The following is a 227,086-nucleotide window of genomic DNA, read 5'->3' on the forward strand; positions in this document are numbered from 1 at the left end:
CAGCGGGTGGACGCCTCGCTGACCCGGTCCGGCCGCTTCGACCTCAAGATCTCCATCCCGGCGCCGGACGAGGCCGGCCGCGCCGAGATCCTCGCCAAGATGATCCGGGAGCTCATCGACCGGCACGAGCGGCCCGGCTTCCGGATGTTCGCCGCGGACGTCGACCCCGCCGCGCTGGCCGCCGCCACGCCCGGCCTCACCGGGGCCGACCTGCGGGAGGTGCTGCGCCGGGTGCAACTCGCCAAGGCGCTCCGGGAGGCCACGGAGGGTGCGCCGCCCGCCCCGATCAGTCAGGATGACCTCCGAGAGGCCGTCGCGGGGCTGCGCCGCGGCTGACGACGGCCGGCGGAAGGAGCACCGTGTCGTCGTCCACCCTGCTGTCCCGTCGCGATCTGGCGTTCCTGCTGCACGACTGGCTCGACGTCGGCCGGCTGACCGAGCGGCCGCGCTACGCCGAGCACTCGCGGGAGACCTTCGACGCCGTGCTGGACCTCGCCGCGCAGGTCGCCGCCGAGCAGTTCGCCCCGCACAACCGGGCCGCCGACGCCAGCGAGCCGACCTTCGACGGGCAGCGGGTCCGCACGATCCCGCAGGTGAAGGCGGCCCTGGACGCGTACGCCCGCACCGGCCTGCTGGCCGCCACCATGGACGAGTCGGTCGGCGGCCTGCAGCTGCCGCACGCCGTGGCCGCCGCCTGCTCCGCCTGGTTCCAGGCCGCCAACGTGGCCACCGCCGCCTACCCGTTCCTCACCCTCGGCAACGCCAACCTGCTGCTCGCCCACGGCAGCGCCGAGCAGATCGACACCTGGGTCCGGCCGATGGTGGAGGGCCGGTTCTTCGGCACCATGTGCCTGTCCGAACCGCAGGCCGGCAGCTCGCTCGCCGACATCACCACGCGCGCCGAGCCGCAGGACGACGGGACGTACCGGCTGGCCGGCACCAAGATGTGGATCTCCGGCGGGGAGCACGACCTGGCCGAGAACATCGTCCACCTGGTGCTCGCCCGGATCCCCGGCGCGCCGCCCGGCGTGAAGGGCATCTCGCTGTTCATCGTGCCGAAGGTGCTCCTGGACACCGACGGCGCGCTCGGCCCGCGCAACGACGTGGTGCTGGTCGGGCTCAACCACAAGCTCGGCTACCGGGGCACCACGAACACCCTGCTCAACTTCGGCGAGGGCGTGCACCGCCCGTACGGGCGGGCCGGGGCGGTCGGCTACCTGGTGGGGGAGCCGCACCAGGGGCTGGCGCAGATGTTCCACATGATGAACGAGGCCCGCATCGGAGTCGGCGCCGGCGCCACCGCGCTCGGCTACACCGGCTACCTGAAGTCCGTCGCGTACGCCCGGCAGCGCCCCCAGGGCCGGCCGGTCGCCGACAAGGACCCCACGGCCCCGCAGGTGCCGATCGTGGCGCACGCCGACGTACGCCGGATGCTGCTGGCGCAGAAGAGCTACGTGGAGGGCGCGCTCGCGTTGATCCTCTACTGCGGGCGGCTGCTCGACGAGGAGAAGACCGCCCCGGCCGAGGCCGACCGCAGCCGGGCGCACCTGCTGCTGGACCTGCTCACCCCGATCGCCAAGAGCTGGCCGTCCCAGTGGTGCCTGGCCGCCAACGACCTGGCCATCCAGGTGCACGGCGGCTACGGCTACACCCGCGACTACGACGTCGAGCAGCACTGGCGGGACAACCGGCTCAACCCGATCCACGAGGGCACCCACGGCATCCAGGCGCTGGACCTGCTCGGCCGCAAGGTCACCATGCGCGCCGGCGCCGGCCTGGAGCTGCTGCTGGAGACCATCCGGGCCACCGTCACCCGGGCCTGGAAGACCGACGGTGAGGCGGCCGAGCTGGCCGGGCGGCTCGGCGCGGCGGTCGACCGGATCGCCGTGGCCACCCGGCGGCTGCACGGCGCGGGCGACCCCGAGGTGACGTTGGCCAACGCCTCGCTCTACCTGGAGGCGGTCGGCCACGTGGTGATCGCCTGGATGTGGCTGGAGCAGCTGCTCGCCGTCGAGGCCCTGGGCAGCCCGGACGGCCCGGACGCCGACTTCCTGGCCGGCAAGCGGCAGGCCGCCCGCTACTTCTTCCGCTACGAGCTGCCCCGCACCGGGCCGCAGTTCGACCTCCTGGAGAGCCTGGACCGCACCACCCTGGACACCCGCGAGACCTGGTTCTGACACCGGCGGCGCGGTGTGGCGGCCGAGTCGCCGCCACACCGCCACCGGCGCCTCCGATCAGCTCAGGCTGAACCGCTGGTTGGCCTGTCCGTTGCAGTCGTAGATCTGGATCTGCTGCCCGTTGCCGGTGCCCCACACGTCCAGGCAGCGCCCGGACTGCACACCGGTGATGGTGCCGTTGCTGTTGACGTTCCACTGCTGGTTGGCCTGCCCGTTGCAGCTGTAGATCTGCACGGCCGAGGCGTTGCCCGAGCCGGCGGCGTCCAGGCACATGCTGCCGTACACGGTCAGTTGCCTGCTCGACGTGAGGGTCCACGCCTGGTTGATCTGGCCGTTGCAGTCGTAGAGCTGCACCCGCGTGCCGTTGTTCCGCGACGCGTTCGGCACGTCGACACACCTGCCCGACTGGGCGCCGACGATCCGCTTCGCCCCGCCCGGCGTGACCGTGGGCGACGGGGAGGCGGTGCCACCGGTCGGCGTGGACGTCGCCGTCGGGCCGGCGGCGTTGAGGGCGTTGAGCACGGAGGTGTAGGCGGCCTTCTTGTTGCCGCCGCCGTCGAACAGCAGCGGGCTCTCGCTGGATCGCCAGGAGTCGCTGTCGCGTACGCCCCAGACGGTGATGCCGATGCAGCGGGACACGTTCATGCAGGCCTGGGTGAGGCCGGCGTACTGCGTGGTGGAGGCGTTGGTGACGTCGACCTCGGTGAGGGCGACGTCGACGCCGAGGGCGGCGAAGCTGGACAGGGTGGTCTGGAAGTTGCTGGGCAGCGAGCTGCCGCCGGTGAAGTGGGTCTGCAGGCCGACGCAGTCGATCGGCACCCCGCGGGACTTGAAGTCCTGGATCATGCGGTAGACGCCCTGCGTCTTGCCGTAGGACCAGTTCTCGATGTTGTAGTCGTTGTAGCAGAGCTTGGCCGACGGGTCGGCGTTGCGGGCGGTGCGGAAGGCGACCTCGATCCAGTCGTTGCCGGTGCCCTGCAGGTTGGACTGCCGGCGGCTGCCGTCCTCGTTGAACGCTTCGTTGACCACGTCCCAGGCGGCGAGCTTGCCCTTGTAGTGGGCCATCACGCCGTTGATGTGATCGATCATCGCCTGGCGCAGGCTGCTGCCGCTGAGGCTCTGCATCCAGCCGGGCTGCTGTGCGTGCCACGCGAGGGTGTGGCCGCGGACCTTCATGCCGCGCTGGGTGGCCCAGTTGTAGATCTGGTCACCGGAGCTGAAGGTGAACTGGCCCCGCTGGGGCTCCGTCGCGTCCGGCTTCATCTCGTTCTCGGCGGTCACCATGTTGAACTCACGCCCGGCGATCGTGGTGTACGTCGAGTCGCCGAGCCGGCTCGCGGCCATGGCCGTGCCGAAGTACCGGCCCGACTGCGCAGCCGCCGCGCCCAGGGTGCTCGCCGCGGCGTTCGCGTTCGGCATCACCAGCACCACACCGAGCGCCGCGACGGCGGCGACGGTGCCGCTGATCAGCAGTCGGACCCGGAGCGAACGACTCCTTTCGGAGCCGGAGGAGTGGACGGGAGAACTCGTTGCCACCATGGCCTTCTCTCTCGGTTCTGCGTCCCGGGCGCCGAGCACCGCACCGGTGGCCGGCCGTAGCCGCCGCCGCGTGCGAAGGGGAATCGCGGATCGCACGAGCCGAACCTGTGAACGATGGACTTCAATGCCACGTCATGCTGGCACGGCAACGTCGTCGAAACAACAACTTCCGGAACACTTCCGAAACCTGTCTGTCATCAACGTGAGGGCGAATCGCGCGGTCTGTCAGTATTTCCACCGGCCACCGGTGGGCCGGCGGTCACGTGGTGGGAGGGCCGATCGCAGGTGTGCGGCGGCCGCCGCTGGAAGTTCCGGGACGGGTCCGCGAGTGTTGCGGCCTTCAGGACGTGCGGCGGGCGAGCAGCGTCGAGTCGTGGATGCCGACCGTCACGCCGTCGCGGGTCACCGTCCGCGGCCGCTGCTCCACCACGAGGGCCTCGAAGTCGTCCGGCAGGCCGGGCAGCAGGTCCTCGGCGACGAACATGGCCCGCCGCTGGCCGGCGGTCAGGTGGGTGAACACCTCGGACGGCGCGTGACCGACCACGAGGAGGTGCCCGCCGGGCGCGACGGCACCGGCCAGCCGTCGGGTCACCGCCACCATCCCGCCGTCCGGCGGGTGCAGGAAATGGCTGGTGACGAGGTCGAAGGACCGCCCGTCCGCCGTGAAGGTCCGGGCGTCGACCTGCCACCAGTCGGTCCGGTCGGCGACCCCGGCCTGCTCGGCGTGGCGGGCGGCGCGGGCCAGGCCGTTGGCGGAGAAGTCCGCGCCGGTGACCCGCCAGCCCTGCCGGGCCAGCCAGATCACGTCGCCGCCCTCGCCGCAGCCGACGTCGAGCGCGGTGCCCGGCGTCAGCCCGGCCACCTCGGCGACGAGCTGCGCGTTGGGGTTCCCGCTCCAGACCTGCTCCGGACCGGAGTACCGCTCGTCCCAGCTCGGCGGCTCGAACATGGCGGCCGCCTCCTCCTCGGAGAGCTGGTGTCCGTGTCCACTCATGCGGCGGCTTCCTTCCGGTGCTGTGCTGTCCACGCCCCCAGCATCCGGAACGCTCCCGGCACCGACAACGTTTCTTGCCATTTCCGCAAACCGTGGCGGGTGGCGCGAGCGGGCACCGGCCCGCCTCGCCGCCAAGGCGTACGGCCGGCCGACCGCCGGTGGCCGCGGCACCTACGTCTCGTTCCCCGTGCCGGACCGGCCCGAGCTGGTGGCCCTGGTCGACGCGGCCGCCGGCCGCGCCGCCACGTTGTGGGCCGCGCATCGCGGCCTCGGCTGACGGCCGGGGATGTCGGGGGCGGGCGGTACGGTCCGCCCGTGGACGACACCACCAGGACCCGGCGGGCCGCGCACGACTACGTCGACCGTCTGGAGCACCGCGACTGGTCCGGGCTGGCCGGCCTGCTCACCGACGACGTGGTCTACGAGATGCCGCAGACCCGGGAGCGCATCCGCGGCAGGGACAGGTTCCTGCGGTTCAACATCGACTACCCCGGTGACTGGCACCTGCGGATGCGGCGGGTGGTCGCGGACGACCGGACGGCCGCCCTGTGGCTCGACGTCCGGGTCGCCGCCGAGCAGCAGGACGCGTGTGTCTGGCTCGAGGTGTCCGAGGGTGGCCTGATCAGCCGCATCGTCGACTACTGGCCCGAGCCGTACGAGCCGCCGCCGGGCCGCGAACACCTGGTGGAACGGTGGTGAGCACCCGGCTCGGGTCAGAGGCCGAACATCGGCCGGCAGGCCGCCATCCCGTCCACCCGCGCCGGTGGCCGCTGCTGCCGGCTCCATCGCTCCCGGGTGAGCCGTAGGCGGTCGGAGACGAGCGCCTCGTCGCCGCGGGCGTCGACCGAGATGCCGTCGTGCTCGTAGCCGAGCTTGCGGGACACGCCCTGGGAGGCGTGGTTGTCCTGGAACACCTCGGTGCGCGCGGCACGTGCGCCGAGATGCTCGAAGGCCAGCGTCAGCAGGCCGACCCGAGCCTCGGTCCCGTAGCCCCGGCCCTGGTGCGCGATGCCGAGCCACGACGAGGTCATGACCTCACGGACCACGGGGAAGTCGCGCCCGCGCAGCGTGACCACGCCGAGCGGGTCCCCGTCCCGGAAGACTCCGAGACCCAGGCCCCACGCCGCCACGCTCCAGTCGCCGAGCCGGCCCCAGTGTCCCTGCAGGACGCGCCGCGCCCGGTCCTCGGCCCCGCCCTCGGTCCACGGCGTCAGGAACGGGCGCTCGTCCGGGCGGTGCACTCCCCGGCCCGCGAGGCGGGCCAGCTCCGCCAGCTCCTCTTCCCGGGGCAGGCGGAGCTCAAGCCGGGACGTGACGATGGTGAGGCCGTACAGGGGCCACAGGTCGGAGAGCACGGGCCCGATCCTGGCGACCGGGCCGCCGCCGCGCCACCGATTTGCGCGGCCGGCCCGTCACGCGAACTCGACGCCGGCGAGGGAGAGGCCACGGTACGCGGCGAGCCGTTCGGCCTGTTCGGCGATCGCCGTGCGCCGGGCGTCGGACAGTTTCCGCCAGGGCTGGACGACCGGCTTCAACGCCCTGCCCGATCTGCGGGGCCGCCAGGTGCCGACCAGTTCGCCGTCGTCCAGGACGGCGCCGGGGCGGCCCAGCACCGGCCACAACTCCTTGGCCCGGCCCGGGTCCGGCACCACGGTCTCCCGGTCCTTGGCTTGGAGGAGCAGGTCGAACGGGCCGAGCAGGCGGGTGGCCGGGGCGTCGGCCGACTCCAGCGCCGCTTCGTCGGCGGCCAGGAGCCAGCGCGTCTCGCCGTCGACCGGCACCTCGACCACGTCCTCCGGCCAGTGTGCCCTGACCTCCTTGACGGGGGCGTCGAGGTAACCGGCGACGTGCTTGGGGGTGGCCGGGCCGAGCAGCCGGAGGTACGCGCGGATGAGGTCGAACCGGTCGCCCGGTGCGGCCGCCTTCGCGAACCCGGTGATGCGCTCCAGGACCGGCGGCGACGTGTCGAGTCGCAGCTCCAGCCCGGCGCGGAGGGCGGCCAGCCGGAACGGCATCTCGTACAGGTGGGTGGCGTTGCACGGCCGGCAGAACCGCAGGTACGGCTCGGGCAGCACCTCGGCGAGGCGGCCGGAGACGTCGCCCTTGACGGTCGGCCCGCGGACCACGGCGCGCATCCGGGCGGCCACCTCGTCGAGGGCCGCCAGGTTCCCGATCCCGGCCGCCTTCAACGGCCTGGCGGCGTCGTAGATGCGTTTGCCCGCGTCGGCGTCGGAGAACGGCTCGACCGCGGCGGCCACCTCCGCCACATCGGCGCGGCGGTAGAGGTGTGGCGCGCCGCGGACCGTCCAGAGCAGGACCAGTTCCTCGCCGGACACCGCGGTCACGTCGACCCCGCGGACGGCCAGGGCCCACCGGCCACCGTCCGGGCCGGTGTCCTGCACCCCGATGTCGAGCACCGCGGTGTCCGTGAGCGTGCCCTCGGCCCGGTCGAGCTGCTGCGCCCGGACGCGGAAGTTCATCACCTGGCGACGATCGACCACGTGCCCACCCTACGCAGCCGCCCGTCCCCGCCGGTCTGCCGCTCTAACCTTCTCGGCATGACAGAAAGCCGGCAGGTCCTGTTCATCCAGGGTGGCGGCGCGGGCGTGCACGACGAGTGGGACGACAAGCTCGTCGACAGCCTGCGGCGGGAGCTCGGGACCGGGTACGAGGTCCGCTACCCGCGCATGCCCGACGAGGACGACCCGAGCTACGCCAGCTGGGGTCCGGCGCTGCGGCGTGAGCTGGCGGCCCTGGCCGACGGCGCGGTCGTCGCCGGGCACTCGGTGGGCGCGACGATCCTCGTCCACGCTCTCACCGAGCGGCCACCGGAGCGGGCACTCGGCGCGATCGTGCTGGTCGCCGCCCCGTTCGTCGGTGCCGGCGGCTGGCCCGGCGAGGAGTTCGCGCTGCCGCACGACCTCGGTACGCGGCTGCCCCACGGCGTGCCGGTGCACGTGTTCCACGGCCTCGGGGACGAGACCGCCCCACCGGCACACGCCGACCTCTACGCCCACGCCATCCCGCAGGCACGGCTGCACCTGCTGCCCGGGCGCGACCACCAGCTGAACGACGACCTGAGCGAGGTGGCGACGGCGATCCGCCGGACGGCCCGCTGACGTGCGCTCAGCCCTCGGCGAGCAGGCGGTCGCGGACCTCGCGGCGGAGGACCTTGCCGATCTGCGAGCGGGGCAGCTCCTCGACCACCACCACCCGGCGCGGCACCTTGTAGCCGGCGAGGTGCTGGCGGCAGGCCGAGCGGACCGAGTCCGGGCCGGCGCCCACACCGGGGTCCAGGACCACAGCGGCGACCACCTCCTCGCCGTTGCCGCCGGGCACGCCGACCGCGGCGGCCTCGCGGACGCCGGGGATCCGGAGCAGCGCCTCCTCCACCTCGGACGGGTAGACGTTGAACCCGCCCGTGATGATCAGCTCCTTGATCCGGTCGACCACGGTGATGAAGCCGTCGGCGTCCATGGTGACCACGTCGCCGGTGCGCAGCCAGCCGCCGGGCAGCAGCACCCGCGCCGTCTCGTCGGGGCGGTTCCAGTAGCCGGCGAACACCTGCGGGCCGCGGACCAGCAGCTCGCCCGCCTCGCCGGGGGCGCGGTCCCGGGTGGGGTCCTCCGGGTCGACGAGGCGCACCTCGGTGGAGGGGAACGGCACCCCGACCGTGCCGGGCCGGCGGGTCGGCGCGACCGGGTTGCCCAGGGTGATCGGCGAGGTCTCGGTCATCCCGTAGCCCTCGACCAGCAGGCCGCCGGTCACCGACTCCCACAGGTCCACGGTGGCCGGCGGGAGCGCCATGGCGCCGGAGATGGCGTACCGGACGGAGGTGAGGTCGACGCCGCGTTCGCGGGCCGCGGTGGCGAGCCGCGCGTAGATCGGCGGGACGGCGGGCAGGAAGGTCGGCGGGCGCCGGCGTGCCGCGTCGAGCACCTGGTCGACGTCGAAGCGGGGGAAGAGCACCAGGGCGGCGCCGATGCTCACCGCGAAGGTGAGGCAGAGCGTCAGCCCGTACGCGTGGAACAGCGGCAGCACCGCGTACACCGTCTCGGCGCCGTCGCGGAGGCCGGGCACCCAGGCCCGGCCCTGCGCGGCGTTGGCCCGCAGGTTGCGGTGGGTCAGCACCGCGCCCTTGGGGACACCGGTGGTGCCGCCCGTGTACTGGAGCAGCGCGACGTCGGTGGGCCGGGGCGCGGGGTGGTCGGCGGCCAGCGGGGCGGCCCCGGCGACCAGCGCCGACCAGGAGAGGGTGTCGGGGGCCGGGGCGGTCATGGCGGCCCGCGCGGCGCGGACCTTCGGCAGCGGCAGCCGCAGCGCCCAGCGCTTGAGCCGGGGCAGTGCCCCGGTGAGGTCGACGGCCACCACGGTCTCGACCGCGCCCCGTCCGGTGACGAGCGGCGCGACCTTGTCCCACACCACGGCCACCCGGGCGCCGTGGTCGGTGAGCTGGTGGGCCAGCTCGTCGGCCGTGTAGAGCGGGTTGTGCTCGACCACCACCGCACCGAGGCGGAGCACCGCGTAGAAGGCGACGACGTGCTGGGGGCAGTTCGGCAGCACGAGGGCGACCCGGTCGCCCTTGCCGACGCCGAGCCGGCGCAGCGCCTCGGCGGCGCGGGCCACCTGGTCGGCCAGGCCGGCGTAGGTGGTGGTGGCGCCGTAGAAGTCGAGCGCCACGTGGGGCCCGAACCGGCGGGCGGCGTCGGTGAGCAGGTCGACCAGCGAGCCGGTCGGCTCCGCGATCTCGGCCGGTACGCCCGGGGCGTAGCTGCGCGTCCAGGGCCGCTGCGGGGTCGCGTCCATCGCCGTCTCTCCTCGCTGCCGGATGACGGCCCTCAGCCTAACTTAACCACCCGGTAACTTACCGTGGGGTAACTTGCTGAGTTCGTCACACGGCGGCGGTGGGTCAGCGGCGTGGGGCGTTCCTCTGCACGACCCGGCGGCCCCGCACGAAGGCCAGCACGATGAGCACGACCAACGCGATGAGGCCGATGATGAGCAGCCAGCGCACCGCCTCCAGGAACAGCCCGAGCAGGATGAGTACGGCGGCCACGACGCCGACGATCCAGAGCAACGCCCGCATGTCGTCCTCCCGGGAGTACGGTGGGCCGCCCGCTTTCCCGCTCCGGCCCCCGCCATGCGCGCCGGACCCGGGTCAGTGCCGGGCCACGTAGACGGTGTTCGCGGCCTCCCGGCCCTGCAACGGGTTGGGGAAGCGGACGACGTGCGCCACCGAGGTCGGGAACACCTCGGTCAGCGTCCGCTGGAACGCCTGATCCGGCGGGTCGTTCGACCAGAGCGCGAACACCCCGTCCGGCTCGAGCAGCGCGGCCAGCCGGCGCAGCCCGTCGACGGTGTAGAAGTCGGCGTGGCTGGGGTGCAGCACCTGGCGCGGGGAGTGGTCCACGTCGAGCAGCACGGCGTGGAACCGGCGCCCCGGCGCCTCCGGGTCGAACCCGACGCCGCTCGCGACCGCCGCGAAGAAGTCGGCCCGGACGAACCGGGTCCGGGAATCAGCGGCCAGCCCGGCGGCGAACGGCAGCAGGTCCCGGCGGTGCCAGTCGATCACGTCCTCGATGGCCTCGACCACGATCAACGAGCGCACCCGGGGGTCCTCCAGGGCGGTGCGGGCCGTGTAGCCGAGGCCGAGCCCGCCCACCACCACATCCAGCGCCCCGTCCGACAGCGGGGCCAGCCCGAGCCGGGCGAGTTCGATCTCGGCGACGGGGAAGGCGCTGGACATGAGGAACTCGTCGTCGAGCTTCACCTCGTACACGTCGACGTCGAGTGCCGGGTCGCGGCGCCGCCGCAGGCTGATCTCGCCGATCGGCGTCTCCCGCCAGGCCAGTTCCTCGAAGCGTGCGCCCACGGGTGTCCTCTCCGCCGGTCCGTGACCGGATGCTACCGGCCGGTCGCCCGGCCGCCCGGGGATATGGGCGGCGCGGCCGTTTTTCCGCGTCGCGCCGCATCGGCGGCCCGGCGGCGGGTACGCCGCCGACGGCTCCGGCGCGGCGCGGGGTCGAGGACGCCGGAGAGGGGAGCGGACGTGGCGGAGATGCTGGCCGGACGGCTGCACGTGGCCGAGCGGGCGCTGCGGATGGAATCGGTGCCGGTGCCCGAACCGGGGCGCGGGCAGGTGCGGATCCGGGTGGCCGCGGCCGGGGTGTGCCTGTCGGACGTGCACCTGATCGACGGGACCCTGACCCCGCTGTACCTCGGTGGGGACGTGGTGACCCTCGGGCACGAGGTGGCGGGCACGGTGGACGCGCTCGGTGACGGGGTGACGGGCTGCCAGCCGGGGCAGCGGGTGCTGCTCCAGGCGGGGGAGCGCGACCGCTTCGGCCTCGTGCTCACCCGCGGCGTCGACTACGACGGCGGCTGGGCCGAGTACGCCCTGGCCCGCGAGGACACCCTGGTTCCCGTCCCCGACCTGCTCCCGTTCGAGCAGGCCTGCATCATCCCCGACGCGGTCTCCACGCCGTGGGCGGCGGTGACCGAGACGGCCCGGGTCCGGCCCGCGGAGGCGGCCGCCGTGTGGGGCGTCGGTGGCCTCGGCGCGCACGCCGTGCAGTTGCTGCTGCTGGTCGGCGCCGCACCGGTGATCGCCGTGGACCCGTTGCCCGCCGCCCGGGACCGGGCGGTCGCGCTCGGCGCGGACGTGGCCCTCGACCCGGCCGACGACGGCTTCAAGGACGCCGTGCTCGAACTCGTCGGCACCCGCGGGCTGGACGTGGCCTTCGACTTCGCCGGCGTGAACGCGGTCCGTGAGCAGGCCATGACCGTGCTCGGCCGGCACGGCCGGCTGGTGCTCGCGGGCATCGCCAACCAGCCGGTCAGCATCCCGTCGGACAGCCGGTTCACCTACAACCGGCAGGCGGTGCTCGGCCACTACGGTTCCGAGGCCGAGCACGTCGGGCAACTGGTGACCCTCACGGGGCTGGGCCGGCTCGACCTGTCCGCGTCGGTCAGCGACGTGCTGCCGCTGGCGGACGCGCCGGAGGCGGTGCGCCGGGTGCACGACAAGGAGGGCAACCCGATCCGCCTGATCCTGCGTCCCTGACCGGGCGCGGCGCCGCTCAGTCGGGGCGGCTCGCCACGACGACCGTGTCGAGGGCGTCGACGGCGCCGCCGTCGGTGGTGGCCACCGGGCGGCGGGCCGTCTCAGCGCGCCGGATGTGCAGCCCGGCCAGCCCGTCGACCACCGCTTCGGGGGTCAGCAGGACGGCCGGGTCCTGCGGCCCGCCGGTGCCGCCGCTCAGGTTCGCCAGGTCGTGCCCGACCACCACGAGGCTCCCACCGGGGCGCAGCGCCTGCTTGGCCGCGGCCAGCACCACGGCGAAGTCGTCGGCGGGCAGGTGCAGGTAGCTGATGAGCACCAGGTCGTAGCTGCCGGGCACCGGCCGGTACGCGGTCACGTCGGCGACCCGCCACTCGACCTCGACGCCGCGCCCGGCGGCCAGCTCGCGCCCGCGGCCGACGGCGACCGGCGAGAAGTCCACCGCGGTGACCCGCCAGCCCTGCTCGGCCAGCCAGACCGCGTTGCGCCCCTCACCGGCGGCCAGGTCCAGCGCCGCGCCGGGTGTCAGCCCGCTGACCGACTCCACCACGAAGCGGTTCGGCTCAGCGGTCCACACCAGACCCGGCGTGCTCGCGTACCGGGTGTCCCAGGCGCTGCTGTCCACTGTGTCCCCTCCTCCGGCGGCCCCACACCGCCACGGTGACCGTACCGGCTCCGGCGAGTGCTCCCACGGTGAGTCCCGCGGCCAGGGGCAGCTGCTGCGCGAGGACGAAGATGCCCATCACCACCACGAACCAACCGAACGACTTGCGCAGGAGGTCCGCGGGGATCCTCCCGGCGAGGCGACCGCCGAGGATGCTGCCGACGACGGCGGCGGCGGTCACCGCGAGTGCGAGTCCCCAGTTGATGCTCACGCTGGAGAGGTAGCCGGCCAGGCCGGCGAACGACTTCATCGCGATGACCACCAGGGAGGTGCCGACGGCGACCGGCATGGGCAGGCCGCCGAGCAGGGCCAGGGCCGGCACCACGAGGAAGCCGCCGCCCGCGCCGACCAGGCCGGTGACCAGCCCGACGACGATCCCGTCCAGGATCACCCGGAACGCCGGCAGCTCGTGCGGCACCGGCCGGCCCTCGGCGGCGCGCCGGCCCCGGATCATCGCGATCGCGGTGGCCAGCATCATCACCGCGAAGCCGGTGAGCAGGAATCCGGCCGGGACGAACTCCGCGAGCCGGCCGCCGGCGTACGCGCCGGTCATGCCGGCGAGGCCGAAGATCAGCCCGGTACGCCAGCGGACCCGTCCGGCGCGGGCGTGCGGCAGTACTCCGACGGCGCTGGTGGCGCCGACGACGAGCAGGGAGGTGGCGATCGCCTCCTTGGCCGGCAGCCCGGCGACGTACACCAGCAGCGGAACGGCGAGGATCGACCCGCCGCCGCCGAGCAGCCCGAGACTCACCCCGATCAGCACGGCCAGGCCGAGGGTGAGCAGCAGCGACGCGCTCATGCCCGCTCCCCGTTGCCCTCGCGCAGCTGGCCGACGACGGTGTCGAGGTCGCAGCTGGCGCCCCGGTTGTACGGCAGCCTGCTCAGCAGCATGCCCATGGCGCAGGTGTTGGTCACCGCGGCGAAGGTGAGGCCGGCGCCGATGAACGCGGCGACCCACTTGAGGCCCGGGACGAACACCGAAGCGAGGACGCTGAGCAGGACGATCGAGCCGGCCACCAGGCGGACCTGCCGCTCCAGGTCCCAGCGGGCCGCGCCCTGCTTCGTCGGCGCGTCCGCCGCCTGCCAGGCGAGCATGCCGCCGTTGAGGACCTTCAGGTTCGGCAGCCCGGCCCCCGCGAGGGCCCGCTCGGCCTGGGTGGCGCGGGCACCCGAGCGGCAGATCAGCACCACGTCCTCGTCGAGGTGGTTGCGCAGCTCCTCGCGGTGTTCCTTGAGCAGGTCCAGCGGGACGTTGTAGGCGCCGGGGATGTGCACGGTTTCGAACTCGGCCGGGGTGCGGACGTCGAGCAGTCGGGGGGCGCGCCCGGAGTCGATCAGCTCCCGCAGGGTGCTGGCGTCGAGGGTGGCCGGGCCGGTGGTCTCGGAAGTGCTCATTTCTCCTCGTTCCTGGAGGAATCGCCGTGGTGACGGCAGGGCGGGGCGCCGGCCGGCGCGCGGTGGCGCCGGCCGGTACTCGGATACGGGTCAGGCGTTGCCGGCCATCGCGACGCCTGCCGCCTCGGCCTGGTCGTACCTGTCGTTGATGACGACGACCTCGCGGCCGGCGTTGGCCAGCAGCGACGCGGCGGCGGTGGCCCGGTAGCCGGAGCCGCAGTGCACCCAGACGACGCCCGCCGGCACGTCGGCGAGCCGCTTGGGCAGGTCGGGCAGCGGGATGTGCACGGCGCCCGCGACATGGCCGGCGCGCCACTCGTTGGTCATCCGCACGTCGAGGACGACATCCGGCGCAGGCAGGTCCGCCGGGAGGTTCCCGGAGCGGGCGGCGGCGAGGGCCGGGAAGTTGGCCAGTCGCAGCTCGCGGAGCTGCCCGGCCTCGGCGGCCCACTGCTCGGCCGCGCCGGTGGCCTGCGCGGCCGGCCGATCGATGCCGATCCGGACCAGTTCGCGCTGGGCGTCGGCGACCTGCTCCGGGGTCTCCGCGAGCAGCGTGATGGGCGTGCCCCAGTCGATCAGCCAACCCAGCCAGGTCGACATCGGGCCGTCCAGCCCGAGGCTGACCGTGCCGGCCAGGTGCGAGGCCGCGTACGCCTTGCGGTGCCGCAGGTCCACCACCCACTCCCCGGCGGAGATCCGCTCGCGGAGCTGGGCCGCGTCGGCGCGGGCGACCGGGGAGAGGTCGACCGGTGCCGGCCCGGCGCTGTTCGCCACGCCCATGTGGGCGTAGTACGCGGGGTAGGCGTCCAGGCCGGCGAGGGTCTGGCCGACGAACTCGTCCGCGGCCAGCCGCAGCACCGCGTTCGCCTGCTTCTCCCGCCCGATGGTCGAGTCGGGGGCGTCGGCCTGGCTGGCCGAGCAGAAGCTGCCGAAGCCGTGCGTGGGCCAGACCTGGGCCCCGTCGGGCAGCAGGTCGGCCAGCCGCCGCGCGGAGGCGTGCTGGTGGTGGGCCAGCGTGTGGGCGTGCTCCTGGCCGAGCAGGTCGGTGCGTCCGGTGGTACCGAAGAGCAGCGAGCCACCGGTGAAGACGCCCGCCGGCTGCCAGCCGCCGTCGGTGGCCTCGTCGAGGACGTACGACAGGTGGTGGAAGGTGTGGCCGGGGGTGGCGACCACGCGCAGGCGCAGCTTGTCCGAGACGGGCATCGTGTCGCCGTCGGTGACCGGCGTCCGGTCGAAGCCGACCTCGTCGGCGGCGGCCACCAGATACCGGGCGCCGGTGATCCGGGCCAGTTCCAGGCCACCGGAGACGTAGTCGTTGTGGATGTGCGTCTCCACCACGTGGGTGATCCGCACTCCGTTGGCCCCCGCGAGGTACAGGATCCGGTCGACGTCGCGCTGCGGGTCGACCACGATCGCCACCCGGCCGTCGGAGGCCAGGTAGCTGCGGTCGCCGAGCGAGGACGTGGCGATGACGGACACCTCTACTGACATGTGCCGTTCTCCTCTCTTTCCCCATATACCCCGGGGGGTATAGCGGAGACAGACTTCGGCCCGGATCTCGGGCGTGTGTTTACCCGCCCTCGCCACGATCACGCGGCGAGGGCGGTGAATTCCTCGGTCAGGCCAGGGCGAGGAAGAGCTTCTCCAGCTCCTCCTCGGTCATCTCCGGCTCCTCGCCCCGGTCCCGGGCGGTGCCGCAGTGCCGCATGCCGGACGCGATGATCTTGAACCCGGCCCGGTCGATGGCCTTGGACACGGCCGCGAGCTGGGTCAGCGCGGCCCGGCAGTCCTCGCCGTTCTCCATCATCTCGATGACGGCGTTGAGCTGGCCCCGGGCCCGCTTGAGCCGGGTCAGCGCCTCGCTGGTCATCTCGGGTTGAAGCTTCACGGCACTACCTCCTGCCTTCAACATACCCCCGGGGGTACCCGTCTCGCCAGTGATACCCCCACCGGTATTTCAGCCGCCGGCTTGGCCGGCGGATTCCCCGCCCGGGTGGCGGGTCACCCGATGGCGGGTACCCGGGCACCCGCGGGCGACATCATGTGCACCGAGGGGAGCAGACACCATGAACTACGCGATCGCCACCCGGGTGCCCGCCGGGTTCGCCCCGACGGTGGAGCGGGTCCGCGCGGCCCTGAAGGACCAGGGCTTCGGGGTGCTGACCGAGATCGACCTGCGCTCGACGCTGCGCGACAAGCTCGGGGTCGATCTGGCGGAGTACGTCATCCTGGGGGCCTGCAACCCGCCCCTGGCGCACCGCGCCGTGCGGGCGGACCCGGCGATCGGCCTGCTCCTGCCGTGCAACGTCGTGGTCCGTGCCGAGGGGCCGGACAGCACGGTGGTGCAGGCCATGGACCCGCAGGTCATGGTGCAGCTCAGCGAGGCGCCCGAGCTGCGGGCGGTCGCCGACGAGGCCGCGGCCCGGCTGCGGGCCGCCCTGGACGCCGTGGCCGCCTGAACCCCCGCCGCGGGGGCGGGCGGCGGATCAGCGGTCGGCGCCGCTGCCGGCCAGCTTCGACCGCACCTCGTCCATGTCCAGGTCGCGCACCGCCTGGATTACCTGCTCCAGTGCGGCGGCCGGCAGCGCGCCGGGCTGGGCGAAGACCAGGACGCCGTCCCGGAAGGCCATCAGCGTCGGGATCGACCGGATCTGGGCGGCCGCGGCGAGGCCCTGCTCCGCCTCGGTGTCGACCTTGCCGAACACGATGTCGGGGTGCTGCTCGCTGGCCCTCTCGAAGACCGGCGCGAAGCTGCGGCAGGGGCCGCACCAGCTGGCCCAGAAATCGACCAGGACGATCCCGTCCCGGCTCACGCTCTCCGCGAAGTCCGCTCCGGTCAGCGCCACGCTGGCCATGTCCCACCTCCGAGTCTCGATGGCGTTTCTGGAGGGCACAACATACCCGGGGGGGGTATCTGTTCCCCGGGTGTGCCGGCTCACTCGGGAACGTCGATGGGGATCTGCGGCCGGCCACGCCGGTCGACCCACCACGCAGGGTCCACAGGGGATCAACCGAGCGTCTATCCTGTGCGCCGAGGAACCAGGCGGAAGGGATCCGATGCCGTCCCGGCAGGACCAGCTGCACTCCTACCAGTTCACCGTCCAGCGGGCGGTCGCCGCGCTCGTGCTGCGGGAGACCGACCCCGCGCAGTCGCCGTTCCGCCGGCTGGCCGGCGCCGGCCTGGCCAGCGTGCTGGTCGCGGTCATCGCGCTCGGCGGGGTCGCCCTCTACGGCCTGTTCACCGGCGGCGGCAGCGCCTGGCGCGACCCGGGCGCGGTGATCGTGGAGAAGGAGTCCGGGGCGCGGTTCGTCTACCGGGAGGAGAAGCTGCACCCGGTCCTCAACTACGCCTCGGCGCTGCTGGTCATCGGGGCGGACCGGCCGAAGACCGTGCTGGTCTCCCGACGCGCCATCGAGGGCGTGCCGCGCGGCCTGCCGCTCGGCATCGCCGACGCCCCCGACTCGCTGCCCGCGCCGGGGCGGCTCGCCACCGGAGCGTGGACGGTCTGCTCGGTCACCGCCGCCGAGGCTGGCCGCACCGAGGTCCGCTCGGCGCTGCTGATCGGCCGGTACGCCACCGGCGGCCGGCCCCTGGGCGACCAGGGCCTGCTGCTGCGCCATCCTGACGGCAGCCTGCACCTGCTCTGGCACGAGCGCCGCTACCTGCTCCGCGACACCGACCGGGTGCTCGCCGCGCTGGCCGCCACCCGGGAGCGGGCGGTGCCGGTGGCCGCGGCGCTGCTCAACACCGTGCCGGCGGGCGCCGACCTGGCGCCGCCCCCGCTGCCCGACCTGGGCGCCCCCTCCGAGCGGGTCACCGGCGCGGCCGTCGGCGACGTCTACCTGGTCCGCAACTCGGGCGGCGGCCGGCAGTACGCCGTGGCCGGGCGATCCGGTCTGGCCGGCATCACCGAGTTGCAGGCGGCCCTGCTGCTCGCCCGCACCGGCCAGGGCGACCCGGAACCGATCACCCTCGGCCGGTTCGCCGCGCTGCCGAAGCTCCCCGACCTGGTGCCCACCGGGCCGACCGCCCCGCCCGCCGTGCCGCCCGCGCTGGCCACGGCGGACGGCGGCGCGCTCTGCGCCCGCGTCGGCGACGACACCGGCGTACGCGAGGTCCGGCTCGGCGTCACCCCGCCGGACCTCTCCGCCGCCGCCCGGGCCCCGGCCGGCCGGGGCGGGCCGGCCGACCACGTGCTGGTCGCGCCCGGAAGGGGCGCACTGGTCGAGTCGGTCGCCGCGCCCGGCGCCACCGGCGGCGCGGTCAGCGTGATCACCGACCTCGGCCGGCGCTACGTGCTGGGCGGCGCCGACGTGCCCGGCATGCTCGGCTACGCCGGGGTCCGTCCGGTCCGGCTGCCGGCGGGCCTGGTCAGCCTCGTGCCGGCCGGCAGTCCGCTCGACCCGGCCGCCGCCCGCACCCTCGCCGCACCGGCCTGACCCGGGCCACGGGTCCGCCGCTGGGGCACGCGGGGGGAGCGTGACCGGGCCACGGGTCCGCCGCCCGGGCGCGCGGAGAGCGCTCAGGCGGGCTTGCGGAACACGCTCACCGCGAACTCCGCGTCGTCCTGCCAGGGGCGCAGGTCCCAGGTGGCGAAGCGGTGTTCGAGGCGCAGCCCGGCGGCCACCGCGTCGGCGTCCAGACCGGTGACCGGGTAGCCGCGGTCGGTGCCGAAGCCGACCACCACGAGGCCGTCCGGCCGGACGTGCGCGGCGACGCGGGTCAGCACCGCGCGCTCGGTGCCGGGGGCCACGAACACCATGACGTTGCCGGCGACCACGGCCGCGTCGAACGGCTCCGGCTCACCCTGCGCGGCCAGGTCCAGCTCGGCCAGGTCGGCGACCAGGAAGCGGGGACCGGGGTGGTCGGCGCGGGCGGCGTCGATCAGCGCCGGGTCGGCGTCGACGCCCACCACGGCATGACCCCGGGCGGCCAGCGCGCCGGCCACGCGGCCGGTGCCGCACCCGGCGTCGAGGATCCGCGCGCCCGGCGGGACCAGCGCGTCCAGCAGCCGGGCCTCGCCGGCCAGGTCCGCCCCCTCGGCGGCGAGCCGGCGGAACCGGTCGATGTACCACTGCGAGTGGCCCGGTTTGGTCTCGGTCACCCAGCGGGTCGGCTTGCCCATGCCGTCACCGTAGCTGATCTTGTTGGGCCGGGTCCGGGGAACCTCAGCCGAGGGCGAGGAGGGCGCCGGTGGCCAGCGGGGCGCCGGTGAGCGCGCCGGCCACCACCTGCGGCCAGGTGTGGTCCCGCAGCACCACCCGGGACCAGCCGACGGCCGCCACGAAGAGCCAGCCGGCGTGCAGCGCCGGGCCGAACAGCAGCACCAGGACGGCCGTGGTGGCGGCCGCGACCGCGGCGTGGATGCTCAGCTTCCACCAGTGGTTGACCAGGGTGCACGCCGCGCCGACCACGAAGATCACCACGATCACGGCGAACAGCTCGGCGGGCGCACGCAGCGCGGCCAGCAGGGCCGTCCCGACCGCCACCGAGGCCAGGCCGGTCAGCAGCGGGCGGGCCCGCTGCGTGCGGTCGCCGACGTGCCGGTCGGTGAGCCGGCCGCGGCGCACCCCGTGGAGGATCACCCCGACCGGGATCACCGCGCAGAACAGCAGCGCCGTGCCGCCCCAGAGCGCCAGCTGCTGCGGCGAGCGGCTGACCCGGGCGGCCGCCACCAACGGCAGGGCGGTCACCAGGACGCCCGGCGCGAGCACCTCGGTGATCAGCCGGGCCAGCCGCCCGCTGACCGTCCGTTCCCGGGTCGCCCGCACCGGGCCATCCTGGTGGAGCCGTCCGGCAAGGTCAACTATCCCTTCTCCGCGCCGCTGGTGAGCCCCTCGGTGAGCAGCCGCTCGCTGGCGAAGAAGAGGATCACGATCGGCAGGGTGAGGATCACCGAGCCGGCCATCAGGACCGTCTTCGGCACCTCGACCCCGTCGGCCAGCAGCGACAGGCCCAGCGACACCGTCCACCGGTTGGGCCGGTCGACCAGGAAGAGCAGCGCGAAGAGGAACTCGTTCCAGGCGATCATGAAGTCGTAGAGGGCGACCGCCATCACCGACGGCGCGGCCAGCGGGAGGCTGACCCGCCGGATGATGCCGAGCCGGCCCGCCCCGTCGATCGCCGCGGACTCCTCCAGGCTGACCGGGATCGTCTCGAAGTAGTTCTTGAGCATGTAGACCGAGACCGGCAGCGTCTGCGAGATGTAGACCAGCACCAGCCCGACCAGCGACCCGCGCAGCCCGGCCCGGGTGAAGACCACGAACAGCGGGATCGCGATGACGATCGACGGGAACAGGTAGACCGCCAGGAACAACGCGCTGACCTGGCGCCGGCCGAAGAACCGCAGCCGGGACACCGCGTACGCGCCGGGGATCGCGATCACGAGGGTGAGCGCGGTGGCGGACAGGGCCACGATGCCGCTGTTGCGGATGAAGGCGAGGAAGCCCTGCCCACCGTCCTCGACGGACTTCAGCACCTCGGCGTAGGTGGCCACGGTCAGCTCGCCGACCGGCACGAGCAGCGAGCCGGGGTCGAGCAGCAGCCGCTCGATGGGGCGTACGGAGAGCACCAGCATGTACCAGAACGGCAGCAGGGTGACGAGCAGGAAGATGGCGATCACCAGCCGGCGCAGCCAGCGCAGGCTCACCGTCTCGATCCGGTCCCGGTCCATCACGACTCCTCCCGCCGGCCGCCGAAGAAGCGCAGGTAGATCGCCACGAACACGATCAGCACCACGGCCAGCACCACCGCCTGCGCCGCCGCCGCGCCGATGTCGGTGCGCGCCGTGAGGAACTGGTAGACCCGGACGCTGACCACCTCGGTGCCGGCCGAGCCGCCGGTGAGCAGGTAGACGTCGTCGAACTTGTTGAAGGTCATGATGAACCGGAGCACCCCGATCAGCGCGATCACCGGCATGAGCTGCGGCAGCAGGATGTGCCGGAAGCGTTGCGTCGGGGTGGCGCCGTCGACCCGGGCGGCCTCCTCCAGCTCGGCCGGCACGGCCTGGAGCCGGGCCAGCAGGAACAGGAACGCGAACGGGAAGTAGCGCCACGCCTCGAACGCGATGACCGTCCAGAGCGCGGTGGACTCCTGGGACAGGAACGGCACCGGCGCGTCCCAGCCGAGGAACCGCCGCCCCCAGTCGTTGACGAAGCCGATCTGCGGATCGAGCATCACCTGCCAGACGAACGTCATGGCGACCACCGGCGCCACGTACGGCAGCAGCATCGACGCGCGGACGATCGTGCGGCCCCGGAACGGCCGGCGGACCACGAGCGCCGCCACGAGGCCGACCAGGATCGAGCCGACCGTCCCGCCGGCGCTGTAGACGACGGTGGTCCAGAGCGTGTCGGCGAAGCCGGGCGTGTGCAGCACCCGGTCGACGTTGTCGAGGGTCAGCTCGCCGAAGAGGCCGGTGCGGCGCAGGGTCGCGAGGCGTACCCGCTGGAAGGCCAGCACCACGGTCCAGACGATCGGGATGCCGATCACCGCGACCACGACGAGCAGAGTGGGGGTGACCAGCGCGAGCCCGGCTCGGGACTCGCGGCGGCGCAGGGTGAGCGGGCGTCTGCCGGGCCGGCGGGGCCGCTCCCGGGTGGGGGAGTGGCCGGCCTCCGGCGTGGTGGTGGTCAATTCACGCCCTTGGCGATCGCGTCGACGTCCTTCTTCGCCCGCTCGGCGGCGGCCCGGGCGTCGGACTTCCCGCCGATCACGTCGGCGAGCGCCTTGGGCACGGGCAGCTCGCCGAGGATCGCCCCGACCAGCTTTCCCTGGCCCTGGGTCAGCCCCCAGCGCTGGAAGGTGTCCGGGCTCTTGCGCAGCGTGGCGAGCACGTCGTCGCCGTAGACCGCCGACAGCGGCTGCTTGCGGTCCACCCCGGCCTGGCTGGTGTTCCAGGCTGTGAGGAACTTCTGCTTGTCCTCCGCGGTGCCGGTGCGGACCGGGAAGCGCCCCTCGGGTGACATGCCGAACCAGCGCGGGTAGCCGTCGGAGAGCATGTACTCCACGAAGGACGACGCGGGGTCGCTCGCACCGTCGAGGACCGCCCAGGAGCTGATCTCGCCGTACTGGGCCGGCTCGGCGCCGTTCGGGCCCTTGATGGCGGTGACGAAGCCGCTGTTCTTCGCGAGCCACGCCGGGTCGGACTGGCACTGCGGGCAGGTGGGCTTGGCATCGTTCCGCAGCCCGGCCAGCTCGTCGAGGATGAACGGCGACCAGATCAGCATGGCCGCCTTGCCCGCGAAGTAGGTGGCGCGAGTGGTGTCCACGTCCTGCGCGCCCTTGACCGAGTTGTTGCGCATCAGGTCGCCGTAGAAGCGGAACGCCTCCACGCACTCCGGGGAGTCCAGGGTGACCTTGCCGGCGTCGTCGGTGAGCTGGCAGTTGTTGGCCAGCGCGAGGTGTTCGAAGGTCTGCTGGGTGAAGACGTCGCCGGGCGCCGTCGCCGCCGCGATGCCGGCGACGCCGCCGGTGTTCAGCTTCGCCGCCGCGGCGGCGATCTTCTCGTACGTGTCGGGGGCGGGCAGGCCGGCCGCCGCGAACAGGTCCTTGCGGTAGACCAGGAGCTGGCCCCACCCGTCGCTCGGCACGGCGAGCTGCTTGCCGTCCTCGCTGGTCAGTTCGAGGGCGCGCGGGGAGAACGTCTCCCGGCCGAGCTTGTCGACGACCCGCTTGTTGGCGTCCGGCTCCAGCAGGTCGTTGCCGGCGAGCGTGCGCACCCCGGCCAGGGAGACCGAGCCGACCACGTCGGGCAGGTCGCCGGCCGCGGCGCTGGAGGCGATGAGGGAGGGGAACTGGTCCTCGTTGACGGTGACCAGATTGACCTTGACGCCGGTCTTGGCGGTGTAGTCGGCGATGATCGCCTTGGTGGCGTTCACCCGGTCGGCCACGTCTTCCAGGCTCCACACGGTTATCTGGGAACTGTCGGATTTCGGCTCGTCGTCACCGCAGGCCAGCAGGGTTGTCCCGGCAAGTGCCATGATCAGGGTGGGGGCGAGCATCCGCATCGAGGGTGATGACATCGGTGGCACTCCTCTCGAAGGGTACATCAGGGATTCAACGCCCTCGATTGATCATTTACAAGACATTTATCGATATTTCAGGGTAGGATCGGGTCCGGCACTTCCCTCGGAGCGACGCCATGGGCAACTGGGTTGTCTCTCTGGCCGGGCCCCGGCGCGTGAGCCTGGAGCCCTGCCCCCCGGACCCGCTCGGCCCGGGCCAGGTCCGCGTCCGCACCTGCTACTCCGGGATCTCCGCCGGCACCGAGCTGACCCTCTACCGGGGCAGCAACCCCCGCCTCAGCAAGGACTGGGACGACGCCACCCGCATGTTCGTGCCCCGGCAGGCCGCGCCCGCGTACCCCGTGGTGGGCTTCGGCTACGAGGAGGTCGGCGAGATCGTCGAGGTGGCGCCCGACGTCGCCGACCGCCGGCCCGGCCAGGTCGTGTGGGGCATCTGGGGACACCGCGCCGAGGCCGTGCTGCCCGCCGGCGCGGTCACCCCGCTCGCCCCCGGGCTCGACCCGCTCGTCGCCGTCTTCGCCCGCCCCGGCGCCATCGCGCTGACCGCCGTACTCGCCGGCGACCTGCACCTCGGCGACTGGGTCGGCGTCTTCGGGCAGGGCGTCATCGGGCTGCTCGGCACCCGGCTCGCCGTGCTCTCCGGAGCCCGCGTGGTGGCCGTCGACCGGGTGCCCGACCGGCTCGCGCACGCCACCCGGCTGGGCGCCCGCCGGGTCGTCGACGCCGCCACCGACTCCGCCGCCGCCGCGCTGCACGCGGCCACCGGCGGCCGCGGCGCGGACGTCTGCCTGGAGCTGTCCGGGTCGTACCCGGCACTGCACGAGGCGATCCGCGCCACCGCCCACGCCGGCCGCGTCGTGGCCGCCGGCTTCTACCAGGGGTACGCCCACGGGCTGGGACTCGGCGAGGAGTTCCACCACAACCGGATCCAGCTGGTGGCGGCCCAGATCTCCGGGCCCGCCCCGGCGCCCGGCACGGCCGGCCGGTGGACCGGGACCCGGATCGCCCACACCTTCATGGACCTGGTGGCCGAGGGCAGCGTCGACCCGCTGCCGCTGGTGAGCCACGTCGTCGACGCGGGCGCGGTGGCCGACGCGCTGGCGTTGCTCGACCGCGGTGACGGTGACGTCCTCCAAGTGGTGCTGAGGTTCTAAATGACCATCCCACTCGCCTGCCAGGAGCAGCTGCTCCCCGGCGCCGGCCTGTCCGAGAAGTACGCCCTCGCCGTCTCCCTCGGCTACCAGGGCATCGAGCTGCGCGGCCGCGGTGACCTGGCCCTCGCCCGGCGGCTGCCCGAGCTGCGCCGCGCCCGTGCCGAAGGCGTGGTCATGCCGACCGTCTGCGTCGAGATGGACCACTTCATCGGCGACTTCGACCCCGACCGCTCCCGCGACGCGGTGCGCAACCTGCGCTCCCAGCTCTCGGTGATCGCCGAGCTCGGCGGGCTCGGCGCCATGACCCCGGCCGCCTGGGGGATGTTCTCCCGCCGGCTGCCGCCGTTCGAGCCGCCCCGCCCGCCCGAGGGCGACCGGCAGGTGCTGGTCGACGCCCTGGGCGAGCTGGGCGAGCACGCCCGCGCCGAGGGGGTCACCCTCTTCCTGGAACCCCTCAACCGGTACGAGGACCACATGGTCAACCGGCTCGACGAGGCGGTCGCCCTGTGCCGCGCCGTCGGCCTGCCCTCGGTGCGGGTGGTCGCCGACACCTACCACATGAACATCGAGGAGGACGACGCGTGCGCGGCGCTGCGCGCGGCCGCGCCGTACCTGGGGCACGTGCAGGTCAGCGACTCCAACCGGCACCAGCCCGGCGCCGGTCACCTGGACTGGCCGGGCCTGCTGGCCACCCTCGAGGAGATCGGCTACCCCGGGTGGCTGGCGCTCGAGTGCCGGCTGCGCGGTGAGCCGGTCGCCGCCCTGCGCCAGGCCGCCGCCGTCCTGGGCCAGGCCCGGCCACGCCGGGCGGCGGCATGAGCGCCCCCGGCGGCGCGGCCGGGGTACGCGCCGGTGGGCCCGGCCGCACCGGCGCCGAGCGGGCCGCCCGGCTGCGCCGCCTGGCGCTGGCCACCCTCGACGCCAACTGGGAACACGACCACACCGTCCCGTCCCGCACCCTCTACCCGCACCAGTGGAGCTGGGACTCGGCGTTCATCGCGGTCGGGCTGGCCCACGTCCGTCCCGACCGGGCCTGGCGGGAGCTGCGCAGCCTGTTCGCCGCGCAGTGGGCCGACGGCCGCGTGCCGCACATCGTGTTCAACCCGGCACTTCGGGTCGGCGCGTACTTCCCCGGGCCCGAGTTCTGGGACGCGGCCCGGGCCGAGGGCGCCCCGGCGGCGGCCACCTCGGGGATCGTCCAGCCGCCGGTGCACGCCCCGGCCGCCTGGCTGGTGCACCGCCGCGCACCGTCCGAGGCGTCCGTGGCGGCGCTGCGCTGGCTCTATCCGCGGCTGGTCGCCCAGCAGCGCTACCTGACCGGCAGGCGGGACGTCGGCGGGGGCGGGCTGGCCGCCGTCGTGCACCCGTGGGAGTCCGGTCTGGACAACAGCCCCGCCTGGGACGCCCCGCTCGCCGCGGTGCCCGCCGACGAGGCGGTCATGCGGGCGTACCGCCGGCACGACACCGCCCACGCCGACGCGGCGCACCGGCCCACCGACCTGGACTACGCGCGCTACGTCGCGCTCGTGGACGGCTACCGCGCGGGCGGCTACCGGGACGAGGGGCTGCTCGGCCGGCACCCGTTCCTGGTGGAGTGCCCGCTGGTCAACGCGGCGCTCGGGGTGTCCGAGCGGGCCCTCGCCCGGATCGCCACCGTGATCGGCGCCGACCCCGGCCCGCACCGCGACCGCGCGGCCCGGATCACGCAGGCGCTGGTCGACCGGCTCTACGACCCGGTCACCGGCACCTTCCGCCCGCGGGACGTCCGGGCCGACCGGCTCGTCCCGGCCCGTACCGTGCTCGGGCTGATGCCGCTGATCCTGCCCGACCTGCCGGCCCACCACGTGCGGGCGGTGCTCGCCGAGGCGTGCTCGCCCCGGTTCGGCCTGGCCGCCCGGATGGACCGCCCGCTGCCCACGTACGACCGCACCGCGCCGGACTTCGAGCCGCTGCGCTACTGGCGCGGCCCGAGCTGGGTGAACACCGGCTGGCTGCTGTGGCGAGGGCTGCTCGCCCACGGCCGCGCCGACCTGGCCGCCGGGCTGCGGGAGTCCCTGCTGGACCTGGTCGACGGGGCCGGCTGCCACGAGTACTTCCACCCGGACACCGGAGCCGGGCTCGGCTCACCGGCGTTCGGCTGGACGGCCGCGCTCGTGCTCGACGCCCTCGCCGAGGGCTGAGCCGCCCCCTGCCGAGGGCTGACCTCCTCGCCGGCCGAGCCGCCGGCGACGCGGGGGAGGCGCCGCCGGCGGGGCGGGATCAGGCGATGCCGGCGGGGGTCGAGCCGCCCGCCCGCAGCGCGGACATCGGTGCGTCGTCGATCGCGTACCCGAGCGCGTCGACCACCTGGACCACGCCGCTGACCTGCCCGGCCAGCCGCAGCGCCAGGCGCACCGTGGACCAGCGGTCGAGCTGTCCGGTGAGGGTGACGACGCCGCCGTCCACGGTCACGTCCACCACGCCGCCGGGTACGCCGAGGGTCCGGCGCAGCACCTCGTCGCGGACGTCCCGCCGGATGTCGGCGTCCGGGCGCAGGTGCACCTTGAGCAGGTCTCCGCGGGTCACGATGCCGACCAGCCGGCCCAGGTCGTCGACCACCGGCAACCGCTTCACGCCCCGGGCGTCCATGGTCCGGGCCGCCTCGACCAGCGACGCGTCCGGCGCGACGGTGACCGGGGGAGCGGTCATCAGGTCGGCGGCCCGGGTGGCGCCCGCCTTCGCCCGCGCCTCCCGCCGGTGCCGGTCGGGGAGGATCCGCCGCTCCCGCGGCTGCCCCGACAGCTCCAGCTTGTACATCAGGTCCGTCTCGGAGACCACGCCGAGGACCCGCCGGTCCCCGTCCACCACCGGCGCCGCGGTGACCCGCCGGCCGATCAGCACGTCCACGATCTCCCGGTACGCCGTGTCCTGCCGTACCGTCGCGACGGCGGTGGTCATCACGTCCTGCACCTGCCACGTACGCATGGCGACCTCCTCTTTCCGCTCTCGACGCTACGGAGGGCGGAGGCGGGGGAGCAGGGACGCACGGACCCCGCCGGCGGGCCGGAAGTCCCGGCTCAGCCGGCCGGCACCGGGTCGGCGGGCGCGGCCGGCGCCGGCACGGCCGCCGCGTCGGCGGGCGGCTCGGGGCTCAGCAGCTCGGCCGGCACCGGCTCGACCTCGACCCGGCAGTCGTGGAACGTCGGCGCCTCGCCCAGGTCGGTGTCGCGTACCGCGGTGACCGCGTTGACCGTGGCCCGGCCCGGGCTCAGCCGCGCCCAGTAGGCCTTGTAGGTGAACGCCAGGCCCGGCCGCGTCGCCTCGTCCACGGCGACCGCCGCGAGGAACGCGCCCCGGTCGTTGCGCACCCGCACGGCGTCGCCGTCGGCGAGGCCCCGCGCCGCCGCGTCGGCCGGGTGCAGGTGCACCCGGGGCGGCCCGGTCCGCCGGGCGTGCCAGGGCAGCGACGCGAAGGTGGAGTTCATGAGGAACCGGCCGGCCGGGGCGAGCAGCACCAGCGGGAACCGGCGGGCCAGCTCGGCGTCGGCCGCCTCGACGGGCGGGGTGTGCCCGGGCACCGGGTCCACCCCGAGCCGGGCCAGCGCCGGGTCGTGCAGCCGGGCCCGGCCGTCCGGGGTGGGGAAGCCGCCCGCCGCGAAGGGCGCGGAGCCGGCCGGCACCCCGGTGGCCCGGGCGTACGTCTGCTCGCGCAGCTCCTCGAAGCTGACCGGCGTGCCCGCCAGCAGCTGCCGGGCCAGCTCCTCGTCGCTGTCGGAGAACCGGGGGTGGTCGATGCCGAGCGCGGCGGCGATCCGCCGGAAGATCTCGGTGTTCGGCAGCGCCTCGCCGGGCGCCCGGGTGACGGGCAGGTTCAGCGTCGTGTAGTGGTGGCCGTAGGACGAGTGCAGGTCGAGGTGCTCGGGCTGCATGGTGGCCGGCAGCACCACGTCCGCGTAGTCGCAGGTGTCGGTCCACCGCTGCTCCAGCACGACGGTGAACAGGTCGGCGCGGCGCAGGCCGGCGAGGAGCCGGGTCTGGTCCGGGGCGGTGGCGGCCGGGTTGGCGTTGAACACCACGAGCGAGGTCACCGGCGGGTCCGCCTCGCCGGTGAGCACGGTCGCCAGCCGGCTCATGTTCAGCTTCCGGGCCGGCGGGGCCGGCATGCCGGGCGGCCGGACCACCACGTCCTCGTCGATCGGGTGGTGCCCGCTCGTCGACACCAGCGCTCCGCCGCCCGGGTGCCGGAAGTCGCCGGTGACCAGCGGCAGCGCGCAGATGGCGCGGATCGCCTGGCCGGCGCCGTGGTGCCGTTGCAGGCCCAGGCCGACCCGGACGGCGGTGGGCCGGGTGGTGGCGATCCGGTCGCCGAGGCGGCGGACCACCTCGACGGGCAGGCCGCACTCGGCGGCGGCGCGCTCCACCGGCCACTCGTCGAGCCGGGCGGCCAGTTCCGGCCAGCCCACGGTGTGCGCGGCCAGCCACTCCTCGTCGGCCGCCCCCGCGTCGCGTACGTGCCGCATGAGGCCGAGGGCCAGGGCCGCGTCGGTGCCGGGCAGCGGTGCGACGTGCTCGTCGCTGCGGGCCGCGGTGTCGGTGCGCAGCGGGTCGACCGTGACCACGTACGCGCCGCGCTCCCGGGCCTGCTGCACGAACGGCCACAGGTGCAGGTTGGTGGCGAGCGGGTTGGCGCCCCAGAGCACGACGAGCCTGGCCGCCACGATCGACTCCGGCTCGAAGCCGACCGAGCCGCCGTAGATCGACTGCAACGCCGCCCGGGCCGCGCCCGTGCAGATGGTGGTGTCCAGCCGCGACGCCCCCAGGTGGGCGAAGAGCCGCTGGCCCATCGTCCAGCCCTGCACGTGGCCCATGGTGCCGGCGAAGTAGTAGGGCAGCACCGACTCCGGGCCGTCGCGGTCGATGCTCGCGCGCAGCCCGGCAGCCACCCGCTCCACCGCCTCCGCCCAGCTCGCCGGCCGGTAGGCGACCCGTCCGGCGCCCTTCGGGCCGGTGCGCACGTAGGGGGTGGTGAGCCGGTCGGGACCGTTGACCGCGTCGAGGTAGCGGTTGACCTTGCCGCAGAGCGCGCCCCGGGTGAACGGGTGGTCGCGGTCGCCGCGCAGCGCGACGGCCCGGCCGTCCTCGACGGTGAGCTGCCAGACGCAGGTGTCGGGACAGTCCAGCGGGCAGGCGCCGGGGTGGGTGGTGCGGGCCATGCGGCGAGCCTACCGAGCGGTGGGCCCGCCCGGTTCCCGCCGCGGCGGCCGGGCGGGTCAGCCGATCGGCCGCCAGTCCGGCCCGTCGGGCCGGCCGGTCGAGGTCAGCGCGGCGAGCATCACGCCCTCGACCTGCTCGGGCGTGAGGTGCTCCCGGCGGTCGGCGCCCGGCACGTAGGCGCCCCACGCCCGGCCGTCCGGCTCCTGCATGACGACGCCGACCGGATCGCGGTGGTCGCTCACGGCGGCGATGACCCCCCACGGCCGGCGGATGTGCACCTGCTGCTGGAGATCCGGGTCGAGTTCCCGCAGCCACCGCCGGACGGTCTCGCGGTCGTCCAGCTCGGCCGTCTCCGTCCGGGTGCGGAAGATCCCGTACGTGGTCAACAGCTCCGCGACGTCCTGCCGCGCCGAGTCCGGCCTGCCTAGCAGCTTTCCCAGCCATCCCATCCGGCCACTCCGTCCCGCGTCGGCGCCCGGCGTCCGGGCGTCAGGGCCGAAGTGCCCCGTGGCGGACCGGCGGCAAACCCGAGCCGGCGGCGCGCCGGCCGTCGGCGGGCCGCGCGTAGGGTCGCTCCCGATCATTCCCCGAGAGCCGAGGAGCACCGTGTCCGAGATCGACAAGGTCGCCTGGATCCGGATCGAGGACGGCCGGGTGCTGAGCACCCGGTCCCGGGGCAGGGACGTCTGGTACCTGCCCGGCGGCAAGCGGGAGGCCGGTGAGACGGACCTGGCCACGCTGGTCCGGGAGATCGCCGAGGAGCTGGACGTGGCGGTGGTGCCGGAGTCCGCCGTGCCGCTGGGTGTGTTCACCGCGCAGGCCCACGGCCACGGCGCCGGCACGCTGGTCCGGATGACCTGTTACGCCGCCGACTACCGGGGCACGCTGCGCCCGGCCAGCGAGATCGCCGAGCTGGCCTGGCTCGGCTACGCCGACCGGGACCGGGTCTCCCCGGTGGACCAGCTCATCTTCGACCACTTCCGGTCCCTCGGCGCGCTGCGCTGACCTCCGTGCTCAGGCCGGCAGCAGCCGGGCCAGGGCGCGCAGGGCGGTGCGGACCGTCCGGTCGTCGGCGCTGAGGCTGACCCGCAGGCCGGCCTGTGCGCCCCGCCGGGCCGCGAACTCGTCGGTGCCGGCGACCGCGACACCGCGCCGGCGGGCGAGGGCGGTGACCGCCTCGGCGTCGCGGTCGAGGCGTACCCAGGCGAACGGCGCCGGTCCGGGCGCCGCGACCCGGTCACCGAGCAGCTCCCGGGCGAGCGCGGCCCGGCCGGTCAGCTCGGCGGCGCGGGCGGCGGCGAGCTGGTGCGCGTGCCCGCCCAGCACCAGCTGGGTGGCGACCTCGGCGACCAGGGGAGCGGGCGCCCAGGCCAGGGCGCGGGCCGCGGCACGCAGCGGCTCCGCGAGGGACGGCGGGGCGTGCCGGTAGCCGATCCGCAGGCCCGGCGCGAGGGTCTTGGTGAGCCCGCTAAGGTGGACGGTCCGGGCGTGCCAGGCGGCCACCGGTGGCGGCCGGTCGGGCAGCAACGCGCCGAACGGGTCCTCCTCGATGACCACCAGGTCGCGGGCCGTGGCCACGGCGGCGAGCTCGCGGCGGCGCTCGGCGGGCACGGTGAGCCCGGTCGGGTTGTGCAGCGTGGGATGCAGGTGCAGGGCGGCGACCCGGCGGCGGGCGCAGAGCCGGTCGAGGGCGTCGGGGCGGGGGCCGGCCGCGTCGCTGGGCACGGTGGCCAGCTCGACGCGCAGCAGCCGGGCGGCGGCGAGCAGGCCGGGGTTGGTGAGCTCGGTGGTGACCACCACGTGGCGCGGCGGCGCGAACGCGGCGAGCGCGGCGGCCAGCCCGTGCTGCCCGCCGGCGGTCACCTCCACGTGGTCCGGCTCGGGCCGCCAGCCGGCGTGTGCCATCCACCGCGCGCCCGCGATCCGGTGCCGGACCGCGTCGGCGTCCTCCGCGCCGACCGCGTGCGGGTCGGCGGCGAGCCGGTGCAGGATCGGCGCGACGGCCCGGTGCACCGGCCCGTGGCCGGGTGGGTGCACGGCGGCCACGTCCAGCACGGGCGCCGCGCCGGCCGGCGCCGGGGCGGGCGCCGGGGCCACGAAGGTGCCCCGGCCCACCTCGCCGGTGAGCAGGCCGCGCCGCGCCGCCACCTGGTAGGCCCGCCCGACCGTGGCCACCGTGACGCCGAGCCGCCGGGCCAGGTCCCGCTGCGGCGGCAACCGGTCGCCGGGGCCGAGCCGGCCGGCCGCGATGTCGGCGCCGATCGCGTCGGCGAGCGCCAGGTAGCGCGGCCCGCTGCCGGCCAGCCCCGCCGGCTCCCAGATTGTCACCGTGACAATCTAGCCGCCGCGCGCCTCGCGCACCGCCGGATTGTCACCGTGACAATCGGCGCCGGCCGGTTGCCCGGGTACGCGCCGGACGCTGCCCCCATGACCGTCACCTCCACCGCCCTCTGGCGGCACGCCACCTTCCGCCGGCTCTGGCTCTCCGACGCGGTGAGCACCCTCGGCACGCACGTGACCACCGTGGCGCTGCCCCTGGCCGCGCTGACCGCGCTCGGGGCCGGCACCACCGGGGTCGCCGCGCTCACCGCCGCGACCACCCTGCCGTACCTGCTGCTGGGTGTCCCGGCCGGTGCGCTGGTGGACCGGCTGCCCCGCCGGGCCGTGCTGGTCGGCGCCGACCTGGCCCGGGCCGTGCTGCTGGCCAGCGTCCCGTTCGCCTGGGCGGCCGGGCTGCTGACCCTGGCCCAGCTCGTCGCCGTGGCGTTGCTGGCCGGCTGCGCCACCGTCCTGTTCGACGTCGCGTACTTCGCCGCAGTGCCGGCGGTGGTGCCCGCCGCCCGGCTGGCCGACGCCAACGCCCGCCTCGAGGCGACCCGCGCGGTCGGGCAGACCGCCGGCCCCGGCCTGGCCGGCGTGCTGGTCGGCGTCCTCGGCGCGCCGCTGGCCCTGCTGGTCGACGTCGCCAGCTTCGTCACCTCGGCGCTCTTCCTGGCCGGTACGCCCCGCCTCGCCCGGACCGCCGCGCCCGGCGCCGGCGGGCTGTGGCGGGACGCCGCCGGGGGGATCCGCTTCGTGTTCCGCGACCCGGTGGTGCGCGCGTTGACGCTCTGCTCCGGCCTCACCAACCTCTGGCACGCCGGCTTCCTCGCCATGCTGCTGGTCCACGCGGTACGCGAGCTGCGGCTGCCCGCCGCCACCGTGGGTCTGCTGGTCGCCGCCGCCAACGTCGGCTACCTGCTCGGCGCCGCGGTGGCCGGCCGGGCCCGGGCGAGGCTCGGCGTCGGCCGGGCGGTCACCGGCGCGGCGGTGCTCCAGGCCGGGGCGGCGCTGGTGCTCTGGCCGCACCCGGCCGGCATCGCCCTCGGGCTGGCCGTGAACGCCTTCGCCAGCGGGCTTTACAACGTCAACGCGGTCAGCCTTCGGCAGGCCGCCACCCCGCCCGCGCTGCTGTCCCGGATGACCGCCACGAGCCGGTTCGTCATCTGGGGGGCGATGCCGCTCGGCGCGGCGCTGGGCGGCGCGCTGACCGGGCTGCTCGGCGCGTCCGCGTACCTCGGGGTGGCCGCCGCGGGGATGGCCGCCGCGGCGCTGGTGACCCGCTGCTCGCCGGTCTGGCGTACCCGGGACTTCCCGGTTCCCCGGGCGGAGCCGGCGGACGCGGCGGTTCCCGCCGGGCGGTGACCGCACTGTGCCGCCGTTTGTCGTCGTCGGGCGCGGGTAACCGCGGGCGCGACGCTCCGGGCCGGCTCCGGCCGGGGGCTGTCGGATATCCGGCGGCGGCCGGCGACGACAGGAGTGCGGCTGTGCGGTTTCCCCGATTCGTCGAGGCGGTGTCCCGCCGTGCCGAGCTGCCCACCGAGCAGGCCGCCATGATCTCCCGAGCGGTGTTGCAGACCCTCGCCGAGCGGATCACCACCACCGAGTCGGCGGACCTGGCCGCGCAGCTGCCCGACGAGGTCGGGAGCTATCTCGCCGGGCCGGGCGAGGGCGGCGCGACGGGCGGGTCGGTCGCCTTCCTGTACCGGGTCGCGGAGCGGGCCGGAGTGGGCCCGGCGGTCGCCGAGGTGGGCACCCGCGCGGTGCTCGAGACCCTGCGGGAGACGGTGACGGTCGGCGAGTTCGAGGATCTCGTGGCGCAGCTACCCAAGGGGTTCGACGCGATGGTCGACCCGATCCCGCGGCCACCGTACGATGTGTAGGCAGGCTCCCCGAGACCCGGGTTGAGCTGCGGCGACGAGGCCGTTGCTGTGGAAAATCTACGGCCAGGAAATATTTTCACCGTAAAATAACTCGTGAGTAGCCGCTTACGCCGTAAATCGTCTACGCGCTAGAGGGATGATCGGACGAATTCCTCCGGCCGAGCTTCCACGTGTTGTCATCCCTTCGGTCTTACCTCCGTCAATGCCCTCCCCATCGACACATCGAGCTCTATTCTGCATCCAATGTGAAGTCCTGGGGGGGATCATGATCACATTCACCGAACGCTGCGCGCCTGCCGTCGACGGGGAACACACAGCCCGCTGACATGGCACAGCCGATGATCATCAATCGTTTCGGCGAGATCGCGGCGCGTCACGGTGATCGCAAGGCCCTTCTCGGTGAGACCCACGAGGTCGCCTACGCCGAGCTGGCCGCGATGGCCGGTGGACACGCGGCTGCGCTCGTCGCCGCCGGCGTGCGGCCCGGCGACCGGGTCGCCCTGCTCACCGCCCACGGCGCCCCGACCGTCGCGGCGCTGCTCGGCGCCCTCGCCGCGGGCTGCGCGTACGTGCCGCTGGACCCGGGTTTCCCGGTCGACCGGCTGCGCCACATGCTCGCCGCCGCCGGGGTCACCGCCCTGGCCTGCGCAGCCGAGCACCGCGAGCTGGCCCGGGATCTCGCCGACGGGCGGACCGTGCTGCCGCTCGACCGGGTGTCGCCCGCGCCGCTGCGGCCCGTCCCGGTCGACCCGGACGCGCTGGCGTACGTGCTGTTCACCTCCGGCTCGACCGGGGTGCCCAAGGCTGTGGGGCAGACCCACCGCAACCTGGCGCACGTCGTCGACAACCAGATCGCCGCGCTGGGGATCGGCCCGGCCGACCGCCTCAGCCTGCTCGCCTCGTTCAGCTTCGACGCCGCCATCCCCGACCTCTACCCGGCGCTGCTCACCGGCGCCGCGGTGGTGCCGGTGGACCTGCGCCGCCAGGGGCTCGCCCACGCCGTGGCGCAGCTCGACCGGCACCGGGCCACCGTGCTGCACTGCACCCCGACCGTCTACCGCTACCTGCTCGACACCCTCGGCGACCGGCGCCTCGACGCGGTGCGGGTGGTGCTGCTCGGCGGCGAGCAGGCCACGTACGCCGACGCGGCCCGCGGCCGGGACCGGTTCGCTCCCGACTGCCGGCTGGTCAACGGCTACGGCGCCACCGAGATGACCTTCGTGGCCCGGCACGTGCTCCCGCTGTCCACGCTGGACCCGGCCCTCGCCGGCCCGCTGCCGATCGGCACCGCGTTCCCCGGTTACCAGGTCGACCTGGCCCCGGACACCGGCGAGCTGGTGGTCCGCAGCCGGCACCTCGCCCCCGGCTACCTCAACCAGGACAGCGACCGGTTCACCGTGGACGCCGACGGGGTGCGCGCGTACCGCACCGGCGACCTCGGCCGGCGGCTGCCCGGCGGCGAGCTGGTCTGCCTGGGCCGGCTCGACCGGCAGGTCAAGGTGCGCGGGCACCGGGTCGAGCTGACCGAGATCGAGGCCGTGCTCGCCGCCCAGCCCGGCGTCGCCGGGGTACGCGCCATCGCCCGCGACGGCGAGCTGCTGGCGTACGCCCGGCCGGCCGGCGACCGCCCCGACCCGGCCGCGCTGCGCGCCGCGCTCGCCGCCGCGCTGCCCGGGTACGCGCTGCCCCGCGCGGTCGTGGTGCTCGACGAGTTCCCGCTCACCGTCACCGGCAAGGTCGACGAGCGGGCGCTGCCCGACCCCGACGTGCCGGCCGGGGAGGCGCCGGCCACCGACACCGAGCGGGCCGTGCACGACGTCTGGTGCGAGGTGCTCGGCCGGCCGGCGGTGGGCCGCACCGACAGCTTCTTCGATGTCGGCGGGCAGTCCCTGCTGCTGGGCCGGGTGCAGCAGCGGCTCGCCGAGCGGTTCGGCGTGCGCCTGCCGATGCTGCGCCTCTTCGACCACCCGACGGTGGCCGCCCAGGCGGCGCTGCTCGACGCCCCGCCGGAGGCGGTCCGCGCCCCGGTGCTGCCCGCGCCCGTGGCGCCCACCGCGGCGGCCCGCGAGTACACCGGCGACGAGATCGCCGTGGTCGGCCTCGCCGGCCGGTTCCCGGGCGCCCCCGACGTGGACACGTTCTGGTGGAACCTGTGCACGGGCGTCGACTCCATCCACGAGCACACCGACGAGGAGCTGGCCGCCCTGGGCGTCGGGCCGGGGCTGCGCGCGGACCCCCGCCACGTGCGGGCCGTCGGCCGGCTCGACGGGGTCGCCGACTTCGACGCGGAGTTCTTCTCCTTCGCCGCCGACGAGGCCGCCCGGACCGACCCGCAGCACCGGCTCTTCCTGGAGACCGCCTGGGAGGCCCTGGAGGACGCCGGGCACGACCCGGAGCGGTTCCCCGGCCTGGTCGGCGTCTACTCGGCCACCTCCGCCAACCGCTACTTCCTGTTCCACCTCATGGACAACCCGGCCGTGGTCGGCGACGTCGACCCGGACGACTGGGAAGCGCGGCTGATCGGCCGGCAGTTCACCGACCACCTGCCCGGGCAGGTGGCCTACCGGCTCGGGCTCACCGGGCCCGCCCTGGCCGTGCAGAGCGCCTGCTCCAGTTCGCTGGTCGCGGTCTGCCTCGCCGCGCAGAGCCTCGCCGACTACCAGTGCGACCTGGCGCTGGCCGGCGGGGTGACCGTCACGTGGCCCCGGCACCGGCACACCCCCGGCGGGCTGGCCTCCCCGGACGGCCGGTGCCGCGCCTTCGACGAGGGCGCCAACGGCTCCGGCTTCGGCTCGGGCGCCGGGGTGGTCGCGCTGCGCCGGCTCGCCGACGCGCAGGCCGACGGCGACCGGATCTACGCCGTCCTGCCCGGCTGGGCGGTCACCAACGACGGGGCGGACCGCGCCGGCTTCGCCGTGCCCGGGCCCGCCGGGCAGGCCGCCGCCGTGGCCAACGCGCTGGCCACCGCCGAGGTGGCGCCGGGGGAGGTCCGCCTCGTCGAGGGGCACGGCAGCGGCACGCCGCTCGGCGACGCAATCGAGGTCGCCGCGCTGCACGAGGTGTACGCGGGCGCCGCCCCCGCCGAGACCTGCGCGCTCGGGTCCGTGAAGACCAACATCGGCCACCTCGACGCGGCCGCCGGCATCGCCGGGCTCATCAAGGCGGTGCTCGCGGTGCGGCACGGGGTGATCCCGCCGAACCTGTACTTCACCCGCCCGCACCCGGAGATCGACCTGACAGCCGGCCCGTTCTACGTGCCCACCAAGGCGCGGGACTGGCCCGAGGGCCCCCGCCGGGTGGCCGGGGTCAGCGCCTTCGGGCTCGGCGGCACCAACGCGCACGTCGTGGTGGAGCAGCCGCCGCCGGCCGAACCGGCCGACCCACCCGGCGCCGGGCCGTGGCTGCTGCCGGTGTCGGCGCGTACCCCAGCGGCGTTGCGGGCCGCGCTGGCCCGCCTGCGGGCCCACCTGGGCGGCGACGCCCCGGCGTTGCCCGCGGTGGCCGCCACGCTGGCGCTCGGACGGCGGGCCTTCGCCCACCGGGCCGCGGTGGTCGCCACCGACCTGCGGGGCGCGCTGGCCGGCCTGGACGAGCTGCTGGACACCGGCGCCCGGATCGCGGGCGGGGGTGGCCTGCTCCGCGAACTGGCGGCCGACTGGGTCGCCGGGCGGGACGTCGACTGGGACGCCCTGCATCCCGAGGGCACGGTCCGGCGCACCGGGCTGCCCACCTACCCGTTCCAGCGCCAGCGGTACTGGATCGACCCCGTGCAGAAAGGTCCGCGGTGAACTGGTTCGTCTCCGCCGGAAGCCGACCCCAGGCTCCGGTGCGGTTGTTCTGCCTGCCCTACGCCGGTGCCGGCGCCAGCGCGTTCCGGCGCTGGCAGGAGGCGATCGGCCCGGACGTCGAGGTGCTGCCGGTGCAGTTGCCCGGCCGGGAGAACCGGATCAGCGAGGATCCGCGCTTCGACGTCGCCGAGGTGGCCGGGGCCGTCGCGGCCCGGGCCGACCGCCCGTACGCCATCTACGGCCACTCGATGGGCGGCCGGCTCGGCTTCGAGGTGGTCCGCGAGCTGCGCCGGACCGGCGCGCCGCTGCCGCTGCGGCTCTACGTCGGCGGCGCCCGCGCCCCGCACGTCACCGCGCCGGGCCCCTTCGACGGGCTGTCCCGCGCCGGCGACGACGAGCTGCTGCGCCGGCTCGCCGACGGCGGCGGGCTCCCCGCCGAGTTCTTCGACCACCCGGAGCTGGTGGAGCTGCTGCTGCCGCTGCTGCGGGCCGACTTCGGCCGGGTCGACGACTACCGGTACGTGCCCGGCGAGCCGCTGCCGCTGCCGATCGTCGCGTTCCACGGCCGGGACGACCGGGCGGTCAGCCGCGCGCAGCACGCCGCCTGGGCCGAGCACACGGCCGCCGGGTTCACCCTGCACGAGCTGGCCGGCGGCCACTTCTTCCTGCACGACCAGCTCCCCGGGCTGCTCGCGCTGATCCGCGCCGACCTCAGCGGGGCGCTCGGCGCCGCGACCACCCGCACCGGCGCGCCGGCCGCGGGCACGGACCCGGTGCGCACCGCCGGCCGCGGGACCGCCGGCGGTGGGCACCGGGTGCCGCTCGGCGACACCGCCTGGTCGGTGTGGCGTGACGCGATCCTGCGCACCACCGGCTTCCCGGCCGACGGCCTGGACCTGTTCGCCGCGCCCCGGGCCGCCGCGGCGGCCGACGAGCTGCTGGCCACCGGCAGCGGCGAGGACCGGTACGACAAGGAGTTCGACGAGGCGGTCCGCGCCGCCGCGCAGCGGATCAACGAGCTGGCCGAGAATCCGCTGCTGCGCGAGGCGGTCACCTGGCAGAACCGCGGCGCCCTGGTCGCGCTGGACGGGCTGGCCCGGGGCGGCGCCGACGCGGCCCGCAACGTGCGGCGGCGGGACCGCGAGCGGGCGCTGCTCAAGTACTGGCAGCGCTACTGCGGCAAGAACGAGACGGTCGGCTTCTTCGGCCCGAGCTGCTGGGTGACCGTCGACCCCGGCCAGCCGGAGATCGCCCGGATCCGCCCGGGCGCCGGGCTGACCCGCCGGCGCTGGGTCTGGTTCGAGTCCTGGGCGCTCGCCGCGTACGCCGAGCGGATCGGCGCGGACCTGGCCGTGCGCCGGTGGTGGCCGCCGGTGCTGCGCCCGCACCTCGCCGTGCGGGACCGGACCGTGCTGCGCCCCGGCCGGCCGCCGCTGGCGCTGACCCCGGTGGAGGCGGCGCTGCTCGCCGCCGCCGACGGTCACCGTTCCGCCGCCGACCTGGTGGCCGACCCGGCCATCGGGCTGCGCCGCCCCGAGGACGGTTACGCGCTGCTCGACCGGCTGGTCGAGCGGGAGCTGATCAGCTGGGACGCGGCGCTGCCGGTGAGCCCGGACGCCGAGGCGGTGCTGGCGGACCGGATCGCGGCGATCGGCGACGAGGCCGCCCGGGGCGCCGCGCAGACGGGGTTCGACCGGCTGCGCGCCGCCCGGGACGCGGTGGCCGAGGCGGCCGGCGACCCGGTGCTGCTGCGGCCCGCCCTGGACGCCCTCGACGCCACCTTCACCGAGCTGACCGGGGTCCCGGCCGTGCGCCGGGCCGGCCAAATGTACGCGGGCCGGACCATCTGCTACGAGGACACCGCCCGCGACCTGGACGTGGTCTTCGGCGCGCCGCTGCTGGCCGAGCTGGCCGCCCCGCTGGACGTGCTGCTGCGCGCCGCCCGGTGGATGGCGAACGCCCTCGCCGAGGCGTACGACGACGTGTTCCGGGGGCTCTACGAGGAGCTGCGCGCCGAGACCGGCGACGGTCCCGTGGCGCTGGCCGACCTGTGGTTCCTGGCTCAGGGCCTGTTCTGGGGCGGGGGCGAGCGGCCGGTCGACGCGGTCGCCGCCGACTTCGCCGCCCGCTGGGCCGGGCTGTTCGGGCTGGACGCGCTGCCACCGGGCGCCACCGACGTGCGGCTGCGCGTGGCCGACCTGGCCGACCGGGTCGACGCGGTCTTCCCGGGCGCCCGGGCGACCTGGTCCAACGCCGTCATGCACAGTCCCGACCTGCAGATCTGCGCCCCCGACGCGGCGGCGCTGGCCCGGGGCGACTTCACCGTGGTGCTCGGCGAGCTGCACGCCGCCTGGTCCTCGTTCGACTGCGCGGTCTTCACCCCCTCCCATCCGGAGGTGGAGCGGCTGCGCGCCGCGCTGGCCGAGGACATGGGCGAGCGCCGGGTGCGGCTGCTCTTCCCCAGCGAGTGGCCGCGCCGGACCAGCCGCACCTCCGAGTCGCTGACCGGGCCCACCGACCGGCACCTGGCCTTCCAGGACGCGCCGGGCGGGGAGCCGGGCCGGGTGCTGCCCACCGTGGACCTCACCGTCGGCGAGGTCGACGGCCGGCTCGTCGCCACCGCCTCCGACGGGCAGCGGTGGCCGCTCACCGAGGTCTTCGCCGAGCTGCTCAGCGCGCACGCGGTCGACGGCTTCAAGCTGGTCGCCGCCGCGCCGTACACGCCCCGGATCACCCTCGACCGGCTGGTGGTGGCCCGGCAGACCTGGCGGACCACCGTGGGGGAGAGCGGCCTGGCGTCGGCCACCGGCGAGCGGCGGCGCTTCCTGGCCGTACGGGACTGGCGACGCCGGCTCGGCGTGCCCGAGCAGGTCTACGTCAAGCTCGGCACCGAGACCAAGCCGTGCTTCGTGGACCTGTCCAGCCCGGCCTTCGCCAACATGTTCTGCGCCATGGTCCGGGCCGCCCGGGTCGACGGCGGCGACGGGGTCTCGCTCACCGTCAGCGAGATGCTCCCGACCAGCGACCAGGCCTGGGTGCCCGACGGCGCCGGCCGCCGCTACTTCAGCGAGCTGCGCCTGCACATCGTGGACACCCAGGGGACGGAGAACCGATGAGCCACCTGCTGCCGCTGGGGGAGACCGGCTGGTCGGTCTGGCGGGACACGGTGGTGCGGACGGCCGGATTCCCGGCCGCCGGGCTGGACCGGTTCGCCGCCCCGGAGGCCGCCGCCGCGGCCGACGCCCTGCTCGCCGGGGAGGGCGCCCGCGAGGTCTTCGAGAAGGCGCTGGAGGAGGCGGCCACCGAGAGTTCCGCGGCGGCGCTCGACGTGGCCGCCGACCCGCTGCTGCGCGAGGCGGTCACCTGGCAGAACCCCGACATGCTCGTCGCCCTCGACGGGTTGCTGCGCACCGACCCGGCGGTCCGCAACAGCCGGCGCCGCAAGCGGGAGATGGGCCTGCTGCGGTACTGGCAGCGGTACTGCGGCAAGGCCGAGACCATCGGGTTCTTCGGGCCGGTCTGCTGGGGCACCCTCGAACCGGAGACCGCCACCTCCCGGGTCGCCCCCGGCGCGGGCCTGGTCCGCCGCCGCCGGGTCCACTTCGAGGCGTGGGCGCTGGCCGCGTACGCCGACCGGCTCGGCGCCGACCTGGCGGTGCGCCGCTGGTGGCCGCCGGCCCGGCCGCCGCACCTGACCGTGGCCGGGAACACGCTGCACCGGCCGCTGCACCCGCCGGTCGAGCTGTCCCCGGTGGAGGCCCGGCTGCTCGCCGCCGCCGACGGCCGCACCCCGGCCACCGAGCTGGTCGAGCGCTTCCGGGCGGCCGGCGACCTGCGGTCGGCCGACGACGGCTACCTGCTGCTCGACCGCCTCGTCGAGCGGGGCCTGCTCGCCTGGGACGCCGCCCTGCCCACCAGCCCGGCGGCGGAGCGGGTGCTGGCCGGGCGGCTCGCCGCGATCGGTGACCCGGCCGCCCGGGCGGCGGCCGAGGCGGGCCTGGACCGGCTCCGCGCGGCCCGCGACGCGGTGGCCGCCGCGGCCGGCGACCCGGACCGGCTCGGCGCCGCGCTGGCCGCGCTGAACAGCGAGTTCACGGCGGTCACCGGGACCGCCGTGACCCGGCACGCCGGCCAGATGTACGCCGGCCGCACGCTGGTCTACGAGGAGACCGACCGCGACCTGGACGTCCGGGTGGGCGCGGCGGTGCGCGAGGCACTGGCCGACCCGCTCGCCGTGGTGCTGACCGCGGCCCGCTGGCTGACCGCCGAGGTCGGCGCGGCGTGCACGGCGGTCGTCGCCGACCTGCACGCCGAACTGGCCGAGGACGGCCCGGTCCGGCTCGCCGACGTGTGGGCGCCCGCCCAGGGGCTGCTGCTCGCCCCGGACGGTCCGCTCCAGCGCGCCGCCGCCGGGCTGACCGCCCGCTGGCGGGAGCTGTTCGGGCTGGCCGACCTGCCGCCCGGGCAGGCCGAGCTGACCCTGCGCAGCGCCGACCTGGCCGCCCGGGCCGCGGAACTCTTCAGCTGCGACGGTCCCGGCTGGCCGTCCGCCCGCATCCACAGCCCCGACGTGCAGATCGCCGCCGCCGACCTCGACGCGCTCAACCGGGGCGAGTTCCTGCTGGTCCTCGGCGAGCTGCACCCGGGCCTGAGCACCTTCGACAGCGCCGTGCTCACCCCGTTCCACCCGGACCCGGCGGTGCTGCGCGCCGGCTTCGACGCCGACCTCGGGCCGGTCCGGCTCCGGGTGGTCTACCCGGCCAACTACCCGCGCCTGACCACCCGGACCACCTGGGAGCTGACCGGCCCGCAGGACCGGCAGATCGGCATCGACACCGCCCGGGGCGCCGACCTCGACCGCCTCGTCCCGGCCACCGACGTGCGGATCGAGCGTGCCGGCGCCGCCTTCGACGCGGTCTTCCCCGACGGGCGGCGGTGGCCGCTCACCGAGGTGTTCGGCAACCTGTTCGCCGCGCTGCTGCTGGACAGCTTCAAGCTGCTCGACCCGGCCCCGCACATGCCCCGCATCACCATCGACCGGCTGGTCGTGGCCCGGCGCACCTGGCGCACCACGGTCGGGGAGTCCGGCCTGGCCGGTACGACCGGTGACGCCGAGCGCTACCTCGCGGTGCGCCGCCTGCGGCAGCGGCTCGACCTGCCCGAGCGGGTCTTCGTGAAGATCGGCACCGAGGTCAAGCCCTGCTACGTGGACCTGACCGGCCCGCTGCACGCCCGGTCGCTCTGCGCCATGGTCGACGCCGCCGCCCGCACCGGCCCCGACGTCTCCGTGGTGGTCACCGAACTGCTGCCCGACCCGGCCCGGTCGTGGATCACCGACGCGCAGGGCCGCGGCTACGTCAACGAACTCCGCCTCCAGATCACCGACCCAGCCGAGCACCGGGGAGACCACGGGTGACCGACATCCTGACCGTCAGCGCCGCGTACGGGGCGGACCTGCCCTGGCCCGACGCCACCCTGGCCGACCTGATCGCCGCGCAGGCCGCCCGCACCGCCGACGCCGTGGCGGTGCGCCAGTGGGACACCCGGCTGACCTACCGGCAGCTCGTCGACCGGGCCGCCGGGGTGGCCGCCGCCCTGCGCGAGCGCGGCGTCGTCCCCGGTGACCGGGTCGGGGTCTGCGGCGCGCGTACCCCCGACCTGGTGGTGACCGTGGTCGGTGTGCTGCTGGCCGGCGCCGCGTACGTGCCACTGGAGCCGGGCGGCCCGCGCGAGCGGCTGCGCGAGATCGCCCGGGACGCCGGGGTCCGGGTGGTCGTCGGCGACGCCGCGGCGGCCGAGTTCGGCGACGAGCCCGGCGTCGAGACGGTCGGGCTGCCCGGCCCGGCCCCCCTCGTCCCCTGCCCGGCGCGTCCCGGCGACCCGGCGTACGTGCTGTTCACCTCCGGCTCCACCGGGCGGCCCAAGGGGGTGCTCACCACCCACCGCAACGCCGTCGAGTTCGTCACCGGCGTCGTGGCGCTGACCGGCGCCGACGCCTCGGTACGCAGCCTGGGGATCGCCTCGCTCGGCTTCGACGCGGCCACCATGGACCTGTTCGTGCCCCTGCTGCTCGGCGGCGCGGTGCAGCTGCTGGGCGCCGACGACCGCACCGACCCGGTGCGGCTGGCCCGGTTCCTCGCCGTACACGAGGTGACCTGGGGCTTCATCACCCCGACCGTGCTCGCCCTGCTCGACCCGGCGGAGCTGCCGACCTGGCGGGTGCTGCTCTGCGGCGGCGAGGCGGTCCCGGCCGCGCTGGTCGCCCGCTGGGCCCCCGGCCGGCGCTTCCTCAACGGCTACGGCCCCACCGAGACCACGGTGCTGGCGGTCAGCGGCGACCTCACCCCCGCCGACACCGACCCGGTGCCGATCGGCCGGCCCCTGCCCAACCACCGGGCGTACGTGGTGGACGCCGACCTGCGCCCGGTGCCGCCGGGCGAGACCGGCGAGCTGCTGATCGGCGGGCCCGGCCTGGCGGACGGCTACCTCAACCGGCCCGGGCTCACCGCCGAGCGGTTCGTCCCCGACCCGTTCGGCGACCGGCCCGGGGAGCGGCTCTACCGCACCGGCGACCTGGTGCGGCAGGCGCCCGACGGCCGGATCGTCTACCTGGGCCGGGCCGACCGGCAGGTGAAGGTGCGCGGCCAGCGGATCGAGCTGGGCGAGGTCGAGGCCGTGCTGGCCGGGCACCCCGGCGTCGACCGGGTCGCCGTGGAGGCGGCGCCCGGCCCGGCCGGCACCGAGCTGGTCGCCTTCCTCACCCCCGCGGACGCGCCCGGCGACGAGGCGCTGCGGGCGTACGCCGGGCCCCGGCTGACCACCGCGATGCTGCCGGCCCGGACGGTGCGGCTGGCCGCGCTGCCGGTCAGCCCGACCAGCGGCAAGCTGGACCGGGCGGCGCTGCGCGCGCTCGCCGCGGCCGCACCCGAGGCGGCCGAGGAGACCGACGGCGGCGACCCGGTGGAGGCGGCGGTCCGGCGGCTCTGGACCCGGCTGCTCGGCGCGAACCCCGGCCCGGACAGCGACTTCCTGGCCGCCGGCGGCAACTCCATCGCCGCCATGCGGCTGGTCGCCGCGCTCCGCGCCGAGCTGGGCCGGCGGGTCGACACGCGGGTGCTGTTCACCGACCGGACCTTCGCGGCGCTGGTCGACCGGGTACGCGCCGCCGACCCCGCCGACGGCGACGCGCTGACCACCGGCAACCCGCCCACCCTCTCCCCGCCGCAGCGGCGGCTCTGGTTCATGGACCAGCTCGCCCCGTCCAGCGCGCCCTACAACATCGCGGTGGCGCACCGCCTGCACGGGCCGCTGGACACCGCCGCGCTGGGCGCCGCGCTGCGGGCCGTGGCCGAGCGGCACGACGTGCTGCGCTGGCGGATCCCGCAGACCGGCGGGGTGCCGTACGCGGTCCGCGAGGAGCCGACCGACGTGGCCGTGCCGGTGGTCGACCTGACCGGCGCCGCCGACGCCGAGGCGGAACTGGCCACCATGCTCGCGGCCGGCGCGGGGCACACGTTCGACCTGGCCACCGGGCCGCCCTGGCAGGTGACCGTCTACCGCCTCGCCCCCGACATCCACGTGCTCGCGATCACCCTGCACCACGCGGTCTTCGACGGCTGGTCCGAGGCGCTGCTCTACGACGAGCTGGCCGCCGCGTACGCCCGGGTGGTCGCCGGTGCGCCTCCGGCCGGGCCGCCGCTGCAGGCCACGTACGCCGACTACGCGGTCTGGCGGGCGGAGCGGGACCGCCGCCGCGGCGCGGCCGACCTGGCCTGGTGGACCGACCACCTGGCGGGCGCCCCGACCGTGCTGGACCTGCCGCGCGACCGCCCCCGCCCGGCGGTGCAGACCTACGCCGGCGTGGAGGCCGCCGTGCGGCTCACCGAGGCCGCCGACCGGGCGGTGCGCGACCTGGCCGCCCGGCGCGGCACCACCGTGGCGGCCGTGCTGCTGGCCGGCTTCGGCGAGCTGCTGCACCGGCTCACCGGCGCCGACGACCACGTGCTCGGCGCGATCGTCGCCGACCGGCGGCTGGCCGCCTTCGACGACGTCATCGGCTTCTTCATCGACACGGTGCCGGTGCGGGTCCGCACCGGCGGGGCGAGCTTCGCCGAGCTGGTCGACCGGTGCGCCGCCGAGCTGCACGCCGTCACCGAGCACCCGGGCGCGCCGCTGGAACGGATCGTCGAGGCGCTCGGCGTCGGCCGGGACACGTCCCGCGCCCCGCTCGTGCAGGTGCTGTTCAACGTGCTCAACTTCGTCCCGCCCCGGCTCGCGCTGACCGGCCTGACGGTCGAGCCGGCGCCGGTGCCGAAGCCCGGCTCGCCGTTCGACATCACCGTCTACGTGGTGGAACGCGACGGCCGGGCCGGGGTCGAGGTGGTGCACAACCCGGACCTGTTCGACGCCGCCCGGATCGAGGCGCTCCTGGCCGACCTGGCCGACCTGGTCGGCGCCCTCGCGGCCGACCCGGACGCGCCCACCGACCGGGTCGCCCCCGAGCTGCCGCGCCCGGCGGTACGGGTGGCGGCGCTCGGCGCCATGACCGTGGCCGCCGCCGAACCGGCCCGGGCCCCGCTGCCCACCGGGCCGGACGCGCTCACCGCCACCGAGGAGCTGATCGCCGGCATCTGGCGGGACGTCCTCGGCCGGGACCGGGTCGGCGTCGCCGACAACTTCTTCGACATCGGCGGCCACTCGATGGCCCTCGCCGCGGTGCACGCCCGGCTAACCGAGGCCACCGGCCGCTCCCTCACCATGCTCGACCTGTTCCGCCACCCCACCGTGCGGGCCCTCGCCGCCAGCCTCGACGGCGCCGCCGACCGGCCGGAACTGGCCCGCGCCGCGCTGCGCGCGGCCGCCCGGCGTGGCCGGGCCCGCCGTACCCCACCCCGACGACCGAACCAGCCGTGACGCCGTAACCCCTCCCCGACGCACCGCGTGAGCTAAGGACAACCCGATGCAGAACGACATTCCCACCACCGACGACGGCATCGAACCGATCGCGATCGTCGGGCTCGCCGCCCGCCTACCCGGCGCGGGCGACGTCGACGAGTTCTGGCGCAACCTGGTCGACGGCGTCGAGTCGGTGACCGAGCTGACCCGCGAGGAGCAGATCGCCCGCGGCGCCACCCCAGAGGAGGTCGACGACCCCGGCTGGGTGAACCGCGCCCCGCTGGTCGACGGCTACGACGAGTTCGACGCCGGCCTGTTCGGGATGACCGCCCGCGAGGCCGAGATCACCGACCCGCAGCACCGCCTCTTCCTGGAGACCTGCTACACGGCCCTGCAGGACGCCGGCTACGACCCGGCCCGCTACGACGGCGCGGTCGGCGTCTACGCCGGCACCGGCGGCAACACCTACCTGCACCGCAACGTGCTGCGCAACAAGCGGGTCGGCGGCAGCCCGCACGGCGCCGTCTCGCTGGCCACCGGCAACTCGCCGAACTACGTGGCCACCAACGTCTCCTACCGCCTCGACCTGCGCGGCCCCAGCCTGACCGTGCACACCGCCTGCTCCACCTCGCTGGTGGCGTTCCACCTGGCCTGTGAGGCGCTGCGCAACGGCGAGTGCGACATGGCCCTGGCCGGCGGGGTCAACATCGAGCTGCCGCACATCGGCTACCTCGGCATGGACGGCTTCACCTCCCCGGACGGCCGCTGCCGCCCGTTCGACGCCGGAGCCAACGGCACGGTCTGGGGCAGCGGCGTCGGGGTCACCCTGCTCAAGCGCCTCTCCGACGCGATCGCCGACGGCGACACCATCCGTGCCGTGGTGCTCGGCAACGCCATCAACAACGACGGCGCCGGCAAGGTCGGCTTCACGGCCCCCAGCATCGACGGGCAGATGGAGGCGGTCGCCCAGGCGGTCGGCCTGGCCGGCATCGACCCGCGCACCATCAGCTACGTCGAGGCGCACGGCACCGGCACGGCGCTCGGCGACCCGATCGAGATCGCCGCCCTCTCGGCGGTGTACACGAAGGACACCGAGGACCGGGGCTGGTGCGGCATCGGCTCGGTGAAGTCCAACATCGGCCATCTCAGCCAGCCCTCCGGCATCGTCAGCGTCATCAAGACGGTGCTGGCCATGGAGCACGGCCTGATCCCGCCGACGATCAACTACGAGACCCCGAACCCGGGCATCGACTTCGCCGACACCCCCTTCTACGTGGCGAACACGCTGACCAAGTGGGACACCGACGGCGGTCCCCGGCGTGCCGGGGTCAGCTCGTTCGGCATCGGCGGCACCAACGCGCACGTGGTGCTGGAGGAGGCGCCGGCCGGGTACCGGACCGAGCGGCGGGTCCGCCCCGCGCACCTGCTCCAGGTCTCGGCGAAGACCCCGACCGCGCTGGACACCGCGGTCAAGCGCCTCGCCGACCACCTGGAACATGGCAGCGGAGGCGGCGCCGACCTGTTCGGGGCCGCCGGAGGCGGCGCGGGGCTGCTCGCCGACGTCGCACACACGCTGCGGGTCGGCCGCCAGCAGTACGCGCACCGCGCCGCCGTCGTCGCCGGCGACCTGCCGTCCGCGGCGGCCGCCCTGCGCGACAAGCGCAAGGCGCACCGGGGCGCCGTCGACGGCCCCGCCCCGCGGGTGGCCTTCCTGTTCAGCGGCCAGGGCTCCCAGTACGCCGGCATGGGCGCCGAGCTGTACGCCGAGGACCCGGTGTTCGCGGCCGCCGTGGACGAGTGCGCCGAGCTGCTCCGCCCCGAGCTGGGCCTGGACATCCGGGACCTGATCCTCGGCCGCGACCCGGAGGCGGGGGAGAAGCTCACCGAGACCCGCTACACCCAGCCCGCCCTGTTCACCGTCGAGTACGCCCTCGCCACCGCCTGGCAGCGGGCCGGGGTCGCCCCGGCCGCGATGCTGGGCCACTCCATCGGCGAGTACGTGGCCGCCACCGTGGCCGGCGTGCTCACCCTCCCCGACGCGCTGCGGGTGGTGGCCGCCCGCGGCCGGCTCATGCACTCGCTGCCGGCCGGTTCGATGCTCGCCGTGACGCTGGACGAGTCGGCCGTCGCCGACCGGCTGCCCGAGGGCCTGTCGGTGGCCACCGTCAACGGCCCGGGCACCTGCGTGGTCGCCGGCGAGACCGCGCTGGTCGAGCAGTTCGCCGCGGGCCTGGGCGGGAAGAACAAGTCCAAGCTGCTGCGCACCTCGCACGCCTTCCACTCGCCGATGATGGACCCGATCCTCGACGAGTTCACCGCGCTCATGGCGAGCGTGCCGCTGCGCCCGCCGGCCGTCCCGTTCCTGTCCAACGTGACCGGCACCTGGATCACCGACGCCCAGGCCACCGACCCCGCGTACTGGGCCGCGCACCTGCGCCGGCCGGTCCGCTTCGGCGACTGCGTGGCCACGCTGCTGGCCGAGGGCACCTGGGCGCTGGTCGAGTGCGGCCCGGGCCGCCAGCTCGCCAACCTGGCCCGGATGCAGGTCGCCAAGGCCTCCGAGGCGCAGCGGAAGCTGACCCCGCTGGCCAGCCTGCCCGGGCCGGGCGAGAACACCGGCGACCTGGCCACCCTGCTCGGCAGCGCCGGCGCGCTCTGGTGCGCCGGGGTGCCGGTCACCCTGGCCGCCGACCCCGACGCCCGGCGGGTGCCGCTGCCCACCTACCCGTTCGAGCGGCGCCGCTACTGGGTCGACCCCGACCCGGTGGAGCATGCTGCGGCCCCGGTCGAGACCGGCCCCCGGCCGCTGCCGGAGTGGTTCGCGGTGCCGGTGTGGCGGCAGGCCGCCCCGGCGCGGACGGTCGACCCGCTGGGCCGATGCCTCGTGCTGGCCGACGGCCCGCGCGGGGACGCGCTCGTCGCGGCGTTGCGCGCCGCCGGCGACGACCCCGTCGAGGTACGCGCCGGCGACGCCTTCGCCGCCACGGCCACCGGCTTCCGGCTGCGCCCCGGCGTCCGCGAGGACCACGAGGCGCTGGTCGCCGCGCTCGGCGCCGACCTGCCCCGCCGCATCGTGCACGCGTACGCCCTCGACGGCGAGCCGGCCGGCACCGACATCGCCGCGGCCTGGGCCGCCCAGGATCGGGGCTTCTTCAGCGCGCTGCACCTGGTGCAGGCGCTCGCCGGCGCCGGCCTGACCGCCGACGAGGCAGGCGTCCGCCTCGACCTGGTCACCGCCGGCATCGGCGACGTGCGCGGCGACGACCTGGTCCGGCCCGAGCACGCCACCCTGGCGGGCCTGGCCCGGGTGCTCCCGGTGGAGCTGCCCGGGCTCACCGTCCGGCTGGTCGACGCGGACACCGCCGCGCGCGGGGTCGCCGCGCTCGTGGCCGAGCTGCGCGCCCCGGCCGACCCGGAGCACCCGGAGGTGGCGCTGCGCCGCGACCGGCGCTGGGTGGCCGGCTACGAGCAGGTCACCGTGGACGCCGAGGGCGAGCCGGGCGTGCTGCGCGAGGAAGGCCGCTACCTGATCACCGGTGGCCTCGGCGGCATCGGCGTCACCCTGGCCGAGGACTTCGCCCGCCGGGCCCGCGCCAAGCTGGTGCTGCTGGCCCGTTCGGGCCTGCCCGAGCGGGACCGCTGGGACGAGCACCTGGCCGTGCACGGCGGCGCCGACCGCGCCGGCCGGGCCGTCGCGGCGATCCGCCGGATGGAGGCCGCCGGGGCCGAGGTGCTGGTGCTCGCCGCCGACGTCACCGACCCGGACGACCTGCGCCGCGTCCGCGAGGCCGCCGAGACGCGGTTCGGCGGGCTGGACGGCATCGTGCACGCCGCCGGCCTGCCCGGCGGTGGCATGGCCGAGATCAAGGACCGGGCCGAGGCCGAGCGGGTGCTCGCCCCGAAGCTCGCCGGCACCCTCGCCCTGGCCCAGGTGTTCGGCGACCTGCCGCTGGACTTCGTGGCGCTCTGCTCCTCGATCACCGCGGTGATCGGCGGGTTCGGCCAGGTCGACTACTGCGCGGCGAACAACTTCCTGGACGCCTGGGCGCGGGCCGGCACCGGCTTCCGCGCCCCCGTGGTGTCCCAGAACTGGGGCGGCTGGGCCGAGGTCGGCATGGCCGTGGAGACGAACGCCCCGGCCGCCTTCCGGGCCGCCGGACGGGACACCGTCACCGCCCCGGTGGACCACCCCGTGCTCACCACCCGGGTGACCGGCCCGGACGGCACCGTGCTGCACGGCCTGGTGTCGGCCAGCACCCACTGGCTGCTCGACGAGCACCGGATCGGCGGGGTGCCGGTGGTGCCCGGCACCGCCCACCTGGAGTCGGTGCGGGCCGCGGTGACCGCCGCGCTGCCCGCCCCGGCGCCGGACGCCGCAGTGGAGCTGCGGGACGTGGTCTTCCTGGAGCCGTTCTCGGTGCCGGACGGCACGGTCGCCCAGTACCGGGTGGAGCTCACCCCCACCGAGGACGGGGTCGACTTCACCGTGGCCAGCCTGGCCGCCGGCCGGCTCCGCACCCACGTGCGCGGCGCCGCCGGCTGGACCACCGAGGCCGCCCCGCCGGCCGGGACGCCCACCGTCGCGGGCCGCCGGGTCGACGACGACGCCTCGTTCGGCCGGGGCCGCACCAGCATGCTCACCTTCGGCCCCCGCTGGGCCGCCCTGGCCGAGCACCACCTGGCCGAGGGGGAGGAGCTGGCCCGGGTCGAGGCGCCTGCCGCCGCGCTGGGCGACCTGCCCTCGTGGGGGCTGCACCCCGCGTTGCTGGACGTGGCCACCGCGTTCGGCCGCGGCCAGGGCTCCGGCACCTACCTGCCGCTGTCGTACGGGCGGATCGTGGTACGCGGGCCGCTGCCGGCCACCTTCCACAGCCACCTGCGGCACCGGCCCAGCGCCACCGAGGAGGTGGTGGCGGCCGACCTGTCGCTGCGGGACACCGACGGCCGGGAACTGGTCGCCGTGAGCGACTTCGTGCTGCGCAAGGTGGACCAGGGCGCCGTCACCGGTGGCCTCGCCGACGCCCCGGCCGCCGCCGCCCCGGCACCGGTCACCGAGGACATCCGGCCGGTCGACGGCGCCGAGGCGTTCCGCCGCAGCCTCACCGCCGGCCTGGGCGCCCAGGTGGTCATCGCCACCCGCACCGTCGCCGACATCCGGCGCCGGTCGGCGCGGGTGACCACGGACAGCCTGGAGGCGGAGACCGACGCCCCCGCCACCTCGGGGGCCGGCACGGGCGGCGGCTCGGCGACCCCCTCGACCGAGCTGGAGAAGACGATCGCCCAGGTGTGGCGCGACGGCCTCGGCGTGACCGAGGTCGGCGTGGACGACGACTTCTTCGCCCTCGGTGGCAACTCGCTGGTCGCGGTGCAGCTGATCGCCGCGATGCGCAAGGCCACCGGGGTGCGGCTGCCCATGCGCAGCCTCTTCGAGACCCCCACGGTCGCCGGGCTGGCCGCCCGGATCGAGGAGCTGCGGGCCAGCCAGCCCGCCGACGAACCGGCCGCGCCGGCGGCGATCCCGGCCATCCCGCGGCTGCCCCGCGCCTGACCACGAGATCAAGGAGACACCGCATCATGAGCGACACGATCGCCACGCTCCCGGTGGTCGTCGAGAACGACGGCCGGGCCCTGACCGACCTGATCGCGGCGCGGCGCGCCGAGCTGCGGGCCACCCTCGTCGAGCACGGCGGGCTGCTGTTCCGCGGCTTCGACGTCGGCGGGGTGGACGGCTTCGACGGGGTGGTCCGCGCCCTGTCCGGTGAGCCGCTGACCTACACGGAGCGTTCCTCGCCCCGGCATTCCATCAAGGGCCGGGTCTACACCTCGACCGACTACCCTCCGGACGAGGAGATCTTCCTGCACAACGAGAACTCGTACCAGGCGCGCTGGCCGCTGACCCTGTTCTTCTACTGCATCACCGCGCCGGAGACGCAGGGCGCCACCCCGCTGGCCGACGTCCGCCGGGTCCACGACCTGATCGACCCTGCGGTGCGCGAGGAGTTCGTGCGGCGGCGCTGGATGCTGGTGCGCAACTTCCACGGCGACTTCGGCACCCGCTGGCAGGAGGTGTTCAACACCGAGAACCGGTCCGACGTCGAGGCGTACGCGGCGGCCAACGGGATCACCGTGGAGTGGGTCGGGAAGGACGGCCTGCGCACCCGGGCGGTGCGGGACGTGGTGCACCACCGGCCCGGCTCGGACACCCCGCGCTGGTTCAACCACGCCACGTTCTTCCACGTGAGCACCCTGCCGAAGGACTACCAGGAGGGGCTGCTCGCCATGTTCGGCGCCGACGGGCTGCCGTCGAACACCTACTACGGCGACGGCGGCGAGATCCCCGCCGACGTCATGGACCACCTCCGCGCCGCCTACCGGGCGGCCACCGTCCGCTTCGACTACCAGCGCGACGACGTGCTGGTGGTCGACAACATGACCGCCGCGCACGGCCGGGAGCCGTTCACCGGCCCCCGGAAGATCGCCGTGGCGATGGCCGAGCCGCACACCCCCGACACCCCTGGAGCGAACTGAGATGGCCGAACCCCGATTCCTCGTCGTCCGCAACGACGAGGAGCAGTACTCGATCTGGTCGGCCGACCGGGACCTCCCCGCGGGCTGGCACGACGCCGGCTTCGCCGGCACCCGTGAGGAGTGCCTGGCCCACGTCGACGAGGTCTGGACCGACATGCGCCCCCGCTCCGTCCGCGAGGCCCACTCATGAGTCAGGAGTGGACCTTCCCGGCCTCCTTCGCCCAGGAGCGGGTGTGGATGGCCAACCAGCTCGACGCCGGCTCGCCGGTGTTCAACGTGTCCATCCCGTGGCGCTTCCCGGCCGGCCTCGACGCCGACGCGGTCAGCGACGTGGTCAACCGGGTGGTGGCCCGGCACGAGGCGCTCCGCACCCACCTGCGGGAGGACGACGGCGTGCTCGTGCAGGTGGTCCGGGCCCACGAGCCGGCCCCGCTGCCCACGACCGACCTGCGCCACCTGCCGGAGTCCGAGCGGCTGGCCGCGTTCGAGGCGATCCGGGCCGAGCTGGCCCGGACCCCGATCCCGCTGGACACCCCGCCGCTGTGGCGGGCCCGGCTGGTCCGCCTCGACGACGCCTGGGCGCTGGTCTTCGTGGTGCACCACGCCGTCTTCGACAGCCACTCGGCGGTGCTGTTCCACGCCGAACTCGCCGCGTTCTCCGCGGCCGCGCAGACCGGCGCCGAGCCCGCCGTGCCCGAGCTGCCCATCCAGTACGCCGACTTCGCGGTCTGGCAGCGCGACCAGCTCGCCGGGGCGGAACTCGACCGGCAGCTCGCCTTCTGGACCGGCCACCTGGCCGGCGCGCCGCCGGTGACCAACCTGCCGCTGGACCGGCCCCGCCCCGCGCAGCTCGGCTTCGCCGGCGACGAGGTGCGCTTCGACCTGCCCGACGGGCTGCTCGACCGGGTCGGCCGGCTGGCGGCCGGCGCGGCGGCCACGCCGTACATGGTGCTGCTGGCCGGCTTCGCGGCGCTGCTGTCCCGGATCTCCGGCGACAGCGACGTGGTGGTCGGCGTCTCCACGGCGGGCCGCGACACCCCCGAGCTGGCCCCGCTCATCGGCATGTTCGTCAACCCGGTGGCGCTGCGCTGCGACGTCTCGGGGGACCCGTCCTTCGCCGCGTTGCTCGGCCGGGTCCGTGACGGCCTGGTCGACGCCATGGAGCACGGGCAGACCCCGTTCCAGAAGATCGTCGAGGCGGTCGACCCGCAGCGCGACCCGTCGGTGCAGCCGATCTTCCAGACCGCGTTGAACTACATCCCGGACTCCGGCCTCGACCCGGTGGAGCTGGGCACCACCAAGGACGACCTGGCCTTCGACATCACCGCCGGGGAGTGCCGCCTGGTCTACCGGACCGCGCTGTTCGACCGGGCCACCGCCGAGACGGTGGTGCGCCGGTACGTCCGGCTGCTGACCGCCGCCGTGGCCGACCCGGAGCGCACCGTCGCCGCGCTGCCGCTGCTCACCGACACCGAACGCGACCTGGTGCTGGGCGCCTGGAACGACACGGCGCGCGAGGTGCCGCCGGCCACCGTGGTCGACGAGGTGCAGCGGCGGGCCGCGGCCACCCCGGACGCCACGGCGCTGGTCTGCGACGGCGTGCCGCTGACGTACGCCGAGCTGAACACCGCCGCGAACCGGCTGGCCCGGCTGCTGGTGGCCCGCGGCGCCGGCCCGGAGGACCGGGTGGCGCTCGCCCTGCCCCGCTCGTGCGAGCTGGTGGTGGCGATGCTCGCCGTGCTCAAGTCCGGCGCCGCGTACGTGCCGGTGGACACCGCGTACCCGGCCGGACGGATCGCCTACCTGCTGGAGGACGCCGCGCCGGCCCTCGTGGTGGCCACGCCGGACTCCGCCGCCCTGGTGCCCGGCGACGCGCTGGTGCTCGACGGCGAACTCGGCGCGGACCAGCCCGACGGCGACCTGACCGACGCCGACCGGCGTAGCCCGCTGCGCCCCGAGCACCCGGCGTACGTGCTCTACACCTCCGGCTCCACGGGGCGGCCCAAGGGCGTCGTGGTGGAGCACCGGGCGGTCACCGCCTACCTGGCCTGGGCCCGGCACACCTACCCGGGGCTGGCCGGCGTCGCGCTGCTGCACTCGCCGGTCTCCTTCGACCTCACCGTCACCGGCCTGCTCGGCACGCTCACCGCCGGTGGCACGGTCCGGCTCGCCGCGATCGACGAGCCGGCCGCTCGTGCCGGTGGCCGGCCGGCCTTCCTGAAGGTCACCCCGAGCCACCTGCCGCTGCTCGACGGTGAGCTGTCGCCCACCACCGACCTGGTGATCGGCGGCGAGGCGCTGACCGGCGAGCAGCTCGCCGGCTGGCGGGCCGCCCACCCCGACGTGGCGGTGATCAACGAGTACGGCCCGACCGAGGCCACCGTGGGCTGCGTGGCCGCCCGCATCGCCCCGGGGGAGCCGGTCCCGCCCGGCCCGGTGCCGATCGGCACGCCCACCTGGAACACCCGGGCGCTCCTGCTCGACGCCGCCCTCCAGCCGGTGCCGCCGGGCGTGGTCGGCGAGCTGTACGTCACCGGCGTGCAGCTCGCCCGCGGCTACCACCGCCGCCCGGGCCTCACCGCCGAGCGCTTCCTGCCGTGCCCCTACGGCCCGCCCGGCGCCCGGATGTACGCCACGGGCGACCTGGCCCGCTGGCGTCCGGACGGCACCCTGGACTACCTGGGCCGCCGGGACGACCAGGTGAAGGTGCGCGGCATGCGGATCGAGCTGGGCGAGGTCGAGGCCGCCCTCCTGGCCCACCCGGACGTCCGGGCGGCCGCCGCGGCGGTGCGCACCGACTCGGGCGAGCCGACCCTGGTCGGCTACCTGGTGGGCCCGGCCCACGAGGACTCGGTCCGCGCCGAACTGACCCGCGAGCTGCCCGCGCACCTCGTGCCGGCGGCCCTGGTCCGGCTCGACGCGCTGCCGCTGACCCCGAACGGCAAGCTGGACCGGGCCGCGCTGCCCGCGCCGGCCGCCGCCGCACCGGCCGAGGACGCCTACGTGGCGCCGCGCACCGAGGCCGAGGCCCTCGTCGCCGAGGTCTACGCCGAGATCCTCCAGGTGGAGAAGGTCGGCGCCCTGGACGACTTCTTCACCCTCGGCGGCAACTCGCTGCGCGGCATGCGGGCGATGGCCCGGATCCGCGCCGAGGTGGACGTCGACCTGCCCATGCGGGCGCTGTTCAGCAGCCCCGTGGTGGCGGACCTGGCCGCCCAGATCGAGCAGCGGATCGCCGCGGAACTCGACGGGCTCTCCGACACCGAGGTCGCCGCGCTGCTCGCGGCGGAAGAGGAAAGCAGCTGATGACCGACCTGAAGGATCCGGCCCGCGAGGCGGCCCGGCAGGCGCTGATCGCCAAGCGGCTGCGCGCCCGCCAGGCCGCCCCCGCGGCCCGGATCACCCCCCGGCCCGCCGGCGCCGAGGTGCCGCTGTCGTACGCCCAGGAGCGGGTCTGGTTCATGGACCAGCTCGCCCCGGGCGAGGCGGCGTACCACATCGCGGTGCCGCTGCGGGTGCGCGGCCCGCTCGACGTCGAGGCGCTGCGCGCGGCGCTGACCGCGCTCGCCGCCCGGCACGAGTCGCAGCGCACCCGCTTCCCGGCCGACTCCGACGGCCGCCCCACCGTGGTGGTGGAGGAGTCCGTCGAGGTGCCGCTGACCATCGTGGACGCGCCGGACGAGGCGAGCGCGCAGGCGCTCGTGGACGCGGCCGCCGCCGAACCGTTCGACCTGGCCGACGGGCCGCTGCTGCGCGCCCTGCTGATCCGGCTGGCCACCGAGGACCACGTGCTCTTCCTCGGCCAGCACCACATCGTCGGCGACGGCTGGTCGGTCGACGTGCTGCTGCGCGACCTCATCACCCTCTACCGGGGCGGCGAGCCGCCCGCCCTGCCGATCCAGTACGGCGACTTCGCCGTCTGGGAGGCGGGGGAGCTGGACGGCGCGCAGGCCCGGGCCCACGTCGACTACTGGAAGCAGCGACTCGCCGGCATCACCCCCCTCGAACTGCCGCTGGACGCGCCCCGCCCGGCCACCCAGACCTACCGGGGCGACTTCGTCGAGTTCCAGCTCGACCCGGCGGCCACCGCGGCGCTCAACGCGCTCACCCGGGCCACCGGGGGCACGCTGTTCATGACGCTGCTCGCCGCGTACCAGGTGCTGCTGGCCCGGCACGCCGGCCAGGACGACTTCGCGGTCGGCGCCTCGGTGGCCGGCCGCTCCGCGCCGGAGCTGGAGAACGTCGTCGGCATGTTCATCAACATGCTGCCGCTGCGCGCCGAGCTGGCCGGCGACCCCACCTTCGCCGAGCTGCTGGAGCGCACCCGGCGCAGCGTGCTGGACGGCTTCGAGCACGCCGAGGTCCCGTTCGCCAAGGTCGTGCACGAGCTGGGGCTGCCCCGCGACGTGAGCCGCTCGCCGGTGTTCCAGACCATGTTCGTGCTGCAGAACTACGAGATGGGCCGCTTCACCGGGGTGTCCCGCAGCGACGAGGTCACCTTCGAGTGGACCCCCATGGAGCTGAAGGCCACCCGGTTCGACTTCGAGCTGCACGCGGTGGAGACCGTCGACGGGCTCTGGGGCAAGCTGGTCTTCAACACCGACCTGTTCACCCGGGACACCGTCGAGCGGATGGCCCGGCGGTGGACCACCCTGCTGGCCGCGATCGTCGCCGCGCCGGACACCCCGGTCTCCCGGCTGGAGCTGCTCCCCGCCGACGAGCGGGCGCTGCTGGCCGGGTGGAACGACACGGCCGCGGACTTCCCGCGCCACGAGACCCTGCACGGCCCGGTCGAGGAGCGCGCCGCCGCCACCCCGGACGCGGTCGCGGTCACGATCGAGGGGCGCAGCCTCACGTACGCGGAGCTGAACGCGGCGGCCAACCGGGTCGCGCACCGGCTGCGCGCAGCCGGCGTCGGCCCGGAGACCCTGGTCGGGGTCTGCGCGGAACGCTCCGTCGAGCTGGTCGCCGGCCTGCTCGGTGTGCTCAAGGCCGGCGGCGCCTACCTGCCGCTGGACCCGGAGTACCCGGCGGACCGGCTCGCCTTCATGGTCACCGACGCGGACGCGCCGGTGGTGCTGGTCCAGGAGCACCTGCGCGACGTGCTGCCGGCCACCGCCGCCACCGTGCTGGCCCTCGACGACGCGGCGGTCTGGGCCGACCAGCCCGCCACCGACCCGGCGCCCACCGCCGGCCCGGAGCACCTGGCGTACGTCATCTACACGTCCGGCTCGACCGGCCGGCCCAAGGGCGTGCCGAACACCCACCGGGGCATCGTCAACCGGCTCGACTGGATGCAGAAGACCTACGGCCTCGGTGCCGACGACGCGGTGCTCCAGAAGACGCCGGCCAGCTTCGACGTGTCGGTGTGGGAGTTCTTCTGGCCGCTGCGCACCGGCGCCCGGCTGGTGCTCGCGAAGCCCGGCGGCCACAAGGACGCCGGCTACCTGCGCGACCTGCTGATCGCCGAGCGGATCACCACGGCCCACTTCGTGCCGTCCATGCTCACCGTGTTCCTCGCGGAGGAGGGCGTCGAGGCGGCCACGGCGCTGCGCCGGGTGATCTGCTCCGGCGAGGAGCTGCCGCTGACCTCCGCGCTCGACTTCACGGCCCGGCTGCCCTGGTGCGGCCTGCACAACCTGTACGGCCCCACCGAGGCGGCCATCGACGTCACGGCCTGGCACTGCGACCCGGCCCGGCTGGCCGGGGTGACCGGCGTGCCGATCGGCGCGCCCATCGCCAACCTGCGGCTGCACGTGCTCGACGCGGCCGGCGCGCAGTGCCCCGTCGGGGTCGCCGGGGAGCTGCACATCGGCGGCGTCGGGCTGGCCCGCGGCTACCACCGCCGGCCGGCGCTCACCGCCGAGAAGTTCGTCCCCGACCCGTGGTCCGGCGAGCCGGGCGCCCGGCTGTACCGCACCGGTGACCTGGCCCGCTGGGTCGTGGGGCCGGACGGGACCGGGGTCATCGAGTTCCTCGGCCGGATCGACCACCAGGTGAAGCTGCGCGGCCTGCGCATCGAGCTGGGCGAGATCGAGAGCGCGCTGCGCGAGCAGCCCGGGGTGACCGAGGCGGCGGTGATCGTCCGCGAGGACAGCCCCGGCGACAAGCGGCTGACCGCGTACCTGGTGGGGGAGGCCGAGCACGCGGCCCTGAAGGCGGCGCTCAAGGAGACGCTGCCGGAGTACATGGTGCCGGCGGCGTTCGTCACGCTCGACGCGCTGCCGCTGACCCCGAACGGCAAGCTCGACCGCAAGGCGCTGCCCGCGCCCGTGGTCACCCGCGAGGCGTCGGTGGCGCTGGTCGAGCCCCGCGACGACACCGAGCGCGCGCTCGCCGCCATCTGGTCCGAGGTGCTCGGCGTCGACACGCTCGGCATCGACGACGACTTCTTCGACCTGGGCGGGCACTCCATGCTCGCCACCCAGGTGGTCGCGAAGATCCGCAAGGCGGACCTGGGCGGCCGGGCGGTCGGCGTCATGGACCTGTTCCAGCAGCGGACCATCCGCGAGCTGGCCGTGTTCATCTCGGGTGACGCCGCCGAGGCCGGCCCGCGCCGGCTGCTCTACGAGCTGACCAAGCCGATCCCCGCCGCCCAGCGGGTGCTCACCTACGTCTGCGTCCCGTACGGCGGCGGCAGCGCCATCGTCTACCAGCCGCTCGCCGACGCGCTGCCGGCCGGGCACGCGCTGTGGTCCCTGGCCATCCCCGGCCACGACGTCGGCCTCAGCGAGGACGCGCTGCCGTTCGACGAGCTGACCACCCGGGTGGCCGACGAGATCCTGGAACGGGTCGAGGGGCAGCTGGCCCTCTACGGCCACTGCGGCGTGGGCAGCGCCATCGTGGCCGAGGTGGCCCGCAAGGTCGAGGCGGCCGGGCGGAACCTCGATGCCGTCTACATCGGCGCGATGTTCCCGTTCGCCCGCCCCAAGGGCTTCTTCGCGGCCGCCCGTAACCGCCTCGAACAGCTGCGCAGCAACAAGCACTACGCCAGCTGGCTCAAGTCGATGGGCGTGGACACCGACGAGCTGGACCCGGAACAGGCCGACCGGATCATCAGCAACATGCGGGCCGACTCCCGCGCCTCGGAGGAGTACTTCACCCGGCTGCTCGACCAGCGGGCGACGAAGCTGCGTGCCCCGATCATCTCGGTGGTCGGCTCGGAGGACCCGGTCACCGACTACCACCGCGAGCGGTACGCCGAGTGGCAGTTCCTCAGCGACACCCTGGGGCTGGTCGTCCTCGACCAGGCCGGGCACTTCTTCCTGAAGTACCGGGCCGCGGAACTGGCCGAGATCGTCACCCGGGTGCACCCGGCCGTGGTCGCCGGCGACGTCGGGGACCTCGGCCCGCAGGCGCGGGGCGAGGACGCCGGCTGGGCCGTCCTCGACCACCTCCGGGTGGGCGCCGAGGAGCGGCCGGCGACCCCGACGGTCAAGCCGAGCATGGCCCGCTTCCTGTCCATCACCGTCGGCCAGCTCGTCTCCAGCACCGGCTCGGCGCTGACCGCGTTCGCCCTGCCGATCTGGCTGTTCAACCGGACCGGGTCGGTGGCCGACCTCGGCCTGCTCTGGGCCCTCGCCCTGATCTGCGGCGTGCTCATGCTCCCGGTGGCCGGCGCCATCGTGGACCGGGTCAGCCGGCGCCGGATCATGATGCTGGCCAGCTCCGCGGCCGGCTCCGTCCAGCTGGTCCTGGCGACCCTGCTGTGGACCGACAACCTGGTGCTCTGGCACATCTACCTGCTGGTGGCGCTCAGCTCGGTCGCCGGGTCGTTCCAGCGGATCGCGTTCCAGTCCGCGGTGCCGCAGCTCGTGCCGAAGCGCTACCTCGGCCACGCCATGGGCATCACCCAGCTCTCCACCGGTGTGGCCACCCTGCTCATGCCGGTCTTCGCGGCCGGCCTGCTCGCCGCCATCGAGCTGAAGGGCATCCTGCTCATCGACGTGGCCAGCTACGTGCTCGCCGTGCTCACCCTCGCCCTGGTCCGCTTCCCCGACCTGCTCGGCTGGCGGCCCCGCGAGCGGCTGCTGGTGGCCATCGCCAACGGCCTGCGCTACTCCTGGCAGCACCGCGGCTTCCGGCTGATGCTCGGCTACTTCGCGCTGGGCAACATCTTCCTGGCCCCCGCCCTGGTGCTCACCACCCCGCTGGTGCTGTCCTTCGGCAGCCCGACCCAGGTGGCCCAGGTCGCGCTCGCCGAGGCGGTCGGCGCGGTGGCCGGCGGCGTGCTCATGTCGCTGTGGGGCGGGCCGCGCCGGCGCCGCATGATCGGCGTCCTGATCGGCAACCTGGGCACCGCGATCGGCTGCGTGCTGATCGGCCTGGACGCCTCGCTCGCGATGATCTGCGTGGGCATGTGCTGGCTGGCCATGTCGATGACCACCGCGCAGTCCATCTACGCGACCATCGTCCAGGTCAAGGTGCCGCAGCGCTTCCACGGCCGGGTGTTCAGCCTCAACCAGACCATCGCCTGGTCCACCCTGCCCATCGGGTTCGCGCTGCTCGCGCCGGGCGCCACCGCCCTGTTCGAGCCGATGCTCGCCCCGGGCGGGGCGCTGGCCGGGTCGGTGGGCGCGGTCATCGGCACCGGCCCGGGCCGCGGCATCGGCTTCGCGTACGTCTGCTTCGGGGTGATCCTGGTCCTGATCACCCTGGGCGGCTTCGCGATCCGCCTGCTGCGCCGCTTCGACCTGGAGGTCGAGGACTCCCTGCCCGACGACCTGATCGGCGCGCAGGAGCGGGAACGGCGGCTCGCGGCGAAGCGCGACGCGGCCGCCGAGCGGGAGAAGGTGGCGGTCTAGGCCGGCGGGGGCCTCCGGCGGCAACCGGAGGCCCCCACGCTCACCACTGCTCCGGCGGGTCGGCGACCTCGTCCTCGGGCAGCTCGGCCGGCTCGGCCACCCACGCCGAGTAGGCCGGCAGCCCGTGCCACGGCCCGCCCGCCTCGTCGGTGGCCACCGCCACCACCGCGTACGGGTGCCCGAACCGCAGCTCCGCGATCCGGGCGATGCCCTCCGGCGGCAGCCCGGCGGCCACCCCGAACGCGGTCACCGCGGCGGCCTCGAAGCCGTACCGCCCGAACCGCGCCACCGCCGACTGGACCGCCTCGAACGGCGGCTCCGCCAGACCGAGCAGCGCGCCCAGCGCCCGGGCGGCCCCGTCGAAGCCGAACCCGGCCGGGGTCAGGTCGTGCCGGCTCTCCGCCGACCAGCAGGGCAGCACCGCCGTGGCCCGCTCCTCCCGGCCGTCGGCGGCGAAGGTCCGCGTCGGCTTCTCCCGCACCGTCCACAGCGGCGTCTCGCCCAGCGGCAGGTCGAACAGCGACCGCCGGCAAGGCTCCATCCCGTCCGGCGCGGTGGCCGCCGTCGCGGCGAGGTCCTGTGCGGCGGCCAGCACGTCCGCCGCCGGCACGTCCGGCGCGGCGGCCACCGACACCACCAGCAGCCCGGCGCCGCCCTCCGCGGGCTGTGCCGGCGCGGCGTGCACCGCCACGTCGCCGGCCCGGTCCGTGGTCGCCACCCAGCAGCGGTGTCCCCACGGCGGCGTCCGCAGCACCCGCCGCAGCCGTCCCGCCCAGGCGCTGCCGGCCCCCAGCTCACCGGCCGGCGCCACCTGGAACGGGTCGGCCCAGGACACGCGGGTGGCCAGTGCGCTGGCCAGGATCAGCAGGGTGTCCCGCGCGACGGTGACCGGGAATTGTTCGATGAGGCCGCCGGTGCGCTCCCGCGCCCAGGCGTCCAGCGCCGCCTGGTCGGGCAGCGGGCCTCGCTCGGTGCGCTCGGGCAGGCCGGCCCGCCAGGCGCCCAGCTGCTCGAAGGGGGTCCGCTCCCACAGCGCCGTGGCCGCGCCGACCAGCGGGTGCGGCTCGGCGAGCAGCGCGCGGGCCGCCGCGGCGGCGTCGTCCGCGTCGGTGCCGAGCGCCTCGGTGAGGGTCGCCCGGGCCTCGCCGGTCGCCGCCGGACCGGTCAGGGCGAGCAGCAGCCAGGCGCCCAGCGGCGAGGCCACGTGGTGGGCGTCGCCGGCGGCACGGTGCAGCCGCTCGGCGTAGTGGGCCAGGGGTGCGTGGAGAGGATTCACCGCTCCACTGTGCCGGTCGGCGGCCCGTCCGGCACGCCGGTCAGGACCACAGTTCGAACGGCTCGTCGATCTCCTCGCCGGCGAGGAACGCCGGCAGCAGCTCCGGCAGCCGACCCGGGTAGCAGCGGGGCTGCTCGGCGACCACGTCGGCCACCGGCCACCAGCGGAATCCGAAGTAGTCCTCCACCTCGTAGTCCAGCCGGTCCGCCTCGTCCACGTCCGGTCCCGGCCCGGGCAGGCGTACCGGCACGACCACCTCGTCCTGGAGGTGCCGCCGCTGCCGGTGCCGGAAGCTGGCCCGCCGCCGCCAGGTCGGCGCGCCCACCTGCGCCGGCGCGACCACGATGCCGGCCTCCTCGCGCAGTTCCCGCACCGCCGCCTCCAGGTAGGTCTCCCCCGGGTCGAGCCCGCCACCGGGCAGCTCCCACCAGGTGCCCAGGCGGGGATGGTCCGGGTCGCGGGTGTGGAACAGCAGCACCCGGCCGGTGGCGTCCAGCACCACCAGCCGGACCGCCTCCCGTTCGAACAACGGCAGGTCATCGGGCAGCTCCGGGTCCACGGCTCTCCCTTCGTCGGGGCGTCGGCGACCGGCCGGACCTGCGATGATGGCGGGCATGTCCCAGCTGTTCGGCGAGGTGGCCGGCGCCTACTCCGAGGCCCGCCCAGGCTATCCGGCCGAGATCGTCGCGGCGATCCGCGCCTACCACGACGGCACGCCCGAGCTGCTGGTCGAGGTGGGGGCCGGCACCGGCCTGGCCACGGCCACCCTGCTCGGTCTCGGGGCGCCGACCACCTGCGTCGAGCCGGATCCCCGGATGGCCCGGGTGCTGGCCGAGCGCTTCCCGCAGGTCGAGGTGGTGACCGCCGCCTTCGAGGAGTGGACGCCGCCGGCCGGCGGTGTGTCGGCACTGGCCTGCGCCATGGCCTGGCACTGGCTCGACCCGGCCACCCGCAACCGGCGCGCGCACGACGCGCTCCGCCCCGGCGGCACGCTCGCCGTCTTCGGCCACCGCTACGACTACGTCGACCCGGGGCAGCGGGCCGCGATCCGGGCGGCGTTCGAATCGGTCGACCCGGAGACGGTGGTCGACCGCCCCGACGACTGGGTCCGCACCGACATCGCCGGCAGCGGCCTCTTCACCGCCGTCCGTACGCCGGTCTTCCGCCGGGACCTGCCGCTGGACACCGCGGCCTACCTGCGGCTGGTCGGCACCTTCTCGCCGCAGCTGCGCCGGCCGCCGGCACTGCGGGAGCGGGTGCTCGCCGCGGTCGGCGCGACCGTCGACGGGTTCGGCGGCACCGTGGTCCTCGACCTGCGCACCACACTCGTCCTGGCCCGCCGGCCCGCCTGACCCGGCCGGCGCCGACCGGTGCCGGTGCGAGCGTCACACGGCTTCGCCGGCGGCCGCGGCGGCGTGCACCCCGACCGGGCGGCCGAAGGTGACGGCTTCGCGGACGAGCCGGGGCGCCTTCTCGACGAGCTGCGGATCCGGGGCCGCTCCCAGGGCGTCGTTGACGGTGGCGAACGCCAGCCGGAACGCGATCCAGGTCGTCGCCTCGAAGATCTCCTGGTCGTCGAGACCCGCGTCGCGCAGTCGCTGCACGTCGGACTCGGTCGTGGCATTCGGATCCCGGACGACCTGACGGGACCAGGCGGCCAGCGCGTTCTCCCGGGCGGACAGGTCGGCGTCGGCGCCCCGCAGCACGCGCGCGGCGGTCGCCTCGTCGCTGAGTTCGGCCAGCCGGGCGCCCCAGGCCAGCGCGCAGTACGCGTCGTCGCGGGCAGCGGCGGTGGCGGCCACCATCACGGCCACCTCCCTCGGCGACAGGCCCGAACCGGCCAGGAGGTCGGCACGTACGGCCTGGAAGGACTCCAGCACGTCGGGACGCCAGCACCAGACCCGGGTGAGGTTGTTGACGTAGCCGTCGGAGGTGACATCGCCCTCGTAGGCGGCGGTCACCGCCGGGCTCTGCGGCGGATCGGCGAGGAACGCGGCCGGACGGTTCATGAGGGCAGTGTGCGGCACCCGGCGACCACCGAGAGACCGATCCACGACAGCTCGGGAGTCACCTTTCTTCCCCCGCCGGCTCCGGCCGGGGGCCGGCGTCGCCCGAGCGTCACCCTTCGGGGTCGTGCAGTGACGTCGGGGACAGCAACGGCCGGAGCAGGGCGTCGCCGATGATCCCCGGCGATCGCCGGGCCACCCCCGCGAGGAGGTCGGCCACCTGGACCCGTGGGTCGTCGCGGGAGTCGACCATCACGAGCCCGGCCAGCGGCGACACCCCGGCCGGCAGCGCCCCGGCCGGGCCGGCGTCCGCCGCCGGCGGGCCCGGGTCGGCCAGCGCCCGCTGAAGACGGGTCAACCGGTCGGCCGTGAGGGCGCTCTGCTCGTCGTGGGTCACCAGCACCTGCCGCCGGCCGCCGCTCCAGGACAGGACCGTTTCCGCCAGCGCCGGCAGCATCGGTTCCAGCGGTGGCGGGATCGACCGGTCGTCGTCGTCGAGCCGGGTCACCACGGCCCCTACGTGCGCCGGGTCCAGCGCGGTGAGGACGGCATCGGCCGGTGTGCCGAGGCCGGTGCCCAGCAGCGCATCCCGGGCCGCGAAGAACCGCTGCACGGCCCGCTGATCCGGGTGCCGCCGTTTGGTCCGGACCAGGTCGACGAAGGCCCCGAGGAAGGCTGCCCAGTCGCTCCCGGCCGAGCGCCGGGCCCGGTAGAGGGCCAGGGCGGGCGGACGCTGATCCTGCGTGAGGCGGGTGCCGGCGGCGTACGACGGCTCGGTCAGCAGCAGGTCGACGATCCGGGTGACGAGGAAGAACTCCTTGTCGACCAGGTGCACGGACGCGTGGCCCCGCAGCGCCCCCAGGAACCACCCCAGGGCCTCGGCCGCGCCCGGGCCGCGAAGGAACTGCCCGGACTTGAACTCGTGCGGCGAGAAACGGAACCCGGACCGCAGCGCCGTGATCAGCTCGACGGCCTCGTCCACGCCCAGGTCGACACTCGCGTGCGTGATCACCGGAGTGGCCGAATGGAGCAGGTTGGTGCCCGAGAACCCGGACTCGTCACAGGCGATCTCGACGACGGCGCCGGCCACCGCCCCGATCGGCGGGAGGCCGCCCTGAAGCGGCGTTCTCACACGCGATCTCCCACCATGCCGACCATGGTCGGCCGTACGCCACCATCGAACAACCCAATTGCGCGCGCTTCAGTCCGGGCCGGCGCCGATCACCTGCGCCACCTTGGCGGGCAGCGGGTACGGCCGCTCGGCCGGCAGCAGCGTCGCCGCGCCGGGCTCGTCGCCGGCGGTGACGCGGGCGTGCACCGCCCGGGCCAGCGGCGTGACGTCGGTGAGACCGACCAGCCACTCGTCGACGTAGCGGTGCGCCGCCACACCGGCCAGCCCCACCTGCACCGACCGGTACGACAGCGGGGCGAGCCGCAGCGAACGTTCCGGGTCCCACTGCACCCGCACCGGGCTGGTACGCAGCTGCTCACGCCAGCTCTCCCGGTCCGGGTACCGCCGCGGGTCGTAACCGCTGAGGCAGGCGTGCGCGAGCGCCCACTCGAAGCCGGCGCGGGTGATCTCGACCGCGAGCACCCGTTCCTGGCCGGGCTTGAGGGCCCAGCCGCAGCGGTACATCATCCACCGGAACGACGGCTTGATCCAGGTCATCTGCTCCCGCTTGAACGGCGGCACGAACCGGCCGGCGGCCAGCGCCGCGTCGGCGATCTCCGGCCCGTAGGCCTGGTAGACGGTGACGGTGTCGGCGGTGAAGGCGGCCCGGATCTGATGACGGGGAACGGTCACCGGGGCATCGTCGCGGAGCACCGGACCGAGCGGCCACCCGTTTCCCCGCCGTGTGCGTGCCGGGGCCGGAGGATAGGCTGCCCGCCGTGGCAGGTCTGTTGAGGAACGTGGCGTCCCGGCTCGGCCGGATCGCCGGGGGTGCGGCCGCGCCCACCCGTACCGCCCGGCCGATCCCGGCCCAGGTCGCCCGGCGCCGCCAGGTCAGCGCGTTGCAGCGGCGCGAGCTGGCGTACGCGCCGGAGCTGGACGGTCAGGCGGACCCGGGGGAGATCGTCTGGACCTGGGTGCCGTACGAGGACGACCCCCGCCAGGGCAAGGACCGCCCGGTGCTGGTGGTCGGGCGGCAGAGCCGCACGCTGTTCGGGCTCATGCTGTCCAGCCAGAGCGAGCGCGACGGCCAGCGGCACTGGCTGGCGCTGGGCCCGGGGGAGTGGGACCGGGACCAGCGGCCGAGCTGGGTCCGCCTGGACCGGGTGCTGACCATGCGCGAGGACAGCATCCGCCGCGAGGGCGCGGTGCTGGACCGGCGCCGGTTCGACCGGGTGGGCCAGGCGCTGCGGTCCGGCTACGGCTGGCGCTGACGGCGGTTCAGCACTCGCCGACGAGCTGGCGGGCCGCGCGGGCGGCGCCGACCGTCTTCGCCTGGTACATCGCGGCGTCGGCCCGGCACAGCGCGTCGGTGAGCTGGGTCGGGCCGTGCACCGGGGCGAGCCCGACCGAGGCGGTCACCCGCACGCTGCGGGCGCCCAGCGGGATCGGTGCGGCGAGCGCCTCGCAGAGCCGGCGGGTGGCGTGCTCGATCCAGCGCCGGTCCACCGTCGGGCTGACCAGCAGCCCGGCGAACTCGTCGCCGCCGAGCCGGGCGACCAGGTTGTCCCCGGCGAAGGCAGCCAGCCGCTGCGCCACGCTGACCAGCACCTGGTCGCCGGCGGCGTGCCCGTAGCGGTCGTTGACCTGCTTGAAGTCGTCGAGGTCGAGCACGATCGCCACCAGCGGCTTGCCGGCGGCGTCGGTGAGCAGGGTGGCGGCCAGCCGGAAGAAGGCCCGCCGGTTGGGCAGCCCGGTGAGGGGGTCGTGGCTGGCGGCGTGCCGCTCGGCCGCCAGCTCGGCGTGCAGCAGCTCGATCTCGGCCTCGGCGCGCAGCGCCCGGCGGCGTAGTTGCCATGCGGAGAGCAGGGCGCCCGCTGCGGAGATGCCGGAGGCGACGGTCATCGGATCCGGCACGCACCCTCCCTCACCGCAGTACCGGCCTCGCCGGACGGTGCCGGGCCGGACCTGTTCTGTCTGCTCGCAACCGGGATCCGGGTAACCGAACGTGAACGTCCGGGTACACCGCACGTGCGTTATCATGCTCGCTGTCCATTGCAGATGCAATAGCAGATGCACGTGCATCTCCGTCCTCAGTCGACAGCCCCGTCGCCACCCACCGCTCCTCCCCGCGGCACCGGCTGGCTCTTCCCGCGAAGGACGTCCATGCAACACCCCCCGAACGGCGTACCCACCGCCGAGCTGCCTCCGGTGCGGTGGCAGAAGAGCCGGCGCAGCAACCCGAGCGGCAACTGCGTCGAGCTGGCCGAGCTGCCCGACGGCGGCGGCATCGCGGTGCGCAACTCCCGCCACCCCGACGGGCCGGCGCTCATCTACACGGTCGACGAGATCGCCGCGTTCGTGCTCGGCGCCCGGGACGGCGACTTCGACCACCTGATCGCGCGCTCGCCGTCCCGCTGACGGGACCACATCCTCCGTCCGGGGGAGTTCACCTCACTGTCGGTTCATGGCATGCTTACTCCTCGGCCGGGCTGGGGCGTCCGGTCAGGACAGTCGGCAGAGGACGGTCAGGTGACGACGGTGCCCGTCGAAGGAGGCCCGGCCAGCGGCCCGACCGTGCTGCGCATGCTGCTCGGGGCACAGTTGCGCCGGCTCCGGGAGAGCGCCGGGGTGAGCCGGGAGAGCGCCGGCTGGGAGATCCGCTCCTCCGAGTCGAAGATCAGCCGCATGGAGCTGGGCCGCGTCGGCTTCAAGGAGCGCGACGTCGCCGACCTGCTCACCCTCTACGGCGTGACCGCGCCCGACGAGCGGGCGGCGCTGCTCCGGCTCGCCCGGGACGCCAACAGCCCCGGCTGGTGGCAGCGCTACGGCGACGTGCTGCCCGCGTGGTTCCAGTCCTACCTGGGGCTGGAGGCCGCTGCGGCGCTGATCCGCACGTACGAGGTGCAGTTCGTTCCGGGCCTGCTCCAGACCTCGGCGTACGCCCGGGCCGTGGTCCTGCTCGGCCACCACGGCGCCCCGCCGGCGGAGATCGACCGGCGGGTGGGCCTGCGGATGGAACGCCAGGGGCTGCTGCGCCGCAGCGACCCGCCGCAGCTCTGGGCGGTGCTCGACGAGGCGGTGCTGCGGCGTCCGGTCGGTGGCCCCGCGGTGATGCGCGAGCAGGTGGACGCCCTCATCGAGGCGACCGCCGCGCCGCACGTCCGGCTCCAGATCGTCCCGTTCGACGCCGGCGGGCACGCCGCGGCCGGCGGCGCCTTCAGCCTCCTGCGCTTCGGCGACCAGGACCTGCCCGACATCGTCTACATCGAGCAGTTGACCAGCGCCGTCTACCTCGACAAGCGCGACGACCTCGACCACTACGCGAGCGCCATGGAGCGGCTCTGCGGCGAGGCCGCGCCGCCGGAGCGCACCGCCGAGCTGCTGGCGCGCATCCGCGACGAGCTCTACCCGGCCTGACGGCGCCGTTTCCCGTTGACGCCCGCCGCGCGGCGGAGTAGCTTCTGAATCGATACAGCACTGAATCGATCCAGAAGGGCAGACCGGTGAAGCCGACCCTGCAGGACGTCGCGAACGCGGTGGGCGTGTCCCGCAGCACCGTCTCCAACGCCTACAGCCGGCCGGACCAGCTCTCCGCCGCGCTGCGGGCGAAGATCCTCGACGCCGCGCGCCGCCTCGGCTACCCGGGCCCCGACCCGACCGCCCGGTCGCTGCGCCGCGGCTTCGTCGGCGCCATCGGCGTCCTGTTCACCTCCGAGCTGTCCTACGCCTTCACCGACCCGTTCGCGGTGCGCTTCCTCGCCGGCGTCGGCGAGGTGGCGCAGCGGCACGGCACCAGCCTGTTGCTGGTGCCGCTGCCCGGCGACCGCGACCGGGCCCGGGCCGCCGTCGACAACGCCGCGGTCGACGGCTTCTGCGTCTACTGCGTGGGCGACGAGGAGCACGTCCTCGGTGCGATCCGCGACCGGGGGCTGCCCCTCGTCACCACCGCCCCCGAGGCGGCCGCCCCCGCCGATCGCTTCGTCGGCATCGACGAACGGGCCGCCGCCCGATCCGTCGCCGCCCACGTCGCCGGCCTCGGGCACCGGCGGGTGGCCCTGCTCGGCGACACCGTGCTGCCCGAGGCGCCGCCCGGCCCGCTGCGGCTGGCCGGTCCCGGTGACGCCCCGCGCCCCACGACCCACGGCCGGCTCACCGGCTTCGCCGACGCCTTCGCCGCCGTCGGCGTCCCGTGGCCGGACCTCACCGTGGTCAACGCCGCCGGCAACAGCCGGGCGGCCGCCGCCGCGGCGATCGCCCCGGTGTTGGCCGGCGACGACCCGCCCACGGCCGTGCTGGCCTGCTCCGACGTGCTGGCGCTCGGGGTGCTCGACGCGGCCGGCCCGCATTCGCGCGTCTCCGTCACCGGCTTCGACGATGTCGCCGAGGCCGCCGACGCGGGGCTGACCACCGTCCGGCAGCCGGCCGAGGAGAAGGGCCGGCTCGCCGCCGCACTGCTGCTGGAGCCGCCAGCCGACCCGGCCGACGGCCGCCTCCTGCTCCCCACCGACCTCGTCATCCGGACCTCGACCGGTCCCGTCCCCAGGAGTTGACCATGGAACACTCCACCGGCTTCGTCCTCGCCGTCGACGCTGTGACGCGGCACGTGAACTCGGCCCGCCCCGACGCCCCGGTACGCCCCGACCGGCCCCACGCACCCCGGCTGGCACCCACCCGGCTGGCCGCCGCGGCGGCCCTGCGCCGCCTCGCCGACCGGATGGAACCCCGCCCCGCCGCACGTCCCACCTGCCAGTCCTGACCCCCGGCCGGGTGGCCGGCGCCACCCGGACCGGCCCGGAACCGCCCGATCGGCACCGAACCGGGCACCGGGTTGGTGGGCCGGCCCTCCGGCCAGGCAGACTGGACCACCATGTCGCCGTTCACGCCGTCGCTGCGCCTGCACGACCGGTACGTCCTGCGCGAGCGCATCGGGCTCGGCGGGATGTCCGAGGTGTGGCGCGCCGACGACGAGGTCCTGCACCGCCCCGTCGCGGTCAAGGCCCTCGCCACCCAGCTCGCCGCGGACCCGCAGCTGCGCGCCACCATCCAGCGCGAGGCCCGCGCCGCGGCGCGGCTCACCCACCCGCACGTGACCCAGGTGTACGACTACGGCGAGGCCACCCTGCCCGACGCCTCGGTGGTGCCCTACCTGGTGATGGAGCTGGTCGAGGGGCAGACCCTCGCCGACCGGCTGAGCCGGGGGCCGCTCGCCTGGCCCGAGGCCGTCCGGCTCGCCGGCCAGGTCGCCGCCGCCCTGGCCGCCGCGCACCGCATCGGCGTGGTGCACCGGGACATCAAGCCCGGCAACGTGATGCTCACCGAGACCGGCGCCAAGGTGCTCGACTTCGGCATCGCCACCCTGGCCGGCCCGCGGCACCCGCTCGCCGGGCAGACCGGCGAGCTGCTCATGGGCACCCCGGCGTACTTCGCGCCGGAACGGATGACCCCCGGCCCGGCGAATCCCGCCAGCGACGTGTACGCCCTCGGCGCCCTGCTCTACCGCACCCTCACCGGGCGCGCCCCGCTGCCCGTGCAGACCTGGGACGACGTGCTCGACGTCCAGGCCCGGCGGCCCCCGGTGCCGCCGCTGCGCGTCCCCGGCCTGCCCGCCGACGTCGCCGACCTCACCCTGGCCTGCCTGGCCGTGGACCCGGCCCGGCGCCCCACCGCCGCCCAGCTCGCCACCCGGCTCGGCGCCGGCCAGCCGGCCGACCCGCCCACCGCGATCCTGCCCACCGTGTCCCGGCCGGAACACCCGCCGACGCTGATCGAGCGGGCTCCCCGCCCCGTCCCGCCGCCGCCCGCGCGGCCGGCCGCCCGGTCGAACCGGCTCATCGGGGTGCTGGTCGCCGCCGGGGTGGTGCTGCTGCTCGCCCTCGTGGGCACGCTGCTGCTCGACCGCGACAACGGCACACCGACGGGCGCCGGTCCGGTCACCGCCCTGTCCACCGGCCCGTCGACCGAGACCACGCCGGCCGAGGAGTCGTCGACGCCGTCCGAGCCGGCCACGTCCAGCCCCGCCGGCGCCCGGCCCGCACCGGTCACGCTGCGCCAGCTCGCCGCGCAGTTCGCCGACGTGGTCGACCAGGCAGTGGCGGACGGCCGGATCGACCCGAAGACCGCGAACGACCTGCGGGAGAAGGCCGCCGAACTGGACCGCGGCAAGCCCAAGGACCGCGCGAAGCGGGTCGAGGACCTGCGCGAGCGGATCGACGGCCTGGCCGAGGACGGCAAGCTCGACGACGGCACGGCGGCCGCCCTCCAGGACCTGCTCGGCAGCTACGCGGGGCTGCGCGGCGGCGGCCTTGGCGAGGGCTGAGACCGCCCCGCTCAGGCGAGCCGCACCGGGTCCCCTGAGCGGACCAGGCCGGCGCGCACCACCTGCGCGTACGCGCCCATGCACGGCTGCGGCGCCAGCCCGTCCAACGGCACCACCCGATTGAGCCGGGCCGGGACGCGCAGCGCCTCCGGGTCGCGGGGGAGGGAGCCGTGCGCCAGGGTCGGCACCGCGCAGCGGGGCGTCCGGGCCAGCACCCGCAGCACCAGGTCGTCGCCGATCCGCAGCTCCCGGCCCGGCCAGTCGTTCTCCTCGAACCCGGCGCCGGTGGTGTCCAGGACCAGGTTCGGCCGGTACCGCACCGGATCCACGGCGCCGGACGGCAGCTCGGCGCCGATCCGCCGCAGCGTCGCGGTGGTGAGCAGGTGCACCGGGGCGAAGTCGACGAAGCCACCGGCCGGTGCCGCGCCCCCGAGCCGCCCCTCCTCGACCGGCACCGGCACGGCGACCCCCGCGGCGAGCACCTCCTCCGGACGGGACCGTTCGAGCACCGCGTCGGGCGGCGGGGTGCCGGTCAGCGTCACCGGCGCGCCGAGCACCTCGGAGAGCACGTCGTCCACGCCGTCGTCGCCGGCCGCGACGCTCCGACCGTCGGGCAGCGCGATCCGCACCGTGCCGTCGCCGCCGGTGGCCCGCAGCGTGGTCAGCGTCCGCCACCGGTACGGGTTCTTCGCGCTCGCCACCCGCCCGGTCTCCCGGTGCAGCAGGGCGAGCCGCCGATCCCCGGCCAGCCCGGCCGCGTCCACGGCCACCGCGTCGAGCTCCTCACCCAGCAGCGACTTGACCGGGTAGCGGCGGATGCTGACGACACGCCCGATCACCGGGCACCAGCCACCCGGGCCGTCGCCTCGACCAGGGCGGCCGCCTCGGGCAGCCGGGCCGCCTCGAGCGGTCCCAGTCCGGTCCGCCGGGCGACGGCCTCCGCCATCGGCGCCAGCGGCCCCGCCTCGGCCACGTATGCCGACAGCACCTCGGCCGCCGCTGCCCGCAGCGGGACGGAACGGTCCACCGCGGTCTCGGCGATGATCAGCGCGGTCACCGCCCGGTCCAGCGCGGGTGACCCCTCGGTGGCGTTGGCCCAGTCGATGACGACCGGGCCGGCCGGCGTGAGGAGCACGTTCTGCGCGTGCAGGTCGAGGTGCAGGAGCCGGACCGCCGGATCGGCCGAGCGGGGGGCGGGCAGCGCGTGCAGCCGGGCGTGCAGGCCGGCCAGCACACTCGCCCCCGACCGCGGGGTGACCTCACCCGCGACGATCGCCTCCAGCAGGGTCCGGCCGTCCACCCGGTCGAGCACCAGGTCGGGACCGTCGGCGTGGTGCACCCGCGGCACCGGGTAGCCGGCGGCGTGCAGGTGGCGCATGACCTCGGCCTCGGCGCGCACGTCGCCACCGGACCGGTACCGGCGCAGCACCCGGCCGCCGTCGAGGGCGTACACGTCGGCGGTCCGGCCGGAAGCCAGGGGAGCGGCCGCCGGAACAGCCGCGCCCGGCTCCACGGAGCCGCCGTCGGCGGGCCGGACGGTGTCGTTGTCGGCGGGCCGGACGGTGTCGTTGTCGGCGGGCCGGACGGCGCCCCTGGCCGGAGAGGCCGCCATCGTCTCCTCCTTCTCGGGGCCGTCAGCCCTCACCGGCCCACCATAGGCGACCTGCTGGCCGTACCCAGGGTGGCCCGGGCAGCCGCCGGCCTCGCGCCCGCCCGGGGCCACCTGCGGCACCGACGGTACTTAATAGACGGTCGCCGTGGGGGTCACCGGGGCCGAGTGGGCCGCGAGCTGCCGGGACCTTCCCGACGCGCGTCGCGCAGCGGCGTAGCTGTCGCCGGCCCGCCCGGTTTTCGTGGTCGGCCGGCACGTCGCCCCGTAACGTTGTCGGATGATCGGAAACGCGCAACTCCTCGTCGGTCCCCGGGTGGCGGCCCCGCGCGCCGCGGAGCCGGCCGGCGAAGGACCCGTCGGCTGGGTCACCGGCCTGGTCGAACGGCTCGGCGGCCCGGGGGCCGGCCTCGCGGTGGCCCTGGAGAACCTCTTCCCGCCGATCCCCAGCGAGGTGATCCTGCCGCTGGCCGGGTTCACCGCGAGCCAGGGGCGGATGAGCCTCGTCGGGGCGATCGCGTGGACGACGCTCGGGTCGGTGCTGGGCGCGCTGGCCCTCTACCAGATCGGCGCGGCCCTCGGCCGGGACCGGATGCGGGCCCTCGTGGGGCGGCTGCCGCTGGTCAAACTGGAGGACGTCGACCGTACCGAGGCCTGGTTCCTCCGGCACGGCGTGAAGGCGGTGTTCTTCGGCCGGATGATTCCGATCTTCCGCAGTCTCGTGTCCATCCCGGCCGGCGTGGAACGCATGCCCGTGCCGGTCTTCCTGCTCTTCACCTCGCTGGGCAGCCTCATCTGGAACAGCGCCTTCGTGCTCGCCGGCTACCTGCTCGGCGAGAACTGGCACGTCGTCGAGTCGTACGTCGGGACGCTGCAGAACGTGGTCATCGCGGTCTGCGTGGGCGGCGTCGGCTGGTTCGTGGTCAGCCGGGTACGCCGGGCGCGCCGCCCCCGACCCGCCCGGGCCGAGCCGCCCCGCGGCACCCTGTACCGCGGCGGCTGGTGGACCCCGGAAGAGCCCGACGACCACTGAGGCCTCACCTGCCCGACCAAACGCCAGCTCGGCGTGCTGGCGGTGATTCGACGCGCAGGTTCCCGCCACCTCGCCGATCTGGCGTCGATCACGCCCGCTCGCCCGGGCGCGGGTGGCACGGTCCGACGCCTGTCCTTGCTCTGCAGCCTCTTAGGCAGCACCGGAGGCTCCGGGGGGCTGCTTCCGTGGCTGCAGAGCAAGGGGGGTGTGGGCGGCGCCTGAGGGTCCGGGCGATCTGGCGCGTGTGTCCGCTTCGCGCCTGATGGCGGGCGCTGGGTGGAACGATATGGAGGCCTCCGGGCTCCGGAGACCTCCATACCGTTCCACCGACGGCCGTGAGGGATGGCTGTCGGCTAGCGGTGCGCCCCGCCTTGGGTTGGGTCGAACGCTAAACGTCTCCGGAGCCCGGATACATCCATGCCGTTCCACCGGCCGCCGTGAACGGGTGTCTGTCGGCTACCGGTGCGCCCCGCCTGGGGTTGAGTGGGACGTCATGGGTGTCTCCCCGGGCCGGGATACCGCCGTGGTGTTCCACTGACGGGTTGCGGGCGGGGAGGGTGTGTTTCGCGCTGTCTCGGCGGGTGAGTGGAACAGCATGGGTGTCTCCGCGTCCTGGATGCACCCATGCTGTTCCACTGACCCGGGGTTCGGGCGTCATGTGCATGCGGTTCTGGGGCGATCTTGGACAGTTGTTGTTCGCTGCGAACGGTAACTGTCCAAGATCTGCAGCCGGGGCGACGATCGTTGCGCGGCTTGGGGTGAATGTCCGGATCGGGCGGTGATCGGCGGCATCCCGCGGCGGTGGAATGGCCGGCGGGCGGGGGTCGTTGTATCCGGGTGAACGACCGAGGAGGGCGCCCCGCGAGCCGGGGTGGCCGGCCCCCGGGACCGCCCGAGATGGGTGCCGCCCCCGAGATCGGCCCCCGAGATGGGGCGCGGCGATCGCGGAATGATGGTGGGCCGCCGGTCGTTGTGCATGGTCCCGGCGCGACGAAGAGGCTCAGCCCCGCGCGCTGGTGGATCCCCCAAGACTTTCTTTGAGCGCCTGACGTGGTGCTTGCGCACGGCCGACCCCCATCGGTGTGTGCGCCAACCCCCGAGGAGCTTTCTCATGAACACGATGCTGCGGAAGAGCGTGCTGGGTATTGCTGGTCTGGCTTTCACCGGTGGCGTCTTCGCCGGTCCGGTCGCCGCCCACGCGGAGCCGGTGCACGACACGAAGCCGGCTGCGGTGGCGGTGCAGGGTGACAAGCTGATCCCGCACGGTGTGCAGGGCGCGCAGTCGAAGATCGACCTGAACGACGAGCAGCTGGCCAACGCCAAGGCGATCATCGCCGCGACGAAGAAGGCCGGTCTGCCGGAGCGGGCGGCGGTCATCTCGATCGCCACGTCGCTGCAGGAGTCGAAGCTGGAGAACCTGGGCCACCTTGGCGACAAGAATGACCATGACTCGCTGGGCCTGTTCCAGCAGCGCCCGAGCTCGGGTTGGGGTTCGCCGGAGCAGATCACCGACCCCGAGTACGCGACCCTGGCGTTCGAGAAGGGCCTGAAGCAGGTCGACGGCTGGCAGGACATGCCGCTGACCGAGGCCGCCCAGACCGTGCAGGTCTCGGCCTACCCCGACGCCTACGCCCAGTGGGAGCAGCAGGCCGCCGACATCGTCAACCAGCACTGGAACAGCTGACACGCACAACGAACCGCTGGCCGGCACCCCGAACCCGGGGTGCCGGCCAGCGGCGTCAGCAGGCCCGGCACCGCGGAACAACGGAGCCGGCGGCGTCAGCAGGCCCGGCACCGCGGAACAACGGAGCCGGCGGCGTCAGCAGGGCGCGTACAGGCGACGCGTACCCGAGCCGGCGGCCCAGGCGGCCGGGTCGCTGAACCGGCAGCCGAAGTCCGGCGCCGCCACCGCCTTCCGATCGGTGACCGCGTCGCCGGCCGGGCGCTTGCCGGTGCGTACCCAGGAAACCAGGTCGTCCCAGGCGGCGCCGGCCTCGGCCGGGCTGAACTCGCAGTGCTGCGCGGCCCGGATCGCCCGCTGGACGACCAGCCGGCTGCGGCCGTGCCGTGCGACGTCCCGGGCGTAGGCCTGCTCCATGCTGAACGGCACGAAGAGGTCGCCGAGGTCGTGCAGGCCGAGCACCGGCACGGTGGGCCGGCCGCTGATCCGCGGCACCTCGGTCAGCGTGGGGGACAGCCGCTGCCACACGTTCTCCGGGGCGACCCGCTGCACGGTGGCGTTGACGTTCACGGGGCTGTTCGGGGAGTACCGGGTGAGCAGGTTGGTGGCGAGCTGGCCGGGCCGCTGGGCGGGGGAGTCGCCGCCGTCGGTGGTGGTGATGCTGAACAGGAAGTCCTTCCAGACCGCGAAGGCGGCGTCGGCGCCGGGCCGGGGGCCGCCGGACCGCTCGACGGTGATCGCCCGTAATTGCTTGCCGAGGTCGTTGGTGGTGTCCGGGCCGCCGGGCTTCAGCTCGGCCAGCCCGAGCGCCCCCTGGATGCGCGGCACCGCGTTGGTCAGGTAGTCGTCCGGCGTCGGATACGCGCGCACCCCGGCGAGGGCCTGCGCGACCAGGTTGTAGTCGAGGAAGAAGTCGAACAGCTCGTGGTCGCCGAGCACCCCGCACATGGGCAGCGCGCCGTCGTAGTAGCCCGGGTACTGCTCCAGCGAGCGGCCGATGATGTGCCCGCCCATGGAGACGCCCGCGATGAGCACCCGCTTCGGCCGCTTCACCGTGCCGGCGAAGAGGTCGGCCAGCGCGCGGGTGCTCAGCACCCCGGAGCGGATGTCGTAGCCGTTGCGGTCGTACGAGGAGGACGCCCAGGCGTACCCCTGTGCCAGCATCCGCTGCCGCAGGTCGTAGCCGGGCGGCTCGGGGGCGAGCACGGTGCCCTGGCCGCGGTAGCCGTGCGCCCACATCACGAGGTCGCCGTTCCACTTGGCGGGGGTCTCGATGAGGTAGCCGGCGTGTGCGTGCACGCCCTGCCGGACGGTGGTGGCGGCGCCGTCGATGACCAGCGGTGCGAGCGGCGGATTGCTGATGGTGTAGCCGGGCAGCGGCTGGCTGCCGTCGTCGGCCGCGAGGGCGGGCGCGGCGCCGGCGAGGCCGACCATGAGGGTGACGGCCGCGCCGGCGGCGAGCAGCCGGCGCAGGAGGCGGGTGGATGAGGTCAGCATCGGTGCTCCCCCGGGGACGGGTGCCGCCCCGGGACGGGGGCGGCCAGGCGGGACGGATGCCTACCGGCCGGTAGCGCCCTGAACCTAGGCCCGGGCCTCGAAGCCTGTCAATCGCTGACTGACCGAACGGTCAGCGAGGCCCGCCCGGTCCGCCCACAGTGGCCGCTCACGGTGAGCCGCTCACGGTGAGCCGCTCACACCAGGCCGTGTGCCAGCATCGCCTCCGCCACCCGCCGGAACCCGTTGATGTTCGCCCCGGCCACGTAGTCGCCCGGCAGCCCGTACTCCTCGGCGGTGGCCCAGCAGCGGGCGTGGATGTCCCGCATCGTCTCCCGCAGCCGCTGCTCCGACTGCGCGAACGTCCACGAGTCGCGGCTCGCGTTCTGCTGCATCTCCAGCGCACTCACCGCCACCCCGCCGGCGTTGGCGGCCTTGCCCGGGGCGAACCGGACCCCGGCCCGGCCCAGGATCCGCACCGCCTCCGGCGTGGTCGGCATGTTCGCCCCCTCGACCACCGCGACACAGCCGCCGGCCACGAGCGCCGCGGCCTCCGCGCCGCCGATCTCGTTCTGCGTCGCGCAGGGCAGCGCCAGATCACAGGGCACTTCCCAGACGGTACGACCGGAGACCGCCACCGCGTGCGGCACGTGCCGGACGTAGTCGTCCAGGCGGGCTCGGCGCTCCTCCTTCAGCTCGCGGAGCAGGGCGAGGTCGATGCCCTTCTCGTCCAGCACGTAGCCGTCCGAGTCCGAGCAGGCCACCACCGTCCCGCCGAGCTGGTGCACCTTCTCGATCGCGTAGATCGCCACATTGCCCGAGCCGGAGACCACCACCCGCTTGCCGTCCAGGCTGTCCCCGGTCTGCTTCAGCATCTCCTCGGCGAAGAAGACCGCCCCGTAGCCGGTCGCCTCGCGCCGCACCTGCGCGCCCCCGTACGACAGTCCCTTGCCGGTGAGCACGCCGGACTCGTACCGGTTGGTGATCCGCTTGTACTGGCCGAACAGGTAGCCGATCTCCCGGCCACCCACCCCGATGTCCCCGGCCGGCACGTCGGTCTGCGCGCCGATGTGCCGGTACAGCTCGGTCATGAAGCTCTGGCAGAACCGCATCACCTCGCGGTCCGAGCGGCCCTTCGGGTCGAAGTCCGCACCGCCCTTGCCGCCGCCGATCGGCAGGCCGGTCAGCGCGTTCTTGAAGATCTGCTCGAAGCCGAGGAACTTCACGATCCCCAGGTAGACCGACGGGTGGAAGCGCAGCCCACCCTTGAACGGGCCCAGCGCGCTGTTGAACTCCACCCGGAAGCCGCGGTTCACCCGGACCCGGCCGTGGTCGTCCTCCCACGGCACCCGGAAGATGACCTGCCGCTCCGGCTCGCAGATCCGCTCGATGACACACGCGTGCGCGTACTCGGGGTGGCGGGCCAGGGCCGGTCCGATGCTCTCCAGCACCTCCCGGACGGCCTGGTGGAACTCGGGCTCACCCGGGTTCCGCTTGACCACGTTCGCGAACACCGTCTCGACGGTCTCCGGCATCACGGACACGCCCCTTCCGGTCCCGGTGCCGGCCTCGTCGCCGCACCGTCCCGGGGTACGGATCGTCGCCGCCGTCCGGTTCACTGGGCGGGTGGACGAGTTGATCTGGAAGACGGCGAGGGACGCCCGCGCCTGGCTGGACGCCGCCAACGGCACCGGGGACGCAGAGCTGACCTCGCGCCTGCTCAAGCTCACCGAGGAGGCGGGGGAGGTGGCCGCCGCCTGGATCGGGGTGCTCGGCCAGAACCCCCGCAAGGGCGTCACGCACACCCGCGCCGAGGTGGCCGCCGAACTGGCCGACGTGGCGTTCACCGCCCTGGTGGCGATCGAGAGCCTGGGCCTGGACGCCGAGACCCTGCTGTCCGCCTGCGCCGAAAAGGCCCGCACCCGACTGACCTGACAGAGAGCGGCCGTCGCCAGACTCGCGGCCCGCGCCGCGTCCGGCAGTCACCGGGGCTGCGGCCGTCGCCAGGCTCCCGGCCCGTGCCGCATCCGGCAGTCGCCGGGCTGCGGCGGTCGCCAGGCTCCCGGCCCGTGTCGGGTCCGGCAGTCGCCTGGCTGCGGCCGTCGCCAGGCTCCCGGCCCGTGCCGCACTGGCAGACGACCTCCGGGGTACGCGGACGGCCGGCTCCACCGGGCTCCGCCCGGCTACCGGCGCCCGACCAGCCGGCCCGGCACACCCAGCCGTCGGCGCCCGGCCGGGCTGAATGTCCGGTTCGCGCCTGCCCGGCCAGGTGAGTGGAACGCTGTGGATGTCTCCGGGGCTCGGATACCTCCATACCGTTCCACTGACCGTTGCGCGCTGGGGTGAGGTGTCCGTTTCGCGCTGTGGCTCGGGCGTTGAGTGGAACGCGATGGGTGTCTCCGAGGCCCGGATACACCCGTGGTGTTCCACCGACCGGTGCAGGCTGGGCGGGCTGTCCGTTTCGTGCGGTGACCGGCGGCACCCTGGCGGCGGAATGGCGGGTGGGCGGGGGTCGTTATACCCGGTGCACGGCCGAGGAAGGCGCCCCGCGAGCCGGGGTGGCCGGCCCCCCGGACCCGCTCGCCGCAGGTGGGTGTGCCGGTCCCGGAATGATGGTGGCCCGCCGGTCGTTGTACATGGTCCCGGCGCTGCGAAGAGGCCTCAGCCCCGCGCGCCGATGATCCCCCAAGACTTTCTTGAGCGCCTGACGGTGCTTGCGCACGCCATCCCCCTTTTGCCGACCCCCGTCGGTGTGGGTGTGCGCCAACCCCCGAGGAGCTTTCTCATGAACACGATGCTGCGTAAGAGCGTGCTGGGTATTGCTGGTCTGGCCTTCACCGGTGGGATCTTCGCCGGTCCGGTCGCCGCCCACGCCGACGCCCGTCCGGTCGAGGGCAAGCCGGCTGCGGTCGCGGTGCAGGGTGACAAGCTGATCCCGCACGGCGTGCAGGGCGCGCAGTCGAAGATCGACCTGAACGACGAGCAGCTGGCCAACGCCAAGGCGATCATCGCCGCGACGAAGAAGGCCGGTCTGCCGGAGCGGGCGGCGGTCATCTCGATCGCCACGAGCCTGCAGGAGTCGAAGCTGGAGAACCTGGGCCACCTCGGCGACGCCAACGACCATGACTCGCTGGGCCTGTTCCAGCAGCGCCCGTCCAGTGGTTGGGGTTCGCCGGAGCAGATCACCGACCCCGAGTACGCCACCCTGGCGTTCGAGAAGGGCCTGAAGCAGGTCGACGGCTGGCAGGACATGCCGCTGACCGAGGCCGCCCAGACCGTGCAGGTCTCGGCCTACCCCGACGCCTACGCGCAGTGGGAGCAGCAGGCCGCCGACATCGTCCACCAGCACTGGAACAGCTGACCAAAGCAACGCACCGCTGGCCGGCACCCCGAACACCGGGGTGCCGGCCAGCGGCGTACCCAGGGAAGGCCGCGCGGACGGACGGCGAAGGCCCACGACGGGCTGGGGGCGAGGGTGACCGGCGCAGGGATCAAGCCTGACCGCCCGGAGCCGGTCACCCTCGCCCCCAGCCCCAACCGCGACCAACGATGGCCCGCAGCCCCCAGCCCCGACCATGCCGGAAGCGCAAACCCCGCAACCACGCCGGAAGCGCAAACCCTCCGAGCAGGCCGAACGCGGTGAGCGCCGCGGAGGCCCGGGCGTACAGTCGGGCCGTGGACCGTACCGAATCCCTGCCGGCGCAGACCCTCCCACCTGGCCTGGGCTCCACCGACCCCGGCAGCGTGCTGCTCCCCGGGCACGACGTGCCGTTGGGCCGCTACACCACGGTGCGCCGGCTGCTGCCGCAGCGGCAGCGGCGGCTCGTCGGCGCCTGGTGCTTCGTGGACCATTTCGGACCGGACGACGTGGCCGAGCGCCCCGGCATGGAGGTGCCGCCGCACCCGCACACCGGGCTGCAGACGGTCACCTGGCTGCTCGACGGGGAGATCCTGCACCGGGACAGCCTGGGCAACGTCCAGCCGATCCGTCCCGGCCAGCTCAACGTGATGACCTCGGGGCACGGCATCGCCCACTCGGAGCGCTCGCCCCTGGTGCACCCGCCGCTCATGCACGGCGTGCAGCTCTGGGTGGCGCTGCCGGACCCGGCCCGGGCCGGCGCGGCCGACTTCGCCCACCACGCCGAGCTGCCCCGCTGGAGCGACGGCGACCTGGACGTCACCCTGCTCGTCGGCGAGGTGGGCGGGGAGCGTTCCCCGGCCGTGGTGTACACGCCGCTGGTCGGCGCGCAGCTCGAGGTCCGGGGTCCGGCGCCGGCCACGCTGCCGCTGCGCCGCGACTTCGAGTACGGGCTACTCGCCATGTCCGGCTCCGCCGAGGTGGACGGGGTGGCCTTCGCCCCCGGTGCGCTGCTCTACCTGGGCGCCGGCCGGGACGCGCTGACCCTGCGGGCCGCGCCGGGCAGCCGGCTGCTGCTGCTCGGCGGCACCCCGTTCGAGGAGCCGCTGGTGATGTGGTGGAACTTCGTGGGCCGCTCGCACGAGGAGGTCGCGGCCGCCCGCGAGGACTGGATGGCGGGCCGGCGGTTCGGGACGGTCGCCGACGACGCTGCGCCTCCGCTGCCGGCCCCGGCGCTGCCGACCACCCGGCTCAAGGCGCGGGACCGGCACGGCACCACGCTCGGCTGAATGCCCCGCCCCGCCCCGGGTAGACGGCGGGCATGCCCACCACCAGTGCGATTTCCAGTGTCGAGGACAAGAAGCGGCTGGTCCGCCGGCTCGCCGGGGACGGGCGGGGGTTCGCCGAACGGTACGGGTTCCGGGTCACGAACAACCCGTCCCAGCTGTTCCAGGTGCTCTACCTGTCCGTTCTGCTCGCCCGCCGGGGCGACTTCCACAAGGCGGTCGACGCCGCGATTGGGTTGCGGGACGCGGGCTGGGACAGCGCGGCCCGGCTGGCCCGTTCCCTGCACGACGACCGGGTCCGCGTGCTGCGCGAGGCCGGGCAGCGCGGCGACGTGGCAGCGCTCGCCGCCACCCTCGGTGACCTGGCGCAGAAGGTGGTCGACGCGTACCGCGGCGACCTGCGCCGGCTCCGCAGCGAGGCGCACCAGGATCCGCCCCGGGAGCGGCGGCTACTGACCGCGTTGCCCGGGGTGGACGACGAGGTGGCCGACCTGTTCCTTCGCGAGGCGCAGGCGGTGTGGCGGGAGGTGGCGCCGGTGGCCGACCGGCGGGCGCTCGCGGCGGCGCGCCGGCTGGGGCTGGGCCGCTCCGCGGACGACCTGGCCGGGGTGGCCGGCAGCGGTGAGTCGGAGCGGCTGGCCTGGCTGGTCGGTGCGCTGGCCCGGGTGGACCTGGAGAAGCGGTACGCCGAGCTGTCGGCCTGACGTGCCGGGCGCCACAATCTCGCGATACTCACCCGTTCGGCTGATGCCCTGTCGTATGATGATCGTGGCAGCGATGCCCGCCCGGTTCGGGCGAACATCCACCGCCTGTCGGTCGCGACCCGGTTCGGGCGCGGACCGGCGGGGACAGGTGCTGCGTGGCGCCCCAGGTCGCGGTTCGTGACCCGGGGCGCCCGCCTGTCTCCGGGGCCTCCGCGCTCACTGGGCGAGGCTGGCGAGCAGGTTCACCGTGGCGGCGATGATGACCGCACCGAACAGGTACGACAGCAGCAGGTGCCGCAGCGCGGTGCGGCGCATCTCCGAGCTGCACAGGTCGGTGTCGGAGACCTGGAAGGTCGCGCCGACCGTGAAGCCCACGTACGCGAAGTCGGAGAAGCGCGGCGGCTCGTCCTGATGGAAGTTGATCCCGCCCGGTTCCCCGGAGTAGTAGAGCCGGGCGTACCGCGTGGTGTAGACGGTGTGCACCACGAACCAGGCGACCACGATGCTCAGCACGCCGAGGGCGCCGTAGAGGTCCCGGAGCAGTCCGGGCTCAAGGTTGTGCGTGGTGGTCAGCACCATGCCGACCGCGAGCAGGCTGGCCACGCAGGCGGCCAGCAGCAGGGCGTCCCGGGTGGCCCGGTTGGGGTCCTCCAGCTTCGCCAACCGTGCGGTCCGCTCGGCGTCCAGCCGGGACAGCCGTCCCCACTGCAGTGCCAGCCAGCTCAGCGCGGCCGCGTCCCACCCGACCAGCGGGGCGAGGGCCGGCCTGAGCATGACGACGGTGGCACCGGCGGCGACGCCGCCGACCAGCGCCATCACCACGAGCTGGAGCGCCGCCGGCACGTGTCCGTGGACCCGGCCGGCCGTCCAACGCGGCACCGAGCGGGGTCAGATGCCGCGGAGGTGCTGCGAGACCCGCAGGTGCCGGTCCCGGGCCTGCGCGGCGCGCTGCGACGGGCCCACCTCGGGGGCGGCGTCGATACCGGCCGAGCGGGCCACCTCGGTGCCGTTGGCGTAGTCCACCGGCGGCAGCGCCCGCAGCGCCTTCAAGACCTCCGGCGGCGCGCCCTCCCGTTCGGCCTCCTGGATGACGTCGTCCTTGCCGGCCGGATAGTCCAGCGCGGACAGGTACTCGAGGACGTCCGTGTAACTCGCCATGGGTGGGGCTCCTCGCGCCTGTAGTTGCGGTCACGACCGGCGGCGGTTACCCGCCGGGCCGCGGGTCACGCCCCGGCGCCGGTGGAAAACCGCCACCGTTTCGCGGCCGCCGTGGCGGGTAGCCGCGCGATGCTGGAGCACCGAAGGGGGTACCACCCATGCACTACCTCACCTTCGTCGGCCGGGTGGCGCGGCGTACCGGGACGTCGCAGGAGTTGGCGGCGGAGCTGACGCGGGCCACGCTGGCGACCCTCACCGACCGCTTGACCGGCGGCGAGGTGCTGGATCTCGCCGCGCAGATGCCGAAGCCCCTTCAGGGGTTGCTGAAGCCGGATCCCCGGGCCGAGGCGGCGGACCGCTTCGGGGCGGCCGAGTTCGTCTCCCGGGTGTCCGTGCGGGCCGGCGTCGACGAGGCGACCGCCCGCAACGGGGTGCGGGCCGTCTTCTGCACCCTGCGCGAGGCGATCACCAGTGGGGAGTTCCAGGACGTGGTGGTCCAGCTGCCCCGCGACTTCCGGGACATGGTGGAGCCCGCCCTGGCGCCCGGCGCGACCCGCCGCTGACCCGCCGCGCCCGGTCCCGTCAGGCCACCGTGCCCGCGGCGCGCAGGGCCGCGATCCGTCCCGCGTCGAGACCGGCCTCGGCCAGCAGCTCGTCGGTGTGCTCGCCGGGGCGCGGCGGCGGCCGGCGGACCGACGTGGGGGTCGCCGAGAAGCGCGGCGCGGGGGCCGGCTGGACGACCCCGTCGGGCGCGACGAACACGTCCCGGGCGGCCAGGTGCGGGTGCTCCGGGGCCTCGGCCCAGTCGAGCACGGGCGCCACGCAGGCGTCCGAGCCGGCCAGCAGCGCGGCCCACTCGTCCCGGGTGCGGGTGCGGAACAGCCGGGCCCAGGCGGCCCGCAGCGCCGGCCAGTTCGCCGGGTCGTGCCGGTCGGGGGCCTCGTCCCCGTCGAGCGGGAAGCCGGTGAGCCGGACCAGCTCGTCGTAGAACCGCGGCTCCAGCGCGCCCACCGCGAGGTGCCGCCCGTCGGCGCACTCGTACGTGTCGTAGAAGGGCGCACCGCCGTCGAGCAGGTTCACCCCGCGCGGGTCCTGCCACATGCCGGCCCGGCGCAGCGCGTGGATCTGGGTGGCCAGCACCGACACGCCGTCCACGATGGCCGCGTCGACCACCTGGCCGGGGGCGCCGGCGCGGACCGCGTACAGCGCCGCGACGACCCCCAGGGCCAGCATCATCCCGCCGCCGCCGAAGTCGCCGAGGAGGTTCATGGGCGGCACCGGGCGCTCGCCGGCCCGGCCGACGCCGTGCAGCGCGCCGGTCAGCGCCAGGTAGTCGATGTCGTGGCCGGCGGTGTGGGCGAGCGGGCCGTCCTGCCCCCAGCCGGTCATCCGCCCGTACACCAGTTTGGGGTTGACGGTGTGGCAGTCGGCCGGGCCGAGGCCGAGCCGCTCGGTGACGCCGGGCCGGAAGCCCTCGACGAGCGCGTCCGCCCCGGCGGCCAAGGCCAGCACCACCTCGCGCCCCTCCGGGGTCTTGAGGTCGACGGCGAGCGACCGGCGGTTGCGGTTGAGCAGGTCGCCCGGGATGTCGCCGAAGCCCCCGCCGCCGGTCCGGTCCACCCGCACCACGTCCGCGCCGAGGTCGGCGAGCATCATGGCGGCGAACGGCCCAGGCCCGATGCCGGCCAGCTCGATCACCCGTACGCCGGTCAGCGGCCCGTTGTCCATCGCGTCACCATAGGGCCCCGGCTGCCCGGGCACCACGCCCGACCGCCCCGCACAGCGGTTGACCAGGGCAATCATCCGCGTCGAAACTTGGCGTGCGGGTTGAGGTTGCCCTAACCTTGGAGCCGCGAGGGGAGTACTTCCCACGAACCATTCCGGTCAGTACGGCGGGCCCCGGGCGCGCCTCGGGTGGTTGCCCACCATGGGTGGGTGAAGGAGACCTCGGACATGGCACCGTGTTCGAGGAGGCTCCATGACCGAGTTGTCGTACCTGTCCGCTGCCGAGCTGTCGTCGGTCGGCACCCCCACCCTCTGGGCGGTGACCATCGCCGGCGTGCTGGCGCTGCTGGTGCTCGACTTCCTGGTCACCCGGAAGCCGCACGAGGTCTCCCTGAAGGAGGCGCTGGGCTGGTCGGCCTTCTACGTCGCCCTGCCGCTGGCCTTCGGCGCCTGGGTGTGGGGCCGCTACGGCTCCGAGCAGGGCGTCCAGTACCTCACCGGCTACCTGGTGGAGAAGTCGCTCTCGGTCGACAACCTCTTCGTCTTCATGCTGCTGCTGGCCGCGTTCGCGGTGCCCGCCGTGCTGGCCCAGCGGGTGCTGCTCTACGGCATCGCCGGCGCGCTCGTGCTGCGGGCCGTCTTCATCGCCCTGGGCGCCGCCGCGCTCCAGACCCTCGACTTCGCGTTCCTGCTCTTCGCGCTCATCCTGATCGCCACCGCGGTCAAGCTGTTGCGCGACGCCCTCTCCGGGCACCAGCAGGAGGTCGACATCGACAAGATGCGGTCGGTCCGGCTGCTGCGCAAGGTCATGCCGGTGGTCGACGAGTACCACGGCCCGAAGATGACCGTCCGGAGCGCCGGCCGGCGTGCGCTCACCCCGTTCGCCCTCGTGGTGGTCGCCGTGCTGGCCACCGACGTGGTCTTCGCCGTCGACTCGGTGCCCGCCGTCTACGGCATCACCGAGGACCCGTACCTGGTCTTCGCCACCAACGCCTTCGCCCTGCTCGGCCTGCGGGCGCTCTACTTCGTCCTGCACGCCGCCCTGAGCCGCCTCGTGCACCTCAGCTACGGCCTGGCCGCCATCCTCGCCTTCATCGGCCTCAAGCTGGGCCTGCACTGGGCGCACGGCATCTGGCCCGGCGTGCCGCAGATCCCCACCCTCGCCTCGCTGGGCGTGATCATCGGCGTCCTGGTGATCGTCACGCTGACCAGCCTGCGCGCCACCCGCGACCGGGCCGGCGGGGAGCGGGCGGTGGCCGCCGAGCGGCGCTGACCCGGCCGCCGCGCCGGTCACCCGGCGCGGCGGCTCCCGGCCGAACCCCTCGCCCCGGCCCACGCCAGGTGGTACGACTGACGCGTGGGAATCGTCTCGCCGGGCTTTCAGGGCCGGCCCCGTACGGCCGAACCGGCCCTGCCACCGGGGCAGTACCTCACGCAGGACTTCCCGGTGCTGTCCGCCGGGCCGACGCCCCGGGTGCCGCTGGACACCTGGGAGTTCGTGCTCACCACCGAGACCGGCGCCGAGTACCGCTGGTCCTGGGACGAGCTCATGGGCCTGCCGCAGGAGACGCCGCACGTCGACATCCACTGCGTCACCCACTGGTCGAAGCTGGGCACCGACTGGCAGGGGGTCTCGCTGGACACCCTGCTCGACGGCGTCGACACGGCCGCCCGGTACGCCCTGGCCCACTCCTACGGCGGCTACACGACCAACCTGCCGCTGGACGACCTGCGCGGCGGCCGGGCCTGGGTGGCGCACACCTACGACGGCGGCCCGCTCCCCGCCGAGCACGGCGGGCCGGCCCGGCTGCTCGTCCCGCACCTCTACTTCTGGAAGTCCGCCAAGTGGGTCCGGGGCATCCGCCTGCTCACCGACGACCAGCCGGGCTTCTGGGAGACGGCCGGCTACCACGACTACGGCGACCCGTGGCGCGAGCAGCGCTACCAGGGCGACTGACGTGGCCGTCCCGACGACCGGCGACCGGGTGGCCGCCCCGCTGACCTGGCGGGTGGCCCGCCTCGTGGAGCGGCGGGTCGAGACGCCGACCGCGCAGACCCTGATGCTGGAGGTGCCCGGCTGGCCCGGCCACCGGCCCGGGCAGCACGTCGACATCCGGCTCACCGCCGCCGACGGCTACCAGGCGGCCCGCTCCTACTCCCTGGCCGCGCCGGCCGAGGGGGAGCGGATCGCGGTGACCGTGCAGCGGGTGCCCGACGGGGAGGTGTCGCCGTACCTCACCGACACCTACGCCGAGGGCGACCCCGTGGAGGTGCGCGGGCCGATCGGCGGCTGGTTCGTCTGGCGTGCCGACGAGACCGCGCCGGTGCTGCTGGTGGGCGGCGGCTCCGGGGTGGTGCCACTCATGGCGATGGTCCGGGCCCGGCGGGAGGCCGGCAACCGGGCGCCGTTCCGCCTCATCTACTCGGTGCGCACCCCCGACGACGTCTTCTACGCCGAGGAACTGCGCCGCCGTACCCGGGACGACCAGGGCCTCGACGTGGCGTACGTCTACACCCGGGCCGCGCCGGAGGGCTGGCGGGGGGAGCCGCACCGGATCGGCCTGGCCGACGTGAACACCCACGGGTGGCCGCCCGACCTGGAGCCGCTCTGCTACGTCTGCGGCCCCACCGGGTTCGTGGAGGCGGTGGCGGACCTGCTGGTGGGCCTGGGCCACCCGACGCGGCGGGTGAAGACCGAACGGTTCGGCCCGACCGGCTGACCACCCGAGGAGGGCGCATGACCGACATGTCCTACGTGGACGGCAACATGCTCGACGGGCCGCTGCGCGAAGTCTTCGCCGTCGACCTCAGTTCCGCCATCGGGCGCTGCGACCACTGCGGCATGACCGGCCCGATGGCGGGGCTGCACGTCTACTCGCACGCTCCCGGGCTGATCGGACGCTGCCCGGCCTGCACCGAGGTGATGGTGCGCCTGGTCCGCGCGCCCGACCAGGCCTGGCTCGACCTGCGGGGCACCACCTTCCTGCAGATTCCCATGCCCCTGGACCAGCCCCACCCGCGCCCACTCTGACGTCGCCGGGACCGGCGCCGGCACCGGGCGGGCGACGGCCGGAGCGCTCCGCCGCCACCGCCGGCGCAGCCGGCCGACCAGTTGCCCGACGGTCACCGGCACCACCGACAGCACGAGCTGGCCGTTGCGCGGGTCGACCGTCGCGGCCACCCCGTAGAGGCGGGTGCCCCTGCGCAGCAGCCGGGGGCGACCGGCGGCGAGCCGGGGCGCGCGGACCGGGGCGCTGCCACGGCCGTGGTCACCGTCGACCTCGGCCCGCACGGGGTGGCGCTGGCCGCTGGCCGCGCTGGCGGCCAGGAGCCGGTCGACCGGGAAGTCGGTCCGCACCGTCCGGCCGGTCGGGTCCGTGGCGTCCAGCAGGGTGGTGCCGGCGACCGGCCCGGCGACCAGTCGCACGGGCCCCGCCTCCGCCGCGAAACGGGGGTACGGGCTGCGCGTGGTCACCGCGAGGGTGTGCGGGTCCGCCCAGCTGACCGTCACGGTGTCCACCCGGGCCAGCCAGTCGGCGCGTACCTCGGTGACGTCGGTCCACGCGGCCGGGGCGCCCGGGTAGCCGGCGTGCCAGCGGCCGGCGGCGACCACCGTGGCCGGGACGCCCCGTTCGGCGTCCTGGTCGATGACGGCCAGCAGCTCGTCGACCCCCCCGGCGGTCACCGCGCCGAGCCGCAGCCGCGCCTCGATGTCGAGCCGGTTCCGGAGCCCGTCGGTGACGTACCGCTCGACGAGGCGGCGCACCGCCGCGTGCACCCGCTCCTGCGCGGCCCGGTCCAGCCGTCGGAAGTCGTCGCCGACCAGGTTGGCCAGCTCCAGGCCGACGTGCCGGCGCAGCACCGCGTCGCGGCGCGGGCCGGCCGGGATCAGCCCGGCCACGAAGGCGAACAGCCGCTCCACGCTGACCAGGCGCTGGTCGACCCTGCTGTGGTAGGTGATGTTGCGGGCGTCCAGGCGGCGCACCGCGTGGTAGTAGTCGTAGTCGGCGAGTACCGAGATCCGCCGGGCGTGGTAGCAGGCGGCCAGGGTGAACGGCTGGTCGCTGAGCACCGGCATGTCCTCAGGGAAGCGCAGCCCGAGCCGGTCCACGAGGTCGCGGCGGAACAGCTTGGTGTTGGCCAGCGACCAGGGCAGCGCGGAGTCGAACAGGCTGATGTCGGGGGCGTTGCCGGCGGCGAAGACGTCGGAGAAGACGTGCCGGCCGTTGACCCCGACCACCTTGCCGAGCACGACGTCCGAGCCGTACCGGTCGGCGGCGGCGACGAGCCGTTCGAGGGCCTCCGGGCCGAGGTGGTCGTCGGAACCGAGGAAGAACACGTACCGGCCGGTGGCCACCTCCAGACCCCGGTTGCAGGGGGCGGCCGGGCCGCCGGAGTTGGCCTGGTGGAGCACCTTGACGGTGCCGGGGTGGCGGTCGGCGATCCCGTCCAGCAGCCGGCCGCTGCCGTCGGTGGAGCCGTCGTCCACCGCCACGATCTCCATGCGGTCGTGGCCGATCGTCTGCCGCAGCAGCGAGTCCAGGCAGCCCCGCAGGTAGGGCAGGGTGTTGTAGACCGGGATGACGACGCTCACGTCTGGGGTGGGCACCGGAGCGCTCCTCGGGGAGTCGGCGGGTCGGTCGTGTCTCCGTCGGGCGGGGGCGGGGCGTCGGGCAGCAGCCGGCGGTACGCCGCCTCCAGCACGTCGGCCTGGGCCGTCCAGGTCCAGCCGGCGAGCAGCCCCGGCCGGTCGTACGCGGCGCGGTGCGGGGCGGGGTCGTCCAGCACGGCGGTCACGGCCCGGACGAAGTCGTCGACGTCGCCGGCCCGGAACACCTCGCCCTGGCCGGTCTCCCGCACCGTGGCCGCCATGGTCCGCACGTCGCTGACCACCACGGGCAGCCGGGCGTGCGCGTACTCGAAGAACTTGGTGATCAGGGCGATCTCGTGGTTGGGCCAGTGGTGGATCGGGATGACCCCGACGTCGGCGCCGGACAGGAACGGCACCACCTGCCAGTGGGGTACGTACGGCAGCACGTGCAGGCGGTCGGCCGCGCCGAGCCGGGCGGCCCGCTCGGCCAGCCCCTCGACGTAGCGCAGCGCCGGGTTCACCACGAGCGCGAGGTGCACGCCCGGCAGCCGGGGCAGCGCCTCGACCAGGGTGTCCAGCCCGCGCTGCGGCGCGGCCGCGCCGCTGTAGACCAGCAGCGGCACGTCGGGACCGAGGCCGCACTCGGCCCGCAGGTCCGGCGGCGGCGCGTCGTCGGCCGGGCGGTGGTCGTCGGCGGGGGCGTTGAGCAGCACGGCGGGCGCCTCGGCGAGCCCGTGCTCGCGGCGCAGCAGCTCGGCCAGGTCGGCCGAGACGGTGAGCACGGCGTCGGCGTACGGCGCGTACTCCCGCTCGTGCGCCCGGTGGGCGGGCAGCCAGCGGGCGTGGTCCCGCCACGGTTTGATCCCGGGCAGGAACTCGTGGGCGTCCCAGACCAGCGCCACCCGGCGACCCTGGCCGGCCGCGCGGATCTTGGCGCGGGCGCCGACACCGAGCATCCGGAAGTCGTGCGCGTGGATCAGGTCCGGGCGCAGCCGGTCCACCTCGGGACCGTAGGCCAGCTCGTAGTCCCAGAGCCCCGGCTCCAGCCGCCGCCACGCCCGGTCACCCTGGACCAGCTGCCAGAACAGCGTGTACGCCCGGTCCCACGGGCCGCGGAAGCGGCGGCCGTACCGGACCCGGTTCATCATCTTCGTGCGCAGCCACACCCAGCGGTCGAGCAGCCCGGCGGCGACCTCCCGCCGGCGCAGCGCCCGCCGCGCCCGGCCGAGCCGGGCGCCGGCCAGCTCACCGGCGGCGGCGCGCCGCGCCACGAGGGCGGCCCGGACGGCCAGGTCGGCGCGCCAGGCCCGGACCCACTGGGCGCGGTGCTCGGCGATGCCGCCCGACCGGTACGCCAGCGGCCAGCGCAGCGAGCGGCGGAACTCGTGCCGGCGCCGGTGCAGCGGCTCGGGCATCGGCAGCAGCCGCACCTCGGCGGCCCCCAGCCGCCAGCTCCGTTCGGTGCCGTCCGGGGAACGGCCGAGCAGCGTCACGTCCCACCCGGCCTCGGCGGCGGACCGGGCGATCTTCTGCACCCGGGAGTCGCCCTCGACCTTGTTGTCGACGAGCATGACGATCCGGCCGCGGCGCGGCGGTCCCGCCTCGTCGTGTGCCACTGCTGGTCCTCCGCTGGTCGGCCGGCCTCTCCGGCGCGACACCACGCTGGTCCAGGCATCGGTCGCCGCGGCTACGCCGACGTGACGGCAAGGTGACCGAGAGGAGGCGGTTGGGGGCGCCGGTGGGGAGAACCGGACGGTCTCCCCACCGGCGCCCGGCGGGTCAGCCGCCGGTGTCGCCGAGCCGGCGCCAGGCCAGCACCGTGAGCACCGTGAGCGCCGCCGCGGCCAGCCAGAACGGCGCCAGGAGACTCCCGGTGGCCCGGGCCAGGATCCCGCCCGCGACCGTGCCCAGCGCCGCCCCGCCGAGATCGGCCAGGGCGTAGACACCGGTCACCCGGCCGCGCAGCCGGTCCGGCACGAGCCGCTGCCGCAGCGACACCACGAGCACGCCCCAGACCATGGCGTGCCCGCCCCACACCGCCAGCGCGGCACCGGCGACCACCGGCTGCCGCGTGCCGGCCAGCACGAGCTGGAGCCCGATCTCGATGAGCAGTCCGGCCCGCAGCAGCGCGGGCGTGCCGAACCGGGACCGCAGCCGGGTGGCCAGCGCGCTGCCGGCCAGCCCGCCGACGGCCGAGGCGGTCAGCAGGACGCCGTACCCGACCTCGGCGAGGCCGAGCCGCTGCCGGGCGTAGAGCACGAAGGCGGCGAACGCGGCGCAGAACGCCACGTTCATGACGGCGATGCAGCCGGCCAGGGTGCGCAGCACCGGCACGGCCCACAGCGCCCGTACGCCTTCCACGACCTCGGCGCGCAGCGACCGGCGCGGATCCGCCGGCGCCGGCGGTGTCGCGGGGGGCGCCGGCCGCCAGCGCAGCAGGGCCAGCAGCAGCGCGGCCAGCCCGAAGGTGGCCGCGTCGAACCCGAACGGCAGCGCCGCGGCCACCACGAAGAGGTACGCCCCGAACGGCTTGGCCACGAACTGGTTGCCGATCACGAAGGTGGCGGAGAGCCGGCTGTTGGCCTGCTCCAGGCGATCGGCGGGCACCACCGACGGCAGCAGCGCCCCGGCGGCCGTGTCGGCCAGGGTCTCGCCGACGCCGGTGAGGAAGAAGGCGAGGCAGACCAGCGGCACGGTGGCCACCCCGGCGAGCACGGCCCCGGCCAGCGCGGCCAGCACCAGCGCGCGGCCCACGTTGACGGCGACGATCAGCCGGCGGCGGTCGAGCCGGTCCACGAGCGCCCCGCTGACCGGGGCGAGGAGCAGCCACGGCAGTTGCGGGGCGAACGCCGCGGCGGCCACCGCCGCCGGATCGGGGGTGAGCGAGGCGACCAGCAGCGGCGCGGCCACCAGGGTGACGCCGTCGCCGAGATTGGCGACGGCCGAGGCCGTCCAGAGGCGGTGGAAGTCGGGGCCGAGCCGGCCCGCGGGAAGGGTGGCCGTCATGCCGGCCACCGGGCAGGGGTGCGTGGTCCGGGCGCGGCGGGGCGCCCGGACGGGTCGTCCGGAAACACGAGGAACTCCCTCGGAAGCGATGGTGGTGGCGTGCGGGGCACGCCGGGACGTCGGGATCCGCGCAGGGCGGATCACCGGATCGCTTCGCGGCGAGGGTGGCGGTGTCGGTCGGGCGGCGGCGCCGCGCCGGTCAGGACACCGCTTGGCCCGGCGGCGAAGCGGGAACCAGCACCGTGCCGAGTGGAGCAGTCCTCATGATCGGCCTCCCGTCCTCGGCTGCCACGCTAGGGCTTCTTCGCGCGCGGCGCGACCCCGGTTGGACAGCGGCCGGGCGGGTGGCCGAGAGTGGCTCACCGTGAGGTACCTGCGCAGCGACGGCCGTGTCGCGATCCGCCGTCCCCGCCCCACCGACGAGGCGGAGTTCGTGGCCGCCGCCCGGCGCAGCCGCGACCTGCACCATCCGTGGCTCTCCGCGCCGGACGACGCCGAGCGGTACGCGGCGTACCTGCGCAAGATCCGGGGGCGGGACGGCTCCGGGTACCTGCTCTGCGACCGGGCCACCGGCGCGATCGCCGGGTACGCGAACATCAGCGGCATCGTCCTGGGCGCGCTGCGCGGCGGTTACCTCGGCTACGCCGCCTTCCGGCCGTACGCCGGCACCGGGCACGCCTCGGCCGGGATCCGGCTGGTGATCGAGCACGCGTTCACGGTGCTCGGGCTGCACCGCTTGGAGGCGAACATCCAGCCGGGCAACGAGCCGTCGAAGCGGCTGGCCCAGCGCCTCGAGTTCCGGTTGGAGGGCTTCTCGCCGGACTACCTGTTCATCGACGGCGCCTGGCGGGACCACGAGCGCTGGGCGATCACCGCGCCCGGGCCGGAGCGGGGCTGACGGCGCGGCGGCGACCGCCGGAACGGCGGCCGCCACCGGCGTCGTCGGACCTCAGCGGCCGGGCCCCCGATCCTGCGGGCGCTGCCCGGTCAGGCGCTGCCGCTTCGCCTCCTTGTGCTCGACGCGCCGGCGCTGCCGGGGCGTGAGCTGCGGACGACCGCTCTGCTGCCGGTAGTGGGACTCCCGTCGCTCGGCTGGCAGGATGCTCATCGGTGGCTCCCCTCTGTCGGGATCGACTCTCGCGCTCCCACCACCCTCCGCCCCGACCGGGTGAGGCGACCCCACCCGGTCCGGGTCAGCCTGGTCAGGCATGGATCAGCCTGGCGATTCATCCGGAACGGGTGATGCCACCCTCGCCCGCACTCCTCCTACCGTCGGCGCATGGCTGTCGTGCGTCCGACTCCGGCCGACCCGACGCCGGGCGTGCTTGCCCCCGCCCGCGCGAGCGGGGACCAGCGATCCATCCCGCCCGAGCTGGGCGCCGAATCCATCGCCGTCCTGAACGGCCCCACCTTCATGTACTCGGAGCCGTCCGGCGACGTGCCGCCCGGCAGCATCGGTGGTCTCGTCCACCTCGACACGCGCCTGCTCAGCGGGTGGGTGCTCACGGTGAACGGCCAGCGCCTGCTCGTGCTCCGCTCGGAGATCCTCCAGCACTACTCGGCCCAGTTCGCGCTCGCCAGCCCCGAGTTGCCCGGCCTCCCAGCGAACGGCCTCGGGTTCCGCCGGCTGCGCTACGTCGGTAGCAGTTTCCGCGAGCGGATCGAGGTGGTGTCGTACCAGCCCGAACCGGTCCGCATCGAGCTGCGCCTGGCGGCGGCCGCCGACTTCGCCGACCTCTTCGAGGTCAAGTCCGGGGTCCGGGACCGCTCCGCACAGATCACCCGCCGGCACACGCCCGACCAGCTCTGCTTCACGTACGCGGCCGAGGACTTCTCCGCCGAAACCCGGATCTGCTCCTCCCGCCCGGCGGACCGCGTCGAGGGCGACGAACTGGTGTGGGAGCTGGAGCTGCACCATCGGCAGGAGTGGCAGGTCGACCTGGACGTTCCGCTGCCGCCGGGCCTCGGCGTGGTCGAGTCGGTCGGGGGAGACATCGCCGACGTGGTCCACGAGCGGGTGCCCGACCCGTTCCGGAACTGGATGGCCGGGCGAGCCGCGCTGTACAGCGACAACCAGGCGCTGGAGCGGACGATGTACCGGTCGGGCCAGGACATCGCCGCCCTCCGGCTCGAGCTGGAGGTCAAGGGACAGCGGATCACGCTGCCCAGTGCGGGACTGCCGTGGTTCCTGAGCGTCTTCGGCCGGGACACCCTGATCACCGCGTACCACACGCTGGTCGCCGGTCCGAGCCTGGCGCGGGGCACGTTGCTCGCCCTGGCCCGCCTGCAGGGCGACCGCTGCAACGACTTCACCGACGAGGAGCCGGGCAAGATCCTGCACGAGGTCCGCAGCGGGGAACTGACCCGGACCGGGCTGAAGCCCTACGGCCCGTACTACGGCACCGCCGACGCCACCCAGCTCTGGCTGATCCTCCTGTCCGAGTACTGGCGGTGGAGCCGGGACGACGACCTCGTGCGTAGCCTGCGGGACAACGCGATGGCCGCCCTCCACTGGATGGACCACTACGGGGACCGGGACGGCGACGGCTACGTCGAGTACGCCACCCGCTCGCCGGAGGGCCTCGGGAACCAGTGCTGGCGGGACTCGCCGAACGGCGTCGTCTTCCACGACGGCCGGATCCCGGTGCTGCCGATCGCCACCTCCGACATCCAGGGCTACGGCTACGACGCGAAGCTGCGGCTCGCCGAGCTCGCCGACGGCCCCCTGGACGACCCGGCCCTGGCCCGGCGGCTGCGCGCGGACGCCGGTCGGCTCTACGACCGGTTCAACCGCGATTTCTGGATCGAGGAGCGGGGTGGCTTCTACGCCGTCGGCCTGGACGGCGACAAGAACCGGATCGACTCGAAGACGTCGAACATGGGCCATCTGCTCTGGAGCGGCATCGTGCCACCGGAGCGGGCGGACCGGGTGGTACGGCAACTGATGGCGGAGGACTCCTTCTCCGGCTGGGGCATCCGCACCCTGTCGCGCGAGGACGCGTTGTTCAACTCGCTCGGCTACCACCACGGCACGGTGTGGCCGCACGACAACTCTCTCGCCGTCCTCGGGCTGGCCCGGTACGGGTACCGGGCGGAGGCGAACCGGATCGGCCTGGCACTGATCGAGGTGGCGGAGCAGTTCGGCTACCGGCTTCCCGAGGCGCTCAGCGGGTACCCGCGCGAGCGCCTGCTCTTCGCCGTGCCGTACCCGACCGCGTGCAGCCCGCAGGCCTGGGCGAGCGCCACTCCGCTGGCCCTGGCCCGGGCGATGCTCAACCTCAACCCGGTCGACGGCCGGCTGGTCCTCGACCCCGACATCCCGCCGGAGATCGGCCGGATCGCCGTCGACCGGTTACAGGCCTTCGGGCAGTCCTGGGACCTCGAGGCGGTGGGCCGCAAGGGGTACGTGCGGCTTTCCGCGGACTGAGGGCCACGTTTGTCGGGGTCCTCGACGGGAACGGCAGCAGGCATGACGAAACCTCGTGTGGTGATCGTGGGGGCCGGGTTCGCCGGATACCACGCGGCGAAGGCCCTGAGCCGGCGGGCCGGCGAGCGGGCCGAGATCGTCCTGCTGAACACGACCGACTACTTCCTCTACCTGCCGCTGCTGCCCGAGGTCGCCGCCGGGGTGGTCGAGCCCACCCGGATCGCCGTGCCGCTCGCCGGCACCCTCGACGGCGTCCGGGTGGTCATCGGCGAGGCGGACCGGGTCGACCTGCAGAACCGCTGGGTCGGCTACCGCTCCGCGGAGGGGGACCACGGCCAGCTCGCCTACGACCGGCTGGTGCTCTCCGTCGGCAGCGTCAACAAGCTGCTGCCGATCCCCGGGGTGACCGAGTACGCGCACGGCTTCCGCGGCCTGCCCGAGGCGCTCTACCTCCACGACCACGTGGTCCGCCAGCTCGAGCTGGCCGAGCTGGCGGAGGACCCGGTCGAGCAGCGGTCCCGGACCACGTTCGTGGTGGTCGGCGCGGGCTACACCGGCACCGAGGTGGCCGCGCACGGCCAGCTCTTCACCGACCGGATGATGGCCCAGCGGCCCCACCTCAAGGTGCGTCCCCGCTGGATGCTGCTGGACGTGGCCCCGCGCGTGCTGCCCGAGCTGGACCAGCGGCTGTCCGTCACGGCCGACCGGGTGCTGCGCCGGCGCGGGGTCGACGTGCGGATGGGCACCTCCGTCTCCGAGGCCACCCCGGACGGGGTGCTGCTGACCGACGGCGAGTACGTGCCGACGTGCAGCCTGGTCTGGTGCGTCGGGGTGCGCCCCGACCCGTTCGTCGCCGAGCTGGGGCTGCGCACCGAGAAGGGGCGCCTGGTGACCGACGAGTACCTCAACGTCCCCGGCTACCCGGAGGTGTTCGCCTGCGGCGACGCGGCGGCCGTGCCCGACCCGACCCGCCCCGGGCAGATCTGCGCCATGACCGCCCAGCACGCGCAGCGGCAGGGCAAGCTGGCGGCGCACAACATCGCCGCCTCCTACGGGCAGGGCACCCGCAAGCCGTACAAGCACCGCGACCTGGGCTGGGTGGTCGATCTCGGCGGCAAGGAGGCGGCCGCCAACCCGCTGCACGTGCCGCTCGCCGGCCTGCCCGCCAAGACGGTCACCCGCGGCTACCACCTGTACGCCATGCCCAGCAACCGGGCCCGGGTCGGCGCGGACTGGCTGCTCGACGCCGCCCTGACCCGGCCCGCCGTGCAGCTCGGCCTGGTCCCGGCGAACGCGGTGCCGCTGGAGAGCGAGTCGCCCGAGGTGGTGCGTCGCGGCTGACCCGACCGGACTCAACCGCCGGCCGGCGGCGGGCTCTCCTCGGTGGGACCCCGACCGCCGGCCCTCGCGTCCGGACCGGCGGTGGCCGGCACCGGCAGGGCCTGGCGGCCGCTGCGGGCGAACTCGCGCAGCAGGACCTGGCCGATCCCGGCCGCCGGGATGGCCAGCAGAGCGCCGACCAGGCCGGCCAGCTCGGCGGCGAGCAGCACGCTGACCAGCACGGTCAGCGGGTTCAGCCGGACCGCGCGGGCCATGATGACCGGTTGCAGGAAGTGGTTCTCGACCTGCTGGTAGACCACGAAGAAGACCAGCACGACCACGCCCGCCGTGGGGGAGTGCAGGAACCCGGCCCCGGCCGCGACGATCGCGCCGATGGTGGCGCCGACCAGCGGCACGAGGTCGGTCAGCGCCACCACGAGGGCGATCACGCCGGCGAACGGCACCCCGGTGACGAAGAGCACGGCGAAGGTCAGGCCGCCGCAGATCACGCTGATCGCCAGGTTGCCGCTGAGGTAGCCGGTGATGATCCGGGAGGAGTCCTGGCCGATGCGCCGCAGCCGCACCGCCGCGCCGTCGCCGACCAGCTTGAGCGTCCCCGCGATGATCTTCGGAGCCTCCAGCACCATGAGGTACGCCAGCACCACCACGGTGAGCACCCCGGCGACGATCTCCAGCACGCTGCGGACCACCCCGACGGCCGGCTGGCCGAGCCGGGCGCCGTAGCGCTGGAGCTGGTCCGCGTGGGCGTCGGCGTACCGGCGCAGGTGGAAGCGGTTCAACAGCTCACCGACCGGTCCCCGCCCCGCCCGCGCCTCGCGCAGCAGCCCGGGCGCCCGATCGGCGAACCGGCCCACCTCGTCCACGAGCGGCAGCACGATGACCGTCCCCAGCGCGGCGAGCAGCACGAAGGTGGCCAGGAAGACCAGCAGGGTGGCCAGCGCCCGGTGCCGCACGAGCCGACGCTCCACCCGGTCGACGAGGGGCTTCAGGGCCACCGCGAGGAACGCCGCGACCAGCCCCCAGACCAGCACCCGCCGGGTCGCCCAGATGAGGCCGAGCCCGATCAGCGTGGCGAGCACCAGACCGATCACGATGAGCGCCCGGCGGGCGGTGTACCGGTCGTCGGCGTTGCTCATCCGGCGCGGCTACCCGCCCGGGACCAACGGAAACCCGCCGGTCAGCGCTCGGTCAGGGAGGCGTCGGTGGCCGGCCGGGTGCCGGCGACGAACGCGTCCAGGGTCGCCCCATGCAGCACGCCCCCGGGCACCGGGTCGCCGGCGGCGCGGGCCACGAGCCGGCGTACCGGCAGCCGCTCGGGGCGGGGGGCGGCGGCGAGCACCAGGTTGCCGTACCGCCGGCCGCGCAGCATCCGCCGGTCGGCGACCAGGCACACGTCGGCGAAGACCGCCCGCAGCGTGGCCACCTGGGTCCGGGCGTGCACCAGCGGCGGCAGGTCGGTGACGTTGACCAGGAGGACGCCGTCCGGACGGAGCACCCGGGCCACCGCGGCGGCGAACTCCACGCTGGCCACGTGCCGGGGCATCCGCGCCGCCCGGTAGACGTCGGCGAGCACCACGTCGTACGCCCCGGCCGGGGCGGCGGTGACCGCGTCCCGGGCGTCGCCGACCTCGACGACCACCTCGGCCGGCAGCGGGGGCAGTTCGCGGCGGACCAGGTCGACCACCGCCGGGTCCCGCTCGATCACGCGCTGCGGGGAGCCGGGGCGGGTGGCGGCCAGCCAGCGCGGCAGGTTGAGCGCCCCGCCGCCCAGGTGCAGGGCGGCGAGCGGCCGGCCCGGCGGTGCCGCCAGGTCGACCACGGCGGCCATCCGCCGTACGTACTCGAAGTGCAGGTGGCGCGGGTCCGCGACGTCGACGTAGGACTGCTCGACGCCGGCGGCGAGCAGCGTCCGGCCGGTGGGCCGGGCCGAGTCGACGACGATCTCCAGGGCCTCGGCGTCGCTCTCCACGGCCGGCAACGCTACCCGGGCCACGGCGGGCCGGCGGGCGCGACGCCCACCGGCCCGGACCCGTCCTCGGCTCAGCCGGCGGCCATCCCGGCGCCGGCCTCGTCGATCGCGCCGTCGACCCGCCGGGCCAGGTCCACGTCCGAGGCCGTCACTCCGTCGACCTGCTGGCTGCGCACCGTGAGCACGGCGCTGTCCGCGTCGGGCCGGCCGATCTGCGGGCCGCGCCCGGCCTCGACCCGGAGCTGGTCGAGCCGGTCGAGCACCCGGTCCAGGTTACCGGTCGGCAGCTCGATGGTGCGCACCAGCGACTGCCGGTCGCTGGACCAGTACGGCAGCTGGGCGAGCGCGTCGCGCAGCTCCTGCTCGTCCAGCGGGGCGGTGGCGGACGTGGCGCCCACCAGGCCGCCGCCGGGCTCCGGGGGCGCGAGCAGGTCCCGCAACCCGTCCGGTACGCGCAGCGATTCGACCAGCTCGCCGTCCGCGTCGGCGAGCGCGGCCAGGGTGGCCTGCGCCTGGTAGCGGGCCTGCTCGGGCGTGAGGCGGCTGTGCCGGCCCACCTCGTCGAGGAAGCCGGGCAGGTCGCGCCGCCGCTCGATGCCCTCCACCGGCACCACGTCGTGCAGCTTCATCGGCACGGCCTCGAGCAGCCGTTCCCGCTCGGCCTCGTCGAGCGCCCCGGCCAGCGCGAGCACGGTCGCCTCCGCCGCCACCTTGGCGGTGAAGAAGTCGACACCCGCCCGCCGGCTCACGTCGCCGACGAGATCCCGGTAGCCCAGCGTGGTCACCGGGGGCGGCCGCTCGTCGGGCAGCGGGCGCGGGCGCTCCGCGACGGCCGCGGGCGGCGGCGCGGGACCACCGCGCGTCGTGTCCGGCTTGCGCCGGCCGGCCGGCGGCGGGCCGGACCGTTCGCGCCGGTCCAGCGAGGTGATCTGCTTGGACGCGCTCAGGCTGGCGCCGGTCTGGCTGGGGAACTGGCCGCGTTCCCGCGCGTCCCGGGCCAGGGCCCGGCGGCGCTGGTTGTCGCCCTCCATCTGCTTGCGCATCGTCGCACCTCGTTCCTGGTCGGTTGCGCTTGCGCCGGTCGCCTTCCCGGCGCTGCCGGGAAGGAAACGGCTGCCGGCGGACCGGCCGCTTCACTCGCTGCGGGTGAGGACCGGTCACCCCGGGGGGCCGCACGATCGTGGTGGACCGGAAGAACTTCCGACGCACGCGGAAGGGCAGGTCGTCATGAAACGGATCGTGGAGATCGTCCCCGCCCGGCCCGGCTGGTACGCCCGGTGGCAGGTCGACCCGGGTGGCACCCGCAGCTACCCGGTGACCCTCTGGGCGCTGCTGGAGGAGATCGACGGCACCGGACGTGAGGTCGTCGGCGTCGACTGTGTGGGGCAGTGGCCGGGAGCCGACGACAACGAGGCGGGTGGGGAGTTCGTCCGTTACCTGTTCCAGACGCCCGATTCGGGCACGCCGGAGGACGCGGCGTCGCCCACGGTGGGGGAGCTGCGCGAGTCCGGCCCGCGCCTGCAGGCCACCCCGGCCGCCTGAGCCACCCTCCCCGGCCCCCGGCCCCTGGTCCCAGGGTCGGGGGCCACCTCCCGTTTCCGGGCGGTCAGCCGGCCTCGCGGGTGGCCCCGGTCTCCCCGGGCGGCGGGACGGCGAGCAACTCGGCCAGCCCCGTGCGGTCGAGCAGCTGCCGCACCTGCGGGCCCACGGCGTCCAGCCGCACCGGACCGGCGCCGGCCCGGTGGATGACCACCAGGGCGCTGAGGCCGGAGGAGTCGCAGAGCGCCACCCCGGCGAAGTCGAGCAGCAGCTCCTGGCACCCGTCGCGGCGCAGCTCGGCGGCGACGGCGACGAGCTCCGGCGCCGTGTCGAAATCCAGCTCGCCGGTCAGCCGGAGGCGGGCACGTCCGGCGTCGAGCCGGTCCACCTCGATGGTCAGCAGCTGCGCGGGCATACGGCCATGTTTCCAGCTCGGCCCGGTCCGGGAAACCCCGGGGTGCTCAGGCAAGGGCGGACGAGTCCGGTACGGACCGGCCGTCGGCCTGCGGCCGGGCCAGCAGGCCGGCCACGCCGGTCATCTCGAGGAGGGTCGCCAGGAAGCGGGGCGTCTCCCGGAGCTGGATGGCCGTGCCGCTCTGCTGGCCGTGCCGCCAGGCGTGCACGATCACCGACAGGCCGGTGCTGTCGATGAAGATCAGGTCACGGAAGTCGAGCACGAGCGTCCGCGGGGCCTCGGCCAGCAGCCGGTCGACCTCGGTGCGCAGCGGGGCGGCCGTGGCGAAGGCCAGGTCGCCGCCGATCCGGATGGCCGGCGTGCCCGGGTCGGAGCGGTCCACGGAGATGGTGAGTGGTGTCGCCTCAGGCGTTCTCCGTCGGGGTGCCACCATCACGCCTCTCCGCGCTGCCGGCCGGGGCCGGGTCCTTCCCGGATCGTAACAAGCCCGGAACGGGCCCGCCGGATGGCGAGTCCGCAGGCCGGGCGGTCGGCCGTGGGGTGGCGGTACCGGCACACCGGCGTAGGGTGGGCGGAGAGATTTGACCATACGCGCCGCTTCCGGTGGACCGCGGGTATCGACGAGGAGTGGGGCTCAGCTGGTGACTGCTGCCGACGTCAGGGGTGCTGACCCGGGCGACGGACGGATCTCCACGCCGGGTGCCCGACGGGCTCGGGCGTGGTCCCCGTCCGAGCCGGTCCTGCCGCCCCTGGCCCCGGACCGCGGCCCGGCCAGCCCCGACTGGTCGGCGGTGGTGGAGCACTTCCGCGAGGGCCTGATCGTCTGCGACGCCGACGGGGTGGTGCGGCATCTCAGCCCGGTGGCCGAGCGGCTGGTCCCCGAGGTGGCGCCCGGCGAGGTCCTCGCCGCGGCCGGCGTTCCCGCGCTCGGCGGCGACGACCCGGGCGAGTTCACCCATCACGGCCGGCGACTGCGGCTGCGCCGGGTCCCGCTCTCCGCCGGTCGTCGCTGCTGGTACGTCGAGGACGTCACCGAGAGCGTCAGCCGCGCCGACGCGCTGCTCGCCGAGCGGGCCCGCTCGGCGTTCCTCGCCGTGGTCGGCGAGAAGCTCGGCAACCCCCTGCACCCCGACCGCGCCGCCGCCGCGGTGGTCCGGCTGGCCGTGCCGACCGTGGCCGACGTCGCCGTGCTGGTGCTGGCCCCCCGCTCCGGCCGGGCCCGGTGGTGGCGGGCGGTGCGCGCCGACGACGGCGACAACTCCAGCTCGGCGCGTCTGACGCCGCGCCGCGACCTGGAGCCGTCGCCGGCCGTGGACAGCGGCGTCCTCGCCGCCGCGGCGCTGCCGTCGGCGATCGAGGAGGGGCTCGGCGGCGCCGAGCCGCACGCCCTGGACTGGCTGGTCGAGCAGGCCGTCGAGGCGGGCTGGCTGCCCGGGCTCGAGGAGGCCGGCGCCACGGCGCGGGTGGTGCCGTTGCCCGGCCGGGAGACCCCGGTGGGCGTGCTGCTGGTCGCCCGCCGGGCCAGCCGCTGGTACGACGAGGCCGACCTCGACCTGGTCCGCGCCTTCGCGGCCCGGGCGGGCGCCGCGCTCACCACCGCTCTGCTCTACCGCGACCAGGCCGAGGTGGCCGACACCCTGCAGGCCAGCCTCCTGCCCGTCGAGCCGGCGGCGGCCCAGGGCGTGCAGTGGGGCACCGCCTACCGGCCGGCGCAGGCCGGGCTGCGGATCGGCGGTGACTTCTACGGCTCACACCGGCTCGTCGACGGCGGGTCGGTCTTCTTCCTCGGCGACGTCTCCGGCAAGGGCGTGGAGGCCGCCGTGTTCACCGGCCAGCTCCGCCAGTGCCTGCACGCGCTGCACCGGGTCGAGTCGCAGCCGGGGCGGCTGCTGAAGCTGCTCAACGACGCGTTGCTGGAGACCACCCAGGCGCACGGGCAGGGCCGGTTCGCCACGATGGTGCTGGGCGTGGTGCGCCCCCACCGCGACGGCGGGCTCACCCTGACCATGGCCGGCGGCGGTCACCTCCCGCCACTGGTGCTGCGGGCCTCCGGCGAGGTGGAGGTCGTGCCGCTGAGCGGGATGCTGATCGGCGTGGTGCCGGATCCCCGCATCGGCGAGGTCACCGTCCACCTGGTCCCGGGCGAGACCTGCCTGCTCTACAGCGACGGGGTGACCGAGGCGCGCGACGGCCGGCGGGGTGACGAGCAGTTCGGCGCCGAGCGGCTGCTGCACGCGGTGACCGGCTGCCACCGGATGCCGGCCCCGGCGCTGGCCGAGCGGGTCGAGCAGGTGACCTGTGACTGGCTCGGCCACAGCGACCATGACGACATCGCGGTGCTCGCGTTGCGGGCGACGAGCCCGGGCCGCCCGGGGCGGCACCTGCACGCGGTGCCCGAGCCGGTCGGCACCGACCGAACGAGGGAGACCGACGCGTGACCGCCACGACCACCGAGGCCGACCCGGCCCAGGCCTTTCCCGGCTACCTGGAGTGCCTCGCGGAGGCCGACGAGCACGCCGCCGTCGAGGTGGCCCGCGGGCTGCTGGAGGCCGGCGTGCCGGCCGAGCGGGTGCTGCTGGACCTGGTGGCTCCGGCCCAGGCCGAGGTGGGGGAGCGGTGGGCGCGCGACGAGTGGAGCGTGGCCCAGGAGCACGCCGCCACCCACATCAGCGAACGGGTGGTGGCGGCCGTGGCCGCGTACGTCGACCCCCGGCCCACCCGCGGCCGGATCGTGGTCGCCTGCATGGACGGCGAGTGGCACGCGCTGCCCGCCCGGTTGGTGGCCGAGGTCCTGCGGCTGCGCGGCTGGCAGATCACCTTCCTCGGGGCCAGCGTGCCCGCCGCCCACCTGGTGTCCTACCTGCACCGGTACGACGCGCACGCGGTCGCCCTCGCCTGCGCGCTGCCGATGCGGCTGCCGCACGCGCACCGCATGATCGAGGCGTGCCGGCGCTCCGACGTGCCGGTGGTGGTGGGCGGGCGCGGCTTCGGCGGCGACGGCCGCTGGGCCCGCGTGCTCGGCGTGCCCTGGGCGCCGGACGCGCCGACCGCCGCCGACCTGGTCGCCGACGAGCGGGCGCTGCGCGCCGTGCCGCCGGCCCGGCTCGACCACCTCGCCGACGACGAGTACGCGAGCCTGGCCAAGCGGCGCGGTGAGCTGATCGACAGCGCCCTGGCCGACCTGCGGGAGCGGGTGCCCGGGGTGCGCGACTACACCCCGGCGCAGCTCGACTCGACCGTCAGCGACCTCGGCTACATCGTCGACTTCCTGTCCGCCGCCCTCTACGTCGACGACGAGACCCTCTTCACCGAGTTCGTCGAGTGGCTGGTGGAGATCCTCGTGAGCCGCCGGGTCCCCGCCGGCGCGGTCGCCCGCACCCTCGACCACTATGGACAGCGGCTGCACGACTTCCCGCGGGCCGAGCGGTTCCTCGACCGGGCCCGGGCGCTGGTCGGCGGCCTGTCCGCCGCGCCGGAACGGTGACCGTCGGGGTGCGGGCGCGGCGGCCGGACCTGCTTATACTTGCTGCACTGCAAGGGTCGGCCTGCGGTGGGATCGAGAGGGGCCACGGTGACCTTCACCGTCGCGTACGGCCAGCGGGACGGCTCTCCGGCCCGCCTCCGGCTCGCGGGTGAGCTCGACCTGGGCACCGCGCCCGAGCTCAACGCGGCCATCGACCGGCTGCTCGCCGAGGGCCACCGTGAGCTGCTGCTGGATCTTGCCGAGCTGACCTTCTGCGACTCGACCGGCATCGCCGCGTTCGTCCGCGGCGACAACCTCGCCGCCGCGGACGGGGGCTGGTTGCGGATCACCGGGGCGACCGGCCGGGTCGCCCGGGTGCTCCAGGTGACCGGGCTGGCCGAGGTGCTGCGACACGAGGCGGAGCCGGCCGACCCGGCCACTCCGGCCGCCTCCTGATCGGATAGATTTCCCCGCCAGCAGTCGACCTCGCCGTCGGCGCTCCACCTCCGAGACGAAGCAGGTAGTCCCATGGGTCATGGCACCCCGAGCCCCGTTCGCATCCTGGTGGTGGACGACGACCCGGGCGACGTCCTGATGATCGAGGAGGCCCTCGAGGATTCGGACGTCGAGAAGGTCATCGACGTCGTCAACGACGGCCAGGAGGCGATGGAGTTCCTCCGCCGCGAGGGCCGGCACACCGAGGCCCAGCGGCCCGACGTCATCCTGCTCGACCTGAACATGCCGCGTATGGACGGTCGCCAGGTGCTCGGCGAGGTCAAGCGGGACGAGGACCTGCGCACCATCCCGATCGTCGTGCTGACCACCTCCAACGCCGACACCGACATCCTCGGCAGCTACACCCTCCAGGCCAACGCGTACGTGACGAAGCCGATCGACCTGGACGACTTCAACGACGTGGTCCGCCGCATCGACGAGTTCTTCGGCCGGGTGGTCGTGCTCCCCAAGCACCCCTGACCGGTTTCGTCCGGACGTCCGGATGCTGAACAATTTCCGGGAACCGCCGCGGCCGTGGCCGTGGCCGCCCAGGATCGTCAGGTGGGGACGTGACACCGGCTGCCTGGGGGGCGACACAGGATGAGGTTCTCCGTCGTTGAGACCGGCTACGACCAGCGGCAGGTGGACTCCTGCCTGGACGAGCTGGGAATCCGGTTGGTCCGGCTCGCGGCGCGCGCGGAGAGCGCCGCCGGCGCCGGCCGCGAGTGGGACCTGATCCGGGAGGACGCGGCCCACCTCTGCGACTTCCTGCGCCGCCGCACGGCCGCCGTCGACGGCGACCCGGCCGCCGGCACGGCCGCCGAGCGGGAGGCCGCCCGGCTGCTGGCCGAGGCCCGTGGCGAGCTGGAGGCCGCCCGGGAGGAGGCCCGCCAGGTCCGCGAGCAGGCCTACGCCGACGCCGTCCGGGCGCGCCGCGACTTCGAGGCGGCGCTGCTGGCCCGCCGCCGGCGCGAGGCCCGCGTCGACGAGATCCTCGCCGGGGTACGCGGCGACACGGTGCCCCCGGACACGCCGACCGCCGCCGCGGGCGTGCCGACCGGCGGTGCCGGCGAGCGCAGCGCCGCCTGAGCCCCGCTCAGACCAGCGCCGCCACCACCGTGGTCGCGCGCTCCTCGTGCTGCGCGTACGCGTCGGGGAAGGCGGAGACCTGCACCGCCTGGGCGGCCGCCGTGAGGCTCATCTCGGTCCAGCCCGGCACCTCGTTCAGCGCGGTGAAGAAGGCGCGGGCCGCGTACGCCGGGCGCATGCACTCGGCGACGGTGCCCCAGCCGCTGCTGGGCCGCTGCTGGAACAGGCCGACCGAGTCGTGGTCGGAGCCGCTGCCCTGGTGCGGGTAGTCGAACGACTCGGGGAGCACGTCGCTGGCCAGGTTGTAGAGGTTGCTCTCCTGCATGGCGGTGGCCACGGCCACCACGAGCGCCCGGCGGGGCATCTTCATGGCCAGGCCGGTGTCGACGATGCTCTTGGCGTTGTCCATCTGCCGCTGGTCCAGCCCGGCGACGGGGCGGGGATGCTTCGGGCGGACGGGCTTCTTCGGGGTCTTCTTCTTCGTGGGCGTCGGGCTCGGGGTGGCGACGGGGATCGGGGTGACCGGGATCGCGACCGGCGGGGCGGCCCGCTCGAAGTCCCGGGAGGCCCGCTGCTCGGTGGCCGCCCGGTCGGCGAGCACCTCACGGACCGGTTCGTGGTGCTGGCCGGTCTCCCGGGCGCCGACGACGCCGATCAGACCGAGGCAGCAGGTGACGCCGGTGGCGACGGCGACCCGGGCGGGAGTGGAGCGGACCGGTCCGCGCCGGGCCGGCTCCGGGGCGCGGTGCCGCCCGATCCTCCGTTCGGCCGATGCCGGGTCGATCGTACGGCGAACGGGTGGCGTGTCGGTCGACTGCTGCTTTTCGGGGTGATCGGCATGCACCCGCCGAGGCTAGAAAGCTTCCCGGCGCTTGCCATCGGGGTAGTTGGTGGCATGCGCCACAATTTGCCATGATCCGCCCGCACATTACGCTCGGTAAAACACGAATTCGATCATCCTCGCGATTCGCATTTTCCGTTCATGTCGGAAAGTCCGTGCTGAAGTAGGCGCGTGATCCTCTTCTCCGCAGTTCCGCCCGACCTCCTCTGTTCGGACGAGGGGTGTGCCCGCCACCTGGGGGTCCGTCCGTCGGTCGGAGGTGCCACGCGACCACCGACCGGGCGTACCCCGGATCACGGTCACCGAGGGCCCCACCGCTCGATACGATGCGGACGGTGACGGAGCAGATGGTCGATGAGCGGACCGCCGGAGAACCCGCCGGCCGCCCGCGCCGGCGGGGGCTGGTCGTCGGCGCCTGCGCGGTCCTGCTCGCCGTCCTGATGGTCGGCCACCGGGCGGTGCCCAACGTGCACGGCCTCGGCAGCCTGGTCGACAGCGCCACCCCGCTGCTCGGGCTCGGCGTACCCCTGCTCGCGCTCGCGGCGCTGCTGCGCCGGTCCCGCCGGGCCCTGCTCGTGGTCCTGCTGCCGGCGGTGGTCTGGGCGGCGCTCTACGGCGGCGCCTGGCTGCGCCCGGCATCGGGCGCCGGCGCCACGTCAGTGCGGGTGGCCAGCCAGAACCTGCGCTCGGGCAATCCCGACCCGGCCGCCACGGTCGGCGCCCTCGCCGACGCCGCCCCGGACCTCATCGGGCTCCAGGAGGTCGACGACGGCGACCGCGTCGCCGCCGCCCTGGGCGGCCGCTACCCGCACCGGGCCGCGGTCTCCACCGTCGCGCTGTGGAGCCGCTGGCCGATCCGGGAGGCGCACGGCGTGGACACCGGCCTCGGCTGGGAGCGCGCGCTGCGGGCCGTGGTGGTCACCCCGCAGGGCGACCTGGCGGTGTACGTGGTCCACCTCGGCTCGGCCCGCGCCGGGCACACCGCCACCCGGGACGAGACCCTCGCGGCGCTCGCGGCGACCGTCCGGGCCGACGACGCGCCCCGGCTGGTGGTGCTCGGCGACCTGAACACCGCCACCACCGACCGGGTCTTCGGGCCGCTCACCCGCCTGCTCGACGACGCCCAGGCCGAGGCCGGGCAGGGCTTCGGCTTCACCTGGCCGGCGGAGCTTCCGGTGACCCGCCCGGACCACGTCCTCTACCGCGGGCTCACCCCCACCACGGCTGGGGTCGTGCACACCCCGGACAGCGACCACCGGGCGGTGACCGCCGGCTTCCGCTGGTGAGCGGTCAGTGCCGGCCGTTCTCCGCCGGGGTGACGGTCAGCCGGTGCCGGCTGTTGTCGCCGCTGGAGAAGGGCCAGAGCCGGTCCGCGTGTGCGACGAGGTCGACCAGCTGGTCCCGGGTGAGACCGGCCGAGGAGATCTCGGCGTGCACGTCGGCGCGGTACCGGCCGTCGTCGTCGCGGCCCAGCTTCGCGGCCGCGGTCACCTCGACGGTGTGCGCCTCGTCGGTGATCTCGCCGGCCGCCTCCACCGCCGCGTGGTGCAGGCAGGAGGCGAACGCGGCGGCCAGGAGCTGCTCGGGCGTCAGCCCCGTGCAGTGCGGCGCCAACGGGGACGCCAGGGCGGAGGAGAGACCGCCGTCATCGGTGCGTACGTGACCGCCCGCGGCGGTCGCCGTGGCCGTCTCGGCCAGCCAGGAACTCGGATCCGGCATCGCGTTCCTCCCGTCACTCACCCGCCCGGCTACCCGGCCCCCGGCCGGCGAAACCGCGCCTGAGCAGGCGCGTCAGCGCACCGGGCTGGTCGTGTGCGCCTCGACGGCGAACGCCTCGGTCGCCTCGGCGGCCGCCCGCTCGGTCCACGGCGACACGGCGGCGTCGCGCTGGCGGGGCAGCGTCGCCGCCATCGGCACGTAGACCCGGGCGTCGACCACCTCGGCGAGCAGCAGCGCGGCCATCAGGCTGGTCGGCCGGGCGGTCGGATCGGTGGCGAGGCAGCGCCGGCACAGGTCGGCCGCCTCGGCCGGCAACCCGTCGATCTCGGGCAGCGGCTCCGGCGGCCGACGCCGGCCCGAACCGAGCAGCTGGGTGGTGCTCTCGGCCGCGTACGGGAGGCGACCGGTCAGGCAGTAGTAGAGGAGCACGCCCAGGGCGTACATGTCCGCGGCGGGGGTGGCCGGCTGCCGGTCGAGCTGCTCCGGCGCCAGGTACGCGGGCGTGCCGATCACGATCCCGTCCGGGGTGTGGTCCGGTGCGCCCGCCGGGGTGGCGATCCCGAAGTCGAGCACCTTCACCCCGGCCGGGGTGAGTATCACGTTCGCCGGCTTCACGTCCCGGTGCACGATGCCGTGCGCGTGCGCGGCCGCCAGGGCGGCGCTCACCTCGGCGCAGACCCGCACCGCGATCCGCCAGTCCAGGTGGCCGCGGCGGAGGTGGGCGGCGAGCGTCTCCCCCTCGGCCAGCTCCATCACGATGTACGGCACCGCGCGCCCGTCCGGCAGTGCGGCCGTGCCGAAGTCGTGCACGCTGGCCACGTTCGGGTGCACGAGCCGGGCCGCCGACCGGGCCTCGGCCCGGATCCGCTCCACCGAGGTGGCCTCCCCGTCCAGCCCCGGCGAGATCAGCTTCACCGCGACGGTCCGGTCGAGAACGAGGTCGTGCGCCCGCCACACCTCGGACATCCCGCCGATGCCGACGCGCCGTTCGAGCTCGTACCGCCCGCCCAGCGTCCTCATCGACCACTCCTCGCCCTCGTCCGGTTACCTCAGGTCTCGCTACCCGGGCCCCGAGCAGGGCAAACCGCCGGGGTTCCCGCCCCCTGGCGGGGTAGCTTCGCGGGAAGGGGATCGTGTCGACGGCGAGACGGAGGGTGACCGTGGCTCTGGTGCGCGTGCGGTTCGTCGGCGGGCCGGCCGACGACCTGGTCCGGGACCTGCCCGCCGACCCGGACGGGGCGCCCCCGCCGCGGTGGATCCTGCGTCATCCGGACCGGCCGCCCGGCGGCGAGGCCGACCACCTCTACGAGCGCGACCACCACCACGACGGCAGCGACTGGACGATGCGGTACGTGCACACCTACCCGTTCGGCGACACCGAGTGAGCCCGGGTCAGGCCGCCCGCGCGCCGGTGGTGCCGAGGATGACCGAGGCGACCAGCTCCGGGTCGTCGTGCATCGGCACGTGCCCGCAGCCGGCCAGGTCCAGGTGCCGGGCGGCGGGCAGCCGGGTCCGCGCCAGCGCGGCCTGCCGGTAGGGCAGGATCCGGTCGCGGGTGCCCCAGGCGACCGTCACCGGCACGGTCGGCGCGCCGGCGAACGCGTATCCCCGGCCGGCCCGAGCCACCGCCCGGAAGGCCTGCGCGTCGCGCAGGGCCCGGGCGTCGGCAAGCGCCTCGGCCAGGGCCATCCGGTTCGGCCGGGCCAGGATCATGCCCAGCGCGAGGGTGCGCAGCGCCGGGTTGGCGAACAGTGTGCGCAGCACCGGCTCGGGCAGCCGCGCGGCGTTGCGGTGCAGGCTGAGCACGGTGAGGGCCCAGCGCAGCTCCCGCGGCGTGCAGAAGCCGGCGGGGGAGAGGGCGGTGGCCGAGGAGACCGCACCGGTGGCGGCCAGTTCGAGGGCGATGGCGCCGCCGAGGCTGTTGCCCGCCACGTGCGGGCGGTCCAGCCCGAGCGCCGCGAACAGCTCGACGATCCCGGCCACCAGGCCCGGCATGTCGGCGGGCAGGCCGGCGGCGGGCACCGGTGAGCGGCCGAACCCGGGCAGGTCGACGGCGATCACGTCGTGGGCCTCCGCGAGCCGGTCCAGCACCGGTGACCACGCGGCCCAGTGGTGGCCGATGCCGTGCAGCAGCACCAGGGGCGCGCCGGCCCCGCGCCGCTCGAAGACCACCTCCACGGGAACGGTCATCGCGGCGTCTCCTCTGCTCGCGACTGCGGGGCGCGCGAAACCGGGGCACGCCTCGCGCTCACCGTCACCTCCGGCGTGCTCGCCCCGAAGCCCCGTCCGAGCGCCCGGGACTGCTCCTCGATGAGCGGGACCGTGTCTCGGGCGGTCCGGCCCACGAGCCTGTCGGCGAGCGGGCTGACCAGCAACGACCGGACCGCCTGCACGCCGCCGACCGCGCGCGGCACGTAGACCCGGCGCCGCCGGCGCTCGATCGCCCGGACGAACGCCTCCGCGCACTCCTGCACCGTCGTGGTGCGCCGCATCGGCCAGGGCAGCTTCGCCAGCGCCGTCTCGAACGCCGGCAGGTCGGCCCGCGCCTCGCGGACCAGGTCGGTGTCCACCCAGGACGGGTGGGCCGTGCCCACGGCCACCCCGCGGTGCGCCAGCTCCAGCCGGATGGCCGTGCCGAAATGCTCGACACCGGCCTTCGAGGCGCAGTAGGCGGCCATCCCGGGTAGCGCCGCGAACGCCGCGGCGGAGGAGACGATCAGCAGGTAGCCCCGGCGGGCGATGAGCGCCGGAACGGTCGCCGCGGCCGTGCGCATCACCCCGACGAGGTTCACCTCGACGGTGCGGACCAGCGCCTCGACGTCGCCGACCGCGATGGTGCCCCGGTTGGCGACGCCGGCGTTCGCCACCACCGCGTCGATGCCGCCCAGCGCCGCGACCGTGCCGTCGACCGCGGCGGTCAGCTCGGCCTGGTCGGTGACGTCGGCGGGAAACCAGACGTGACCGGGACCCAGCTCGGTGGCGAGCGCGGCGAGACGGTCGGGCTCCAGCCCGACCAGCGCCAGCCGCGCGCCCCGGGCCGCGGCGAGCCGGGCGGTGTGCTCGCCGATGCCCCGGGCCGCCCCGGTCACCAGCACCACCTTGCCGGCCAGCCGCCCGGTGGGACGACCGTCGATGGACATGCCGGCAAGTTACCACCGGGTAGCCAGCTGGGGAAGGGCCGTCCGGCGCGTCCGCGGCCAGGCCCGTACGCCCTGGCCGGCCAGCCATCCGGGGCCGTCCGCGCCGCGGGCCAGCGCCGCCACCGCCAGCATGGCGGCGCGCGCCGCGTCGGGCGCCGCCACCGTCACGGCGGCCCACGGCGAGTCCGGCGCGGCGCCGGTGCGCGCGTCGCGTACCCCGCCGCCGTCCGGGCGCAGCACGTCGGCGGTGACCAGCGCGCCGTCGGTCAGCGTGGCCGGTCCGTGCGCGACCCGCCACCCGCCGGCCGGCGCCGGCCCCGCCGCGGCCACCCGGGACCCGACCGCCACCAGCACCCCGGTCCCGTACCGCGCCGCCACCTGCTCGGCGCACCGCTGCACGAGGTACGCGCCGGCCGTCCCGCCCAGGTCCAGCCAGAGCGGCGGCGGCACGGCCAGCAGGTTCCCGCGCAGCGACACCGCCCGCCAGTCCCCGCCCCGGTCCACCCGGCCCCAGGCCGAGCCACAGGCCGGCAGCGGGATCACCGACCGGCGCAGCCGGGCCGCACCGACCGTCGGATCCACGAGCCCGCCGGTCGCCTCGGCCGCACCCAGCGACACCGCCACCAGGTCGCGCAGGAGCGGACCCACCGGCACCGGCCGGCCGGCGGCCCGGTGTGCCCGCGCCAGCTCCAGGTCCACCGCCCGCAGGCCCGCCAGGCGGCGCGCCACCGCGCGGCGGGCCGCCGGAAGCGCCGTACGGTCCACGACCGCCACCCGGACCGCCCTGCTTTTCCACCACCAGCGGACCTCGAAGAACCCGTCCACGCTCATGCGGTGAGCGTGCCCGCCGAGGCTGGAGGGGAGGTGGGCCGCGCCTGTGGTCCGGCTGTGCGTCCGACCCGCGCGGCCCGGCCCGCGCGGGGTCCCGGCACCTGGGCCGCACAGCTGGTACACAGGATCGAGACAGGCCCGGCACAGCGGGTGCGCCCACGATGGGAGCATGGTCATGAACGGGCAGGCCGCGCAGGGCCGCATCGAGTTGCGGCGACCGGACGGCGAACCGGTGCGGGTGCTGGTGGTGGACGACGAGCCCACGCTCACCGACCTGCTCTCGATGGCGCTGCGCTACGAGGGCTGGCAGGTGACCACCGCCGGCAGCGGAATGGCGGCGATCACCGCCGCGCGGCAGGTCAAGCCCGACGCCGTGGTGCTCGACGTGATGCTCCCCGACCTGGACGGCTTCCAGGTGCTGCGCCGGCTGCGCGAGCAGGCGCCCACCGTGCCGGTGCTCTTCCTGACCGCCCGGGACGCGGTCGAGGAGCGGATCGCCGGGCTCACCGTCGGCGGCGACGACTACGTCACCAAGCCGTTCAGCCTGGAAGAGGTGATCGCCCGGCTGCGCGCCCTGCTGCGCCGCTCCGGGTTCGCCGTCGCCGCCCGCGAGGAGGCCGTGCTCACCGTCGGCGACCTCAGCCTCGACGAGGACAGCCACGAGGTACGCCGCGGCGGCGACCTGATCAACCTCACCGCCACCGAGTTCGAGCTGCTGCGCTACCTGATGCGCAACCCGCGCCGGGTGCTGAGCAAGGCGCAGATCCTCGACCGGGTCTGGAACTACGACTTCGGCGGCCAGGCCAACGTAGTCGAGCTCTACATCTCGTACCTGCGCAAGAAGATCGACGCGGGCCGCGAGCCCATGATCCACACCCTTCGCGGTGCGGGCTATGTCCTCAAGCCCGCGGAGTGACCGGGGCGGGCGACTGCGGCGGCGGCTGGCCGGCTGGTCGCTGCGCCGCCGCCTGGTGCTCTCCGTGGTGGCGCTGCTGGCCCTGGTCAGCATCGGCATCGGCGGCCTCACCACGATCGCCCTGCGACACTTCCTGATCCGCCAGGTCGACGACCAGATCACGGCCGGCGACCGCCGGCGCGAGAACGTGCCCGACATCTTCCGGGACCAGCCGACGCCCGGGCGGCCCGGTGCCGCCGGGGAGTGCGAGGCGCTGCAGCCACCGCCCGGCTTCCCGGTGAACTCCGTCGCCGTGAAGGTCGATGACGGCCAGGTCGTCTGCGCCAAGATCAGGACCGGCCCCCGCGTGGTCGAGTCGTTGCCGGTGGAGCAGGCGGCGGCGGTGACCGGGCAACCCACCGACGGGCGGCCCCGCACCGTGGACATCGGGGCACACGGCGACTACCGGGCCGTCGCCCACCAGGCGGCCGACGGGGACGTCCTCGTGTTCGCCGTCCCGCTGTCCGGCGTGAACGAGACGGTCATGTGGGTACTGGTCGCCCAGGCCGGGCTGGTCACCGCCGGGCTGATCATCGCCGGCGGGCTCGGCGCGCTGATCGTGCGGGCCGCGCTGCGCCCGCTGAACCGGGTGGCCGCCACCGCCGCCCGGGTCACCGAGCTGCCGCTGGACCGCGGCGAGGTGGCGCTGTCGGTGCGGGTGCCGGCCGCCGACACCGACCCGCGTACCGAGGTCGGGCAGGTGGGCGGCGCGCTCAACCGGATGCTCGGCCACGTAGCCGCCGCGCTCGCCGCCCGGCAGGCCAGCGAGACACGGGTACGCCAGTTCGTCGCCGACGCCAGCCACGAGCTGCGTACGCCGCTGGCCGCCATCCGCGGCTACGCCGAGGTGGCCCGGCGCGGGCGGGACGAGGTGCCGCCCGACGTGGCGCACGCCCTGCGCCGGGTGGAGTCGGAGAGCACGCGGATGACCAGCCTCGTCGACGACCTGCTGCTGCTCGCCCGCCTCGACTCCGGCCGCCCGCTCGCGGCCGAGCCGGTGGACCTCACCGCCATGGTGGTCAACGCGGTCAGCGACGCGCACGTGGCCGGCCCGGAGCACCGCTGGCAGCTCGACCTGCCCGACGAGCCGGTGAGCGTCACCGGCGACGCCCACCGGCTGCACCAGGTGCTGGCGAACCTGCTCGCCAACGCCCGCGTGCACACCCCGCCCGGCACCACGGTGACCACCCGGCTCGCGCCGGTCGCCGGCGGCGTCGAGCTGACCGTCGCCGACGACGGCCCCGGCATCCCCGACGAGCTGCAACCGGAGGTCTTCGAGCGGTTCGCCCGCGGCGACAGCTCCCGGTCCCGCGCGCACGGCAGCACCGGCCTCGGCCTGGCCATCGTGGCCGCCGTGGTGGAGGCCCACCACGGTGCGGTCGACGTGGCGAGCCGCCCCGGCCAGACCGTCTTCACGGTGCGGCTGCCCGGATCCACAGCCGACGCATAGGTCGCTCACGGGGGCGGGTCAGCGGGTCACCCGAAGCTTGCCGGCATGGACAGAACAGAGAGCCTGCTGACCGCGCCCGCGGCCGGGTCGCCCGCGACCGACCCGGCCCCCGCGCCCGCTCCGGAACCGGCCGTGACACCGGCGCAGCCGCCGGCCGAGCCGCCCCGTCGCGACCCGCGCTGGACGCGACCGGCCCTGCTCGGCCTGCTCCTGGCCACCGCGGTGCTCTACCTCTGGGGCCTGGGCGCCTCGGGGTGGGGCAACGCGTTCTACTCGGCGGCCGTGCAGGCCGGCTCGGAGAGCTGGAAGGCCTTCTTCTACGGCTCCTCGGACGCGGCCAACTCGATCACCGTCGACAAGACCCCGGCGTCGCTGTGGCTGATGGCCCTCTCGGTCCGCCTCTTCGGGCTGAGCAGCTGGTCGATCCTGGTGCCGCAGGCGCTGCTCGGCGTCGCCTCGGTCGGCGTTCTGCACGCCGCCGTGCGCCGCTGGTACGGGCCGGTCGCCGGCCTGCTGGCCGGGGCGGTGCTCGCGCTCACGCCGGTGGCCACGCTCATGTTCCGGTTCAACAACCCCGACGCCCTGCTGGTGCTCCTGCTGGTCGCTGCCGCGTACGCGACGGTGCGCGCGGTCGAGACGGCGAGCACCCGGTGGATCACGCTCACCGGCGCGCTGGTCGGACTCGGCTTCCTCACCAAGATGCTCCAGGCGTTCCTGGTGATCCCCGTCTTCGCCGGGGTCTACCTGCTGGCCGCGCCGACCGGTCTCGGGCGGCGGATCCGCCAGCTGCTGCTGTCCGGGCTGGCCGTGGTGGTGGCCGCCGGCTGGTGGGTGGCGGTCGTGGAGCTGGTCCCGGCGAACGCTCGGCCCTACATCGGCGGCTCGCAGCACAACAGCATCCTGGAGCTGACCCTCGGCTACAACGGCCTCGGCCGGATCACCGGCGACGAGGAGGGCAGCGTCGGCGGCGCCGGCCGGATGGGCGGCGGGGGCCCGTTCTCCGGTCAGTCCGGCCTGCTGCGGATGTTCGGCACCGAGGTCGGTGGCCAGATCTCCTGGCTGCTGCCGGCCGCGTTGATCCTGCTGGTCGCCGGGCTGTGGCTGGCCGGGCGGGCGGCGCGTACCGACCGGACCCGGGCCGGGCTGCTGCTCTGGGGCGGGTGGCTGCTGGTCACCGGGCTGATCTTCAGCTTCATGTCCGGGATCTTCCACGCCTACTACACCGTGGCCCTGGCTCCGGCCGTCGGCGCGCTGGTCGGCATCGGGGCGACCCTGCTCTGGCGGGCCCGGACCACGCCGCCGGCCCCACGGTGGCGCGGGTTCGCCGCGACCGTGATCCTCGCGGTCACGCTGGCCGTCACCGCCTGGTGGTCCTGGCGCCTGCTCGGCCGCAGCGCCGACTGGTACCCGTGGCTGCGCACGGCCGTGCTCGTCGCCGGATTGGCCGTCGCCGGCCTGCTGCTCCTCGTCGACCGGCTGCCCCGCCGGGTGGCGCCCGTGCTCCTGGCCCTGGGTGCGGCGGCCGCGCTCGCCGGTCCGGTGGCCTACTCGCTCCAGACGGCGGCCACCCCGCACACCGGCTCGATCCCCAGCGCCGGCCCGTTCGTGCAGGGCGGCTTCGGCCCCGGCGGCCGCGGCGGCTTCCCGGGCGGCGGCCGGATGCCGGGCGGCATGCCGGTCCCCGGCGGCCAGCTCCCCGGCTTCCCCGGCCCCCAGAACGGCAGCGCACCGAACGGCGGCACCGCGCCGAACGGGCAGTTCCCAGGCTTGCCCGGCGGCGGCACCGCCCAGTTCCCCGGCGGTGACGGCCGGTCGCAGCGCGGTGGCGGCATGGGCGGGCTGCTCGACGCCCGCGAGCCGAGCGCCGAGCTGAAGGCGCTGCTGGCGGCCGACGCGGACGACTACACCTGGGTCGCGGCCACGGTCGGCTCGAACAACGCCTCCGGCTATCAGTTGGCCACCGGCGAACCCGTGATGCCGATCGGCGGCTTCAACGGCAGCGACCCGTCCCCGACCCTCGCCCAGTTCCAGCGGTACATCGCCGACGGCGAGATCCACTACTTCATCGGTGGCAGCGGGTTCCGGGCCAACGGTGGCAGCAACGCCTCCGCCGAGATCGCCGCCTGGGTGGCCGAGAACTTCACGGCGCAGACCGTCGACGGCGTGACCGTGTACGACCTGAGCGGCGGAGAGCAGGGCTGAGCGATGACGGACACGAGCGAACCCCGGGCCGCCGTGCAGGCCCGGCCCACGACACCCGCGGCCGTGCTCGACGTGGTGGTCCCCGTTTACAACGAGGAGGTCGACCTCGGGCCCTGCGTCCAGCGGCTGCACGCGCACCTCACGGCGCACTTCCCGTACCCGTTCCGGATCACCGTGGCGGACAATGCCAGCGTGGACGGCACCCTCGCGGTGGCCGAGGCGCTCGCCGCCGAGCTGCCCGAGGTGAGGGTGCTGCACCTGGCGGCCAAGGGGCGGGGCCGGGCGCTGCGGGCCGCCTGGTCGGCCTCACCGGCGCCGGTGCTGGCGTACATGGACGTGGACCTCTCCACCGACCTGGCGGCGCTGCTGCCGCTGGTCGCCCCGCTCATCTCCGGCCACTCGGACCTGGCCATCGGCACCCGGCTGGCGCGGACCAGCCGGGTGGTCCGGGGGGCCAAGCGGGAGGTGATCTCACGGGGCTACAACCTGCTGCTGCGCGGCACGCTCGCGGTGCGGTTCTCCGACGCGCAGTGCGGCTTCAAGGCGATCCGCGCGGACGTGGCGGCGGGCCTGCTGCCGCTCGTGCAGGACACCGGCTGGTTCTTCGACACCGAGCTGCTGGTGCTGGCCCAGCGGGCCGGCCTGCGGATCCACGAGGTGCCCGTGGACTGGGTGGACGACCCGGACAGCCGGGTGGACATCGTGGCCACCGCCCTGGCCGACCTGCGCGGCATCTGGCGGCTGGGCCGGGCGCTGGTCACCGGGGCGCTGCCCCTGGCCGACCTGCGCGCGCAACTGGGCCGGGCGCCGCTGCACGCGCCGCCGGCCCAGGTGCCCGTCGGGCTGCCCCGGCAGCTCGCCCGGTTCGCCGTGGTCGGGGTGGCCAGCACGCTGGCGTACCTCGTGTTGTTCCTGCTGGCCCGCGGCCCGCTCGGGGCGCAACCGGCGAACCTGCTGGCGCTGCTGGTCACCGCGGTCGCCAACACGGCGGCCAACCGGCGGCTCACCTTCGGCGTCACCGGCCGCCGGCACGCCGGCCGGCACCACCTCCAGGGCCTGCTCGCCTTCGCCCTCGGCCTGGCGCTGACCAGCGGGTCCCTGGCGATCCTGCACGCCGCCGCCGGCACTCCGGCCCGCGCCGTGGAGCTGACCGTCCTGGTCGCCGCCAACCTCGCGGCCACCGCCCTCCGCTTCACCCTGCTCCGTCTCGCCATGCACCACCGCCCCTGACCGCGGGAAGCCGCGGCCCGGCCGCGGCGTGGCAGGGTGGGGGCATGTACCGGGAGGAGGCGGCGCCGGGAATCCCCGGGGCCGTGCGGTGGGCCAGCGTCTCGCGCGGCGACGGGCCCGTGCGGGTGCTGCCGGACGGGTGCCTGGACCTGCTCTGGTCCAGCCGGTCCGGGCTGCTGGTCGCCGGACCGGACCGCACCGCGCACCTGTCGGTGAGCGTGCCGGGGGAGCGGTGGGTCGGGCTGCGCCTGCCGCCGGGCACCGGGCCCGCCGTGTTCGGCGTGCCCGCCGATGAGCTGCGGGACCAGCGGGTTCCCCTCGCCGACCTGTGGGGACGCGCCGCCGCCGACCTGGCCGACCGCGTCGCGGCAGCCGACGCACCGGTCGCCGCCGTGCTGGAGGAGGTCGCGCTCGGCCGGTTGCGGGCCGCCGACGGTCCGGACCCGCTCGGGGCGCGGGTCGCCGCCCGGCTGGCGGCCGGCGCCACCGTGGCCGCGACCGCCGCCGAGGTCGGCCTCGGCGCGCGGGCCCTGCACCGGCGCAGCCGGCTCCTCTTCGGGTACGGCCCGAAGACCCTCGCGCGCATCCTGCGGATGCGCCGCGCCCTCGACCTGGCCGGTGCCGGGACTCCGCTGGCCGAGGTCGCCGTGCTGGCCGGGTACGCCGACCAGGCCCACCTCACCCGCGAGGTGCGGGAACTGGCCGGCGTCCCACCGACCCGCCTGCTGCCACCCGCCGGCGCCTGACGCTCGCCACCCGCCGCACGCCCGATGTCCCACGTGGGCGTCCGGCCAGGCTGGTCGGGCGCCCGCTCGTCGACGCCTTTCGAGCTGACGTCGGGAACGACTCGTCCGGTGTGGTCCGGCCCGCGGGCGACATCGCCAGCGACTCAACTCGAAAGGGCGCCAGCAGCAGGCACACGGACGCGCCGAGGCGGGTGGGCCGGGGCAGCGGACGGCTCCGGGGCGGGAGCGCCACCCGGCGGCCGGTGCTCAGTCGCTCTTGAGCGGGGCGAACAGGTCGACGCCGTTGCCGTCCGGGTCGTGCAGGACCGCGTACCGCTGGCCCCAGAAGGCGTCCCACGGCGGCCGGTGGCCGTGGTGGCCGGCGGCCGTCAGGTCCGCGTACCAGCGGTCCACCTCGGCCGGATCGGCGCAGCGGAAGGCCAGGCTGGCGCGCGGGCCGCCGCTCGCCGGGGCGTAGCCGGGGTCGAAGCTGCGGATCGTCTCGACCGTGTCCCACGCCAGCCGGACGCCGTTGTCGAGCGTGACCTCGACGTGTGGCTCGTGTTCGGCGCCGGGCGGGACCGGCAGCCCGAGCCGGCGGTAGAAGTCCAGGGTGCGTCCCATGTCGGTGACGACCATCCCGATGAGATCGAACTGCGGTGTCATGCGGCCACGGTAGGGGCCGGTGGGGCCGGCCGTCTTGAACGGATCGGACGGGGGACGAGTGGCCGGTGTGGCCCGCACGATCAGGACCAGAGGCGTACGGTGGGGCAAGTCCGGCCTAGAGCGGTAAAGCTCTCATATCGGGCCGGACTCCCATGACTGGCGAGGGGAAGGAAGCAGCCGTGACGCACCTGGCCTACCTGGACGCGGGATCCGGCAGCCTCATCGTGCAGGCGGTGGTCGGCGGGGTGGCCGGCGTGGCGGTGGCCGCCAAGCTCTACTGGCGACGGCTGGTGGCCCGGTTCCGCCGGCAGCCCACCGACCAGGGCTGACCGGCGTGGCGTTCCCCGACACCACCGGGCTCCGCGCCGAGCCCGGCTCCTTCCGCGACCCCGGCAACCGGGTGTTCCACCGCGGCGGCGAGGTGCTGCGCGGGCTGGACGAGCGGTCCGCCCGGGACTGGTGTGCCCTGGCGGCCAGCGACTTCTTCCGCGACCTCCTCGCCACCGGCCAGGTATGCGGCACCGAGGAGCTGTTCCCCACCCCGGTGGACGTGCCCTGGGCCGCGGTGCTGCGCCACGAGCGGATCCCGTTCGTCTCGCACCCCTACGAGTGGTCGTACGGCATGCTGCGGGACGCGGCGCTGCTGCACCTGGAGGTGCTGCGCGCGGCGCTGGCGGCCGGCTTCACCACCAAGGACGGCTCGGCCTACAACGTGCAGTGGCGGGGCGCGCGGCCGGTCTTCATCGACGTCGGCTCGTTCGAGGCGGCCCGCGACGGCGAGCCCTGGGCCGGCTACCGGCAGTTCTGCCAGACCCTGCTCTATCCCCTGCTGATCCAGGCCCACCTCGGGCTGGACTTCCAGCCCTTCCTGCGGGCCCGCGTCGACGGCATCGAGCCGGACCAGATGCGCCGGCTCTTCGGCGGGGCCCGGCGGTGGCGCACCGGCGTGCTCACCCACGTGCACCTGCACGGCGCCGTGCAGGACCGCACCGCCGGGGACAGCACCAGCACGGTGCGCGCCCAGTTGCGGGCCGCCGGATACTCGCGCGAGCTGGCCCTGGCCACCGTGCGGGGGCTCACGAAGCTGGTCCGCCGGCTGGACCACCGGCCGGGGGACAGCCACTGGTCGGACTACCAGCGCACGTGCGCGTACTCGGTGCCGGACCGGCAGGCCAAGGAGCACTTCGTCGACCGGGCGGTGGCCGCCACCGGGCCGGGCCGGGTGCTCGACCTGGGCGCCAACGACGGCCGCTACGCCCGGATCGCCGCCCGCCACGCCGATCACGTGGTCGCCGTCGAGCAGGACCCGGCGGTGGTCGACGCCCTCTACCGCGCGCTGCGCGACGAGGGGGAGGGACGGGTCCTGCCGCTGGTCATGGACCTGGCCGACCCGTCGCCCGGCGGTGGCTGGCGGGGCGTCGAGCGGGCGGCCTTCGCCGACCGGGCGCGGGCCGACGTGGTGCTCGCCCTGGCCGTGGTGCACCACCTGGCGATCGGCCGGAACGTGCCGCTGCCCGAGGTGCTGGACCACCTCGCCGCGCTGACCGTGGCCGGCGGCAGCCTCGTGGTCGAGTTCGTGCATCCGGAGGATCCGATGGCTCGCCGGCTGCTGGCCAACAAGCCGGACGGGCTGTTCCCGGACTACCGCCGGGAGGCGTTCGAGTCGCTGCTCGCGGCGCGCGGGCGGGTCGTCGGCCGGACCGAGCTGCCGTCGGGCACCCGCACCCTCTACCAGGTGGTGGTGGGTGGCTGAGGGCACGCTCGCGCCACCGCAGGCCCCGCCCGCGCCCCCCGAACCGCCCCGGGCCCGCTGGCGGGGCGAGGTGGGCCGGCTGCTGGAGGTGGTGGCGCTGGTCGGGCTGGTGGTGACCCAGCCGCTGCTGGACGTGCTCGGCCGCAGCCCGGACTTCTTCCTGTTCCACCGCGCCTCCCGGACCGACGTGCTGCTCCTGGTGGCCCTCATCGCGATCGCGCCGACCGTGCCGTTCGCCCTGCTCGGCGCCGCCGGCCTGGTCGCCGGCCGGCCCGCCCGGGCGGCCCTGCACACCCTGATCGTGGGGCTGCTGCTGGCCGCGCTCGCGGTCCAGGTCGGCCGGCACCTCACGCCGCTGCGGGGCGTACCCCTGCTGCTCGTGGCGGGCCTGGCCGGCGCCGCCGGCGCGGCCGCCCGCCGGCGGTGGCGGGCCCTGGCCCGGGTGCTGCGGGTGGCCGCGGTGGGTCCGCTCGTCTTCGTCGGCCTGTTCGTCTTCGCCTCGCCGGCCTCGGCGGTGGTGCTGCCCCGGGGGCACGGCGGCGCGGCCGGGGTGGCCGGCGCGGGCGCCCACCCGCCGGTCGTCATGATCGTCCTGGACGAGCTGCCGCTGGTCTCGCTGCTGGGCCCGGACGGGAAGATCGACGCGGCCCGGTACCCGCACTTCGCGGAGCTGGCCGGCGGCTCGACCTGGTACCGCAACGCCACCGGTGTCAGCGGCTGGACCCCCTACGCGCTGCCGGCCATGCTCACGGGGCGCTACCCGGCGGAGCCGGTCGCGCCGCACTACTCGCGGTACCCGGACAACCTGTTCACCGCTCTCGGCGGCCTCTACGACATCAAGGCCGAGGAGAGCATCACCCGGCTCTGCCCGCCCAGCCGCTGCGAACAGCCGGCCAGCCCCGAGCAGGGGCTCGGCGTGCTGACCCGGGAGAGCGGGAAGCTGCTGCGCCAGGTCACCGCCCCGGTGGACAGCCGGATCGACCCGGAGGACTCCTACCGGGAGCAGACCCGCGCCGAGGCGGGGCTGGACGCCGCCGAGCCCGTGCCGGACGACCCGAAGTTCCGCTGGGACACCCTCGATGACAGCCAGCCCGCCCGGTTCACCACCTTCCTGGCCGGGCTGCGCCCCGCGAACCGGCCCACCCTGCACTTCCTGCACCTGCTGATGCCGCACTCGCCCTGGGTCTACCTGCCGTCCGGGGCGCACTACACCGCTCCGGACGACCTGCGCAGCGACGGGACCGGGTGGGTGGACCTGGCCCGGGCCCGGCACCTCGCCCAGCTCGGCTACACCGACCGGCTGATCGGCGAGACGCTGCGCACCCTGCGCGCCACCGGCCTCTACGACCAGGCGCTCGTGCTGGTCACCGCCGACCACGGGGTGAGCTTCCGGAAGGACTGGCAGGGCCGGGGGCTGGACGCCATCACCCACGCGGCCGACCAGGTCTCCTGGGTGCCGATGTTCGTCAAGGAACCGGGCCAGCGGGCCGGCCGGATCGACGACCGGAACTGGGAGCACGTGGACCTGCTGCCGACGATCGCCGACGAGACGCACGTGCGGATCCCGTGGCGGATGGACGGCCGCCCGGCCAGTCAGGCCCCGCGCGAGCGGGCCGACAAGCGCTTCTACGACACCCCCGGCCAGCCGCTGACGATCACCGGCGGAGTGCCGTCGCCGCCCGCGTCACCCGCGCCCGACCCGCTGGTCGGCACCCACGTCGGGGACCGGCCAGCCGGGGGTACGGCGACCGTGGCCAACCTCGCCGCGTTCCGCGACGTCGACGCCGCGCACGGCGAGCTGCCCGCGCTGGTCTGGGGGACCGTGCCCGCCTCGGTGCCGGACGGGACACGGCTCGCCGTGGCGGTCAACGGCACGGTCGGCGCTGTCGTCGCGGTGGTCCCGCCGGACTCCGCCGGCCGGCGGTTCGCCGCACTCCTTCCCGACGACCGGCTCTTCGCCGCCGGGGCCAACCGCCTCGACCTCTACCGGATCGGCGGCGACGGGACGCTGACCAGGCTCACCCTCTCGTGATCATCTGCCGGATCGCCGGGTAGCCTTCCCAGCCCGGGGTGGTCGCGCTTCCACCGGGTTTCCGAGTCGGCAAGTCGGGAATCGGGTGACGCATACCTCACCACGGAACCATGACGAGCGGTGTCCTCCCCACCGTGATTACGGTAAAAGCGAAGGCAATTCAACGAAGATCTTGCCGGCGAAGCGAGGAACAGATGACGGAAGTCAAGCTCGACCACCCCGGTGGGCAACTGTCGATGCCGGTGCAGTCCGCGGTCGAGGGGCCCGCCGGTATCGGGGTGGGCAAGCTGCTGAAGGAAACCGGGATGACGACGTACGACCCCGGTTTCGTGAACACGGCGTCCTGCTCGTCCGCGATCACCTACATCGACGGTGACGCGGGCATCCTGCGGTACCGCGGCTACCCCATCGAGCAGCTGGCCGAGAAGTCCTCCTTCCTGGAGGTCTCGTACCTGCTGATCTACGGCGAGCTGCCGAGCCAGACGCAGCTCACCGAGTTCAGCGAGCGGGTCCGCCGGCACTCGCTGCTGCACGAGGAGATGCGCCGCTTCTTCGACGGCTTCCCGCGCGACGCGCACCCGATGGCAGTGCTCTCCTCGGCCGTCAGCGCGATCTCGACCTTCTACCAGGACAGCCTGGACCCGTTCGACTCCGACCACGTGGAGATGTCCACGGTGCGGCTCATGGCGAAGGTCCCCACCATCGCCTCATACGCGTACAAGAAGTCGATCGGCCAGCCGCTGCTCTACCCGGACAACTCGCTGGGCTACGTCGAGAACTTCCTGCGGATGACCTTCGGCGTGCCGGCCGAGCCGTACGAGGTCGACCCGGTGATGGCCCGCGTGCTGGACATGCTGTTCATCCTGCACGCCGACCACGAGCAGAACTGCTCCACCTCGACCGTCCGGCTGGTCGGCTCCAGCAACGCCAACCTGTTCGCCTCGGTCTCGGCCGGCGTGAACGCGCTGTTCGGCCCGCTGCACGGCGGCGCCAACCAGGCCGTGCTGGAGATGCTCCAGAAGATCCAGGCCGACGGCGGCGACGTCCGCACCTTCGTACAGAAGGTCAAGGACAAGCAGGACGGCGTCAAGCTCATGGGCTTCGGCCACCGGGTCTACAAGAACTACGACCCGCGGGCCGCCATCGTGAAGAAGGCCGCCCAGGACGTGCTCGGCCGGATGGCCAAGCCGGACCCGCTGCTGGACCTCGCCATGCAGCTCGAGGAGATCGCCCTCGCCGACGACTTCTTCGTCTCCCGCCGGCTCTACCCGAACGTGGACTTCTACACCGGCCTCATCTACAAGGCCATGGGCTTCCCGACCAAGATGTTCACGGTGCTCTTCGCGCTGGGCCGGCTGCCCGGCTGGATCGCGCAGTGGCGCGAGATGATCAACGACCCGGAGACCAAGATCGGCCGCCCGCGGCAGATCTACACCGGCTACGCCGAGCGGGACTACGTCCCCGCCACGGAGCGCTGAGCCCGGTCCCGAACGGCGAAGGCCGCCGACCCCGCGCGGGGTCGGCGGCCTTCGTGTCGGTGCGTCAGCCCACCAGGGACCGCAGCGGGATCCCCGACTCCCGCAGGGCGCCCACCAGGTCACGCAGGAACGGGTGCTCGTCGGCCTGCAGGCCGGCCGGGTTCGGGATCACCACGTAGGCCGACCCGCCCGCCTCGGAGACCCGGGCCGTGCCGGTGTACCGGGCCACGACCGCTTCGGCACGCGCGCGGTCACCGGCGGCCACCTCGACGGTGATCGGGCGCCACTCGCCGCCCAGGTCGTCCGCCACCGGCTGGGCCGCCGCGGCCGCCCGGGCGGGGTCGACACCGGGCGTACGGCGCGCGGTGCCGCGGTCCGCCGCACCCGACGGGTAGAGCAGGGCGTTGGCCACGAGGTGCAACCCGTTCTCGTTGTACGCCCGGAAGAGCGGGTTGAACGCGAACAGCACGGCCCGGCCGGCGCCGGTCGGCTCGTCCACCAGCGCGACCGTGCCCTTCAACACCTCGCTGCGGGTGGTGTAGCCGTTCGCCCAGAAGGTGTCGTCGGACGGGTAGGTGAGGACGTTCGTGCCGGTGCTGCTCGGGGTCAGGATCGAGTCGCTGTTGTTGAACTCGAAGTCCTCGGCCGGGCGGCCCAGCGCCACCGGGCTGCGGCCGTCGACGTCGACCCGCAGGTGCGAGCCGATCATCCGGTAGTCCGCCGGCTTCGTCTTCTCCGTGGTGGAGGTGAGGCCGGCGGCCCGGGCCATCCGGGTGCCCTCGTTGCGCAGGCCGAGGTAGGTGTGGCCCTGGGCGATCCAGTTCCGCAGGTTCGCCTGCCCGGCGGCGGTGAGCCCGCCGGTCGCGCTGCTGCCGTCCGGCACGAGCAGCACGGTCCGCTCGGTGAACGCCGGGGTGTTGTCGTTGATGTCGGCGGTGGTCACCGGCGTGAGGTCGAGCCCCCACCGCTTCCCGAGGACGTACCGGGCCTCGCCGTGCGAGCCGGAGGTGGTGGAGATGCCGGTGCCCTGGAACAGCCCGACGTCCGGCAGGTCCACGGGGCTCCCGCCGGCCGCCGCGTCGCTCGGGCTCAGCGTCACCCCGAGCGACCGGGCCAGCCGGTCGATCTCCCGGGTCAGGCTCTTCGCGGGGAAGCCCACCACGGCGGTGTCGAGGTCACGGACGAGCGGCACGCCCTGGCCGAGCAGCCGGAAGGTGAGTTCGGCCGCCGCCGCCGAGTCCAGCGGGTACGCGTACGACCCCTTGGCCCCGGCCGCCGCGGCCGTGCCGCCGGTGATCTCCCGGACCAGCCGGGCGTGCGGCCGCACGTCGTCGCCGGTGTAGAGGGTGTCCACGCCCATGAGCAGCGGGTTGCTCCAGGACGACACGTCGTAGAAGTAGGGGAACGGGACGTACGGGTCCTCGCCCATGATCGCCTGGATCCAGTGCTTCTGCGGCTGGTCCATCGGGATCCAGTACGCACCGACCGGCACCGTCACGTCGGTGGCGGTGCGCCCGCCGAAGACCCGGGCCGTGGGCACCTTCGTCGGCTTGGTCACCTCGTAGACCTCGACGTCCATCCGGCGCAGCCGCTCGACCAGCTGCCGCACGTCGGCGAGCTGCCGGTCGGGCAGCAGGAAGTACGAGCGGATCTTGACGTCCGGCACCGGGAACTGGACGGTGTTGGTCGGCTGGACGACCTCGTTCGGCTCCAGCGCCCCAGCCCGGCCCTCGGCGAGCGCGTCCGTCCAGATCTTGAAGTAGCTGGTCAGCACCTCGTGCTTGTTCGCGGCGGCCCACCCGAGGGTGGACCACTGGGTGTGGAACTGCTGCTGGACCCGGTCGGCCACCGCCGAGGCGCTGCCCTTCTCGAAGGTCATGCCGGCCGCGCCGAAACCGGCGGCCGGGACGGTGTCGCCGTAGCCCATGAAGAACAGGTCGTAGGTCGCGTAGTTGAAGTAGCACTCGGTGGTGACGGCGCCGCCGCAGGCGCCGTTGAAGCCGAAGCCGGCCTTGTTGGCCTCGCCGATGCGGTTGATCCAGTCGACGTTCTCGCTGGCGATCTCGTGGTGGATCGGATCGGCGTTGGGCGGGAAGAAGTACTGCCGGCCGCCCATCTCGTGCGCGTCGATGAAGACCTGCGGCGGGTACTGCCGCAGGAGCTCGATCTTGCCGTCGGTCTCCTGCTGGGTGCGGGCGAACCAGTCCCGGTTCATGTCGAAGCCGTACTCGTTCTGCCGCCGGTTGGCGTCGCGACCGTCCGGGTTCTGGGTCGGCACGATGACGGTGACCAGGTTGTCGTTCCGCTCGGCGACGGCGCAGGACAGCCCGGACGCCAGCTCGTACAGGGTCTTGAGCGCGGCGTCCGTGCCGCTCTTCTCCCCGCCGTGCACGTTCCCGGCCACCCAGACGATGGCCGGGCGGTCGGCCGCGGTCTCGGCGGCCTTCTTCGGCTTCGTCCGGCGCGGGTCCCGCAGGTCGCGGATGTCGTCGGCGATCTGCCGCAGCGCGCCCGGCCGGACGTGCCGTTCGTTGGAGACGATGGCGTACGGCAGCGGCTGGCCGAGCACGCTCGTCGCCATGACGCCGGTGACCACACGGTCGGAGGCGGCGTCGACGGCCGCCAGGTAGCCACGGACCTCGTCGTTGGTGACGACCCGCTCCTGGCCCGTCCCGAGCGGGAAGCCCAGCGCGGACTCGGGGCTGGGCACGGTGGACAGCCGGGCGGCAGGGTCGTTGCTGCAGGTGGGGGGAGTGGGGGCGGCGCCGGCCGGCGTGCCCTGGAGCAACGGTGTCAGACCCGTGAGCAGGAGCAGCGCGGCGGCGCCGGCCGTTCTTCTCGCGCGGACCGCCCTGAGTGGACGCTTGGACAGGCGCATCGGCATGCCTCGTTTCCCTCGGCAGTAGATCCAGTGACCTGGATCGAAACGTATGACCCGCGGTTTCCCGGGGCAAGGCTCGGTTCGTGCGGTCAGTGGGCGCGGTGCCCGTTCTCGCCGCCCGTGGTGGGCAGGCTGCCGAGCACGCGGTTGATGATGTGGATCCGCGCTCCGGCGACCCGGTAGTCGGCGCACACGGTGTCGGCCTGGCCGGCCAGGCGGGCGGTCGCCCCGCCACCGGTGACCGTCACCCTGGTGCCGCCGAGCGTGGTGACCGTGCCGGCGGCCACCAGGTCGGCCAGCGACAGCGACCCGGCGACGAGGTGTTCGCGGAGCAGGCCGCGCAGCTTGTCCCGGTCGGCCACGAGCAAATGGTCCAGGTCGTCCTCGGAGAACTTGGCGGCGAAGGCGTCGTCGGTCGGGGCCAGGATGGTCACCCCCGCGCCGCCCCGCAGGTCGGCGGACATGCCGGACGCCCGCACGGCCGCGTCGAACGTGGTGAGGACGGGCAGCCACTGCAGGGCCACCTCGGCCGGTTGACCGGCCAGCGCGGCCGGGTTGCCCGGGTCGCTGCCGGAGGGCAGCAGGTCGCACAGCGGGCCGGTCACCACGGGTGCGGCCTTCGGTGCGGCGCCGGCCGTGGTCGATGAGGCGCTGCCGGCGCCGGAGCAGCCCGTGCCGGTGAGCACCAGGGACAGCGCGGCCGCGGCGAGGGCAGTCGTCCGTCGCCGGCCGGCCGGCCGCCGGAGCCGGGGGAGGGATCGGGATCGCGGGGGGATGACGGGCCGTTCCACGGCGTTCTCCGGTCGGTCGGGTCGTACCGGCAGGCCCGGGAGGCCGGACCTGCCGGTACGACGGTCAACGGGGTCAGAGGCTCGCGCACTGGCCGCTCTTCGGGCCCTCCACCGAGTTGCTCACCCCGAGGTTGTCCGGCGCCTGGGCGTTGCCGCCGCAGCTCAGCGGACCGGTCACGGTGTTCGCCGCCACCAGCGGCGCGTCACCGCGGTTGCCCGACACGTCGACCGGGCCGGTGACCTTCGCGTCGACGATCACCACCGGGCCGCTGGACTGCGCGACCCGCACCGGGCCCTCGACCGTGGTGTCGGTGAGGAAGACCCCGGCCGCGCCGCTGGCGTCCACCGGGCCGGTGATCGTCGAGCCGGTGGCGATCAGCGTGCCGCCGGCCCGGACCCGGACCGGGCCGGTCACGGTGGCGTCCCGCAGGCAGGTGACGCCGGAGACCACCAGCGCCCCGGAGCGCGGGCCGGTCACCGTCGGGTACACCCGCTCGCCGGCGACCAGTTCCTCCGTCGCCTGTCCGTCGAGCAGCAGCGGGATCAGGCCCCGCTCGGGCTGAGCGAGGGGCACCAGGTACCCGTCCGCGACCTTGACCACCTTCCAGCCGTGCGCGGCGAGCCGCTCCGCCACGGTGGTCCGCTGGCCGGCCGGGCCGTCGGTGCGCTCGCCGTGGTACTGCTCCTCGGTGAGCCGGTAGGCGCACGGCACGTCGGTGAGGATCTGGTCCTCGCGCGGGGCGTCCAGCGGCGGCGGGGCCTCGCCCGGGTGCGGCGAGGGGTACGCCGCGATCGGCCGGGAGCCGCGGAAGACGATCCGGCCGGTGTTCGACACCTGGAACGTGATCCCCTCGGCCCGCGCCGAGGTGATCTCCTTGAGGTTCGCCCGGTGGTAGTCGAGGAACTGCTGGAACGTCCAGAGCGCCGAGAACGTCTTGCGCCGCCGGTTGTTCGCCGTGTTGCCCTCGTCCGGCCGGGTCGTGCCGCCTGAGCTGCGCAGCTCCAGCAGGGAGTTCACCACGTTCTTGAGGCCCAGCGTGTTGCGCAGGATGGTCTCCTCGCTGAGCCCCACGTTCCCGCCGCCGTTGCAGCCGTACGGGCAGGGCCACCAGCCGTCCTTCGCGCCCTGCGTGTACATGTGACCCTCGATCATGTGCTGCGACTCGTCGAAGATCGGCTGGGCGACGTTCTGGTGCCGCGGCGGCAGCATCGGCAGGTCGCCGGCGCTGGAGTTGCCGAACTCGTGCCCGTCGTAGCCGGCCACCGGCCGGTAGTCGCGCAGCATGCGCATCAGCGCGAAGGTCTCCGGCTGGCGGATCAGCGAGTAGTCCCGGTTGAGGTCCTGGCCGGTGGAGTTGCCGCGCGTGTTGGCCGCCCGGCCGTCCCCGTTGATGGTCGGCACGATCAGGACGGTGGTGTGCGACAGCAGGTCCAGCGTCCGCGGGTCGTCGCTGAAGGCCAGCTGGCGCGCCATGATCAGGCAGGCTTCCCGGTCACCGGGCTCGTTGCCGTGCACGTTGCAGTTGACCATCAGCGGCGAGGTCGCGGCCACCGCCGCCGGGGTGGCCGGCGGGGTGGGGTAGCCGATGACGAACATGTTGATCGGGCGGCCCAGCGCGGTCCGGCCGATCTCGGTCACCCGGACGCGGTCGCTCAGCTCGTCGACCGCCGCGGTGTACGCGTACTCGTTGACGTCGCTGGTGTACTGCGCCGCGAGGGTGGTCTCCCACTGGGTCCGGAGGTTCTGGCCCGGCACGGCGGGGTCCCCCCAGGGTGCCCGGGTGGTGCCGGTCACCGGCGCCGAGTACGCCTCGGCGGTGGTGCCGAAGCGGGCCCGGACCCGCCACTGGAACCGGGTGCCGGGGTTGAACCCGGCGTCGGCGAAGGTGGGCGAGGAGTTGTTGATCTGACGGTTCGGCCGCCATACGCCGGTGATCACCGCCGGTCCGGTCGCCGTGTCGTCGGCGGCGACCGGGGTACGTTCGATCTGGTAGTCGGTGGCGCCGTCGACCGGCGTCCAGGCGAGGGTGGCGTAGCCGTCGCCCTGCGCGACCGTCAGGCCCTGGACCTGGTTCGGCTCGGTCGGGTCGGCCTGTGCGGGCACCGGCCCGGCGAACGCCGCCAGGCTGGCGGCGAGCAGGGCGGAGAGGATGGCCGTCGTCCGTCTGTCTCTCATGGAAGCTCCAGAACAGGTGGGATGACTTCGGTCCGGACAGCACACGTGAGTCAGCCCGTCCCTGGTCGACGGTCGACGATTTCTTGAGATTGATCTGAGGATCGACGGCTCAGGCCGGCCGGAGCCGGTAGCCCACCCCGCGTACGGTCTCCACGAGGCCGGCCTCGTCGAGCTTGCCCCGCAGGGCCGCGACGTGGACGTCGAGGGTGTGGCCGCCGCCCCAGGTGGTCTGCCAGACGTCCATGAGCAGCCGTTCCCGGGGCACCACGGTCCCGGCCTGCCGGGCCAGCGCCATCAGCAGCGCGAACTCCTTGCGGGTCAGGACCACCTCCCGGTCGCCGAGCCAGACCCGCCGGGCGTTGAGGTCCAGCCGCAGGTCGCCGACCTCCAGCTCCGACTCGGTCCGGGAGGTACGCGAGGCGCGGCGCATCACCGCCTCGATCCGGGCCTGCAACTCCGCCATCGAGAACGGCTTCACCACGTAGTCGTCGGCGCCGGCGCGCAGCCCCGCCACCCGGTCCCGCTCGTCGCCGCGGGCGGTCACCGCGATGATCGCGATGTCCTCGTTGTGCCGGCGGATCTCCCGGCACAACGCGAGGCCGTCCCGGTCGGGAAGGTTGAGGTCGAGCAGCATGAGGTCCACGGGCCCCGCCTCGACCGCCTCCGACGCGGTGGTGGCCGTGATGACCAGGTTGCCGCGGCGGCGCAGCGCGGCGGCGAGCGCGGACGCGACTCGCAGGTCGTCCTCCACCAGAAGCACCCGCACCGCGTCTCCCTCGGACCTCGTCGTCACCGGTTCAGGCGAGTCTGTCCGATCCGCACGGCCCGCGACCAGCCCGAACTTCAGATCACGACCGGACGATCATTCACGTCGACCCGTCGGGCGGATTCCGCGAACCGTCGCGTTGCGATCTTGGCGAGCCGCCGTTCGTCGCGGACGGTGAGCCGCCACGATTCGCGTCACCCCTCAGGAGTCCATCGGGGGTAGGACAAACGCCGTGGAGACCGCCAGCTCCCGGTCGAGCACCTCGGCGCGGGGGACGAAGACCATCGCCCGGCCCTCGCCGAGCACCACGTCCTCCTGGGTGGCGTCGGTGGTGCCGTGGAAGGCGTGCACCGTGACCGTGTGCGGGAAGCCCTCCTCGTACGGCCGCGGGCCGCTCCACAGAGGGCGCAGCTCGCCGGCGGTCAGGCCGGTCTCCTCCAGCAGTTCCCGGCGGGCGGCCTCCTCCGGCGTCTCGCCGGGCTCGATGCGGCCCCCGGGCAGACTCCACTGGTTCGGGGAGACGGGCGCGTGCTCGTCCCGGTGCTGCAGAAGGATCGCGCCGGAGGTGTTCACGAGCAGGACGATCGCCACTTCGTAGGAGGCCATTTGTGGATCATGCCATGCGGCATTCGCGTGGGGCATGATCCACTCCAGCTCCCCGTGGTGGCGGTGTCCGAACGTGTCGGACGCCGCCACCTCGGCGAGCTGGAGCTGGAGCCGATCAGCCCCGGCGGGGTCAGCGCAGGCCGGCGGCGGCCAGCAGGTTGCCCTCGGGCCGGGCGGGCAGGGTCCGGCCCGCGGTCATCCGCTGCTCGGCGCGGGCGGCCGTGAACGCCGGGTCGCCCGCGATGGCCGCAGCGTACGCGGCGGCGGTGCGGGACGCGATGGCCGACCAGCCGTACTGCTCGTGGACCATGGTGCGGGCGCGCCGGGCGAGCAGCCGCGCCCGGTCCCGGTCCGACAGCAGCGTGTGCACCGCCTCGGCGAGCCCCTCCGGGTCCTGCGGCGCGAAGGTCAGCCCGGTCACGCCCGGCTCGACGATCTCGGCCAGCCCGCCGGTGCGGGCCACCGCGAGCGGCGCGCCGGCGGCCGCGCCCTCCAGGGCCACCATGCCGAACGGCTCGTAGATGCTGGGCACCGCGAAGCAGTCCGAGGCGGCCATCACGGCGGGCAGGTCGGTGCCGCCGAGGAAGCCCGGCATGCTCACCGTGCCGCCCAGCCCGAGCCGGCGCACCTCGTCCTCCAGGGTCGCCCGGTACGGCCCGTCGCCGACGATCACGGCGCGCAGCCCCGGGTGCCGGTCGCGGAGCCGGGGCAGCCCGGCGAGGAGGTGCTGCACGCCCTTCTCGTAGACGAGTCGGCCGGCGAAGGTGACCAGCGGGCCGTCCCCGGCGAACCGGGCCCGGGCGGCGGCGACGGCCGGGCCGGGCACCCGCCAGCGGTGCGGCTCCACCCCGTTGGGGACCACGTCGACCCGGGCGGGGTCCACCCCGAACAGCGCGCCCACCTCGTCGCGCATGTAGCCGGAGCAGACGATCACCCGGCCCGACTCGGTGGCCAGCCAGTGCTCGACGCCGTGGATGGTGCGGTTCATCTCCTCGGGCAGCCAGCCCTGGTGCCGGCCGGCCTCGGTGGCGTGGATGGTGCTGACCAGCGGCACGTCCAGGTGCTCGCGCAGGGTCATGGCGGTGTGCGCGACCAGCCAGTCGTGGGCGTGGATGACGTCGTACGCGCCGGACTCGGCGGCGCGCAGGGCGGCCCGGGTGAGGGTGTGGTTGAAGGCCATGGTCCAGGCGAGCAGCGAACCGGTGGCGAGCGGGAAGGTGACCGGGTCCTCGGCGGCGCGGACGATGCGCACGCCGTCGGCGTACTCCTCCAGCGGCGCGCCGTCGGCGTGCCGGGTGACGACGGTGACCTCGTGGCCGGCGGCGGCCAGGGCGACGGAGAGGGCGTGCACGTGGCGGCCGAGGCCACCGACGAGCACCGGCGGGTACTCCCACGACAGCATGAGGATTCGCCGAGTCCGCGGCGGCACACCGGGCTGCGGCGGGATGGTGGGGCGGGAGGTGAGGGTGGGCCGGTGGGTCCGGTCCGTCGCGGTGGCGGGCTGGGCGCCGACCCGCAGGGTGGTCACATCGATCTCCGTCCATGCATGCTGCTACGCGCCGGCGTCAGTGGCGGCGTGGGGAGCGTGGTGGGTCGGCCGAACGGCCGAGGCGGACCCGCGCGGGCACGCGCGTCCGTTATCCAGGAAAGGCCATCCCGCCCGAACCCGCATCCGGAAAAGGGCGATCGTGACGGACAACACCTGAAGGTTCAGCCGGTCTCAGGTCGGCGGATTTCGGTTACCGTCCGAACGGGTGGATTGGCGGAGCGTGCCGCGGGGCATAAGCGGCGTGCGCACCGGCGGCCCGCCCGTCCGGTGCGCTCATGATCATGGCCGAAGGAGCGACATGCAGGTCTGGCCGGGCGAGAGCTACCCCCTCGGCGCCACCTACGACGGGATGGGAACCAACTTCGCGATCTTCTCCGAGGTGGCCGAGAAGATCGAGCTCTGCCTGTTCGACGAGTGGGACACCGGCGCCGAGCGCCGGGTCGAGCTGCGCGAGGTCGACGCCTACGTCTGGCACGCCTACCTGCCCGGCGTCGAGCCCGGCCAGCGCTACGGCTACCGGGTGCACGGCCCGTGGGACCCGGCCAACGGACTGCGGTGCAACCCGCACAAGCTGCTCCTGGACCCGTACGCGAAGGCGGTCGACGGCGAGGTCACCTGGGACCCGGCGGTGTACGACTACGAGGTGGGCGGCGACCCGGACCGGCGCAACGAGACCGACTCCGCGCCGTTCATGCCGAAGTCGGTGGTGGTGAACCCGTACTTCGACTGGGGCAACGACCGGCCCCCGCGCACGCCCTACCACCACTCGGTGATCTACGAGGCCCACGTGCGGGGCCTGACCATGCGCCACCCGGACATCCCCGAGGAGCTGCGCGGCACGTACGCGGCGATGGCCTCACCCGTGATGATCGACTACTTCAAGCGGCTCGGGGTGACCGCCGTCGAGCTGATGCCGGTGCACGAGTTCGTGCACGACCACCGGCTGGCCGACCTGGGGCTGCGCAACTACTGGGGCTACAACACCATCGGCTTCTTCGCCCCGCACCACGGCTACTCGGCGCTCGGCCGGCTCGGCCAGCAGGTGCAGGAGTTCCGCGGCATGGTCAAGGCGCTGCACGCGGCCGGCATCGAGGTGATCCTCGACGTGGTCTACAACCACACCGCCGAGGGCAACCACCTCGGGCCGTCGCTGAGCTTCAAGGGCATCGACACCCCGAGCTACTACCGGCTCTCCGAGGAGGATCGCCGGTACTTCGTCGACTACACGGGCACCGGCAACAGCCTCAACGTGCGCAGCCCGCACTCGCTCCAGCTGATCATGGATTCGCTGCGCTACTGGGTCACCGAGATGCACGTCGACGGCTTCCGCTTCGACCTCGCGGCCACCCTGGCCCGGGAGTTCTACGAGGTGGACCGCCTCTCCACCTTCTTCGAGGTGGTGCAGCAGGACCCGGTGGTGGGCCGGGTCAAGCTGATCGCGGAGCCGTGGGACGTCGGCCCGGGCGGCTACCAGGTGGGCAACTTCCCGCCGCAGTGGACCGAGTGGAACGGCAAGTACCGGGACACCGTGCGCGACTTCTGGCGCGGCGAGCCGAACACGCTGGCCGAGTTCGCCTCCCGGATCTCCGGCTCCGCCGACCTCTACCAGGACGACGGGCGCCGCCCGTTCCACAGCATCAACTTCGTCACCTGCCACGACGGGTTCACGCTCAACGACCTGGTCTCGTACAACGACAAGCACAACGAGGCCAACGGCGAGGAGAACCGGGACGGCGAGAGCCACAACCGCTCGTGGAACTGTGGCGTCGAGGGGGAGACCGGCGACCCCGCCGTGCTCGCCCTGCGCGCCCGGCAGCGGCGCAACTTCCTGGCCACCCTCATCCTCTCCCAGGGCGTGCCGATGCTCGGCCACGGCGACGAGCTGGGCCGCACCCAGCGCGGCAACAACAACGCCTACTGCCAGGACAGCGAGCTGGCCTGGGTCGACTGGACGCGGGCCGACGAGGAGCTCCTCGCCTTCGTCCGGCGGCTCACCGAGTTCCGCAACCGCCACCAGGTGTTCCGCCGCCGGCGGTTCTTCACCGGGCTGCCGGTCGGCGGCCGGGCCGCCGGCAGCGCCCTGCCCGACCTGGCCTGGTACACGCCCGACGGGCGGGAGATGACCGGCGAGGACTGGGGCAACGACTTCGGCCGCTCGGTGGCCCTGTTCGTCAACGGCGACGGCATCCCGGAACGCGGCCAGTACGGCCAGCGCCACCGCGACGACTCCTTCCTGCTGCTGTTCAACGCGCACGACGCTCCGCTGGACTTCACCCTGCCGCCGGCCGAGTTCGGGCAGCGGTGGGAGCTGGTCATCAGCACCGCGGACCCGGATCCGGAGAAGACCCTCACGGTCGAGGCGGCCGGCAGCGTGTGCGTCCCCGACCGCTCGCTGCTGGTCCTGGAGAGGACGGCCTGACCATGCCCGACACCCCTCACCCCCGCAGCACCTACCGCGTCCAGGTCCGCCCCGGCTTCGACCTCGACGCCACCGCCGGTCTCGCCGGCTACCTGGCCGACCTCGGCGTCACCCACCTCTACAGCGCGCCCCTGCTCACGGCCACCCCCGGCTCGCAGCACGGCTACGACGTGGTGGACCATCGCGCCGTCAACCCGGAACTCGGCGGCGAGGGCGGCCGGCAGCGCCTCGTCCGGGCGCTGCGCGCGGCCGGGCTCGGCCTGGTCGTGGACATCGTGCCCAACCACGCCGGGGTGGCCCGGCCGGCGGCCAACCCCGCCTGGTGGGACGTGCTGCGCCGGGGCCGGTCCTCAGCGTACGCGGACTGGTTCGACATCGACTGGGACCGCGGCCGGCTGCTCCTGCCGGTGCTCGCCGACACCCCCGACGCGCTCGACGACCTCAAGGTGGTCGACGGGGAGCTCCGCTACCACGAGCACCGCTTCCCGATCGCCGACGGCACCGGCGACGGGACGCCCCAGGAGGTGCACGACCGGCAGCACTACGAGCTGGTCGACTGGCGGCGCGGCGACACCGAGCTGACGTACCGCCGGTTCTTCGCCGTGTCCGACCTGGCCGGGCTGCGGGTGGAGGACCCGGAGGTCTTCCAGGCCACCCACGCCGAGATCCTGCGCTGGGCCGCCGCCGGCGACCTCGACGGCATCCGGGTCGACCACCCGGACGGGCTGCGCGACCCCGCCGGCTACCTGGCCCGGCTGCGCGCCGCCGCGCCCGGCGTGTGGCTGATCGTGGAGAAGATCCTCGAGTACGGCGAGGAGCTGCCGGACTGGCCGGTCGACGGCACCACCGGCTATGACGCCCTGGCCGCGGCGGGCGGGCTCTTCGTCGACCCGGACGCCGAGGCGGACTTCACTGCGCTGGACGGCCGGCTCACCGGCCGGCACACCTCGTGGCAGGACCTCACCCACGACACCAAGCTGGCGGCCGCCACGCGGCTGCTCGCCGCCGAGCTGACCCGGCTGGCCGCCCTCGTCCCCGAGCTGCCCGCCGAGCAGGCCCGGGCGGCCCTCGCCGAGCTGGCCGCGGCCTTCCCGGTCTACCGCGGCTACCCGCCGGAGGGCACCCGGCACCTGGCCGCCGCCCGCGCCGAGGCGGGCCGCCGCCGCCCCGACCTGACGACCGTGCTGGACGCGGTCACCGCCCGGCTCCGCGACCCCGGGCACGAGCTGGCCGCCCGCTTCCCGCAGCTCTCCGGCGCGGTCATGGCCAAGGGCGTGGAGGACACCGCCTACTACCGGTGGAGCCGGTTCGTGGCCCTCAACGAGGTGGGCGGCAGCCCCGCCCACTTCGGCGTGCCGCCGGCCGAGTTCCACCGCTTCGCCGCCGCCCGGCAGGTGCGGTGGCCGGCGAGCATGACCACGCTCTCCACCCACGACACCAAGCGCGGCGAGGACGTCCGGGCCCGGCTCGCCGTCCTGTCCGAGCTGCCCGGGCGCTGGGCCGAGCGGGTCGCCGACTGGATGTCTCGCGCCCCGCTGGCCGACCCGGCCCTCGCCCACCTGCTGTGGCAGACCGCCGTCGGCGCCTGGCCCGTCGAGCGCGAGCGCCTGCACGGGTACGCGGAGAAGGCCGCCCGCGAGGCGTCCGTGTCGACGAGCTGGGCCGACCCGGACCCGGCGTTCGAGCACGAGCTGCACGCCCTGGTCGACCGGATGTACGACGACCCGGAGCTGCACGCCCAGCTCACCGCGTTCGCCGCCGAGATCACCCCGGCCGGCTGGTCCAACTCGCTCGGTCAGAAGCTGGTCCAGCTCGCCATGCCCGGGGTGCCGGACACCTACCAGGGCACCGAGCTGTGGGAGAACTCCCTGGTCGACCCGGACAACCGCCGCCCGGTCGACTTCGCCGTACGCCGGGAGCTGCTGGCCCGGCTCGACGCCGGCTGGCAGCCGGCGGTGGCCGCCGACGGCGCGGCCAAGCTGCTCGTGGTCTCGCGGACCCTGCGGCTGCGCCGGGCCCACCCTGAGCTGTTCACCGGCTACCGGCCGGTGCCGGCGCACGGGCCGGCCGGGGCACACGCGGTGGCCTTCGACCGGGGCGGCGCGATCGCGGTGGCCACCCGCCTGCCGCTGCGGCTGGCCCACGACGGCGGATGGCGCGACACGACGCTGGCGATTTCCGGCAACAGTGTTACCGACGTGTTCACCGGTCGGGTCTACAGTGGGTCTGAGCTGCTGATGCACGATCTGCTGAGCACCTATCCCGTCGCCCTCCTCGCTCCCACCGACTCCGTGGAGGCTGCCGCATGACCGAGTTCACCGTGTGGGCGCCCGCAGCCGCCCGGGTGCGGCTGCGGCTGCCCGGCGTCGCCGACCACGAGATGCGCTCCGGTGCGGGCGGCTGGTGGCGGGTCGAGGTGCCCGGCGCCGGAACGGGCACCGACTACGCCTTCCTGCTGGACGACGACGACCAGGCCCTGCCCGACCCCCGCTCGGCGTGGCAGCCGCAGGGCGTGCACGGGCCGAGCCGCCGCTACGACCACGCGGCGTTCGACTGGACCGACCAGGGCTGGACCGGCCGGCAGCTGCCCGGCAGCGTCCTCTACGAGCTGCACATCGGCACCTTCACCCCCGAGGGCACCTTCGACGCGGCGATCGGCCGTCTCGACCACCTGGTCGACCTCGGCGTCGACCTCGTCGAGCTGCTGCCGGTCAACGCCTTCAACGGCGAGCACAACTGGGGCTACGACGGCGTCTGCTGGTACGCGCCGCACGAACCCTACGGCGGGCCGGACGGGCTCAAGCGCTTCGTCGACGCGGCGCACGCCAAGGGGCTGGGGGTGATCCTCGACGTCGTCTACAACCATTTCGGGCCCTCCGGGGCCTACGCGCCGCGCTTCGCGCCGTACCTCACCGAGCAGAGCAACACCTGGGGCCGCACCGTCAACCTGGACGGGCCGCACTCCGACGGGGTGCGCCGCTACATCGTCGACAGCGTGCTCATGTGGCTGCGCGACTACCACGTCGACGGGCTGCGGCTCGACGCCGTACACGCCATGCCGGACTCCCGGGCCACCCACCTCCTCGAGGAGGTGGCGACCGAGGTGGAGGCCCTGTCCACCCACCTGGGCCGGCCACTGTCGCTGATCGCCGAGAGCGACCTCAACGACCCGAAGCTGATCACCCCGCGGGAGGGCGGCGGCTACGGGCTGCACGCCCAGTGGAACGACGACGCCCACCACGCGCTGCACACCCTGCTCACCGGGGAACGGCAGGGCTACTACGGCGACTTCGGCTCCCTGGAGTGCCTCACCGAGGTGCTCACCGGCGCGTTCTTCCACGCCGGCACCTGGTCCAGCTTCCGCAACCGCAGCCACGGCCGGCCCGTCGACCGGCAGCGCACGCCGGGGCACCGCTTCGTGGCGTACCTGCAGAACCACGACCAGATCGGCAACCGGGCCACCGGCGACCGGATCTCCCAGACCCTCTCCGCCGGGCTGCTGCGCGTCGGCGCCACCCTCCTGATGACCGCGCCCTTCACGCCGATGCTGTTCATGGGGGAGGAGTGGGCGGCCAGCACGCCGTGGCAGTTCTTCACCAGCCACCCCGAGCCGGAGCTGGCCACCGCCGTGGCGGCCGGGCGGCGGCGGGAGTTCGCGGCGCACGGCTGGCCGCCGGGCGACGTGCCCGACCCGCAGGACCCGCAGACCTTCGTGCGGTCCCGGCTCGACTGGGCCGAGCTGGACAAGCCCGAGCACCGGGAGATGTACGACTTCTACCGGCGGCTCATCGCGCTGCGCAAGCGCCGCCCCGACCTCTCCGACCCCCGGCTCCACCAGGTCGACGTCCGCCACGGCGACCAGTTCCTGCTGATGCGGCGGGGCGGCACCCTCGTGGTGGCGAACCTGGCCGGCAAGCCGCAGCGGATCAACCTGCCCGGTGTGGTGCGCCGGGTGCTGCTCGCCACCTCCGAGGGCGTCACCGTGATGCGCGACGGGATCGAGCTGCCACCGGAGTCCGCCGCCGTCGTGGCGCTTTGATCCTCACCGTTCGGGGCACGCGGTCAGCTTCCGCCGTACCGCCTCGGAGTCGGTGTGGCCGAGCTCCTCGAACAGCGCGAGGGACCGCCGCCAGGAGTCCCGGGCGGCGTCCGGCCGGCCGGCGGCGGCCCACGTGTCGCCGAGATGGTCCAGCACGATGCCTTCGGCGTGCCGGTCACCCATCTCGGCGAAGAGGCGCAGCGCCTCCTGGAAGCAGTCGACGGCCTGCTCGTACTCGCCCAGGTGGTGGTGGGCGAAGCCGATGCTGTCCCACGTGTTGGCCTGCCCGTAGGCGCTGCCGACCTGCTGGGACAGGGCGAGCGCCTGGCGGCAGAAGGTGATCGCCTCGTGGTGCTCGCCGAGCTGGGAGTGGTACCAGCCGATCGCGTTGAGCGCGACCGCCTGCTTGAGCGGGCTACCGACCCGCTCGTAGAGGGCGAGGCTGCGCCGCGCGTGCGGGAGGGCCTCGCGGGGCTGCCGCTGCCGGTCCTGGAGCATGCTGAGGTCGAAGTGGGTGTGCGCCCGCCCCTCGTCGTCACCCAGCGCGGCGAACAGGTCCAGTGCCGCGAGCAGGTTGGTCTGCGCCTCGGCGTACCAGCCGAGGTTGGAGCACGCCCCGGCCAGGAGCCGGTGCGCCTGGGCCTGTGCCGGGCGGTCACCCAGCCGCCGGGTCGACTCGACCGCCCGGCGGGCCACCGTGGCCCAGTCGTGCCAGTGGCCCTGCCGGTCGAAGTAGGTGGCCAGGGTCCACGAGAGCTGCCCGGTCGGGGCGTCGAGACCGTTGCCGCCGGCGTACTCGATGGTCGCGAGAAGCACCTGGTGCTCGCGGGTGAACCAGGCCAGCGCCGCCGCGAGGTCCTCGAGCCGCTCGGCGGCCACCCCGGGTCCGGCGGGGGGCAGGGTCAGCGGATCGCGCTGCGGGGACAGCAGCAGCGCCGCCGCGTGCGCGGTGTGCAGGTGGTGGTCGACCAGCCGGCACAGCGCGGCGCGGGAACCGGCCGGGTCCCCGGCTGTCCGTTCGACCGCGAACACCCGGACCAGGTCGTGCATGCGGTACCGACCCGCGACGTGCTCCTGGACGAGGTGCGCGTCGACGAGCTCGCGCAGCAGCGGGCGCAGCTCGTCCGGCGTACGGGCGGTCAGGCTGGCCGCGGCGGCGCGACTGATGTCCGGGCCCGGGGCCAGGCCGAGCAGCGTGAAGACCTCCGCCGCCGCGGGTGTCAGCGCCCGCACCGAGCTGGACAGCACCACCCGCAGGTTCGTTGTCACCTCGTCGCCGTCGAGCACGTCCAGCGGGCTGGCTCCGGTGGTCAGCTCCGCCGCGATCGATGACAGGGCGAGGTCGGGGCGGAGCGCGGCGCGGGCCGCCACGATCCCGAGAGCCAGCGGCAGGCCGCCGCAGAACCGCAGGATGTCGGCGACGGCGTCCGGCTGCCGCGCCACCCGCGCGGCACCGACCTGCCGGACGATCAGCTCGTGTGCCTCGCCGTCGGGCAGCACGTCCAGCGGCAGCGGTCGTGCGCCGTGGGTGGTGACGAGGCTGGCCAACTGCCGGCGGCTGGTCACCAGGACCGCGCTTGTGGGGGTGCCGGGCAGCAGCGGGATCACGGTGGCGGCGTCGCGGGCGTCGTCGAGGACGACGAGCATCCGGCGGCCGGCGACGAGCGTGCGGTACAGCGACGCCTGGGCCTCCGGCTCGGGCGGGACGCGTGCCGGTTCGACACCGAGCGCTTCGAGGAAGCCGCGCACCACCGCCGGCCATTCCACGGGGTGCGCGGTCGGGTCGAAGCCGCGCAGGTTGGCGTAGAGCTGCCCGTCGGGAAAGCGGTCGGCGTTGGCGTGCGCCCACCGCAGGGCGAGCCAGGTCTTGCCGACCCCGCCGCCGCCACCGATGGACGAGATCACCACCGGTGACCCGCCGTCCGGGTGCGCCGCGTCGCCGAGTTGTTCGTCGAGGCGCGCGAGCTGGGCGGTCCGGCCGGCGAAGACCCCGGGCGATGCCGGTAGCTGCCGGGGCACGGTGCCCGCATGCTGTGCCGCGCTGGGCTGGCCAGGCGGCGGGCCGGTAGCCGCGGCCGGTTCGGCGCCACCCGCCACGCGGATGTCCGGCGCCGCGAGCACCGGGTCGGCGGTGAGGATCTGCTGGTAGAGCAGTGCCAGGGGCGGGCTGGGATCCGTGCCGACCTCGGCAGCCAGCCGGCGGCGCATCTGGTGGAACTGCTCGAGCGCGTCGGCCTGCCGCCCGCACCGGTACAAGGCGAGCATCGCCTGCGCCGCGAGGCGCTCGTCCCACGGGTACCGGCTGCTCAGCGCCAGGACGTCGGGGAGCAGGCGCCCGTGCTGGCCGTGGCGCAGCGCCAGGTCGTTGCGGTCCAGCGCGGCCGCGAGTCGCTGCCGGTCGAGGGTCTGCCGGTAGGCCACCAACCACGGTGTGGCCAGCCCGTCGAACGCTTCGCCGCGCCAGAGCCCCAGCGCCTGCTCCAGGCAGCTGATCGCGGTGGCGTCGTCGTCAGTGCGCCCGGCCTGCTCGGTCAGCTCGCGGAAGCGGTGCAGGTCGACGCGGTCCGGGTCGACCGCGAGCAGGTAGCCGGGATGGCGCCGGACGATGCGGACGTCCTCCGCGCCGGCCAGCGCCTGGCGGAGCCGGGACAGGTAGCCGCGCACGGTGACCGCGGCGCCGTCCGGAACCTCGTCGCCCCAGACCCGGCTGATGAGCTGTCCGGTCGCGACCGCACGGTTGGGCTCGACCAGCAGGGCGGCGAGGACGTACTGCTGACGGGCGTGACCGATCCCGACCGCCCGGCCGTCGATCCGGACGTCCAGGTCGCCGAGTACCCGGAACTCCACCGCCACGGCCTGTCACGCTATCCGCCGTCGGTGGTGGTGGGAGCGGGCCTGACGAGGATCCGACAGGCGGCCCGCAGGTCTCCATAGCCGACCCGCGGACCGCCGTGCCGGCCCGATCAGGGGCAGTTGACGGGGATGTCCACGGTGGGCCGGCAGTCGTCGAACACGGCGTCCGGGCCGCCGTCACCGTCGTCGAGGAGACCCGGACCGCCGACCAGGGTGTCCCCGCCCTGGTCACCGAAGAGGTGGTCGTCGTTGCTCCCGCCGTCCACGCGGTCGTTGCCGTCCAGGGCGCTCGGCCCGATGAACCGGTCCCCGTGGATGGTGTCGGCGCCGCCGTCGCCGTGGAGGTTGTCGTCACCGAGGTCACCCCAGATGCTGTCGCCGACCGCCCCGCCGTAGACGATGTCGTCGCCGCTGTTCGCCTGGATATCGTCGTTCCCGTCGCGCCCGCAGATGATGTCGTCGTTGACGCTCCCGACGATGACGTCGCGACCGGTCGTGCCGATGATGAACTCCCGGCCGTTGTTGTTGCTGCTGGTGTAGAGCCCGCCGGCGGGAACGAACTGCGTGCTGTATCCGGCCGGCACCGGCGCCCCCGAGTACGGGCCGCAGTCGGCGGGGACCACCACGGCGGCCGCGGACGCCGGCGGTGCGGCGACGCCGGTCAGCCCCGCGGCGGCCAGGACGAGCGTCCCGACCGCCGGGGTGAGCCGGCGGCCGGTACGCGGTGTGGAGAGGAAACGGTGTCGCATGACGCTTCTCCTTCTGCTGCTGGTGTGTGCGAGAAGCGTCGCCAACGGGCGTTGAGGGGATGTGCAGCAAACGTTGAGCTCCGACGGTGCACGCCCGCGGGGGCAGCGGCGCGCGGCGTCCGCGGCTAGCCTTCCGGGCATGGATGAGGCCGTGCCGGCGCTCGCCGGCATCGCGCACGAGACGGGCGGGAGCACCGTCCGACTGCGCCCGGTCGCCGACCCGGACCTGGCGATGTTCCGCCGGTTCCTCACCGAGCCGGGCCTGGTCGGGCTGGACTGGGCCGGCTTCCGGGACCCGGGCGCGCCCGCCCGCCGGCACGCCGAGGACGGCCACCTGGGTGAGCGGGACGGCCGGCTGATCGTCCAGGTCGACCCCGAGGAGTCCGCCGCCGGCCTCGTGAGCTACCTGTCGGGCAGCTACGGCGGACGCGCGCCGTACTGGGAGATCGGCATCGCCCTGCTGCCCGAGTGGCGCGGTCGGGGGATCGGCTGGCGGGCCCAGGCGCTGCTCTGCGACTACCTGTTCGCGCACACCCCGGCGCAGCGGATCCAGGCCGGCACCCACGCGGAAAACGTCGCCGAGCAGCGGTCGCTGGAGAAGGCCGGCTTCCAGCTGGAAGGGATCGTCCGGGCCTGCGAGTTCCGTGCCGGCGCCTGGCGCGACGGCTGGCTCTACAGCCGGCTGCGCGACGACCCGTCCCCGCTCTGATCCCGCTCCGCCCGCGCGTGGCGTTCCCGCTCGGCCGCTTCCTCCGGCACCGGTGGCAGGGAGCGCGCATAGTCGTGCCAGTATGCGGCGGCGGTGGTGGTCTGCCGGAGCACGACGTCCGGGCGGGCCGGGTCGTCCGGCCAGAACTGGAGCAGGTAACGGTCGGGGGTCGGCTCGCCGAAGCGGGTGTGCGGGGCCTCCATCAGGCCGGTGGCGCAGTAGCGGACCCGGTAGCCCCCGCCCTCCCCGCCCAGTTCCAGCGGCCGGGACCGTTCGCCGGCCCACTCGGTGAGGTGCACGGTGGGGGTGGACGGCGCGTAGGACACCTCCACGACCTCCTCCCAGGCGTCGCCCGGCGCTGGCGGCTCATGGTCGTGCCACTCGACGCGCAGGTCCACCGTGCCGGTGTGCGTGCCGGTCAGCAGGAAGAGGGTTCCCGGAACGCCGGCGCCGCAGAGGCCGTTCGACTGACCGGCGAACGCCTCGGTCATCTCCGCCAGGTCGTCGGTCGTGACGTAGAACTGTCCGTAGTGCACGCCGACGCCGCCGTCGAACAGGGTGCGCACGTCGCCTCCAGAGTCGACCGGGCGCCGAACGCGCCGTACCGCTGCCGGGCCGGCCGCCGGCGTGGAGATCGCGGCCGACGCTAGCACCGGCCCCCGCGCGTCGGCTGCCCGCGACGGTCACGGGATCGGCCACTCGTGGACCGGGCGGTTGCTGTGCATGAGGTCGACGTAGTGGCGGACCACCTCACGCAGCGCCTCCGGCCGGTCGAGGTGGTCGGCGGACTCCAGCCGGTGCAGCGTCTCCACCTGCCAGGTCGCGCCGTTGCGCCCGGTCAGGCAGCGCTGCTCGATGATGCCGAGCAGCCGGTCCCGCTCGGCCGGGTCGAGCCCCCACCGGTCCAGCCCGTGGTGGGCCAGCGGCAGCAGGCGGCGGAGCACCAGCTCGGTCACCGGCAGGTAGCCGAGCCCCGGCCAGAACACCTGCGCGTCGATGCCGTGCCGGGCGCAGTTGGTGAAGTTCTCCTCGGCCGCGCTGAACGACATCTGCGACCAGAGCGGCCGGTCGGACTCGGCGAGGGCGCGGACCAGGCCGAAGTAGAAGGCGCCGTTGGCGACGGTGTCCAGCACCGTCGGCCCGGCGGGCAGCACCCGGTTCTCCACCCGCAGGTGCGGGCGCCCCTTCAGCACGTCGTAGACCGGGCGGTTCCACCGGTAGATCGTGCCGTTGTGCAGCCGCAGCTCGGCGAGCTTCGGCACGCCGCCGCCGGCCAGCGTCTCCGCCGGGTCCTCCGGGTCGCAGACCGGCAGCAGCGCCGGGAAGTAGCGCACGTTCTCCTCGAAGAGGTCGAACACGCTGGTGATCCAGCGTTCCCCGAACCACACCCGCGGGCGTACCCCCTGGGCCTTGATCTCCTCGGCGCGGGTGTCGGTGGCCTGCTGGAACAGCGGCACCCGGGTCTCCCGCCACAACTCCCGGCCGAACAGCAGCGGCGAGTTCGCGCCGAGCGCCACCTGGACGCCGGCGATCGCCTGTGCGGCGTTCCAGTAGTCGGCGAACTGCGCCGGGCCGACCTGGAGGTGGAACTGGGTGCTCGTGCAGGCGGCCTCCGGTGTGATGGTGTCCGCCGTGGTGGCCAGCCGCTCCACCCCGCTGATCGAGATCCGCAGGTCCTCGCCGCGGGCGGCGAAGATCTGCTCGTTGAGCAGGGCGTAGCGGGGGTTGGCCGAGAGGGCCTCGGCGGTGAGGTGCTCCGGGCGCAGGGTGGGCAGGATGCCGATCATCACCATGTGCGCGCCGACCGTGCGGGCCTTCTCCTCGGCGGCGTTGAGACTGGCGCGGACGTGCTCCTCGAACTGGGCCGTGCCGGTGCCGGCCAGCCGGCGGGGCGCGACGTTGATCTCCACGTTGAACTGCCCCAGCTCGGTCTGGAAGCTGGGGTCCGCGATCGCCTCCAGGGCGTCGGCGTTGCGCATGGCCGGCTCGGAGGACTCGTCGACCAGGTTCAGCTCGATCTCCAGCCCGGTCATCGGCCGCTCCACGTCGAAGCGGGACTCGCGCAGCATCTCGGCGAACACGTCCAGGCAACGCCGCACCTTGTCGCGGTAGCGGGCCCGGTCCTCCCGGCTGAAGGTGCGAACGCCGACGTCCTCGCCCATGGTCACCACCCTGTCACCGTTGGTCCCCTCTAACCTCGCACGCCACGGCGGCGGCGGGAAAGAGCCGGGGGACCCATTACTACCCAGCTGTCCCGCCGGTGATCCCTGTCGCGTCGCACGGTGTCCCGGCCGCTCCGGCCGGTACGGCTGGCTAGCATGGCCCGATGCGCGAGATGACCATCCGGCTGTTCGTGGCGGCGGCGATCGCCGAGGCGTGCTCGTGGGCCGCCCTGCTGGCCGGCATGGCCGTCAAGTACGGGCCGCCGCGCAACGAGGTCGGCGTCCACGTCTTCGGCCCGGTGCACGGCGCGCTCTTCGTGGCGTACGGGCTGCTCGTGCTCGTGGTGGCACGGCAGCGGCGCTGGTCGCTGTGGCACACCGGGATCGCGCTGGCCTGCGCCGTGCCGCCGTTCGCCACGGTGCTCTTCGAGCGCTGGGCCCGCCGCCGCGGCCTCCTCGCCGCACCGGCCGCCACCGAGCACCCGCTCACCCCGGTCGGCTGACCGCCGGGGCTCACCCGGTCAGGAAGCCGGCGAGCAGGGCGGCCAGTTCCTCCGGAGCCTCCTCGGCCATGTGGTGCCCGGACGGGATCGACGCCGCGCGCACGTCGTCGGCCCAGTCGCGCCAGATCGCCGCGGGGTCGCCGTACAGGTCGACCATGTCGTCCCGCTCCGACCAGGCGAAGAGCACCGGGCAGTGGATCCGGCGGCCGGCGGCCCGGTCCGCGTCGTCCGCCGCCCGGTCCGGGCCGAGCCCCGCCCGGTAGTCCTCGCACATGGCGTGCACCGTGGCCGGGTCGTGGATGGCCCGGCGGTAGTCGGCGTACGCCTCCGCGCCCATCGCCTCCGGCGAGCCGCCGTACCAGGCGTCCGGGTCGGCGTTGATCACCCGCTCGGCCGGCTTGGCCAGCTGGCCCAGGAAGAACCAGTGCCACCAGCGGGCCGCGAACCGGGCGTCGCAGCGGGCCAGGGCCTCGCCGATCGGCACCCCGTCGAGCACGGCGAGCCGGCTCACCCGGTCCGGGTGGTCCAGCGCGGTCCGCATGGCCACGTAGCAGCCCCGGTCGTGGCCGACGACCGCCGCGCGGGGATGCCCGAGCGCGTCGAGCAGCGCCACGACGTCGCCGGCCATCGCCCGCTTCGAGTAGACGGTGTGCGCCGGGTCGCTCGGCGGTTTCGACGAGCCGCCGTACCCGCGCAGGTCCGGGCAGATGACGGTGTGCCCGGCGGCGGCGAGCAGCGGCGCGACCCGGTGCCACGTGGCGTGGGTGCGCGGATGCCCGTGCAGCAGCACCACCGGCGGCCCGGACCCGCCGTGCCGGACCCGCAGGCGGGCCGGGCCGACGTCGATCTGCTCCAGGGTGAATCCGGGAAACATGAGTGAGCCGGTGCCCCGGCCGTCGCGCGCGGAAACCTCAGCCGAGCGCCGAGCAGGCGGCGACGGCCGCCACCAGCAGCACGCCGAGCGCCGCCTGGAGCAGCAGCGCCGGCCCCAGGTGCGACCAGAGCGTCGCGGTACGCGGGGTCAGCAACTGGCCGGTGGTCAGGTTGACGATGCGCTCGATCCGGGGCGGCAGGTCGGGGTCGCGCTGCGGTCGCAGGGTCAGCTGCACGTGGTCGCCGGGGTGCAGGGCGCTCTGCGGCAGGTGGCCGTGCAGCTCGACCTCCACCAGCCGGTCGGCGGCGTCGCGCACCCGGACCGGGGTGACCAGGTACTCGGGCCCCTTCTTCAACTCCTTGAAGCTGCGCCGCGCGCCCCCGCCGCCGCTGCTGAGCAGCGCCCGCACCACCCGCAGCAGCAGGCCCACCACGCCCGCCGCGGTCAGGACCCCGACCAGCACCGGCTGCCCCACCCGCACCTCGCGGGCGTAGCCCTCCAGGAGACGGACCAACCGGCCGGTGAGGATCCGTTCCGTCGGGTGACCGGCGCGGCGGATGTGCAGCTCCGTGTTCATGTTCACCACCGAGAGTCCCGTTGTGTTCACTGATGGTATCGATTCCCGGAGTTGAACGACGTGAATGAACGCCGGTCACGGGGCCGCGCCGAAGGTGACATCCCGGGTCGCGCGGGTATGCGTGCGGCCGAGCTGGAAAGGGGTCGAGCATGCAGCTGTCCTTCCTGCGCCCGCTCTACGACCGTCCCGGGCCCTGGTGCTCGGTGTACCTGGACGCCTCCCGGGACACCCACGACTCACGTCCGCAGGTCGACCTGCGCTGGCGCGCGCTCAAGGGGGACCTGATCGGGCAGGGCGCCGACCAGGCGACCGTCGAGGCGGTCGAGGAGGTGGTCCGCCGCCACACCCCGATGCCCGGCGACTACGGCATCGCGGTCTTCGCCAACCGGGGGCGGGTGGTGCTCACCGAGTACCTCTCCGCGCCGCCGCTGCGCGACCTGGCCACCTGGTCCGTACTGCCGCACACCATGCCGCTGGTCGCCCAGCGCGGCGAGCAGGTCGCCTGGGTGCGGGTGCTGGCCGACCGCACCGGCGCGGACGCCGTCGCGGTCAGCGCCGGCGGGGTGCCCCGCCGGGCCACCGTGAAGGGGCGGGAGAGCTGGCAGCTGCGGCGGGTGCAGCCGGGCGGCTGGTCGCAGTCCCGCTACCAGCGGGCGGCCATGGAGGCCTGGCATCACAACGCCGGTGACGCCGCCGCGGCCACCGCCGAGCTGGCCGACCGGGTCGGGGCGGACGTCGTGGTGGTGGCCGGGGACATCCGGGCCACCGGGATGATCGCGGCCCAGCTGCCGGAGCGCTGGCAGGACGTGCTGGTCCGCACCGACGCCGGCTCCCGCGAGAGGGTGGGCTCCGACGACATGCTGATGGACGACATCACCGTGCAGACCATCGCCGAGGTCGCCGACCAGCGGATCGCCACCGCGCTGGACCGCTTCGGCGTGCAGGAGGACGTCGGCGCCGGGCTGGACGCGGTGGTCGCCGCCCTGCAACGCAACCAGGTCGACACCATGCTCATCGTCGACGACCCGTCCGCCGACGGCGAGCTGTGGGTCGGGCCGGAACCCACCGAGATCGCCACCGACCCGGCGCAGCTGCGGGACATGTCCGTGGCCGACCCGCAGAAGGTACGCGCCGACGCCGCGCTGCTGCGCGCCCTCATCGGCACCGACGCCGAGCTGACCGTGCTCGCGCCGGAGGAGGCGCCGGAACTCACCGACGGGGTCGGCGCCGTGCTGCGCTACGTCGACGCCGGCACGCCCGGGCGCGGCAATGGCTGACCGTACGGTGGCCGACCTGGTCGTCGAACGGCTGCGGGCATGGCGGGTGCCCCGGGCGTTCGGCTACCCGGGGGCGGCGATCGCCCCCCTGGTCAGCGCGCTGGACGCAGCGGGCGGAGACCCGGAGTTCATCCCGGCCCGGCACGAGGAGACGGCCGCGTTCATGGCGACCGGGCACGCCAAGTTCACCGGCGAGATCGGGGTGTGCCTGGCCACCCAGGGGCCGGCCGCGGTGCACCTGCTCAACGGCCTCTACGACGCCAAGCTGGACAGCAAGCCGGTGGTCGCGATCGTCGGCGAGGACGTGACGGGGCCGCTGGGCGGGGCGCACGAGGAGATCGGGCTGAGCCGGCTCTTCGGCGACGTCTGCAACCAGTTCGTCCGCTACGGCCGCACCCCCGACCAGGTGCCGGGCCTGCTGGACCAGGCGTTCCGCACCGCGGCGGCCACCCGCAGCCCGACCTGTGTGGTGCTGCCGCACGCGTTGCAGCTCGCCGCCGTCCCGGACCTGCTGCCGCAGACCGCCGGTGTGGTGTCGGCGACGCCGGGCGAGCCGCTGGCCCGGGTGCTGCCGCACGACGCCGACCTGGAGGCCGCCGCCTCGCTGCTCCGCGTCGGCCAACGTTTGGCGATCCTGGTCGGCCAGGGCGCCCACGGGGCGGCCGACGAGGTGGTCGCGCTCGCCGACCGGCTCGGCGCGGGCGTGGCCACCTCGCTGCTGGGCAAGCCCGTCCTCGACGAGCGGCTGCCCTTCCACACCGGCGTGCTCGGTGAGGTGGGCACGACCGCCGCCGCGCAGCTCATGGGCGGTTGCGACACCCTGCTGATGGTCGGCACCAACGACCCGTGGACCGACTGGTTCCCGATGCCGGGCCAGGTCCGCACGATCCAGATCGACATCGACGGCCGGCGCATCGGCGGCCGCTACCCCGTGGAGGTGCCGCTGGTCGGCGACGCCGCCGAGACGCTGCGCGCGCTGCTGGCCCGGGTGCCCGACCGGCCCAACACCCAGTGGCGGGACGTGGTGCAGAGCTCGGTCGACCGGTGGCGCGAGGCCGCCGCCGAGCGCGCCGCCGCGCCGGCCGAGCCGGTCAACCCGCAGCTCGTGCTCCAGGAGCTGTCCGCGCGGCTGCCGCGCCGCGGCTCCGTGGCGGTGGACGTCGGGTCGGTCGTCTACTGGTACGCCCGGCACCTGGAACTACCTCCGGGCGTCCGCGCCCAGCTCTGCGGCACGCTCGGCTCGATGGGCTGCGCCCTGCCGTACGCGGTCGCGGCCAAGCTGGCCCGGCCGGACGAGCCGGTGGTCGCACTGCTCGGCGACGGCGCCATGCAGCTCAACGGGCTCGCCGAGCTGATCACCGTGGCGCACCACTGGCAGGAGTGGCGGGATCCGCGCCTCGTGGTCCTGGTGCTGAACAACCGGGACCAGTCCGGGATGGGCGAGGGCCGCCCGCCCGGCGCGTTCGCCGCCCGGCGGCCCGACGTGCCGTACGCCGGCTGGGCCCGGTTGCTCGGCCTGCACGGGGTGCGGGTGGACCGCCCCGACCTGGTGGGCCCGGCCTGGGACGAGGTGCTCGCCGCCGACCGGCCCAGCGTGCTCGAGGCCGTGGTCGATCCGGCGGTGGCGCTGGACCCGCCCGAGCCGGCCCTGGCCGACCTGCGCGGCCTGTTCGCCGACGGGGACGCGGCCCGGCGGGTGCGGGAGCGGGTGCTGGAGACCGGAACCACCGTGGAGGCGGAGGACCTCGTGTAACGCGGAACCACCCGTGCGGCCGGCACCGCCCTCAGCCGAGGGAGGTGCCGGCCGTCGTGGTCGCCCGGCGACGGGCGCGCTGCTTTCGCCCCCGTTCCGCCCCCGACGGCGCGGCACGGCGGAACGGCGCCGGTGCGTGCCGCGCGCGGTGCCGGTGCCCGCCCGCTGATTGGTCCGGCCCGTGGGGGGATGCCCCGTTTAGACCCCAGAGGGACGGGAAGCCGGGCCGCGTGGTGAGCGATCGAGGCAAGGTGGGGCCGGTGCGCAAGGTGCCGGTGGGGCCGACGACGGCCGGCGCCGGGCTGACCGGTGACCGGGTGGTGGCGGCGGGCAGCGCCGCCCGCACCCTGGTCGCGGTGACGGCCCGGGCGCTGCGCGGCGACGACTGCGGCGACCTCGGCCACCCGGGGCCGCTGTCGCGCTTCACCGGGGCCCCGGAGCCGGTGCGCAGCGCCGCCGCGGCGCGGGCCGCCGGGCGGGCCGCGCTCAGCCCCGGCCAGGTCGCCGACGTGGACGCCGAGGGCGTCGCGGGCTGGTTCGTCGACCAGTACCCGGCCCGCCGCTGGCCCGGGGCGGTGCTCGGCTCGCCGCACGGCGCCGCGGCGCACCTGGCGGTGGCGCTCGGGGTGCCCTGGCTGCCCGCCGGGTTCGAGGTGGCCGCGCACTGGGCCCGGGGCGCGGTGGACCGCCCGGACGCCGCGCTCGACCACGGGGCCGCGCTCGCCGGCCGGCTGCTCGCCGGCAACGCCCGCGTGCACGTCCGGCAGGTGCACTGCCCGGCCAGCCGCGGCGCGTCGGCGGGCGCCACCGTCTCCCTCGCCGTGCGCTGGCGGTCGCTGCCCACCGCGTACGCCCGGTTCCTGGCCGAGGGGCTCGAGCCCGGCGCGCCGGTGCTGCTCCTGCACGACGCGCGCACCTGGCCGGTGCGGGACGAGGGGAGCGGGCACAGCTTCCAGGTCGGCTGCCCGGCCAGCGGGCTCGACCCGGTCGACTTCCACCCGGACGCGCACGCGCTGCGCCAGGTGCTCCGCTCGGCCGGCGGCGACGGGGCGCGCTGGACGCCGGCCGACGTCACCTCCCCGGCGGCGTTCGCCGAGAACGGCGTGGAGTCCGGTTTCGAACACGACGCCCGGGAATGGGGCGGCCGGCACGGGCACCCGCTGCACCGGGTCGTCGTCCCGCAGCCGGACGCGCTGAGCGCGGCCACCGCCGACCTGTACCGGCGCTGGCTGCGGCGGGCCGGCAAGACCGGTGACCGCCTGGTGGTCGAGTGCGGCCGGCTGCTGGACCCGTGGCAGGTGCTGCGGGCGGGCCTGGTGCCCTACTGGTGCGAGAACGCGACCCGCCGGCGGGTGCAGGGGGTCGAGTGGTGGCTCGCCGGCAGCGAGCCGTTCAGCTCGGTGGACGTGCTGCCGGAGCCACCGGGGGTCCGCTCGCCGGCCCTCGCGGGCCTGCCGCAGTGGCTCGCCGTGGCCGGGTTCGGCCGCCGCCGGCGCGCCCTGGACCGGGGCTCGGCGCGCGGCTACCCGGTCACCGCGGTCCCGACCCGGCGTGCCACGGAGGTGTTGCGCAACCAGCCGTACGACCTGCCCGTGCCGCCGCCCCTACGGATGGCCGAGGCCCTCGCCGCGTTGCGCGACGCGGGCGCCCACCAGGGGTTGCTGGTCTCCTGAGGCCGGCGGTCGGCGGGTCGCCGACCAACCTGGCGAAACATCCTCGCGATCCTGCGGTCCGTGATTGAGTACCTACGGAGCGGGGACACCGCTCGCCGCGGAACGGCCCACGACGCCGTGCGGCGGGCGGCCGCCGCTTCCGGCGTTCCGTCACGTAACCCAACTTCCGGCCCGGTGCGTGGCCCGACCACGCGCACGACCGGTTCCGATCCGGGCGGGGGACCTTCCTGAGGGAGGCGCGGATGTTCGGACAGACCACCACACCCACACCACCACCCACCGAACGGGGCCTGGAGGACCTCGACGCGGCGGCGCTGGCGTACGCGGCACGCATCGCCGGCCTGCCACCCGAGCGGCGGCAGGAGGCGCGGGACGATCTGGTCCGCTTCGCGCTGCCCTTCGCCGGGCGGCTGGCCCGCCGTTACCGTGGCCGCGGGGAACCACTGGAGGACCTGGAGCAGGTGGCCCGCCTCGGCCTGGTCAACGCCGTCGACCGGTACGACCCGGAGCGCGGCTCGTTCACCGCGTACGCGGCGATCACCATCGTCGGCGAGATCAAACGGCACTTCCGGGACCGCACCTGGGGTGTGCACGTGCCCCGCCGGCTGCGCGACCTGATCCTGGAGGTCGGGCAGGCGACGGCGGCGCTGACCAGCGAGCTGTCCCGGGCGCCCACGGTGGCCGAGCTGGCCGAGCGGCTGGAGACGCCGGAGGAGGAGATCCTCGCGGCGCTGGAGTCGGCCGCCGGGTACAGCCCGGCCTCGCTCAACGCGCCCGTCGGCGGGGAGAGTTCCGCCGAGTTCGGCGACCTGGTCGGCGAGTCGGACAACGCCCTGGAGTCGGTCGACGACCGGGTCACGGTGAGCGGCCTGCTGCACCGGCTGCCCTGGCGCGAGCGGCGGATCCTCGCCATGCGCTTCTACGGCAACCAGACCCAGGCGGAGATCGCAGCCCGGTTCGGCATCTCGCAGATGCACGTGTCCCGGCTGCTCTCCCGGGCGCTGACGTGGCTGCGCCAGGCGATGCTCGCCGACGCGCCGCCACCCTGGCAGAACGGCGCGGCCGAGTCCGAGCCGGCCCGGGCGCGGATCTCCGTCAAGCAGAACGGTGACCGGGTGGTCGTCGAGGTCGGGGGAGAGGTGGACCGCGACGGCGCCGACCAGCTCCGCAGGGCCATGCTGGAGGCGGTCACCGGGCAGCCCCGCGAGGTGGTGGTCGACCTGGTGGGTGCGGGCGGCTTCGACGCGGGCGGGATCGCCGCGCTGATGGCCGGCCGGGACGCGGCCGCCCGTACCGGGGTGCCGCTGCGGCTCACCCGGGTGCAGCCCGCGGTGCGCCGCTCACTCGCCGCGGCCGGCCTGCCCGCCGCCGACTGACCGAACGTGAGGAATGGCCCCCTGCGTTAACAGGGGGCCTCTCTCATTGCGCGCCGGCAGGGTGGACGGCGTACCGAGCGGAAGGGCCGGCGCCCGACGGCGCCGGCCCTTCCCCCTGCTGCTGTCCCGGCCCGCTCAGCGCTGCTGTTCTTCCCCGTGCCCCGGGGGGTGTTCCCAGCGCGGGTTCGACTTCGTGGTGCGCTGCGGACCCAACTGGGTCTCGTCCGGCTCGATCGTCTCCTCGAAGCTGGGCCGGCGCACCTCCTCCGGCTCCGGCACCTCGACCGGGCGGGCGCCGGACTGCGGCGCGGGCTGGTACTCGACCGCCTCGCGGGCGCCGTGCGCGCCCTCGGCGGCCGGCGACTCCGGTGTGTACGGCACGTGGCGCAACTCCTCCATGAAGTGCTGCGGCGGCTTGGTGGTGCGCTGCGGCAGGTCGCGGCCCAGGTCGGCGACGAGCGGGCCGTACTTGGCGTCGAAGGCCGGCCGCTCGGAGCGGATCCGCGGCATCCGGTCGAAGTTGCGCAGCGGCGGCGGGCAGGTGGTGGCCCACTCGAGGGAGTTGCCGAAGCCCCAGGGGTCGTCCACGGTCACCATGGCGCCGTAGCGCCAGGACTTCCAGATGTTGTAGATGACGAACAGGGTGGACGCGCCGAGCAGGAAGGAGCCGAGGGTGGAGATCACGTTCAGCGTGGTGAAGCCGTCGCTGGGCAGGTAGTCGGCGTACCGGCGGGGCATGCCCTCGGCGCCGAGCCAGTGCTGCACGAGGAAGGTGGCGTGGAACCCGATGAACATGGTCCAGAAGTGCATCTTGCCCAGGCGCTCGTCGAGCATCCGCCCGGTCATCTTCGGGAACCAGAAGTAGAGCCCGCCGAACGCGGCGAAGACGATGGTGCCGAAGAGCACGTAGTGGAAGTGCGCCACCACGAAGTAGGTGTCGTGCAGGTGGAAGTCGGCCGGCGGGCTGGCCAGCAGCACTCCGGTGAGGCCACCGAACAGGAAGGTGACCAGGAAGCCGATGGCGAAGAGCATCGGCGTCTCGAAGGTGATCTGCCCCTTCCACATGGTGCCGATCCAGTTGAAGAACTTCACGCCCGTCGGCACCGCGATGAGATAGCTCAGGATGCTGAAGAACGGCAGCAGCACTTGACCGGTGGCGAACATGTGGTGCGCCCAGACGGTCATCGACAGCACGGTGATCGCGATGGTGGCGAGCACCAGACCGGTGTAGCCGAAGATCGGCTTGCGGGAGAAGACCGGGATGATCTCGGTGATGATGCCGAAGAACGGCAGCGCCACGATGTAGACCTCGGGATGGCCGAAGAACCAGAACAGGTGCTGCCACAGCATCGGCCCCGCGGTGGTCGGGTCGTAGACGTGCGCGTGCAGGATCCGGTCCGCGGCGAGCGCGAACAGGGCGGCGGCCAGCAGCGGGAAGACCAGGATCACCAGGACGCTGGTGAGCAGCAGGTTCCAGGTGAAGATCGGCATCCGGAACAGCGTCATGCCGGGCGCGCGCAGCGTGATGATCGTGGTGATCAGGTTGACCGCGCCGAGGATGGTGCCCAGGCCGGAGAGCGCCAGACCGACCACCCACAGGTTCCCGCCGACGCCCGGGCTGTGCTGCGCGGTGCTGAGGGGGGTGTACGCCGTCCAGCCGAAGTCCGCCGCGCCCTGCGGGGTGATGAACCCAGCGAGGACGATCAGGCCCCCGAAGAAGTAGAGCCAGTACGCGAAGGCGTTGAGCCGGGGAAAGGCCACGTCCGGCGCGCCGATCTGCAGCGGCACGATGTAGTTGCCGAACCCGAACACCATGGGCGTCGCGAACAGCAGCAGCATGATCGTGCCGTGCATGGTAAACAGCTGGTTGTACTGCTCCGGGGACAGGAACTGCATCCCGGGCTGGCCCAGCTCCGCCCGCATGAGCATCGCCATGAACCCGCCGACGACGAACCACGCGAAAGCCGTGCCCAGGTAGAGCAGGCCGATGAGCTTCGCGTCCGTGGTGCGCAGCAGCCGCCACAGCGAGTTGCCCTTGATCGCCTCCTGGACCGGGCCGGGAAAGCCGCCGAACCGGGCCGGCGCGAGGATCGCCGGCCCCCGGTCTCGTGGCTCCGTGACTACCCGCTTAGGCATGGCTTCTCACCCCGTGTGACGACAGACAGGACGGGCACGCGTACCCGACCCTCTGCCCATCAAACCAGGCGGGAGCGGAGAATTCGGTCAGTTCGCGGGCAGCATGGCCCAGACCACCTTGCCCGCGCCCGCCGGGGTGCTGCCCCAGCGCTGGGTCAGCTCGCGCACCAGCATGAGCCCGCGCCCGCCCTCGGCGCGCAGGTCGCGGTCGATCGCCGCCCGCGGGTCGTCCGGGCTGCCGTCCATGACGGCCACCCGCAGGTACGGCCGGCGCAGGGTCAGCGTCACCTGCATCGGGGTGCCGGCGTGCCGGACGACGTTGCCGACCAGCTCGCTGAGGACCAGCGAGGCCGGGCCGGCCAGCTCCGGGATGTTCCACCGGCCGCACGCCTCGGTGACCAGCTCGCGGGCCCGCCGGCAGGCGCCCGCCACCGGCTCGAGCCGGGCCCGCAGCCGCGGGGCCGCCACCGCACCGGCCAGCGCCGTCGCCTCCGCGCAGTCCCGGCGGACGGGCACCACCCGGCAGGCGGTGATCCCGGCGAGCCAGGTCGCGGCGACCGGCGGAGGGGCGGACAGCACCATCGGCACGGCCGGCCAGTCCGCGGCCCGGCGGGCCGCGGCGGCGAAGACGGACAGGGCGAGCGGCTCGGTCACGTCGAGGTTCTCCAGGTCGACCACGAGCGCGTCCGGCTGCGCGGTGAGGCACCGGTCCAGGACCGTGTGCACCGAGCGCATCGTGCCCAGGTCGAGCGCGCCGGCCAGCCGCACGACGGTGACCGGCGTCTCGTCGCGGACCTCGCACCTGATCCGGGTCGACATCCCAGGCCCTCGTTTCCATCTCGGAGGACCTGGGAGATACCCGCGCCCGGGGCGGGTGAAACCGGACATCCACCCGGGCGGTACCTGCTCAGCGGCGCTTCCCACCCCGGGTGGTGAGCAGCCCCAGCGCGATCATGCCGACCCCGAGCAGGAAGTGCAGCCAGTTGTCCGCGCCGTTGAGCGGGATGAAGTTCGCGCCGCTGTTGTGGTCGACCACGATGCCGTAGAGCCAGAGCACGAGGTAGATCGCACCGCCGGCGATCAGGAACGTCCGGGCCCCGGAGACCGTCCGGGCCAGCAGCAGGCCGGCCACGCCGAACAGCAGGTGCACGATGTTGTGCAGGACCGAGGTCTGGAACAGGCCCAGCAGCTTCGCGTCGGAGTCGTGCCCGGCGAACTTCAGGTCGCTGAAGTGGGTGGTGATGCCGGGGATGAACCCCAGCACACCGATCACCAGGAAGATCACGCCGACGGTCGCCGCGGCCCGGCGTACCGGCGCCTTGCCGTCGGCCGGGTTGCGTCGCCCACGGGAGTGGGCCATCGAGTTCGTCATGCCGGCCTCCTCGCCAGACAAGGGACCGGGAGGCATTCCCGGGCACACCGGGGGCAAACGCCGGCCGCCGCGAACCGTCCGGCTCAGGCGGGCTGCAACGATGGCGCGGCGAGCTCGCGGACCCGCTCGTACAGCTCCACGTACCGCTGGGCCATCAGCTCCGGGGTGAACCGGGCGGCCGCCTCCCGCCGGCACTCGTCCTCCTCGAGCAGGCCGGCGGCCAGGACCAGCTCGCCCAGCTCCTCCTCGTCGCCGGTGAGCAGCCCGGTGCGCCCGTGCTCGACGAGCTCCGGCAGGCAGCCCCGGGCGGTGGCCACCACCGGCGTGCCGAGCGCCAGCGACTCGACCACCGCGGTGCCGCCGGGCTCCTCCCAGCGCAGCGGGAACAGCGAGGCCCGCGCGCCGGCCACCAGGTCGTCGCGCTCCTGCCCGGCGACCGTGCCGACCCAGCGCACCAGGTCCCCGTCGACGTGCGGGGCCACGTGGTCGTAGAAGAACCGCACGTCCGGGTTCTGCCGGGCCTCGTCGCCCGCCGCGGCCAGGTCCTCGGGCCGGTGGTACGGGCCGACCGGGCCGGCCAGGACCAGCGGGAAGCCGACCTGCCGGGCCAGCCGCGCCCCCAGGTCCTGCCCCTTGCCCGGGTTGATCCGGCCCAGGATGACGACGTGCTCGCCCTTCGCCACCGGCGGCCGGCGGTCGGCGCCGACCGCGAGGGGCGTGGACAGGTGCACGTGGCCGACCGAGTGCTCCTGGAGGGCCCGCGGCGCCCGGGCGAGCTGCGCGGCGGAGACGCCGTTCACCCGTACCCGGTCGCCGCCGTCGAGATTGCCGTACAGCTCGGGGTGCTTGGCCAGGTCCCAGTGCAGGGTGTGCAGCGCCGGCGGGGCGTCCGGGCCCATCGCGGCCAGGGTGGCGAGCCCGGCCGCCTCCACATGGTCGTGCACCAGGTCGATGTCGTCGCGGCCGTGCAGCGCGCGGACCACCCCGTGCAGGTGCGCCTGGGCCACCCCGCAGACCTCGTTGTACGGCCGTTGCAGCGCGTGGAACTGCCCGTCCGGGAAGACCGAGATCCGTTCGTCGACCGGCAGGGTGCTGCTCTCCACCGAGGCGAGCACCACCCGCACGCCGAGCCGCCGCAGCTCCGGCACCAGGGTGGCGACCACGTTCTCGATCCCGCCGTAGCCGGGTGGCGGCACGGACAACCAGGGACCGGCGTTCATCAGGACGGTGAGTGTCATCGTGCGCGGTCCCTTCCTCGGACGATCGTCACAGCGTTGGTCTCGGTTCGCGACTGCGGGGCTCGCAGACCCGGCTCACTCCTCGCGCTCACGCTGCGACCCGGCGGCGCGGCACCCGGTGCCGCAGCTGCGCCAGCGGGGGGCGTTCCTCGATCGAGACGTCGCTGACGACGATCTCGCGGTCCAGGTTGGGCAGGGCGTCGGAGCCGCCCCGCCGGAACTGGGTGAGCAGGGCGGTCGGCTCCACACCCGGCACCGCCCAGCCGCGCCGCTGCAACCGGGACCAGACGGTCAGCAGGATCTGCGCGGACATCCGGCCCAGCGCCGCGGTGTCCTGGTGCCGGTGCTTGCGCTCGCCCAGGTCGACCTGGGCCAGCGAGTCCAGTCCCACCAGCTCCAGCAGGTCGATGAGCATGGCCGTCTCGACGCCGTAGCCGGACACGAACGGCACCTGCGCCAGCACGTCGCGGCGGCCCGCGTACTCGCCGGCGAGCGGCTGCACGAAGCCGGCCAGCTCCGGCCAGAACAGGTTCAGCAGCGGGCGGGCCGTCAGCTCGGTCACCCGGCCGCCGCCGTCGGCCTCGACCCCCGTGGCGCCGACCAGCGGACGGTGGTAGAAGCCCTTCACGAAGTCGACCGACGGGTCGGTGAGCAGCGGCCCGACCAGCCCGGTGACGAAGTGCGGCCGGAACTCCCGCAGGTCGGCGTCGACGAACGCGACGACGTCGCCCTCCGCCGCCGCGAGCCCGGCCCAGAGCGCGTCCCCCTTGCCGGTGAGCCGGGGCAGACCGCGCGTCATCGCGTCCTGGCTGACCACCTCGGCGCCGGCCGCCCGCGCCACCTGGGCGGTCCGGTCGGTGGACCGCGAGTCCACCACGATCAGCTCGTCCACCAGCGGCACCCGGTCCATCAGGTGCCGGCGGATCGTCGAGACGATCGCCCCGACGGTCGCCTCCTCGTTGCGCGCCGGCAGCACCACGCTGACCCGGCTCGCCCCCTTGGCCCGCACGAGGCGCCGGGCCGGCCAGTCGTCGGCGGACGTGGTGCGGTACGTGGCCCAGGCCTCCACCACGGGTGAGACGATCGACTCTGTATCCCGCACAGGCACACTCCCTGGTTGTGGCGGTACCACGGGCTTCTGGTTTGCCCAGTCGACCGCCCCTGCTAACCGGATCATGCCGAACACCTGATCACCAGTCCGGTACCGGCCGGTTCCCGCGCCGTGAACGTCTGATTGCGCGTCCCTCCGCGTTTGGCGACCCGGTCGCCCGGGGAGAGCTGTCGGCAGTCCGTCGTCGTGGGAGGGTCGGGAGTATGCGCGCGTGCCGGGTGGGACTGGTCGGAGCCGGCGGGGTGGCACAGCGCCATGCCCGCGTGTTGACCGGCTTCGAGGACGTGGAACTGCTCGGGGTGACCGATGTCGCCCCGGAAGCGGCGGAGGCGCTCGCCGGCACACACGGCGCCCGGGCCTTCCGCGACGTGGACGACCTGCTGGCCGCCGGCCCGGACGCCGTGTACGTCTGCGTGCCGCCGTTCGCGCACGGACCGGTCGAGGAGGCGGTGATCGCCGCCGGTGTCCCGATGTTCGTGGAAAAGCCGGTGGCGCTGGACCTGGAGACGGCCGAGCGGGTCGCCGGGCTGGTCGAGGGGCGTGGCCTGCTCACCGGCGTCGGTCACCACTGGCGCTACCTGCACGTGGTCGAGGAGGCCCGGCGGCTGCTGGCCGACCGTCCGGTGCGGATGGTCAACGGGGCCTGGTTGGACAAGGTGCCACCGGTCGCCTGGTGGACCCGGCGCGACCGGTCCGGCGGGCCGGTCGTCGAGCAGGCCGCGCACGTGCTGGACCTGGTCCGGTTGCTGGTGGGCGAGGTGACCGAGGTGACCGCGTACGGCGACGGCACCCCGCCGCCGGTCGACGGCGCGGACATCGACTCGGTCACGGCGGCCACCCTGCGCTTCGCCTCCGGCGCGGTCGGCACCCTCGCGGCGGCCTGCGTGCTCGGCTGGAAGCACCGGGCCGGCCTGGAGATCCTCGCCGACGGGCTGGCCCTGTCGCTGGCCGAGGACGGCCTGACCGTCTGCGACGGCGACGGCGAGCGGCACCTGCCCGCCGACCCGGACGGCGCCCGGGTGGCCGTCGACCGGGCCTTCGTCGACGCGGTCCGGGGGGTGGGCGACGACGTCCGGGTCCCGTACGCCGAGGCGCTGCGCACCCACCGGCTCGCCGTGGCGCTGGCCGAGTCGGCGCGTACCGGGCGGGCGGTGGCGCTGCCCACCGGGCCGGCCGCGCGGCTCACCGCCGCGGTCGCGGACGCCACGCCCGCCGGGCCGACGGGGGTGACCGTCGATGCGTGACCGGGTGGTGGTGGTCAGCGGGCCGGGCCGGGTCGAGCTGGTCGAGCAGGACGCGGCCGAGCTGCGCGAGGGCACCTTCCGGGTGGAGACCCTCTTCAGCGGGGTCTCGGCCGGCACCGAGCTGAGCTACGTCAAGGGCACGAACCCCTACCTCCACGTCACGTGGAACGCCGACCTCGGGCTGTTCCAGCCCGGCGACGCGGGCACGCCGTACCCGGTCACCCGGCTCGGCTACATGCAGGTCGGCCGGGTGGTGGAGAGCCGCACGCCGGCGGTCGCCGTGGGCACCGTCGGCGCCATGACCTACGGCCACCGCAGCGGCCACGTCGCCGACCCGGTCGCCGAACGCTTCGTGCCCCTGCCCGACGACCTCGACCCGCTGCTCGGCGTCTACGTCGCGCACATGGGCCCGATCTGTGCCAACGGCCTGCTGCACGCCGCCGCCGACCTGTGCGGCACGGACGTCCGCTTGCTCGGCGACGGGGTGCGCGGGCGGCGGGTGGCGGTGGTCGGCAGCGGGGTGGTGGCGCTGCTCACCGCGCTGTTCGCCCGGCGGCACGGCGCGGCCTCCGTGGTGGTCCTGGACCCCACCCCGGCCCGCCGGGAGGCGGCCGAGGCGCTCGGTCTGGAGACCCTCGACCCCGGCGCGGACGATCCGGCCGTGGTGCTGAAGACCCGCTGGAACCACGCCGCCGGCGACCGGGGCGCGGACGTGGTCTTCCAGTGCCGCGGCCAGGACTGGGCGCTCCAGCTCGCGCTGCGCCTGCTACGCCCCCAGGGCACGGTGATCGACCTGGCGTTCTACCAGGCCGGCGCGGACGCCGTCCGGTTGGGCGAGGAGTTCCACCACAACGGCCTGTCGCTGCGCTGCGCCCAGATCGGCCGGGTGCCGCGCGGGCTCACCCCCACGTGGGACCGGGAGCGGCTCTCCGCGGAGACCGTCGAACTGCTGCGCCAGTACGGCGACCTGATCCGCAAGCACCTCGTCTCCGCCGTGGTGCCGCTGGAGGAGGCGCCGGCGGTGCTCACCGACCTGGCCGAGCGGCGCCGCTCGGACCTGCAGGTGGTGCTCACCGGCTGAGCCTGGGCCGGCCCGGCTACCGTGCTGCCATGAGCACCGACGCCGGCCGCCCGCCCGGGCTCGCGGCCCTGCTGCCGTACCTGCGCGCCCACCGCGGCACCCTCGTGGCGGTGGGCGTGCTGTCGTTCACCGGCGCGGGGGCGGCGCTGGCCCAGCCCCTGCTCACCCGGGCCGTGCTCGACCGGATCACCGCCGGCCGCCCGGCGCTCACCCTGGTGGCCGTGCTGGTGGCCCTGGTCGTGGTGGGCGCGCTGCTCGGCGGGCTCCGCGACTACCTGCTCCAGCGCACCGCCGAGGGGCTCGTGCTGGGCACCCGGCGGCGGCTCGCCGGGCACGTGCTGCGGCTGCCGATCGCCGAGTACGACCGGCGCCGCACCGGCGACCTGCTCTCCCGGGTCGGCGCGGATACCACGCTGCTGCGGGCCGTGGTCACCTCCGGCCTCTTCGAGACCGTCACGGGCGCGGTCATGGTGCTCGGCGCGGGCACCGCCATGCTGCTGCTGGACCCGCTGCTGTTCGGGGTGACCCTCGCCGCTGTCGCGGTCGGCGTCGGCTTCGCCCTCACGGTCGCCCGGCGGGTCCGCGGGCTGGCCCGGAAGGCCCAGGAACGGGTCGGCGAGATGACCTCGGCCGTCGAGCGGGCCATCTCCGCGGCGCGGACCATCCGGGCCAGCCGGGCCGAGCGGCGGGAGACGGCCACCGTCGTGGCGAGCGCGACCGACGCGTACGCGGCGGGGCTGCGCGTGGCCCGGGCGCAGGCGGTGGTGGGCCCGGCCAGCACGGTCACCGTCCAGGGCGCGTTCCTGCTGGTGCTGGCCGTGGGCGGGGCCCGGGTGGCGGCCGGCGCCATCGGCGTGGGCGACCTCGTGGCCTTCGTGATGTTCCTGTTCTTCCTGGTGCTGCCGCTCGGGCAGGCGGTGCACGCGTACACCCAGTTGCAGAGCGGGCTCGGCGCGCTGGCCCGGATCGAGGAGATCCTGGCCGTGCCGGGGGAGGGCGCGGACGAGCGGCGCGCCGCTCACGGCCCGGCCCGGGGCGGCCGGACCGGCGGCGCTGGAGTTCGACCGGGTCGGCTTCGGCTACCCGGGTGGCCCGCCGGTGCTGCACGAGGTGAGCTTCACCGTGCCGGCCGGCACCCGCACCGCCCTGGTCGGCCCGTCGGGCGCCGGCAAGTCCACCCTGCTGGCGCTGGTCGAGCGCTTCTACGAGGTGACCGATGGCGCGCTGCGCCTGGACGGGGTCGACGTGCGCGACCTGCCCCGGGACGCGCTGCGGGCCCGGCTGGGCTACGTCGAGCAGGAAGCCCCCGTGCTCGCCGGCACCCTCCGCGACAACCTGCTGATCACCGCCCCGGACGCCACCGACGACCGGCTGCGCGCGGTGCTCGACGAGGTCAACCTCGGGCACCTGGCGGAGCGGACGGCCGACGGGCTGGACGTGCAGGTCGGCGAGGGCGGTGTGCTGCTCTCCGGCGGGGAGCGGCAGCGGCTGGCCATCGCCCGGGCGCTGCTGGCCGGGCCGCCGGTGCTGCTGCTCGACGAGCCGACCAGCAACCTGGACGCCCGCAACGAGGCCGCGCTGCGCCGGGCCATCGACGCCGTCGCGGTGCGCCGGACCCTGCTGATCGTGGCGCACCGCCTCTCCACGGTGGTCGACGCCGACCAGATCGTGGTGCTGGACGCCGGCCGGGTGGTCGCCGTCGGCACCCACGACGAGCTGACCTCGACCAGCCCGCTCTACCACGAGCTGGCCACCCACCAGCTCCTCGTCGGCTCACCGGCGAGAACCGCCTGAACTGCGGGAACAGGCGGAAATCCGGACACCGCCCGGGGGCGGCCCGGCGTGGGTGTCACAATCGGCTCCGATTCGCGTACCGTTGCCGCTCATGGGTGTGTCGCAACGTCTGAAGACCAGGTTCCGGCGGTTCCTCCAGCGCCCGGGAACGACGGTCGACCTGGCCCCGCTCGAGAAGCTGCTGCCGGCGATCGAGGCCCGCGAGGCGGAGCTGGAGAAGCTCTCCGACGCGGAGCTGACCGAGGCGGCCGGGCAGGCCACGGGCTACGAGGAGATCTGCGCGATCGGCCGGGAGGCCGCCCGCCGCGGCCTCGACCAGCGCCCGTACGACGTCCAGCTGCTCGGCGCCATGGCGCTGCTCTCCGGCAAGGTCGCCGAGATGGCCACCGGTGAGGGCAAGACGCTGACCGCGACCATCGCCGCCTACGGGCACGTCCGGTTGGGCAACGGCCCGGTGCACGTGCTCACCGTCAACGACTACCTGGCCCGCCGCGACGCCGAGTGGATGGGCCCGGTCTACGCCCTGCTCGGGCTCAGCGTCGGCTGGGTCAACGAGGCGTCCACCCCCGAGGAGCGGCGCGCCGCCTACGCCTGCGACGTCACCTACGTGGCGGTCAGCGAGGCCGGCTTCGACTTCCTCCGCGACCAGCTCGTGACCGACCTGGCCGACCGGGTCCAGCCGCCCATGGGGACCGCGATCGTCGACGAGGCCGACTCGATCCTGATCGACGAGGCCCGGGTGCCCATGGTCCTCGCCGGCGCGGTCCCCGGCGAGCAGGACCCGGTGCACGCCGCCGCCGCGCTGGTGCGCGGCCTGCGCAAGGGCAGGCACTACACGATCGCCGAGGACGGCCGCAGCGTCGCCTTCACGTCGGCCGGCCTGGCCACCGTCGAGGCCAAGATGGGTGGCATCGACCTCTACGACGAGGAGCACGTCGCGCAGCTCTCCGCGGTCAACGTGGCGCTGCACGCCCACGCCCTGCTGCACCGCGACGTCGACTACATCGTGCGGGAGTCCTCGGTCGAGCTGATCGACGAGATGCGCGGCCGGGTGGCCCAGCGCCGCCGCTGGCCGGACGGGCTCCAGGCGGCGGTCGAGGCCAAGGAGGGCCTGGACGCCACCGCCGAGGGCGAGGTGCTGGGCACCATCACCGTGCAGGCGTACATCGCGCTCTACCCGAAGGTCTGCGGGATGACCGCGACGGCGGTCCTCGTCGGCGACCAGCTCCGCGAGTTCTTCGGCCTCGAGGTGGCGGTGATCCCGCCGAACACCCCGTGCGTCCGCGAGGACGAGGCCGACCGGATCTACGCGACCCGGGCCGAGAAGGAGGAGGCGCTGATCGACGAGATCCGGCGCTGCCACGAGGCCGGCCGCCCGGTGCTCGTCGGCACCCTCGACGTGAAGGAGTCCGAGGGCCTCGCCGCCGGCCTCCACGCGGCCGGGGTCCCCTGCGTGGTGCTCAACGCCAAGAACGACGACGAGGAGGCGGAGATCATCGCCGAGGCCGGCGCGTACGGCGCGGTGACCGTCTCCACCCAGATGGCCGGCCGGGGCGTGGACATCCGGCTCGGCGGCAGCGACCAGGCCGACCGGGAGCGCGTCGCCGAGCTGGGCGGCCTCTACGTGATCGGCAGCGGCCGGCACGACAGCCGCCGGGTCGACGACCAGCTCCGCGGCCGGGCCGGCCGGCAGGGCGACCCCGGCGGGTCGGTCTTCTTCGTGAGCCTGGAGGACGACCTGGTCGTGCGGCACGCCGGCGACACCGTCCCGGCGTCCCCGCGGATGAACGCCGACGGCCTGGTCACCGACCCGCAGGTCGACTACGCCGTGGAGCACGCCCAGCGCGTCGCCGAGGGCGTCAACCACGAGATCCACCGCAACACCTGGCGCTACAGCGTGGTCATCGAGCAGCAGCGCAAGGCGCTCGCCGAGCGCCGGGAGCGGCTGCTGACCAGCGACATCGCGGCCCTCATGCTGCTGGAGCGGGTGCCGGAGAAGGCCGGCGAGATGGACGAGGACCTGCTCGCCGAGGTGGCCCGCACGATCGCCCTCTACCACCTCGACCGGCTCTGGGCCGACCACCTGGCCGAGCTGTCCGAGGTCCGCGAGGGCGTGCACCTGCGGGCGCTGGGCCGGCTCGACCCGCTCGACGAGTTCCACCGCAGCGCGGTCCCGGCGTTCAACGCGCTGATCCCCGAGATCGAGACGCGGACCATCGCCACGTTCGAGGAGACCGAGTTCTCCGACGGGTGGGAGCCGGACGCCTCGAAGCTGGTGCGGCCGACCGCCACCTGGACGTACCTGGTGCACGACAACCCGTTCGGCTCGGAGCTGGACCGGCTGATCGCCTCGGTCGGGCGCCGGCTCATCTCCGGGTCCCGCTGACCGTCCGCGAGGGGTCCCTTCCGCCGGCTACCGCGCCGGAAGGGACCCCTTTTGCGCGGTTTCGATGCCCATCTGGGAGGGTAGTAGGCCGGGGCTTCGAGTCAGGGAGAGTAGCGACCATGGGACAGGCAACGGCGCCGGACGGGTACACCGCGTGGACGGACGCGGAGGTGGCGGAGGCCGTGGCCCGGTGAACCTCGACACGCGGGACCCCATGACCGACACGCTCGAGGTGCTGGAGACCGCCGCGCTGCTGCGCGAGCTGACCGCCGGCCTCATCACCGCTGCCGGCTTCGACGAGGCGCTGGCCCGGCTGGTCCGGATCGCCCGGGACGCCGTACCCGGGGTGGACTGCTGCGGGTTCACGGCCCTGCGCGCCGGCGAGCCCGCCGGGGTGGCCGCCTCCGACCCGGAGCGGGCCGAGCTGGACGACCTGCGGCACGGCCCCGACACGCCGGCCATGACCGCCATCCGGCGGCGCGAGATGATCACCGCGGCCGACCTGGCCGCGGAGACGCGCTGGCCGGCCTGGGCGGAGCGCGCCCGCGGGCTGGGCGTGCACGGGGTGATCTCCGCGCCGGTGGACGTGGACGAGCAGGTGATCGGCGCCATCAACCTCTACGCCGAGTCGGCCGCGGCGCTCACCCCCCGGCACCAGCTCACCGCCATGCTCATCGCCGAGCACGCCGGGCTGTTGCTGGCCGCCACCCGGGACCGGGAGCGGCAGGCGGCCCGGGCCGGCCAGCTCGACACCGCGTCGCTGGCCGACGGTGTCGTGGGGCAGGCCGTCGGCGTGATCATGACGCAGCGCGGCTGCCCCGCCCCGGAGGCGCTGGACGTGCTCCGCAGCGCGGCTTCCTCGTTGGACATTCCGCTGCGCGAGGTGGCCGAGCGGCTCGTGCTCACCGTCTCCCGGCCCCGGGACAGTTGAGCGACATTCGTTTCGTCCCGATGGGCCTCGGGTAGCACCCTGGACTGGTGAGCTGCTCCGACCTGGGGAGGAACCGATGGAGAGCCGGCTGCGGGTGCAGGGACACCCGATCCAACCGATGCTGGTGACGTTCCCGTTCGGACTGTTCGTCAGCGCCACGGTCTTCGACCTGGCCGACGTTGCCGGCGGCCCGGCCTTCCTGGGCGAGGTGGGTTACTGGACGGCCGTGGCCGCCCTGGTCGCGGCCGCGCTCGCGACGGTCGCCGGGATGGTCGACCTCTGGGACGTGCGGGCCGGCCGGACCCACCGGACCGCGATCACGTTCAACCTGGTCAACGCCGCCATGGCGGCGTTGTTCCTGCTCACCTGCCTGATCCGGGCCCACGCGCCGCAGCGCGGCGCCACCGGCGTCCAGGTGGCCACCGAACTGCTCGCGCTGGCCGTCGGGTCGGTGGGGGTGTGGCTGGGTGCCCGGCTCATGCGCCAGTTCGACCGGGGCCGGGCCGCCGAGCCGAGCGGCTTCGAGTCGCTGCCCGACATCCCCGGCGCCACCGTGGAGATCACCCGGCCCAGGGCCTGAAAACGCTCGTCGAGGCCCGCCGCCCCTGACCCGGCCCGGCGTCAGTGCGCGGCGGCGCGGTGGGCGGCCAGCACGTCGGCGCCGAAGTCGCTGGCCGGGCGGCGCAGCACGGTGTGCGCGTGGTTGCCGTCCTCGGTGGTGTTGTCGTACTCGATCAGCAGGTCGTCGCCCTGGATCCGGTAGTAGTGCCGCTGCCCCGGCCCGGCCGGGCCGGCCCAGGCGAAGTGCAGCTCGCCGCCGCCGAGCCGGCCCGCCTCCCGGGCCGCCAGCTCGGGCGGGAGCCGGTCGAGGTAGAGAGCCACGAGCCGGTCGAGCAGCGCCCGGCCCGTCGGGGTGAGCCGGCCCCGGGGCACGCCGAGCGGGTCGAGCCGCCCCGGCGCCGTGGGCCGGGTGGCGCTGATGATGTCGGCCGGCGCGTCGTCGGCGACGACCGCGGCGGCCCGGCCGGCCGGCCCCAGCGCGTCGAGCAGTTCCCGGGCCAGGTCCTCCTCCGGGCCGAGCGGCCGGGAGACCGGCCGGCCGGCGTGCCGGACGGTGGCCGGGTTCGCGCCGAGGAAGATCGGGGCGGGGGAGACCTGGTCGTCGACCACGGTCATGCTGACCGACAGGTGGTGCCCCTCGAACCGCCACGCCCACCGGTCGTCGCGCACCGGGTCGCCGAAGACGGCCACCCAGTAGTCGCCGCTGTGCCGGCCGCGCCGCCAGCCTTCCGCCCGGTCGAGCACCTCCTCGAGCGCCACCACGGCCATGGCCTGGGCGTACGCGGCCGGGCTCAGCGCGGTGGCGAGCAGCCGGTGCGCGGCCTTGCGGGCCGTGCCGTCCAGGTCGGCGAGACTGACGCCGGGGCGGGGCCGGGGCCGGTACTCCAGCCACCGGCGCGCCGGTTCGTCGTCGAAGTCGTGCCGGGCCCGCTGCCGGGCCGGCTCGTCGAGCGCCGTCAGCAGCGCGCCGGCCGCCGCGCGCATCTGCTCGGGTACGGGATCCTCCACCGCCCCTGTATACCGCCCCGCCGCCGGCCGCGCCCCGCCACCCGCCCGGTCAGCTCCGGCCGCCGAGGAGGGCGAGCATCTCGGGGAGGTCGAAGAAGCGGGCGGTCTCGACCGCCGACGGGTCGCCGTGTGCGGGGTCGGCGCCGGCGTCCAGCAGGGCCCGGACCGCGTCGGTGTCGCGGCGGAACACGGCCGCGGCGAGCGCGGTCTGCCCCCGGTCGTTGGTGCGGGCGGGGTCGGCGCCCCGGGCGAGCAGCGCGCCCACGGTCTCCGCGTGCGCGTGGTACGCGGCCAGGATGAGCAGCGTGTCGCCCTTGGCGTTGGTGAGGTTGACCGGCAGCCCCGCGTCCACGTTCGCCGCCAGCTCGTCGGTCGCCCCGGCACGCGCGAGGTCGAACATCCGGTGGGCGAAGGCGAGCGTCTCGGCGTCGAGTTCCTGGGACATCCGTCCAGGCTAGTGTGCTCCCACCGCGGCCGCCTGGTAGCTTGCGCAGCCGGCACGGGGGGCGCGAATGGACGATCGGGTGTACGTCGGCAACGCGGCGGTGGACGGGGCGACCGACGCGGGCTGGTTGCTGGGCCACTTCAAGCCGCCCGGCGACGTCCGGCACAGCACCGAGGTCGAGGTGAAGTGGGGCGTGCACCCGGCGGGGGAGACCCGCTCGCGGTGGGCCACCGGCGAGCGGCGCACCGCGCTCCTGGTGCTGATCAGCGGGGCGTTCCGGGTCGAGCTGGCGGACCGCACCGTGGTGCTGCGCGCACCCGGCGACTACGTGGTCTGGGGCCGGGGCGTGGACCATTCCTGGTACGCCGAGCGCGAGTCGGTGGTGCTGACCGTGCGCTGGCCGTCGGTACCGGGCTACCGGGTGGGCCCCCCGATCCTCCGCTGACCTCCCGGCCCGCGGGCCGGACCGTCCCAGCATCCGGTATTACCTACTAAACCCATAGGGTTTAAAGACTATGCTGAGGCGGCACGTCACCCCCGTACCGTGAGGACGCCCGCCGATGACCAGCTCCGACCCGTCCGACCTCCTCGCCGTCGCCGCCCGCTGGGCCGACCCGACCCGCTGGCCGGTGCCGCTGCGCTTCGACCGCGCCGAGCGGTGGTACGCGCGGCTCGCCGCCGGCGCCGAGCACGAGGTCTGGGCACTGAGCTGGCTGCCCGGGCAGGGCACCGACCTGCACGACCACGGCGGCTCCGCGGGCGCCTTCCTGGTCGTCGCCGGCACCCTCACCGAGGAGACGGTCGGCGGCGGCCGCTTGCACCCGCACCGGCTCGCCCCCGGTGCCGGCCGGCGCTTCGGCCCCCGGCACGTCCACGTGGTCACCAACCGGAGTGCCGAGCCGGCGGTCAGCGTGCACGTCTACCGGCCCGCGCTGCGCCGGATGACCCGCTACCGCCTCGACGCCGGGCGGCTCCGCGTCGCCGAGGTGGCCGAGGCCGGGGTCGCCTGGTGAACCGGCCCGCACTCCCACCCCCGACCCCCGCACCCGGAAAGGACGCCCCGATGGCGCAGACCCCCACCCGCACCGAGAGCTGTCCGGTCCCGCCACCCGGCTCCCGGGGCATCGACCAGATCCTCGCCGCCGCCCGCGCCCGGCTGCGCCGGCTCGACCCCGAGCAGGCCCACCTGGCGGTCCGGGGCGGGGCGCTGCTGGTGGACATCCGGCCGGCCGGCCAGCGCGCCGCCCACGGCACCGTGCCAGGTGCCCTCGCCGTCGAGCGCAACGTCCTCGAGTGGCGCTTCGACCCCCGCTGCGCGGCCCGCCTGCCGCAGGCCACCGGCTACGACGTGCCGGTGATCGTCCTCTGCCAGGAGGGCTACACCTCCTCGCTGGCCGCCGCCGCCCTCCAGGACCTCGGCCTGCACCGGGCCACCGACGTGGCGGGCGGCTTCGCCGCCTGGCGCATCGCCGGCCTGCCCACCCTCGGCCCCACTCCGCCGCTCCGACCCTCGTCCACCGCGCCCCCGGTCACCGCCGGCCGGGCGCCCCGCTGAACCGCCCCGCCGCACCCCGGGTGGGGCGGGGCGACCGCCCGCACAGGAGGCTCCCATGTCCGTCGTCGCCATCTCCTCCCGCCCGGCCCGGCCGGGCCGCCCCGACCGCGCGCCGCACCGGCCGCGTACCGCGCCGACCCTCACCATCACCCTCGACCTGGGCGCGGGCGCGCTGACGCCCGGCCTGGCCCGCCTGGTCGACCTGCTGGACGAACTCGCCGCCTCCGGCGAGGGCCTGCTCCGGCCCGAGGAGCACCGGGCCGCCCGCGCCGTGCTCGACCTCCGCCGCGCGGCAGCGCCGCCGGAGCCGCCCGCGCCGCCCGCCGCGGCCGAGGAGCCCGGCACCGTACGCATCCTGACCGGCACCCGCCGGGTCCGCCACGACGGCGCCGAGGTGACGCTCACCCGGATCGAGTACGACCTGCTGCTCTTCCTCGCCGAACATCCCCGGCGGGTGTTCACGCGGTTGCAACTGCTCGCCAACGTCTGGGGCTACGAGCACGCGGTGGCCCGCACCGTCGACGTCCACGTGCGCCGGCTGCGGGCCAAGCTCGGCGACGACACGCCCCTGGTGACCACCGTGTACGGCATCGGCTACCGGCTCGCCGACGAGGCCCGGATCGTGGTGGACCGCGAGCGCTGAGGCCCGCTGGCCGGCGCGCGGCGTACCCGGTTCCCGGGTGCGCCGCGTTCACGTTTGCGCGCGCACCGGCCATTGTGAACCGGGCAGGGACCCCCCGTAACGGGTCAACTCGTCGCTCTGCTGTAATCAACGGGCCTCGTACGCAGAGCGAGCATTCGGCTCCGATGTGTTCGTCAATTGTCACATTCATGCAACGCAGCCGCCCCTTGACCCTCGCACAGGCGCCGGGAAGCATCGATGAAGCGGCGTCCCGGGCCGTGGGGAGATACCCGGACCAGCCAAGGAGGACCATGTCGGTCAGCCCCGCCTCGTCGCGCGCCGGATGGCATACGTCCCAACCCGCGGTTCCGGGTCGTCCCCCCGGCGGCCAGCGCCGCCCCGCCAGCACCCCGGCGCCCGTGCTCACGGTGACCCTGAACATCCCGCTGGCCGGCGAGGAGTCGCTCACCCCGGCCGCCCGCCGGCTGCTCGACGCGGCCCGTGAGCTGCTCGAACGCGGCGACGCCGTGATCAGCACCGGCACCGCGCCGGCCGAGCGGCGCCCCGACCCGGTGCCCGCCGGCCGCGCACCCGGGCGCCCCCTCGCGCCGACCATCCCGACCCTGCACATCCTGGCCGCGTCCCGGTCGGTGCTCCGCGACGGCGAGCCACTGCCGCTGACCCGGCTGGAGTTCGACCTGCTGCTGCACCTCGTCGCCCACCCTCGCCGGGTGTTCACCCGCCTGCAACTTCTGAATGCCGTCTGGGGGTACGAGCACGCCGGCGTCCGCACCGTCGACGTGCACGTGCGCCGGCTGCGCGGCAAGGTCGGGGTGGACGTCCCGCTGGTCACCACCGTCTACGGGGTCGGCTACCGGCTCGCCGACGACGCCCGGGTCACCATCGACCGCACCGGCTGACGCCCGGGCCCCACGTGCCGATCACCCTCCGGACGGAGCCCCGACCGCCTGGCCGATCGCACCGTGACCCGCCCCCCGGCCGATCGCACGGCGCGCCGATCCGCCGGGCAGGATGGTCGGATGCGCGTCCGTCCCATCACGCCCGAGCTGCTCGTCGCCGAGCTGGCCGACCGCCTCGCCGGCGTCGCCGTACCGGGCCGGCTGCGGGTGGCCGTGGACGGTCCGCCCGCCGCCGAGCCGGACGCCCTCGCCGCCGCCCTGGTCGACCCGCTGCGTGCCGCCGGCCGCCCGGTGCTGCACGTACGGGCCGCCGACTTCCTCCGGCCCGCCTCGACCCGTCTGGAGCACGGGCGGACCAACCCGGACGCGTACTACGAGGGCTGGGTCGACGAGGCCGGCCTGCGCCGCGAGGTGCTCGACCCGGCCGGCCCGGACGGCTCGGGGCGGCTGCTCCCGTCGCTCTGGGACGCCGCCGCCGACCGGGCCAGCCGCGCCCCGTACGTCGACCTGCCGCCCGGCGGGGTGGTGCTGGTCAGCGGCGCGCTGCTGCTCGGTGGTGGGCTGCCCTTCGACGTCACCGTCCACCTGGTGCTCTCCCCGGCGGCGCTGGGCCGGCGGACCGACCCCGAGCTGCGCTGGACCCTGCCGGCCTTCGCCCGCTACGCCGACGAGGTCGACCCGGCCTCCTTCGCCGACGTGGTGGTCCGCGCCGACGACCCGCGGCACCCCGCTCTCGTCGAGGCGGCCTGACCTGGGCGGACGGCCGGAATCCGGGCGTCCGGCACCCGAGCGGCCGGGACCGGGACGGTCCGGGCGGCGCAACTGCGCACGAACGGCGATGAAGAACGCGGAAATCCCCGGTTTGATCGGCGGAGCGGACGGGTAATCGCCCGGCTCACAGAGCACGGGTGATCGCACCCGTGCATCCATCGGACCACGTTCCGGGGCGCTCGCGCCCCGGTGACGTTATGAGGCCCCAGGAAAGGCAGGCAGCGATGCTCGTCCACGACACGACAGCCACGGGCCGCTCCCAGGCGGAGGTCGACCAGATCCGGCAGTCCCTGACGTCGCGGTACGACGAGCTGACCGCGGAGTACGAGCAGGCCGTGCTGCAGAGCCAGGTGCTCCGGCTGGTCGAGGTCGGCGACACCGCCGGTGACGACCAGGCCGACAGCGGCACCAAGACCGCCGAGCGGGACACGGCCCAGTCCCTGCTGCGCACGATCCTCGACCGGCGCGCCCAGTTCGAGCACGCGCTCGCCCGGCTCGACGAGGGCACCTACGGCTTCTGCGAGGGCTGCTCCGCGCCGATCCCCGTGGAGCGGCTGGAGATCTTCCCGTCCGCCACGTCCTGCGTGTCCTGCAAGCAGACCCGGGAGCGGCGGGCGGCCTGAGCGCCGCCCGGGTTGCCGGCCGGTCCCGGTAGCGGTGGACTCACGTGATGGGTGACATCCTCGTGGGCACCGCCTCCTGGACCGACCGGACCCTGCTCGACTCCGGCTGGTACCCGGCGAGCGCCGACACCCCGGAGAAGCGGCTCTCCTACTACGCGCGGCAGTTCCCGCTGGTCGAGGTGGACGCCACCTACTACTCGCCGCCGGCCGAGCGGACCGCGCGGCTCTGGGCGGAACGCACCCCGCCCGGCTTCACCTTCAACGTCAAGGCGTTCAGCATGCTGACCGGGCATCCGACCCGGGTCTCGGCGCTCTACAAGGACCTGCGTCCGGACACGGACAAGAAGAACCTCTACCCGGACGACCTGCCGCCGCAGGCGTACGAGGAGGTCTGGAGCCGGTTCCTGTCCGCCCTGGACCCGCTGGTCGAGGCCGGCAAGCTGGGCGCCGTCCTGTTCCAGTTCCCGCCCTGGTTCACCATCCGGCGGGACAACAAGCAGTACCTCGTCGAGGTGGCCCGGCGGTGCGCGCCGCTGCGGCCGGTCTTCGAGTTCCGGCACGCCTCCTGGTTCGACGGCGACAACGCCGAGGAGACGCTGGGCTTCCTGCGCCAGCACGAGCTGCCGTTCGTGTGCGTGGACATGCCGCAGGGGCACAAATCGTCCGTACCCCCGGTGCTGGCGGCCACCGCGGACCTCGCGGTGGTCCGCTTCCACGGGCACAGCGACAAGTGGACCAGCAAGGACATCCACGAGAAGTTCGGCTACGACTACTCGAAGCGGGAGCTGCGCGACTGGGCGCCGAAGCTGCGCGAGCTGGCCGGCGAGGCCGAGCAGACCCATGTGCTCATGAACAACTGCTATCGGGACTATGCGCAGCGGAATGGGCAGCAGCTACAGGCCCTTCTAGCTGGGCAAACGTAGCCGCAGCCTGCGCCGCGCCTTTGGTACAGCGGTGCTAGTGCCGATAGCTTGGCCCGCATGGCACACGATGAATTCGCCGACCTGGGCGATTCCTGGGAGCTGGCGCTACGCGCCGACGGCTACTCCGACAACACGATCACGTCGTACCGGCGGGCGCTGCGCAGCCTGGCCGCATGGCTGCCCCCCGACACCACCCCCGACCAGATCACCCGCGATCACATCCGGGGATGGATCGTCGCCACCCGCAACGCCACCAGCAGCGGCACCGCCCGATCCTGGTTCGCAGGCGTCCGCCACTTCTGCCGCTTCCTGCTGGCCGAAGGGGAGGCCGCCACCGATCCCACCGACGGCATCCGGACGCCACCGCCCAACGCCCCTGTGACGCCTGTGCTGGACGAGGACGCCCTGCGGGCGCTGCTGGCCACCGCCACCGCCACCACGTTCCAGGATCGGCGCGACGCCGCGATCCTGTACCTGCTGATCGACGGCGGGCTGCGGCTGGCCGAGATCACCGCGCTGCGGGTAGACGATGTGGACGTGCGCAGCCGCACCGTGACGATCACCGCCGGGAAGGGGTCGGGCCGATCGGGGGCGCGGCGGCGGGTCATCGCCGTCGGGGTGAAGGCGGCGCGGGCGCTAGATCGGTACCTGCGGGAACGGCGGCGGCACCCGTACGCCGAGCTACCCGCGCTGTGGCTGGGCGGCAGGGGGCGCGCCACCCTGACGGACAGCGGCATCAAGGCCATGGTCCAGCGGCGCGCCGCGCAGGCAGGGATCGGCCACGTCCACCCGCACATGTTCCGCCACTCCTGGGCGGCGGCCTTCCAGGCAGCCGGGGGCAGCGACGGGGACCTGATGACGCTGGGCGGCTGGCGCAGCCGGACGATGCTGGACAGATACGGGGCGGCTACTGCTGCTGATCGGGCACGCCGCGCCGCTTCCCGGCTGTCGCTCGGCGATCGGCTGTGACCGCTATAGCATCGCGGGCAGTAGGCGCGAGGGATGCCCCGACGTACGGAACCGTGATCCCCGCCTGTTGGCGAAATCCGACAGGGAGTGGATCATGGCAGCGAAAGATCCCGACGTGCGCAGGATGGCGGGCCGCATAGGCGGCCACATGTCCTGGGCGAACACCCCCGATCGGGCGGCGCGTACCGCCCCCGGTCGTCAGGCAGCCCTCGATCGTTTCGAGCGCGAAATCGACCCCGACGGCACGATGGACCCCGTCGAGCGGGCGCGGCGGGCCGATTGCCTGCGCCGCGCCCACATGGCGCGGCTGTCCCTGAAGGCGGCGCAGGCGCGGAAGGCGGCAGCCGCTGGGCGGCAGCAGCACCCCCAGGGGCGCAGGGCGACGCCGCCGAAGGACGACGCTGCGTGAACACCCAGGAGGCCGCCACCGCCGACACCCTGCGCGATGCCGCGTACCGGGTCGGCCGCGCCGTCAGGGTCGCCGCTGACGTGGTGGCCGCGCAGGCGGGCCGCAAACACCTGCCGTCGGATGTGCAGGCGTGGCAGGACCTGCGCGACGCATCCGGGCGGCTGTCGGCGCTGGTGGCGCAGTACGACCCCGGCGACATCGAGCCGCCTCCGCCTGGCCCGTCGGGTGGCGCGCCCCCTGCGGCCATCAGCCGGAAGCGGGTGATCGTGTGACCGACGTACAGCCGCCAGGCGTGGACGAGGTGCGGAAGGCCGCCTACCGGGTGGCCGACGCTGTGCGGGCCGTCGAGGACGCCCTGGCGTACACACCCGCCAACCAGGCGTCGTGGGACGACCTGCGGTGGTCGGCCAAGCGCCTGTCGTCGCTGCTGCGGCTGGCACCCGAGCGGCTCGACGACGCGGAGCCGGTGCGGCTGGCCGACAGCGATCGGCCACGGGTGCGGCGCGCTGCGCCCGCTGTGCTGCCCGACGGCGGGGCGCACGGCAACTACCGGCGGGCCGATCGGGAGCGGCTGCTGGCCGCAGGCTGGCGGCGGGTGGACATCCTGGGCGACTCGCGGTGCTGGGTGCCGCCCGGCTGCGACGGCGGCGTGCGATCCGAGCGGCGCAGCCTGGCGGCGGCGCTGGCGGCGCTGGACGCCGAACAGCAGGAGCTGCCGGTATGAGCGACGACGGCCAGGAGTCGCGCGCCGAGAGGTTTCAGCGGCGGGCCGAACAGCGGGCCGAACGGCGTCAGCGACCGGCGGTGGTGGACCCCCGAGATCGCGCGGCGGTGGACCGGCTGATGGTGCACGCCATCCTCGGCACCTGGCGGGCGCTAGAGGCGCTGTATGGCCACGAACCGCGGTTCTGGGACGTGGTGCGGCAGGCGCTGGCCCGCCACGACCGATCGGGGGCGGGGTGAGACGTGAACGCCCGCCCGGTCACCACTCCGGGCGGGCATCCAGCAGATCACCAACGTCACCAGCAGCAGCCACACACCACGAGGCACAAACCGCAGGCACTACCGCAGGCACCTCCCAGCGTACCGGGGTCGCCTGCGGGACCAGGGAACCCGACGGTGCGCGCGCAGGATGGGGGGTTCCCTGGTGGGCTACGTGGACGATGAAGACCGGCGGTACGCCGACGAGCTGGACTGGGGGGTTGATCAGAACGCCGGCGTCGTCGTGATCGAGCCGCCGACGGTGGTGGTGAACGGCACCCGTGTGCTGGGGTACGCACCCGACACCGTGGCACCGCCCCCGCCCGACCTGGAGGCCGAACAGGCGGCGCGCAGCCTGGCCGCCGACACCCGGTACGAGGTGCAGCGGATCAAGGCGCGGCAGGCGGCGCAGGCGATCATCCGGGCCGAGGGACGCCCGCCTATGCCTGCGCTGCGCAGCCTGGCCGACGCCCTGGCCGAACCCGACGACCCCGTGCTGTACCGGATCGACGGGCTGTGGCCGCGACACGGGCGGGTGGTGCTGGTGGCGCAGGCGAAGGCCGGGAAGACGACGGTGCGCGACAACCTAGTGCGATCACTGGTCGACGCCGATCCCTTCCTAGATCACTTCCAGGTCATCGAGCCTGTGCGCGACGGCTGCGTGACGATCATCGACGCTGAGTTGTACCCAGCAACCGGGCGGCGGTGGCTGCGCGACCAGCGGATCAGACACCCGAAGCTGATCAACGTCGTGTGGCTGAAGGGCCACCGGGGCGGCGTCGCCGCCTTCGACCTGCTGGACGCCGAACGGCGGGCCGAGTGGGCGGCGGTGCTGCGCGCCGCAGGCACCCGCGTGCTGATCATCGACTGCCTGGGGCCGCTGCTGGCCGCAGCCGGGGCGGACGAGAACAGCGGGCTGGACGTGGGGCGGTGGCTGGGCGCGCTGGACGCCCTGCTGGACGAGGCCGGGATCACCGAGGCCGTCGTGATTCACCACATGGGGCACGCAGCCGATCGGGCGCGCGGGGCGTCGCGGCTGCGTGACTGGCCCGACGCCGAGTGGCGGCTGATCAAGGGGCGCGACGCCGATCAGGACGACCCCACCGCCCCCCGCTACCTGGCGGCGCAGGGGCGCGACGTGGCGCAGCCCGAGGCGGCGCTGGCGTACGACCACGACGGGCGGCGGCTGGCGCTGGTGGGCGGCACCAGGGCGCAGTCGCGGGCGACGAAGGCCGATCAGGACGCCGAGGCATGGCTGCCGACACTGGCCGAAGTAGTGCGCCGTCACCCAGGGCTGTCAGCGTCCGAAATCGACGAGCGCGCCGCTTCGGTCGGGATCGGCCGCAATGAATGGCGCAGGGTCCGGAACCTGGCAGTGCGCCGTCAGATGATCTGCCAGCACAAAGCCGGGACCACCAGGCAAAACCACTACCTGGCCAGCGAGTGCGCCGAGCACGCCGAAGCGCGCCACCGCGCACCCGGCGCACTGCCAGGCGGGCTGGCGGGGGTGTAGTGCGCCAGTGCGCCGGGGGGTTTATAACCCCGGCGCGGTGGCGCACTACCCACCGCCCCGCCCCCACACCTGGGGTGCAGGGGTTAGGCCAGCCCACAGGTGATCTAGGAAATATCCACGACCATCGAAATGGAAATGATCATGAACATCGCAGCACTAGACGGCCTCACCCTCCAAGGAGGGTGCGATCACTGCGACGCAGTGCAAACGATCAACGCACACCGACACGGGCCGAACATCCACGCGATCACCGTCCACCACGACGACCGATGCCCCTGGCTGCGCCGCCAGCGCCGCCGCGCCAAGCGGCAGCGCCGCCGATGATCACGTTTTTTAAGTCCAGCGGCCAGATCAGGCCACGGATCGCCTGGGCGCTTTATCTGCCGCCGTCTATGTGTGTGCGCACGCCCCATGCCTGTCGATGAAAGGATGATCATGCCGAGTTCAACGATCACTGTGCGGCTGCCCGATGAGGTGCGGCAGCGGCTGGACGAGGAGGCGCGGCGTCTGCGGGTGCCGCCGGGCACCCTGGCGGCCCGTCTGGTGGCCGAGGGCGTCGATGATCCGCCCCCGGCGTTGGCTGGCGACGCCGAGCCGCCGGTGTCGGCCTTGGAGGCGTCGGTGTTGGCGTCGTTCGCGGGCACCAGCGGCCCGCTGGTGGGCGTTCAGCGCGAGCTGGCACTCACCCTTGCCCGGCAGGCGGAGCAGGGGGGCAGCGGGGCGGCTGGGGCGGCGGCGCGGCTGCGGGATGTGCTGGCGCAGGCGCACGCGCACACACCGCCGGATGTGGACGCCCTGGCGGCGTTGCTGGCGACGCCTGTGGTGACGGAGTGCCCGCAGTGCGGATTCGCGTGTGGTGCGGGGGTGGCGTTCGGTGTCTGATCAGGGCGCGGGCGGCCAGGTGCCGGATGAGGCGACGGTGGTGTCGCTGCTGCTGGCCTTTCTACGCGGCGACATGGAAGGCGCCCAGGTGATCATGGCGGATACGTCGCTGCCGCTGCTGCTGGCCGCTGCGTTGGGCTGGTTCAACGCGCTGGGGATCAAGGAGTTCGGGGCGGATGCCTGGGCGGATCAGTTGCAGCGCTTCCTCGCCGATGCGGCCCGACGGGGATAGCTTGATCTCGTTCGGTTCCTCCGGGACTACCGGGGGTGATCGGGCAGCCCAAGGGACGGGGCTTGTACCTGGTCGGGGCGGCGGCTGATCACCGCCCCCCGACACCCCAGGGCACCAGTGCTAGGGGCACCGCCACAGGCAGATGACCGAAGCGGCCCTCGTTGAGCACCGACGCCGCAGGCACCCGACAGATGCGCGGGGCGGGCTGCGGCAGGCGCGGGCACCACAGGTGTGGGTGCACTCCGGCCGGTCGGGGGCTCCGGGTAGCCGCCAGCACATCCCTAGATCACGACGACACAGGGGTGTGTTACCGATGCCAACCATTGACGATCTTGTGGCTGCGCTGGAACTCGAGCGCAGTGATCTTGTACGGAAGCGCGACGGGGTGATGGAGGCCGCCAAGGCGCTGCTGGAGGCGTCGCAGCGGGCGGGGCGGGCCAACCTGGCCCCCGATGAGGACCGCGAGCTGACGGTGTTGTTCACCCAGCGCGACAGCCTGCGCGGGCAGATCGAGCGGGTAGACGCCCGGCTGGCGCACGCACGCGAGGCGCAGGCCGACGAGGGGCGGGTGACGCGGGCGCAGGAGCAGCGGGTGCCCACCGGGCGCAGCGGCGGCGCGCCCGTCGACGCCCAGGGTGAGGCGCAGGACGGCGCGCGGTGGGTGCGCCGCAACGACGGGCGGCCCGCTGCGGTGGAGCGCGGCCAGCGATTCGCCGACCACGCGGTGGTCGCGGATCACGCCCGGCTGCGGGCGGCGTCCGATCAGCACATCGTCGGCACCCACGGCAGCCTCGGCCAGTACGTCCGCGCCCTGTCCACCACCTCCGGCTCGGCGCTGGTGCCTACCGTGTGGGCGGGCGACATCATCGACCGGGCGCGCAACGCCGCCCGCGTCCTTCAGGCTGGCGCGACGATCGTGCCCATGGACGCCAAGACCGTCCAGATCGGGCGGCTGACGACCGACCCGGTAGCGGCGTTCCGCACGGAGGGCTCGCTGATCACCGCCACCGACCCGGCGTTCGACAACGTCACCCTCGACGCCAAGACCATGTCGGCGCTGGTGGTGATGAACATGGAGTTCGTCCAGGACGCCCCCAACGCCGACGAGGTGGTGTCCAACGCGATCGCGCGGGCCATGGCGACGGAGCTGGACAAGCAGGCCCTGTTCGGCGGTGTGACGACCGGCGGTGAGGTCGGCGCTACCGGCTTCAACACCACCTTCCCGACGCCGCCGAACCCGCGCGGTGTGCTGGCCACCCTGCTGGCCGTCGCGTCCTCGTCGGTGCTGGGATCGGGCGCGAACGGCACCGCGCTGACGGCGACGACCCCGTGGAACGAAGTGCTGGACACGATCTTCACCGTGCGCCAGAACAACGAGGAGCCCAACGCGATCCTGTGGAACGCGAAGATGGCGCAGAAGCTGGCGAAGACGTACGACACCACCGGGCAGCCGCTGACGATGGCACCGGATGTGGCTGGCCTGGAGCGGTACGTCACCAACCAGATCCCGTCGTTCACGCAGGGCACCGCCACCGGCACCGCCACGGATGTGTTCGTGGGTGACTGGACGCAGCTCCTGATCGGGCAGCGCCTCGACGTCACCATCCAAGTCCTGACGGAGCGCTACGCCGAGTTCGGCCAGGTCGGCATCGTCGCGCACTGGCGCGGTGATGTGGCGCTGGCCCGCCCGCGTGCCTTCGCCGTCTACCGTTACCTGATCGGGGCGTGATCATCATGGCTACGAACGACAAGGCCGGGCAGAAGGCCGTCGGCGGCCCTTCCCGCGACTGGGCGGATGGGCCAGCCGAGGTCATCGAGGACAAGCGCGGCGACGAGCTGCGGAAGATGGCCCAGGACCTGCACGACGCCACCACGCGGCGGCGGCGTGGTGGCGTCGTGGTCGCCCCCGCCCACGTCTACGCGGTGCACCCCGACACCGGCGACGAGGTGGTGTTCGTGCCGGGTGAGGCCCTGCCCGATTGGGCGGTGGAGGCCGCCGTCGCCGGCGTCGGCGGCCAGTGGGTGCGCGGCGACGATGGGCTGCTGCGGGTGTACATGGGCGGCAGGAAGCCGTCGTGATCAACCCGTGGCGGCTGGTCGACAAGATCCGCACCAACGCCAAGACCGGGCTCGCCCAGGGCAGCGGCCTGGGGCGCACCGAGCGGGTGGCAGGGGCAGGGCGGTGGCGGCCCCGCCGCGACCCCGGCGGCGTCGTAGTCGACGGGGTGGTGTGGCCGCTGGAGGGTGAACCCCCGGTGGCGCAGGGCGGCAACTGGTGGGGCGACAGCGGCAGCGGCGGCGGCCCGCGCACCGCACCCGAAACCACCAAGTAGACGGGCGCAGCCAGGCACCCCCCCCCGTCGCTACTTCCTCGGGGCGGCGGGGGGGTTGCCTTCCCTCCTGGGGCTGCGCGCAGGGCTGCGGCCCGCCCCTATCTGCATGGGGGGCGGGCCGCAGCTCGTTGTACGGGGGGTCAGAATCCGATCATGCGCAGCACCTCGGCCAGCCCCAGGACGGCCAGGGTGGCGATCACGGCCCGGCCCAGCAGGGCAGCCAGATCAGCCAACCGCCGACGCAGGCAGGCGCGGTTCATGATCCATCACCGCCCAGCAGATCATCAGGGATCGTGTCGGGCGGGCCGTCGGTCGTCCACTCCTCCTCGTCGTAGCCCAGCCGCTGCACCAGGCTGCGGCACATATCAGCCGCCCGATCGGCGGTGCGCTGGTGCACCAAATCGTCGGCGGTGCGCCCGTTGGCCGTCAGCAGATCAGCCGCCCGCAGGTACTCGTCGCGGGCCGTCAGCAGCGCATCGATGATCAGCTCCACCTCGTCGCCGGACATCGCGATCAGCCCTGGCCGCCGGGGCGGCGGGGTGGCGTCGCCCCAGTCGCGCTCAAACATCACCCGGCCTCCGCCCCTGCTCGTTGGCGGTGGCGCTGCGGTACAGGCTGCCCCCGATCCGGCGCTGGTTGATCGGGTGGCGCGGGCGGCGCGGCGGCGGGTAGCCGATCGGATCGGCGCTGTCGAACATGAACCAGGCCAGGGCATCCCGCAGCGCTGGCAGGTCGCGGCCCTGCGCCTGCGGCCACCCGTAGTAGTTCAGGCACGCGGCCACAGCGCGCACCAGCCCATCCGTCAGCCGGGGCAGATCATCGGGGGCGGGGCGGGGCACCGGGAAGGCACGGGGTGTCGGCCCGACCTGCGGTGGCATATCGTGATCCATTGGGTCGCCTCCTTCGTAGGCGATCAAGGGCGTTCGGCTGGTCTTCGCAGGGCAGCCGGACGCCCGCCTTGTTGGGGCTACGACGCCGCCTGTGGGCGTCGTGGTGCCGGGGCGGCGGGTGCCCCCCGGTCGCATCGCACGACGTGCGCATCCGGGGTGCCAGCACCCTGCACGTCGAACCACTCGTGATCTTCGAGCAGATCACCGCAGGCGGGGCACGGCCGGTCGGCCAGCAGCCGCGCCACCGCCCCCCGCAGGCGATCGTTCAAGATCAGGCGTTGGGCCATCTCGATCAGCCCCCTTCATGATCAGCGGGGGTGCCCCTGGGCGGGCACCCCCTGCGCTGGGTGATCAGTTGGCGGCAGCGGCCTTGCGGGTGCGCCGCGCGGCGGGCTTCGGGGCAGCGGCCAGCCGGTAGCGGCGCGGCTTGTCGCTGGTCTGCGCGATCTTGTCGGCGGCGGCCAGGCGGGCGCAGCAGTCGCGCACACCCAGCGGCTTACGTCCCTCGGGGGTGATCGCCCGGCTGATCGCGTACGGGCTGAACTCCTCGTTCGGGTGCGCCGCCAGGTAGGCCAGCACCATCTCGTCCTGGTTCAGCCGGGGCGTCGGCGCGGGCTTGGCGTCGGCGGGCTGTGCGGGCTGCTGCGGCTGCGGCTGCGCCGGGGCGGCCTTGCCCTTGCCCTTCGCGGCCTTCGGGGCGGCTGCGGGCTGCTGGGCGGGCTGCGCGGCGGCATCCTGGGCGGCGGCCTTGGTGCTGCGGCGGCGCGGCGCAGGCGCGGCCTTCGCCTCGCGGGCGGCCAGCTCGTCGGCCATCCGCTGCCCGTCGGCGATCACATCGGACTCGTCCAGATCACGGGGCAGCCCCTTGGGGGCGGTGTCGGCGGCGGCGGTGCGGGTGCGGGTGGTGGTGGCCATTGTGATCACTCCCTGGTCGGGCGGGCTGTGCTGCTGCCCTGCTAGGTGCCCCGGAGCGGGGCAAGGCGAGCTTCGGCGTGTCCGATTGCGACCAGGAAGCGAGTGACGCCCGGACTCGCGCCATCTGAATTACTGCGGCATAGCCCGCGCCGCGCGACGTGCCGCTACGCTGCGTAGTGCCCCGCAGGGCTAGTGCCGATAAATGGCGCGGCCTCGGTAGACGCCCCAGCGCTGAAATGCCTGGTAGCTACAGCGGTAGCCGGGGCATACACAACTGCTACCGCGACTACGCCCAGCGCAACGCGACCACCCTGGCGGGCCTGCTCGACGCCGGCTGACGAGTTCACCCGCTCCGGGTGAGGCCGCCTCATCCGGAGCACCGGCAGCCTGGACGGTGTGCGCGGTCCGTCCACCGGCGCGACCGCGCGGCCGAGGAGGAGGTGGGGTCATGACGGTGCGGGTCGTAGCGGATCGCCGCCGCGGTGGGGTGCTGCACGTGATCGGGAACTCCGGCACACCCCGGCGGGGCGGCCGGCCCGGTCGGTTCAGCCCGACCCGGCTCTGGCGGGGGCCCAGCGGGCCACCGCGACGCACCGACGACCGACGCTGGGAAACCGACGCACGGGGGTGGGCAGATGGCTGAGCAGATGATTTCCGCGTTCGAGTCCTCGCTGGACAAGACCAACGTGATGCTCAAGGAGATCGAGTCGGCGTACGGCTGGCCGAAGGAGCAGCGCAACCAGTCCTACGCGGCGATGCGCACGGTGCTGCACCTGCTGCGGGACCGGATGCCGGTGGGGCAGAGCGTCGAGTTCGCCCAGCAGTTGCCGGTGCTGCTGCGGGGCGTCTACTTCGACGGGTGGCAGCCGGAGAACGTGCCGATCAAGCTGAACCGCGAGGACTTCCTCTACGAGGTCCGCCAGGGCTTCCCGTACGACGTGGAGGGCGGTACCGAGCGGGTGGTGCAGGTGGTGCTGGACACCCTGCGCAAGCACGTGACCCAGGGCGAATGGGAGGACGTCAAGTCGGCGATGCCGAAGGACCTGGGTCGGATGATCCCGTGACCCCACCGTCCCCGGCCCGTTCCGCCAGCCCGGCGGGGCGGGCCGGCGGCGTGCGGGTGACCGGCAGCCCCGCCCGCCGGGCCAGCGCCGCGAAGGCCACCGCGTCGACGATCGCCGCGCCGCCGGGGTCGTTGTTGAAGTAGACGTACGCCGGTTCGCCCGCCGGGAAGGCGGAGGCGAGCCGGCGCACCCAGGTGGCCAGCGCGGCGCGGCCGTAGCGGGGCCACGGCCGGGCCCGGCCCTCGTGCAGCCGCAGGTAGCCGAAGTCGGTGGTGCGCCACAGCGGGGTGATCGGCCGGCTCAGCCGGTCCGCCCAGACCAGCGCCGCCCGGTGGCGTTCCAGGACGCGCCGGGTGTCGTCGGTCCACCAGGACGGGTGCCGGGGCTCAACGGCCACCCGCACCTCGACGGGAAACAGGCGCAGTGTCGCCGCCAAGGCGTCCGGGTCGGCCCGCATGGTGGGTGGGAGTTGGATCAGCACCGGGCCGAGCCGGTCGCCCAGCCCGGTGGCCCGGTCCAGGAAGCGGGCCACCGGCTCGGCCGGCTCCCGCAGCCGCTTGATGTGGGTCAGGTAGCGGCTCATCTTCACCGCCACGCAGAAGTCGTCCGGCGTGCGGTCGCGCCAGGCCACGAAGGTGTCCCGCTCGGGCAGCCGGTAGAAGGCGTTGTTGACCTCGACCGTGGCGAACCGCTCGGCGAAGTGCTCCAGCCAGAGCCGCTGCGGCAGCTTCGCCGGATAGAAGCGCTCCCGCCAGTCCCGGTACTGCCAGCCCGACGTGCCGACCAGGATCATCCCGGCCGCCTACGCGAGGTCGATCCGGAACACCTCGAAGGCGGCCCCGTACCGGACGCCCAGCCGGGCGCCGGCCGGGCGGGCCAGCCCCTCGAGGAACTCCTCGGCATCGAAGCCGCCGTCGCCGAGCCCGCTCAGGTACGCCCCGTGCGCCCGCAGCGACGCCACCCCGCGGTCGAAGCTGGCCGTCACGTCCACCCCGTGCCGGGCCTGCGGGGAGGCGGCCGCCCACACCTCGCGGACCCGGGACCACGGCTGCACCCCGTCGGTGAGCTGCTCAGGGAAGATCCACCGGTTGCCGGCGTCGCGGACCGCGTCCAGCGTGGCCCGGCCGCAGGCGATGTGGTCGGCCTGGTTGAGCGCGTACGCCCCGTCCCAGGTGTCCCGGAAGTTGTTCGTGAGCACGATGTCCGGGCGGTGCCGGCGCACCACCGCGGCGATCTCGCGGCGCAGCGCCACGCCGTACTCCAGCAGCCCGTCGGGGAGGCCGAGGAACTCCACGGTGTCCACCCCGACCACGGCGGCGGAGGCCCGCTGCTCCTCCTCCCGCAGCACCCGGCTGCGCTCCGGCGGCATCGCGTCGATGCCCGCCTCGCCGCTGGTGAGCAGGCAGTAGACGACCTGCTTGCCCTGCCCGGTCCAGCGGGACACCGCGGCGGCCGCGCCGAACTCCAGGTCGTCCGGGTGGGCCACCACGGCGAGCGCCCGCTGCCAGTCCTCGGCCAGCGGCGTCAACGGCTCCGGCTGCCCCACGGCCACCCCCTTCCGCCCGCGCCCTTCCCGCCATCCTGGCACCGGACGCGACCCGCCGCCCGGCGAGCGGCGCGGGGCCCGGCGAACCGTCCGTACGGCACGTCCCGGGCGTCTACGGTGTGGTTAGAGAAAATCGGGCGTGGGGTACCACCCGCTGCACACGGACCCCGACGACGGGGCGGCACACCGAGGGAGACCCATGGCACTCAACGACGACGACATGCAGACCACCGGTGGCGGCGGTGCCGAGGGCCCGGCCGACGGTGGCGCGACCCCGGGCCAGCAGGACGGCGGCGCCGACGGCGGCGCGGACCGCGGCGCCGAGCGCGGCCGGGACCAGGGTGCCGACGCCGGCGCGGAGGGCCCGGCCGACGGTGGCGCGACCCCGGGCCAGCACGACGGCGGGGCGGACGGCAGCGCCGAGGGCCCGGCCGACGGCGGTGCGACCCCCGGTCAGCGCGACGGCGGCGCCGACGGCAGCGCCTGACGGATGGCCGTGACGCACCTCGACCCGCCGGGCGGCCACGGCCGCCCGGCGGTTCCGTCTTCCGCGGCCGACGCCCTGGCGCGCTGTGTGGCGGTCGAGCCCGCCAAGTTCGCCGCCGACCACTGGGGGCGCAGCCCGCTGCTGTCCCGGGCGGCCGAGCTGCCCAACCCGGCGGGCTTCACCGACCTGCTCAGCCCCGCCGACGCCGACGAGCTGCTGAGCCGGCGCGGCCTGCGTACCCCGTTCCTGCGGGTCGCCCAGGACGGCCAGCTCGTGCCCGCGGCGCGTTTCACCGGCGGCGGCGGGGCGGGCGCCGAGATCGGCGACCAGGTCCTCGACGAGAAGGTCCTGTCCCTGTACGCCGACGGCGCCACCCTGGTCCTCCAGGGCCTGCACCGCATCTGGCCGGCGCTTGTCGACTTCGCCCGCGACCTGGGCACCGCGCTGGCCCAGCCGCTGCAGGTGAACGCCTACCTGACCCCGGCCGGCAACCAGGGCTTCGCCACCCACTACGACACCCACGACGTGTTCGTGCTCCAGGTGGACGGCCGCAAGCACTGGCGGATCCACCCGCCGGTGCTGCCCGACCCGCTGGAGAAGCAGCCCTGGGGCGGCCGGGCCGACGAGGTCTCCGCCGTGGCCGAGGGCCGGCCCGCGCTGGACGTGGTGCTCGAACCCGGCGACGCGCTGTACCTGCCGCGCGGCTGGCTGCACAGCGCGCAGGCGCAGGAGCGCAGCTCGCTGCACCTGACCGTCGGCATCCGCGCGCTGACCCGGTACGCCCTGGTCGAGGAGCTGCTGGGGCTCGCCGCCGAGGACGCCCGGCTGCGCGCCGGGCTGCCGTTCGGCGTCGACGTGGCCGACCCGGACGCCATCGAGCCGGAGCTGACCGAGACGGTCGAGGCGCTGCGCGACTGGCTCCTGCGGGCCGACCCCGCGGCGGTGGCCGCGCGGCTGCGCGCCCGGGCCTGGCCGGCCGCCCGCCCGGCGCCGATCCGGCCCCTCGCCCAGGCCGCCGCCCTGGCCACCCTGGACGCGGACAGCCGCGTCGCGCCCCGCGCCGGGCTGCGCTGGCAGCTCACCCCGACCGGCGACGGCACGGTGGCGCTGCGCCTGTTCGACCGCACCATCACCCTGCCCGGCACCTGCGAGCCGGCGCTGCGCGCGCTGCTGGCCGGCGAGGTGACCCGGGTCGGCGACCTGCCCGGCCTGGACGACGACGCCGACCGCCTGGTCCTGACCCGCCGCCTCCTGAAGGAAGCCGTCCTGACCCCGGCCTGACCCTCCCGCGTCCCGTCAGCGGGTTGCGGTCAGGGTCAGCAGGAGTGCGGTCGTGGCCAGGCCGGTCGCGGCGACCAGGAGGATCGGGCGGGGGGTCAGCACGGCGTGGCGGCGGTCCGCCAGCAGCCGGGCCGGCGCCAGGCCGACCAGCGGGCCGAGCAGCGTCACCACGAGGGCCAGTACCGGCATGCCGACCGCCAGGTCCCCGCCCGAGCCGGCGCCCAGCGCGCGTGCCCCCGCGCCCAGGGCGTACGCCACCAGCGCGCCGCCGATGCCGAAGCCGACCAGGAGCGGGTTCGCCGAGCCCGGCAGCTCGCCCGGCTGGCGGGTGCGGTCCAGCAGCTCGCGCACCCCGCGCAGCAGCGGCAGCGGGTCGCCCGTGGCGTCGCGGGCCGGGCCGGGCGGGTCACCCAGCCGCCGCCCGCCGGCGCCGATCCGGGCCCGGAGCTGGCCCCACAGGTGCGCGGCCTCGCCGTCGACGCGTTCGACCATCCGCTGCGCCTCGGCCACCTCCGCCTCGGCCCGCCGCACCTGCTCGGCGGCCTCGGCCACGGCACGGTCGGCGGCGGCGACCTGCTGCGCGTACCAGCCGTGCGCCTCGGCACGCTGGGCAGCCACCCGGGCGGTCAGCTCGGCGAGCCGGCGGACCTGGGCGGCGTACGTCTCACTGGCGACCGGTTCGTTCATCGGGAGGGACCATAGGGGATGATCACCTGTCCCGTGCGGTGCACCGCCCGGTCGAAGTAGAGGCCGCGCCACGGGCGGGGGTACCAGTCCGGCCCGCCGGTGCCCGGGTAGAGCGAGGAGCCCAGCTCGGCGCCCTGCACGTCGAGCGCGACCCAGGCGCCGATCTGGTCGGTGCGTGCCGCCGGCCCGCCCAGGTCGACGCGCATCCGGGCCACGCCGCGCCACCAGGCCAGCACGTGGGTACGCCGTTCGGGCCCGTCGTGCAGGATCCGGCGCAGCTGCTCCAGCCCGGTCCGCCGGCCGGCCTTCCCGGCGAGCTGCCCGGCCGCCGCGTCGACGGCGTACAGCAGCAGGAAGTGCGGGGTCTGCGGGGTACCCGGAGCGCCGAGGGTGTCACCCACCTCGGCCATCAGCTCGGGCACCGTCTCCTCGTCGTACCAGGCGGCGTCGTCGGCCAGATCCTCGTAGAGGGCACGGGCGGCCGGGTCGGCGTCGGGGTCGAGGCAGGCGATGGAGAACCGGGCGGTGCCGGGCCGGTACTGCCGGGCGAGGGAGCGGGCGGCGGCGTCGAGCACCGCGCACGCCTCGTCGACCCGGGTACCGAGCACGGCCAGGTTCCGCCCGGGGGCCCGGGGCAACCGCAGCGCCGCCGAGCGCGCCTGCACGTCGATGAGCTCGCCGAGCAGGGCCACCGGGGTGCGCGGGACCCCCTGCTCGGGGGCGGTCAGCGCCCGGAAGTCGGGCGCCTCGGCCAGCCTCGGGACGGCGTCGCCGTCGAAGAGCCGCGCGGGAGCGGCGTCCTGCGGGCGCATCCGCCACAGCCGGTGCTGGAGCTGGCTCCACGTCTCCCAGTCGCCGGCGAGGGGGATGCGGGCCACCTCGTTCCCCTCGGCCAGCCCGGACTCGGCGTTGACCACGGCGTGGTGCCGGGGCAGCGACTGCGCCGCGTCGTTGCGTTCGGCCAGGATCCGCAACGCCTTGGGCAGGGCGATGCGCAGGGTGAACTGGGCGACCAGGGCGGGCCGCCCCCACAGCGCCTCGATGCCGCGCACGTCCTGCGAGGCGAGCACCAGGTGGATGCCCTGCGACCGGCCCCGCCGGGCCAGGTCCTCCAGCAGGTCGGCGGCCTCGCGGGCGACCACGTCGCGGCCGGCGAGCAGCGCCTGGAACTCGTCGACCACGGCCACGATCCGCGGCCAGTGCCCGGTGGGGTCCACGGCGCGCAGCTCGGCCAGCTTGGTGACCTCGTGCTTCTTCGCCGCGTCGGCGCGTCGGCGCAGCTCCTCGGCGAGGAACCGCAGCAGCGCCAGCCCGAACTCCCGGTCGGTGTTGACGTTGATCCCGACCAGCCGCATGTGCGGCAGCCAGCTCGGGTCCCGCCGGCCCTGCGCGAACCGGGCGAAGGACACCCCCTCCTTGAAGTCGAGCAGGTAGAACTCCAGCTCGGTGGGGGAGTAGCGGGCGGCCAGCGCGCCGATCCACGCGAAGATCAGGTTGGTCTTGCCGGTGCCGGACGGGCCGCCGATCAGCGCGTGCGGCGGGTAATCGCCGAGGGTGAGCAGCACCGGCCGGCCGTGCGGGCCCTCGCCGATGGGCGCCGTGAGCCCGTGCGCCGAGTCCTCCCGCCAGTACTCCCCGGTCGGGGGGAGCAGGTCGGTGAAGGGCGCCGGCGGCGGGCCGGCGTTGACCCGGGAGGCCACCTCGCGGCAGGTCTCGGTGACCAGCCCGGCCGGCGGTGGGGCGTCGAGCGCCACGGGCAGCCCGCCGATCCGGGCGTCGTCCGGGTCGACCACCACCCGGATGACGGTCGGCCCGTCGGGCAGGTCGATGCCGCGGACCACCAGGTGCACGCCGCAGGCCGCCCCGGTACGCACGACCCGGTCCAGCTGGCCGCGCTCGTGCCGGGACAGCTCGTCGCCGCCGAGCAGCACCGCGACCCGCCAGGGCTCGGGCCGCCGGCCGGTCGCGGCGGCCAGCTCGCGCAGCGACGCGTACTCGCCGGCCAGCACCGTCTCGTTGATCCGGCGGATCTGCTCCACCAGGTCGTCGAGCAGCCGGCCCAGGCCGCCCGGGCCGACGAAGGTGAGCAGCCCGGCGGTGCCGAGGGGGGCGAACCCGGCCAGCCCGCCGCCCAGGTGCTCGGGGTCGTACCCGAAGAGCCGGACCGCGCCGGGGTCGGCCCGGCCGACCGAGCGCAGCAGCAGCGCGGGCACGACCGCGGCGACGCCCTCCCGGTCGCTGCCGGCGAGGTGCACGTGCCCGGCGTCGAGCAGCGGGACCAGGGCCGGGACCGGCTCGGCGCCGGTGATGCGTACCGTGCCGATCCGGACCGCGCCGGGTGGCTCGGACCGCCCGGCGGGGGTGGCCTGCCAGCGGTCCCACGGCGCGGACGCCGCGCCCGGCGCCTCCCGCCCGGCCGCCGCGGCGGCCCGGCGGGCCAGCTCGGCGATCCGGGCGGCGTGCCGGGTGTCGATCTCGGCGAGGCGGCGGTCCCGCTGCGCGCCCACCCGTTCGGGTACGGCCGCGGCGGCGCGCCGCACCCGGGCCAGCCGGTCGCGGCCGGCGGCCAGGTCGGCGTCGGCGGCGGCGAGCCGGGTACGGGTGGCGCCCAGGGCCTCGGAGAGCATCCCCCGGACCCGCGTCACCAGTTGCGCGCGGACGTCAGCCACGGGACGGCTCCCGGTCGTCGGTGTCCCTGGGCAGGTCGCGTCCGAGCCGGTCGAGCAGCACCCCAGTGACCACGCCGGCGGTGACGGCCGGGTCGGCGGCGTGCGGTTGCTCCTGGTCGGCGCCGCGGCGCGGCGGGGGCATCCGGCAGACCCGGGTGAGCAGGGTGTCCAGCACCGGTGGCGGCAGGCCGGGCAGCAGGTCGCGGACCCGCCCGTCCAGCTCCCGGCGCAGCCGGCCCAGGTCGTCGGCGCGCGGCGGGTGGCCGAGCAGCTCGCCGGCCAGGCCGCGCAGCATCGGCGGGGCGATCGCGGCCAGCCCCAGACCGACGTCGGCGTGGGCGCGGCGCAGCTCCCGGTGCAGCCGGTCCCGGTCGCCCGCGCGGATCCCGGTCACCACCCGGCGCAGCAGTTCGCGGGAGTCCTCGACCCGCTCGTCCGGCTCGTCGGGCGCGCCTTCCCGGCCGCCGGTCAGCTCCGCCACCCGCACCGCCCACCAGCGCCGCACGGCCGGCTGCTCGTCGCGGTCGGGTCCGGCGCCCGGCGCCGGGGGCGCCACCTCGCCGCGGGGCGCGTCGTGCTTCGGCCGGCGGTCCGTGGCCTTCGGTGCGGGCGCGCCGTCGGCGGCCAGCCCGATCGCCGCCAGGTACGCCGACAGCTGCTCCTGCGCCACCCGCAGCGCGTAGCCGGCGGTCTCGGCGTGCTCGGTCGCGGCGGAGAGCTCCGGCACCCCCATGGGGTTGGCCGATTCCTGGCGCACCCAGCGCAGCCGCTCGGTGGCCTGGCCGAACTTCTCCAGGGCGGCGGCGAGCTGGGCCAGGGGCAGTTCCTCGGCGGCGGCGCGGACCTGCGCGCCGATGTCCTCGACGATGGACACGACCGGTCCTCAGAGGGTGGCGACGTAGAGCTGCGCCTGCTCGACCGCCACCAGCGTGGCGGCGAGACACTCCTCCAGCTCCTGGCTGGCCTGGGTCAGCGAGGCCTGGGCCGCCTCGACGGTCTCGTGGCCGCTGCCCTCCAGCGCGCCGGCCAGGGTCTGCTGCGCCTCGGCCAGCTTCTCGCCGGCCGCCTGCACCGCTGTCTGCCCGTCTCCTATCTGCTGGAGAGCGACATCGATCGCTGCCTTCAGCTCGGCGACGCTCGCCACGGGGGACCTCCTGGGGGCGGGGGAGATCTCCATTACAACCCATCCCGACGGGTGGGCGAACATCCGCCCTCGCGGTGTTCCTACCCGGCTGTCCGATTACGGCGCTGACGTGCGGAAAGGCGCTCCCTGACGGCCCCGCCGGTCCCGCCCGGGGTCCCTCGGGTCCCGCCGACGGGACGCCGCCGCCCTTCCGGGGGCCGCTCAGCGGGGCAGCCGGCGCGGGCCGTACACCTCGGCGCCGAGCGCGCCCACGCGGGCCCGCAGCTCCCGGTCGGCGGTCACGACCGCCCGGCGCCGCTCGGGCGCCGCCGCGACCAGCGCCACGATGGTGTCGTCGCCGGAACCGGGCGCGGAGACCACGGCGACCCCGGGCACCGCCGGGACGTCCCGGGCCGCGCCCTCCACCACCAGCACCACCTCCAGCGGCGGCGGCAGCTCCGGCGGCACCCCCGCCGCGGCGACGGGCACCAGCGCGTCGCGCAGCCGGGCGGCCGCCCCGGCCCGGTCCCGCCACCAGCCGTCCGGCCGCGAACCGACCACGTTCGCGCCGTCGACGATCAGCAGGGGCGTGGTCTCCATGCCCCCAGCGTGCCACCCGCCCGCGTTTGTCGCGCCGACCGCGGGGTAGCCACCGCCGGACCGTGCCGCGCCATGTCGCGCCCCGGCGGCCGTGCCGACCGACTGCGGAGGAGAACTGATGGGACCCGGTGACTTCGGCAACGACCCGTGGGACGAGTTCCTGGCCCGGTACTTCGGGCGGGGCGAGGGGGGACGCCGGCCGGCGCACCGGGTCGACATCACCCGCCTCATGACCGCGGACGCGCGGGAGATGCTGGCCGACGCGGCCCGCCGCGCGGCGCAGAAGCACAGCAACGACCTGGACACCGACCACCTGTTGTGGGCGGCGTTGCAGCGCGAGCCGCTGCGGGACCTGGTCCGGCGGGCCGGCGCCGACCCGGACGCGCTGGTCAACGCCCTCGGCGGGCGCGGCGACGGCGCGCCCCGGGGTGAGGTCCCGCCCAACCTGTCGCTCACCCCGGCGGCCAAGCGGGCCCTGCTCGACGCGCACCAGCTCTCCCGGGCCATGGGCGCCAACTACATCGGTCCTGAGCACATCCTCATGGCCCTGCCGCTCAACCCCGAGTCGCCGGCCGGCCGGATGCTCGCCGCCGGGCGGATCCAGCCCGAGTCGCTCCAGGCGGCCAACGCCGAGCGCGGTCCCATGACCGGCCCGAAGCCCGACCGCGGCACCCCCACCCTCGACCAGTACGGCCAGGACCTCACCGATCTGGCCCGGATGGACCAGATCGACCCGGTGATCGGCCGGGCCGACGAGATCGAGCAGGCCGTGGAGATCCTGTCCCGGCGCACCAAGAACAACCCGGTGCTCATCGGCGAGGCCGGTGTGGGCAAGACCGCCATCGTGGAGGGGCTCGCCGAGCGGATCTGCGACGGCGACGTGCCGCAGACCCTGATCGGCAAGCGGGTCATCCAGCTCGACCTGGCCGGCCTGGTCGCGGGCACCCGCTACCGGGGCGACTTCGAGGAACGGCTCAAGAAGGTGATCGACGAGATCCGTGCGCACCGCGAGGAGCTGATCATCTTCCTGGACGAGATCCACACCCTGGTCGGCGCGGGCGGCGCCGGCAGCGAGGGCGGCATGGACGCGTCCAACATGCTCAAGCCCGCCCTGGCCCGCGGCGAGCTGCGGGTGATCGGCGCGACCACGCTGGACGAGTACCGCAAGAGCATCGAGAAGGACGCGGCCCTGGCCCGCCGGTTCCAGCCGGTGCTGGTTCCCGAGCCCAGTGTCGAGGACACCGTGTCCATCCTGCGCGGCCTGCGCGACCGGTACGAGGCCCACCACCAGGTCCGGTTCACCGACGAGGCGCTGGTCGCCGCCGCCGAGCTGTCCGACCGGTACGTCACCGACCGGTACCTGCCGGACAAGGCCATCGACCTCATCGACCAGGCCGGCGCCCGCGTGCGGCTGCGCACCCGCACGCCCGCCGCCGACGTGCGCGACCTGGAGCAGCAGCTCGACGAGGTACGCCGGGACAAGGAGCAGGCCGTCTCCGACGAGCAGTACGAGCGGGCGTCCACCCTGCGCGACCGGATCGCCGAACTGGAGGACCAGGTCCGCCGCGCCCGCGGCGACGAGGGCCCCAGCCACGTGCCCGAGGTCGGGCCGCGGGAGATCGCCGAGGTGGTCTCCCGGGCCACCGGCATCCCGGTCAACCAGCTCACCGAGGAGGAACGGGACCGGCTGCTGCGCCTGGAGGGGCACCTGCACGAGAAGGTCGTGGGCCAGGACGAGGCGGTCAGCGCGGTGGCCGAGGCGGTCCGCCGCTCGCGTACCGGGCTGGCCGACCCCGACCGGCCCATGGGCAGCTTCCTCTTCCTCGGCCCCACCGGCGTCGGCAAGACCGAGCTGGCCCGGGCGCTCGCCGAGGCGCTGTTCGGCGAGGCCGACCGGATGGTCCGGGTGGACATGAGCGAGTTCCAGGAGCGGCACACGGTCAGCCGCCTGGTCGGCGCGCCCCCCGGGTACGTCGGCTACGAGGAGGCCGGACAGCTCACCGAGGCGGTCCGCCGCCGCCCGTACGCAGTGGTGCTGCTCGACGAGATCGAGAAGGCCCACCCGGACGTGTTCAACATCCTGCTCCAGGTGCTCGACGACGGCCGGCTCACCGACAGCCAGGGCCGTACGGTGAACTTCAAGAACACCGTACTGATCATGACGAGCAACCTCGGTTCGGAGCTGATCACCGGTACCCAGCGCACCGTCGGCTTCGGCGCCGGTGAGCCCGGCGAGCAGGAGACCAGCGAACTGCGCGAGCGCCTCATGCGCCGCCTGCAGGAGAACTTCCGGCCCGAGTTCATCAACCGCATCGACGAGGTGATCATCTTCCAGCGGCTGGAGGCCGAGCAGCTGCGCCAGATCACCGGGCTGCTGCTGGAGGAGACCCGCCGCCGGCTGCACGCCCAGGACATCCAGGTCGACTTCACCACCGCCGGCGTGGACTGGCTGGCCGAACACGGCTACCAGCCCGAGTTCGGCGCCCGGCCGCTGCGCCGGGTCATCCAGCGCGAGGTCGACAACCGGCTGTCCCGGATGCTGCTGGAGAACCAGATCTCGCCCGGGCAGCGGATCACCGTCGACGCGCGGGAGGGTCAGCTTGCCTTCGACGTGACCGCCGGCGACCGCGGCTACACCACCGCGGCGACGTCCCATCCGCGATGAGGGAAGACGCCCCAGCCCCGACGGATCGGAGGGCGGACATGACCGAACCGGAGGAGAACCGGGAGGACCCCGAGCGCACCGAACCCATCGTCGCGCCCCCGACGGCCAACCCGGCCCGGGTCAAGGTGCCGCCGGAGGGCTTGAAGCAGCACACCGACAAGGGCGAGGGCGATCCGACGCCGTCCGGGTCGCCGTCGGGAGAGGAGGCGTGATGGTACGCGAGGCGCGACTCGATCCGGAGGTCGAGGTGATCTGGGACGACTTCCACGCCGAGGTGAACGTCCCCTCCGAGCAGCTGCGACAGTGGCTGCTCACCCGCGGCTCGGGGGAGGAGGCGTTCGGCCCGAACCCGGACCTCGACCTGCCCGAGCCCGGGCGGCGGATCCTCCAGGTGCTCACGAAGCGCAAGGTGGACCTCACCCCGGAGGACATCGAGGTGATGCGGGACGCCATCGACCGGATCCGGGAGCTCAGCGCCGCCAAGCCGAGCCGGGGCAACGCCGACGACGAGTGGCGGCACTCCCTGCTCGACCTGGGCCACGACGTCCTCATCGAACGCTGACGGGATCGCCATGGCGGCACCCGGGACGTGGTCCCGGGTGCCGCCGCCGGTCTAGTCCGTCGACTCCATGCTGGGCAGTTGCAGCCCGGCGGCGTCGGCCGCGTCCTGCCGCTCGCCGCGGGCCCGCTCCTCCCGGCTGAGCAGGTTGGCGAATTCCGTGATGTCGGCCGGCTCGGGCACCTCCGGCAACCGGCGCAGGAACGCCTCCAGGTCGGCGGAGGCGGCGGTGTGCGCGGCGGCCGCCTGGCGCAGCAGCTCCCGCTGGTCGGCGGCCGGGTACAGATCAGTCATGCCGCCCAGATACCCGCGCTCAGGCGGTTCGCACCCCGCCCGCCGTGGTCGGCTGCACGCCGAAGTCCGGGTGCGCCAGCAGCCAGGCCAGATAGTCCGGGTGGTTCGCCAGCGCGTCGGTGTACGCCGCCACCGCCGTCTCCAGCACCGGCTCGGCGACCCGGGCCGCCGGGGCGTCCGGGTGCCAGCCGAGCAGCAGCCGCCAGCGCAGCGGCGTCCCGGCGAGCCGGCGGGTCACCAGGCCGGCCACCGGGCGGAACGTGGCCTGGCACAGCGCCACCGCCTCGCCCGCGTCGACGAGGTCGAGGCAGCCCCGCACGTCGGCCTCGTAGACCTTGCGGGGCGTGAAGCCGGCGCGGGCGCAGGCCGCCGCGAAGCAGTCGCCGAAGCAGCCGTCCCCGGGCGCGGCCACCCACTGTTCGCGGCGCAGGTCGACGAGGCGCACCTCGTCCCGGCCGGCCATCGGGTGGGTCTGCGGCAGCAGCACGAAGACCGGGTCGACGGCCACCTCCCGCCAGCTCAGCCCGGACTCCGCCGACGGGGTGGCGTCGCCGCACACCCCGGTGAGGGCGAAGTCCAGCCGCCCGCCCGCCACCAGCTGCGCCAGCTCGTCCACCGACCACGACGCGTACGTGGTGATCTGCACCTCGGGGCGCTCGGCGGCGAGCCGGTGCACCAGCCGGCCGAGGATCGGGCTGTTCACCCCGCCGAACCGGTACCGGCTCAGCGGGTCGCCCGCACCGGCCAGCCGCGCCGCCTCGTCCTGCAGGCCCTTCATGGCCGGCAGCAGCACCCGGGCCCGGTCGAGGACCAGCTCGCCCAGGGCGGTGGGCCGGGCGCCCCGGCGGTCCCGCTCGAACAGCGGCCCGCCCAGGGCCCGCTCGATGCGCTGGAGCTGGGCGGTCAGCGCCGGCTGGGCCAGGCCGAGCGTCGAGGCCGCCTTGGTGACGCTCCCCGTCTCCGCGATCGCGCAGACCACCCGCAGGTGTCGCAGCTCCAGATTCATACGGTGACGGTAGGACCACGGAACGGCCGTACGGAAGGGTCTTCCGGTATCGGTATATCTGTATGGCGCAATGGTCAGTCGCGGGGGCGCTCCAGGTCCGCGAGGCGGGTCCGCCGCCCGGTGACCACGTCGCGCACCTTGTCCAGCACACCCACCGCCGGCTCGACGATCTTGTTCCACGGCGGGGTGGCCGGGGTCCCCGGGTGCGGGCGGGTGGGCGCGGCCTCCTCGGCGATCTCCCAGCGGTTGCCCAGCCGGATCAACTCGGCGTCGCTGGCCACCTCGCGCAGCGGGGTCACCAGCGCGGCGACCCGGCTCACGTGCCGGCGTACCCGCTCGGCGACGTCGGCCACCGCCGGGTCGTCCGCTCCGGACAGTCCCTTCAGCGCAGCCAGCAGGGCGGCGTCGGCCTCGATCTCCCGGTCCACCAGTTCGGCGCTCTCCGGGACCGCGGCCCGAGCGGCCGGGAAGAGGTACTGCTCCTCGGCGGAGAGGTGCCGGGACACCGCGGCCGTGAGCACGTCCAGCACCTCGCGGCGGCGTGCCGGTTCCAGGCCCGCGTCGGTCACCTGCGCGGCCAGCCCGAGCAGCGCCCGGTGCTCCCGGTCCACGAGGTCGGCCAGGCTCCGGCCGCCCGGCCGGTACGCGTCGTCGGCGGTGGGCGGCAACGGCGGCAGGGGGACGGTCATGGTGCCCTCCGGGATCGACGGGTGTGGCGGTCCGGCGGTACCCGCGCGCGCGATCCGCGAAACCGCACCCCGACCGGGGGCGACCGGCCGCCCGGGCCGGCTGGTATGAAGAAGCGATGACGAGCGACCCCGCCTCCGCCCGACCCGAGCCCACCGACGAGGTCGTGGACCTCTGCCGCGACCTGCTGCGCATCGACACCACCAACACCGGGGACAACGACACGAGCGTCGGGGAGCGCCGGGCCGCCGAGTACGTCGCGGAGAAGCTCGCCGAGGTCGGCGTCGAGGCGGAACTCATCGAGTCGGCGCCGGGCCGCGCCAACCTGGTCGCCCGGATCCCCGGCACCGACCCGGGCCGGGACGCGCTGCTCGTGCACGGCCACCTCGACGTGGTGCCCGCCGACCCCGAGGAGTGGTCGGTGCACCCGTTCTCCGGTGAGATCCGCGACGGCTACCTGTGGGGCCGTGGCGCCATCGACATGAAGGACTTCGACGCCATGGTGCTGGCCGTGGTGCGCGGCTGGCAGCGCGCCGGGATCCGCCCGTCCCGCGACGTCGTGCTCGCCTTCACCGCCGACGAGGAGGCCGGCAGCGACTACGGCGCGCACTTCCTCGCCCAGCGGCACCGGCACCTCTTCGAGGGCTGCACCGAGGCGATCGGCGAGGTCGGCGGCTTCTCCTACTCCGTCGACGAGCAGCGGCGGCTCTACCTCATCGAGACCGCCGAGAAGGGCATCGACTGGCTGCGCCTGCACGCCAAGGGCCGCCCCGGCCACGGCTCGATGGTGCACGACGACAACGCCGTCACCGCGCTCGCCGAGGCGGTCGCCCGGATCGGCGGGCACCGCTTCCCGGTCGTCATGACCGACACGGTGCGGGCGTTCCTGGCCGAGGTCTCCGACGTCCTCGGCATCGACATCGACCCGGACGACCCGGAGACGGCGATCGGCAAGCTCGGGCCGATCGCCAACATCATCGGCGCGACCATCCGCAACACCGCCAACCCGACCCGGCTGACCGCCGGCTACAAGGACAACGTCATCCCGGGCCGGGCCACCGCCACCATCGACTGCCGGAGCCTGCCGGGGCAGAGCGAGGTGCTGGAGCGGCAGCTGCGCGAGCTGGTCGGGCCGGACATCGCCATCGAGTACATCCAGCGCCAGCCCGCCCTGGAGACCACCTTCGACGGCGACCTCGTCGAGGCCATGTCCGCCGCGCTGCGCGCCGAGGACCCGGGGGCCCGGCCGGTGCCGTACATGCTCTCCGGCGGCACCGACGCCAAGGCGTTCTCCCAGCTCGGCATCCGCTGCTTCGGCTTCGCGCCGCTGCGCCTGCCCGCCGACCTCAATTTCTCCGGCCTGTTCCATGGCATCGACGAGCGGGTTCCCCTGGACGGACTACAGTTCGGCGTGCGGGTTCTCGACCGCTTTCTCCGCAGCTGCTGACGGTGCCCCCGCGCCGCCGGCCGGCGCGGAACCTCCCCATCGCGAAGGGACTGCCTCACATGACCGACCAGCACGGTGAGCTGGACGCCGCCCTCGAGCGGGTGATCGACGCCGCCCGCGCGCACCTGGCCGCCGTCCGCGCCGCCCAGGGCCGGATCGACGACGACGCCGTCTGGCAGGCGTACGTCACTTTGAACAATGCCTCGTTCGCCTACGACGAGCAGCTGCTCGACGCGTTCGGCGAGGTGACACCCTGGGACGTCGAGTCGATCGACCCGGACGAGGCCGACGAGCGCTTCGGCGGGGCCGAGGGCGTCGAGGCGACCGACCCGCACCCGCGGGTGATCTCGGTGCGGCAGCGGCGGGACTACCGGGTGCCGAGCGTCTCCGCGCTGATCCGCGCGGCCGAGGCGGCCCGCCGCGAGGGCACCCCGGAGGAGGACGAGCCGGCCGCGGTCGAGGGGGTCGGCGAGGCCGTGCTGGAGCTGCTGCAGAGCGGTGACGGCTCGCTCTCCGCGCTGGACGTGCCCGAGCTGGAGCCGCTCGACGGCGTGGTCATGGTCAGCGAGGTCGGCACCCCGGTCGACCTGGAGTCGTTCGACGACGACGACCCGGTGGGGCCGTTCCAGCCGGCCGCCGACGACCGGCTCGTCGGCCGGCTCGACGAGCACCCGTTCCTGGAGCTCGACGAGGAACACGACCACGCCCACTAGCCGGCGAGGCCCCGGGGCCGCCCACGTGGTGGCCCCGGGGACCGTGCGGCCCGGGCGCCGTCAGTAGGAAAGACCCGGCTGCGGCTGGTTGACCCGCCGACGGCGCAGCATGACCTGCCGCGTGCCGTCCCGGTACAGCCGCACCCGGGCCAACTCCCAGCCGGAGAACTCCGCCTGGATCGCCAGCTGCGCCGCGGCGGTCAACCGATCGACATTCGAAGGCAACCGCAGCGGCGCGTATTCGTAGTCCATGGCCTCTATGCTGCCCAGCCCGGCAGCCCACCGCCACCCCCTGACGGTGACCCGCGTCGCCCTCTTCGCCGCCCCGGGCCCGGCCGGTCGGGCTCAGCCGTCCCGTTCCGGGTAGCCGACCGGCACCGCCGCGACGTCGTCCAGCGCGGTGACGATCTCCTCCGGCAGGGTCATCCGCTCCACCTGGAGCGCGCCGAGGAGCTGCCCCACGGTGCGGGCGCCGAGGATCGGCGCGGTCACCCCGGGCCGGTCCCGGACCCAGGCCAGCGCCACCTCCAGCGGCGACACGCCCAGGCCGCCGGCCGCGATGGCGACCGCCTCCACGATGCTGGAGCAGCGCGGCTCCAGGTAGGTGGCGACGAAGCGCTCGAAGTGCGGCGACACGGCCCGGGAGTCCGCCGGGCGGCCGTTGCGGTACTTGCCGGTGAGCACCCCGCGGCCCAGCGGCGACCAGGGCAGCACGCCCAGCCCCATGGCCTCGCAGGCGGGCAGCACCTCGCGCTCCACGCCCCGCTCCAGCAGCGAGTACTCGACCTGGGCGGCGACCACGGGGGCCCGCCCCGGCCACGCGGCCTGCCAGGCGGCGGCGCGGGCGGTCTGCCAGCCGGCGAAGTTCGACACCCCGACGTACCGGGCCTTGCCGCTGGACACCGCGTGGTCGAGCGCGGAGAGAGTCTCCTCCAGCGGGGTGTGCGGGTCGTACCCGTGCACCTGCCACAGGTCGACGTGGTCGGTGCCGAGCCGGCGCAGCGACGCCTCCAGGGTTTGCAGCAGGTGCCCCCGGGAGCCGTCCCGGCGGCGGCCGCTGCCCGGCCGCAGCCCCGCCTTCGTGGCGATGAGCAGGTCGTCGCGGGGCACCAGGCTGCCCAGCAGGGAGCCGATCACCGACTCCGCGTCGCCGTCGGCGTACACGTCGGCGGTGTCCACGAGGTTGCCGCCCGCGTCGAGGTAACTCTTCAGCTGGGCGGCCGCGTCGTCGGCATCGGTGTCCCGTCCCCAGGTCATGGTGCCGAGCGCGAGCCGCGAAACCGCCAGCCCGCTTCGGCCGAGCGGTCGCTGTTGCATGGGTGAACCTTATTTCGAACCCGGCTTCACGGATATCCTCGCCGCAGTCAACTTCCCGCGCGACCTCCCGCGGGTGTGACGTGTTCGAGGGTGAGCCGGTGGTCCGCGCGGCCACGGGCATTGCGTAACCTGATGCGACCTGTGGTGCGGATGGTGGGAGGACCAGTGCGACTCGGGCTCAGCCTCGGATACCAGACGGCGTGGAGCACGCCGGCCGACCACCTGGCGCTGGCCCAGGAGGCGGATCGGCTCGGCTACTCGGTGGTGTGGGCGGCGGAGGCCTACGGCTCCGACTCGCCGAGCATGCTGGCCTGGATGGCCGGCCAGACCGAGCGGATCGACGTGGGCGCCGCGGTGATGCAGATCCCCGCCCGCACCCCGGCCATGACCGCGATGACGGCGGCGACCATCGACGCTCTCTCCGGCGGCCGGTTCCGGCTCGGCCTGGGCGTCTCCGGCCCGCAGGTCTCCGAGGGCTGGCACGGCGTCCGCTTCGCCAAGCCCCTGGCCCGCACCCGGGAGTACGTCGACATCGTGAAGCTGGCCGTGGCCCGCAAGGAGGTCGCGTACGACGGCGAGCACTACACGCTGCCGCTGCCGGACGGCCCCGGCAAGGCCCTGCGGCTGGGCTTCCACCCGCCGCGCGAGCACATCCCGATCTACCTGGCCGCCGTCGGCCCGAAGAACCTCGAGCTGGCCGGCGAGATCGCCGACGGCTGGCTCGCCGTCTTCTACGCCCCCGAGTTCGCCGAAGAGCAGCTCGCCTCGGTGCGGGCCGGCCGGGCGAAGGCCGGCAAGGAGCTGGCCGGCTTCGACGTCGTCCCGTCGGTGCCCGTGGTGGTCGGCGACGACATCGCCACCTGCGCCGAGCTGGTCCGCTGGTACGCCGCCCTCTACGTCGGCGGCATGGGCAGCCGGCAGCAGAACTTCTACAACCAGCTCGCCACCCGGATGGGCTACGGCGACGCCGCCCGCGAGGTGCAGGACCTCTACCTGGCCAAACGGCAGCGCGACGCGGCCGCCGCGGTGCCCATGGAGTTCATCGACCGCACCTCGCTGCTCGGCCCGAAGGAGCGCATCGCCGAGCGGATGCGGGAGTACGCCGCTGCCGGTGTCACCACCCTGTCGGTGACGCTCTTCGTGGCCGACCGGGACAGCGGCGTGCAGACCCTGCGGACCGTCGCCGAGGCGCTGGAGCTCTCCGGAGTCGGCGAGTGACCTGGGTCGAGGCCATCGTCCTGGGCATCGTCCAGGGGCTCACGGAGTTCCTGCCGGTCTCGTCCTCCGGGCACCTGCGGATCACCTCGGCGATCTTCTTCGGCCGGGACGCCGGAGCGTCGTTCACCGCGGTGACCCAGCTGGGCACCGAGGCGGCCGTGCTCATCTTCTTCTTCAAGGACATCTGGCGGATCGTGCGCACCTGGTGCCTCGGTCTGGTCGACCGCTCGGTGCGCTCCAGCCTCGACTACCGCATGGGCTGGTACGTCATCGTCGGCACCATCCCGATCGGCATCTTCGGGCTGCTGTTCAAGGACCAGATCCGCACCGCCGGGCGGAACCTGTGGCTGATCTCGTTCACGCTGATCTTCTTCGGCCTGGTGCTGGCCTTCGCCGAGTACTGGGGGCGGCAGACCCGCACGCTGGAGAACTTCCGGATGCGCGACGGCGTCATCATGGGCTTCGCCCAGGCCGCGGCGCTGATCCCGGGTGTCTCCCGCTCCGGCGGGACGCTCACCGCCGGCCTGCTGCTCAACCTCACCCGCGAGACGGCGGCACGCTACTCGTTCCTGCTGGCCATCCCGGCCGTGGTGATCTCCGGCGTGTTCAGCATCCCGGACGTGTTCGAGCCGTCCGCGCCGGGCACCGCCGCGCCGAGCGTCGCGCAGATGGTCGTCGCCACGGTGATCGCGTTCGCCATCGGGTACGCGGCCATCGCCTGGCTGCTGCGCTACGTCGCGCACCACACCCTGTACCTGTTCGTCCTCTACCGGGTGGCGCTCGGTTCCCTGGTCCTCTGCCTGCTCCTCACCGGCACGATCAACGCCACCTGAGCTGATCCGGATACGCCGCTGGCCGGCACCCCGTTGTTCGGGGTGCCGGCCAGCGGCTTGTTGCTTGGGTCAGCTGTTCCAGTGCTGGTGGACGATGTCGGTGGCCTGCTGCTCCCACTGGGCGTAGGCGTCGGGGTAGGCCGAGACCTGCACGGTCTGGGCGGCCTCGGTCAGCGGCATGTCCTGCCAGCCGTCGACCTGCTTCAGGCCCTTCTCGAACGCCAGGGTGGCGTACTCGGGGTCGGTGATCTGCTCCGGCGTGCCCCAACCACTGGACGGGCGCTGCTGGAACAGGCCCAGCGAGTCGTGGTCGTTGGCGTCACCGAGGTGGCCCAGGTTCTCCAGCTTCGACTCCTGCAGCGACGTGGCGATCGAGATGACCGCCGCCCGCTCCGGCAGACCGGCCTTCTTCGTCGCGGCGATGATCGCCTTGGCGTTGGCCAGCTGCTCGTCGTTCAGGTCGATCTTCGACTGCGCGCCCTGCACGGTCGCCACCGCGACCGGCTTGCTGTCGTGCATCGGCTCCGCCGCGTGGGCGGCGACCGGACCGGCGAAGATCCCACCGGTGAAAGCCAGACCAGCAATACCCAGCACGCTCTTGCGCAGCATCGTGTTCATGAGAAAGCTCCTCGGGGGTTGGCGCACACGCCGATGGGGGTCGGCTGCGCGCAAGCACCACGTCAGGCGCTCAAAGGAAAGTCTTGGGGGATCATCGGCGCGCGGGGCAAAGGCCGCTTCGCAGCGCCGGGACCATGTACAACGACCGGCGGCCCACCATCATTCCGGGACCGGCACACCCACCTGCGGCGAGCGGGTCCGGGGGGCCGGCCACCCCGACCCGCGGGGCGCCTTCCTCGGTCGTGCACCGGGTATAACGACCCCCGGCCGCCGGCCATTCCGGCGCCGGGATGCCGCCAGTCACGGCCGCGATCCGGACATTCACCCCACACCGCGCGATGGTCGTCGCCCCGGCTGCAGATCTTGGACAGTTACCGTTCGCTGCTAACAGCAACTGTCCAAGATCTCGACGGGGCGGGCGGGAGAGCCGCACGCGCGAGGCCCGGTCCGGGGGTCAGTGGAACACCATGGGTTTATCCGGGCCTCGGAGACACCCATAGCGCTGCACTCACCGCCGTCCACCACAGCGCAAATCGGCCATCCATCCCAGACCAAGAGTGACGTGTGCGCGGCCACCAACGTGATGACGTGAACGGACCGCCGCGGCCGCCATCAGATCGTGTCCTCTCGGATGCCTGTCGACCTGACGTCGACAACGACTCAACAGCGAGCGCGCGGGCAAGCGGAAAACGGCTACCCAGCCCCTCGCCCCACCCAGCCCCTCGCCCCACCCAGCCCCTCGCCCCACCCAGCCCCTCGCCCCACCCAGCCCCTCGCCCACCCAGCCCGTCGCCCGCCAGGCTCGCTCGCCTTGCTCTGCAGCCACGGAAGCAACACCTGCGCGCCGCGGGCGCTGCGTCGGTGGCTGCAGAGCAAGAGCGGCCGCGAAGAGGGGCGCGGCGCAGGGCAACAGCGCCCGATGCGCAGCGGGAAGGGGCGCAGACAACAGCGCCGGCCGCCTGGTGCGCAGGGGGAAGGGGCGCAGACAACGGCGCCGCCCGCCTGATGTGCAGCGGGAGGGGGCGCAGGCAACGGTGCCGCCGGCCTGATATGCAGCGGGATGGGGCGTAGACAACAGCGCCGCCCGCCCCCGGAGGGGACGGACGGCGCTGAAGGGGTGTCGGTGTGCAGGTCGCCTCTCGGCGAGTGGCGCGACGCGGCTCCAGCCGGACGGTATTCCGCGAAGGCAATTTAGGTGAGGCCCGGGGACACTGGGCACACCGACGCTCTGCACAACGGCCCGACCGGCTCCGCTGTTCCGGGCCGAGGCGTGTCCGCCGTCACAACCCCGCCGCGATACCGCCACATGCCGTGGTGCAGTCGATCAAGAGGTGGGGAGCGCCTAGGGTGGTCTGCGTGGCGACCCTCCTGCTTCTGCGACACGGCCGGACCACCGCGAACGCCGACGGTGGCCTGGCCGGCCGGCAACCGGTCGAGCTCGACGAGACCGGGCGCGCCCAGGCCGCGGCGGTCGGCGAACGGCTCAAGGGGCTGCCCCTCGCGGCGGTGGTGACCAGCCCGCTGATCCGGTGCCGGCAGACCCTGGAGCTGGCCCTGCCCGCCGCCGAGCCGGTGGTCGAGGAGGGTCTGATCGAGTGCGGCTACGGCGCCTGGGAGGGGCAGCCGCTGAAGAAGTTGGCCAAGGAGCCGCTCTGGCCGGTGGTGCAGCAGCACCCGAGCGCCGCCGTCTTCCCGGAGGGGGAGTCCATGGCGGCCATGTCGGCTCGGGCGGTCGCCGCGGTGCGCGCCTGGGACGCTCGGGTCAGCGCCGAGCACGGACCCGAGGCGGTCTGGCTGGCGTGCAGCCACGGCGATGTGATCAAGGCGATCGTGGCCGACGCGCTGGGCGTACACCTGGATCTTTTTCAGCGGATCGTGGCCGACCCGGCGTCGGTGACCGCGATCCGCTACACGCCGCTGCGGCCCTTCCTGGTCCGGCTCAACGACACCGGCGGCGACCTCGCCGGGCTGGTCCCGCCGCCGCGCAAGCGGCGCCGGCGGGCGACCCGGGCGACCGACTCGGACGCGGCGGTGGGTGGCGGCGCGGGGGCGACCCGGTGAGCCGCCGCGCCACGCCCGGCACCGGCGGGGCCGGGCCCTGGCGTTTCGCCCTGGGCGGATTCGGCGTCGGTGCGCTGCGCGACGGTTCCGCGCGCCGGATAGGGTCGTGGGTATGACCCACCAGGTGCACGCCTTCGAGCCGCCGGAGCGGTTCGTCGCCGGAACCGTCGGCCCGCCGGGGGAGCGCACGTTCTTCCTCCAGGCGCGCGGCGGAGGCCGGCTGGTCAGCGTCGCGCTGGAGAAGGTCCAGGTGTCCCTGCTCGCCGAGAAGCTGGAGGAGCTGCTCTCCGAGGCGCAGCGCCGGTTCGGCGTCGAGCTTCCCGAGGCCGCCCCGGTGACCGGCGACAACGACCCCCTCGACACCCCGGTCGACGAGGAGTTCCGGGTCGGCACCCTGGGCCTGGCCTTCGACGTCGACTCCGCGACCGTGGTGATCGAGGCGATCGCCGCCGGTGAGACGGAGGTCGAGGTCGAGCTGGGCGACGCGGACGACGACGCCGACGAGGACCCGGACGAGCCGGACGACGACCTCGACCGGCTCCGGGTCCGGTTGACCCCCGAGGCGACCCGCGCGTTCATCGAGCGGGCCCGCCGGGTGGTCAACGCGGGCCGCCCGCCCTGCCCGCTCTGCGGCCAGCCGCTCGACCCCGCCGGTCACCTCTGCCCCCGGCACAACGGCTACCACCGGTGACCTCGTCCGAACTTCAGCCCCGACAGGACGGCACCGCCTCGCTGCGACTGCTCAGCGACGGTGAACTCACCCTGGAGGGGCGGCTGGTCGACGCCTCCAACACCACCCTGCGCGGCATCCTCACCCTCGGCGGGGCGACCGCGCGCTGCGTCTACAAGCCGGTCCGCGGCGAGCGCCCGCTCTGGGACTTCCCGGACGGGACGCTCGCCGGCCGGGAGGTCTCGGCCTACCTGGTCTCCCGGGCCACCGGCTGGGACCTGGTGCCGCCGACCGTGCTGCGGGACGGGCCGTTCGGGCCCGGCTCCTGCCAGCTCTGGATCGACGAGCCGGAGGACGCCGAGCCGCTGGTCGGCTTCGTGCCGGCCGAGGCGGTGCCGCCGCGCTGGTTCCCGGTCGCCGCGGCGCGCGACGACGACGGGGCCGCGTACGCGCTGGCGCACGCCGACGATCCGCGCCTGGCCCGGCTGGCCGTCCTCGACGCTGTGATCAACAACGCCGACCGCAAGGGCGGCCACGTGCTCGTCGGCCCCGACGACCGGATCTACGGGGTGGACCACGGGGTCTGCTTCCACGTCGAGGAGAAGCTGCGCACGGTGCTCTGGGGCTGGGCCGGCCGGCAGCTCCCGCCGGACGCCGTGGAGATGCTCGACGGCCTGGCCGGGCAGCTCACCGGTGCGCTCGGCCACGAGCTGGCCGACCACCTCACCATCAGCGAGGTCGCCGAGGTGGCGGCCCGGGTGGACCGGCTGCGCGAGACCGGGCGGTTCCCGCTGCCCCCGGAGGAGTGGCCGGCCATGCCCTGGCCGCCCATGTGAGCTGCTGTCGCGTTGATCACCCGAGGCGCGCCACCCGAGGCCCTGACGGATCGTTAGGCTGGCAATCATGGAGTCTTGGGCGGGACATGAGGTGCCACGGCTGCCGGGCGAGGGCACGCCACTGAGGTTGTACGACTCGGCGCGGCAAGGCCTCCATCCCAGTCAGCCCGACGGCGCGGCAAGCATGTACGTCTGCGGCATCACCCCGTACGACGCGACCCACCTGGGCCACGCCGCCACCATGATCACGTTCGACCTGGTGCAGCGGATGTGGCGGGACGCCGGCCTGACCGTGCGCTACGTGCAGAACGTCACCGACATCGACGACCCGCTGCTGGAGCGGGCCGAGCGCGACGGCGAGGACTGGAAGGTCCTGGCCATGCGCGAGACCGCCCTGTTCCGCGAGGACATGGAGGCGCTGCGGATCATCCCGCCGGAGCACTACGTGGGCGCGGTCGAGTCGATCCCGGACATCGCCGAGAAGGTCCTCGTCCTGCTCAAGGACGGCGCGGCCTACCGGCTCGACGACGGCACCGGCGACGTCTACTTCGACGTGGCGGCCGCACCCGCGTTCGGCTACGAGTCCAACCTGAGCCGCGAGCAGATGCTGGAGATCTTCCCGGAGCGCGGCGGCGACCCGGACCGGGCCGGCAAGCGCGACCCGCTCGACCCGCTGCTGTGGCGCGGCGCCCGCGAGGGCGAGCCGTCCTGGCCGGGCGGTGAGCTGGGCGCCGGCCGCCCCGGCTGGCACATCGAGTGCGCGGTCATCGCGCTCAACCTGCTCGGCGACCGGATCGCCGTGCAGGGTGGCGGCAACGACCTGCTCTTCCCGCACCACGAGTGTTCGGCGGCGCACGCCGAGCGGCTGACCGGCCAGGCGCCGTTCGCCGACCACTACGTGCACGCCGGCATGATCGGCATGGACGGCGAGAAGATGTCGAAGTCCCGGGGCAACCTGGTCTTCGTCTCGCGGCTGCGGGCCGACCACGTCGACCCGATGGCCGTGCGGCTGGCGCTGCTCAGCGGCCACTACCGCAGCGACCGCTCGTGGACCGACGAGCTGCTCACCGAGGCGCAGGAGCGACTGGCCCGCTGGCGCCGGGCCGCCGCCGCGCCGGCCGGCCCGTCCGGCCACGAGCTCCTGGCCGGGGTACGCGCCCGCCTCGCCGACGACCTCGACACTCCCGGCGCCCTGGCGGTCGTGGACGAGTGGGTGGCTCAGACGCTCGCCGGGGTGGCCGACGACGCCGAGGCGCCGAAGCTCTTCGCCGACACGGTCGACGCCCTCCTCGGCATCCGCCTGTAACCCCTCACCCGCTCGGCCACCCGCCGGGCGATCATGGAGTTGTGGCGGTCATCCTGCCCGGTTCGCGGCTCTCGTCCACCACCACAAGTCCATGATCGGCTGGTTCGAGCGGTCAGCCGAGGACGAGGCCGGGGTCCGGGTCGGGCTCCGCCTGCGGGGCGGGGATCCGGTACTCCTCGGTGAGCGTGGTCATCGGGCCGGGCCAGGTGGCGTGGGCGACCTCGATCGGCTTGCGCTGGGCGTCGTAGGCGACGTGCAGGAGGTGCAGCACCGGGGTGTCCGGCCGGATCTGAAGGATCTCGGCCTCCTCCCGGCTGGGCTGGCGGGCGCTGATCGTGTCGGTCGCCGTGACGTACCGGCGGCCGGTGGCCTCCTCGGCCTCCTGGTAGAGCGGGCGGCCGAACGCCTCGGCCCGTTCCAGCGAGGTGCCGGCGGTGTCGGCGGGCAGGAACCAGGAGGCGCCCACCTCGACGGGGGAGTCGTCGGTGCGGACCAGGTGCCGCCGGCAGAGCAGTTCGGTGCCGTCGGCCACCCCGAACGCGTCGGCCACCTCGGGCGGGGCGGGCGCGCGGCCCACCGAGACGAGCTGCTGCCGGTACCGGGCGGCCAGGTCGGTGTGGTAGCCGCGGAAGCCGCCGTACCGGCCCCGGGAGAGCCGGTTGAGGCGGCGCCGGGTGCCCCGGACGTACGTACCCGAGCCGGGCTTCGTGATCAGGATGCCCTCGACCCGCAGCTGGTCGACGGCGCGTTGCACGGTCTGCTTGGCGACGCCGAACATCTCGGCGATGGCCGGGATGGACGGCAGCCGCTCGCCCGGCCCCCAGTCGCCGCGGCGGACCTGGGCCTTGAGCTGCGCGGCGATCTGCCGGTGCGGGAACTCGGCCGCGCCGGGATTGATCTGCATGCCCGCCTCCTCATCACAGCTAGGTTCCTAGGATGCCCTAGCCGGGGTGACCTCGCCACCCCGGACACGCGGAAGGCCGGGTCCACGGGGGACCCGGCCTTCGTGGCAGAGCGGCTTACCAGGAGCCGGCGGTGGGGCCGGCGGAGCCGCCCCGGCGGCGCAGGTACTTCTCGAACTCCTGGGCGATCTCGTCCCCGGTCAGCGGGGTGATGCCGGCGTCGCCGACCCGTTCCTCCAGCTCACGCACGTACTCGCCCAGCTCGGCGTCCTGCTCGGCGGCGCTGCGCACCCGCTGCTCCCACTCGGCGGCCTCCTCGGCCAGGTCGGCCATGGGCACCGGCAGGTCGAGCACCTCCTCGACGCGGTGCAGCAGGGCCAGGGTGGCCTTGGGGCAGGGCGGGTTGTTGGCGTAGTGCGGCACGTGCACCCAGAACGACACGGCGTCCACCTCGGCGCGGGTGCACGCGTCGTGCAGCACGCCGACGATGCCGGTCGGCCCGTCGTACCGGGTCGGGGTGAGCTGGTAGCGCTTCGCGGCGTCGGCGTCCGAGGCGCTGCCGCTGATCGGCAGGGGCCGGGTGTACGGCACGTCGGCCAGCAGCGCGCCGAGCAGCACCACCCGCTCGACCTCCAGGCTGTGGCAGATCTCCAGCACCTGCTCACAGAAGGTGCGCCAGCGCATGCTCGGCTCGATGCCCCGGATCAGCACCACGTCCCGCTCGGTGCCCTCGGGGCTGGCCACCATGAAGCGGGTGGTCGGCCACTCGACCCGCCGGGTCTCGCCGTCGGCCATCGTGATGGTCGGCCGGCTCACCTGGAAGTCGTAGAAGTCCTCCGGGTCCAGCTCGGTCACCTGCCGGGCCTGCCAGACCTGCTCCAGGTGCTCCACGGCGGCGGTCGAGGCGTCGGCGGCGTCGTTCCACCCCTCGAAGGCCGCGATGGCGACCGGGGACCGCAGCACCGGCAGTCCGTCGAACTCGGTCACGCCGTCACCCCACCCGTCGCACGGTCGCGTCGCTGTTGTCCTTCACGTCCGCCAGCCTACGTGCCGCCGCGGGACGCGGCCCGTCGGCCGCGCCGGTCGGCCGGCCCGACCAGTCGGGCGAACCGGATGAAAGGTACGCGGTGATCCCGCTGACAGTATGTGGGAAGGCGAGGTTGCGGTGACCCGTCCACGCCGGGCCGCACTAACCTGGCCCTGTGCGGACTTCGTTGCTCGATGTGCTGGCGGACCGGATCCTGATCGCCGACGGGGCGATGGGGACGATGCTGCAGGCGGCCGACCTGACCCTGGACGACTTCGACGGCCTCGAGGGTTGCAACGAGATCCTCAACGTCACGCGGCCGGACGTGGTCCGCGGCGTGCACGAGGCCTACCTGGCGGCCGGCGCGGACTGCGTCGAGACCAACACCTTCGGCGCGAACCTGCCCAACCTGGCCGAGTACGGGATCGCCGAGCGGATCCGCGAGCTGTCCGAGGCCGGCGCGCGGCTCGCCCGGGAGGCCGCCGACGCGTACGCGACGCCGGAGCAGCCGCGGTTCGTGCTCGGCTCGATGGGGCCCGGCACGAAGCTGCCCACTCTCGGGCACGCCGCGTACGCGACGCTGCGGGACGCGTACCAGGAGAACGCCGCCGGCCTCATCGCCGGCGGGGCGGACGCGCTGATCATCGAGACCTGCCAGGACCTGCTCCAGGTCAAGGCCGCCGTGGTCGGCGCGAAGCGGGCCCGCACGGAGCTCGGGCGGGACGTCCCGATCATCTGCCAGGTGGCCGTCGAGACCACCGGCACCATGCTGCTGGGCAGCGAGATCGGTGCGGCGCTGACCGCGATCGAGCCGCTCGGCGTCGACCTGATCGGCCTCAACTGCTCGACCGGCCCGGCCGAGATGGGTGAGCACCTGCGCTACCTGTCCCAGCACTCGCGTATCCCGATCTCGGTGATGCCGAACGCCGGCCTGCCTGTGCTGACCGCCGACGGCGCCTACTTCCCGCTGAGCCCGGCCGAGCTGGCCGACGCGCTGGACCAGTTCGTCACCGACTACGGCGTGGCCCTGGTCGGCGGTTGCTGCGGCACCACCCCGGAGCACATCCGGGTGCTGGTCGAGCGGCTGCGCGGCCGCCGGCCGGTGGCCCGGGAGCCGCGCCCCGAGGCGGGCGTCTCGTCGATCTACCACCACGTGCCGTTCGCGCAGGACGCCAGCATCCTCATGGTGGGGGAGCGTTCCAACGCCAACGGTTCCAAGGCGTTCCGCGAGGCGATGCTCGCCGCCGACTGGCAGGCCTGCGTCGAGATCGCCCGCGGCCAGGCCCGGGACGGTTCGCACCTGCTGGACCTCTGCGTCGACTACGTGGGCCGGGACGGCACGCAGGACATGCGCGAGCTGGCCGGCCGGTTCGCGACCGCGTCCACCCTGCCGATCATGCTGGACTCCACCGAGCCGGCGGTGGTCGAGGCGGGGCTGGAGATGCTCGGCGGCCGCTGCGTCGTCAACTCGGTCAACTTCGAGGACGGCGACGGCCCGGAGTCCCGCTACGCCCGGGTCATGCCGGTGGTCCGGGAGCACGGCGCCGCCGTGGTGGCGCTGCTCATCGACGAGGAGGGCCAGGCCCGCACGCGCGACTGGAAGGTACGCGTGGCGTGCCGGCTCATCGACGACCTGACCGGCCGCTGGGGGCTGCGCCGGGAGGACATCCTCATCGACGCGCTGACCTTCCCGATCGCCACCGGGCAGGAGGAGACCCGCCGCGACGGCATCGAGACGATCGAGGCGATCCGGGAGATCGCCGCCCGCTACCCGGGAATCAACTTCACCCTGGGCATCTCGAACGTCTCCTTCGGCCTGAACCCGGCGGCCCGGCAGGTGCTCAACTCGGTGTTCCTGCACGAGTGCGCGCAGGCGGGCCTCACCTCGGCCATCGTGCACGCCAGCAAGATCCTGCCGATGTCGAAGATCCCCGACGAGCAGCGCGAGATCGCGCTCGACCTCGTCTACGACCGGCGCCGCGAGGGCTACGACCCGGTGCAGCGGTTCATCGAGGTCTTCGAGGGCGTCGACGCCGCCTCGGCGCGGGCCACCCGGGCCGAGGAACTGGCCGCGCTGCCGCTGGACGAGCGGCTCAAGCGGCGGATCATCGACGGCGAGCGCAACGGCCTGGAGGCCGACCTGGACACGGCGATGGCCGAGGGGCGCACGCCGCTGTCCATCATCAACGACCTGCTGCTCGACGGCATGAAGGTGGTCGGTGAGCTGTTCGGCTCCGGCCAGATGCAGCTGCCGTTCGTGCTCCAGTCCGCCGAGGTGATGAAGACCGCGGTGGCCTACCTGGAGCCGCACATGGAGAAGACCGACGACGACGGCAAGGGGCGGATCGTGCTCGCCACCGTGAAGGGCGACGTGCACGACATCGGCAAGAACCTGGTCGACATCATCCTGTCCAACAACGGCTACGACGTCGTCAACATCGGCATCAAGCAGCCGATCAACGCGATCCTCGACGCCGCCGAGGAGCACCGGGCCGACGCCATCGGCATGTCCGGGCTGCTGGTCAAGAGCACGGTCATCATGAAGGAGAACCTGGCCGAGATGGCCGCGCGCGGGGTCGCCGAGCGCTGGCCGGTGCTGCTGGGTGGCGCGGCGCTCACCCGGGCGTACGTGGAGGACGACCTGCGGTCGGTGTTCCCCGGGCAGGTGCACTACGCCCGGGACGCGTTCGAGGGGCTGTCCCTCATGGACCGGGTGATGACGGCCAAGCGGGGCGGCGCGCCGGTGGTCGACCCGGAGCGGGAGGCCGCCCTGGCGGCCCGCCGGGAGCGGCGGGAGCGGCAGCGGGCCCTGGTCCGCGAGGCGCTGCCGGAGCTGGACGACGCGTCGGTCCGCTCCGACGTGGCCGCCGACGTGGAGGTGCCGACGCCGCCGTTCTTCGGCACCCGGGTGGTCAAGGGCATCCCGCTGGCCGACTACGCGGCGCTGCTCGACGAGCGGGCCACCTTCCTGGGGCAGTGGGGGCTGCGCGGCGCCCGGGGCGGCACGGGCCCGTCCTATGAGGAGCTGGTGGAGACCGAGGGCCGGCCGCGGCTGCGCTACTGGCTGGACCGGCTCATCGCCGACCAGATCCTCGAGGCCGCCGTGGTCTACGGCTACTTCCCGGCGTACTCCGAGGGCAACGACCTCGTGGTGCTGGACGAGAACGGGCACTCCGAGCGGGCCCGGTTCTCGTTCCCCCGCCAGCGGCAGGAACGCCGGCTGTGCCTGGCCGACTTCTTCCGCCCGAAGGGCGAGCAGCTGGACGTGGTGGCGTTGCAGCTGGTCACCGTCGGGCAGCCGATCAGCGAGTACACGGCGAAGATGTTCGCCGGCAACGAGTACCGCGACTACCTGGAGGTGCACGGCCTGTCGGTGCAGCTCACCGAGGCGCTGGCCGAGTACTGGCACCGGCGGATCCGCGCCGAGCTGGTCCTGCCCGGCGGGCGTACGGTCGCCGACGAGGACCCGGCGGACGTGGCCGGCCTGCTGCGCACCGACTACCGGGGCTGCCGGTACGCGTTCGGCTACCCGGCCTGCCCCGACCTGGAGGACCGGGCGAAGATCGTGGAGCTGCTCGGCGCGGAGCGGATCAACGTCCAGCTCTCCGAGGAGTTCCAGCTCGTCCCCGAGCAGGCCACCGACGCGATCGTCGTCCACCACCCCGAGGCGAACTACTTCAACGCCAAGTAATCACCGGAGGCGGTCTGGCCCGGGGCTGAGCACCCGGAACACCTGAGCACGCGTCGCGGTAAAGCGGGTGCATCGGCGAGGTGCCGGCCCTAGGTTGCGTGGGGTGGACCTCGCACATCTCGGCGCGCCGGTCGGTCCGATGATCCGTGTCCACGGCGGGTTCGGCAACCGGATGTACCGGCTCGACACCGACCAGGGGTCGTTCGCGGTGAAGGAGTTGAACCTCTCCGATCGCCGTTGGGCCTACCGCGCCGAGGACGTGTTCAGGTTCGAGCGGGCGGCCTTCGCCGCCGGCATCCCGATGCCGGAGCCGATCTCGGCCGGCCAGCACACGCTCGTCCACCGGTGGGTCGAGGGCGAGAAGATGCCCGAGGCGCCCGTGTCGCCGGCGTACGGGTTCGAGATCGGTGAGATTCTCGCGCGGATCCACGCGCTCGACGTCGCGTGGCCCCACGTCTCGATCGGGGACCCGGCGCCACGGGACTGGCCCGACCTCGCCGGGCGGGCGACGGCGACCGGACAGCCGTGGGCCGGCGAACTCAGCTCTCAGGTGCAGACGTTCCTCGCGATCGCCGACTTCGTCGACACCTGTGAACGGCCAGGCCCCGTCGTGTTGACCCACCGGGACATCCAGCCGTGGAACCTGCTCGCTCGGGAGGGGCGGCCGGTGGTGCTCGACTGGGAGCTCTCGGGATTGCTCGACCTGTCCGGTGAGCTCGGCTCGACCGCGCTGAGCCTCGCGAAGGGACCGGGCTTCGACGACATTCGGCCCGCCATCTTCGGTTCGGTCCTCGACGGCTACGTTGCCGGGGGCGGAGCGCTGCCGCCGTGGGGTCCAAGTTGGTTCGTGTTCCTGATCGGCGGCTGGCTGGGGTTCACGAGGTGGAACATCCTCCGCTGCCTCGCCGGTGTCGAGGCGAGCACCGGCCCTGACCTCGCGCTGTCACACCAGTCCGTGCGCAACGGGGTGCGCGGCCTCCCCGAACTGTTCGGCCGGCTTCCCGAGCTCGTCGCGCTGCTCAGGTGACAGGAGCGCCGGGTGGTGAGGTGGCGGGACAGCGCAGCGTGCCGTGATCCCGGCACACTGCTTGCTGTGAGAACGACCGGTTCCGGCAGCAGTGTCAGCCGCCTTCTCTGCATCGGCGCCGTGCTGACCCTGGTGGTTCGGCCCGTGACCTGGGTGCTGACCTTCGGATTCATCGGCCCGTTGTTCGGGTTCTTCGACTACCTCGCGTGGGACGCCTCGCGGAACATCGGACAGCGGCCGGTCATCATCGTCGAGTGGGCGGCCCCGGCCGTCGCTGTAGTGGTGGCGCTCAAGGTGGCCCAGCTCCTCTGGCAGGGATCGGAGCGGGCCGCGAAGGTCGTCCCCGCCCTGGGCCTCGCTTTCCTGGTGGCGACGGCGATCTACCTCATCAGTCTCGTGGTGCTGGCCGTGGTCTCGATGGCGACGGGCGGCACCGCTGGGCTCACGTGGCTCGCGGTGGTGGCCGTCGTGGCGGCTGTGCATCTCTACCTGCTGCGCCTGTCCTGGCGGATCTGGCGGTCCCGCCCGATTGCGGCGCGCGCTGACCGGTTCGGCGGACACCCCGAGGCGGCGGGCCGAGCACCCGGATGAGTGGAGCGCCGCGCTGGAAGCGCGGGGCGCCCTCGCCGCTACGTCGCCGGCGCTTAATGGAGAGGACGATCGTCGGCCTGCCTGGCAGGGTGAGCTGGTGCCGGACATCGATGCCACCGACGGGGAGTACCTCCGCGAGATAGAGCTCCTTGCCAATGACGTCGTCAATCGGGCGCTGGATGAAGGTTGGCTGACCTTCGATACGGATCCTGACGACGCGACACCCCTCCAGCGTGCCGTCAACGCGCTTGGGCGTCAGCTGCGGCAGTACCACTTCGAGGGTGACGGCTGCGTCGATCCGGACGCGCCGCTGGTCGGCCTGGCCGGAGCCCTCCTGGTTCGTCCCACGACCGTGCTCAGCGAGCAGGAGTACGCCGACATCTGCGAGCGGCTGGGCGTCGAGGCACGGCCGCAGGGGTGGGCGTTGTGGCACACCTGGGACCGGAAGGGCCGACCGATCACCATGGTCACCACCAGGATCAGCACCACTGAAGGGATGCTGCTGGTCTGGTCGAAGGGCCGCCACATGGTCCCGGCCAGACCGCCACGTGCCGCGGTGGCAGCCATCGTCAGGGGCTGGCGTGGACCGGCGGTGCGTTCTCCCGGATACGTGGCCGAGACCGGAGTGGCGGAGGCGGCCGGCACCGAAGGAGCGGCTTCTGGGCTGAGCAGCTTCGGCTGATCGGCGCATAGGCTGACGAGAGATCACGTTCTGTCCGACGGCTCAGGAGACGGCGACATGTCCGGCGCGCAGTTGTACGACACCATCGGAGCCACCTACACCGTGACGCGGCGTACCGAGCCGCGGATCGCCGAGCAGCTCTGGGCCGCGCTCGGCGATGCGCGGACGGTCGTGAACGTCGGGGCGGGCACCGGCTCGTACGAGCCCGCCGACCGGGACGTCACCGCGGTGGAGCCGTCGGCGCTCATGCGTGCGCAGCGGCCCGTAGGCGCGGCGCCGTGCGTGGCTGCAGCTGCGGAGAGTCTCCCGTTCGAGGACCAGTCCTTCGACGCGGCGATGGGGTTCGCCACCCTCCATCACTGGCGGGACCCGATCGCGGGTCTGCGCGAGATGCGGCGTGTCGCTCGCCGGGTGGTGGTGTTCACGCACGACACCAGCGACGCCGGCTGGCGTCACCGGTTCTGGCTGACTCGCGACTACCTGCCCGAGGTCGCGGACCTCGTTGCCGGCCGGCCGTCGCTGACCGAGCTGGCCGGTGCGATCGGGGCCCGCGTGGAGCCGGTGCCCGTGCCGTGGGACTGTGTGGACGGCTTCTTCGAGGCGTACTGGCGGCGGCCGGAGGCGTACCTGGACGAGAGCGTGCGTCGTGGGGTGTCGGTCTGGGCCCGGGTGGGGCCGGCGGCCGAGCAGCGGGCGGTGCACCGCCTCCGGGAGGATCTGGCGTCGGGTCGCTGGGCGGAGCGCAACCGCGATCTCGTCGATCTCGACGCGGCCGAGCTGGGTCTACGCCTGATCATCGCCTGAGCCGAGCGGGGCACCGCGCCATCGCCACTCGTGCCGGCGGGGGCGGCCGGGCAGCTCGATCCGGCCGGTGGACCATCGCAGCGCCGCCCACGGGTCCACCCCGGCCAGGTCCCGGGCCGCTTCGGGGAACAGCCGGGCGAGCACCCGGCGGCACGTGTCCCGTGGTGGGTCGATGGCGAGGCCGAGGCCGTGGGCGATGTCGTCGCCGTGCAGCAGGGTCTCCGCGCACCCCATCGCGGCGAAGCCCTCGGGATCGGCTCGGCCGCTGGGGTGGTAGGCCCGCGCGTCGGGTCCGGACGTGCGGAGCGTGGCGGCCAGGATCCGGCCGCCCGCCTCGGCGAACTCCAGTATCTCGGCGGCGGACGCGTCCTTGTCGGCGCTCGCCATGAAGCGCACGTACCGCTTCTCCGGCCGGGCCACGAGCTGGGCGGCGAACGACAGGAGGCAGTCGCCGACGTGCTCGGCGGTGTGCCAGCAGTCCCACTCCACGCTGCCCGCCCGCGCGGACCAGTCCAGGTCGGTCGCCGGTCGCAGGGTGGTGACGACGCTGGACAGCGCCGCGTCGAGATCGTCGGCGGTGACCGCCACGGTGCCTCCAGGTTCGTCGGGCCGGCACGCACCGGCCCCACCACCCTGCCCGGCGGGTACGACGATCTCGCGGGCGGGGATCCTGGAGAGCCGCCGATGCGGCAACTCCCCAGGGTCCGAGCGTCAGTACGCGTACGTGACGGAGATGGTGGCGGCGGGGCAGTTGTTCGCCCAGCTGGTCAGGGCGCTCTTCTCCGCGCTGTCCACGCTGAGCCGCCACCGCACCTTCACGGCGACCCACTCGCCGACGTAGCGGCAGCGGGCGGAGGCGTACGGCGGCAGCCAGGTGGCGGGGTCCTGGTCGCCCTTGGCCTGGTTGACGTTGTCGGTGACCGCGGCCAGCGCACGGGAGTCACCGAGGTCGTTGGCGTACGCCTGGCGGCGGCTGGTGGTCCACGAGCGGGCGCCGGAGTCCCACGCTTCGGCGAGCGGGACCATGTGGTCGATGTCGAGGTCGCCGGTGAGCGTCCAGTAGGCGTTGTCGTAGTAGGAGTACCAGCGGCCGCCGGACAGGGTGCACGTGCCGCTGATCGTGGGCTTGGTGGTGGCCTCGGCGTAGAGGACCTCGTTGCGGGTGTTGCAGCCGTCGCCGTCGGCGTCGATCCAGTGTGGGAAGAGGTCGCGGCTGTAGCCGGTGCGCACCTCGGTGGCGACGGGCAGGCCGGCGACGGCGGTGGTGAGGGATGCGGAGTAGCCGGCGGCCGAGGCGGGCTGGGTGAGGCCGAGGGTGGCGGCCAGGATCGCGGCGAGGCTGATGGCCGTGGCGCGCAGGGTGCGGGTCATGGGACTCCATCCGGATGGGATTGCCAGGTGTTGGCACCCATATAGACAGAGCTGGAAGTAATGGTCTAGATCAAGTTCTGTGAACAGTGGATGACCGGAACCGGACGAACGCCCCGACGAACGCCGGACCGGGCGACAGGCGGTCCCTCAGGTGTGTGGCGGCGGGACCGGGGTAGACGCGGGAGGCAGCGGTGCGACGAGGTGGGAGGTCCGGTGGACTCGTACCCCGCGGTGGAGGACCACGGCCTGATCGGTGACCTGCAGACGGCGGCTCTCGTCACGAAGGACGGCATGCTGGACTGGTTCTGCGCGCCCCGCTTCGACTCGCCGAGCGTCTTCGGCAGCCTGCTGGACCGGCATCGCGGCGGCTTCTTCCAGGTCACGCCGGACGGTGTCGACTACACCAGCAAGCAGCTCTACCTCCCCGGGACACCGATCCTCATCACCCGCTTTCTCAGCACCGACGGAGTCGGCGAGCTGGTGGACTTCATGCCGGTCGCGGGTGACCGGGCCACCAGTCAGCACCGTCTGGTCCGGATGCTGCGGGTCGTGCGCGGCACCATGCGGTTCCGGGTGGACTGCCGGCCCGGGTTCAACTACGGGCGGGACCGGCACGAGCTGGAGAGGCACCCGGACGGCATGATCTTCCGCAGCGCCGGGCTCTCCCTCACGTTGAACGTGGTCCGCTACGCCGACCGGCTCACCGGGATGGCCGAGCGTCGCGAGACCGACGGCGGCGTCTGCGTCGTCGTCACCCTGCGGGAGGGCGAGGCCGGCGGCGTGGTCGTGGAGACCGATTCCCCGCAGCCGCCCCGTCCCTATTCCCCCGAGGAGACGCGTGAGTTGCTGGAACAGACCCGCGACTTCTGGCGGCGCTGGCTCGGTCGCTCCTGCTATCGCGGACGCTGGCGGGAGATGGTCGAGCGGTCGGCCATGACGCTCAAGCTCATGACGTACGCGCCGACCGGCGCGCTGATCGCCGCCCCCACCGCGGGGCTGCCGGAGCGGGTGGGCGGCCAACGCAACTGGGACTACCGCTACACCTGGATCCGGGACGCGTCCTTCTCGGTGCACGCCCTGCTGAGCCTGGGTTTCACCGAGGAGGCCTGGAACTACCTGCAGTGGGTGGAGGACCGGATGCGGGACGCCCGGTCCGGCGGCGTGCCGCTGCAGATCATGTATCGGGTGGACGGCTCACCGGACATAGCCGAGGAGGTGCTGGACCACCTCGAGGGCTACCGGGGCTCCGCGCCGGTGCGCATCGGCAACGGCGCGGCGAATCAACTGCAGCTCGACATCTACGGCGAGATGCTCAATTCGCTGCACCTTGCGTACGACCACGGCCTGGAGGGCTCCCACGCGGGCTGGCGGGATCTTGCCGGGCTGATGGACTGGCTCTGCGCGCACTGGGACCAGCCCGAGGACGGGATCTGGGAGACGCGCGCCGGCCGTCGCGACTTCACCTACGGGCGCCTGATGTCCTGGGTGGCCCTCGACCGTGCCGTCCGGCTGGCCCACCGGCACGGCCGGCCCGGCGACATCGTCCGGTGGACGGAGACCAGAAACCAGATCTACGAGCAGATCATGGCCTCCGGCTACCACCCCGGACGCCGGGCCTTCGTGCAGCACTACGCCACGGACACGCTCGACGCGTCGCTGCTCGCCATGCCCTCGCTCGGCTTCGTGGCGCCCACCGATCCGATGTGGCAGTCGACGCTGCGGGCCATCGACGGCGAGCTGGTCTCCGACAGCCTCGTCTACCGGTACGACCCGGGCGCCACGGCGGACGGCCTCGCCGGCGAGGAGAGCACGTTCACCATGTGCACCTTCTGGTACGTCCAGGCCCTCGCGGAGGCCGGCCGGCTCGACGACGCGCAGCTGACCTTCGAGAAGATGCTCACCTACAGCAGCCAGCTCGGCCTCTACGCCGAGGAGATCACCCCGGCCGGGGAGCAGGCCGGCAACTTCCCGCAGGCGTTCAGCCACCTCTCCCTCATCAGCACCGCGGCGAACCTCGATCGGCTCCTCGACGCCGCCGGCTGACCGGGAAACCCGCTGTGCGACGAGGTCCCGACCGCTACGGTGACCGGAGTGCGGGTTACCGGCCCGTGCCGGGCGGGTAAGCGCCCCCGACCAGCAGTCGGGCCGCGGCCACCGTCCACGGCGGCGCAGCCCGGGAGATGCGGCTGTGACGTCCGAGGACGAGCATGGGGGTACGACGAAAGGGGCGGAGATGACCGACGACATCGCTTCGAAGGTTCCGCCGGACCCGGCCCCCGTGCTGAACCCGCCGGCCGGTCCACCGCCCGTCGGCCCGCCGAGCAGCCTGGACCTGTGGGCCCGGGCGCAGACGCTGCACCGCTGCTTCGGCGACGACGACGGCGAACCGCACATCATGCGCGGCCTGGACTGAGGTCAGGCCACACCGCAGGCGCCCCGCGCGGGGCGCCCGGATCCGCGCGTACCCGTGCGAACAGTGAAGGGACGCCGCCCGGTCAACCGGCGAGCCGGGCCGCCCGGGCGTGCAGGTAGCGCTGCTGGGCCAGGTTCATCGACCGGCGGGCCGCCGCCAGGTAGGCGACCCGGGCCGCATCGGGCTCCCCGGCCAGCTCCAGCAGGTGGGCCCGGGCCGCGTGGCGGCGGTGGTCGTCGGCAACCCGGCGGTCGGCGCCCAGCGCGTCGAGCAGCGCCAGGCCGGCCTGCGGGCCGTCCGCCATGGCCACCGCCACGGCGTGGTTCAGCCGGACCACCGGGTTGTCGTGCAGGGCCAGCAGCATCTCGTAGAGCGCGACGATCTGCGGCCAGTCCGTCGCCTCGACGCTGGGCGCCTCGTCGTGCAGCGCGGCGATCGCCGCTTGGAGCTGGTACGGCCCGACCGCGCCGCGGGGCAGCGTCGCGGCGACCAGCGCCGTCCCCTCGGCGATCCGGCCGGCCCGCCAGCACCGCCGGTCCTGCTCGGCCATCGGCACCAGCGTCCCGTCCGGACCGGCCCGCGCCGGGGTACGCGCGTCGGTGAGCAGCATCAGCGCCAGCAGCCCGGCGACCTCCGGGTCGTCGGTGAGCCGGTGCAGCAACCGGGCCAGCCGGATGGCCTCGGCGCACAGGTCGGGCCGGTGCAGCCGCTCACCGGCGGTGCTCGCGTACCCCTCGTTGAAGATCAGGTAGAGCACGTGCAGCACCGCGTCGAGCCGGGCGGCCCGCTCCGCGCCGGCCGGCGGGGCGAACGGCAGCCCGCTGTCCCGGATGCGCTGCTTGGCCCGGGTGATCCGCCGGGTCATGGTCGCCTCCGGCACCAGGAACGCCCGGGCCACCTCGGCGGTGCTCAGCCCGCCGACCGCGCGCAGGGTCAGCGCGATCTGCCCGGCCGGCGGCAGCGACGGGTGGCAGCACAGGAACAGCAGGACGAGGCTGTCGTCGGCGTCGTCCGGCACGCTGTCCGCGGGCGGCGCCACCCAGCGGCCCGCCTCCCGGGCCACGCCGTCCTCCCGCCGGCGCCGGGCCTGCTCGGCCCGGAGCAGGTCGGTGAGCCGGCGGGACGCCACGGTGATGAGCCACGCCTTCGGGTCCTCCGGCAGCCCGTCGGCGGGCCAGCGGGTCGCCGCCGTGAGCAGCGCCTCCTGGGTGGCGTCCTCGGCGGTGTCGAAGTGCCCGTACCGGCGGACGAGCGCGCCGAGGACCTGCGGCGCCAGGGGGCGCAGCAGGTCCTCGACGCTGCCGGTGGGCACCGGTCAGCCCTGGAGTTCCTCGATGCCGTCCACGACCGGCCGCACGTCGACGTACTCGCCCTCGGCGTCGGGGTTGACGAACCGGGCGGCGATCTCGGTGGCCCGGTCGAAGCTCGCGCACTCGACCATCGTGTAACCGGCCAGCACCTCCTGGGTCTCCGCGTACGGGCCGTCGGTGACCACGGGCGCGCCGGCGCGCAGCCGGACCCGGCGGGCGTGCACCGGCGCGGACAACCCCTGCGCGTCGACGAGTTCCCCGGTCTCGGCCAGCTCCTTGTGGATCGCCTCCATGTGGACGTGCATCGCGGCGAGCTGCTCCGGGCTCATCGGCGGCTGGTCGCCGGGCCGCCCGGCCATGACGTCGTAGTCCCGCTGGCTGCCGTAGAGCATGATCAGGTACTTCACGGGTGTCTCCTCTCGGCCGGCGCCCCGCGGCGCCGCTCACCCGGTACGTCGGAGCCGCGCGGCCGCCCCGGACACAGCCTAGGGCCGGTCAGCCGACCCGGGCCGAGGCGAGCAGCGCGGCGGTGGGCAGTGCCAGGCTGCCGTCGGGCTGCCGGTAGGGGGCGGCGAGCCGGTCGTACTCCCGGCGGACGCGCTCGCGCACGGCCGGCGGCTGCCGCTGCAGCACCAGGCCGATGGCGCTGATGCCGGCCGCCGGGCCGGCCCACCAGTCCTCCGGGTCGGCGCGGTGCGCCCAGGTCAGCGTCACGCACCGGACGTCGGCGAGCCCGGCCGCGGCCAGCAGGCCGGCGAAACCCGCCTCGGTGCGGGGGAAGTCCCGCTCGGGCGGGAGGCGGGGCAGGTCGGCCGGCGTCGCGACGCCGGCGGCGGCGAGGGCCGTACCCCAGAGCCCCTGCAGCGGCGGGTGCGGGACGGGCCAGACGGTCACCGCGACGCGGCCGCCGGGGCGGACCACCCGGCGCAGCTCGGCCACGCCGGCGGCCGGATCACCGACGTGGTTGAGCACGAAGTTCGCCACGGCCGCGTCGAATCCGCCGGTCGGGACCGGCAGGTCCGGCAGCGCCGCGGCGCGGACGTCGGCGCCGGGTGCGTTCCGCCGGGCCGCGTCGAGCATGCTCGGCTCCGCGTCGACCGCCACCACCTCGGCGCCCCGGCCCAGGGCCAGTGCCGCGACGGTGCCCGGGCCGGTGCCCACGTCGATCACCCGCCGTCCGGCCCGCACGCCCGCCGCGTCCAGCAGCGCCTCCGCCGGGTACGCGCAGAGCCGGCCGAAGCTGCGCGCGTACGCCTCGGCGCGGCCCGCCCACCGGGACCGTTCGTGGGCGTCGAAGTCAGTGTCGACCATCGCCGCAGCGTAGCGGTGGCCCGGGGTGCGCGGCGGTCCTACCGTGGCGGGCATGACGACGGTGCTGGTGACACTGGCGGTGGTGGCCGCGGTCGTGGCCGTGATGGTGGGGTTCGTCTCCTGGCGGGACCGGCGGCGGGCCGCTGAGGAGGACC

Annotated in this window: 207 protein-coding genes and 3 pseudogenes (2 of these 210 only partly in view); 117 read left to right on the top strand and 93 right to left on the bottom strand. The window is 74.6% G+C overall.

Annotated features, from left to right (window positions below):
- Positions 1-336: the 3' end of an ATP-binding protein gene (locus tag GCE86_RS05885; RefSeq protein WP_154225979.1), read on the top strand. 1,125 nt of this gene lie to the left of the window's left edge; only the last 336 of its 1,461 coding nucleotides appear in the window; the start codon falls outside the window, past its left edge; its stop codon occupies positions 334-336.
- A gap of 23 nt (positions 337-359) precedes the next feature.
- Positions 360-2,177, top strand: a complete 1,818-nt coding sequence (locus GCE86_RS05890; protein ID WP_154225980.1) for an acyl-CoA dehydrogenase — start codon at positions 360-362, stop codon at positions 2,175-2,177.
- Between the two features lie 57 nt (positions 2,178-2,234).
- Here the strand turns inward: GCE86_RS05890 and GCE86_RS05895 are convergent, their stop codons facing one another.
- Together GCE86_RS05895 and GCE86_RS05900 are read right to left on the bottom strand one after the other, a co-directional pair.
- Positions 2,235-3,716, bottom strand: coding sequence for a glycoside hydrolase family 10 protein (locus GCE86_RS05895; RefSeq protein ID WP_204343143.1), 1,482 nt, complete (start codon positions 3,714-3,716; stop codon positions 2,235-2,237).
- 340 nt (positions 3,717-4,056) lie between these two features.
- Positions 4,057-4,710 carry an SAM-dependent methyltransferase gene (locus GCE86_RS05900; protein WP_154225981.1) on the bottom strand — a complete coding sequence of 218 codons (654 nt, stop codon included), beginning with the start codon at positions 4,708-4,710 and terminating at the stop codon, positions 4,057-4,059.
- A 315-nt stretch (positions 4,711-5,025) separates the two neighbouring features.
- Here GCE86_RS05900 and GCE86_RS05910 point away from each other — a divergent pair, with 315 nt between their 5' ends.
- A complete protein-coding gene (locus tag GCE86_RS05910) occupies positions 5,026-5,409 on the top strand; it encodes a nuclear transport factor 2 family protein (protein ID WP_154225983.1) in 384 nt (127 codons plus the stop codon).
- Positions 5,410-5,423: 14 nt separating this feature from the next.
- On the opposite strand, the gene GCE86_RS05915 is transcribed toward GCE86_RS05910, so the two are convergent.
- The gene (locus tag GCE86_RS05915) at positions 5,424-6,065 is read right to left on the bottom strand and encodes a GNAT family N-acetyltransferase (RefSeq protein WP_154225984.1); all 642 of its coding nucleotides are present in this window, start codon (positions 6,063-6,065) and stop codon (positions 5,424-5,426) included.
- A 57-nt stretch (positions 6,066-6,122) separates the two neighbouring features.
- Complete coding sequence (locus GCE86_RS05920) at positions 6,123-7,211, bottom strand: winged helix DNA-binding domain-containing protein (RefSeq protein WP_208818075.1); 1,089 nt, start codon at positions 7,209-7,211, stop codon at positions 6,123-6,125.
- Positions 7,212-7,268: 57 nt separating this feature from the next.
- Here GCE86_RS05920 and GCE86_RS05925 point away from each other — a divergent pair, with 57 nt between their 5' ends.
- A complete protein-coding gene (locus GCE86_RS05925) occupies positions 7,269-7,829 on the top strand; it encodes an alpha/beta hydrolase (protein WP_154225985.1) in 561 nt (186 codons plus the stop codon).
- A gap of 7 nt (positions 7,830-7,836) precedes the next feature.
- On the opposite strand, the gene GCE86_RS05930 is transcribed toward GCE86_RS05925, so the two are convergent.
- The 3 genes from GCE86_RS05930 to GCE86_RS05935 form a co-directional block, all read right to left on the bottom strand.
- Positions 7,837-9,516 (bottom strand): long-chain-fatty-acid--CoA ligase, encoded by a 1,680-nt coding sequence (locus GCE86_RS05930; protein WP_154225986.1) that lies wholly within the window; start codon positions 9,514-9,516, stop codon positions 7,837-7,839.
- Between the two features lie 103 nt (positions 9,517-9,619).
- A complete protein-coding gene (locus GCE86_RS31550; protein ID WP_163636944.1) occupies positions 9,620-9,796 on the bottom strand; it encodes a DUF4175 domain-containing protein in 177 nt (58 codons plus the stop codon).
- Between the two features lie 72 nt (positions 9,797-9,868).
- Positions 9,869-10,582: a polyamine aminopropyltransferase gene (locus tag GCE86_RS05935; RefSeq protein WP_154225987.1), complete on the bottom strand. Its 714-nt coding sequence runs from the start codon at positions 10,580-10,582 to the stop codon at positions 9,869-9,871.
- Positions 10,583-10,768: 186 nt separating this feature from the next.
- Between GCE86_RS05935 and GCE86_RS05940 the strand changes: the two genes are divergently transcribed.
- Complete coding sequence (locus tag GCE86_RS05940; protein ID WP_204343163.1) at positions 10,769-11,773, top strand: zinc-binding dehydrogenase; 1,005 nt, start codon at positions 10,769-10,771, stop codon at positions 11,771-11,773.
- A gap of 16 nt (positions 11,774-11,789) precedes the next feature.
- Here the strand turns inward: GCE86_RS05940 and GCE86_RS05945 are convergent, their stop codons facing one another.
- The 5 genes from GCE86_RS05945 to GCE86_RS05965 form a co-directional block, all read right to left on the bottom strand.
- Positions 11,790-12,395: a class I SAM-dependent methyltransferase gene (locus tag GCE86_RS05945; RefSeq protein ID WP_154225989.1), complete on the bottom strand. Its 606-nt coding sequence runs from the start codon at positions 12,393-12,395 to the stop codon at positions 11,790-11,792.
- Complete coding sequence (locus GCE86_RS05950; RefSeq protein WP_154225990.1) at positions 12,334-13,233, bottom strand: sulfite exporter TauE/SafE family protein; 900 nt, start codon at positions 13,231-13,233, stop codon at positions 12,334-12,336. The genes GCE86_RS05945 and GCE86_RS05950 overlap by 62 nt, the downstream gene beginning before the upstream one ends.
- Positions 13,230-13,829 carry a rhodanese-like domain-containing protein gene (locus tag GCE86_RS05955; protein ID WP_154225991.1) on the bottom strand — a complete coding sequence of 200 codons (600 nt, stop codon included), beginning with the start codon at positions 13,827-13,829 and terminating at the stop codon, positions 13,230-13,232. Before GCE86_RS05955 ends, GCE86_RS05950 begins: the two co-directional genes overlap by 4 nt.
- A gap of 90 nt (positions 13,830-13,919) precedes the next feature.
- Positions 13,920-15,320, bottom strand: a complete 1,401-nt coding sequence (locus tag GCE86_RS05960; RefSeq protein ID WP_154225992.1) for an MBL fold metallo-hydrolase — start codon at positions 15,318-15,320, stop codon at positions 13,920-13,922.
- 127 nt (positions 15,321-15,447) lie between these two features.
- Entirely contained in the window at positions 15,448-15,717 is a 270-nt protein-coding gene (locus GCE86_RS05965) for a metal-sensitive transcriptional regulator (protein WP_154225993.1), read from the bottom strand.
- Positions 15,718-15,895: 178 nt separating this feature from the next.
- On the opposite strand from GCE86_RS05965, the gene GCE86_RS05970 reads away from it, so the two are divergent.
- Positions 15,896-16,288 carry a DUF302 domain-containing protein gene (locus GCE86_RS05970; RefSeq protein ID WP_154225994.1) on the top strand — a complete coding sequence of 131 codons (393 nt, stop codon included), beginning with the start codon at positions 15,896-15,898 and terminating at the stop codon, positions 16,286-16,288.
- Between the two features lie 27 nt (positions 16,289-16,315).
- On the opposite strand, the gene trxA is transcribed toward GCE86_RS05970, so the two are convergent.
- Positions 16,316-16,684, bottom strand: coding sequence for a thioredoxin (gene trxA / locus GCE86_RS05975; protein WP_154225995.1), 369 nt, complete (start codon positions 16,682-16,684; stop codon positions 16,316-16,318).
- A 202-nt stretch (positions 16,685-16,886) separates the two neighbouring features.
- On the opposite strand from trxA, the gene eccB reads away from it, so the two are divergent.
- Complete coding sequence (eccB, locus tag GCE86_RS05980; protein WP_154225996.1) at positions 16,887-18,269, top strand: type VII secretion protein EccB; 1,383 nt, start codon at positions 16,887-16,889, stop codon at positions 18,267-18,269.
- Between the two features lie 83 nt (positions 18,270-18,352).
- Here eccB and GCE86_RS05985 read toward each other — a convergent pair whose 3' ends face one another.
- Genes GCE86_RS05985 through GCE86_RS06005 form a run of 5 tightly spaced genes read right to left on the bottom strand, consistent with a single transcriptional unit; the run spans position 18,353 to position 22,853 of the window.
- Positions 18,353-18,955 (bottom strand): class I SAM-dependent methyltransferase, encoded by a 603-nt coding sequence (locus GCE86_RS05985; RefSeq protein WP_154225997.1) that lies wholly within the window; start codon positions 18,953-18,955, stop codon positions 18,353-18,355.
- 43 nt (positions 18,956-18,998) lie between these two features.
- Positions 18,999-19,601, bottom strand: coding sequence for a phosphatase PAP2 family protein (locus tag GCE86_RS05990; protein ID WP_154225998.1), 603 nt, complete (start codon positions 19,599-19,601; stop codon positions 18,999-19,001).
- Positions 19,602-19,636: 35 nt separating this feature from the next.
- Entirely contained in the window at positions 19,637-20,503 is an 867-nt protein-coding gene (locus tag GCE86_RS05995) for a carbohydrate ABC transporter permease (protein ID WP_154225999.1), read from the bottom strand.
- Entirely contained in the window at positions 20,503-21,465 is a 963-nt protein-coding gene (locus GCE86_RS06000; protein WP_154226000.1) for a carbohydrate ABC transporter permease, read from the bottom strand. The genes GCE86_RS05995 and GCE86_RS06000 overlap by 1 nt, the downstream gene beginning before the upstream one ends.
- The gene (locus GCE86_RS06005) at positions 21,462-22,853 is read right to left on the bottom strand and encodes an ABC transporter substrate-binding protein (protein WP_154226001.1); all 1,392 of its coding nucleotides are present in this window, start codon (positions 22,851-22,853) and stop codon (positions 21,462-21,464) included. Before GCE86_RS06005 ends, GCE86_RS06000 begins: the two co-directional genes overlap by 4 nt.
- A gap of 119 nt (positions 22,854-22,972) precedes the next feature.
- Here GCE86_RS06005 and GCE86_RS06010 point away from each other — a divergent pair, with 119 nt between their 5' ends.
- Genes GCE86_RS06010 through GCE86_RS06020 form a run of 3 tightly spaced genes read left to right on the top strand, consistent with a single transcriptional unit; the run spans position 22,973 to position 26,190 of the window.
- Positions 22,973-24,010, top strand: coding sequence for a zinc-binding dehydrogenase (locus tag GCE86_RS06010; RefSeq protein WP_154226002.1), 1,038 nt, complete (start codon positions 22,973-22,975; stop codon positions 24,008-24,010).
- Complete coding sequence (locus GCE86_RS06015) at positions 24,011-24,829, top strand: sugar phosphate isomerase/epimerase family protein (protein ID WP_154226003.1); 819 nt, start codon at positions 24,011-24,013, stop codon at positions 24,827-24,829.
- Positions 24,826-26,190 (top strand): MGH1-like glycoside hydrolase domain-containing protein, encoded by a 1,365-nt coding sequence (locus GCE86_RS06020; protein ID WP_154226004.1) that lies wholly within the window; start codon positions 24,826-24,828, stop codon positions 26,188-26,190. The genes GCE86_RS06015 and GCE86_RS06020 overlap by 4 nt, the downstream gene beginning before the upstream one ends.
- Positions 26,191-26,269: 79 nt before the next feature.
- On the opposite strand, the gene GCE86_RS06025 is transcribed toward GCE86_RS06020, so the two are convergent.
- From GCE86_RS06025 to GCE86_RS06035, 3 genes are all read right to left on the bottom strand, one after another.
- Positions 26,270-26,974, bottom strand: a complete 705-nt coding sequence (locus GCE86_RS06025; protein ID WP_154226005.1) for a CBS domain-containing protein — start codon at positions 26,972-26,974, stop codon at positions 26,270-26,272.
- A gap of 92 nt (positions 26,975-27,066) precedes the next feature.
- A complete protein-coding gene (locus tag GCE86_RS06030; protein ID WP_154226006.1) occupies positions 27,067-29,202 on the bottom strand; it encodes a molybdopterin-containing oxidoreductase family protein in 2,136 nt (711 codons plus the stop codon).
- 57 nt (positions 29,203-29,259) lie between these two features.
- Positions 29,260-29,652, bottom strand: coding sequence for a hypothetical protein (locus tag GCE86_RS06035; RefSeq protein ID WP_154226007.1), 393 nt, complete (start codon positions 29,650-29,652; stop codon positions 29,260-29,262).
- A gap of 157 nt (positions 29,653-29,809) precedes the next feature.
- On the opposite strand from GCE86_RS06035, the gene GCE86_RS06040 reads away from it, so the two are divergent.
- Positions 29,810-30,208, top strand: a complete 399-nt coding sequence (locus GCE86_RS06040) for an NUDIX hydrolase (protein ID WP_154226008.1) — start codon at positions 29,810-29,812, stop codon at positions 30,206-30,208.
- Between the two features lie 9 nt (positions 30,209-30,217).
- Here GCE86_RS06040 and GCE86_RS06045 read toward each other — a convergent pair whose 3' ends face one another.
- Positions 30,218-31,531, bottom strand: a complete 1,314-nt coding sequence (locus GCE86_RS06045; RefSeq protein ID WP_154226009.1) for an aminotransferase-like domain-containing protein — start codon at positions 31,529-31,531, stop codon at positions 30,218-30,220.
- A 99-nt stretch (positions 31,532-31,630) separates the two neighbouring features.
- On the opposite strand from GCE86_RS06045, the gene GCE86_RS06050 reads away from it, so the two are divergent.
- From GCE86_RS06050 to GCE86_RS06100, 11 genes are all read left to right on the top strand, one after another.
- The gene (locus GCE86_RS06050) at positions 31,631-32,887 is read left to right on the top strand and encodes an MFS transporter (RefSeq protein WP_154226010.1); all 1,257 of its coding nucleotides are present in this window, start codon (positions 31,631-31,633) and stop codon (positions 32,885-32,887) included.
- 122 nt (positions 32,888-33,009) lie between these two features.
- Positions 33,010-33,405 carry a DUF2267 domain-containing protein gene (locus GCE86_RS06055; protein ID WP_154226011.1) on the top strand — a complete coding sequence of 132 codons (396 nt, stop codon included), beginning with the start codon at positions 33,010-33,012 and terminating at the stop codon, positions 33,403-33,405.
- 326 nt (positions 33,406-33,731) lie between these two features.
- The gene (locus GCE86_RS06060; protein ID WP_154226012.1) at positions 33,732-37,193 is read left to right on the top strand and encodes an AMP-binding protein; all 3,462 of its coding nucleotides are present in this window, start codon (positions 33,732-33,734) and stop codon (positions 37,191-37,193) included.
- Entirely contained in the window at positions 37,190-40,309 is a 3,120-nt protein-coding gene (locus GCE86_RS06065) for a thioesterase domain-containing protein (RefSeq protein WP_154226013.1), read from the top strand. The genes GCE86_RS06060 and GCE86_RS06065 overlap by 4 nt, the downstream gene beginning before the upstream one ends.
- The gene (locus GCE86_RS06070) at positions 40,306-42,609 is read left to right on the top strand and encodes a lantibiotic dehydratase (protein ID WP_154226014.1); all 2,304 of its coding nucleotides are present in this window, start codon (positions 40,306-40,308) and stop codon (positions 42,607-42,609) included. The genes GCE86_RS06065 and GCE86_RS06070 overlap by 4 nt, the downstream gene beginning before the upstream one ends.
- Complete coding sequence (locus GCE86_RS06075) at positions 42,606-46,106, top strand: non-ribosomal peptide synthetase (protein ID WP_154226015.1); 3,501 nt, start codon at positions 42,606-42,608, stop codon at positions 46,104-46,106. The genes GCE86_RS06070 and GCE86_RS06075 overlap by 4 nt, the downstream gene beginning before the upstream one ends.
- A gap of 46 nt (positions 46,107-46,152) precedes the next feature.
- Positions 46,153-51,636: a type I polyketide synthase gene (locus tag GCE86_RS06080; protein ID WP_154226016.1), complete on the top strand. Its 5,484-nt coding sequence runs from the start codon at positions 46,153-46,155 to the stop codon at positions 51,634-51,636.
- A gap of 26 nt (positions 51,637-51,662) precedes the next feature.
- Complete coding sequence (locus GCE86_RS06085) at positions 51,663-52,616, top strand: TauD/TfdA family dioxygenase (protein ID WP_154226017.1); 954 nt, start codon at positions 51,663-51,665, stop codon at positions 52,614-52,616.
- A 1-nt stretch (position 52,617) separates the two neighbouring features.
- Complete coding sequence (locus GCE86_RS06090) at positions 52,618-52,806, top strand: MbtH family protein (RefSeq protein ID WP_154226018.1); 189 nt, start codon at positions 52,618-52,620, stop codon at positions 52,804-52,806.
- A complete protein-coding gene (locus GCE86_RS06095; RefSeq protein ID WP_154226019.1) occupies positions 52,803-55,922 on the top strand; it encodes a non-ribosomal peptide synthetase in 3,120 nt (1,039 codons plus the stop codon). Before GCE86_RS06090 ends, GCE86_RS06095 begins: the two co-directional genes overlap by 4 nt.
- The gene (locus GCE86_RS06100; RefSeq protein ID WP_154226020.1) at positions 55,922-61,420 is read left to right on the top strand and encodes a non-ribosomal peptide synthetase/MFS transporter; all 5,499 of its coding nucleotides are present in this window, start codon (positions 55,922-55,924) and stop codon (positions 61,418-61,420) included. Before GCE86_RS06095 ends, GCE86_RS06100 begins: the two co-directional genes overlap by 1 nt.
- 40 nt (positions 61,421-61,460) lie before the next feature.
- On the opposite strand, the gene GCE86_RS06105 is transcribed toward GCE86_RS06100, so the two are convergent.
- Both GCE86_RS06105 and GCE86_RS06110 read right to left on the bottom strand, forming a co-directional pair.
- Positions 61,461-62,696 carry a hypothetical protein gene (locus GCE86_RS06105; protein WP_154226021.1) on the bottom strand — a complete coding sequence of 412 codons (1,236 nt, stop codon included), beginning with the start codon at positions 62,694-62,696 and terminating at the stop codon, positions 61,461-61,463.
- Positions 62,697-62,736: 40 nt separating this feature from the next.
- Positions 62,737-63,255 carry an NUDIX hydrolase gene (locus GCE86_RS06110; protein WP_244317203.1) on the bottom strand — a complete coding sequence of 173 codons (519 nt, stop codon included), beginning with the start codon at positions 63,253-63,255 and terminating at the stop codon, positions 62,737-62,739.
- A gap of 55 nt (positions 63,256-63,310) precedes the next feature.
- Here GCE86_RS06110 and GCE86_RS06115 point away from each other — a divergent pair, with 55 nt between their 5' ends.
- A complete protein-coding gene (locus GCE86_RS06115) occupies positions 63,311-64,048 on the top strand; it encodes a class I SAM-dependent methyltransferase (RefSeq protein WP_163636946.1) in 738 nt (245 codons plus the stop codon).
- 33 nt (positions 64,049-64,081) lie between these two features.
- Here GCE86_RS06115 and GCE86_RS06120 read toward each other — a convergent pair whose 3' ends face one another.
- The 3 genes from GCE86_RS06120 to GCE86_RS06130 form a co-directional block, all read right to left on the bottom strand.
- Positions 64,082-64,705 (bottom strand): carboxymuconolactone decarboxylase family protein, encoded by a 624-nt coding sequence (locus tag GCE86_RS06120; protein WP_204343144.1) that lies wholly within the window; start codon positions 64,703-64,705, stop codon positions 64,082-64,084.
- Positions 64,706-64,814: 109 nt separating this feature from the next.
- Complete coding sequence (locus GCE86_RS06125) at positions 64,815-65,834, bottom strand: hypothetical protein (protein WP_154226025.1); 1,020 nt, start codon at positions 65,832-65,834, stop codon at positions 64,815-64,817.
- A 69-nt stretch (positions 65,835-65,903) separates the two neighbouring features.
- Positions 65,904-66,506 carry a DUF4291 domain-containing protein gene (locus GCE86_RS06130; RefSeq protein ID WP_208818076.1) on the bottom strand — a complete coding sequence of 201 codons (603 nt, stop codon included), beginning with the start codon at positions 66,504-66,506 and terminating at the stop codon, positions 65,904-65,906.
- Positions 66,507-66,592: 86 nt separating this feature from the next.
- Between GCE86_RS06130 and GCE86_RS06135 the strand changes: the two genes are divergently transcribed.
- Complete coding sequence (locus tag GCE86_RS06135; protein ID WP_154226027.1) at positions 66,593-67,087, top strand: type II toxin-antitoxin system PemK/MazF family toxin; 495 nt, start codon at positions 66,593-66,595, stop codon at positions 67,085-67,087.
- A gap of 7 nt (positions 67,088-67,094) precedes the next feature.
- Here the strand turns inward: GCE86_RS06135 and GCE86_RS06140 are convergent, their stop codons facing one another.
- Positions 67,095-67,730 (bottom strand): GGDEF domain-containing protein, encoded by a 636-nt coding sequence (locus tag GCE86_RS06140; protein ID WP_167364303.1) that lies wholly within the window; start codon positions 67,728-67,730, stop codon positions 67,095-67,097.
- Positions 67,731-67,979: 249 nt separating this feature from the next.
- On the opposite strand from GCE86_RS06140, the gene GCE86_RS06145 reads away from it, so the two are divergent.
- From GCE86_RS06145 to GCE86_RS06165, 5 genes are all read left to right on the top strand, one after another.
- Positions 67,980-68,234, top strand: coding sequence for a DUF397 domain-containing protein (locus GCE86_RS06145; RefSeq protein WP_154226029.1), 255 nt, complete (start codon positions 67,980-67,982; stop codon positions 68,232-68,234).
- A 111-nt stretch (positions 68,235-68,345) separates the two neighbouring features.
- Positions 68,346-69,233: a helix-turn-helix domain-containing protein gene (locus GCE86_RS06150; RefSeq protein ID WP_154226030.1), complete on the top strand. Its 888-nt coding sequence runs from the start codon at positions 68,346-68,348 to the stop codon at positions 69,231-69,233.
- Positions 69,234-69,319: 86 nt separating this feature from the next.
- Positions 69,320-70,366, top strand: a complete 1,047-nt coding sequence (locus tag GCE86_RS06155; RefSeq protein ID WP_154226031.1) for a LacI family DNA-binding transcriptional regulator — start codon at positions 69,320-69,322, stop codon at positions 70,364-70,366.
- A 2-nt stretch (positions 70,367-70,368) separates the two neighbouring features.
- On the top strand, positions 70,369-70,572 hold the full coding sequence (locus GCE86_RS06160; RefSeq protein WP_154226032.1) for a hypothetical protein: 204 nt from the start codon (positions 70,369-70,371) through the stop codon (positions 70,570-70,572).
- Between the two features lie 111 nt (positions 70,573-70,683).
- The gene (locus GCE86_RS06165) at positions 70,684-72,132 is read left to right on the top strand and encodes a serine/threonine-protein kinase (protein WP_154226033.1); all 1,449 of its coding nucleotides are present in this window, start codon (positions 70,684-70,686) and stop codon (positions 72,130-72,132) included.
- 11 nt (positions 72,133-72,143) lie between these two features.
- On the opposite strand, the gene GCE86_RS06170 is transcribed toward GCE86_RS06165, so the two are convergent.
- Both GCE86_RS06170 and GCE86_RS06175 read right to left on the bottom strand, forming a co-directional pair.
- Positions 72,144-72,971, bottom strand: coding sequence for an MOSC domain-containing protein (locus tag GCE86_RS06170; protein WP_244317205.1), 828 nt, complete (start codon positions 72,969-72,971; stop codon positions 72,144-72,146).
- The gene (locus GCE86_RS06175) at positions 72,968-73,777 is read right to left on the bottom strand and encodes a phosphotransferase (protein WP_204343145.1); all 810 of its coding nucleotides are present in this window, start codon (positions 73,775-73,777) and stop codon (positions 72,968-72,970) included. The genes GCE86_RS06170 and GCE86_RS06175 overlap by 4 nt, the downstream gene beginning before the upstream one ends.
- A gap of 244 nt (positions 73,778-74,021) precedes the next feature.
- Here GCE86_RS06175 and GCE86_RS06180 point away from each other — a divergent pair, with 244 nt between their 5' ends.
- Positions 74,022-74,774, top strand: coding sequence for a DedA family protein (locus GCE86_RS06180; RefSeq protein ID WP_154226034.1), 753 nt, complete (start codon positions 74,022-74,024; stop codon positions 74,772-74,774).
- 1,111 nt (positions 74,775-75,885) lie between these two features.
- Positions 75,886-76,458, top strand: coding sequence for a hypothetical protein (locus GCE86_RS06185; RefSeq protein WP_154226035.1), 573 nt, complete (start codon positions 75,886-75,888; stop codon positions 76,456-76,458).
- 135 nt (positions 76,459-76,593) lie between these two features.
- Here the strand turns inward: GCE86_RS06185 and GCE86_RS06190 are convergent, their stop codons facing one another.
- Complete coding sequence (locus GCE86_RS06190) at positions 76,594-77,952, bottom strand: alpha/beta hydrolase family protein (protein WP_154226036.1); 1,359 nt, start codon at positions 77,950-77,952, stop codon at positions 76,594-76,596.
- Positions 77,953-78,146: 194 nt separating this feature from the next.
- Positions 78,147-79,484 (bottom strand): NADP-specific glutamate dehydrogenase, encoded by a 1,338-nt coding sequence (gdhA, locus tag GCE86_RS06195; RefSeq protein WP_154230358.1) that lies wholly within the window; start codon positions 79,482-79,484, stop codon positions 78,147-78,149.
- Positions 79,485-79,575: 91 nt separating this feature from the next.
- Between gdhA and GCE86_RS06200 the strand changes: the two genes are divergently transcribed.
- The 4 genes from GCE86_RS06200 (at position 79,576) to GCE86_RS06215 (ending at position 83,297) form a co-directional block, all read left to right on the top strand.
- On the top strand, positions 79,576-79,884 hold the full coding sequence (locus GCE86_RS06200) for a MazG-like family protein (protein WP_154226037.1): 309 nt from the start codon (positions 79,576-79,578) through the stop codon (positions 79,882-79,884).
- Between the two features lie 850 nt (positions 79,885-80,734).
- Complete coding sequence (locus tag GCE86_RS06205; protein ID WP_154226038.1) at positions 80,735-81,310, top strand: hypothetical protein; 576 nt, start codon at positions 80,735-80,737, stop codon at positions 81,308-81,310.
- Positions 81,311-81,624: 314 nt separating this feature from the next.
- The gene (locus tag GCE86_RS06210; protein WP_154226039.1) at positions 81,625-82,596 is read left to right on the top strand and encodes a pirin family protein; all 972 of its coding nucleotides are present in this window, start codon (positions 81,625-81,627) and stop codon (positions 82,594-82,596) included.
- Between the two features lie 32 nt (positions 82,597-82,628).
- The gene (locus tag GCE86_RS06215) at positions 82,629-83,297 is read left to right on the top strand and encodes a hypothetical protein (protein ID WP_154226040.1); all 669 of its coding nucleotides are present in this window, start codon (positions 82,629-82,631) and stop codon (positions 83,295-83,297) included.
- A 216-nt stretch (positions 83,298-83,513) separates the two neighbouring features.
- Here the strand turns inward: GCE86_RS06215 and GCE86_RS06220 are convergent, their stop codons facing one another.
- Both GCE86_RS06220 and GCE86_RS06225 read right to left on the bottom strand, forming a co-directional pair.
- Positions 83,514-84,176, bottom strand: a complete 663-nt coding sequence (locus GCE86_RS06220) for a DUF1345 domain-containing protein (RefSeq protein WP_204342789.1) — start codon at positions 84,174-84,176, stop codon at positions 83,514-83,516.
- 9 nt (positions 84,177-84,185) lie between these two features.
- A complete protein-coding gene (locus GCE86_RS06225) occupies positions 84,186-84,455 on the bottom strand; it encodes a DUF2795 domain-containing protein (protein WP_154226041.1) in 270 nt (89 codons plus the stop codon).
- 158 nt (positions 84,456-84,613) lie between these two features.
- On the opposite strand from GCE86_RS06225, the gene GCE86_RS06230 reads away from it, so the two are divergent.
- Positions 84,614-85,018, top strand: a complete 405-nt coding sequence (locus GCE86_RS06230) for a DUF2267 domain-containing protein (RefSeq protein WP_154226042.1) — start codon at positions 84,614-84,616, stop codon at positions 85,016-85,018.
- Positions 85,019-85,037: 19 nt separating this feature from the next.
- On the opposite strand, the gene GCE86_RS06235 is transcribed toward GCE86_RS06230, so the two are convergent.
- The gene (locus GCE86_RS06235) at positions 85,038-86,183 is read right to left on the bottom strand and encodes a CaiB/BaiF CoA transferase family protein (RefSeq protein ID WP_154226043.1); all 1,146 of its coding nucleotides are present in this window, start codon (positions 86,181-86,183) and stop codon (positions 85,038-85,040) included.
- A gap of 250 nt (positions 86,184-86,433) precedes the next feature.
- Between GCE86_RS06235 and GCE86_RS06240 the strand changes: the two genes are divergently transcribed.
- The 4 genes from GCE86_RS06240 to GCE86_RS31940 all read left to right on the top strand — a co-directional run bounded on the left by GCE86_RS06240 (position 86,434) and on the right by GCE86_RS31940 (position 89,211).
- Positions 86,434-87,453, top strand: a complete 1,020-nt coding sequence (locus GCE86_RS06240; protein WP_154226044.1) for a TerC family protein — start codon at positions 86,434-86,436, stop codon at positions 87,451-87,453.
- 84 nt (positions 87,454-87,537) lie between these two features.
- A complete protein-coding gene (locus GCE86_RS06245) occupies positions 87,538-88,137 on the top strand; it encodes a sulfite oxidase-like oxidoreductase (RefSeq protein ID WP_154226045.1) in 600 nt (199 codons plus the stop codon).
- 1 nt (position 88,138) lies between these two features.
- The gene (locus tag GCE86_RS06250) at positions 88,139-88,900 is read left to right on the top strand and encodes a ferredoxin reductase (protein WP_154226046.1); all 762 of its coding nucleotides are present in this window, start codon (positions 88,139-88,141) and stop codon (positions 88,898-88,900) included.
- Between the two features lie 17 nt (positions 88,901-88,917).
- Positions 88,918-89,211 (top strand): DUF6510 family protein, encoded by a 294-nt coding sequence (locus GCE86_RS31940; protein WP_167537091.1) that lies wholly within the window; start codon positions 88,918-88,920, stop codon positions 89,209-89,211.
- A gap of 57 nt (positions 89,212-89,268) precedes the next feature.
- Here the strand turns inward: GCE86_RS31940 and GCE86_RS06255 are convergent.
- From GCE86_RS06255 to GCE86_RS06265, 3 genes and pseudogenes are all read right to left on the bottom strand, one after another.
- Positions 89,269-90,789 (bottom strand): annotated as a pseudogene (locus GCE86_RS06255) (glycosyltransferase); the annotation flags it as partial.
- Positions 90,771-92,342, bottom strand: a complete 1,572-nt coding sequence (locus tag GCE86_RS06260; RefSeq protein WP_154230360.1) for a glycosyltransferase family 4 protein — start codon at positions 92,340-92,342, stop codon at positions 90,771-90,773. The gene GCE86_RS06260 and the pseudogene GCE86_RS06255, both read right to left, overlap by 19 nt.
- Positions 92,343-92,550: 208 nt before the next feature.
- The gene (locus tag GCE86_RS06265) at positions 92,551-93,777 is read right to left on the bottom strand and encodes an MFS transporter (protein ID WP_154226047.1); all 1,227 of its coding nucleotides are present in this window, start codon (positions 93,775-93,777) and stop codon (positions 92,551-92,553) included.
- A gap of 364 nt (positions 93,778-94,141) precedes the next feature.
- On the opposite strand from GCE86_RS06265, the gene GCE86_RS06270 reads away from it, so the two are divergent.
- Entirely contained in the window at positions 94,142-94,675 is a 534-nt protein-coding gene (locus GCE86_RS06270) for a GNAT family N-acetyltransferase (protein ID WP_244317207.1), read from the top strand.
- A 51-nt stretch (positions 94,676-94,726) separates the two neighbouring features.
- Here the strand turns inward: GCE86_RS06270 and GCE86_RS06275 are convergent, their stop codons facing one another.
- The gene (locus tag GCE86_RS06275) at positions 94,727-94,885 is read right to left on the bottom strand and encodes a hypothetical protein (protein WP_154226049.1); all 159 of its coding nucleotides are present in this window, start codon (positions 94,883-94,885) and stop codon (positions 94,727-94,729) included.
- A gap of 171 nt (positions 94,886-95,056) precedes the next feature.
- On the opposite strand from GCE86_RS06275, the gene GCE86_RS06280 reads away from it, so the two are divergent.
- A complete protein-coding gene (locus GCE86_RS06280; protein WP_154226050.1) occupies positions 95,057-97,204 on the top strand; it encodes an amylo-alpha-1,6-glucosidase in 2,148 nt (715 codons plus the stop codon).
- A gap of 42 nt (positions 97,205-97,246) precedes the next feature.
- Positions 97,247-98,545: an NAD(P)/FAD-dependent oxidoreductase gene (locus GCE86_RS06285; protein WP_154226051.1), complete on the top strand. Its 1,299-nt coding sequence runs from the start codon at positions 97,247-97,249 to the stop codon at positions 98,543-98,545.
- A gap of 11 nt (positions 98,546-98,556) precedes the next feature.
- Here the strand turns inward: GCE86_RS06285 and GCE86_RS06290 are convergent, their stop codons facing one another.
- From GCE86_RS06290 to GCE86_RS06300, 3 genes are all read right to left on the bottom strand, one after another.
- Positions 98,557-99,681 (bottom strand): AI-2E family transporter, encoded by a 1,125-nt coding sequence (locus GCE86_RS06290; RefSeq protein WP_154226052.1) that lies wholly within the window; start codon positions 99,679-99,681, stop codon positions 98,557-98,559.
- Between the two features lie 41 nt (positions 99,682-99,722).
- Positions 99,723-100,514, bottom strand: a complete 792-nt coding sequence (locus GCE86_RS06295; RefSeq protein ID WP_154226053.1) for a spermidine synthase — start codon at positions 100,512-100,514, stop codon at positions 99,723-99,725.
- Between the two features lie 71 nt (positions 100,515-100,585).
- Positions 100,586-101,557, bottom strand: coding sequence for a DUF2267 domain-containing protein (locus GCE86_RS06300; protein WP_154226054.1), 972 nt, complete (start codon positions 101,555-101,557; stop codon positions 100,586-100,588).
- A gap of 184 nt (positions 101,558-101,741) precedes the next feature.
- Between GCE86_RS06300 and GCE86_RS06305 the strand changes: the two genes are divergently transcribed.
- Positions 101,742-102,056, top strand: coding sequence for a hypothetical protein (locus GCE86_RS06305; protein ID WP_091266220.1), 315 nt, complete (start codon positions 101,742-101,744; stop codon positions 102,054-102,056).
- Positions 102,057-102,120: 64 nt separating this feature from the next.
- On the opposite strand, the gene GCE86_RS06310 is transcribed toward GCE86_RS06305, so the two are convergent.
- Both GCE86_RS06310 and GCE86_RS06315 read right to left on the bottom strand, forming a co-directional pair.
- Positions 102,121-102,468 carry an STAS domain-containing protein gene (locus GCE86_RS06310; protein ID WP_154226055.1) on the bottom strand — a complete coding sequence of 116 codons (348 nt, stop codon included), beginning with the start codon at positions 102,466-102,468 and terminating at the stop codon, positions 102,121-102,123.
- A gap of 46 nt (positions 102,469-102,514) precedes the next feature.
- Positions 102,515-102,850 (bottom strand): STAS domain-containing protein, encoded by a 336-nt coding sequence (locus GCE86_RS06315; RefSeq protein WP_154226056.1) that lies wholly within the window; start codon positions 102,848-102,850, stop codon positions 102,515-102,517.
- A gap of 259 nt (positions 102,851-103,109) precedes the next feature.
- Between GCE86_RS06315 and GCE86_RS06320 the strand changes: the two genes are divergently transcribed.
- The 5 genes from GCE86_RS06320 to GCE86_RS06340 all read left to right on the top strand — a co-directional run bounded on the left by GCE86_RS06320 (position 103,110) and on the right by GCE86_RS06340 (position 107,515).
- Entirely contained in the window at positions 103,110-104,906 is a 1,797-nt protein-coding gene (locus tag GCE86_RS06320; protein ID WP_154226057.1) for a PP2C family protein-serine/threonine phosphatase, read from the top strand.
- Positions 104,903-105,952: a cobalamin B12-binding domain-containing protein gene (locus GCE86_RS06325; RefSeq protein ID WP_154226058.1), complete on the top strand. Its 1,050-nt coding sequence runs from the start codon at positions 104,903-104,905 to the stop codon at positions 105,950-105,952. Before GCE86_RS06320 ends, GCE86_RS06325 begins: the two co-directional genes overlap by 4 nt.
- 87 nt (positions 105,953-106,039) lie before the next feature.
- Complete coding sequence (locus tag GCE86_RS06330; RefSeq protein ID WP_154226059.1) at positions 106,040-106,387, top strand: STAS domain-containing protein; 348 nt, start codon at positions 106,040-106,042, stop codon at positions 106,385-106,387.
- Positions 106,388-106,459: 72 nt separating this feature from the next.
- Complete coding sequence (locus GCE86_RS06335) at positions 106,460-106,906, top strand: response regulator (protein WP_154226060.1); 447 nt, start codon at positions 106,460-106,462, stop codon at positions 106,904-106,906.
- A gap of 120 nt (positions 106,907-107,026) precedes the next feature.
- Complete coding sequence (locus GCE86_RS06340) at positions 107,027-107,515, top strand: ATP synthase subunit B family protein (RefSeq protein WP_154226061.1); 489 nt, start codon at positions 107,027-107,029, stop codon at positions 107,513-107,515.
- Positions 107,516-107,522: 7 nt separating this feature from the next.
- Here the strand turns inward: GCE86_RS06340 and GCE86_RS06345 are convergent, their stop codons facing one another.
- Complete coding sequence (locus tag GCE86_RS06345) at positions 107,523-108,359, bottom strand: hypothetical protein (protein ID WP_244317209.1); 837 nt, start codon at positions 108,357-108,359, stop codon at positions 107,523-107,525.
- 332 nt (positions 108,360-108,691) lie between these two features.
- Here GCE86_RS06345 and GCE86_RS06350 point away from each other — a divergent pair, with 332 nt between their 5' ends.
- Entirely contained in the window at positions 108,692-109,642 is a 951-nt protein-coding gene (locus GCE86_RS06350) for an endonuclease/exonuclease/phosphatase family protein (protein WP_244317211.1), read from the top strand.
- A gap of 4 nt (positions 109,643-109,646) precedes the next feature.
- Here the strand turns inward: GCE86_RS06350 and GCE86_RS06355 are convergent, their stop codons facing one another.
- Entirely contained in the window at positions 109,647-110,075 is a 429-nt protein-coding gene (locus GCE86_RS06355; protein ID WP_154226062.1) for an OsmC family protein, read from the bottom strand.
- A 72-nt stretch (positions 110,076-110,147) separates the two neighbouring features.
- Positions 110,148-111,095, bottom strand: a complete 948-nt coding sequence (locus GCE86_RS06360; protein ID WP_154226063.1) for a serine/threonine-protein kinase — start codon at positions 111,093-111,095, stop codon at positions 110,148-110,150.
- A 140-nt stretch (positions 111,096-111,235) separates the two neighbouring features.
- On the opposite strand from GCE86_RS06360, the gene GCE86_RS06365 reads away from it, so the two are divergent.
- Entirely contained in the window at positions 111,236-111,460 is a 225-nt protein-coding gene (locus GCE86_RS06365; protein ID WP_154226064.1) for a hypothetical protein, read from the top strand.
- A 7-nt stretch (positions 111,461-111,467) separates the two neighbouring features.
- Here the strand turns inward: GCE86_RS06365 and GCE86_RS06370 are convergent, their stop codons facing one another.
- Genes GCE86_RS06370 through GCE86_RS06380 form a run of 3 tightly spaced genes read right to left on the bottom strand, consistent with a single transcriptional unit; the run spans position 111,468 to position 114,046 of the window.
- Complete coding sequence (locus GCE86_RS06370) at positions 111,468-112,265, bottom strand: alpha/beta fold hydrolase (RefSeq protein ID WP_154226065.1); 798 nt, start codon at positions 112,263-112,265, stop codon at positions 111,468-111,470.
- On the bottom strand, positions 112,262-113,215 hold the full coding sequence (locus tag GCE86_RS06375; protein WP_239542998.1) for an SDR family oxidoreductase: 954 nt from the start codon (positions 113,213-113,215) through the stop codon (positions 112,262-112,264). The genes GCE86_RS06370 and GCE86_RS06375 overlap by 4 nt, the downstream gene beginning before the upstream one ends.
- A gap of 9 nt (positions 113,216-113,224) precedes the next feature.
- Entirely contained in the window at positions 113,225-114,046 is an 822-nt protein-coding gene (locus GCE86_RS06380; protein WP_163636878.1) for an FAD:protein FMN transferase, read from the bottom strand.
- A 175-nt stretch (positions 114,047-114,221) separates the two neighbouring features.
- Here GCE86_RS06380 and GCE86_RS06385 point away from each other — a divergent pair, with 175 nt between their 5' ends.
- The 5 genes from GCE86_RS06385 to GCE86_RS06405 are packed head-to-tail and all read left to right on the top strand — an operon-like array spanning position 114,222 to position 120,629.
- Positions 114,222-114,962, top strand: a complete 741-nt coding sequence (locus tag GCE86_RS06385; RefSeq protein WP_154230363.1) for a response regulator transcription factor — start codon at positions 114,222-114,224, stop codon at positions 114,960-114,962.
- A complete protein-coding gene (locus GCE86_RS06390; protein WP_154226067.1) occupies positions 114,940-116,451 on the top strand; it encodes a sensor histidine kinase in 1,512 nt (503 codons plus the stop codon). Before GCE86_RS06385 ends, GCE86_RS06390 begins: the two co-directional genes overlap by 23 nt.
- Positions 116,452-116,496: 45 nt before the next feature.
- Positions 116,497-118,653 (top strand): mannosyltransferase YkcB-related protein, encoded by a 2,157-nt coding sequence (locus GCE86_RS06395; RefSeq protein ID WP_154226068.1) that lies wholly within the window; start codon positions 116,497-116,499, stop codon positions 118,651-118,653.
- A gap of 3 nt (positions 118,654-118,656) precedes the next feature.
- The gene (locus GCE86_RS06400; protein ID WP_154226069.1) at positions 118,657-119,883 is read left to right on the top strand and encodes a bifunctional glycosyltransferase family 2/GtrA family protein; all 1,227 of its coding nucleotides are present in this window, start codon (positions 118,657-118,659) and stop codon (positions 119,881-119,883) included.
- Between the two features lie 44 nt (positions 119,884-119,927).
- Positions 119,928-120,629 carry an AraC family transcriptional regulator gene (locus GCE86_RS06405; protein WP_154226070.1) on the top strand — a complete coding sequence of 234 codons (702 nt, stop codon included), beginning with the start codon at positions 119,928-119,930 and terminating at the stop codon, positions 120,627-120,629.
- A gap of 246 nt (positions 120,630-120,875) precedes the next feature.
- Here the strand turns inward: GCE86_RS06405 and GCE86_RS06410 are convergent, their stop codons facing one another.
- Complete coding sequence (locus tag GCE86_RS06410; RefSeq protein ID WP_154226071.1) at positions 120,876-121,274, bottom strand: VOC family protein; 399 nt, start codon at positions 121,272-121,274, stop codon at positions 120,876-120,878.
- 179 nt (positions 121,275-121,453) lie between these two features.
- Between GCE86_RS06410 and GCE86_RS31560 the strand changes: the two genes are divergently transcribed.
- The 4 genes from GCE86_RS31560 (at position 121,454) to GCE86_RS06425 (ending at position 126,537) form a co-directional block, all read left to right on the top strand.
- Entirely contained in the window at positions 121,454-121,603 is a 150-nt protein-coding gene (locus GCE86_RS31560; RefSeq protein ID WP_167364301.1) for a hypothetical protein, read from the top strand.
- A 5-nt stretch (positions 121,604-121,608) separates the two neighbouring features.
- Positions 121,609-123,027, top strand: a complete 1,419-nt coding sequence (locus GCE86_RS06415) for a methyltransferase domain-containing protein (RefSeq protein ID WP_154226072.1) — start codon at positions 121,609-121,611, stop codon at positions 123,025-123,027.
- Positions 123,020-125,059 carry a sulfatase-like hydrolase/transferase gene (locus tag GCE86_RS06420; protein WP_154226073.1) on the top strand — a complete coding sequence of 680 codons (2,040 nt, stop codon included), beginning with the start codon at positions 123,020-123,022 and terminating at the stop codon, positions 125,057-125,059. The genes GCE86_RS06415 and GCE86_RS06420 overlap by 8 nt, the downstream gene beginning before the upstream one ends.
- 194 nt (positions 125,060-125,253) lie before the next feature.
- On the top strand, positions 125,254-126,537 hold the full coding sequence (locus tag GCE86_RS06425) for a citrate synthase (protein WP_154226074.1): 1,284 nt from the start codon (positions 125,254-125,256) through the stop codon (positions 126,535-126,537).
- Between the two features lie 64 nt (positions 126,538-126,601).
- Here the strand turns inward: GCE86_RS06425 and GCE86_RS06430 are convergent, their stop codons facing one another.
- The 6 genes from GCE86_RS06430 to GCE86_RS06455 all read right to left on the bottom strand — a co-directional run bounded on the left by GCE86_RS06430 (position 126,602) and on the right by GCE86_RS06455 (position 135,285).
- Positions 126,602-129,421 (bottom strand): M14 family zinc carboxypeptidase, encoded by a 2,820-nt coding sequence (locus GCE86_RS06430; protein WP_239542997.1) that lies wholly within the window; start codon positions 129,419-129,421, stop codon positions 126,602-126,604.
- Between the two features lie 86 nt (positions 129,422-129,507).
- The gene (locus GCE86_RS06435; RefSeq protein ID WP_154226075.1) at positions 129,508-130,209 is read right to left on the bottom strand and encodes a fasciclin domain-containing protein; all 702 of its coding nucleotides are present in this window, start codon (positions 130,207-130,209) and stop codon (positions 129,508-129,510) included.
- A 73-nt stretch (positions 130,210-130,282) separates the two neighbouring features.
- The gene (locus GCE86_RS06440; RefSeq protein WP_154226076.1) at positions 130,283-132,385 is read right to left on the bottom strand and encodes a M14 family metallopeptidase; all 2,103 of its coding nucleotides are present in this window, start codon (positions 132,383-132,385) and stop codon (positions 130,283-130,285) included.
- A gap of 109 nt (positions 132,386-132,494) precedes the next feature.
- The gene (locus tag GCE86_RS06445) at positions 132,495-133,151 is read right to left on the bottom strand and encodes a response regulator transcription factor (protein ID WP_154226077.1); all 657 of its coding nucleotides are present in this window, start codon (positions 133,149-133,151) and stop codon (positions 132,495-132,497) included.
- A 201-nt stretch (positions 133,152-133,352) separates the two neighbouring features.
- Positions 133,353-133,757: an NUDIX hydrolase gene (locus tag GCE86_RS06450; protein WP_154226078.1), complete on the bottom strand. Its 405-nt coding sequence runs from the start codon at positions 133,755-133,757 to the stop codon at positions 133,353-133,355.
- A 130-nt stretch (positions 133,758-133,887) separates the two neighbouring features.
- Complete coding sequence (locus tag GCE86_RS06455) at positions 133,888-135,285, bottom strand: glycosyltransferase family 4 protein (RefSeq protein WP_154226079.1); 1,398 nt, start codon at positions 135,283-135,285, stop codon at positions 133,888-133,890.
- 319 nt (positions 135,286-135,604) lie between these two features.
- On the opposite strand from GCE86_RS06455, the gene glgX reads away from it, so the two are divergent.
- Genes glgX through treZ form a run of 3 tightly spaced genes read left to right on the top strand, consistent with a single transcriptional unit; the run spans position 135,605 to position 141,764 of the window.
- Entirely contained in the window at positions 135,605-137,725 is a 2,121-nt protein-coding gene (glgX, locus tag GCE86_RS06460; RefSeq protein ID WP_154226080.1) for a glycogen debranching protein GlgX, read from the top strand.
- Positions 137,726-137,727: 2 nt separating this feature from the next.
- The gene (treY, locus tag GCE86_RS06465) at positions 137,728-140,034 is read left to right on the top strand and encodes a malto-oligosyltrehalose synthase (RefSeq protein ID WP_154226081.1); all 2,307 of its coding nucleotides are present in this window, start codon (positions 137,728-137,730) and stop codon (positions 140,032-140,034) included.
- Positions 140,031-141,764 carry a malto-oligosyltrehalose trehalohydrolase gene (treZ, locus tag GCE86_RS06470; RefSeq protein WP_154226082.1) on the top strand — a complete coding sequence of 578 codons (1,734 nt, stop codon included), beginning with the start codon at positions 140,031-140,033 and terminating at the stop codon, positions 141,762-141,764. The genes treY and treZ overlap by 4 nt, the downstream gene beginning before the upstream one ends.
- Positions 141,765-141,767: 3 nt before the next feature.
- On the opposite strand, the gene GCE86_RS06475 is transcribed toward treZ, so the two are convergent.
- Entirely contained in the window at positions 141,768-144,617 is a 2,850-nt protein-coding gene (locus GCE86_RS06475; protein ID WP_154226083.1) for an AfsR/SARP family transcriptional regulator, read from the bottom strand.
- Between the two features lie 110 nt (positions 144,618-144,727).
- Positions 144,728-145,366, bottom strand: a complete 639-nt coding sequence (locus GCE86_RS06480) for a calcium-binding protein (RefSeq protein WP_154226084.1) — start codon at positions 145,364-145,366, stop codon at positions 144,728-144,730.
- 139 nt (positions 145,367-145,505) lie between these two features.
- On the opposite strand from GCE86_RS06480, the gene GCE86_RS06485 reads away from it, so the two are divergent.
- Complete coding sequence (locus GCE86_RS06485; protein ID WP_154226085.1) at positions 145,506-146,075, top strand: GNAT family N-acetyltransferase; 570 nt, start codon at positions 145,506-145,508, stop codon at positions 146,073-146,075.
- Here GCE86_RS06485 and GCE86_RS06490 read toward each other — a convergent pair.
- Together GCE86_RS06490 and GCE86_RS06495 are read right to left on the bottom strand one after the other, a co-directional pair.
- Entirely contained in the window at positions 146,039-146,641 is a 603-nt protein-coding gene (locus tag GCE86_RS06490; protein WP_204342786.1) for a hypothetical protein, read from the bottom strand. The genes GCE86_RS06485 and GCE86_RS06490 overlap by 37 nt on opposite strands.
- Positions 146,642-146,758: 117 nt before the next feature.
- The gene (locus GCE86_RS06495; protein WP_154226086.1) at positions 146,759-148,237 is read right to left on the bottom strand and encodes a glutamate-cysteine ligase family protein; all 1,479 of its coding nucleotides are present in this window, start codon (positions 148,235-148,237) and stop codon (positions 146,759-146,761) included.
- A gap of 164 nt (positions 148,238-148,401) precedes the next feature.
- Between GCE86_RS06495 and GCE86_RS06500 the strand changes: the two genes are divergently transcribed.
- On the top strand, positions 148,402-148,740 hold the full coding sequence (locus tag GCE86_RS06500) for a DUF3817 domain-containing protein (RefSeq protein WP_154226087.1): 339 nt from the start codon (positions 148,402-148,404) through the stop codon (positions 148,738-148,740).
- A gap of 10 nt (positions 148,741-148,750) precedes the next feature.
- Here GCE86_RS06500 and GCE86_RS06505 read toward each other — a convergent pair whose 3' ends face one another.
- Both GCE86_RS06505 and GCE86_RS06510 read right to left on the bottom strand, forming a co-directional pair.
- Entirely contained in the window at positions 148,751-149,614 is an 864-nt protein-coding gene (locus tag GCE86_RS06505; RefSeq protein WP_154226088.1) for an alpha/beta fold hydrolase, read from the bottom strand.
- A gap of 37 nt (positions 149,615-149,651) precedes the next feature.
- The gene (locus GCE86_RS06510; RefSeq protein ID WP_208818113.1) at positions 149,652-150,200 is read right to left on the bottom strand and encodes a hypothetical protein; all 549 of its coding nucleotides are present in this window, start codon (positions 150,198-150,200) and stop codon (positions 149,652-149,654) included.
- Between the two features lie 140 nt (positions 150,201-150,340).
- Here GCE86_RS06510 and GCE86_RS06515 point away from each other — a divergent pair, with 140 nt between their 5' ends.
- The 4 genes from GCE86_RS06515 (at position 150,341) to GCE86_RS06530 (ending at position 156,270) form a co-directional block, all read left to right on the top strand.
- Complete coding sequence (locus GCE86_RS06515; protein WP_154226090.1) at positions 150,341-151,468, top strand: baeRF2 domain-containing protein; 1,128 nt, start codon at positions 150,341-150,343, stop codon at positions 151,466-151,468.
- A complete protein-coding gene (locus GCE86_RS06520) occupies positions 151,461-153,221 on the top strand; it encodes a thiamine pyrophosphate-binding protein (protein WP_154226091.1) in 1,761 nt (586 codons plus the stop codon). Before GCE86_RS06515 ends, GCE86_RS06520 begins: the two co-directional genes overlap by 8 nt.
- A gap of 260 nt (positions 153,222-153,481) precedes the next feature.
- Positions 153,482-154,894, top strand: coding sequence for a hypothetical protein (locus GCE86_RS06525; RefSeq protein ID WP_154226092.1), 1,413 nt, complete (start codon positions 153,482-153,484; stop codon positions 154,892-154,894).
- Positions 154,895-155,136: 242 nt separating this feature from the next.
- A complete protein-coding gene (locus GCE86_RS06530) occupies positions 155,137-156,270 on the top strand; it encodes a SigB/SigF/SigG family RNA polymerase sigma factor (protein WP_154226093.1) in 1,134 nt (377 codons plus the stop codon).
- 135 nt (positions 156,271-156,405) lie between these two features.
- Here the strand turns inward: GCE86_RS06530 and ctaD are convergent, their stop codons facing one another.
- The 5 genes from ctaD to GCE86_RS06555 form a co-directional block, all read right to left on the bottom strand.
- Positions 156,406-158,406 carry an aa3-type cytochrome oxidase subunit I gene (ctaD, locus tag GCE86_RS06535; protein ID WP_154226094.1) on the bottom strand — a complete coding sequence of 667 codons (2,001 nt, stop codon included), beginning with the start codon at positions 158,404-158,406 and terminating at the stop codon, positions 156,406-156,408.
- An 87-nt stretch (positions 158,407-158,493) separates the two neighbouring features.
- Positions 158,494-159,225 carry an ATP-binding protein gene (locus tag GCE86_RS06540; RefSeq protein ID WP_154226095.1) on the bottom strand — a complete coding sequence of 244 codons (732 nt, stop codon included), beginning with the start codon at positions 159,223-159,225 and terminating at the stop codon, positions 158,494-158,496.
- Between the two features lie 88 nt (positions 159,226-159,313).
- Positions 159,314-159,766, bottom strand: a complete 453-nt coding sequence (locus GCE86_RS06545) for a DUF4383 domain-containing protein (protein WP_239543035.1) — start codon at positions 159,764-159,766, stop codon at positions 159,314-159,316.
- 95 nt (positions 159,767-159,861) lie between these two features.
- Complete coding sequence (locus GCE86_RS06550) at positions 159,862-161,016, bottom strand: glycosyltransferase (RefSeq protein ID WP_154226097.1); 1,155 nt, start codon at positions 161,014-161,016, stop codon at positions 159,862-159,864.
- Positions 161,017-161,104: 88 nt separating this feature from the next.
- Complete coding sequence (locus GCE86_RS06555; protein ID WP_244317302.1) at positions 161,105-162,085, bottom strand: glucosyl-3-phosphoglycerate synthase; 981 nt, start codon at positions 162,083-162,085, stop codon at positions 161,105-161,107.
- Positions 162,086-162,330: 245 nt separating this feature from the next.
- On the opposite strand from GCE86_RS06555, the gene GCE86_RS06560 reads away from it, so the two are divergent.
- The 7 genes and pseudogenes from GCE86_RS06560 (at position 162,331) to GCE86_RS06585 (ending at position 170,143) form a co-directional block, all read left to right on the top strand.
- Complete coding sequence (locus GCE86_RS06560) at positions 162,331-163,371, top strand: Gfo/Idh/MocA family protein (protein ID WP_154226099.1); 1,041 nt, start codon at positions 162,331-162,333, stop codon at positions 163,369-163,371.
- On the top strand, positions 163,364-164,452 hold the full coding sequence (locus tag GCE86_RS06565; protein WP_154226100.1) for a zinc-dependent alcohol dehydrogenase: 1,089 nt from the start codon (positions 163,364-163,366) through the stop codon (positions 164,450-164,452). Before GCE86_RS06560 ends, GCE86_RS06565 begins: the two co-directional genes overlap by 8 nt.
- A 29-nt stretch (positions 164,453-164,481) precedes the next feature.
- Positions 164,482-165,297: pseudogene (locus GCE86_RS31945) on the top strand (ABC transporter transmembrane domain-containing protein); the annotation flags it as partial.
- 253 nt (positions 165,298-165,550) lie between these two features.
- On the top strand, positions 165,551-166,246 hold the full coding sequence (locus GCE86_RS31950) for an ABC transporter ATP-binding protein (protein ID WP_244317213.1): 696 nt from the start codon (positions 165,551-165,553) through the stop codon (positions 166,244-166,246).
- A 91-nt stretch (positions 166,247-166,337) separates the two neighbouring features.
- Positions 166,338-168,632 carry an accessory Sec system translocase SecA2 gene (secA2, locus tag GCE86_RS06575; RefSeq protein WP_154226101.1) on the top strand — a complete coding sequence of 765 codons (2,295 nt, stop codon included), beginning with the start codon at positions 166,338-166,340 and terminating at the stop codon, positions 168,630-168,632.
- A gap of 190 nt (positions 168,633-168,822) precedes the next feature.
- The gene (locus tag GCE86_RS06580) at positions 168,823-169,563 is read left to right on the top strand and encodes a GAF and ANTAR domain-containing protein (protein WP_154226102.1); all 741 of its coding nucleotides are present in this window, start codon (positions 168,823-168,825) and stop codon (positions 169,561-169,563) included.
- 76 nt (positions 169,564-169,639) lie between these two features.
- The gene (locus tag GCE86_RS06585) at positions 169,640-170,143 is read left to right on the top strand and encodes a DUF2231 domain-containing protein (protein ID WP_154226103.1); all 504 of its coding nucleotides are present in this window, start codon (positions 169,640-169,642) and stop codon (positions 170,141-170,143) included.
- Positions 170,144-170,184: 41 nt separating this feature from the next.
- Here the strand turns inward: GCE86_RS06585 and GCE86_RS06590 are convergent, their stop codons facing one another.
- The gene (locus tag GCE86_RS06590) at positions 170,185-171,108 is read right to left on the bottom strand and encodes a DUF3500 domain-containing protein (RefSeq protein ID WP_154230365.1); all 924 of its coding nucleotides are present in this window, start codon (positions 171,106-171,108) and stop codon (positions 170,185-170,187) included.
- A gap of 73 nt (positions 171,109-171,181) precedes the next feature.
- Positions 171,182-171,577 (bottom strand): ankyrin repeat domain-containing protein, encoded by a 396-nt coding sequence (locus GCE86_RS32560; protein ID WP_154226104.1) that lies wholly within the window; start codon positions 171,575-171,577, stop codon positions 171,182-171,184.
- Positions 171,578-171,644: 67 nt separating this feature from the next.
- Between GCE86_RS32560 and GCE86_RS06600 the strand changes: the two genes are divergently transcribed.
- From GCE86_RS06600 to GCE86_RS06690, 19 genes are all read left to right on the top strand, one after another.
- Positions 171,645-172,022, top strand: a complete 378-nt coding sequence (locus GCE86_RS06600) for a cupin domain-containing protein (protein ID WP_154226105.1) — start codon at positions 171,645-171,647, stop codon at positions 172,020-172,022.
- 115 nt (positions 172,023-172,137) lie between these two features.
- On the top strand, positions 172,138-172,590 hold the full coding sequence (locus tag GCE86_RS06605; RefSeq protein WP_154226106.1) for a cysteine dioxygenase: 453 nt from the start codon (positions 172,138-172,140) through the stop codon (positions 172,588-172,590).
- Positions 172,591-172,640: 50 nt separating this feature from the next.
- A complete protein-coding gene (locus GCE86_RS06610) occupies positions 172,641-173,132 on the top strand; it encodes a rhodanese-like domain-containing protein (protein ID WP_154226107.1) in 492 nt (163 codons plus the stop codon).
- A gap of 55 nt (positions 173,133-173,187) precedes the next feature.
- The gene (locus tag GCE86_RS06615; RefSeq protein ID WP_154226108.1) at positions 173,188-173,775 is read left to right on the top strand and encodes a winged helix-turn-helix domain-containing protein; all 588 of its coding nucleotides are present in this window, start codon (positions 173,188-173,190) and stop codon (positions 173,773-173,775) included.
- A 290-nt stretch (positions 173,776-174,065) separates the two neighbouring features.
- Positions 174,066-174,674: a winged helix-turn-helix domain-containing protein gene (locus GCE86_RS06620; protein ID WP_154226109.1), complete on the top strand. Its 609-nt coding sequence runs from the start codon at positions 174,066-174,068 to the stop codon at positions 174,672-174,674.
- A gap of 120 nt (positions 174,675-174,794) precedes the next feature.
- Positions 174,795-175,424, top strand: a complete 630-nt coding sequence (locus GCE86_RS06625) for a nucleoside/nucleotide kinase family protein (RefSeq protein ID WP_154226110.1) — start codon at positions 174,795-174,797, stop codon at positions 175,422-175,424.
- A 245-nt stretch (positions 175,425-175,669) separates the two neighbouring features.
- Positions 175,670-176,068 carry a TraR/DksA family transcriptional regulator gene (locus GCE86_RS06630; RefSeq protein ID WP_091266032.1) on the top strand — a complete coding sequence of 133 codons (399 nt, stop codon included), beginning with the start codon at positions 175,670-175,672 and terminating at the stop codon, positions 176,066-176,068.
- A gap of 47 nt (positions 176,069-176,115) precedes the next feature.
- The gene (locus tag GCE86_RS06635; protein ID WP_154226111.1) at positions 176,116-176,991 is read left to right on the top strand and encodes a DUF72 domain-containing protein; all 876 of its coding nucleotides are present in this window, start codon (positions 176,116-176,118) and stop codon (positions 176,989-176,991) included.
- A gap of 57 nt (positions 176,992-177,048) precedes the next feature.
- Positions 177,049-177,960, top strand: a complete 912-nt coding sequence (locus GCE86_RS06640) for a tyrosine-type recombinase/integrase (protein WP_154226112.1) — start codon at positions 177,049-177,051, stop codon at positions 177,958-177,960.
- Positions 177,961-178,054: 94 nt separating this feature from the next.
- The gene (locus GCE86_RS06645) at positions 178,055-178,369 is read left to right on the top strand and encodes a hypothetical protein (RefSeq protein ID WP_204342784.1); all 315 of its coding nucleotides are present in this window, start codon (positions 178,055-178,057) and stop codon (positions 178,367-178,369) included.
- Complete coding sequence (locus GCE86_RS06650) at positions 178,366-178,641, top strand: hypothetical protein (RefSeq protein ID WP_154226113.1); 276 nt, start codon at positions 178,366-178,368, stop codon at positions 178,639-178,641. Before GCE86_RS06645 ends, GCE86_RS06650 begins: the two co-directional genes overlap by 4 nt.
- On the top strand, positions 178,638-179,093 hold the full coding sequence (locus tag GCE86_RS06655; RefSeq protein ID WP_154226114.1) for a hypothetical protein: 456 nt from the start codon (positions 178,638-178,640) through the stop codon (positions 179,091-179,093). Before GCE86_RS06650 ends, GCE86_RS06655 begins: the two co-directional genes overlap by 4 nt.
- Positions 179,090-179,332 carry a hypothetical protein gene (locus GCE86_RS06660; protein WP_154226115.1) on the top strand — a complete coding sequence of 81 codons (243 nt, stop codon included), beginning with the start codon at positions 179,090-179,092 and terminating at the stop codon, positions 179,330-179,332. The genes GCE86_RS06655 and GCE86_RS06660 overlap by 4 nt, the downstream gene beginning before the upstream one ends.
- Before the next feature lie 184 nt (positions 179,333-179,516).
- Complete coding sequence (locus tag GCE86_RS06665) at positions 179,517-180,863, top strand: AAA family ATPase (protein ID WP_163636876.1); 1,347 nt, start codon at positions 179,517-179,519, stop codon at positions 180,861-180,863.
- Between the two features lie 411 nt (positions 180,864-181,274).
- Positions 181,275-181,745: a hypothetical protein gene (locus tag GCE86_RS06670; protein WP_154226117.1), complete on the top strand. Its 471-nt coding sequence runs from the start codon at positions 181,275-181,277 to the stop codon at positions 181,743-181,745.
- Positions 181,738-181,977: a hypothetical protein gene (locus GCE86_RS06675; protein WP_154226118.1), complete on the top strand. Its 240-nt coding sequence runs from the start codon at positions 181,738-181,740 to the stop codon at positions 181,975-181,977. The genes GCE86_RS06670 and GCE86_RS06675 overlap by 8 nt, the downstream gene beginning before the upstream one ends.
- 229 nt (positions 181,978-182,206) lie before the next feature.
- Positions 182,207-183,706, top strand: a complete 1,500-nt coding sequence (locus GCE86_RS06680) for a phage major capsid protein (RefSeq protein WP_163636874.1) — start codon at positions 182,207-182,209, stop codon at positions 183,704-183,706.
- A 5-nt stretch (positions 183,707-183,711) separates the two neighbouring features.
- Positions 183,712-184,056: a hypothetical protein gene (locus tag GCE86_RS06685; RefSeq protein ID WP_154226120.1), complete on the top strand. Its 345-nt coding sequence runs from the start codon at positions 183,712-183,714 to the stop codon at positions 184,054-184,056.
- Positions 184,053-184,310, top strand: a complete 258-nt coding sequence (locus tag GCE86_RS06690; RefSeq protein WP_154226121.1) for a hypothetical protein — start codon at positions 184,053-184,055, stop codon at positions 184,308-184,310. Before GCE86_RS06685 ends, GCE86_RS06690 begins: the two co-directional genes overlap by 4 nt.
- Positions 184,311-184,566: 256 nt before the next feature.
- Here GCE86_RS06690 and GCE86_RS06695 read toward each other — a convergent pair whose 3' ends face one another.
- From GCE86_RS06695 to GCE86_RS32310, 3 genes are all read right to left on the bottom strand, one after another.
- A complete protein-coding gene (locus GCE86_RS06695) occupies positions 184,567-184,878 on the bottom strand; it encodes a hypothetical protein (RefSeq protein WP_154226122.1) in 312 nt (103 codons plus the stop codon).
- Entirely contained in the window at positions 184,871-185,200 is a 330-nt protein-coding gene (locus GCE86_RS06700; RefSeq protein ID WP_154226123.1) for a hypothetical protein, read from the bottom strand. The genes GCE86_RS06695 and GCE86_RS06700 overlap by 8 nt, the downstream gene beginning before the upstream one ends.
- A gap of 351 nt (positions 185,201-185,551) precedes the next feature.
- Complete coding sequence (locus GCE86_RS32310; RefSeq protein ID WP_154226124.1) at positions 185,552-186,115, bottom strand: hypothetical protein; 564 nt, start codon at positions 186,113-186,115, stop codon at positions 185,552-185,554.
- Positions 186,116-186,750: 635 nt separating this feature from the next.
- On the opposite strand from GCE86_RS32310, the gene GCE86_RS06715 reads away from it, so the two are divergent.
- Entirely contained in the window at positions 186,751-187,179 is a 429-nt protein-coding gene (locus GCE86_RS06715) for a DUF2267 domain-containing protein (protein ID WP_154226126.1), read from the top strand.
- Here GCE86_RS06715 and GCE86_RS06720 read toward each other — a convergent pair.
- The gene (locus GCE86_RS06720) at positions 187,136-187,972 is read right to left on the bottom strand and encodes a DUF72 domain-containing protein (protein WP_154226127.1); all 837 of its coding nucleotides are present in this window, start codon (positions 187,970-187,972) and stop codon (positions 187,136-187,138) included. The two genes, GCE86_RS06715 and GCE86_RS06720, sit on opposite strands and share 44 nt — an antisense overlap.
- 9 nt (positions 187,973-187,981) lie before the next feature.
- Positions 187,982-188,725 carry a PIG-L deacetylase family protein gene (locus tag GCE86_RS06725; protein WP_154226128.1) on the bottom strand — a complete coding sequence of 248 codons (744 nt, stop codon included), beginning with the start codon at positions 188,723-188,725 and terminating at the stop codon, positions 187,982-187,984.
- A 199-nt stretch (positions 188,726-188,924) separates the two neighbouring features.
- Here GCE86_RS06725 and GCE86_RS06730 point away from each other — a divergent pair, with 199 nt between their 5' ends.
- Together GCE86_RS06730 and GCE86_RS06735 are read left to right on the top strand one after the other, a co-directional pair.
- On the top strand, positions 188,925-189,212 hold the full coding sequence (locus GCE86_RS06730) for a hypothetical protein (RefSeq protein ID WP_091266016.1): 288 nt from the start codon (positions 188,925-188,927) through the stop codon (positions 189,210-189,212).
- Positions 189,213-189,221: 9 nt separating this feature from the next.
- On the top strand, positions 189,222-190,493 hold the full coding sequence (locus GCE86_RS06735; protein ID WP_208818078.1) for a cupin domain-containing protein: 1,272 nt from the start codon (positions 189,222-189,224) through the stop codon (positions 190,491-190,493).
- A gap of 15 nt (positions 190,494-190,508) precedes the next feature.
- Here GCE86_RS06735 and GCE86_RS06740 read toward each other — a convergent pair whose 3' ends face one another.
- The 5 genes from GCE86_RS06740 to GCE86_RS06760 all read right to left on the bottom strand — a co-directional run bounded on the left by GCE86_RS06740 (position 190,509) and on the right by GCE86_RS06760 (position 195,572).
- A complete protein-coding gene (locus tag GCE86_RS06740; protein ID WP_154226130.1) occupies positions 190,509-191,180 on the bottom strand; it encodes a hypothetical protein in 672 nt (223 codons plus the stop codon).
- A complete protein-coding gene (locus GCE86_RS06745; RefSeq protein ID WP_154226131.1) occupies positions 191,177-193,849 on the bottom strand; it encodes an FtsK/SpoIIIE domain-containing protein in 2,673 nt (890 codons plus the stop codon). The genes GCE86_RS06740 and GCE86_RS06745 overlap by 4 nt, the downstream gene beginning before the upstream one ends.
- The gene (locus tag GCE86_RS06750) at positions 193,842-194,723 is read right to left on the bottom strand and encodes a hypothetical protein (protein WP_154226132.1); all 882 of its coding nucleotides are present in this window, start codon (positions 194,721-194,723) and stop codon (positions 193,842-193,844) included. Before GCE86_RS06750 ends, GCE86_RS06745 begins: the two co-directional genes overlap by 8 nt.
- Positions 194,724-194,732: 9 nt before the next feature.
- On the bottom strand, positions 194,733-194,993 hold the full coding sequence (locus GCE86_RS06755) for a hypothetical protein (protein ID WP_030504016.1): 261 nt from the start codon (positions 194,991-194,993) through the stop codon (positions 194,733-194,735).
- A gap of 201 nt (positions 194,994-195,194) precedes the next feature.
- Positions 195,195-195,572 (bottom strand): hypothetical protein, encoded by a 378-nt coding sequence (locus GCE86_RS06760; RefSeq protein WP_154226133.1) that lies wholly within the window; start codon positions 195,570-195,572, stop codon positions 195,195-195,197.
- A gap of 118 nt (positions 195,573-195,690) precedes the next feature.
- Between GCE86_RS06760 and GCE86_RS06765 the strand changes: the two genes are divergently transcribed.
- Genes GCE86_RS06765 through GCE86_RS06770 form a run of 3 tightly spaced genes read left to right on the top strand, consistent with a single transcriptional unit; the run spans position 195,691 to position 198,799 of the window.
- The gene (locus GCE86_RS06765) at positions 195,691-198,237 is read left to right on the top strand and encodes an ATP-dependent Clp protease ATP-binding subunit (RefSeq protein ID WP_204342782.1); all 2,547 of its coding nucleotides are present in this window, start codon (positions 195,691-195,693) and stop codon (positions 198,235-198,237) included.
- Positions 198,238-198,275: 38 nt separating this feature from the next.
- On the top strand, positions 198,276-198,449 hold the full coding sequence (locus GCE86_RS31565; protein WP_167537030.1) for a hypothetical protein: 174 nt from the start codon (positions 198,276-198,278) through the stop codon (positions 198,447-198,449).
- Positions 198,449-198,799 (top strand): DUF3140 domain-containing protein, encoded by a 351-nt coding sequence (locus GCE86_RS06770; protein ID WP_154226134.1) that lies wholly within the window; start codon positions 198,449-198,451, stop codon positions 198,797-198,799. Before GCE86_RS31565 ends, GCE86_RS06770 begins: the two co-directional genes overlap by 1 nt.
- A 51-nt stretch (positions 198,800-198,850) precedes the next feature.
- On the opposite strand, the gene GCE86_RS06775 is transcribed toward GCE86_RS06770, so the two are convergent.
- The 3 genes from GCE86_RS06775 to GCE86_RS06785 form a co-directional block, all read right to left on the bottom strand.
- A complete protein-coding gene (locus GCE86_RS06775) occupies positions 198,851-199,090 on the bottom strand; it encodes a hypothetical protein (protein ID WP_154226135.1) in 240 nt (79 codons plus the stop codon).
- A 19-nt stretch (positions 199,091-199,109) separates the two neighbouring features.
- Positions 199,110-200,096: a LysR family transcriptional regulator gene (locus GCE86_RS06780; protein ID WP_154226136.1), complete on the bottom strand. Its 987-nt coding sequence runs from the start codon at positions 200,094-200,096 to the stop codon at positions 199,110-199,112.
- A gap of 74 nt (positions 200,097-200,170) precedes the next feature.
- Complete coding sequence (locus GCE86_RS06785; RefSeq protein ID WP_154226137.1) at positions 200,171-200,785, bottom strand: hemerythrin domain-containing protein; 615 nt, start codon at positions 200,783-200,785, stop codon at positions 200,171-200,173.
- Positions 200,786-200,901: 116 nt separating this feature from the next.
- Between GCE86_RS06785 and GCE86_RS06790 the strand changes: the two genes are divergently transcribed.
- A complete protein-coding gene (locus tag GCE86_RS06790; protein WP_154226138.1) occupies positions 200,902-202,230 on the top strand; it encodes a M20/M25/M40 family metallo-hydrolase in 1,329 nt (442 codons plus the stop codon).
- 59 nt (positions 202,231-202,289) lie between these two features.
- Complete coding sequence (locus GCE86_RS06795) at positions 202,290-202,943, top strand: hypothetical protein (RefSeq protein ID WP_154226139.1); 654 nt, start codon at positions 202,290-202,292, stop codon at positions 202,941-202,943.
- Positions 202,944-203,003: 60 nt separating this feature from the next.
- Here GCE86_RS06795 and GCE86_RS06800 read toward each other — a convergent pair whose 3' ends face one another.
- The gene (locus GCE86_RS06800; protein WP_091265978.1) at positions 203,004-203,195 is read right to left on the bottom strand and encodes a DUF5703 family protein; all 192 of its coding nucleotides are present in this window, start codon (positions 203,193-203,195) and stop codon (positions 203,004-203,006) included.
- A 93-nt stretch (positions 203,196-203,288) separates the two neighbouring features.
- A complete protein-coding gene (locus tag GCE86_RS06805) occupies positions 203,289-204,260 on the bottom strand; it encodes an aldo/keto reductase (RefSeq protein WP_154226140.1) in 972 nt (323 codons plus the stop codon).
- Positions 204,261-204,425: 165 nt separating this feature from the next.
- Between GCE86_RS06805 and GCE86_RS06810 the strand changes: the two genes are divergently transcribed.
- Together GCE86_RS06810 and GCE86_RS06815 are read left to right on the top strand one after the other, a co-directional pair.
- Positions 204,426-205,478 carry an LLM class F420-dependent oxidoreductase gene (locus tag GCE86_RS06810; protein WP_154226141.1) on the top strand — a complete coding sequence of 351 codons (1,053 nt, stop codon included), beginning with the start codon at positions 204,426-204,428 and terminating at the stop codon, positions 205,476-205,478.
- Positions 205,475-206,311, top strand: coding sequence for an undecaprenyl-diphosphate phosphatase (locus GCE86_RS06815; protein WP_154226142.1), 837 nt, complete (start codon positions 205,475-205,477; stop codon positions 206,309-206,311). Before GCE86_RS06810 ends, GCE86_RS06815 begins: the two co-directional genes overlap by 4 nt.
- Positions 206,312-206,380: 69 nt before the next feature.
- Here GCE86_RS06815 and GCE86_RS06820 read toward each other — a convergent pair whose 3' ends face one another.
- A complete protein-coding gene (locus GCE86_RS06820) occupies positions 206,381-206,929 on the bottom strand; it encodes a hypothetical protein (protein ID WP_154226143.1) in 549 nt (182 codons plus the stop codon).
- 1,347 nt (positions 206,930-208,276) lie between these two features.
- On the opposite strand from GCE86_RS06820, the gene GCE86_RS06825 reads away from it, so the two are divergent.
- From GCE86_RS06825 to mshC, 4 genes are all read left to right on the top strand, one after another.
- Positions 208,277-208,990, top strand: coding sequence for a histidine phosphatase family protein (locus GCE86_RS06825; protein WP_154226144.1), 714 nt, complete (start codon positions 208,277-208,279; stop codon positions 208,988-208,990).
- A gap of 112 nt (positions 208,991-209,102) precedes the next feature.
- A complete protein-coding gene (locus GCE86_RS06830; protein WP_154226145.1) occupies positions 209,103-209,681 on the top strand; it encodes a DUF3090 domain-containing protein in 579 nt (192 codons plus the stop codon).
- Positions 209,678-210,496 carry an SCO1664 family protein gene (locus GCE86_RS06835; RefSeq protein ID WP_154226146.1) on the top strand — a complete coding sequence of 273 codons (819 nt, stop codon included), beginning with the start codon at positions 209,678-209,680 and terminating at the stop codon, positions 210,494-210,496. The genes GCE86_RS06830 and GCE86_RS06835 overlap by 4 nt, the downstream gene beginning before the upstream one ends.
- Positions 210,497-210,563: 67 nt before the next feature.
- Positions 210,564-211,802 carry a cysteine--1-D-myo-inosityl 2-amino-2-deoxy-alpha-D-glucopyranoside ligase gene (mshC, locus tag GCE86_RS06840; RefSeq protein ID WP_154226147.1) on the top strand — a complete coding sequence of 413 codons (1,239 nt, stop codon included), beginning with the start codon at positions 210,564-210,566 and terminating at the stop codon, positions 211,800-211,802.
- Between the two features lie 112 nt (positions 211,803-211,914).
- Here the strand turns inward: mshC and GCE86_RS06845 are convergent, their stop codons facing one another.
- Positions 211,915-212,706: a GntR family transcriptional regulator gene (locus GCE86_RS06845; RefSeq protein WP_154226148.1), complete on the bottom strand. Its 792-nt coding sequence runs from the start codon at positions 212,704-212,706 to the stop codon at positions 211,915-211,917.
- 115 nt (positions 212,707-212,821) lie between these two features.
- A complete protein-coding gene (locus GCE86_RS06850) occupies positions 212,822-213,691 on the bottom strand; it encodes a PAC2 family protein (RefSeq protein ID WP_030504102.1) in 870 nt (289 codons plus the stop codon).
- A gap of 215 nt (positions 213,692-213,906) precedes the next feature.
- On the opposite strand from GCE86_RS06850, the gene metH reads away from it, so the two are divergent.
- The 5 genes and pseudogenes from metH to GCE86_RS06875 all read left to right on the top strand — a co-directional run.
- Entirely contained in the window at positions 213,907-217,422 is a 3,516-nt protein-coding gene (gene metH, locus GCE86_RS06855) for a methionine synthase (protein WP_208818079.1), read from the top strand.
- A 172-nt stretch (positions 217,423-217,594) separates the two neighbouring features.
- Complete coding sequence (locus GCE86_RS06860) at positions 217,595-218,449, top strand: phosphotransferase family protein (RefSeq protein ID WP_204342780.1); 855 nt, start codon at positions 217,595-217,597, stop codon at positions 218,447-218,449.
- 144 nt (positions 218,450-218,593) lie between these two features.
- On the top strand, positions 218,594-219,040 hold the full coding sequence (locus GCE86_RS06865) for a hypothetical protein (RefSeq protein ID WP_154226149.1): 447 nt from the start codon (positions 218,594-218,596) through the stop codon (positions 219,038-219,040).
- A 97-nt stretch (positions 219,041-219,137) separates the two neighbouring features.
- Positions 219,138-219,722 carry a hypothetical protein gene (locus GCE86_RS06870; protein ID WP_154226150.1) on the top strand — a complete coding sequence of 195 codons (585 nt, stop codon included), beginning with the start codon at positions 219,138-219,140 and terminating at the stop codon, positions 219,720-219,722.
- 63 nt (positions 219,723-219,785) lie between these two features.
- Positions 219,786-220,526, top strand: a pseudogene (locus GCE86_RS06875) (class I SAM-dependent methyltransferase); the annotation flags it as partial.
- Here GCE86_RS06875 and GCE86_RS06880 read toward each other — a convergent pair.
- A complete protein-coding gene (locus GCE86_RS06880; protein WP_154226151.1) occupies positions 220,506-221,114 on the bottom strand; it encodes a maleylpyruvate isomerase mycothiol-dependent enzyme family protein in 609 nt (202 codons plus the stop codon). The pseudogene GCE86_RS06875 and the gene GCE86_RS06880 overlap by 21 nt on opposite strands.
- A 123-nt stretch (positions 221,115-221,237) precedes the next feature.
- Positions 221,238-221,897, bottom strand: a complete 660-nt coding sequence (locus GCE86_RS06885) for an HNH endonuclease family protein (protein WP_154226152.1) — start codon at positions 221,895-221,897, stop codon at positions 221,238-221,240.
- A 213-nt stretch (positions 221,898-222,110) separates the two neighbouring features.
- Here GCE86_RS06885 and GCE86_RS06890 point away from each other — a divergent pair, with 213 nt between their 5' ends.
- Positions 222,111-223,940: a glycoside hydrolase family 15 protein gene (locus tag GCE86_RS06890; RefSeq protein WP_154226153.1), complete on the top strand. Its 1,830-nt coding sequence runs from the start codon at positions 222,111-222,113 to the stop codon at positions 223,938-223,940.
- A 190-nt stretch (positions 223,941-224,130) separates the two neighbouring features.
- Positions 224,131-224,310 carry a hypothetical protein gene (locus GCE86_RS06895; protein WP_154226154.1) on the top strand — a complete coding sequence of 60 codons (180 nt, stop codon included), beginning with the start codon at positions 224,131-224,133 and terminating at the stop codon, positions 224,308-224,310.
- A gap of 82 nt (positions 224,311-224,392) precedes the next feature.
- Here GCE86_RS06895 and GCE86_RS06900 read toward each other — a convergent pair whose 3' ends face one another.
- From GCE86_RS06900 to GCE86_RS06910, 3 genes are all read right to left on the bottom strand, one after another.
- Positions 224,393-225,622: an RNA polymerase sigma factor gene (locus GCE86_RS06900; RefSeq protein WP_154226155.1), complete on the bottom strand. Its 1,230-nt coding sequence runs from the start codon at positions 225,620-225,622 to the stop codon at positions 224,393-224,395.
- 3 nt (positions 225,623-225,625) lie between these two features.
- Positions 225,626-226,027: a YciI family protein gene (locus GCE86_RS06905; RefSeq protein WP_154226156.1), complete on the bottom strand. Its 402-nt coding sequence runs from the start codon at positions 226,025-226,027 to the stop codon at positions 225,626-225,628.
- Between the two features lie 88 nt (positions 226,028-226,115).
- Positions 226,116-226,931, bottom strand: a complete 816-nt coding sequence (locus GCE86_RS06910) for a class I SAM-dependent methyltransferase (protein WP_154226157.1) — start codon at positions 226,929-226,931, stop codon at positions 226,116-226,118.
- Positions 226,932-226,983: 52 nt separating this feature from the next.
- On the opposite strand from GCE86_RS06910, the gene GCE86_RS06915 reads away from it, so the two are divergent.
- On the top strand, positions 226,984-227,086 hold the 5' end (the start) of the coding sequence (locus tag GCE86_RS06915; protein WP_154226158.1) for a hypothetical protein. It continues 107 nt past the right edge of the window; the window shows 103 of its 210 coding nt (coding positions 1-103); it begins with the start codon at positions 226,984-226,986; its stop codon lies off the right edge, out of view.

Origin of the sequence: Micromonospora terminaliae, from assembly GCF_009671205.1 — a bacterium.
GTDB classification, from domain to species: domain Bacteria; phylum Actinomycetota; class Actinomycetes; order Mycobacteriales; family Micromonosporaceae; genus Micromonospora; species Micromonospora terminaliae.

Bases quoted from the DNA above. Each gene is read 5' to 3' on its own strand.
- GCE86_RS05895 (WP_204343143.1), bottom strand. From the start codon at position 3,716: ATGGTGGCAACGAGTTCTCCCGTCCACTCCTCCGGCTCCGAAAGGAGT.
- GCE86_RS05900 (WP_154225981.1), bottom strand. From the start codon at position 4,710: ATGAGTGGACACGGACACCAGCTCTCCGAGGAGGAGGCGGCCGCCATG.
- GCE86_RS05925 (WP_154225985.1), top strand. From the start codon at position 7,269: ATGACAGAAAGCCGGCAGGTCCTGTTCATCCAGGGTGGCGGCGCGGGC.
- GCE86_RS05930 (WP_154225986.1), bottom strand. From the start codon at position 9,516: ATGGACGCGACCCCGCAGCGGCCCTGGACGCGCAGCTACGCCCCGGGC.
- GCE86_RS31550 (WP_163636944.1), bottom strand. From the start codon at position 9,796: ATGCGGGCGTTGCTCTGGATCGTCGGCGTCGTGGCCGCCGTACTCATC.
- GCE86_RS05940 (WP_204343163.1), top strand. From the start codon at position 10,769: ATGCTGGCCGGACGGCTGCACGTGGCCGAGCGGGCGCTGCGGATGGAA.
- GCE86_RS05950 (WP_154225990.1), bottom strand. From the start codon at position 13,233: ATGAGCGCGTCGCTGCTGCTCACCCTCGGCCTGGCCGTGCTGATCGGG.
- GCE86_RS05955 (WP_154225991.1), bottom strand. From the start codon at position 13,829: ATGAGCACTTCCGAGACCACCGGCCCGGCCACCCTCGACGCCAGCACC.
- GCE86_RS05960 (WP_154225992.1), bottom strand. From the start codon at position 15,320: ATGTCAGTAGAGGTGTCCGTCATCGCCACGTCCTCGCTCGGCGACCGC.
- GCE86_RS05970 (WP_154225994.1), top strand. From the start codon at position 15,896: ATGAACTACGCGATCGCCACCCGGGTGCCCGCCGGGTTCGCCCCGACG.
- trxA (WP_154225995.1), bottom strand. From the start codon at position 16,684: ATGGCCAGCGTGGCGCTGACCGGAGCGGACTTCGCGGAGAGCGTGAGC.
- eccB (WP_154225996.1), top strand. From the start codon at position 16,887: ATGCCGTCCCGGCAGGACCAGCTGCACTCCTACCAGTTCACCGTCCAG.
- GCE86_RS05985 (WP_154225997.1), bottom strand. From the start codon at position 18,955: ATGGGCAAGCCGACCCGCTGGGTGACCGAGACCAAACCGGGCCACTCG.
- GCE86_RS05995 (WP_154225999.1), bottom strand. From the start codon at position 20,503: ATGGACCGGGACCGGATCGAGACGGTGAGCCTGCGCTGGCTGCGCCGG.
- GCE86_RS06005 (WP_154226001.1), bottom strand. From the start codon at position 22,853: ATGTCATCACCCTCGATGCGGATGCTCGCCCCCACCCTGATCATGGCA.
- GCE86_RS06010 (WP_154226002.1), top strand. From the start codon at position 22,973: ATGGGCAACTGGGTTGTCTCTCTGGCCGGGCCCCGGCGCGTGAGCCTG.
- GCE86_RS06015 (WP_154226003.1), top strand. From the start codon at position 24,011: ATGACCATCCCACTCGCCTGCCAGGAGCAGCTGCTCCCCGGCGCCGGC.
- GCE86_RS06020 (WP_154226004.1), top strand. From the start codon at position 24,826: ATGAGCGCCCCCGGCGGCGCGGCCGGGGTACGCGCCGGTGGGCCCGGC.
- GCE86_RS06025 (WP_154226005.1), bottom strand. From the start codon at position 26,974: ATGCGTACGTGGCAGGTGCAGGACGTGATGACCACCGCCGTCGCGACG.
- GCE86_RS06030 (WP_154226006.1), bottom strand. From the start codon at position 29,202: ATGGCCCGCACCACCCACCCCGGCGCCTGCCCGCTGGACTGTCCCGAC.
- GCE86_RS06035 (WP_154226007.1), bottom strand. From the start codon at position 29,652: ATGGGATGGCTGGGAAAGCTGCTAGGCAGGCCGGACTCGGCGCGGCAG.
- GCE86_RS06050 (WP_154226010.1), top strand. From the start codon at position 31,631: ATGACCGTCACCTCCACCGCCCTCTGGCGGCACGCCACCTTCCGCCGG.
- GCE86_RS06060 (WP_154226012.1), top strand. From the start codon at position 33,732: ATGGCACAGCCGATGATCATCAATCGTTTCGGCGAGATCGCGGCGCGT.
- GCE86_RS06070 (WP_154226014.1), top strand. From the start codon at position 40,306: ATGAGCCACCTGCTGCCGCTGGGGGAGACCGGCTGGTCGGTCTGGCGG.
- GCE86_RS06080 (WP_154226016.1), top strand. From the start codon at position 46,153: ATGCAGAACGACATTCCCACCACCGACGACGGCATCGAACCGATCGCG.
- GCE86_RS06085 (WP_154226017.1), top strand. From the start codon at position 51,663: ATGAGCGACACGATCGCCACGCTCCCGGTGGTCGTCGAGAACGACGGC.
- GCE86_RS06090 (WP_154226018.1), top strand. From the start codon at position 52,618: ATGGCCGAACCCCGATTCCTCGTCGTCCGCAACGACGAGGAGCAGTAC.
- GCE86_RS06095 (WP_154226019.1), top strand. From the start codon at position 52,803: ATGAGTCAGGAGTGGACCTTCCCGGCCTCCTTCGCCCAGGAGCGGGTG.
- GCE86_RS06100 (WP_154226020.1), top strand. From the start codon at position 55,922: ATGACCGACCTGAAGGATCCGGCCCGCGAGGCGGCCCGGCAGGCGCTG.
- GCE86_RS06115 (WP_163636946.1), top strand. From the start codon at position 63,311: ATGTCCCAGCTGTTCGGCGAGGTGGCCGGCGCCTACTCCGAGGCCCGC.
- GCE86_RS06120 (WP_204343144.1), bottom strand. From the start codon at position 64,705: ATGAACCGTCCGGCCGCGTTCCTCGCCGATCCGCCGCAGAGCCCGGCG.
- GCE86_RS06145 (WP_154226029.1), top strand. From the start codon at position 67,980: ATGCAACACCCCCCGAACGGCGTACCCACCGCCGAGCTGCCTCCGGTG.
- GCE86_RS06160 (WP_154226032.1), top strand. From the start codon at position 70,369: ATGGAACACTCCACCGGCTTCGTCCTCGCCGTCGACGCTGTGACGCGG.
- GCE86_RS06165 (WP_154226033.1), top strand. From the start codon at position 70,684: ATGTCGCCGTTCACGCCGTCGCTGCGCCTGCACGACCGGTACGTCCTG.
- GCE86_RS06180 (WP_154226034.1), top strand. From the start codon at position 74,022: ATGATCGGAAACGCGCAACTCCTCGTCGGTCCCCGGGTGGCGGCCCCG.
- GCE86_RS06185 (WP_154226035.1), top strand. From the start codon at position 75,886: ATGAACACGATGCTGCGGAAGAGCGTGCTGGGTATTGCTGGTCTGGCT.
- GCE86_RS06190 (WP_154226036.1), bottom strand. From the start codon at position 77,952: ATGCTGACCTCATCCACCCGCCTCCTGCGCCGGCTGCTCGCCGCCGGC.
- gdhA (WP_154230358.1), bottom strand. From the start codon at position 79,484: ATGCCGGAGACCGTCGAGACGGTGTTCGCGAACGTGGTCAAGCGGAAC.
- GCE86_RS06205 (WP_154226038.1), top strand. From the start codon at position 80,735: ATGAACACGATGCTGCGTAAGAGCGTGCTGGGTATTGCTGGTCTGGCC.
- GCE86_RS06215 (WP_154226040.1), top strand. From the start codon at position 82,629: ATGCCCACCACCAGTGCGATTTCCAGTGTCGAGGACAAGAAGCGGCTG.
- GCE86_RS06225 (WP_154226041.1), bottom strand. From the start codon at position 84,455: ATGGCGAGTTACACGGACGTCCTCGAGTACCTGTCCGCGCTGGACTAT.
- GCE86_RS06230 (WP_154226042.1), top strand. From the start codon at position 84,614: ATGCACTACCTCACCTTCGTCGGCCGGGTGGCGCGGCGTACCGGGACG.
- GCE86_RS06235 (WP_154226043.1), bottom strand. From the start codon at position 86,183: ATGGACAACGGGCCGCTGACCGGCGTACGGGTGATCGAGCTGGCCGGC.
- GCE86_RS06240 (WP_154226044.1), top strand. From the start codon at position 86,434: ATGACCGAGTTGTCGTACCTGTCCGCTGCCGAGCTGTCGTCGGTCGGC.
- GCE86_RS31940 (WP_167537091.1), top strand. From the start codon at position 88,918: ATGACCGACATGTCCTACGTGGACGGCAACATGCTCGACGGGCCGCTG.
- GCE86_RS06260 (WP_154230360.1), bottom strand. From the start codon at position 92,342: ATGCTCGTCGACAACAAGGTCGAGGGCGACTCCCGGGTGCAGAAGATC.
- GCE86_RS06265 (WP_154226047.1), bottom strand. From the start codon at position 93,777: ATGACGGCCACCCTTCCCGCGGGCCGGCTCGGCCCCGACTTCCACCGC.
- GCE86_RS06275 (WP_154226049.1), bottom strand. From the start codon at position 94,885: ATGAGCATCCTGCCAGCCGAGCGACGGGAGTCCCACTACCGGCAGCAG.
- GCE86_RS06280 (WP_154226050.1), top strand. From the start codon at position 95,057: ATGGCTGTCGTGCGTCCGACTCCGGCCGACCCGACGCCGGGCGTGCTT.
- GCE86_RS06285 (WP_154226051.1), top strand. From the start codon at position 97,247: ATGACGAAACCTCGTGTGGTGATCGTGGGGGCCGGGTTCGCCGGATAC.
- GCE86_RS06290 (WP_154226052.1), bottom strand. From the start codon at position 99,681: ATGAGCAACGCCGACGACCGGTACACCGCCCGCCGGGCGCTCATCGTG.
- GCE86_RS06300 (WP_154226054.1), bottom strand. From the start codon at position 101,557: ATGCGCAAGCAGATGGAGGGCGACAACCAGCGCCGCCGGGCCCTGGCC.
- GCE86_RS06305 (WP_091266220.1), top strand. From the start codon at position 101,742: ATGAAACGGATCGTGGAGATCGTCCCCGCCCGGCCCGGCTGGTACGCC.
- GCE86_RS06310 (WP_154226055.1), bottom strand. From the start codon at position 102,468: ATGCCCGCGCAGCTGCTGACCATCGAGGTGGACCGGCTCGACGCCGGA.
- GCE86_RS06335 (WP_154226060.1), top strand. From the start codon at position 106,460: ATGGGTCATGGCACCCCGAGCCCCGTTCGCATCCTGGTGGTGGACGAC.
- GCE86_RS06340 (WP_154226061.1), top strand. From the start codon at position 107,027: ATGAGGTTCTCCGTCGTTGAGACCGGCTACGACCAGCGGCAGGTGGAC.
- GCE86_RS06355 (WP_154226062.1), bottom strand. From the start codon at position 110,075: ATGCCGGATCCGAGTTCCTGGCTGGCCGAGACGGCCACGGCGACCGCC.
- GCE86_RS06360 (WP_154226063.1), bottom strand. From the start codon at position 111,095: ATGAGGACGCTGGGCGGGCGGTACGAGCTCGAACGGCGCGTCGGCATC.
- GCE86_RS06370 (WP_154226065.1), bottom strand. From the start codon at position 112,265: ATGACCGTTCCCGTGGAGGTGGTCTTCGAGCGGCGCGGGGCCGGCGCG.
- GCE86_RS06375 (WP_239542998.1), bottom strand. From the start codon at position 113,215: ATGTCCATCGACGGTCGTCCCACCGGGCGGCTGGCCGGCAAGGTGGTG.
- GCE86_RS06380 (WP_163636878.1), bottom strand. From the start codon at position 114,046: ATGAGCGTGGACGGGTTCTTCGAGGTCCGCTGGTGGTGGAAAAGCAGG.
- GCE86_RS06385 (WP_154230363.1), top strand. From the start codon at position 114,222: ATGAACGGGCAGGCCGCGCAGGGCCGCATCGAGTTGCGGCGACCGGAC.
- GCE86_RS06390 (WP_154226067.1), top strand. From the start codon at position 114,940: ATGTCCTCAAGCCCGCGGAGTGACCGGGGCGGGCGACTGCGGCGGCGG.
- GCE86_RS06395 (WP_154226068.1), top strand. From the start codon at position 116,497: ATGGACAGAACAGAGAGCCTGCTGACCGCGCCCGCGGCCGGGTCGCCC.
- GCE86_RS06400 (WP_154226069.1), top strand. From the start codon at position 118,657: ATGACGGACACGAGCGAACCCCGGGCCGCCGTGCAGGCCCGGCCCACG.
- GCE86_RS06405 (WP_154226070.1), top strand. From the start codon at position 119,928: ATGTACCGGGAGGAGGCGGCGCCGGGAATCCCCGGGGCCGTGCGGTGG.
- GCE86_RS06410 (WP_154226071.1), bottom strand. From the start codon at position 121,274: ATGACACCGCAGTTCGATCTCATCGGGATGGTCGTCACCGACATGGGA.
- GCE86_RS06425 (WP_154226074.1), top strand. From the start codon at position 125,254: ATGACGGAAGTCAAGCTCGACCACCCCGGTGGGCAACTGTCGATGCCG.
- GCE86_RS06430 (WP_239542997.1), bottom strand. From the start codon at position 129,421: ATGCCGATGCGCCTGTCCAAGCGTCCACTCAGGGCGGTCCGCGCGAGA.
- GCE86_RS06440 (WP_154226076.1), bottom strand. From the start codon at position 132,385: ATGAGAGACAGACGGACGACGGCCATCCTCTCCGCCCTGCTCGCCGCC.
- GCE86_RS06450 (WP_154226078.1), bottom strand. From the start codon at position 133,757: ATGGCCTCCTACGAAGTGGCGATCGTCCTGCTCGTGAACACCTCCGGC.
- glgX (WP_154226080.1), top strand. From the start codon at position 135,605: ATGCAGGTCTGGCCGGGCGAGAGCTACCCCCTCGGCGCCACCTACGAC.
- treY (WP_154226081.1), top strand. From the start codon at position 137,728: ATGCCCGACACCCCTCACCCCCGCAGCACCTACCGCGTCCAGGTCCGC.
- treZ (WP_154226082.1), top strand. From the start codon at position 140,031: ATGACCGAGTTCACCGTGTGGGCGCCCGCAGCCGCCCGGGTGCGGCTG.
- GCE86_RS06480 (WP_154226084.1), bottom strand. From the start codon at position 145,366: ATGCGACACCGTTTCCTCTCCACACCGCGTACCGGCCGCCGGCTCACC.
- GCE86_RS06485 (WP_154226085.1), top strand. From the start codon at position 145,506: ATGGATGAGGCCGTGCCGGCGCTCGCCGGCATCGCGCACGAGACGGGC.
- GCE86_RS06495 (WP_154226086.1), bottom strand. From the start codon at position 148,237: ATGGGCGAGGACGTCGGCGTTCGCACCTTCAGCCGGGAGGACCGGGCC.
- GCE86_RS06500 (WP_154226087.1), top strand. From the start codon at position 148,402: ATGCGCGAGATGACCATCCGGCTGTTCGTGGCGGCGGCGATCGCCGAG.
- GCE86_RS06505 (WP_154226088.1), bottom strand. From the start codon at position 149,614: ATGTTTCCCGGATTCACCCTGGAGCAGATCGACGTCGGCCCGGCCCGC.
- GCE86_RS06515 (WP_154226090.1), top strand. From the start codon at position 150,341: ATGCAGCTGTCCTTCCTGCGCCCGCTCTACGACCGTCCCGGGCCCTGG.
- GCE86_RS06520 (WP_154226091.1), top strand. From the start codon at position 151,461: ATGGCTGACCGTACGGTGGCCGACCTGGTCGTCGAACGGCTGCGGGCA.
- GCE86_RS06530 (WP_154226093.1), top strand. From the start codon at position 155,137: ATGTTCGGACAGACCACCACACCCACACCACCACCCACCGAACGGGGC.
- ctaD (WP_154226094.1), bottom strand. From the start codon at position 158,406: ATGCCTAAGCGGGTAGTCACGGAGCCACGAGACCGGGGGCCGGCGATC.
- GCE86_RS06540 (WP_154226095.1), bottom strand. From the start codon at position 159,225: ATGTCGACCCGGATCAGGTGCGAGGTCCGCGACGAGACGCCGGTCACC.
- GCE86_RS06545 (WP_239543035.1), bottom strand. From the start codon at position 159,766: ATGGCCCACTCCCGTGGGCGACGCAACCCGGCCGACGGCAAGGCGCCG.
- GCE86_RS06550 (WP_154226097.1), bottom strand. From the start codon at position 161,016: ATGACACTCACCGTCCTGATGAACGCCGGTCCCTGGTTGTCCGTGCCG.
- GCE86_RS06560 (WP_154226099.1), top strand. From the start codon at position 162,331: ATGCGCGCGTGCCGGGTGGGACTGGTCGGAGCCGGCGGGGTGGCACAG.
- GCE86_RS06565 (WP_154226100.1), top strand. From the start codon at position 163,364: ATGCGTGACCGGGTGGTGGTGGTCAGCGGGCCGGGCCGGGTCGAGCTG.
- secA2 (WP_154226101.1), top strand. From the start codon at position 166,338: ATGGGTGTGTCGCAACGTCTGAAGACCAGGTTCCGGCGGTTCCTCCAG.
- GCE86_RS06585 (WP_154226103.1), top strand. From the start codon at position 169,640: ATGGAGAGCCGGCTGCGGGTGCAGGGACACCCGATCCAACCGATGCTG.
- GCE86_RS06590 (WP_154230365.1), bottom strand. From the start codon at position 171,108: ATGCGCGCGGCGGCCGGCGCGCTGCTGACGGCGCTCGACGAGCCGGCC.
- GCE86_RS32560 (WP_154226104.1), bottom strand. From the start codon at position 171,577: ATGTCCCAGGAACTCGACGCCGAGACGCTCGCCTTCGCCCACCGGATG.
- GCE86_RS06600 (WP_154226105.1), top strand. From the start codon at position 171,645: ATGGACGATCGGGTGTACGTCGGCAACGCGGCGGTGGACGGGGCGACC.
- GCE86_RS06605 (WP_154226106.1), top strand. From the start codon at position 172,138: ATGACCAGCTCCGACCCGTCCGACCTCCTCGCCGTCGCCGCCCGCTGG.
- GCE86_RS06610 (WP_154226107.1), top strand. From the start codon at position 172,641: ATGGCGCAGACCCCCACCCGCACCGAGAGCTGTCCGGTCCCGCCACCC.
- GCE86_RS06615 (WP_154226108.1), top strand. From the start codon at position 173,188: ATGTCCGTCGTCGCCATCTCCTCCCGCCCGGCCCGGCCGGGCCGCCCC.
- GCE86_RS06620 (WP_154226109.1), top strand. From the start codon at position 174,066: ATGTCGGTCAGCCCCGCCTCGTCGCGCGCCGGATGGCATACGTCCCAA.
- GCE86_RS06625 (WP_154226110.1), top strand. From the start codon at position 174,795: ATGCGCGTCCGTCCCATCACGCCCGAGCTGCTCGTCGCCGAGCTGGCC.
- GCE86_RS06630 (WP_091266032.1), top strand. From the start codon at position 175,670: ATGCTCGTCCACGACACGACAGCCACGGGCCGCTCCCAGGCGGAGGTC.
- GCE86_RS06635 (WP_154226111.1), top strand. From the start codon at position 176,116: ATGGGTGACATCCTCGTGGGCACCGCCTCCTGGACCGACCGGACCCTG.
- GCE86_RS06640 (WP_154226112.1), top strand. From the start codon at position 177,049: ATGGCACACGATGAATTCGCCGACCTGGGCGATTCCTGGGAGCTGGCG.
- GCE86_RS06645 (WP_204342784.1), top strand. From the start codon at position 178,055: ATGGCAGCGAAAGATCCCGACGTGCGCAGGATGGCGGGCCGCATAGGC.
- GCE86_RS06660 (WP_154226115.1), top strand. From the start codon at position 179,090: ATGAGCGACGACGGCCAGGAGTCGCGCGCCGAGAGGTTTCAGCGGCGG.
- GCE86_RS06670 (WP_154226117.1), top strand. From the start codon at position 181,275: ATGCCTGTCGATGAAAGGATGATCATGCCGAGTTCAACGATCACTGTG.
- GCE86_RS06685 (WP_154226120.1), top strand. From the start codon at position 183,712: ATGGCTACGAACGACAAGGCCGGGCAGAAGGCCGTCGGCGGCCCTTCC.
- GCE86_RS06695 (WP_154226122.1), bottom strand. From the start codon at position 184,878: ATGTTTGAGCGCGACTGGGGCGACGCCACCCCGCCGCCCCGGCGGCCA.
- GCE86_RS06700 (WP_154226123.1), bottom strand. From the start codon at position 185,200: ATGGATCACGATATGCCACCGCAGGTCGGGCCGACACCCCGTGCCTTC.
- GCE86_RS32310 (WP_154226124.1), bottom strand. From the start codon at position 186,115: ATGGCCACCACCACCCGCACCCGCACCGCCGCCGCCGACACCGCCCCC.
- GCE86_RS06715 (WP_154226126.1), top strand. From the start codon at position 186,751: ATGGCTGAGCAGATGATTTCCGCGTTCGAGTCCTCGCTGGACAAGACC.
- GCE86_RS06720 (WP_154226127.1), bottom strand. From the start codon at position 187,972: ATGATCCTGGTCGGCACGTCGGGCTGGCAGTACCGGGACTGGCGGGAG.
- GCE86_RS06730 (WP_091266016.1), top strand. From the start codon at position 188,925: ATGGCACTCAACGACGACGACATGCAGACCACCGGTGGCGGCGGTGCC.
- GCE86_RS06740 (WP_154226130.1), bottom strand. From the start codon at position 191,180: ATGAACGAACCGGTCGCCAGTGAGACGTACGCCGCCCAGGTCCGCCGG.
- GCE86_RS06760 (WP_154226133.1), bottom strand. From the start codon at position 195,572: ATGGAGACCACGCCCCTGCTGATCGTCGACGGCGCGAACGTGGTCGGT.
- GCE86_RS06765 (WP_204342782.1), top strand. From the start codon at position 195,691: ATGGGACCCGGTGACTTCGGCAACGACCCGTGGGACGAGTTCCTGGCC.
- GCE86_RS31565 (WP_167537030.1), top strand. From the start codon at position 198,276: ATGACCGAACCGGAGGAGAACCGGGAGGACCCCGAGCGCACCGAACCC.
- GCE86_RS06770 (WP_154226134.1), top strand. From the start codon at position 198,449: ATGGTACGCGAGGCGCGACTCGATCCGGAGGTCGAGGTGATCTGGGAC.
- GCE86_RS06775 (WP_154226135.1), bottom strand. From the start codon at position 199,090: ATGACTGATCTGTACCCGGCCGCCGACCAGCGGGAGCTGCTGCGCCAG.
- GCE86_RS06780 (WP_154226136.1), bottom strand. From the start codon at position 200,096: ATGAATCTGGAGCTGCGACACCTGCGGGTGGTCTGCGCGATCGCGGAG.
- GCE86_RS06785 (WP_154226137.1), bottom strand. From the start codon at position 200,785: ATGACCGTCCCCCTGCCGCCGTTGCCGCCCACCGCCGACGACGCGTAC.
- GCE86_RS06790 (WP_154226138.1), top strand. From the start codon at position 200,902: ATGACGAGCGACCCCGCCTCCGCCCGACCCGAGCCCACCGACGAGGTC.
- GCE86_RS06795 (WP_154226139.1), top strand. From the start codon at position 202,290: ATGACCGACCAGCACGGTGAGCTGGACGCCGCCCTCGAGCGGGTGATC.
- GCE86_RS06800 (WP_091265978.1), bottom strand. From the start codon at position 203,195: ATGGACTACGAATACGCGCCGCTGCGGTTGCCTTCGAATGTCGATCGG.
- GCE86_RS06805 (WP_154226140.1), bottom strand. From the start codon at position 204,260: ATGCAACAGCGACCGCTCGGCCGAAGCGGGCTGGCGGTTTCGCGGCTC.
- GCE86_RS06820 (WP_154226143.1), bottom strand. From the start codon at position 206,929: ATGAACACGATGCTGCGCAAGAGCGTGCTGGGTATTGCTGGTCTGGCT.
- GCE86_RS06830 (WP_154226145.1), top strand. From the start codon at position 209,103: ATGACCCACCAGGTGCACGCCTTCGAGCCGCCGGAGCGGTTCGTCGCC.
- mshC (WP_154226147.1), top strand. From the start codon at position 210,564: ATGGAGTCTTGGGCGGGACATGAGGTGCCACGGCTGCCGGGCGAGGGC.
- GCE86_RS06845 (WP_154226148.1), bottom strand. From the start codon at position 212,706: ATGCAGATCAATCCCGGCGCGGCCGAGTTCCCGCACCGGCAGATCGCC.
- GCE86_RS06860 (WP_204342780.1), top strand. From the start codon at position 217,595: ATGTACCGGCTCGACACCGACCAGGGGTCGTTCGCGGTGAAGGAGTTG.
- GCE86_RS06885 (WP_154226152.1), bottom strand. From the start codon at position 221,897: ATGACCCGCACCCTGCGCGCCACGGCCATCAGCCTCGCCGCGATCCTG.
- GCE86_RS06895 (WP_154226154.1), top strand. From the start codon at position 224,131: ATGACCGACGACATCGCTTCGAAGGTTCCGCCGGACCCGGCCCCCGTG.
- GCE86_RS06910 (WP_154226157.1), bottom strand. From the start codon at position 226,931: ATGGTCGACACTGACTTCGACGCCCACGAACGGTCCCGGTGGGCGGGC.